General features: G+C 31.5%; 204 protein-coding genes, 6 tRNA genes, 1 other RNA gene, 2 pseudogenes and 1 riboswitch (2 of these 214 cut by a window edge). Of the genes and pseudogenes, 137 read left to right on the top strand and 76 right to left on the bottom strand.

Translation table 11 applies throughout. From position 1 onward, the window contains the following. The 3 genes from HUE53_RS05140 to HUE53_RS05130 all read left to right on the top strand — a co-directional run. Positions 1 to 2,520, top strand: partial view of a tetratricopeptide repeat protein gene (locus HUE53_RS05140; protein ID WP_192188769.1) — the 3' portion only. The gene continues 246 nt to the left of window position 1, outside the view; the window shows 2,520 of its 2,766 coding nt (coding positions 247–2,766); the start codon falls outside the window, past its left edge; it ends in the stop codon at positions 2,518 to 2,520. Positions 2,521 to 2,596: 76 nt separating this feature from the next. Then, positions 2,597 to 4,696 carry a DUF4838 domain-containing protein gene (locus HUE53_RS05135; RefSeq protein WP_192188768.1) on the top strand — a complete coding sequence of 700 codons (2,100 nt, stop codon included), beginning with the start codon at positions 2,597 to 2,599 and terminating at the stop codon, positions 4,694 to 4,696. Continuing rightward, complete coding sequence (locus tag HUE53_RS05130; RefSeq protein ID WP_014164920.1) at positions 4,677 to 5,228, top strand: DUF1573 domain-containing protein; 552 nt, start codon at positions 4,677 to 4,679, stop codon at positions 5,226 to 5,228. Before HUE53_RS05135 ends, HUE53_RS05130 begins: the two co-directional genes overlap by 20 nt. A gap of 358 nt (positions 5,229 to 5,586) precedes the next feature. Here the strand turns inward: HUE53_RS05130 and HUE53_RS05125 are convergent, their stop codons facing one another. Beyond that, entirely contained in the window at positions 5,587 to 6,099 is a 513-nt protein-coding gene (locus HUE53_RS05125) for an IS630 family transposase (protein WP_014164919.1), read from the bottom strand. Continuing rightward, positions 6,059 to 6,556, bottom strand: a complete 498-nt coding sequence (locus HUE53_RS05120) for a helix-turn-helix domain-containing protein (protein WP_014164918.1) — start codon at positions 6,554 to 6,556, stop codon at positions 6,059 to 6,061. The genes HUE53_RS05125 and HUE53_RS05120 overlap by 41 nt, the downstream gene beginning before the upstream one ends. Between HUE53_RS05120 and HUE53_RS14275 the strand changes: the two genes are divergently transcribed. Beyond that, entirely contained in the window at positions 6,555 to 6,707 is a 153-nt protein-coding gene (locus HUE53_RS14275; RefSeq protein ID WP_225556184.1) for a hypothetical protein, read from the top strand. The two genes, HUE53_RS05120 and HUE53_RS14275, sit on opposite strands and share 2 nt — an antisense overlap. Positions 6,708 to 6,718: 11 nt before the next feature. Here the strand turns inward: HUE53_RS14275 and HUE53_RS05110 are convergent, their stop codons facing one another. Together HUE53_RS05110 and HUE53_RS05105 are read right to left on the bottom strand one after the other, a co-directional pair. Then, positions 6,719 to 7,636, bottom strand: a complete 918-nt coding sequence (locus tag HUE53_RS05110; RefSeq protein WP_454951486.1) for an ISAon1 family transposase — start codon at positions 7,634 to 7,636, stop codon at positions 6,719 to 6,721. A 34-nt stretch (positions 7,637 to 7,670) separates the two neighbouring features. After that, positions 7,671 to 8,054 carry an ISAon1 family transposase N-terminal region protein gene (locus tag HUE53_RS05105; RefSeq protein ID WP_014165862.1) on the bottom strand — a complete coding sequence of 128 codons (384 nt, stop codon included), beginning with the start codon at positions 8,052 to 8,054 and terminating at the stop codon, positions 7,671 to 7,673. A 584-nt stretch (positions 8,055 to 8,638) separates the two neighbouring features. On the opposite strand from HUE53_RS05105, the gene HUE53_RS14270 reads away from it, so the two are divergent. The 7 genes from HUE53_RS14270 to metF all read left to right on the top strand — a co-directional run bounded on the left by HUE53_RS14270 (position 8,639) and on the right by metF (position 18,611). Further along, complete coding sequence (locus HUE53_RS14270; RefSeq protein ID WP_225556183.1) at positions 8,639 to 8,824, top strand: hypothetical protein; 186 nt, start codon at positions 8,639 to 8,641, stop codon at positions 8,822 to 8,824. 53 nt (positions 8,825 to 8,877) lie between these two features. Then, the gene (locus tag HUE53_RS14265; RefSeq protein WP_225556182.1) at positions 8,878 to 9,156 is read left to right on the top strand and encodes a hypothetical protein; all 279 of its coding nucleotides are present in this window, start codon (positions 8,878 to 8,880) and stop codon (positions 9,154 to 9,156) included. 176 nt (positions 9,157 to 9,332) lie between these two features. Further along, the gene (locus tag HUE53_RS14260) at positions 9,333 to 9,611 is read left to right on the top strand and encodes a hypothetical protein (RefSeq protein WP_081278985.1); all 279 of its coding nucleotides are present in this window, start codon (positions 9,333 to 9,335) and stop codon (positions 9,609 to 9,611) included. Positions 9,612 to 9,618: 7 nt separating this feature from the next. Next, positions 9,619 to 12,027 carry a bifunctional aspartate kinase/homoserine dehydrogenase I gene (gene thrA, locus HUE53_RS05095; RefSeq protein WP_192188767.1) on the top strand — a complete coding sequence of 803 codons (2,409 nt, stop codon included), beginning with the start codon at positions 9,619 to 9,621 and terminating at the stop codon, positions 12,025 to 12,027. Between the two features lie 129 nt (positions 12,028 to 12,156). Further along, positions 12,157 to 12,275: riboswitch (SAM riboswitch) on the top strand. A gap of 82 nt (positions 12,276 to 12,357) precedes the next feature. Beyond that, entirely contained in the window at positions 12,358 to 13,347 is a 990-nt protein-coding gene (locus HUE53_RS05090) for a homocysteine S-methyltransferase family protein (protein ID WP_077225626.1), read from the top strand. Between the two features lie 4 nt (positions 13,348 to 13,351). Next, complete coding sequence (locus HUE53_RS05085; protein ID WP_192188766.1) at positions 13,352 to 16,429, top strand: vitamin B12 dependent-methionine synthase activation domain-containing protein; 3,078 nt, start codon at positions 13,352 to 13,354, stop codon at positions 16,427 to 16,429. A 1,225-nt stretch (positions 16,430 to 17,654) separates the two neighbouring features. Further along, entirely contained in the window at positions 17,655 to 18,611 is a 957-nt protein-coding gene (metF, locus tag HUE53_RS05080; protein ID WP_014164912.1) for a methylenetetrahydrofolate reductase [NAD(P)H], read from the top strand. A gap of 78 nt (positions 18,612 to 18,689) precedes the next feature. Here the strand turns inward: metF and HUE53_RS05075 are convergent, their stop codons facing one another. Next, positions 18,690 to 19,550 carry a hypothetical protein gene (locus tag HUE53_RS05075; RefSeq protein WP_192188765.1) on the bottom strand — a complete coding sequence of 287 codons (861 nt, stop codon included), beginning with the start codon at positions 19,548 to 19,550 and terminating at the stop codon, positions 18,690 to 18,692. 112 nt (positions 19,551 to 19,662) lie between these two features. Between HUE53_RS05075 and HUE53_RS05070 the strand changes: the two genes are divergently transcribed. From HUE53_RS05070 to dnaG, 3 genes are all read left to right on the top strand, one after another. Then, entirely contained in the window at positions 19,663 to 20,643 is a 981-nt protein-coding gene (locus HUE53_RS05070; RefSeq protein WP_192188764.1) for a polyprenyl synthetase family protein, read from the top strand. A gap of 1,318 nt (positions 20,644 to 21,961) precedes the next feature. Continuing rightward, positions 21,962 to 23,200: a hypothetical protein gene (locus tag HUE53_RS05065; protein ID WP_014164908.1), complete on the top strand. Its 1,239-nt coding sequence runs from the start codon at positions 21,962 to 21,964 to the stop codon at positions 23,198 to 23,200. A gap of 165 nt (positions 23,201 to 23,365) precedes the next feature. Continuing rightward, entirely contained in the window at positions 23,366 to 25,345 is a 1,980-nt protein-coding gene (dnaG, locus tag HUE53_RS05060) for a DNA primase (protein WP_014164907.1), read from the top strand. A gap of 214 nt (positions 25,346 to 25,559) precedes the next feature. Here dnaG and HUE53_RS05055 read toward each other — a convergent pair whose 3' ends face one another. The 3 genes from HUE53_RS05055 to nadE form a co-directional block, all read right to left on the bottom strand. Next, positions 25,560 to 26,501: a hypothetical protein gene (locus HUE53_RS05055; RefSeq protein ID WP_192188763.1), complete on the bottom strand. Its 942-nt coding sequence runs from the start codon at positions 26,499 to 26,501 to the stop codon at positions 25,560 to 25,562. A 98-nt stretch (positions 26,502 to 26,599) separates the two neighbouring features. Beyond that, positions 26,600 to 27,229, bottom strand: a complete 630-nt coding sequence (locus HUE53_RS05050; RefSeq protein ID WP_014164905.1) for a response regulator transcription factor — start codon at positions 27,227 to 27,229, stop codon at positions 26,600 to 26,602. Between the two features lie 97 nt (positions 27,230 to 27,326). Then, entirely contained in the window at positions 27,327 to 28,133 is an 807-nt protein-coding gene (gene nadE, locus HUE53_RS05045) for an NAD(+) synthase (RefSeq protein WP_192188762.1), read from the bottom strand. A gap of 97 nt (positions 28,134 to 28,230) precedes the next feature. Here nadE and gldB point away from each other — a divergent pair, with 97 nt between their 5' ends. The 3 genes from gldB (at position 28,231) to HUE53_RS05030 (ending at position 30,212) form a co-directional block, all read left to right on the top strand. Continuing rightward, the gene (gene gldB / locus HUE53_RS05040; protein WP_065213007.1) at positions 28,231 to 29,196 is read left to right on the top strand and encodes a gliding motility lipoprotein GldB; all 966 of its coding nucleotides are present in this window, start codon (positions 28,231 to 28,233) and stop codon (positions 29,194 to 29,196) included. A gap of 73 nt (positions 29,197 to 29,269) precedes the next feature. Further along, a complete protein-coding gene (gene gldC, locus HUE53_RS05035) occupies positions 29,270 to 29,605 on the top strand; it encodes a gliding motility protein GldC (RefSeq protein WP_014164902.1) in 336 nt (111 codons plus the stop codon). A gap of 13 nt (positions 29,606 to 29,618) precedes the next feature. Beyond that, positions 29,619 to 30,212 carry a hypothetical protein gene (locus tag HUE53_RS05030; RefSeq protein ID WP_123906717.1) on the top strand — a complete coding sequence of 198 codons (594 nt, stop codon included), beginning with the start codon at positions 29,619 to 29,621 and terminating at the stop codon, positions 30,210 to 30,212. Positions 30,213 to 30,344: 132 nt separating this feature from the next. On the opposite strand, the gene yihA is transcribed toward HUE53_RS05030, so the two are convergent. The 4 genes from yihA to HUE53_RS05010 form a co-directional block, all read right to left on the bottom strand. Next, on the bottom strand, positions 30,345 to 30,971 hold the full coding sequence (yihA, locus tag HUE53_RS05025) for a ribosome biogenesis GTP-binding protein YihA/YsxC (protein WP_065213008.1): 627 nt from the start codon (positions 30,969 to 30,971) through the stop codon (positions 30,345 to 30,347). 36 nt (positions 30,972 to 31,007) lie between these two features. Next, complete coding sequence (locus HUE53_RS05020) at positions 31,008 to 31,778, bottom strand: alpha/beta fold hydrolase (RefSeq protein WP_014164899.1); 771 nt, start codon at positions 31,776 to 31,778, stop codon at positions 31,008 to 31,010. Positions 31,779 to 32,341: 563 nt separating this feature from the next. Continuing rightward, the gene (locus HUE53_RS05015) at positions 32,342 to 33,616 is read right to left on the bottom strand and encodes an adenylosuccinate synthase (protein WP_014164898.1); all 1,275 of its coding nucleotides are present in this window, start codon (positions 33,614 to 33,616) and stop codon (positions 32,342 to 32,344) included. A gap of 19 nt (positions 33,617 to 33,635) precedes the next feature. Further along, complete coding sequence (locus HUE53_RS05010) at positions 33,636 to 34,094, bottom strand: Fur family transcriptional regulator (protein WP_014164897.1); 459 nt, start codon at positions 34,092 to 34,094, stop codon at positions 33,636 to 33,638. Positions 34,095 to 34,662: 568 nt separating this feature from the next. Between HUE53_RS05010 and HUE53_RS05005 the strand changes: the two genes are divergently transcribed. The 15 genes from HUE53_RS05005 (at position 34,663) to HUE53_RS04935 (ending at position 51,445) form a co-directional block, all read left to right on the top strand. Next, the gene (locus HUE53_RS05005; RefSeq protein ID WP_014164896.1) at positions 34,663 to 35,136 is read left to right on the top strand and encodes a division/cell wall cluster transcriptional repressor MraZ; all 474 of its coding nucleotides are present in this window, start codon (positions 34,663 to 34,665) and stop codon (positions 35,134 to 35,136) included. Further along, a complete protein-coding gene (rsmH, locus tag HUE53_RS05000; RefSeq protein ID WP_173668584.1) occupies positions 35,111 to 36,019 on the top strand; it encodes a 16S rRNA (cytosine(1402)-N(4))-methyltransferase RsmH in 909 nt (302 codons plus the stop codon). Before HUE53_RS05005 ends, rsmH begins: the two co-directional genes overlap by 26 nt. 35 nt (positions 36,020 to 36,054) lie before the next feature. Next, entirely contained in the window at positions 36,055 to 36,396 is a 342-nt protein-coding gene (locus HUE53_RS04995) for an FtsL-like putative cell division protein (RefSeq protein WP_014164894.1), read from the top strand. Then, the gene (locus HUE53_RS04990) at positions 36,387 to 38,387 is read left to right on the top strand and encodes a penicillin-binding protein (RefSeq protein ID WP_014164893.1); all 2,001 of its coding nucleotides are present in this window, start codon (positions 36,387 to 36,389) and stop codon (positions 38,385 to 38,387) included. Before HUE53_RS04995 ends, HUE53_RS04990 begins: the two co-directional genes overlap by 10 nt. Before the next feature lie 53 nt (positions 38,388 to 38,440). Then, positions 38,441 to 39,901 (top strand): UDP-N-acetylmuramoyl-L-alanyl-D-glutamate--2,6-diaminopimelate ligase, encoded by a 1,461-nt coding sequence (locus HUE53_RS04985; RefSeq protein WP_192188761.1) that lies wholly within the window; start codon positions 38,441 to 38,443, stop codon positions 39,899 to 39,901. Between the two features lie 82 nt (positions 39,902 to 39,983). Beyond that, positions 39,984 to 41,213 carry a phospho-N-acetylmuramoyl-pentapeptide-transferase gene (gene mraY / locus HUE53_RS04980; RefSeq protein ID WP_014164891.1) on the top strand — a complete coding sequence of 410 codons (1,230 nt, stop codon included), beginning with the start codon at positions 39,984 to 39,986 and terminating at the stop codon, positions 41,211 to 41,213. A gap of 3 nt (positions 41,214 to 41,216) precedes the next feature. Then, positions 41,217 to 42,548 (top strand): UDP-N-acetylmuramoyl-L-alanine--D-glutamate ligase, encoded by a 1,332-nt coding sequence (gene murD, locus HUE53_RS04975; protein ID WP_192188760.1) that lies wholly within the window; start codon positions 41,217 to 41,219, stop codon positions 42,546 to 42,548. A gap of 53 nt (positions 42,549 to 42,601) precedes the next feature. Then, positions 42,602 to 43,897 carry an FtsW/RodA/SpoVE family cell cycle protein gene (locus HUE53_RS04970; protein ID WP_014164889.1) on the top strand — a complete coding sequence of 432 codons (1,296 nt, stop codon included), beginning with the start codon at positions 42,602 to 42,604 and terminating at the stop codon, positions 43,895 to 43,897. A gap of 2 nt (positions 43,898 to 43,899) precedes the next feature. Then, positions 43,900 to 45,027, top strand: a complete 1,128-nt coding sequence (murG, locus tag HUE53_RS04965) for an undecaprenyldiphospho-muramoylpentapeptide beta-N-acetylglucosaminyltransferase (protein WP_014164888.1) — start codon at positions 43,900 to 43,902, stop codon at positions 45,025 to 45,027. A gap of 125 nt (positions 45,028 to 45,152) precedes the next feature. Beyond that, a complete protein-coding gene (murC, locus tag HUE53_RS04960; protein ID WP_077225621.1) occupies positions 45,153 to 46,493 on the top strand; it encodes a UDP-N-acetylmuramate--L-alanine ligase in 1,341 nt (446 codons plus the stop codon). Next, positions 46,486 to 47,208, top strand: a complete 723-nt coding sequence (locus tag HUE53_RS04955; protein ID WP_014164886.1) for a cell division protein FtsQ/DivIB — start codon at positions 46,486 to 46,488, stop codon at positions 47,206 to 47,208. Before murC ends, HUE53_RS04955 begins: the two co-directional genes overlap by 8 nt. A gap of 6 nt (positions 47,209 to 47,214) precedes the next feature. Continuing rightward, a complete protein-coding gene (gene ftsA, locus HUE53_RS04950; RefSeq protein WP_014164885.1) occupies positions 47,215 to 48,591 on the top strand; it encodes a cell division protein FtsA in 1,377 nt (458 codons plus the stop codon). Between the two features lie 47 nt (positions 48,592 to 48,638). Then, positions 48,639 to 50,684 carry a cell division protein FtsZ gene (ftsZ, locus tag HUE53_RS04945; RefSeq protein WP_014164884.1) on the top strand — a complete coding sequence of 682 codons (2,046 nt, stop codon included), beginning with the start codon at positions 48,639 to 48,641 and terminating at the stop codon, positions 50,682 to 50,684. Between the two features lie 151 nt (positions 50,685 to 50,835). Continuing rightward, on the top strand, positions 50,836 to 51,285 hold the full coding sequence (locus tag HUE53_RS04940; protein ID WP_014164883.1) for a GatB/YqeY domain-containing protein: 450 nt from the start codon (positions 50,836 to 50,838) through the stop codon (positions 51,283 to 51,285). Positions 51,286 to 51,372: 87 nt separating this feature from the next. Next, a tRNA-Arg gene (locus HUE53_RS04935) sits at positions 51,373 to 51,445 on the top strand. Positions 51,446 to 52,151: 706 nt separating this feature from the next. Here HUE53_RS04935 and HUE53_RS04930 read toward each other — a convergent pair. The 19 genes from HUE53_RS04930 to HUE53_RS04840 form a co-directional block, all read right to left on the bottom strand. Next, complete coding sequence (locus HUE53_RS04930; RefSeq protein WP_155761336.1) at positions 52,152 to 52,298, bottom strand: hypothetical protein; 147 nt, start codon at positions 52,296 to 52,298, stop codon at positions 52,152 to 52,154. A 72-nt stretch (positions 52,299 to 52,370) separates the two neighbouring features. After that, entirely contained in the window at positions 52,371 to 52,592 is a 222-nt protein-coding gene (locus tag HUE53_RS04925) for a hypothetical protein (RefSeq protein WP_014164882.1), read from the bottom strand. Positions 52,593 to 52,620: 28 nt separating this feature from the next. Continuing rightward, positions 52,621 to 52,980, bottom strand: coding sequence for a transthyretin-like family protein (locus HUE53_RS04920; RefSeq protein ID WP_192188759.1), 360 nt, complete (start codon positions 52,978 to 52,980; stop codon positions 52,621 to 52,623). Between the two features lie 104 nt (positions 52,981 to 53,084). Continuing rightward, a complete protein-coding gene (locus HUE53_RS04915) occupies positions 53,085 to 53,423 on the bottom strand; it encodes a hypothetical protein (RefSeq protein WP_148265430.1) in 339 nt (112 codons plus the stop codon). 46 nt (positions 53,424 to 53,469) lie between these two features. Beyond that, positions 53,470 to 53,820, bottom strand: coding sequence for a peptidase associated/transthyretin-like domain-containing protein (locus HUE53_RS04910; protein WP_014164879.1), 351 nt, complete (start codon positions 53,818 to 53,820; stop codon positions 53,470 to 53,472). A 2-nt stretch (positions 53,821 to 53,822) separates the two neighbouring features. Then, entirely contained in the window at positions 53,823 to 54,335 is a 513-nt protein-coding gene (locus tag HUE53_RS04905; RefSeq protein WP_014164878.1) for a hypothetical protein, read from the bottom strand. Positions 54,336 to 54,440: 105 nt separating this feature from the next. Then, entirely contained in the window at positions 54,441 to 54,746 is a 306-nt protein-coding gene (locus HUE53_RS04900; RefSeq protein WP_065213011.1) for a hypothetical protein, read from the bottom strand. A gap of 2 nt (positions 54,747 to 54,748) precedes the next feature. Next, a complete protein-coding gene (locus tag HUE53_RS04895; RefSeq protein WP_192188758.1) occupies positions 54,749 to 56,218 on the bottom strand; it encodes a hypothetical protein in 1,470 nt (489 codons plus the stop codon). Positions 56,219 to 56,220: 2 nt separating this feature from the next. Beyond that, a complete protein-coding gene (locus HUE53_RS04890) occupies positions 56,221 to 56,868 on the bottom strand; it encodes a phage baseplate assembly protein V (RefSeq protein ID WP_014164875.1) in 648 nt (215 codons plus the stop codon). A 36-nt stretch (positions 56,869 to 56,904) separates the two neighbouring features. After that, positions 56,905 to 57,528 carry a hypothetical protein gene (locus HUE53_RS04885; RefSeq protein ID WP_192188757.1) on the bottom strand — a complete coding sequence of 208 codons (624 nt, stop codon included), beginning with the start codon at positions 57,526 to 57,528 and terminating at the stop codon, positions 56,905 to 56,907. A gap of 6 nt (positions 57,529 to 57,534) precedes the next feature. Beyond that, positions 57,535 to 58,170 (bottom strand): hypothetical protein, encoded by a 636-nt coding sequence (locus HUE53_RS04880; RefSeq protein ID WP_138425619.1) that lies wholly within the window; start codon positions 58,168 to 58,170, stop codon positions 57,535 to 57,537. Positions 58,171 to 58,183: 13 nt separating this feature from the next. Then, entirely contained in the window at positions 58,184 to 59,818 is a 1,635-nt protein-coding gene (locus HUE53_RS04875) for a zinc metalloprotease (RefSeq protein WP_192188756.1), read from the bottom strand. 2 nt (positions 59,819 to 59,820) lie between these two features. Beyond that, a complete protein-coding gene (locus tag HUE53_RS04870; protein WP_192188755.1) occupies positions 59,821 to 61,743 on the bottom strand; it encodes a type VI secretion system Vgr family protein in 1,923 nt (640 codons plus the stop codon). Positions 61,744 to 61,774: 31 nt separating this feature from the next. Then, positions 61,775 to 62,164, bottom strand: a complete 390-nt coding sequence (tssD, locus tag HUE53_RS04865; protein ID WP_014164870.1) for a type VI secretion system tube protein TssD — start codon at positions 62,162 to 62,164, stop codon at positions 61,775 to 61,777. Between the two features lie 225 nt (positions 62,165 to 62,389). Then, positions 62,390 to 62,776: a type VI secretion system tube protein TssD gene (tssD, locus tag HUE53_RS04860; RefSeq protein ID WP_014164869.1), complete on the bottom strand. Its 387-nt coding sequence runs from the start codon at positions 62,774 to 62,776 to the stop codon at positions 62,390 to 62,392. Positions 62,777 to 63,381: 605 nt separating this feature from the next. Next, a complete protein-coding gene (locus HUE53_RS04855; RefSeq protein WP_014164868.1) occupies positions 63,382 to 64,245 on the bottom strand; it encodes a sigma-70 family RNA polymerase sigma factor in 864 nt (287 codons plus the stop codon). 126 nt (positions 64,246 to 64,371) lie between these two features. Beyond that, positions 64,372 to 66,540, bottom strand: coding sequence for a polyribonucleotide nucleotidyltransferase (locus tag HUE53_RS04850; RefSeq protein WP_014164867.1), 2,169 nt, complete (start codon positions 66,538 to 66,540; stop codon positions 64,372 to 64,374). Positions 66,541 to 66,696: 156 nt separating this feature from the next. Beyond that, entirely contained in the window at positions 66,697 to 66,966 is a 270-nt protein-coding gene (gene rpsO / locus HUE53_RS04845; protein ID WP_014164866.1) for a 30S ribosomal protein S15, read from the bottom strand. A gap of 102 nt (positions 66,967 to 67,068) precedes the next feature. After that, complete coding sequence (locus tag HUE53_RS04840; RefSeq protein WP_014164865.1) at positions 67,069 to 67,524, bottom strand: GAF domain-containing protein; 456 nt, start codon at positions 67,522 to 67,524, stop codon at positions 67,069 to 67,071. A gap of 73 nt (positions 67,525 to 67,597) precedes the next feature. Here HUE53_RS04840 and xrtF point away from each other — a divergent pair, with 73 nt between their 5' ends. The 19 genes from xrtF to HUE53_RS04745 all read left to right on the top strand — a co-directional run bounded on the left by xrtF (position 67,598) and on the right by HUE53_RS04745 (position 86,001). Next, complete coding sequence (gene xrtF, locus HUE53_RS04835) at positions 67,598 to 68,146, top strand: exosortase family protein XrtF (RefSeq protein WP_165688647.1); 549 nt, start codon at positions 67,598 to 67,600, stop codon at positions 68,144 to 68,146. Next, positions 68,121 to 68,573: an exosortase F system-associated membrane protein gene (locus HUE53_RS04830; protein ID WP_014164863.1), complete on the top strand. Its 453-nt coding sequence runs from the start codon at positions 68,121 to 68,123 to the stop codon at positions 68,571 to 68,573. Before xrtF ends, HUE53_RS04830 begins: the two co-directional genes overlap by 26 nt. Positions 68,574 to 68,620: 47 nt before the next feature. Beyond that, entirely contained in the window at positions 68,621 to 69,025 is a 405-nt protein-coding gene (locus HUE53_RS04825; RefSeq protein WP_014164862.1) for an HYC_CC_PP family protein, read from the top strand. 67 nt (positions 69,026 to 69,092) lie between these two features. Beyond that, positions 69,093 to 71,090, top strand: a complete 1,998-nt coding sequence (locus tag HUE53_RS04820) for a TonB-dependent receptor plug domain-containing protein (protein ID WP_097609703.1) — start codon at positions 69,093 to 69,095, stop codon at positions 71,088 to 71,090. Positions 71,091 to 71,147: 57 nt separating this feature from the next. Further along, positions 71,148 to 71,486 carry a heavy-metal-associated domain-containing protein gene (locus HUE53_RS04815; protein ID WP_065213015.1) on the top strand — a complete coding sequence of 113 codons (339 nt, stop codon included), beginning with the start codon at positions 71,148 to 71,150 and terminating at the stop codon, positions 71,484 to 71,486. An 87-nt stretch (positions 71,487 to 71,573) separates the two neighbouring features. Continuing rightward, positions 71,574 to 71,870: a hypothetical protein gene (locus tag HUE53_RS04810; protein WP_145955917.1), complete on the top strand. Its 297-nt coding sequence runs from the start codon at positions 71,574 to 71,576 to the stop codon at positions 71,868 to 71,870. 61 nt (positions 71,871 to 71,931) lie between these two features. Further along, complete coding sequence (locus HUE53_RS04805) at positions 71,932 to 73,533, top strand: SulP family inorganic anion transporter (protein WP_192188754.1); 1,602 nt, start codon at positions 71,932 to 71,934, stop codon at positions 73,531 to 73,533. Positions 73,534 to 73,539: 6 nt separating this feature from the next. After that, positions 73,540 to 74,223 (top strand): carbonic anhydrase family protein, encoded by a 684-nt coding sequence (locus tag HUE53_RS04800; RefSeq protein ID WP_065213016.1) that lies wholly within the window; start codon positions 73,540 to 73,542, stop codon positions 74,221 to 74,223. Positions 74,224 to 74,228: 5 nt separating this feature from the next. Continuing rightward, positions 74,229 to 74,864, top strand: a complete 636-nt coding sequence (can, locus tag HUE53_RS04795; RefSeq protein WP_014166455.1) for a carbonate dehydratase — start codon at positions 74,229 to 74,231, stop codon at positions 74,862 to 74,864. Positions 74,865 to 74,950: 86 nt separating this feature from the next. Continuing rightward, the gene (locus tag HUE53_RS04790) at positions 74,951 to 75,628 is read left to right on the top strand and encodes a DedA family protein (RefSeq protein ID WP_060383807.1); all 678 of its coding nucleotides are present in this window, start codon (positions 74,951 to 74,953) and stop codon (positions 75,626 to 75,628) included. 45 nt (positions 75,629 to 75,673) lie between these two features. Continuing rightward, complete coding sequence (locus HUE53_RS04785) at positions 75,674 to 76,066, top strand: hypothetical protein (RefSeq protein WP_014166453.1); 393 nt, start codon at positions 75,674 to 75,676, stop codon at positions 76,064 to 76,066. A gap of 61 nt (positions 76,067 to 76,127) precedes the next feature. Next, complete coding sequence (locus tag HUE53_RS04780) at positions 76,128 to 78,617, top strand: YbcC family protein (RefSeq protein WP_169859078.1); 2,490 nt, start codon at positions 76,128 to 76,130, stop codon at positions 78,615 to 78,617. A gap of 11 nt (positions 78,618 to 78,628) precedes the next feature. Next, positions 78,629 to 80,500 carry a proton-conducting transporter transmembrane domain-containing protein gene (locus HUE53_RS04775; RefSeq protein ID WP_097609354.1) on the top strand — a complete coding sequence of 624 codons (1,872 nt, stop codon included), beginning with the start codon at positions 78,629 to 78,631 and terminating at the stop codon, positions 80,498 to 80,500. Positions 80,501 to 80,521: 21 nt separating this feature from the next. Next, positions 80,522 to 82,129: a SulP family inorganic anion transporter gene (locus HUE53_RS04770; RefSeq protein WP_192188753.1), complete on the top strand. Its 1,608-nt coding sequence runs from the start codon at positions 80,522 to 80,524 to the stop codon at positions 82,127 to 82,129. Then, positions 82,119 to 82,886, top strand: a complete 768-nt coding sequence (locus HUE53_RS04765) for a DUF2490 domain-containing protein (protein ID WP_097609353.1) — start codon at positions 82,119 to 82,121, stop codon at positions 82,884 to 82,886. The genes HUE53_RS04770 and HUE53_RS04765 overlap by 11 nt, the downstream gene beginning before the upstream one ends. Before the next feature lie 137 nt (positions 82,887 to 83,023). Further along, positions 83,024 to 83,206 carry a hypothetical protein gene (locus HUE53_RS04760; RefSeq protein WP_065213021.1) on the top strand — a complete coding sequence of 61 codons (183 nt, stop codon included), beginning with the start codon at positions 83,024 to 83,026 and terminating at the stop codon, positions 83,204 to 83,206. A gap of 358 nt (positions 83,207 to 83,564) precedes the next feature. Continuing rightward, complete coding sequence (locus tag HUE53_RS04755; RefSeq protein WP_097609352.1) at positions 83,565 to 84,212, top strand: hypothetical protein; 648 nt, start codon at positions 83,565 to 83,567, stop codon at positions 84,210 to 84,212. A 6-nt stretch (positions 84,213 to 84,218) separates the two neighbouring features. Continuing rightward, positions 84,219 to 85,214: a hypothetical protein gene (locus tag HUE53_RS04750; RefSeq protein ID WP_097609351.1), complete on the top strand. Its 996-nt coding sequence runs from the start codon at positions 84,219 to 84,221 to the stop codon at positions 85,212 to 85,214. Positions 85,215 to 85,242: 28 nt separating this feature from the next. Then, positions 85,243 to 86,001, top strand: a complete 759-nt coding sequence (locus tag HUE53_RS04745; protein ID WP_065213023.1) for a hypothetical protein — start codon at positions 85,243 to 85,245, stop codon at positions 85,999 to 86,001. Positions 86,002 to 86,035: 34 nt separating this feature from the next. Here HUE53_RS04745 and HUE53_RS04740 read toward each other — a convergent pair whose 3' ends face one another. After that, positions 86,036 to 87,292: an NAD(P)/FAD-dependent oxidoreductase gene (locus HUE53_RS04740; protein ID WP_014166442.1), complete on the bottom strand. Its 1,257-nt coding sequence runs from the start codon at positions 87,290 to 87,292 to the stop codon at positions 86,036 to 86,038. Between the two features lie 106 nt (positions 87,293 to 87,398). Between HUE53_RS04740 and HUE53_RS04735 the strand changes: the two genes are divergently transcribed. From HUE53_RS04735 to HUE53_RS04560, 36 genes are all read left to right on the top strand, one after another. After that, positions 87,399 to 88,916: an HAL/PAL/TAL family ammonia-lyase gene (locus tag HUE53_RS04735; protein WP_065213024.1), complete on the top strand. Its 1,518-nt coding sequence runs from the start codon at positions 87,399 to 87,401 to the stop codon at positions 88,914 to 88,916. Between the two features lie 225 nt (positions 88,917 to 89,141). Beyond that, positions 89,142 to 89,873, top strand: coding sequence for a 3-oxoacyl-ACP reductase FabG (gene fabG / locus HUE53_RS04730; protein ID WP_014166440.1), 732 nt, complete (start codon positions 89,142 to 89,144; stop codon positions 89,871 to 89,873). A gap of 18 nt (positions 89,874 to 89,891) precedes the next feature. Then, positions 89,892 to 91,115, top strand: a complete 1,224-nt coding sequence (locus HUE53_RS04725) for a beta-ketoacyl-[acyl-carrier-protein] synthase family protein (RefSeq protein WP_014166439.1) — start codon at positions 89,892 to 89,894, stop codon at positions 91,113 to 91,115. Between the two features lies 1 nt (position 91,116). Further along, complete coding sequence (locus tag HUE53_RS04720) at positions 91,117 to 91,365, top strand: acyl carrier protein (RefSeq protein ID WP_065213025.1); 249 nt, start codon at positions 91,117 to 91,119, stop codon at positions 91,363 to 91,365. A gap of 6 nt (positions 91,366 to 91,371) precedes the next feature. Continuing rightward, on the top strand, positions 91,372 to 92,250 hold the full coding sequence (locus HUE53_RS04715; RefSeq protein WP_065213026.1) for an LpxL/LpxP family acyltransferase: 879 nt from the start codon (positions 91,372 to 91,374) through the stop codon (positions 92,248 to 92,250). Between the two features lie 10 nt (positions 92,251 to 92,260). Next, entirely contained in the window at positions 92,261 to 93,160 is a 900-nt protein-coding gene (locus tag HUE53_RS04710; protein WP_014166436.1) for a hypothetical protein, read from the top strand. Between the two features lie 4 nt (positions 93,161 to 93,164). Beyond that, positions 93,165 to 94,298 (top strand): beta-ketoacyl-ACP synthase III, encoded by a 1,134-nt coding sequence (locus tag HUE53_RS04705; protein WP_014166435.1) that lies wholly within the window; start codon positions 93,165 to 93,167, stop codon positions 94,296 to 94,298. Further along, positions 94,298 to 94,744 (top strand): hypothetical protein, encoded by a 447-nt coding sequence (locus HUE53_RS04700; protein WP_065213027.1) that lies wholly within the window; start codon positions 94,298 to 94,300, stop codon positions 94,742 to 94,744. Before HUE53_RS04705 ends, HUE53_RS04700 begins: the two co-directional genes overlap by 1 nt. Next, on the top strand, positions 94,737 to 95,201 hold the full coding sequence (locus HUE53_RS04695) for a flexirubin biosynthesis protein (protein WP_014166433.1): 465 nt from the start codon (positions 94,737 to 94,739) through the stop codon (positions 95,199 to 95,201). Before HUE53_RS04700 ends, HUE53_RS04695 begins: the two co-directional genes overlap by 8 nt. Positions 95,202 to 95,203: 2 nt before the next feature. Continuing rightward, positions 95,204 to 95,608, top strand: a complete 405-nt coding sequence (locus tag HUE53_RS04690) for a hypothetical protein (RefSeq protein ID WP_065213028.1) — start codon at positions 95,204 to 95,206, stop codon at positions 95,606 to 95,608. Then, positions 95,608 to 96,603: a BtrH N-terminal domain-containing protein gene (locus HUE53_RS04685; protein ID WP_065213029.1), complete on the top strand. Its 996-nt coding sequence runs from the start codon at positions 95,608 to 95,610 to the stop codon at positions 96,601 to 96,603. Before HUE53_RS04690 ends, HUE53_RS04685 begins: the two co-directional genes overlap by 1 nt. Before the next feature lie 3 nt (positions 96,604 to 96,606). Continuing rightward, on the top strand, positions 96,607 to 97,362 hold the full coding sequence (locus tag HUE53_RS04680; protein WP_014166430.1) for an ABC transporter ATP-binding protein: 756 nt from the start codon (positions 96,607 to 96,609) through the stop codon (positions 97,360 to 97,362). Then, positions 97,355 to 98,635 (top strand): ABC transporter permease, encoded by a 1,281-nt coding sequence (locus tag HUE53_RS04675; protein WP_192188752.1) that lies wholly within the window; start codon positions 97,355 to 97,357, stop codon positions 98,633 to 98,635. Before HUE53_RS04680 ends, HUE53_RS04675 begins: the two co-directional genes overlap by 8 nt. Beyond that, positions 98,610 to 99,059 (top strand): acyl-CoA thioesterase, encoded by a 450-nt coding sequence (locus tag HUE53_RS04670; RefSeq protein ID WP_014166428.1) that lies wholly within the window; start codon positions 98,610 to 98,612, stop codon positions 99,057 to 99,059. The genes HUE53_RS04675 and HUE53_RS04670 overlap by 26 nt, the downstream gene beginning before the upstream one ends. A 1-nt stretch (position 99,060) precedes the next feature. Then, a complete protein-coding gene (locus HUE53_RS04665) occupies positions 99,061 to 100,176 on the top strand; it encodes a beta-ketoacyl synthase N-terminal-like domain-containing protein (RefSeq protein ID WP_014166427.1) in 1,116 nt (371 codons plus the stop codon). A 2-nt stretch (positions 100,177 to 100,178) separates the two neighbouring features. Continuing rightward, positions 100,179 to 100,793 (top strand): hypothetical protein, encoded by a 615-nt coding sequence (locus HUE53_RS04660; protein WP_014166426.1) that lies wholly within the window; start codon positions 100,179 to 100,181, stop codon positions 100,791 to 100,793. A gap of 1 nt (position 100,794) precedes the next feature. Then, positions 100,795 to 101,052: a phosphopantetheine-binding protein gene (locus HUE53_RS04655; RefSeq protein WP_014166425.1), complete on the top strand. Its 258-nt coding sequence runs from the start codon at positions 100,795 to 100,797 to the stop codon at positions 101,050 to 101,052. An 81-nt stretch (positions 101,053 to 101,133) separates the two neighbouring features. Further along, complete coding sequence (locus HUE53_RS04650; RefSeq protein WP_014166424.1) at positions 101,134 to 102,327, top strand: beta-ketoacyl-[acyl-carrier-protein] synthase family protein; 1,194 nt, start codon at positions 101,134 to 101,136, stop codon at positions 102,325 to 102,327. 3 nt (positions 102,328 to 102,330) lie between these two features. Next, a complete protein-coding gene (locus HUE53_RS04645) occupies positions 102,331 to 103,392 on the top strand; it encodes a beta-ketoacyl synthase N-terminal-like domain-containing protein (protein WP_014166423.1) in 1,062 nt (353 codons plus the stop codon). A 59-nt stretch (positions 103,393 to 103,451) separates the two neighbouring features. Continuing rightward, positions 103,452 to 104,135 carry a polysaccharide deacetylase family protein gene (locus HUE53_RS04640; protein ID WP_225556179.1) on the top strand — a complete coding sequence of 228 codons (684 nt, stop codon included), beginning with the start codon at positions 103,452 to 103,454 and terminating at the stop codon, positions 104,133 to 104,135. Between the two features lie 12 nt (positions 104,136 to 104,147). After that, positions 104,148 to 104,771 (top strand): LolA family protein, encoded by a 624-nt coding sequence (locus tag HUE53_RS04635; RefSeq protein ID WP_014166421.1) that lies wholly within the window; start codon positions 104,148 to 104,150, stop codon positions 104,769 to 104,771. Beyond that, entirely contained in the window at positions 104,752 to 105,357 is a 606-nt protein-coding gene (locus HUE53_RS04630) for a hypothetical protein (RefSeq protein ID WP_192188751.1), read from the top strand. Before HUE53_RS04635 ends, HUE53_RS04630 begins: the two co-directional genes overlap by 20 nt. 5 nt (positions 105,358 to 105,362) lie before the next feature. Then, complete coding sequence (locus HUE53_RS04625; RefSeq protein WP_014166419.1) at positions 105,363 to 106,031, top strand: outer membrane beta-barrel protein; 669 nt, start codon at positions 105,363 to 105,365, stop codon at positions 106,029 to 106,031. Between the two features lie 3 nt (positions 106,032 to 106,034). Beyond that, positions 106,035 to 106,406, top strand: a complete 372-nt coding sequence (locus HUE53_RS04620; protein ID WP_014166418.1) for a hotdog family protein — start codon at positions 106,035 to 106,037, stop codon at positions 106,404 to 106,406. Between the two features lie 76 nt (positions 106,407 to 106,482). After that, positions 106,483 to 106,965 carry a hypothetical protein gene (locus HUE53_RS04615; protein ID WP_014166417.1) on the top strand — a complete coding sequence of 161 codons (483 nt, stop codon included), beginning with the start codon at positions 106,483 to 106,485 and terminating at the stop codon, positions 106,963 to 106,965. A gap of 1 nt (position 106,966) precedes the next feature. Continuing rightward, positions 106,967 to 108,148 (top strand): DUF2062 domain-containing protein, encoded by a 1,182-nt coding sequence (locus HUE53_RS04610; RefSeq protein ID WP_014166416.1) that lies wholly within the window; start codon positions 106,967 to 106,969, stop codon positions 108,146 to 108,148. After that, complete coding sequence (locus tag HUE53_RS04605) at positions 108,149 to 111,823, top strand: 1-acyl-sn-glycerol-3-phosphate acyltransferase (RefSeq protein WP_080572514.1); 3,675 nt, start codon at positions 108,149 to 108,151, stop codon at positions 111,821 to 111,823. After that, positions 111,823 to 113,343 (top strand): phytoene desaturase family protein, encoded by a 1,521-nt coding sequence (locus HUE53_RS04600; RefSeq protein ID WP_014166414.1) that lies wholly within the window; start codon positions 111,823 to 111,825, stop codon positions 113,341 to 113,343. The genes HUE53_RS04605 and HUE53_RS04600 overlap by 1 nt, the downstream gene beginning before the upstream one ends. Continuing rightward, positions 113,340 to 114,998: an acyl-CoA--6-aminopenicillanic acid acyl-transferase gene (locus HUE53_RS04595; protein WP_014166413.1), complete on the top strand. Its 1,659-nt coding sequence runs from the start codon at positions 113,340 to 113,342 to the stop codon at positions 114,996 to 114,998. Before HUE53_RS04600 ends, HUE53_RS04595 begins: the two co-directional genes overlap by 4 nt. After that, positions 114,995 to 116,281 (top strand): phenylacetate--CoA ligase family protein, encoded by a 1,287-nt coding sequence (locus HUE53_RS04590; protein ID WP_014166412.1) that lies wholly within the window; start codon positions 114,995 to 114,997, stop codon positions 116,279 to 116,281. The genes HUE53_RS04595 and HUE53_RS04590 overlap by 4 nt, the downstream gene beginning before the upstream one ends. A 3-nt stretch (positions 116,282 to 116,284) precedes the next feature. Next, on the top strand, positions 116,285 to 117,097 hold the full coding sequence (locus HUE53_RS04585) for an SDR family NAD(P)-dependent oxidoreductase (protein ID WP_014166411.1): 813 nt from the start codon (positions 116,285 to 116,287) through the stop codon (positions 117,095 to 117,097). A gap of 880 nt (positions 117,098 to 117,977) precedes the next feature. Further along, positions 117,978 to 118,211 carry a thioredoxin gene (locus HUE53_RS04580; RefSeq protein ID WP_014166410.1) on the top strand — a complete coding sequence of 78 codons (234 nt, stop codon included), beginning with the start codon at positions 117,978 to 117,980 and terminating at the stop codon, positions 118,209 to 118,211. Between the two features lie 95 nt (positions 118,212 to 118,306). Then, positions 118,307 to 119,047: a hypothetical protein gene (locus HUE53_RS04575; protein WP_097609347.1), complete on the top strand. Its 741-nt coding sequence runs from the start codon at positions 118,307 to 118,309 to the stop codon at positions 119,045 to 119,047. A 227-nt stretch (positions 119,048 to 119,274) separates the two neighbouring features. Then, the gene (locus HUE53_RS04570) at positions 119,275 to 119,538 is read left to right on the top strand and encodes a DUF2024 family protein (protein WP_065213035.1); all 264 of its coding nucleotides are present in this window, start codon (positions 119,275 to 119,277) and stop codon (positions 119,536 to 119,538) included. Further along, the gene (locus HUE53_RS04565; RefSeq protein WP_014166407.1) at positions 119,538 to 119,891 is read left to right on the top strand and encodes a gamma-glutamylcyclotransferase family protein; all 354 of its coding nucleotides are present in this window, start codon (positions 119,538 to 119,540) and stop codon (positions 119,889 to 119,891) included. Before HUE53_RS04570 ends, HUE53_RS04565 begins: the two co-directional genes overlap by 1 nt. An 86-nt stretch (positions 119,892 to 119,977) precedes the next feature. Continuing rightward, a complete protein-coding gene (locus HUE53_RS04560) occupies positions 119,978 to 120,580 on the top strand; it encodes a MarR family winged helix-turn-helix transcriptional regulator (protein WP_192188750.1) in 603 nt (200 codons plus the stop codon). Between the two features lie 452 nt (positions 120,581 to 121,032). On the opposite strand, the gene HUE53_RS04555 is transcribed toward HUE53_RS04560, so the two are convergent. Continuing rightward, positions 121,033 to 121,482 carry a nuclear transport factor 2 family protein gene (locus tag HUE53_RS04555; RefSeq protein ID WP_192188749.1) on the bottom strand — a complete coding sequence of 150 codons (450 nt, stop codon included), beginning with the start codon at positions 121,480 to 121,482 and terminating at the stop codon, positions 121,033 to 121,035. Between the two features lie 308 nt (positions 121,483 to 121,790). Here HUE53_RS04555 and HUE53_RS04550 point away from each other — a divergent pair, with 308 nt between their 5' ends. After that, positions 121,791 to 122,264, top strand: a complete 474-nt coding sequence (locus HUE53_RS04550) for a hypothetical protein (protein WP_014166404.1) — start codon at positions 121,791 to 121,793, stop codon at positions 122,262 to 122,264. Positions 122,265 to 122,873: 609 nt separating this feature from the next. Here HUE53_RS04550 and groL read toward each other — a convergent pair. The 8 genes from groL to miaB all read right to left on the bottom strand — a co-directional run bounded on the left by groL (position 122,874) and on the right by miaB (position 130,217). After that, entirely contained in the window at positions 122,874 to 124,505 is a 1,632-nt protein-coding gene (groL, locus tag HUE53_RS04545) for a chaperonin GroEL (protein WP_077225596.1), read from the bottom strand. Positions 124,506 to 124,588: 83 nt separating this feature from the next. Then, the gene (locus HUE53_RS04540; protein ID WP_014166401.1) at positions 124,589 to 124,864 is read right to left on the bottom strand and encodes a co-chaperone GroES; all 276 of its coding nucleotides are present in this window, start codon (positions 124,862 to 124,864) and stop codon (positions 124,589 to 124,591) included. A 144-nt stretch (positions 124,865 to 125,008) separates the two neighbouring features. Continuing rightward, positions 125,009 to 125,371, bottom strand: coding sequence for a preprotein translocase subunit SecG (secG, locus tag HUE53_RS04535; protein WP_041253276.1), 363 nt, complete (start codon positions 125,369 to 125,371; stop codon positions 125,009 to 125,011). Positions 125,372 to 125,374: 3 nt separating this feature from the next. Next, on the bottom strand, positions 125,375 to 126,544 hold the full coding sequence (locus tag HUE53_RS04530; protein WP_014166399.1) for a tetratricopeptide repeat protein: 1,170 nt from the start codon (positions 126,542 to 126,544) through the stop codon (positions 125,375 to 125,377). Positions 126,545 to 126,547: 3 nt separating this feature from the next. Then, a complete protein-coding gene (locus HUE53_RS04525; protein ID WP_014166398.1) occupies positions 126,548 to 127,051 on the bottom strand; it encodes an LptE family protein in 504 nt (167 codons plus the stop codon). 68 nt (positions 127,052 to 127,119) lie between these two features. Next, positions 127,120 to 128,379, bottom strand: a complete 1,260-nt coding sequence (locus HUE53_RS04520; RefSeq protein ID WP_014166397.1) for a sigma 54-interacting transcriptional regulator — start codon at positions 128,377 to 128,379, stop codon at positions 127,120 to 127,122. A gap of 3 nt (positions 128,380 to 128,382) precedes the next feature. After that, entirely contained in the window at positions 128,383 to 128,754 is a 372-nt protein-coding gene (locus HUE53_RS04515) for a hypothetical protein (protein ID WP_014166396.1), read from the bottom strand. 11 nt (positions 128,755 to 128,765) lie between these two features. Beyond that, complete coding sequence (gene miaB / locus HUE53_RS04510) at positions 128,766 to 130,217, bottom strand: tRNA (N6-isopentenyl adenosine(37)-C2)-methylthiotransferase MiaB (RefSeq protein WP_065213036.1); 1,452 nt, start codon at positions 130,215 to 130,217, stop codon at positions 128,766 to 128,768. Positions 130,218 to 130,463: 246 nt separating this feature from the next. Between miaB and topA the strand changes: the two genes are divergently transcribed. The 12 genes from topA to HUE53_RS04450 all read left to right on the top strand — a co-directional run bounded on the left by topA (position 130,464) and on the right by HUE53_RS04450 (position 149,944). Further along, positions 130,464 to 132,965 (top strand): type I DNA topoisomerase, encoded by a 2,502-nt coding sequence (gene topA / locus HUE53_RS04505; protein WP_065213037.1) that lies wholly within the window; start codon positions 130,464 to 130,466, stop codon positions 132,963 to 132,965. 6 nt (positions 132,966 to 132,971) lie between these two features. Then, positions 132,972 to 134,117 carry a formimidoylglutamase gene (locus tag HUE53_RS04500; RefSeq protein ID WP_077225593.1) on the top strand — a complete coding sequence of 382 codons (1,146 nt, stop codon included), beginning with the start codon at positions 132,972 to 132,974 and terminating at the stop codon, positions 134,115 to 134,117. 106 nt (positions 134,118 to 134,223) lie between these two features. Next, complete coding sequence (gene porK / locus HUE53_RS04495) at positions 134,224 to 135,609, top strand: T9SS ring complex lipoprotein PorK/GldK (RefSeq protein ID WP_041253274.1); 1,386 nt, start codon at positions 134,224 to 134,226, stop codon at positions 135,607 to 135,609. A gap of 62 nt (positions 135,610 to 135,671) precedes the next feature. Then, entirely contained in the window at positions 135,672 to 136,307 is a 636-nt protein-coding gene (porL, locus tag HUE53_RS04490; protein WP_014166391.1) for a type IX secretion system motor protein PorL/GldL, read from the top strand. Between the two features lie 51 nt (positions 136,308 to 136,358). Continuing rightward, the gene (gene porM / locus HUE53_RS04485) at positions 136,359 to 137,888 is read left to right on the top strand and encodes a type IX secretion system motor protein PorM/GldM (RefSeq protein WP_014166390.1); all 1,530 of its coding nucleotides are present in this window, start codon (positions 136,359 to 136,361) and stop codon (positions 137,886 to 137,888) included. A 48-nt stretch (positions 137,889 to 137,936) separates the two neighbouring features. Next, the gene (gene porN, locus HUE53_RS04480) at positions 137,937 to 138,932 is read left to right on the top strand and encodes a type IX secretion system ring subunit PorN/GldN (RefSeq protein ID WP_014166389.1); all 996 of its coding nucleotides are present in this window, start codon (positions 137,937 to 137,939) and stop codon (positions 138,930 to 138,932) included. A 381-nt stretch (positions 138,933 to 139,313) separates the two neighbouring features. Beyond that, a complete protein-coding gene (locus HUE53_RS04475) occupies positions 139,314 to 140,369 on the top strand; it encodes an NAD(P)/FAD-dependent oxidoreductase (protein WP_097609345.1) in 1,056 nt (351 codons plus the stop codon). A gap of 24 nt (positions 140,370 to 140,393) precedes the next feature. Then, positions 140,394 to 141,878 (top strand): GT4 family glycosyltransferase PelF, encoded by a 1,485-nt coding sequence (pelF, locus tag HUE53_RS04470; protein ID WP_225556178.1) that lies wholly within the window; start codon positions 140,394 to 140,396, stop codon positions 141,876 to 141,878. Continuing rightward, positions 141,878 to 143,467, top strand: a complete 1,590-nt coding sequence (locus HUE53_RS04465; protein ID WP_065213040.1) for a hypothetical protein — start codon at positions 141,878 to 141,880, stop codon at positions 143,465 to 143,467. Before pelF ends, HUE53_RS04465 begins: the two co-directional genes overlap by 1 nt. A 7-nt stretch (positions 143,468 to 143,474) precedes the next feature. Continuing rightward, complete coding sequence (locus HUE53_RS04460) at positions 143,475 to 144,236, top strand: endo alpha-1,4 polygalactosaminidase (protein ID WP_158649138.1); 762 nt, start codon at positions 143,475 to 143,477, stop codon at positions 144,234 to 144,236. 1 nt (position 144,237) lies between these two features. Next, the gene (locus tag HUE53_RS04455) at positions 144,238 to 146,181 is read left to right on the top strand and encodes a hypothetical protein (RefSeq protein ID WP_065213041.1); all 1,944 of its coding nucleotides are present in this window, start codon (positions 144,238 to 144,240) and stop codon (positions 146,179 to 146,181) included. Beyond that, the gene (locus tag HUE53_RS04450; protein ID WP_192188748.1) at positions 146,129 to 149,944 is read left to right on the top strand and encodes a DUF2194 domain-containing protein; all 3,816 of its coding nucleotides are present in this window, start codon (positions 146,129 to 146,131) and stop codon (positions 149,942 to 149,944) included. The genes HUE53_RS04455 and HUE53_RS04450 overlap by 53 nt, the downstream gene beginning before the upstream one ends. A 90-nt stretch (positions 149,945 to 150,034) precedes the next feature. Here the strand turns inward: HUE53_RS04450 and HUE53_RS04445 are convergent, their stop codons facing one another. Continuing rightward, positions 150,035 to 150,427, bottom strand: coding sequence for a DUF983 domain-containing protein (locus HUE53_RS04445; RefSeq protein ID WP_014166382.1), 393 nt, complete (start codon positions 150,425 to 150,427; stop codon positions 150,035 to 150,037). 68 nt (positions 150,428 to 150,495) lie between these two features. Here HUE53_RS04445 and HUE53_RS04440 point away from each other — a divergent pair, with 68 nt between their 5' ends. Continuing rightward, positions 150,496 to 152,406, top strand: coding sequence for an ABC-F family ATP-binding cassette domain-containing protein (locus tag HUE53_RS04440; RefSeq protein WP_065213043.1), 1,911 nt, complete (start codon positions 150,496 to 150,498; stop codon positions 152,404 to 152,406). A gap of 60 nt (positions 152,407 to 152,466) precedes the next feature. On the opposite strand, the gene HUE53_RS04435 is transcribed toward HUE53_RS04440, so the two are convergent. From HUE53_RS04435 to HUE53_RS04420, 4 genes are all read right to left on the bottom strand, one after another. After that, a complete protein-coding gene (locus HUE53_RS04435) occupies positions 152,467 to 153,612 on the bottom strand; it encodes an 8-amino-7-oxononanoate synthase (protein ID WP_198424914.1) in 1,146 nt (381 codons plus the stop codon). 609 nt (positions 153,613 to 154,221) lie between these two features. Beyond that, entirely contained in the window at positions 154,222 to 155,595 is a 1,374-nt protein-coding gene (locus tag HUE53_RS04430; RefSeq protein ID WP_192188747.1) for a right-handed parallel beta-helix repeat-containing protein, read from the bottom strand. A gap of 416 nt (positions 155,596 to 156,011) precedes the next feature. Then, on the bottom strand, positions 156,012 to 156,872 hold the full coding sequence (locus HUE53_RS04425; RefSeq protein WP_077225590.1) for an Rpn family recombination-promoting nuclease/putative transposase: 861 nt from the start codon (positions 156,870 to 156,872) through the stop codon (positions 156,012 to 156,014). Positions 156,873 to 157,467: 595 nt separating this feature from the next. Continuing rightward, positions 157,468 to 157,938 carry an Lrp/AsnC family transcriptional regulator gene (locus HUE53_RS04420; RefSeq protein ID WP_014166377.1) on the bottom strand — a complete coding sequence of 157 codons (471 nt, stop codon included), beginning with the start codon at positions 157,936 to 157,938 and terminating at the stop codon, positions 157,468 to 157,470. A 205-nt stretch (positions 157,939 to 158,143) separates the two neighbouring features. Here HUE53_RS04420 and HUE53_RS04415 point away from each other — a divergent pair, with 205 nt between their 5' ends. The 9 genes from HUE53_RS04415 (at position 158,144) to HUE53_RS04375 (ending at position 167,282) form a co-directional block, all read left to right on the top strand. After that, positions 158,144 to 158,962 (top strand): DUF1338 domain-containing protein, encoded by an 819-nt coding sequence (locus tag HUE53_RS04415; protein ID WP_014166376.1) that lies wholly within the window; start codon positions 158,144 to 158,146, stop codon positions 158,960 to 158,962. A gap of 87 nt (positions 158,963 to 159,049) precedes the next feature. Beyond that, on the top strand, positions 159,050 to 160,414 hold the full coding sequence (locus tag HUE53_RS04410) for a hypothetical protein (RefSeq protein ID WP_192188746.1): 1,365 nt from the start codon (positions 159,050 to 159,052) through the stop codon (positions 160,412 to 160,414). Positions 160,415 to 160,464: 50 nt separating this feature from the next. Next, positions 160,465 to 162,357, top strand: coding sequence for a phosphoglycerate dehydrogenase (gene serA / locus HUE53_RS04405; protein ID WP_065213046.1), 1,893 nt, complete (start codon positions 160,465 to 160,467; stop codon positions 162,355 to 162,357). Between the two features lie 66 nt (positions 162,358 to 162,423). Next, positions 162,424 to 165,342, top strand: coding sequence for an FAD-binding and (Fe-S)-binding domain-containing protein (locus HUE53_RS04400; protein WP_014166373.1), 2,919 nt, complete (start codon positions 162,424 to 162,426; stop codon positions 165,340 to 165,342). Positions 165,343 to 165,679: 337 nt separating this feature from the next. Continuing rightward, a complete protein-coding gene (locus HUE53_RS04395; RefSeq protein WP_065213047.1) occupies positions 165,680 to 166,798 on the top strand; it encodes a histidine decarboxylase in 1,119 nt (372 codons plus the stop codon). A gap of 88 nt (positions 166,799 to 166,886) precedes the next feature. Continuing rightward, positions 166,887 to 166,959, top strand: a tRNA-Met gene (locus tag HUE53_RS04390). A gap of 34 nt (positions 166,960 to 166,993) precedes the next feature. Further along, a tRNA-Met gene (locus HUE53_RS04385) sits at positions 166,994 to 167,066 on the top strand. A 34-nt stretch (positions 167,067 to 167,100) separates the two neighbouring features. After that, positions 167,101 to 167,173, top strand: a tRNA-Met gene (locus tag HUE53_RS04380). Positions 167,174 to 167,209: 36 nt separating this feature from the next. Further along, positions 167,210 to 167,282: transfer RNA gene (locus HUE53_RS04375), tRNA-Met, on the top strand. 113 nt (positions 167,283 to 167,395) lie between these two features. On the opposite strand, the gene HUE53_RS04370 is transcribed toward HUE53_RS04375, so the two are convergent. Together HUE53_RS04370 and HUE53_RS04365 are read right to left on the bottom strand one after the other, a co-directional pair. Next, positions 167,396 to 167,761, bottom strand: coding sequence for a BRCT domain-containing protein (locus tag HUE53_RS04370; RefSeq protein ID WP_192188745.1), 366 nt, complete (start codon positions 167,759 to 167,761; stop codon positions 167,396 to 167,398). Positions 167,762 to 167,780: 19 nt separating this feature from the next. Beyond that, positions 167,781 to 168,185, bottom strand: a complete 405-nt coding sequence (locus HUE53_RS04365; RefSeq protein WP_192188744.1) for a hypothetical protein — start codon at positions 168,183 to 168,185, stop codon at positions 167,781 to 167,783. A 588-nt stretch (positions 168,186 to 168,773) separates the two neighbouring features. On the opposite strand from HUE53_RS04365, the gene HUE53_RS04360 reads away from it, so the two are divergent. Genes HUE53_RS04360 through HUE53_RS04345 form a run of 4 tightly spaced genes read left to right on the top strand, consistent with a single transcriptional unit; the run spans position 168,774 to position 174,765 of the window. Next, positions 168,774 to 170,978 (top strand): restriction endonuclease subunit M, encoded by a 2,205-nt coding sequence (locus tag HUE53_RS04360; RefSeq protein WP_192188743.1) that lies wholly within the window; start codon positions 168,774 to 168,776, stop codon positions 170,976 to 170,978. A 1-nt stretch (position 170,979) separates the two neighbouring features. Beyond that, positions 170,980 to 172,482: a hypothetical protein gene (locus tag HUE53_RS04355; RefSeq protein ID WP_192188742.1), complete on the top strand. Its 1,503-nt coding sequence runs from the start codon at positions 170,980 to 170,982 to the stop codon at positions 172,480 to 172,482. A gap of 4 nt (positions 172,483 to 172,486) precedes the next feature. Beyond that, the gene (locus HUE53_RS04350) at positions 172,487 to 173,854 is read left to right on the top strand and encodes a restriction endonuclease subunit S (protein WP_192188741.1); all 1,368 of its coding nucleotides are present in this window, start codon (positions 172,487 to 172,489) and stop codon (positions 173,852 to 173,854) included. Positions 173,855 to 173,859: 5 nt separating this feature from the next. Beyond that, entirely contained in the window at positions 173,860 to 174,765 is a 906-nt protein-coding gene (locus HUE53_RS04345; protein ID WP_192188740.1) for a DUF5655 domain-containing protein, read from the top strand. 63 nt (positions 174,766 to 174,828) lie between these two features. Here HUE53_RS04345 and HUE53_RS04340 read toward each other — a convergent pair whose 3' ends face one another. From HUE53_RS04340 to HUE53_RS04320, 5 genes are all read right to left on the bottom strand, one after another. Beyond that, a complete protein-coding gene (locus HUE53_RS04340; protein ID WP_192188739.1) occupies positions 174,829 to 174,984 on the bottom strand; it encodes a DUF1737 domain-containing protein in 156 nt (51 codons plus the stop codon). A gap of 131 nt (positions 174,985 to 175,115) precedes the next feature. Further along, entirely contained in the window at positions 175,116 to 176,489 is a 1,374-nt protein-coding gene (locus tag HUE53_RS04335) for a primase-helicase family protein (protein WP_192188738.1), read from the bottom strand. 6 nt (positions 176,490 to 176,495) lie between these two features. Beyond that, a complete protein-coding gene (locus HUE53_RS04330) occupies positions 176,496 to 176,789 on the bottom strand; it encodes a helix-turn-helix transcriptional regulator (RefSeq protein ID WP_192188737.1) in 294 nt (97 codons plus the stop codon). A 73-nt stretch (positions 176,790 to 176,862) separates the two neighbouring features. Next, entirely contained in the window at positions 176,863 to 177,609 is a 747-nt protein-coding gene (locus HUE53_RS04325) for a hypothetical protein (protein ID WP_192188736.1), read from the bottom strand. A 3-nt stretch (positions 177,610 to 177,612) separates the two neighbouring features. Then, positions 177,613 to 178,899, bottom strand: coding sequence for a site-specific integrase (locus HUE53_RS04320; protein ID WP_192188735.1), 1,287 nt, complete (start codon positions 178,897 to 178,899; stop codon positions 177,613 to 177,615). Positions 178,900 to 179,181: 282 nt separating this feature from the next. Between HUE53_RS04320 and HUE53_RS04315 the strand changes: the two genes are divergently transcribed. The 3 genes from HUE53_RS04315 to HUE53_RS04305 all read left to right on the top strand — a co-directional run bounded on the left by HUE53_RS04315 (position 179,182) and on the right by HUE53_RS04305 (position 180,861). Next, positions 179,182 to 179,254, top strand: a tRNA-Met gene (locus HUE53_RS04315). A gap of 271 nt (positions 179,255 to 179,525) precedes the next feature. Then, positions 179,526 to 179,909: an ISAon1 family transposase N-terminal region protein gene (locus HUE53_RS04310; protein ID WP_014165862.1), complete on the top strand. Its 384-nt coding sequence runs from the start codon at positions 179,526 to 179,528 to the stop codon at positions 179,907 to 179,909. Beyond that, positions 179,902 to 180,861, top strand: coding sequence for an ISAon1 family transposase (locus tag HUE53_RS04305; protein ID WP_421498126.1), 960 nt, complete (start codon positions 179,902 to 179,904; stop codon positions 180,859 to 180,861). The genes HUE53_RS04310 and HUE53_RS04305 overlap by 8 nt, the downstream gene beginning before the upstream one ends. Before the next feature lie 173 nt (positions 180,862 to 181,034). Here HUE53_RS04305 and HUE53_RS04300 read toward each other — a convergent pair whose 3' ends face one another. Continuing rightward, positions 181,035 to 181,442: a hypothetical protein gene (locus tag HUE53_RS04300; RefSeq protein WP_077225584.1), complete on the bottom strand. Its 408-nt coding sequence runs from the start codon at positions 181,440 to 181,442 to the stop codon at positions 181,035 to 181,037. Between the two features lie 527 nt (positions 181,443 to 181,969). Here HUE53_RS04300 and HUE53_RS04295 point away from each other — a divergent pair. Beyond that, positions 181,970 to 182,416: a KTSC domain-containing protein gene (locus HUE53_RS04295; RefSeq protein WP_014166357.1), complete on the top strand. Its 447-nt coding sequence runs from the start codon at positions 181,970 to 181,972 to the stop codon at positions 182,414 to 182,416. Positions 182,417 to 182,559: 143 nt separating this feature from the next. On the opposite strand, the gene HUE53_RS04290 is transcribed toward HUE53_RS04295, so the two are convergent. After that, a complete protein-coding gene (locus HUE53_RS04290; RefSeq protein WP_192188734.1) occupies positions 182,560 to 183,765 on the bottom strand; it encodes an NAD(P)-dependent oxidoreductase in 1,206 nt (401 codons plus the stop codon). A gap of 218 nt (positions 183,766 to 183,983) precedes the next feature. Here HUE53_RS04290 and HUE53_RS04285 point away from each other — a divergent pair, with 218 nt between their 5' ends. Both HUE53_RS04285 and ssrA read left to right on the top strand, forming a co-directional pair. Next, a complete protein-coding gene (locus HUE53_RS04285) occupies positions 183,984 to 185,189 on the top strand; it encodes a serine hydrolase domain-containing protein (protein WP_192188733.1) in 1,206 nt (401 codons plus the stop codon). Between the two features lie 60 nt (positions 185,190 to 185,249). Then, positions 185,250 to 185,647: a transfer-messenger RNA gene (gene ssrA / locus HUE53_RS04280) on the top strand. Positions 185,648 to 185,764: 117 nt separating this feature from the next. On the opposite strand, the pseudogene HUE53_RS14515 reads toward ssrA, so the two are convergent. From HUE53_RS14515 to HUE53_RS04270, 3 genes and pseudogenes are all read right to left on the bottom strand, one after another. Continuing rightward, positions 185,765 to 186,259, bottom strand: a pseudogene (locus HUE53_RS14515) (ISL3 family transposase). Between the two features lie 12 nt (positions 186,260 to 186,271). Continuing rightward, the gene (locus tag HUE53_RS14510) at positions 186,272 to 186,562 is read right to left on the bottom strand and encodes a transposase (protein ID WP_394368217.1); all 291 of its coding nucleotides are present in this window, start codon (positions 186,560 to 186,562) and stop codon (positions 186,272 to 186,274) included. Between the two features lie 178 nt (positions 186,563 to 186,740). Then, positions 186,741 to 187,088: an ISAon1 family transposase N-terminal region protein gene (locus tag HUE53_RS04270; protein WP_192188732.1), complete on the bottom strand. Its 348-nt coding sequence runs from the start codon at positions 187,086 to 187,088 to the stop codon at positions 186,741 to 186,743. A gap of 172 nt (positions 187,089 to 187,260) precedes the next feature. Here HUE53_RS04270 and HUE53_RS04265 point away from each other — a divergent pair, with 172 nt between their 5' ends. Next, positions 187,261 to 187,494: a hypothetical protein gene (locus HUE53_RS04265; RefSeq protein ID WP_123906713.1), complete on the top strand. Its 234-nt coding sequence runs from the start codon at positions 187,261 to 187,263 to the stop codon at positions 187,492 to 187,494. A 462-nt stretch (positions 187,495 to 187,956) separates the two neighbouring features. Here the strand turns inward: HUE53_RS04265 and HUE53_RS04260 are convergent, their stop codons facing one another. Beyond that, entirely contained in the window at positions 187,957 to 189,363 is a 1,407-nt protein-coding gene (locus HUE53_RS04260; protein WP_065213049.1) for a hypothetical protein, read from the bottom strand. Positions 189,364 to 189,424: 61 nt separating this feature from the next. Then, a pseudogene (locus HUE53_RS04255) lies at positions 189,425 to 189,958 on the bottom strand (phosphoribosylaminoimidazolesuccinocarboxamide synthase); the annotation flags it as partial. A gap of 383 nt (positions 189,959 to 190,341) precedes the next feature. Here HUE53_RS04255 and HUE53_RS04250 point away from each other — a divergent pair. Continuing rightward, positions 190,342 to 191,340: a transposase gene (locus tag HUE53_RS04250; protein WP_065213050.1), complete on the top strand. Its 999-nt coding sequence runs from the start codon at positions 190,342 to 190,344 to the stop codon at positions 191,338 to 191,340. 456 nt (positions 191,341 to 191,796) lie between these two features. On the opposite strand, the gene HUE53_RS04245 is transcribed toward HUE53_RS04250, so the two are convergent. Continuing rightward, a complete protein-coding gene (locus tag HUE53_RS04245; RefSeq protein WP_014166348.1) occupies positions 191,797 to 192,855 on the bottom strand; it encodes a 3-oxoacyl-ACP synthase III family protein in 1,059 nt (352 codons plus the stop codon). A 1,042-nt stretch (positions 192,856 to 193,897) separates the two neighbouring features. Beyond that, positions 193,898 to 196,747 carry an aminomethyl-transferring glycine dehydrogenase gene (gene gcvP / locus HUE53_RS04240; protein ID WP_014166347.1) on the bottom strand — a complete coding sequence of 950 codons (2,850 nt, stop codon included), beginning with the start codon at positions 196,745 to 196,747 and terminating at the stop codon, positions 193,898 to 193,900. Positions 196,748 to 196,905: 158 nt separating this feature from the next. Here gcvP and HUE53_RS04235 point away from each other — a divergent pair, with 158 nt between their 5' ends. The 3 genes from HUE53_RS04235 (at position 196,906) to HUE53_RS04225 (ending at position 206,060) form a co-directional block, all read left to right on the top strand. Next, entirely contained in the window at positions 196,906 to 202,596 is a 5,691-nt protein-coding gene (locus tag HUE53_RS04235) for an alpha-2-macroglobulin family protein (RefSeq protein ID WP_192188731.1), read from the top strand. Between the two features lie 265 nt (positions 202,597 to 202,861). Continuing rightward, positions 202,862 to 205,246 carry a penicillin-binding protein 1C gene (gene pbpC / locus HUE53_RS04230; RefSeq protein WP_192188730.1) on the top strand — a complete coding sequence of 795 codons (2,385 nt, stop codon included), beginning with the start codon at positions 202,862 to 202,864 and terminating at the stop codon, positions 205,244 to 205,246. Further along, the gene (locus tag HUE53_RS04225) at positions 205,239 to 206,060 is read left to right on the top strand and encodes a UbiA prenyltransferase family protein (RefSeq protein WP_014166344.1); all 822 of its coding nucleotides are present in this window, start codon (positions 205,239 to 205,241) and stop codon (positions 206,058 to 206,060) included. The genes pbpC and HUE53_RS04225 overlap by 8 nt, the downstream gene beginning before the upstream one ends. 33 nt (positions 206,061 to 206,093) lie before the next feature. Here the strand turns inward: HUE53_RS04225 and HUE53_RS04220 are convergent, their stop codons facing one another. After that, positions 206,094 to 206,990, bottom strand: coding sequence for a hypothetical protein (locus tag HUE53_RS04220; RefSeq protein WP_065213053.1), 897 nt, complete (start codon positions 206,988 to 206,990; stop codon positions 206,094 to 206,096). A 33-nt stretch (positions 206,991 to 207,023) separates the two neighbouring features. Here HUE53_RS04220 and HUE53_RS04215 point away from each other — a divergent pair, with 33 nt between their 5' ends. Continuing rightward, on the top strand, positions 207,024 to 208,475 hold the full coding sequence (locus HUE53_RS04215; RefSeq protein WP_065213054.1) for a S1C family serine protease: 1,452 nt from the start codon (positions 207,024 to 207,026) through the stop codon (positions 208,473 to 208,475). A 309-nt stretch (positions 208,476 to 208,784) separates the two neighbouring features. Here HUE53_RS04215 and HUE53_RS04210 read toward each other — a convergent pair whose 3' ends face one another. From HUE53_RS04210 to HUE53_RS04155, 12 genes are all read right to left on the bottom strand, one after another. Beyond that, the gene (locus tag HUE53_RS04210; RefSeq protein WP_014166341.1) at positions 208,785 to 208,985 is read right to left on the bottom strand and encodes an SRPBCC family protein; all 201 of its coding nucleotides are present in this window, start codon (positions 208,983 to 208,985) and stop codon (positions 208,785 to 208,787) included. 59 nt (positions 208,986 to 209,044) lie between these two features. After that, a complete protein-coding gene (locus HUE53_RS04205) occupies positions 209,045 to 209,962 on the bottom strand; it encodes an ISAon1 family transposase (protein ID WP_454951484.1) in 918 nt (305 codons plus the stop codon). A 34-nt stretch (positions 209,963 to 209,996) separates the two neighbouring features. Further along, complete coding sequence (locus HUE53_RS04200; RefSeq protein WP_014165862.1) at positions 209,997 to 210,380, bottom strand: ISAon1 family transposase N-terminal region protein; 384 nt, start codon at positions 210,378 to 210,380, stop codon at positions 209,997 to 209,999. 41 nt (positions 210,381 to 210,421) lie between these two features. Next, positions 210,422 to 211,327, bottom strand: coding sequence for a TIGR01777 family oxidoreductase (locus tag HUE53_RS04195; RefSeq protein ID WP_192188729.1), 906 nt, complete (start codon positions 211,325 to 211,327; stop codon positions 210,422 to 210,424). Positions 211,328 to 211,374: 47 nt separating this feature from the next. Next, on the bottom strand, positions 211,375 to 211,755 hold the full coding sequence (locus tag HUE53_RS04190; protein ID WP_192188728.1) for a hypothetical protein: 381 nt from the start codon (positions 211,753 to 211,755) through the stop codon (positions 211,375 to 211,377). Positions 211,756 to 211,761: 6 nt separating this feature from the next. Then, on the bottom strand, positions 211,762 to 212,118 hold the full coding sequence (locus tag HUE53_RS04185; protein ID WP_077225579.1) for a hypothetical protein: 357 nt from the start codon (positions 212,116 to 212,118) through the stop codon (positions 211,762 to 211,764). Beyond that, on the bottom strand, positions 212,105 to 212,830 hold the full coding sequence (locus HUE53_RS04180) for a YqjF family protein (RefSeq protein WP_192188727.1): 726 nt from the start codon (positions 212,828 to 212,830) through the stop codon (positions 212,105 to 212,107). The genes HUE53_RS04185 and HUE53_RS04180 overlap by 14 nt, the downstream gene beginning before the upstream one ends. Before the next feature lie 57 nt (positions 212,831 to 212,887). Then, positions 212,888 to 213,391: a GbsR/MarR family transcriptional regulator gene (locus tag HUE53_RS04175; RefSeq protein WP_014166336.1), complete on the bottom strand. Its 504-nt coding sequence runs from the start codon at positions 213,389 to 213,391 to the stop codon at positions 212,888 to 212,890. A 74-nt stretch (positions 213,392 to 213,465) separates the two neighbouring features. Then, positions 213,466 to 214,131, bottom strand: a complete 666-nt coding sequence (locus HUE53_RS04170) for a SanA/YdcF family protein (RefSeq protein WP_014166335.1) — start codon at positions 214,129 to 214,131, stop codon at positions 213,466 to 213,468. Between the two features lie 11 nt (positions 214,132 to 214,142). Then, complete coding sequence (locus HUE53_RS04165; RefSeq protein WP_014166334.1) at positions 214,143 to 216,170, bottom strand: M3 family metallopeptidase; 2,028 nt, start codon at positions 216,168 to 216,170, stop codon at positions 214,143 to 214,145. A gap of 231 nt (positions 216,171 to 216,401) precedes the next feature. Further along, positions 216,402 to 216,887 carry a 5-(carboxyamino)imidazole ribonucleotide mutase gene (purE, locus tag HUE53_RS04160; RefSeq protein ID WP_077225577.1) on the bottom strand — a complete coding sequence of 162 codons (486 nt, stop codon included), beginning with the start codon at positions 216,885 to 216,887 and terminating at the stop codon, positions 216,402 to 216,404. A 7-nt stretch (positions 216,888 to 216,894) separates the two neighbouring features. After that, positions 216,895 to 218,052 carry a 5-(carboxyamino)imidazole ribonucleotide synthase gene (locus HUE53_RS04155; RefSeq protein ID WP_107317639.1) on the bottom strand — a complete coding sequence of 386 codons (1,158 nt, stop codon included), beginning with the start codon at positions 218,050 to 218,052 and terminating at the stop codon, positions 216,895 to 216,897. Between the two features lie 700 nt (positions 218,053 to 218,752). On the opposite strand from HUE53_RS04155, the gene hpt reads away from it, so the two are divergent. The 5 genes from hpt (at position 218,753) to HUE53_RS04130 (ending at position 223,681) form a co-directional block, all read left to right on the top strand. Further along, a complete protein-coding gene (gene hpt / locus HUE53_RS04150; RefSeq protein ID WP_014166329.1) occupies positions 218,753 to 219,286 on the top strand; it encodes a hypoxanthine phosphoribosyltransferase in 534 nt (177 codons plus the stop codon). A 37-nt stretch (positions 219,287 to 219,323) separates the two neighbouring features. Further along, positions 219,324 to 219,896 carry an adenylate kinase gene (locus HUE53_RS04145; RefSeq protein WP_014166328.1) on the top strand — a complete coding sequence of 191 codons (573 nt, stop codon included), beginning with the start codon at positions 219,324 to 219,326 and terminating at the stop codon, positions 219,894 to 219,896. Between the two features lie 174 nt (positions 219,897 to 220,070). After that, on the top strand, positions 220,071 to 221,303 hold the full coding sequence (locus HUE53_RS04140; protein WP_014166327.1) for a hemolysin family protein: 1,233 nt from the start codon (positions 220,071 to 220,073) through the stop codon (positions 221,301 to 221,303). 65 nt (positions 221,304 to 221,368) lie between these two features. Beyond that, positions 221,369 to 222,376 carry a GTPase ObgE gene (obgE, locus tag HUE53_RS04135; protein ID WP_192188726.1) on the top strand — a complete coding sequence of 336 codons (1,008 nt, stop codon included), beginning with the start codon at positions 221,369 to 221,371 and terminating at the stop codon, positions 222,374 to 222,376. 36 nt (positions 222,377 to 222,412) lie between these two features. Next, positions 222,413 to 223,681: a M43 family zinc metalloprotease gene (locus HUE53_RS04130; protein WP_192188725.1), complete on the top strand. Its 1,269-nt coding sequence runs from the start codon at positions 222,413 to 222,415 to the stop codon at positions 223,679 to 223,681. Positions 223,682 to 223,841: 160 nt separating this feature from the next. Here HUE53_RS04130 and HUE53_RS04125 read toward each other — a convergent pair whose 3' ends face one another. After that, positions 223,842 to 225,299: a M28 family metallopeptidase gene (locus HUE53_RS04125; protein WP_060383200.1), complete on the bottom strand. Its 1,458-nt coding sequence runs from the start codon at positions 225,297 to 225,299 to the stop codon at positions 223,842 to 223,844. Positions 225,300 to 225,747: 448 nt separating this feature from the next. Here HUE53_RS04125 and HUE53_RS04120 point away from each other — a divergent pair, with 448 nt between their 5' ends. The 6 genes from HUE53_RS04120 to HUE53_RS04095 form a co-directional block, all read left to right on the top strand. Continuing rightward, positions 225,748 to 226,374 (top strand): ribosome-inactivating family protein, encoded by a 627-nt coding sequence (locus tag HUE53_RS04120; RefSeq protein ID WP_192188724.1) that lies wholly within the window; start codon positions 225,748 to 225,750, stop codon positions 226,372 to 226,374. Between the two features lie 12 nt (positions 226,375 to 226,386). Then, a complete protein-coding gene (locus tag HUE53_RS04115; protein WP_192188723.1) occupies positions 226,387 to 227,028 on the top strand; it encodes a hypothetical protein in 642 nt (213 codons plus the stop codon). A gap of 20 nt (positions 227,029 to 227,048) precedes the next feature. Beyond that, complete coding sequence (locus tag HUE53_RS04110; protein WP_077225574.1) at positions 227,049 to 227,564, top strand: hypothetical protein; 516 nt, start codon at positions 227,049 to 227,051, stop codon at positions 227,562 to 227,564. A gap of 117 nt (positions 227,565 to 227,681) precedes the next feature. Beyond that, positions 227,682 to 228,470, top strand: a complete 789-nt coding sequence (locus HUE53_RS04105; RefSeq protein WP_014166320.1) for a hypothetical protein — start codon at positions 227,682 to 227,684, stop codon at positions 228,468 to 228,470. A 30-nt stretch (positions 228,471 to 228,500) separates the two neighbouring features. Further along, on the top strand, positions 228,501 to 229,031 hold the full coding sequence (locus HUE53_RS04100; protein WP_014166319.1) for a coagulation factor 5/8 type domain protein: 531 nt from the start codon (positions 228,501 to 228,503) through the stop codon (positions 229,029 to 229,031). 2 nt (positions 229,032 to 229,033) lie between these two features. Then, on the top strand, positions 229,034 to 230,686 hold the 5' portion of the coding sequence (locus HUE53_RS04095) for a S8 family peptidase (protein WP_192188722.1). Its footprint extends 7,782 nt past the window's final position; 1,653 of the gene's 9,435 nt are visible here — the first part of the coding sequence; its start codon is at positions 229,034 to 229,036; its stop codon lies off the right edge, out of view.

The following is a 230,686-nucleotide window of genomic DNA, read 5'->3' as shown; positions in this document are numbered from 1 at the left end:
GTTAAATCCTTGCAATACGATAAAACAAATTTCGATGCAAAACAACTGCTTGTAAATGTAGAAATGAACTCTAAACACTATTCTAGTGCCATTTGTTACATAAATGAATTATTAGAAGTAAATCCCTATTGGAAACAATTATGGATAAAAAAAATAGAAATATACAGATTACAAGGGAATCTTACCGAAACAACCCGAATGCTAAAAAGATTAAATCAGATATACCCAGAAGATGCCACTGTTCAAAAAGATTATATATACAATACACAACAAGAAATAACACGTCTTAAAAAAGAAGGAAAGTTTAATGAAGCCGTTACTTTAGCAGAAGAATTAGTAAAAATAGATAACCAACAAGTTGATATTTACGTAGATATAATAAACAGCTTACTAACGGCTGGCGATAAAGAAAAAGCTCTTTTGTATGCTGAAAAAGGAATTCAAAAATTCCCAGAAAATAAGACCTATATCACTAAAAAAGTTGCCATTTTATCTGAAATGAATAGAAATGCAGAAGCATTAGAGTTTTTAAAAAGAAAGATGTCAAAAAAAAATGATTCTCAGCTTCAGAAAAGTTATGACGAATTAATAGTAGAATCAGCAAGAACCCAAAGTAATAATGATCCGTACACATTATATGGTAAAATTTTAGAAAAAAACCCAAAGGACGAAGAAGCACTAATCTATCTTCTAAATAACGCAATAAGTAAAGGATATTATAATGATGCACTTGATTTTATATCAAAAGCTAAAAAAATAAAAGGAGATACAAAAGAAATTTTATCAAAGGAATATTTTGTTTACAAACAACTAGGAAACGAATCAAAATCAAATCAATTACTACAAAAATTGCATTCAAAATTCCCTAATGACTCCGATATTAGAGATGATTTTACAGCATTTCAGTATAAAACAGCCAAACAACTCATGCTAGAAGGAAATTATCTAGAGGCTATCGACTTATTGTACAGAGTTTCAAATCAAAGAAGACAAAATGATTATTACGAACCCGCAAAATTAGGTTTGTTTCAATGTTACCTAAAAACAGGTTTGTATGACCAAGCCCTCCTTATTATCAATGATTTTTTAAAAGAAAAACCCAATGATGATGCTAGAAATTTAAAAAAAATAAATGCCTTAGTAGCCTCTGAAGACTATACGAATGCGTTTGATATGTACTTACAACTAATAGAAAAATCTTCCGAACCTAAAAAAACAATATATGCAAATGGTTTCGAAGAAGAAGCATTAGCATTCATAAAAAAAGCAATAGAGGAACAAAATATAGAGGAAGCATACGAAGTACTCAAAAAAATACTGCTCGTAAAACCTACTAGTAAATTAGGATTACAATACGCAATCAGTCTTGCTTATCAAATGGAAGACTATTTAGCTATGTTAGATGCCGCAAAACAAGCTACAACAATATATCCAGATAACTTACCATTTAAAGTAAAATTGGCAGAATCCTATACAGCGCAAAAAGAATATGATAAAGCTATTGCCCTTACTTTACCTCTTTTAGAAAAATTTCCACATAATAAATCACTAGTAAATGTATATACAGAAAATGCACGCATTAAAACCAAAGAACTAGTTAAGAAAAAACAACACAATGACGCGTTACAATTAATAAATTCCGCTCTGTATTTTGATAAAAATAATAAAGATTTAAAATTTGATAAAGGGGTACTGCTAGAAACAAAAAAAGTTTTTGATTCAGCTTATTATTATCAAAAACAATACGAACCTTCTCTTATGGAATTGTCAGATTTCAAAAAACATTTAGAAATACTAGAAAATAAAACCTTTAAAAATGAAATAGGAATATATCATTTGAGAAGCAGAATTCAAGGAAGCCAAGAATATTCATCTATTTCTACAATAGAATACGCTCATAAAGGAAATAAAAACACCTATACTTTTCGATTAAATTATTCTGGTCGAGAAGAAGGAACAGGGATCCAACCCATAGTTGAGTGGTACCATCCCTTTAGTGATAAATTTTATGTTAGATTAAATACAGGATACGGAACGAAATATTTTTCTAAAATACAAACGCAAATATCACTATACAAAGCCTTTGGTGACGATTATGAGGCAGAACTAGGCATAGGTTTTAGACAATTACCAAGCCAGATCAATATGATTCAAGGAATTTTAGGTTTGTCAAAAAATGGGCAATCTATTCAGTGGAATGTAAAAGCAGGAATCTTTTCTATAGATAATACACTGTTTTATAATGTCAGTGCAGACAGTAGGTTTTATGTCTTTAACGAAAAAAGAAGTTGTATACAAGTAGTAGGAGCCGTAGGGACAGTTTCAGACTTGCAAACACTGAATTTTAATTTATACAATACTTGGAATGCTTTTAATACAATGGTAGGAGCTGGTCCAAAATATATGATAAATTCGAATTTTACAGTTGGGTTTCTCGGAAGCTGGAATACAATAAAAATAACGGAAAATAAGTATACCAATATGTATAACTTATACTTTCAAACCCAAATTTCGTTTTAAATCATTATTTATATAATCCTCTATTAATATGATGAGAGAAATATTTTCCTTTTATATTGCCCTATCTAAAATCTGTTTGGCAATAATTTTCTTTTTTGTATTATGTAGTTGTTCTTTAAAACCTTATACGGATTTAGAAGATGCAAAATTATATTCTGATAAATACAAAATAATCTTTGATTATAAAACTAAATTAGAAAATCTAGAAAAAGATTATTTCTACAATGAATTAAAGAAAAGATCTTCAAACCCAGAAATAATATCTAAAGATAAAAACAAAGAAGGATTATTAATAAGAGTAGTTCTGTCTTCACAACAAATGTTTGATTATCAGATAAAAATAGAAGATAAAAATGAAATTCAATTAATTGCAAACTCAGAAAAAAATCTAAAATGGCTATTTAATCAGTTTTTAAAAAAGCTAAGTATCCAAGATGATAGAATCAAAACGCAAGACTTATTTCCCGCTATTATAACCATAAAAGAAAGTACCGTTAGTTTTCCTTTTGAATACAGAGAACCTCATTTTAGTCCTGTTTTACAACCCAATGCAGATGTACTCTATAATTCTAATAACATTGAAAATGATTGGGGAATTTGGGGGCATAATTTAGGGAAATTACTAGCCAATGAAGGAAACATTCAAACATTTGCCTTAGTAGAAAATAAAAGAAATGCCTCACAAATCTGCTTTTCCTCAGAAGCAACCTACAATTATATTAAAAATTATATAATAGATAATTTGGGTATTAATACGAATAAAAGGTATTCAGTTATGCTGGTTCCCAATGATAACAAGCTAGTTTGTTTGGATCCCAGATGCAAACGATTAGGGAATACCCTTTCAAATGCAACACCTTCTGTTGTATATCTAATGGAAAAATTAGCAAAAGAATTTCCACAGTATAATTTTTTTACCACCGCTTATCTTACAACAGAAACACCTCCAGAAAAAGAACTTCCCAAAAACACAGGAGTAATGATCAGTACCATTAATTTTCCAAAAAATGTATATTTTGAAAACAAACCGCAGGTAAACCCGTTTGAAGAAAAAATATTAAAATGGAAACAAAAAGTAAATAAAGTCTATTTATGGGACTATGCTTCTAATTTTGATGATTACCTAACACCATATCCACTTTTTTACAGATTACAAAAACAACTAGAGTATTTCAAAAAAATGGGTATAAAAGGTGTTTTTATAAATGGAAGCGGTTATGATTATACCAGTTTTCAAGGATTAAAAACATTCGTTATCTCTTCATTACTCATGGATTATAATCTAAAAATAGAAGATTTAGTAAAAATATACTTTAAACAAGAATTTCCTCAAAATCACCAGTTATTATCAGAATATTATATAGATTTTGAAAAAGCAGCAGAAAAAGAAAACCTCCCTTGCTCTCTTTACGAAAAAGGAAGTAAAAACATAAACGCGTCAAAATTTTTTAATTTTTACAATCAATTAAGTCAAACAATAGATTCTAGTCAACCCAAAGAAAAATCAAAAATAAAAGAATTAATAACCGCTTTAAGTTTTACCTATCTAAAACTTTTATTAGAAAACGAACAAAACGGTTACTACATAATAGAAGAGAATACAATTAGTATAAAACCAGATGTAATACAAGCATACAATCGTTTGAAAAAATACACAAACTATGAAGGCTTAAAAAACTTTAAAGAACAAGACGGAGCTATTCAAGATTTTTTAAAAGAATTTGAAGAAAAAATTATAAAAAACAAACAACCATTAAATAAATTGTTAGGTAAAAAACTTGAAATACTATCAACCTTAGATGAAGATTATACCAATATTAATATGCTAACAGATAATGCAATTGGCTTCATCTCTGATTATCATCATGGATGGTTCTTGACAAGTCAAGAAGATTTAGTAGTAAGACTTCCAAGTATAGAAGTTTCTAACGCCACTTTAAAAATAAATTTTTTAAATAATCCAAGTCTAAAAATATTCCTCCCAACAAAAATTCAAATTTATAAAAATGGAAACTTATATACCGAATTAACAGACGATTCAGAATCTAAAAACGAAAAAAGGATTGGTGTTTTTAAAACAAAAATAGCCATTCATAAAAAAGAGGAAGTAATGATAAAAGTAATAACGAATGCTAAAAATAAAAAAACCGCTTGCGATGAAATACAATTATTTTAATTTCTTAAAAACGTGTTTATTTCAAGAAAACCTATTGATTTTTTTATCTCTATTGTTTTTTATTAGTTGTGAAAAAGAAGGACAAATAACAACGATAGAAGTAAAAGACCCCAAAAGACATTATTTTCCAGTTGCACAAGGAGAAAAACTTCATATCATATACCCAATCAAAAATATAGGAAAGAATTTGTTAGAAATAAAAGAAATCCAAACCTCATGCGGATGTATTATAGCGGATGATTCCAATATAAAAAACATAGTGCCACAATCTACAGGCTATTTGCATTTTGAATATGATACCAATAAAAATACAGGATATGTACAACATCAGATTTATGTATACGGTAATTTTCTCCCAAACTATAAAATAGAACTAAATTTTGATACCCATGTAGTACCAAATAGTTTACATTCAAAAGACTACGAGGAAATTTATAAAGAAATTCAAGATTCTGAATTAGATATAGAAAAGCCAAACTATGGGCTAGAGAAACAAAAGAATTATTATACAGGCGATAACCCCGAAGAATGATGTAATTTTTTCGGTAAACTAATTTATTTATAGATAATAAATAATGAAAATAGTTTAATACCTTTAAAGATTATGGAAATAAGATTTAATGTTTTAACTTAAAAAATAAGGTCTTGTATTTGCCCTACAATTATGAAAACAAATAGTAAAAATATCAACTGTTGTATGTGCTGTTCAAATTCTTGAGGAGCAAGATGGTTGTATATATAGTATAGTATCAAAAATCAGAAAAACTCCTCGCATTGTGAGGAGTTTTTTTTATACCCAAAAATTAGTAAAAGTAAAATGAAACAAACAAGTTATACTATTTAAATTTTAAAAATACTGCAAAAAGCTTTTGTATAAAACTCATAGCCTGTTATTGATTTAATTCGGCTAGAGTATTATAAATTTTCATTGCAATTTTATCTTTCATCCATTGCCATATTTTTTCAGCAGGGTTGAGTTCTGGACAATATGGAGGAATTGGTAACAGAAATATGTTCTGAGGAATTATTACATCTTTTGTGGAATGAAATGCTGCATTATCAATTATTATAATCTTTAATTCTGTTGGTTTGTGATTACTAAAATCTTCCAAATATTTTATAAATAATTCTTTACAAACACTCTGTGTTGTCATACAAAAACTCTCACCTGTTATGGGGGAAAAACTTCCCCAAAGCCAATTATAAAGATAACTGTGCTTATAGGTACCAATGGCTTTTATTCCTTTTGCCGTAATAACTCTTTTTTGTTTTGTGATCAACCCGAAGCGACTTTCATCTTGAAAATATAAGTTTACAGATTTGAAATTATTTTTATTAAGAATAATTCTACACTCTTCGAGCTTATTTACAAGGTTTTTTAAAAAACGCTTCCGCGTTTTCATCCTTTTTGTAATGGGATTTTCTTGCTATTTTTAACTTTGATTGATGTTTTCGTCTACAATGAGCGTATAAAGCTCCATAGTTAACCGTTTCGTTTCGTTCTGCTTCAAGTAATTTTAATAATTCTATATAAGATGTAATTGTTGTTTTTGGATCAGTCAATTTCTGCTCAATAGACTTAGCCATTTTATCTGATATTTGCTTAGTATTGTTTCCTCCACTTCTAACACATAACATTTCAGAAATACCTTTTTTTAAATAGTCTTGAACCCAAACTCTTACTGTCTTTTCAGTTCTCCCGAGCTTCTTAGCTATATCACTATAATAAACATATTTCCCTTTCTTAATTAGAATCAAAGTCTTTACTCGGTCTTTCTTCAAAGAAGCTGTTGTCTTGACTAGTAATTTTTCTAAAAAATCAAGATCTTCATTTATTACTATTTGAATTTTCTTTGGCATGCCTAAAATTATAAATTATTCTAGTAAATTCAAAATTAAAATGATATTGTTATCTAAAGGAAGAAAGGCAAGTTATGTAGCTGGAACTGTAAGTTTAGCGGAGTTTTTTGTAACATTGGCAGCATCAGTAACTTTTTTTGGCTCAGATTAATTTTTTGGGGATTAAGCAAAAAGTTTCTCCATTCTAAAGAGGAAGAATTTAGTATCCATCACACCTCTTTGATTAGCTCTGAAGAGTTTTATTTTTGAGTTAAAGGATTCAGCATTTGCGTTTGTATGTCTTTTTATGAAGAAGTTTACAATTGTTTCCAAATGATAATTTAAACTATTGGCAACGGTATTAAAGACAGTCATTTTTAATTCTTTGGTTTTGGATATCCAATTCAATATTTTTTGTTTAACCTCTTCTTTTGAGGTGTATTCATAAATATTTCTAAACTCTTGGGTGTGTTTATATGCCTGATGTATTAGAGGATAATGTTGGAACAATATTTGGGCTCGCACTTTTTGGGTTTCTGTCCATTGGTTGGGTTTCTTGGCAATGATATAACGACATCGAGCCAATAGTTGTTTGGGTGTGTCTTGGTTTTCAAAAGTTATTGGAATGTATTTTATTGCTTGCTCCTTTGCTTTTTTGATAGCTTGATTCTCTTTTTCAATCTCCTCCCAGCGATATTTTATCCTTAAATGCTGGAGAGCTTCCATTACCAACTTTACCACATGGAAACGGTCTGTGACAAGGTAACTTTCAGGAAAACACATTCTTGATGCTGATTGCATATTGTTTGCCATATCAAGTGTTATCGATTTTACTTGTTTTCTATGCGAAAGTGGAATTTTAGTAACCACATCAATAATGTCCTGACTTTTGGTGCCTTTTATAACCGCCACTAAGGATTTCTTTTTGCCTCTTCCTTGTTTATTGGTTACAAAAGTATAAAGTTCACCTTTTGACAAACTTACTTCATCAATACTTAAATTCTCCCCAATATTTTCGGGGTAAATCAGATAATTTTCGGCATGTTCTAACTGTTTCCAACTTGTAAAACCACTGATTCTTTTTTTGTAATGTCTTCGCAGTAAATCAGCTTTAATGCCATAATAACTGGCAATGTTACTTATCGTATCTTCTCGGGTCTCTACCTGTACCTTTTAAAAAATCCGAAAGTTCAACAGTTAATTTGGAACCTTCTGCAATAAAAGAATAATCGCTTTTAATTTCTGACTTATCTACTGTATTTCGCCACCTACGTCTTCTGATACCTAAATAAACAGCCTTTCCTCGTATTGGAAAATCTTGTATCAAAGTACGCTCACAAAAGCCTTTTGACTCATATTCCTCTGAAATGAAACCTTCGGGAATAATGTTCTTTTCATCAAGATAGATATAAAAGCAATCCTTTTTTGTTTGAATATCTCCTAATTCTATAAAATCAACAATATCAAAATGACATAATAATTCTTCGGGTAGAAAAGCAGAAAGTATCGAAAAATCCATTTACTTTTTTTGTCGCAATTTACAATTACTCCCCATATTTTTTATGTGAGCCCTTTTTTTGCGTCATTAGGAATTAGTCATTGGTATATTATTCTAGGATTAATACTTGGAGGATCGCTAGCAGCACCTATAGGAGCTAGATTTGCGGGTAGGTTACCTCAAAAAGCAGCTCTGTTAATAGTCTCATTTTTGGTTATTCTATTCAGTATTAAAATGCTATTAAGGATGTTTTAGAAATTAATGTTTTAGTAGAAATAAAAATTAAATTTAAGTTGTTTTTTAGTATTTAATTCTTATTTTTTTGCTTTTTAATAATTAAATTTAGAAAAATAATCTATAAAATTTAATGTAAAAGAATTTGGTTATAGATTTGCTTCCGCGTAAATGAATGGAATGTAAGTAAGAAATGATAAAAAATAGATTCGTAATAATGATAAATATTCTTATAGGTATGTCTATGTATACCTTAAAAAAGTATTGCCTAAATCAATCGAGTTGAATTTTTAAAAACTTAATAATTAAACCCTTTTGGTACTAGAGCCAAAAGGGTTTTTTCTTATAAGCTACAAAATTTTAATAAAAATATGGATAATTGTTGTCAAATAGATTTTTTTAGTTTTACATTACAATCAGGTAAAACAATTCCCTTTTTGCCTCTATTGTATCAATCCTTTGGGCCAAAAATCAATACGGCTCCTGTAGTTCTGATTAATCATGCTTTAACAGGTAATTCAAATGTAACAGGTGAAAATGGCTGGTGGAATAAATAGGTAGGATATAATCAAGTGATTGATCTAAATGCGTTTACAGAATTGCTTTCAATGTGCCAGGTAATGGATATGCTACGGATTTTTTAATTGTTGATTATCAGTGTTTTATAGTAAAATATATAGCTAGAGTTTTTTGGAAAGGATTAGAAATTTTAGGAGTTACAAAACTATTTGCCATTGTAGGAAGGAGTTTAAGAGGAGGGATTGCTTGGGAAATGGCATTTTTAAAACCTACAACGATTGGGTATTTAATCCCCATAGCCTCAAACTGGAAAGCAGATGATTGGTTGATAGGGAATGTTAAAGCGCAAGAAAATATACTTAATAATTGAGTCAATCCCATAGAAGATGCTCGAGCACACGCTATGTTATTATATCGTTCTCCTAAATCTTTGAATCGAAAATTTGAAAAAGAAAAAGTTTCTGATTCAGAATATAAAATCTAAAATTGGTTAAACTATCACGGTAAAACCTTAAAAAAAGGTTTCATTTAAAATCATACTTATTAATGAATCATTTGCTAAAAACAATAGGAGTGCATTTATCTATACAGGATGTAGAACGTATTTTAGAAACAACAACCATACGGATTTGCCAAGTATGTATTGATTCGGATTATTGGTTTATAGCGAATGGAAACAAAGAATTGCATAAAAAGTTTTCACAACAATTTGAAAAAATGCAGTTGTTTGAAATTCAATCCATTCATGAGCTTGATGCTTTTTTGATGGAATACGAAAAATTAAAAGAGATATTAAAACCAATATTTACAAACACAACAAAATAAATAAAGTATGCAAGTCTTAAAATTTGGAGGAAAATCACTCAGTAATGGTTTAGGAATTAATCAAGTAGTCTCTATTATTGCTAAAAAATATTACGGTAATGAACAGATTGTAGTAGTAGTGTCAGCGCGAGGTAATGCCACTAATGAGCTAATTGAAATTTTAGAGCAAGCAAAGAAAGGCAATGATTATAAGAAACTATGGAATCTTTTTAAAGAATATCAAAGCCTTGGAAGTTCATTTTCTTTTAAAAAGGAATGGACTACTTTAGAAAAATTATTTGAAGAAGTACGCTTGTTAGCCGATTATACTGATAAAACAAAAGACGTAGTAGTGTCTTTTGGAGAAGTTTTATCCGCCAAATATTTAACCGATTTGTTGATTCGAAAAGAAATACAAGCTGAGTTTGTAGATGCGCGTCAGTTAATTACAACCGATGATAATTTTGGAAATGCAAAGCCTATAGAGAGTATTACGCGGGCTAAAGTATTGGGGTGTTTCGCAAAAAATAAAGAATCTGTTAAAATAGTAACAGGGTACATTGGCTCTACTCAAAAAGGAGAAACCACTACTTTAGGACGAAATGGAAGCAATTTTACAGCGTCATTATTGGCTAATTGTTTAGAGGCAAAAGAGTTACAAAATTATACCCATGTTGATGGAATTTATACAGCAGACCCAAATTTAGTTGCTGATGCAAGAAAAATAAAGAGCTTATCTTTCTTAGAAGCTAATGAATTAGGAAACTTGGGAGCTACTATTTTACATGCTAAAACAATTATTCCTCTAGCCGAAAAAAATATTCCACTACGAATTTTAAATACTTTTAATCCTGATAGCGAAGGAACTCTAATAACAGCTGAACAAACTTCAGAAGGAATAAAGTCATTAACCGTATTAAATGAGGTGGCATTAGTTAATTTTGAAGGAAGAAGATTGTTAGGTAAAAAAGGAATAGATGCGCGAATTTTTAAAGTTTTGGCTGATAACCAAATAAGTGTTAGTGTTGTTTCTCAAGAGGCTTCAGAAAGAGGAATTGGATTCATAATAAATGCTGATAGGGCACAGGAAGCCTTAGTACATCTGAAAAAAGAATTTGAAAATGATTTGTACTTAAAAGACGTAAATTCAATTTCGGTTAGAGAAAATGTGGCTGTTATATCTATAATTGGTCAGGATTTGAGTACGTTTCATAAATCGTATTCTTCATTAATTAAAAATAAAATTATCCCTATACTCTTTAATAAAACAACGACAGGTAAAAACGTAAGTTTAGTTGTTGAAAAAGAAAATTTCAAAAGAGCTTTAAATGTTATTCATGAAGAAATTTTTGGTACACTTAAAAAGATTAATATAGTCATTTTTGGGCACGGAACTGTAGGAGGGACATTAATACAACAGATTTTAGATTCTAAAGAAAATATTCAAAACAGAAAAGAAATTAAGCTAAATATTTTTGCTATAGTCAATTCAAAAAAGACCATTATAAACAAAAAAGGAATAGGGTATAATTGGAAAGAACTGTTTCAAACAAAAGCTCTTAATTATTCAGTTAAAGAAATAATAGCTTTTGCCCATGAAAATTATTTAGAAAATTTAATTATGGTAGATAATACAGCTAATAAAGATTTTGTGCAAAATTACCAGACTTTTATAGAAAATGGTTTTGATGTAGTTTCTTCAAATAAAGTAGCTAATACATTAAGGTATGATTCATATAAAAAACTTAGAAAAGCATTAGATAAAAACCAAAAGAGTTATTTGTATGAGACAAATGTAGGCGCTGGGTTGCCATTGATAGATACGATCAAATTATTGCATTTATCAGGAGAAAACATTACAAAAATAAAAAGTGTTTTTTCGGGTTCATTAAGTTCTATATTCAATCATTTTTCAGTAGAAGAAAAACCATTTAGCGAAGTGTTGAAAGAGGCTATTGCAAAGGGTTACACAGAGCCAGATCCAAGAGAAGACTTATGTGGAAATGATGTAGCTAGAAAATTATTGATTTTAGCTAGAGAATTAGACTTGCAAAATGAATTTGATGAAATACATATTCAAAATTTAATACCAGAACCATTACGAGAAATTCCTACAGAAGAATTTCTTCAAAGTTTAGAACAATTAGATGAATATTATAATGAAGTAAAGCGTAATCAAACTATCGGAAATGTGCTGCGTTATGTAGGTGAGCTTTCTAGAGACTTACAGCAAGATAAGGGTAATTTAGAAGTTAAGTTAGTATCGGTATCAGAGAGTTCCGCTTTAGGTCAATTAAAAGGATCTGATTCGATTTTTGAAATCTATACCGAGTCTTACGGAGAACGCCCTATTGTGATTCAAGGAGCAGGAGCAGGAGCTTCGGTTACAGCAAGAGGGGTTTTTGGAGATATTTTAAGAATAGCAGATAAAAATTAGATTTTTAATCTATAAAAGAATGTTTGTTTAGTTTTTATGCTTGATAAATATTTTTTTTATAGTACTTTTTAGAAAAATTTTCAATTTTAAAATAATAGTAATACATTTGCAAAGTTCATAATTTTAGTATCGTTATCACGAAAGCGGGAGGGAATAGACCCTATGATCGCTTAGCAACCCTACACTTGTAGAAGGTGCTGCATTCTACCTTTTCAATTGATTTTTTTTCAGAAAAGGCAAGATAACCAGAGTAATTTTCTCTCTCTTTTAAGATAACATAATAAAATTTTTTGCCCCATTGGCATCTAACGCCTATTATGTAACATTTTTATGTCAAAAATTCATTCGGAAATTAAAAATAGAATCCTAGTCCTTGATGGTGCTATGGGAACCATGTTGCAACGCTATAAATTTGAGGAAGAAGATTTTCGTGGTGATCGTTTCAAGGATTTTCCACATCCGTTAAAAGGAAATAACGATTTACTTTCTTTAACACAGCCAGAAGCCGTTAAAGAGGTACATCGTTTGTATTTTCAGGCAGGAGCTGATATTGTGGAAACCAATACATTCTCTGGAACAACCATCGGAATGGCAGATTATCACATGGAAGATTTAGTGTATGAGCTGAACTACCAGTCGGCAAAGATTGCCCGTGAAGTAGCAGATGAATTTACAGATAAACCAAGGTTTGTTGCAGGTTCCATTGGTCCTACAAACCGTACAGCATCCATGTCGCCTGATGTTAATGATCCTGGTTATAGAGCAGTAACATTTGATGATTTGCGCATAGCTTATAAACAGCAGGTAGAAGCTCTTTTAGATGGAGGATGCGATTTGTTATTAGTAGAAACAATTTTTGATACACTAAACGCTAAAGCAGCTTTATTTGCCATTGAAGAAGTTAAAGAAGAACGTAATATTGAGGTGCCTATCATGGTTTCTGGAACAATCACAGATGCTTCAGGACGAACTTTGTCTGGGCAAACTGTCGAAGCATTTTTGATTTCTATATCGCATATCCCGTTATTGAGCGTTGGTTTTAATTGTGCTTTAGGAGCTGACCTGCTAAAACCGTATTTAAAAACACTAGCACACAATACGTCATTCAATGTTTCGGCACACCCTAATGCTGGATTGCCTAATGCTTTTGGAGAATATGATGAATCGCCAGAACAAACACAAGCATTTATAAAAGAGTATTTAGAAGAAAATTTAGTAAATATAATTGGAGGTTGTTGTGGGACAACTCCAGAACACATAAAGTTAATGGCAGAAATTGCTAAAAATTACAAGCCTAGAACCCCACAAGTAGTAGATTGATACAATGATTCAGGAAAGAAGAAACTTACTATTATCAGGATTAGAGCCTTTAATAATTACGCCTACTAGTGTTTTTGTAAACGTGGGGGAACGTACTAACGTAACAGGTTCAAGAAAATTCCTTCGATTAATAAAAGAAGAAAAATACGATGAAGCACTAGAAATCGCCAGACAACAAGTTGAGGGTGGTGCTCAAATCATAGATATTAACATGGATGAAGGAATGCTAGATGGGGTACAAGCCATGACTAGATTCTTGAATCTCATTGCCGCTGAGCCAGATATTTCAAGAGTTCCCATCATGATTGATAGTTCAAAATGGGAAATCATCGAAGCAGGACTTAAAGTGGTTCAAGGGAAGTGTGTGGTAAATTCAATCTCTTTGAAAGAAGGAAAAGATACCTTTGTAGCCCATGCTAAATTGATTAAACGATATGGAGCGGCAGTAATTGTAATGGCTTTTGACGAAATTGGCCAAGCTGATAATTATGAACGTCGTATCGAAATTTGTCAAAGATCGTACGATATATTAGTTAATGAAGTAAAATTTCCACCTCAAGACATTATTTTTGATTTGAATATCTTCCCAGTAGCCACAGGAATGGAAGAACATCGATTAAATGCCTTAGATTTTTTTAGAGGCACTAAATGGGTGCGTGAAAATTTACCGCATGCACACATTAGCGGTGGGGTGAGTAATGTATCCTTTTCATTCCGTGGTAATGATGTAGTGCGTGAAGCCATGCATTCTGTTTTCTTGTATCATGCCATTCAACACGGAATGACCATGGGAATCGTAAATCCAGAAATGTTGACCATTTATGATGATATTCCAAAAGATTTACTTGAACACGTCGAAGATGTTATCTTAGATAGAAGAGACGATGCAACAGAGCGTCTCTTGGATTTTGCCGAAAGTGTAAAAGGAGAAGTTAAAACCGCAGAAAGATCAGGACAAGAATGGCGACAAGGTTCCGTTCAGGAACGTTTAACACACTCATTAGTCAAAGGTGTAGATGAATTTATAAAGATTGATGTTGAAGAAGCTCGTTTGACTGTAACTCGTCCTATTGAAGTGATTGAAAATCACTTGATGAACGGAATGAATGTAGTGGGTGATTTATTTGGAAGCGGAAAAATGTTTTTACCACAAGTAGTAAAATCAGCTCGCGTGATGAAAAAAGCGGTGGCATACTTAATGCCGTATATAAGCCCCCCAACCCCCAATGGGGGAGTTGACAAGCAGACATGGAAAACTGCCAGTCCAACTTTATATGCTAAGTTGAAAGAAAGGGCGAAGACAATGCGCAATAACCCAACAGACGCGGAGAAAATGCTGTGGAACGTGCTTTCAAACAAAGGGATTGATGGTTTTAAATTTAGAAGACAGCATATCATTGGTGAATATATTGTTGATTTTGTATGCCTTGAAAAGCAATTAGTTGTTGAAGTTGATGGAGCTGTGCATGATAATAAGGAACAAATTGAACATGATAGATTCAGAACCGAGTGGCTTGAATCAAAAGGTTTCAAGGTTATAAGATTTAAAAATGATGAGGTTTTAAGTAATCTTTTTCAAACTATTGAAATTATAAATAAAGAGTTGAACACACAGTTAGTAGCTCCCCCTTCGGGGGCGGGGGGGGCTGGTAAAATCTTGATGGCAACAGTAAAAGGCGATGTACATGATATAGGTAAAAATATTGTTTCGGTAGTATTAGCCTGTAATAATTTTGAAATTATCGATTTAGGGGTAATGGTACCACCAGAAAAAATAATTGAAACTGCTGTTAAAGAGAATGTAGATATTATTGGTTTAAGTGGTTTGATTACCCCTTCGTTAGACGAAATGGTCTATCTAGCGAAAGAACTAGATAAATTAAATATCAAAATTCCAGTCATGATTGGTGGTGCAACAACTTCTCGAGCACATACAGCAGTGAAAATTGCACCAGAGTATAAAGAAACAGTCGTGCATGTAAATGATGCTTCTCGAGCGGTAACTGTGGCGACTAATTTGTTGCAAACGGAGACTAAAGTAAATTATGCTAAATCGTTGCGTGAAGAATACAATACCTTACGAGAAGGATATTTGAACAGAAGTCGGGAAAAGAATTTCTTATCAATTAAAGAGGCGCGCCAAAATAAATTGAAAATCGATTGGAAAGTGTATGAACCTGTTAAACCAAACTTTATAGGTAATAAAACCATTGAAGTGGATTTAGCAGAATTAGTTGATTTTATCGACTGGACACCGTTTTTTCAATCTTGGGAATTGTATGGTAAGTTTCCAGCAATATTAAAAGATGAAGTAGTGGGAGAACAAGCTACAGCATTGTTTGCTGATGCACAAGAAATGCTATCCCAAATTGTAAAGGAAAAATGGTTTGTTGCTAAAGGAATTTTGGGAATTTATCCCGCAAATCAAATCAATGATGACGATATTTTAGTGTCTGATGAAAAAGGGGCACCATTGGTTCAATTTTTAACCCTTCGCCAGCAATCACAAAAAACGGTTGGGGCTCCTAATATAGCCTTAGCTGATTTTATAGCGCCAATTGAAGAAATTCAAGATTATATAGGGTGTTTTTGTGTAACTACGGGTTTTGGTGTTGATGAAAAAGCAGCTGAATTTGAAAAGGAATTAGATGATTACAATGCCATTTTAGTTAAAGCGTTAGGTGATCGTTTTGCGGAGGCTTTTGCAGAATATCTTCATTTGAAAGTTCGTAAAGAAATTTGGGGCTATGATGCAAATGAAAATTTGACTAATGACGAATTAATCAAAGAAAATTATAAAGGAATTCGACCAGCACCAGGATATCCTGCCTGTCCAGATCATCTCGAAAAGCCTATCATTTGGGAGTTGCTAAAAGTAGAAGAAACCATAGGGGTTAAACTCACAGAAAGTATGGCAATGTGGCCTGCTGCATCCGTTTCAGGCTATTATTTTGCAAACCCACAAAGTAAGTATTTTGGGCTTGGTAAAATAAAAGAAGACCAAGTATGCGATTATGCTAAACGCCGAGGGATTTCAGTCGAAGAAGCAACGAAATGGTTGGCACCTAGTATAGCAGATTAAATTAGTCCAAAGTCAAATGTCTAAAGTCATAACGTATTATGTGGCCTTCGACCTTCGACTTTAAGACTTAAATTTATAAAAGTAACAGCACATATAGCAAATGCCAGTATCAAGTAAAAGATTACGCAAACGGAAGAGGAATTTCAGAGGAAGAAGCAACGAAATGGTTGGCACACCTAATATAGCAGATTAAATTAGTCCAAAGTCAAATGTCTAAAGTCATAACGTATTATGTGGCCTTCGACCTTCGACTTTAAGACTTAAATTTATAAAAGTAACAGCACATATAGCAAATGCCAGTATCAAGTAAAAGATTACGCAAACGGAAGAGGAATTTCAGAGGAAGAAGCAACCAAATGGTTGGCACACCTAATATAGCAGATTAAATTAGTCCAAAGTCAAATGTTTAAAGTCATAACGTATTATGTGGCCTTCGACCTTCGACTTTAAGACTTAAATTTATAAAAGTAACAGCACATATAGCAAATGCCAGTATCAAGTAAAAGATTACGCAAACGGAAGAGGAATTTCAGAGGAAGAAGCAACGAAATGGTTGGCACCTAGTATAGCAGATTAAATTAGTCCAAAGTCAAATGTCTAAAGTCATAACGTATTATGTGACCTTCGACTTTCGACTTTAAGACTTAAATTTATAAAAGTAACAGCACATATAGCAAATGCCAGTATCAAGTAAAAGATTACGCAAACGGAAGAGGAATTTCAGAGGAAGAAGCAACCAAATGGTTGGCACACCTAATATAGCAGATTAAATTAGTCCAAAGTCAAATGTTTAAAGTCATAACGTATTATGTGGCCTTCGACTTTCGACTTTAAGACTTAAATTTATGAAAGTAACAGCACATATAGCAAAAGCAGTATCAAGTAAAAGATTACGCAAACGGAAGAGGAATTTCAGAGGAAGAAGCAACGAAATGGTTGGCACCTAATATAGCAGATTAAATTAGTCCAAAGTCAAATGTCTAAAGTCATAACGTATTATGTGACCTTCGACTTTAAGACTTAAATTTATGAAAGTAACAGCACATATAGCAAAAGCAGTATCAAGTAAAAGATTACGCAAACGGAAGAGGAATTTCAGAGGAAGAAGCAACGAAATGGTTGGCACCTAATATAGCAGATTAAATTAGTCCAAAGTCAAATGTTTAAAGTCATAACGTATTATGTGACCTTCGACTTTCGACTTTCGACTTTAAGACTTAAATTTATGAAAGTAACAGAACATATAGCAAATGCCAGTGGGAAAACGCAATTTTCCTTTGAAATTTTACCGCCATTAAAAGGACAAAACATTCAATGTATCTTTGATGGGATTGATCCGTTAATGGAATTTAATCCACCTTTTATTGATGTTACCTATCATCGCGAAGAATATGAATATAAGGAGTTAGGCAATGGTTTGTTGCAAAAGAAAATTGTAAAAAAACGTCCAGGAACTGTAGGGATTTGTGCTGGCATACAAAACAAATATAATGTTGATGCTATACCGCATATTTTATGTGGTGGTTTCACAAAAGAAGATACAGAAAATTTATTGATTGACCTTGATTTTTTAGGAATTGATAATGTAGTAGCGTTACGTGGCGATGCCGTGAAAAGCGAAATTTATTTTAAACCAGAAAAGGACGGAAACGGATACGCATCAGAATTGGTGAAACAAATCAGTGATTTGAATAATGGAAAGTATCTGGATGCCGATTTACAAAATACAAATGCCACAGATTTTTGTATAGGAGTGGCGGGATATCCTGAAAAACATATAGAAGCTCCTAGTTTAGATAGTGATATTCATTTTTTAAAACAAAAAATTGCCAATGGAGCAGATTATATCATCACTCAGATGTTTTTTGATAATAAAAAGTTTTTTGATTTTGTGTCAAAATGTAGAAAAGCAGGAATCAATGTTCCTATCATTCCAGGACTGAAACCTATTGCTACAAAAAAACAATTGAATCTTATCCCGCATCGTTTTAGTTTGGAATTACCTGATGATTTAATCATGGCGGTCGTGAAAGCAAAAGACAATGAAGCGGTTAAACAAATTGGTATTGAGTGGTGTATTGCACAAAGTAAAGAGCTCGTAAAAGCTGGAATCCCAGTATTACATTATTATTCTATGGGTAAAGCTGAAAATATTAAGGCGATTGCTAAGGAGGTTTTTTAATTTTAAGTATAAAAAATAAAGGAGAGATTATCTTTAGTATAGTTAATGATCTCTCCTTTGTAGTGCTAGTATGTATAATTATTTTCTAAGAGTAATCTGATAATTTACTCCATTAATTGTTAATGTGGCTTTATCATTACACTCTCCATTTCCAAAGTCTAGAGTAGCTGATGGTTTGTCTAATTTGGAATAAGAAATGATTCCCTTAACAATATGAGGGCAACTTAATTTTACAACTAAAGGAGAAGTAATGTTTGCAATTCTTACAGTTCCACTAGGGAAAACCGTTTCCCAGCCACCCGTAATTTGGTAAACATTGTCAGATAATTCTGGCGTGCCTTGACCTTCAACAATTTCCCTTGTTTTGACTCCTGTTATTTTTAAAATTTTACCATTTTCTAAAGTAACTGTTAAGTTTAAGTCAATCTTAAAAATTAAGTGATCATTAGGATTCGCTGTTGAAACACCTCTCGTGATTGTAATGGTTCGAGTACCTTCTACTTTTATATCATTATGAGAAAAATTCTCAAAACTATAGGTAAGAGTGTGTGAAGTAGCTTTGGGTTGGTATGTGAATTTAATAATGATTTTACCTTTCAATAGGTTGTTATTAGGCATGGCACAACCTATTGTTCCAAAATTAATAGTTTTTGTAATTATTTGCCCAGGAGTGTAAGGAGCTTGAGGGGATACGCTTATAACGGCACAAGTAGGTGTTTGTCTTTCTGTAGGCGCTGTTCTTGCTGCAAGATTAAGTTCTCCTAACTGCTCAAGTACAACACTTGAAAGGTCTTCAACCGCTGCGTCTGTTTTTACAGAAGCAGACATATCATCTTCAGTGATTTCAGGTGCGTATAGATTTTCATTTTCGTCTTTATTACAACTCATTAGTAGCACAAAAGTGCTAAATAAAGCAACGATAAAATTTTTAGTTCTCATAATCAAAAGGTTTTAGGTTTTACAGGTTAGACTAAAGTACTAAAAAAAGGTTTAATTTTAGTCTGATAATTTTTTTTTTCATATACGAAATTGTTTTACCTTTGAAACCCTGATGGATATTACTTCTCAAATAAAACAACCGATACTTCAGGAAATGGAAATTTTTGAAAAAAAATTCTATTCCTCCATGTCTTCTAAGGTAGCGTTATTAAATAGAATTACCTATTATATTGTGAATAGAAAAGGAAAACAAATGCGTCCTATGTTTGTTTTTCTTACAGCCAAAATGATTTCAGGTGGAGCTGTTTTAGAAAGAACGTATCGAGGAGCATTAGTAATCGAATTAATTCATACAGCCACTTTAGTTCATGACGATGTGGTAGATGACAGTAATCGCCGTCGTGGTTTTTTTTCTATAAATGCACTATGGAAAAATAAAATAGCAGTTTTAGTGGGTGATTATTTATTGTCAAAGGGATTGTTGTTGTCCATAGATAATAGCGATTTTGACTTACTTAAAATCATTTCAGTTGCAGTTCGAGAAATGAGCGAAGGAGAATTACTTCAGATAGAAAAAGCTCGTCGTTTAGATATAACAGAGGAAATATATTATGAAATTATTAGGCAAAAAACAGCAACTCTAATTGCAGCCTGTTGTTCCTTAGCGGCGTGTTCCGTTAGACCTGATGACTCTGTACTAATAGAAAAAATGAGAAAATTTGGAGAGCTTATAGGAATGGCATTTCAAATAAAAGATGATCTTTTTGATTATTCAGAAGAAGCTATAGGCAAACCAACAGGAATTGATATAAAAGAACAAAAAATGACACTTCCGCTCATTTATGTCCTTAATACCTGTAGTTCCAAAGAAAAAAAATGGTTAATTAATTCTATAAAAAACCATAACAAAGATAAAAAGCGCGTAAAAGAAGTTATAGCATTTGTAAAACAAAATAACGGACTTCTATATGCTGAAAACAAAATGATTGAATTTCAAAAGGAAGCATTAATGTTGCTTGCTGACTTCCCTGAATCAGATTATAAAAAAGCCTTGATCTTAATGGTTAATTATGTAATTGAAAGAAAAAAATAATTTTTTAAAATACAATGCAACCTTTTTCAATTCTTTGTCGTCTTTATAAGAAGATGACAATGGAATCGTTTGTGCTTATAGACCAATCAAAGGAGTAAAAGTAATCAGTTTTACATCAAGACGAAAAACAATGACAAAAAAAGCTTCGCAATAAGACAGACAGGCACAGCATCAAATCTATTCAAAATTTGCACCCAAAATATTAGGTATGTGTCGTCAATATGTCAAAGATTTACAAAAAGAAGAAGACCTAATGATTACAGCTTTTATGAAAGTTTTACAAACCTTGAACGTTTTGAACACAAAGGAGGAAGTTTTGAAGGGTGGATAAGAAGAATTATGATTAATGAGTGCGTTTTCTTTCTTAGAGTTAAAAAGAAGTTTCCTTTCTACAAGATGAAGCTATAGCAGAAGATATATACAATGATATTGAAAATAAATTATCCGTGGAGGCTATCCAGTTTTTAGATATCTTACAAAAAGAGAAAAGAGAGAATTACATTGGAAGAAAGAATAGATAGTATAGGTTGTTCTGATAAGAGACATACTACTTAATTTGTATTTGCTGTCGGTATAAATAATTTAATTACTAATAATTCAATAAATAAATCCGATTTCAGATATTGGGAATCTCATTTTTATGAGTGGGGATTTTCTATAAATTCTCGTATTTCAAAGATCAATAATTTACTACATTTTAAGCATGGTTTCTCCGTTCAGTATAATAATTTAAGACCAACTAACAATCGTTTTTTTGTAGAAGAAGGAGACCAAACTACTCTTAAAACGTTTTCTAACCCCATAAATGACTCAAGATTTAAAGTCGTTAATTTAGTTTTCCCCCTGTATTTAGAACTGGATTTCTCGAAATCACCTATAATAAATGAAAAAAATGTTTTTCACACACATGAAAGTTTTCGTTTTGGAGTAGGAGGTTTTTTAGAATTTAATTTAAAATCAAAACAATACATAGAATATAAAGAAAACAATCATAACTATGCTCTAGAAGAGAAAGCTAGTTTTAATGTAAATAAATTTGTTTATGGTTTAGGAACTTATATCGGTTATAAAGAAATTAGTTTATACCTAAAATACGATTTAAATCCTATATTTAAGTATAATTGGGTTGATCAAAAAAAAACATCTTTAGGGATTATATTTGATTTAAATTAATTTTATTTGGCATAATTATTGACAATCTTTCATTGATAAAACATTTTAAATTATTTTTTAACAATTTTTTGTTAATAGAATGGTTGCTTATTAATAAACTAAAAAGTAGTTTTGTCACTATTTTTTACAAATCAAACCCCAAACAATGAGAAAAAAGTTATTAAGTTTACTGTTATTAGTTTTTGCTTCTGGACAGGCGCAAAATGTGCAAGGGATTTATGGTGATTTCAATTGGTTTAATAATTGGACTAATTTTAAACCTAAGACGCAAGATTACGCAGCACCTAACAGAATATTAAACGGAGAAATCGGAGAAAATACAACCCTTAAAAAAGGAACTTACCTAATAATGGGATCTGTATACGTTGTTAATGGAGCTACTCTTACCTTGGAGCCAGGGGTTGTTATGCGTGGCGATTCTGAGTCTAATGGGACCTTAATTATAACTAAAGGATCTAAAATAAAAGCAGAAGGTACAGAAACAGATCCTATTATTTTTACATCAAATAAAGGGACTTCGGATAGAAAATCAGGCGATTGGGGAGGTATTATCATCTATGGTGATGCACCCGTTAATCGTTATGGAGGAATAGTATCCTCTATTTATGATCCCAATCCTAAATACAACCTTTTTGGAGGGAATAATGAAAATAGTGACTCAGGTGTTTTAAAATATGTACGTATAGAGTTTGCAGGAAAAAAACTAAATGAAAAAACCATGTTAAATGGTTTAACTTTAGGAGCTGTAGGAAAAAAAACTAAAATAGAATACGTACAAATTAGTATGGCTAAAGACGATGGATTAGAAGTCGTTGGGGGTGTTTTTGATATGAATAATATTATTTCATTTCAAAATGCTGATGATGATTTTGACTTTTCTATGGGAGCTGTTTGTACAATGAGTAATTCAATAGCCATACGAAATCCTTATATTTCAGATAATACTCGTTCAAGAGTTATGGAAATAGATACTTATGATAAACTAGAAAATTTTGATCCCACTCGTAAAAAAACAGTAGTTAAACTGAATAATGTAACGATGGTTAGTAATGAAGATAATGCCATGGGGTTAGTAAAAGAAGCTATTTCCGTAAAAACAGATTCATTTGTTGAAATTAATAAATGTGTAATTTCGGGTTTCGCTAGTGTAATTGCTATGGATGATAAATATTTGGAAAAAGAAAATTACAAACAAGTAAAAGTAGTTAATTCCGTTATAAATAATTGTACAGAAGTTATTACAAATGAAAATTTGGTAAAAGCAGAAACACAATCAGATTGGTTTACACAAAAAGACAAGGTAAATAGTATTACTAAAATTAGTAATATCAATATCTTTAAAAGTAATGATGTGCGAAAAAAACCAGATTTTAGATTAAAGTAAAAAAAGGTGCCCAAAAAAGGGCACCTTTTTTTTGCTAATATATTCAGGTATCATTAGAGATAACTTTTATATAAGCGATTCCTTTTTTGTATAGATTCGTTTTATTATCTACTAAGACGATCTTTTTTAAAATTGTATATTTGAACCTTTTTTAAAACATTAATCGTGATTTCCAAAAATACAATAGAAACTGTTTTTGAAACCGCTAGAGTAGAAGAGGTTATAGGGGACTTTGTGCAACTAAAAAGAGCAGGTACCAATTTAAAAGGGTTAAGTCCTTTTTCCGATGAAAAATCACCGTCTTTTATGGTGTCTCCAGTAAAACAAATTTGGAAGGATTTTAGCTCAGGAAAAGGAGGGAACGCTGTCACCTTTTTAATGGAGCATGAACATTTTTCTTACCCAGAAGCCATTAGGTATTTAGCAAAAAAATACAATATAGAAATCGAGGAAACAGAGCAATCTACTGAAGAAGTAGCGGTAGCAAATGAAAAAGAAAGTATGTATCTCGTGTCTGAATTTGCTCAAAAATTTTTTCAAGACAAGATGCTTCATACTAATGAAGGGCAAGCTATAGGTCTTTCTTATTTTAAAGAACGAGGATTTACTTTAGACACTATTAAAAAGTTTGGTTTAGGGTTTTCACCAGAAGGATGGGATGTTTTTACCAAAGAAGCCTTAGAAAAAGGCTATAAATTGGAATTTTTAGAAAAAACAGGGTTGACAATAACGAAAGAAGATGGCAGACATTTTGATCGTTTTAAAGGACGTGTTATGTTTCCTATTCAAAGTATGTCTGGACGTGTTTTAGGTTTTGGTGGACGTATTTTAATCAACGATAAAAAAGTAGCTAAATATGTCAACTCCCCAGAAAGTGAAATTTATCATAAGTCCAAAGTATTATACGGTATTTATTATGCTAAGCAAGCTATAGCTAAGCAAGATAATTGTTTTTTATGTGAAGGTTATACTGATGTAATTCAAATGCATCAAGCAGGTATAGAAAATGTAGTAGCCTCATCTGGTACCGCTCTAACTCCAGATCAAATTCGATTGATTAACCGTTTGACCAAAAATGTCACCGTTCTTTTTGATGGCGATGCGGCAGGATTAAGAGCCTCTATTCGAGGAATTGATTTAATACTAGAGGAAGGTATGAATGTAAAAGTATGTACTTTTCCAGACGGAGATGATCCCGATAGTTTTGCAAGAAAAACACCTCATGATGATTTATTGCGTTATCTAGATGAGAATGCAATGGATTTTATTCAGTTTAAAGCTTCTCTTCTTATGAAAGAAGCTAAAAATGATCCTATTAAAAAAGCAGATCTAATTCGTGATATGGTTATTAGTATTGCTAAAATACCCGATCGAATTAAAAGAGAAGTATACATAAAAGAATGCTCACGGATTATGGATATTTCAGAAGAGGTTTTGTTTAATACATTAGCACAATTAGTTCAAAAAGATATTACGGAATCAAATAAAAAATTAAAGCAAGAGCAAAAAGCATTTACCGTTGTTAAAAATGAAGATCAATCTGCTAAATCCAAAATAGATGTTCAATATCAGTTAGAACGTAAGATTATAGAAATTCTTTTACTCTATGGCAATGCAGAAGAAGAATTTACGGATTATCTCTATAAAGCTACTCCTGAAGGCGAATTAAAAGAAATAAAGGAACTTAATATGTATAAAGTATATCAACGAATTTATTTAAGCCTTCAAGAAGATGAAGTAGAGTTGGCAAACCCTTTATTTAGAGCAATCTACAATGAAGTAATGAATTATTATCATCAAAATGAAAAATTTGAAATTGAACATTTTTTGATGCAACTAACGCCTGAATTAGCGCAAGAAGTAACTTCTATTTTAATGGAAGACGAAAAAATGAACTTGCATAATTGGGAGGTTAAGTTGATTTATGTGAAATTAAAAGATCAAACAATTGGACAATATGTAACCGAAACAATTTTGAGTTTGCGATGGTTTTTAGTAAATAAAATTATAGAAGAAGTAAAAGGACAATTATCGCCTGATCCACAAGCTGATAATTCTGAAATTTTATATATGGTAATGGATTATTCAAAGTTAGTAGGTAACTTTTCTAGTAAATTAGGACGTGTTATGTCCCGTTATTCGTAGTGAAAAATATAAGGGAATGTCCGAAAAGTAAAAAGTCATTATAAGTTTTATTGCTCAAATGCTAGTAGGGATTTCTTAGTCAATAATGCTAAATGATTTGCTTTTCCTATCTAAAAGGTATCATTTTAAGGTTAACTAGACGAGGTAATAGCATAAATTAAATGACGTTTTTATGAACTTTTCGAACATTTTCCTCTTTGGGGAATTTTAAAAATTATAACTTAATTATATAGATAGCTCCTTCTCCCATCGCTGGTATAAGCAGATAATTGTTATAGCTGCTAATGTCCGCAGGACCATTAAGATACTTTTTCCCTATTCTACTAGCAAGATCTACTTCTTCACTTTTTTGAGTTGTTGGATTGTATTTAAATAGGAATCCTGTTTCATTGGATCCATTGTAATCTTTACCCCAATCGGATAAATATATGTCATTGTTAATAATGGCTATACCATCTAGACCTCCTAAAGCATTTGGACTATTCACTGCATCGGTATTGATTTTAGAGCTTAAGTCTAATTTTTTCAATGACAATCCATTTGTAAAAGCGCAATTCCATAACGTATTGTCTTTTAAAAATAAGCCATTGGCAAAATTATTTTCACCTATTTTTTCTTTGGTTTTTTCTTTTAGGTTAATTTTATAAATACCGCCATTATTGGTGATACTTGCGTACAAAGTACTGTTGTCATTTCCTTTGACAAGATCGTTTAGTCCTGTGCCTCCTTTTACTGTTAGATCAATTCCTAGGTCACTAAAAGAAATTCGATCTATGAGTTCTCCTGTGTTAATATCTATCCCTTTTAATTCATCTATATCGTTTACCCACAATGTATTGCCTATAAGAACACTACCTTTAGGGGCGTTTAAACTGGTTTTGCTGATGTTTTTCGAGATTAGTTTGCCGTTGATGTCTACTTTGGTAATCATACCGTCTCCGTCCTTTACGTGAGGAGCTAATTGTGCTCCAATATCTGAAATATAAAAATATTCTTTACCATCAAAAAGAATGCTTTCAGGATGACTGAATTCTACGGCTAATTTTCCTGTTGGAAATGTGATTTCGAGGTTAGGGGTTGGAGTATTGTTTTCTTTTGAACATCCTATTAATAAGGTACTTCCTATAAGAGAGGAAAGTAAAAAACTCTTTTTCATAATTATCTTTTTTTTGTTAAGGCAAATTTATGAATAAGAGTTTTCTTGAGTTTTTTGTGATCGTTCAAAAAGTTATTCTAAAAGTTCAAATTTTAGAACTAGACAATTTCTAAAGTTTTAGCTTTATTGACAAGATCTACAAGATTAGTTACATTTAATTTTGCTAATAAACGGAGTTTATAGGTGCTAATAGTTTTTTCATTTAGATTTAAAGCTTCAGCTACTTCTTTGTTTTTTTTACCATTTGATAAATAACGTAATACCTCAATCTCTCTACTAGATAATTTTCTGTAGAGTTGTTCTGGTTTAGATTGTTTTGATATCAAAGCGATGTTTCGTTTTACCGCGTCGCTAAATACAACAGTACCCCTGTTGACTTTTATAATTGTTGAAGCAAGGTTTTCTAATTTTTCTGATTTTTCAACAAATGATGAAACACCTGCTTTTATGGCGTTAGGGGCATATACTTGTTCGTTTAAATTAGAAAACAAAATAATTTTAAGTTTTCGATAATTTTGCAATAAATTTTTAATGCTATTGATGCTGTTTAACCCGTTTAGTTCCATGTCCATGACTAGGATGTCTACCTCTTTACGTTTTAACATCTCTTCAATCATGTCAAAGTTATCCACGATTCCTACTAATGTAATATCAGAATGTTCTTTGAAATATGATTTAATACCATAATGAACCACTGGATGATTATCTGCAAGACCTATCTTTATCATACATTATTTGTTTAAAATTGTGTAAGTACAAAATTACAAATAAAAATATAAAGGCTTGATTATCAGTTGTAGAAAATGTTTTACACTTTTGTAGAAATTATTTGAGTTCCTTAGGAATTATACATACAGGAATTGGATTTATTTTATGTTGATTAATGGTGTTTAAGTGTAAGTAAATTTTAAAAACTTCTTTTTCTCTGCCTTCAAAATCGTTACTGATTTTTCCTTTCTCTAATTGTACCATAGCCCATTCTAATTCGTTATAATTAGCTCCTAATTGATCTTCATCACTTCTATCATCGCCAAATAACCCATCTGTAGGTTTTGCGTTTAAGATGGATTCTGGTATTTCTAGATAAGTTGCTAGAGCGCGAACATCGCTTTTTAATAAGTCTGCTATAGGACTGATGTCTACACCTCCATCTCCATACTTTGTAAAAAAGCCCACCCCAAAATCTTCTACTTTATTGCCTGTTCCTGCTACTAATAAGTTGTTTAAACCTGCTAAGTAATACAAAGATACCATTCGTAAACGTGAGCGGGTATTTGCTAAAGCTAAATGAAGTTTATCTTCATTTTTCGATATCGGAACCTCTTTTTGAAACGTTTCAAAAACGGGAGTCAAATCAACGCGTGTATCGGATACATTTGAAAATCTTGATTTTAATAAATGGATATGTTCGTATGCTCTACTTACATGACTTTCGGCTTGGTGTATGGGCATTTCTACACATAAGGTAGTAAGTCCTGTTTGGGCACATAATGTAGAGGTTAGAGCAGAATCTATTCCACCTGAGATCCCCACAACAAAGCCTTTTACTCCCGCTTTTTCAGCATACTCTTTTAACCAATTTACAATGTGTGTGTTTACTTTTTCTACATTTAGGGTGCTTATTTTTTGCATAACGAGGATAGTATTAAAAACGAATGTATATTTGCAAAAATAATAAAATTACGCCATAAACCGTTTTGAGGTGACCTTAATACAATTAATAGTAAAAATGAAGAAATATATTGCATTAACTTTTATAGTCCTTTCCCTTTTTTCTTGTAAAAAAAATGAAAAAGTACAAGATCAAGCAGAAGAAATGAATGTAAATGTTGTGGTAGATCGTTATGATAAAGCTTTTTTTGAATCAAAACCCTCTGATTTACCCAATTTAAAACAAAAATATCCTTTTTTCTTTCCTCCTCAAGTTGATGAACGATTTTTAGCAGAAAAGATGGTGAACCCACAATGGAGAGCACTATATAAGGAAGTGGAAAAGAGATATGATAATTTTGATCTTGAAAAGAAAAACATAGAAACTCTTTTTAAATATATAAAATACTATTTTCCAAAAACCAAAATACCTAAAGTATATACAGTTATTCAAGATATGGATCCTGATTATAAAGTTATTTATGCTCCCGATAAGAATATGCTAATTATTTCTTTGGAATTGTATTTAGGTAAATCACACCGTTTTTATGAGTACCCTGAATTCTTAAAAAGAAGATTTGAACCCTTACAAATGATGCCTGATATAGTAGATGCATTTGCTCTATATAAAGTTAAACCACCTACAGATCGTGATTTTTTGTCACAAATGATTTATGAAGGAAAAAAACTCTATTTAAAAGATGTTTTGTTGCCTACAACCTTAGATGAAGATAAAATTGCATATACTAAAGAAGAATTAAAATGGTGTGAAGAAAACGATGAAAATATTTGGCGATTTATGGTAGAACAAAAAATGTTATATGATACAAATCCTATGTTGGTTCAAAAATTAATAACACCTGGACCTTTTTCTAAATTTGGACTAGAAAGTGATAATCAAACCCCTGCTCGTATAGGAGCATGGATTGGTTGGCAAATTGTTCGTGCTTATATGGATCAGAATGACACTCCTCTGCAAAAGATGCTTGTTTTAGATGCAAAAGAACTCTTTAAAAAGTCGAAATATAAACCCGTAAAGAGTTAGTCATTAACTCATTATTTAATAAAATGTTTAATACGAATTTAGTTAATTAAATTCTGAAATTCTAAAATTCAAAATGCCAATAACAAAAACATCCGATATCAAGTTTAAAATCTCGTTAGATGAAAATCATATTCCTGAAAAATTGCATTGGACGGCAAAAGATGGGGGAGTGGAAAAGCAAGAAGCAAAAGCCTTTATGCTAAATATTTGGGACAGCAATGTAAAAGAAACAATGCGTATTGATTTGTGGACAAAAGATATGCCTGTAGATGAAATGAAGATATTCTTTCATCAGACATTGGTAGCCATGGCAGATACTTTTGAACGTGCAACCGCTGATGAAAAAATGAGTGCAACGATGCGCGATTTTTGTGATTATTTTGCTGAAAAATTAGAATTAAATAAATAGAAAAATTATAAAAATGTTGAAAAGAAAGTTATCCTTATTTTACATGTGTTTGTTTTTAGTTTCTTGTAGTAAAGAAAATACTATAGGCGTAGCACCTGATAGTAGTAATGGGAATTGTGAGTCGTCAATACCTTTTTTGAAAACGGGCAAGGAAGTTGTATTTAATCTTTTTCAATTTGGAATAAATTCAGGAACAATGAAAATGACTTTTGGTAATTGTAATGGAGAAGGGTTTTTGGTTACAAGAGGATTTTATGACACATTTGGTAAATTACATAGGTCTAGCGTAGATTTAATGAAACAAGAAGGTGATTTTCTTTTGATTGATTCTAATAATGATAAAGATTATTTCTCGAAAAACTATAAAAAAAATGCTAAGTTAAATGAAGAATGGAAATATACTAGATCGGATAAAGCGGTTGTAACACATAAAGTTATAGCTCTAGATTCTGTGATTACGGTGCCAGCAGGAACATTTCATTGTAAAGTATTTAAGTTTTCCACAACAACAGCTATTAATGATTCTTATATTTTCTGGAATGATGACATTGGTAATGTTTATGAAGATACAGGGTTCGTTAAGATGGAACTTAAGTCATTTAAATAAAAAACGATCCGAAAGATTAGAAACCTGTCGTTTCGGTAAAAGGGAGAAATCACATTATCAATATTATGTGATTTCTCCTATCCTAGAAGGATAGACTAGATGTTGAGTTTTGACTTTTCAGACGCTTTCTTTTTATTTGATAAAACTCTCATTATTTTTAAAAATCTCCTGATTTACGTTGTCTATGAATTCTAGAACACCGTCGCGTCCTACTACGTCTAATGATGACGTTATGAAATGTTGTGGCATTTCTTCCCAATTGTTAGCTAATAATGCCTTGCGATAGGCCGCAACATTTTGTTCGGTTTTACCTTTGCTTATTTTGTCAGCTTTTGTAAAAATAATACAAAAAGGAATTCCTATTTCGCCAAGATATGTTATGAATTCTAAATCTATTTTTTGTGCTTCATGGCGTATATCTATTAATACAAAAGCACAAACCAATTGTTCTCTCTTTTCAAAATAATCTGTGATGAATTTCTGAAAGACCTCTTTTGTTTTCTTAGAAACCTTGGCATAACCATATCCAGGTAAATCAACTAAAAACCAATTGTTGTTAATTTTAAAGTGGTTAATTAATTGGGTTTTTCCTGGTTTTGAAGAGGTTTTTGCTAAATTTTTATGGTTGGTTAACATGTTTATCAAAGAAGATTTTCCTACGTTAGATCTTCCTATAAAAGCGTATTCTGGCAAACGTTCTTGTGGACATTTGCTAACAATAGAGTTGCTTATGATAAACTCAGCTGTATTGATTTTCATAGGTGTAAAATAATTCCCCTTGCATGAAGGGGAAAGTTATTGTTTATGTTCTGCTTTTGTTTCTAACCACTCTTCTAGAATTCTATTAAATTCGTCAGGATGTTCCATCATAGCAGCATGGCCGCACTTGTCTATCCAGTACAGAGTAGAATTAGGGAGTAGTTTATGAAACTCTTCTGCTACTTCAGGAGGTGTTACTTTGTCTTGTTTGCCCCAAATAATTCCTGTAGGAACGTGCATTTTGGGTAAGTCTTTGGCCATATTATGGCGAATGGCGCTTTTAGCAATTGTAAGCGTTTTTAAAAGCTTAATTCGATCGTTTACTGTTGCATATACTTCATCAACAATTTCTTTTGTGGCAACAGCAGGATCGTAAAAAACATCTTCTGATTTTTTTTTGATGTATTCGTAATCGCCTCGTTTAGGATAGCTTTCGCCCATAGCACTTTCGTACAAACCTGAACTTCCTGTAATAACTAAACCAGAAACTTTTTCAGGAAAAAGTTTTGTAAAATATAACGCTATATGCCCTCCTAATGAATTGCCTACAAGAACAACTCGATCAAAGCCTTTGTAGTTGATAAAGTTTTTAAGATATACTGCAAATGCTTTTACATTTGTTTTTAATATATTTTGGGTGTATAAAGGTAATTCAGGGATTACCACTTTATAGCCTTTGTTCGGGAAATATTCGGCAACTCCACCAAAATTACTAAGACCGCCCATTAGTCCATGTAAGATTACAATTGGAGTCCCTTCCCCTGCTTCGAAATATTTATACTTACCGTCTTCTATTAAGTGCTCCACTTTATTATTTTATTTTATATGACAAATATAGTGGTTAAAAATGAAAAAATAATTTTTATTGATTTTTTGTGGATAAACTAACTTAAGAGAATACCGTATAAACAAAAATAGAGCATAATTGCTCGATTGAAAAAAATGAATAGAATCCTATAGAATAACTGATGTTGGAAATGTTGAGTACTGAGAAATGGTTGAAAAAAGAAGCGGGCTTATTTAGTTGTAATAAAAAGGAGTGGTGAGTGGTTGTATTTCTGTTTCATCCAGATTACGTGTTGGACTTGGTGATGAAGAGGAAAAAGGAAAAGAAGATAAAAATGCACGAAAATTTTTTAGCCTAGTTGTGGTTTTGTATTGAGAACAAAGAAAGGAGTGTTTTTTTAGACTCAAAGACCTTTTATCTGTAATAAATATCTGAGTTTAATTTTAAATTATTCTGTTTTATCCTCTGATTTTGTTGTTATTTGAGTAGCTGTTTTAGGAAAGAGGAGGGATTGTTTGGTATAAAATAAGGGTAAATAAAAAAGCTACCTCGGTCTTATTTCGTTTAGAGATAGCTTTTTACTTTAAGATTTAATAATTGTTTGTTTTCTGTCAGGCCCCACGGATACGATCATAATAGGTACTTCTAATTCTTTTTCAATAAATTGGATGTAGTCTTTTAACTCTACAGGAAGCTCCTCGAAAGTACTCATGTTTGTTAAATCTGCTTTCCATCCTTTGAATTCAGTATAGATAGGGGTAAGATTTTCTTCTTCAATAGAAAAAGGTAGGTGTTTTATGGTTTCTCCTTTGTAGTTATACGCGTTACAAATTTTTAGTGTTTCAAAACCTGAAAGGACATCGCCTTTCATCATCATCAATTGAGTTACTCCATTGATTTGAACAGCATATTTTAGAGCTACTAGATCTAGCCATCCACAACGTCTAGCACGTCCTGTAACAGAACCAAACTCATTTCCTACTTTTGCCATTGTTTCTCCATCTGTGCCAAAATCTTCTGTAGGGAATGGTCCAGAACCTACGCGAGTAGTATAGGCTTTAAAAATACCAAAAACTTCTTTTATTTTATTGGGGGCAATACCTAAACCTGTACAAGCTCCTGCAGCGGTAGTATTAGAAGATGTAACGAAAGGATAAGTCCCAAAATCAACATCTAGTAAAGAACCTTGTGCGCCTTCACAAAGAATAGATTGGCCTTCTTTTTGAGCTCTTGCTAGAAATTCTTCACTGTCAATAAAAGTTAGTTTTTTTAATTCTTCTATAGCTTCAAAAAACTCCTTTTCCATTTCAGGAAGATTGTATTGAATGTTTACATCGTAAAATTTAATCATCTCTTCGTGTTTATTTGCTAGAGAACGATACTTTTCAATGAAATCAGACATTTCAATATCTCCAACTCTTAAGCCATTACGACCTGTTTTATCCATATAAGTAGGGCCAATACCTTTTAGAGTGGAGCCTATTTTAGCTTTCCCTTTAGCTGTTTCAGAAGCTGCATCTAGTAAACGATGGGTTGGTAAAATAAGGTGTGCTTTTCTTGAAATTAATAATTTAGACTTGATGTTCATGTTAAACTTTTCAAGTCCTTCAATTTCTTTTTGAAAAACAACGGGATCAATAACAACGCCATTTCCAATGATATTTATTGAGTTTTTATGAAAAATACCAGATGGGATTGTACGTAATACGTGTTTTATTCCGTCAAATTCAAGTGTATGTCCTGCATTAGGGCCTCCTTGAAAACGAGCTATAATATCATATTTAGAGGTTAATACATCGACAATTTTTCCTTTGCCTTCATCACCCCATTGTAATCCTAGTAGTAAGTCTACAGTCATTGTGTTGTTGTTTGTAATTTTAAGAATTTGTCTTTTTAGTAGCGTAGAAATATAATGAATGATTTTGGATTTCAATTCCAAATAAATCCTCCATAGTCTGTTTGATGGTTTGTATTCTTGGGTCGCAAAACTCAATTACCTCACCCGTATCTGTCATGATAATATGGTCATGCTGCTTATCAAAATAAGATTTTTCATAATGAGCTTGATTTTGACCAAATTGATGTTTACGCACCAATCCACAATCTAATAATAACTCAATGGTATTATAAAGGGTAGCTCGGGATACACGATAATTTTTATTTTTCATTTTAATATAAAGGTTTTCTATATCAAAATGCTCTGAACTATCGTATATTTCCTGAAGAATTGCGTATCGTTCAGGTGTTTTTCGATGTCCATTTTTTTCTAAATAACTAGTAAAAACATTTTTTACTGTTTCTTGATGGCTATTATTGTCAGATGTAACTTGTGTCATAACGTCACAAAGATAAAATTTTTATTTAGATTGTAAATAATAATGATTTTTTACTTTATAGGTATTAATCTTGTTAATCCATCCCTAAATTTAAAATAAATATTTCTTGTACTGCTTTGTTTTCTTTATAATGTCAAAAGTTGTCTTTTTAGTGTGTTTTATTAAAGACTATTTTTGTACACCTTATTATCCTCCTTTAAAAGGATAAAAGAAGCAATATACTAAAAAAATAAAGAAGAATCATAAATAATCTAATTTATAAAGCAATAAGATTTTTATAGTCTTGTCTAGTATGAATTCGTGACTCTATAACTTGTTAAAAAGAATAGAAGGCTTGTTGTTTTTTTAAAAGAACTGTAGTGTTTAGATATTGTTATTGTGTTGTGCGGTTTTTTGTTTTAAGTTTTTTATATAGGAAAAATAAAAGAAAGAATATAAGAATAATGACTTTTTAGATTTGTCATGTATTTCTTATAAAATTAAAACTTATCAACAAAGTGGTAATTTGTGGTAAAATGTGGTAAAAATATTTCTATCTTTGTCTTTGTACAGTACAAAGTGTAACTCCTTGAATACCATTGTTGGAACATATGAATGCAAAGCAGATGCAAAGGGCAGGTTGATGTTACCAGTTGCCCTAAAGAGTCAATTGGCCACTTCTTTGCAGGAAGGTTTTGTGTTAAAACGTTCTGTTTTTCAACCATGTTTAGAGTTGTATCCAATGAGTGAATGGAATGCCATGATGCAAAAAATCAACAAATTAAATCGTTTTGTGAAAAAGAACAATGATTTTATCCGTCGATTTACTGCAGGAGTGAAAGTGGTAGAGATTGACGCTACAGGGCGTTTGTTGGTACCTAAAGATTTAGCCATTTTTGCAAATATTACCAATAACGTAGTACTGTCTTCGGCTGTCACTATATTAGAAATTTGGGATAAGGAGTTATATGAAAAAGCAATTGATGATTCAGTAATGGATTTTGCGGATTTAGCTGAAGAAGTAATGGGAGATTTAAATTTTGATGACAATGGAATATCATAATCCGGTTTTATTGAAAGAAACGGTTGATGGTTTGAATATCAAGCCGGATGGAGTGTATGTTGATGTAACTTTTGGAGGCGGAGGTCATTCAAGAGAAATATTATCTCGTTTAGGACCTAATGGGAAATTGTTTGCTTTTGATCAGGATGAAGATGCTTGGGCTAACGCAATAAAGGATACAAGATTTGTATTGATTAAGGAAAATTTTAGGTATATCAAAAATTTTTTACGTTTTGAAAACATTCGAAAAGTTGACGGGATTTTGGCTGATTTAGGAGTTTCCTCTCATCAATTTGATGTGCCAGAACGTGGTTTTTCTACTCGTTTTGATGGTGCTCTAGATATGAGAATGAGTCAAAAAAACGAGCTAAGTGCTTATACTGTAGTTAATGAATATGATGATATTAACTTACGTCGTATATTTTCGGAATACGGAGAACTTAAAAATGCAGCGGCTTTAGCAAGAACGATAGTCGAGGCTAGAGATACAGAACGTATTATTAATACAGAAGATTTAAAACAAGTTTTAACCAAACATTTGCCAGGGCATAAAGCCAATAAAATTTTGGCTCAAATTTATCAAGCCATACGAATTGAAGTAAATCAGGAAATGGAGGTTTTGAAAGAGTTTTTAGAGCAATCATTAGAACTTTTAAATGAGGGAGGACGATTAAGTGTTATTTCGTATCATTCTTTAGAAGATCGTTTGGTAAAACGATTTGTAAAAAACGGAATGTTTGAAGGAGAACCCGAACGAGATATGTTTGGAAGATTTGAAGTGCCAATGAAAGCTATTGGAAAACTCATTGTTCCAACAAATGAAGAAATAAAAGTAAATAACAGAGCCCGAAGTGCAAAGCTTCGTATTGCTGAAAAATTGTAAGAATACCTGTTGCCTTCTCAGTATTATCATGAAAGATGAAAAACAAAATTTTTAACATACTCAAAGCAAGATATCTTCTAAATGAAGATGCTGCTAAGAACTGGATTTTCATCCTTTTCTTATTGGTATTAGCCATTGTAATGATTGCCAATACACATAGTTATGAGAAAAAAGTTTTTCGTATTGCAGAGTTAAATAACGAAGTAAAGGAATTGCGATCGGAATTTGTAGACCGAAGATCAGAATTAATGAAAATAAAAATGGAATCGAATGTAGCAGCTCAAATGGCAATATTAGAGATTGTACCCTCATCCGTTCCTCCTAAAAAAATAAAAGTAGCAAAAGAAAAGACAGCTTGGGAAAAGCTATGGCAGTAGTAAATAGAAATATATTAAATCGTATTTATGGAGTGGCATTACTTATACTGGTAATATCATCCGCTGTTGCTGTAAAACTTAGTAATATTCAATGGGTTGAAGGAGCATATTATAGACAATTAGCAAAAGAACGTACCATCAAAAATTTTGTAATTCCTGCTAATAGAGGGAATGTTTATTCCTCAGATGGAAGTCTTTTAGCAACTTCTATTCCTGAATATACAATTCGTTTTGATGCGTTAGCGCCTTCACAAGAAAATTTTGATAAGTATATTAAGTCACTTGCAGATTCACTAGCGCCTATGCTAAAAAAGCCAAGTGGGTCTTTACTAAACGATTTTAGAAAAGCAAGAGCTAATAAAAACCGTTATATGTTAGTTGCTCGTAAATTAAGTTATACAGAACATACTAAAGTTAAAGGGTTTCCTTTGTTAAACTTAGGTGCATACAAAGGAGGGATTATAATAGAACAACAAACTGTAAGAGAACATCCAATAGGAAAAATTGCCGAAAGAACAATCGGTTATGAACGTTTTAATGATGGAGGTAGTTTGACACGGGTAGGTATTGAAGGGGCTTTTGGTAAGTATTTAAAAGGAAAAGATGGGCAAGTTTTAAAACAAAAAATAGCCAAAGGACAATGGAAACCCATTCGAGATAACAATGAAGTAGAACCTATAGATGGTTATGATATAGTATCTACTATTGATGTGTATATACAAGATATTGCGCATCACGCACTATTAAAACAGTTAGAACTATATGAAGCAGAACACGGCTGTGCCGTTGTTATGGAAACGAAAACAGGCGACATTAAAGCCATCTCAAATTTAGGAAGAGCCAAAGATGGATCTTATTATGAAACTATTAATTATGCTGTTGCAGAATCCCATGAACCTGGTTCTACCTTTAAATTAGTTGACGTTTTAGCTTTATTAGAAGATAAAAAAATTGATACCAGTAAAGTTTACAATACTTACGGAGGAGTAGTCGTATACAGAGGTAGGAAAGTAAAAGATTCTCATGAGGGAGGATATGGTAAAGTTTCGTTTGCAAGAGGTTTTGAACTTTCTTCTAACACTGTTTTAGTTCAGGCCGTTTATGAAAACTATAAGGATAATCCTCAAGAGTTCGTAGACCATATTAACTATTTGGGACTAAATACACCTTTAGGACTGCCTTTTAAGGGAGAAGGAAAACCTAGGATACCTCAACCCAAGAAAGGAAACTGGAGCGGTATTTCTCTACCATGGATGGCTTTCGGGTATGGTGTTTCTCTTACTCCTTTACAAACACTTACATTATACAATGCAGTAGCAAATAATGGTGTAATGGTTAAACCTAAGTTTGTTCAAGAGGTAAAAGAATGGAATAAGGTCATAAAAAAGTTTGATACAGAAATAATTAACTCTAAAATTTGTTCCAATGCTACGCTTTCAAAAGTAAAAGCAATGTTGAAAAATGTTGTTAAAAGAGGGACTGCCTCTAAATTATATTCTAAAGATTTTTCAATGGCAGGAAAGACAGGAACCGCACAGATAGATTATCATAAAGGAGATACACAAATGTACTATGCGTCTTCTTTTGCGGGTTATTTCCCAGCAGAAGAACCGCAATATTCTTGTATAGTTGTTATTCACAAACCGAATACATCTAAGAATAACTACTATGGAGCAGATGTAGCAGGCCCCGTTTTTAAAAGGATTGCACAAAAAGTTTTTACAGATGTTCCTTCTACCGATGAAATTAAATCATTAAAAAGAAAAGTTAATAAACAAGAAAAAAGTTATTTGACCTATAATGAAAAACTGAATAAAAAACCATTATATGTGCCAAATACAAAAGGAATGCCTGGAATGGATGCCGTAGCTCTATTAGAAAATTTAGGAATGAAAGTTCAGATTAATGGATTTGGGAAAGTAAAAAAACAATCTATTCAAGCAGGAGAACTTATTAAAAAAAATACAATTATAGTTTTAGAATTATCATAAATAAAAGGTTTTCGGATCTTATTTTTCTAAATTTAAGAGGAATAGTAAACAAGATGAATTTAAAAGATTTATTATACAAAGTTGCAATAGAAGCCGTTCAGGGATCTCCTATAGGAATCGTGAATCAAATTCAGTTTGATTCGCGCAAAATAGAATCAGATGATGTTTTTGTAGCAATCCGAGGGACTTTGTCTGATGGACATCAGTATATTGACAAAGCAATTAGTTTGGGAGCTTCCGTAATAGTTTGCGAAGAATTTCCTCAGACTTGTTTAGAAAATATTACTTACGTAAAAGTAGCAGATACAAATAGTGCTTTAGCGCAATTAGCGAATAACTTTTACAAAACACCTTCACATAAGTTAATTCTTGTTGGGGTTACAGGAACAAATGGAAAGACAACAATAGCGTCTCTTTTATATCAAATGTTTAAAAAAGCAGGTTATAAAGTTGGATTATTGTCAACGGTGAAAATTATGGTTGACACAACAGAATATAAAGCGACTCATACAACTCCTGATTCTTTAACTATCAATTGTTTTTTAGATCAAATGGTTCAAGAAGGGTGCGAATATTGTTTTATGGAAGTAAGTTCTCATGGGGTACATCAAAAACGGACCGAAGAGTTGCTCTTTGCAGGAGGTGTTTTTACCAATTTATCACATGATCACCTAGACTATCATTCCACATTTGCTGAATACCGCGATGTTAAAAAAGCCTTCTTTGATCATTTGCCCAAAACGGCTTTTGCATTAACCAATATTGATGATAAGAACGGAGCGGTAATGTTGCAAAACACACACGCAAGAAAAAAAACATATGCTTTGAAAACGTATGCAGATTACAAAGCTATTATATTAGAAAATCAATTATCAGGCCTCCAACTGAAAGTTAATGAACAAGAGGTTTGGACACGATTAATAGGTACTTTTAATGCTTATAACCTATTAGCCATTTATGGCGTAGCTGTTGAATTGGGAATAGATAAAATAGAAGCGTTACGTTTATTATCCGAATTAGAAAGCGTTTCCGGTAGATTTCAATTTATAGTTTCCAAAGAAAAAATTACAGCCATAGTTGATTATGCCCACACACCAGATGCTTTAGAAAACGTATTAAATACTATTAATGATATTCGTACAAAAAATGAACAATTAATTACCATTGTAGGTTGTGGAGGCGATAGGGATAGAACAAAACGTCCTATTATGGCACAGATAGCAACAGAAATGAGCTCAAAAGCAATTTTAACTTCAGATAATCCCCGTACGGAAAGTCCAGAAGCTATTATTGAAGAAATGGAAGCAGGAATCAGCGCAGAGAATTTTAAAAAATACCTATCTATAGTAGATCGTAAACAAGCTATAAAAACAGCTTGCCAAATGGCAGAAAGTGGTGATATCATTTTAATAGCTGGGAAAGGACACGAAACATATCAAGAAGTCAATGGAGTGCGTCAGGATTTTGATGATATGAAAATTGTACAAGAATTATTAGAACAATTAAATAAATAATAATTGATTTAAGAGAGCTGATTACTGATTTCAAATAAAGAAATCTAAAATCTAAAATCTAAAATCCAAAACCTTAGAAAGTATGTTATACTATTTATTTGAATATTTAGATAAAGTTCAGGATGTACCTGGAACAGGCGTTTTTCAATACATTACTTTTCGATCAGCATTAGCTATTATCATGTCATTGTTACTATCTACCATTTATGGAAAAAAAGTAATAAGTTATTTAAGGCGTTTGCAAATTGGAGAAACGGTTCGTGAGCTAGGTTTAGAAGGGCAAACCCAAAAAGCAGGAACACCAACCATGGGAGGAATTATTATTATCTTTTCTACCTTAATACCTGTTTTGTTATTTGCACGATTGGATAATATATATGTTATATTATTGATAATATCCATGTTATGGATGGGATTAATCGGTTTTTTAGATGATTATATCAAAGTATTTAAAAAAGATAAAGAAGGTTTAAAGGGAATCTTTAAAGTCATTGGTCAAGTAGGATTAGGCCTATTCGTTGGATTCGTGTTATATTTTCATCCGCAAGTAACTGTTCGTAAAGAAATGGCTCACACAAAAATTGAGATAGACGCTTCTCAAAATACAATCAAACCCATGATGATTGAAGAAAAGTCCACAGCTACTACAATTCCTTTCTTTAAAAATAATGAGTTTGACTATGCAGACGTATTATCCTTTATGGGGGAAGGCTATGAAAATTATGCTTGGTTAATTTTTATACCAGTTGTTATTTTTATTATTACAGCGGTTTCAAACGGAGCTAATCTAACAGATGGTATTGACGGATTAGCGGCTGGTACTTCCGCCATATCAGTAATCGCTTTAGGGGTTTTTACATTTGTTTCAGGAAATATCATTTTTTCAAAATATTTAAATATAATGTTTATTCCCCATTCCGGAGAAATGACCGTTTTTATAGCAGCTTTCATCGGATCGCTAGTTGGTTTCTTATGGTATAATAGTTTTCCTGCAGCTGTTTTTATGGGAGATACAGGAAGTTTAACGATAGGAGGTGTGATAGCTGTATTGGCAATTGCCGTTCGTAAAGAAATGCTAATCCCCGTTATCTGCGGAATATTCTTAGCCGAAAATCTATCAGTAGTCTTACAAGTAACTTATTTTAAATATACTAAAAGAAAATATGGCGAAGGACGTCGCATTTTTTTAATGTCTCCTTTACATCATCATTACCAAAAGAAAGGATACCATGAAAGTAAAATTGTTACCCGTTTTTGGATTGTGGGAATTTTATTGACTATTGTTTCTGTTGTAACTCTAAAATTAAGATAATCTATGAGGCTAGTTGTTTTAGGAGGAGGGGAAAGTGGTGTAGGTACCGCAATTCTTGGAAAAAAAAGAGGATACGAAGTATTTGTATCTGATTTTGGAAAAATAAAAGATACCTACAAAGAAGTATTATCACTTCATAAGATCAAGTTTGAAGATGAAAAACATACAGAAGAATTAATTTTGAATGCGGATGTCGTTATGAAAAGCCCTGGTATTCCAGATAAAGCACCCATAGTAAAAAAGTTAATTCAAAAAAAAGTGCCTGTACTTTCTGAAATCGAATTTACCAGTCACTTTACAGATGCTATAACAATTGGCATAACGGGTAGCAATGGAAAAACCACCACCACTATGTTAACCTATCATCTTTTAAAAGAAGGAGGGCTAAACGTTGGTCTCGCTGGAAATATAGGGAAAAGCTTTGCTTGGCAAGTAGCCGATGATAAATTTGATACCTACGTTTTAGAATTGAGTAGCTTTCAGTTAGATGGTATAGAAACCTATAAACCCCATATAGCTATCATAACAAATATAAGTCCAGACCATTTGGATCGATATGAATATAAATACGAAAATTATATTGCTTCAAAGTTTAGAATAACAATGAATCAAACAGAAGAAGATTATTTAATTTACGATGCAGATGATGAAGCTATAAATAAATGGTTGCAAAACAATACAACCAAAGCAAAATTAATACCTTTCTCCATTTCTAAAAAATTAGATTTTGGAGCCTATTTAGAAAATGATACCATAAAGTTTAATATAACTAACGAAATATTTGATATGCCAATCGACGAAATATCTTTAGAAGGAAAACATAATGTAAAAAACGCTATGGCAGCAGCTACAGTTGCTCAATTGTTGAAAATTAGAAAATCAACTATTCGTGAAAGTATGTCAGATTTTCAAGCGGTTGAACATCGTCTTGAAAAAGTATTAAAAATTAATAATGTACAATATATAAATGATTCTAAAGCAACAAATGTAAATGCTGCATTTTTCGCTCTAGATAGTATGTCTACACCAACCGTATGGATTGTAGGAGGAGTAGATAAAGGAAACGATTATGCAGAACTCCTACCGTTAGTCAACGAAAAAGTAAAAGCAATTATTTGTTTAGGAATAGATAATAAAAAAATAATTGAATCGTTTGGAGATATTGTAGATGAAATGGTAGAAGCAGGATCAATGGAAGAAGCGGTAAAACAAGCCTATCGTTTAGCCGAAAAAGGAGATACGGTTTTATTGTCACCCGCTTGTGCAAGTTTCGATCTGTTTGAAAATTATGAGGAAAGAGGACGACAGTTTAAACAAGCTGTTCAAAATTTGTAAAATTTAGATTTCAGAGATTAATCTCTAAAAATTTATACGGTATAATATAAAATATGAAAAAATTACTACATAATTTAAAAGGAGATAAAGTCATTTGGGCATTCGTTGCACTATTGGCCTTATTTTCTTTTATACCCGTATATAGCGCGAGTAGTAATTTGGCTTATCTAGGTAGAGGTACAGGAAATACTTTAGGTTATCTACTCAAACATTTTATGCACTTAGGTTTAGGTTTTGCTATAATGTATGGCTCACACAAAGTGCCGTATCATTATTTCAGAAACTTATCAATGGTCTTGTTACCTTTCGTTTGGTTAATGTTAATTTATACCTTATTCAAAGGTACCGTAATTGATGGAGCCAATGCCAGTAGATGGATACAATTGCCTGGAGGTATATCATTTCAGCCATCTGCTTTAGCAGCTATGGTGTTGTATATGTATGTGGCGCGCTATTTATCTAAAACCGATATTGAAGAAATGACTTTTCAAAAATCGTTCGCATCCTTATGGATTCCTGTTTTTATTACTGTAGGCTTAATATTTCCAGCCAATTTTTCTACAGCAGCACTTATTTTTTCTATGGTTTTGATGATTACTTTTGTAGGACAATATCCTATAAAAAATAGTGCCATAATTATTGGGATGGGAATTGGAGCCGCCTTGTTTTTTATCGTGTTAGTTAAGGCTTTTCCAGATGCTTTCCCAAATCGTGTAGATACATGGATGAGTCGTATTGAAAACTTTATATCAGACAAATCAGATCCAGATGAAGATTATCAAATTGAAAAAGCTAAAACAGCTATAGCAACAGGAGGAATTTATGGTCTTGGACCAGGTAAAAGTGTACAACGTAACTTTCTTCCACAATCATCTTCCGATTTTATTTTTGCAATTATAATAGAAGAGTTTGGATTATTAGGAGGTTTTGCTATTATTTTTTTGTATCTCATGTTATTTGTACGTTTTGTAATTGCATCCTATAAAGCATCCACATTATTTGGTAAACTCATAGTGGCAGGATTAGGATTTCCCATTATTTTTCAAGCGTTTATAAATATGGGCGTAGCCGTTGAATTATTACCTACTACAGGGCAAACCTTGCCACTAATTAGTAGTGGAGGTACTTCTATTTGGATGACATGTGCTGCTATTGGTATTATTCTAAATGTAACTAAAAAAGAAGAAGAAATAGTACAAGAAAAAGTTGAAAAAGAAGAGAGAGAAGCTGCTTTACAACGAATTATAGATAGAGAAATTGAAGAACAAAATAAAATAGATGCAGAAATCATCGAAGATTACTCTATTGAAGATAAAAATAATCCTATGAATGCTATTTTAAATAAGTAAAAATGAAGCAAAAGCCAAAATTTATAATCAGTGGGGGAGGTACAGGAGGTCATATTTATCCTGCTATTGCCATTGCTAACGAGATCAAATCACGTTATCCAGAAGCTGATATATTATTTGTAGGAGCTAGTGATAAAATGGAAATGCAAAAAGTTCCTCAAGCAGGTTATCCCATAAAAGGATTATGGATTGCAGGGATTCAAAGAAAAATCACTTTGCAAAATGTTTTGTTTCCATTTAAGTTAGCGTCAAGTCTAATAAAATCATTTGGGATTATTAAAGATTTTAAACCAGATGTAGTCATCGGTACAGGAGGTTTTGCCAGTGGAGCGGTATTAAAAGTAGCCTCTATCTTAGGCATTCCAACCGTTATACAAGAACAAAATTCTTATCCAGGAATTACCAATAAACTATTGGGTAAAAAAGCTAAGAAAATTTGTGTAGCTTACGAAAATTTAGAACGATTTTTTCCAAAAGAAAACATAATTCTCACAGGGAATCCCGTTCGTCAAGATTTAATTTCGGTTAATAATAAAAAAGAAGAGGCTTTAGCCTCTCTAAAGCTAGATCCCTCTAAAAAAACATTACTAATTCTTGGAGGAAGCCTAGGAGCCAGAAGAATAAATCAATTAATCCAAAAAGAAATGGATTGGTTGTTAGGACAAAACCTACAAATAATATGGCAGTGTGGAAAATTGTATTTTGAAGAATACAAACACTTTAGTGCTAAAAAAGGAGTGCAAGTACTCTCTTTTATAGATAGAATGGATTTAGTATATGCCGCCGCCGATATAGTCATTTCACGTTCAGGAGCTTCATCCGTTTCTGAATTATGTTTGGTGGGTAACCCCGTGATTTTTATTCCGTCACCTAATGTAGCCGAAGATCATCAAACAAAAAACGCCAAAGCCATTGTAGATAAAGAAGGAGCCATTTTGTTAAAAGAAAGCGAATTAGATAATCAGTTTGAAGTCGTTTTTAAGTCACTTTTTTATGATCCAGAAAAACAAGAAAAATTAAGTAAAAATATAAAAGCTTTAGCATTGCCCAATGCAACAAAGCAAATTGTGGACGAGATAATAACACTAGTTAGCACAATATCCATTGGAACAAGCAATGATAATAAGTAATAGAGTATTCAATGTTAATGACAATAAAGAAAACTGTAATCCAAGAACATTGAATATTGACATTGAAATTGAATATTGGCATTAAAATTGAACATTGACATTGAACATTGACATTGATATTAAAAATGAATATAAATCAAATACATAACGTTTATTTTATAGGGGTAGGAGGTATCGGAATGAGTGCTTTGGCCCGTTACTTTAAAAACATAGGAAAACAAGTAATGGGATATGATAAAACCCCCACTATGCTCACTAATGATTTACTGGCAAGTGGAATTGCTATTCATTTTGAGGATAACATTAGTCATATTCCAGATTCTTGTACACCAGAAAACACCCTAGTGGTTTATACACCCGCTATTAAGAAACTTTCAGAATGGGATTACTTTAAAGAAAAAGGGTTTACTATAAAAAAAAGAGCTGAAGTTTTAGGAATTATCACTAAAAACACTTTTTGTTTTGCTGTAGCTGGGACTCATGGTAAAACCACTACTTCCAGTATTTTAGGACATATTTTATATGAAAGCGGATTAGATGTAACAGCCTTTTTAGGAGGCATAGTAGAAAATTATAATTCTAATCTAATTGGTTCTGGGAAAACAATTACTGTTGTAGAAGCAGATGAATTTGATAGATCTTTTTTACATTTGCATCCCAATATCGCTTGTGTGACTTCAATGGACGCAGATCATTTAGATATTTATGGAGATGATGCTTCTATAAAAGCCTCTTTTAATGAGTTTGCAGGAAAAGTTGAAGACAAATATAATTTATTTGTAATCAATGGATTACCTTTGGAGGGGGTGATGGTAGGGGTAAACGATGATTCTAAATTTGTAGCACATAACGTAAGAATTGTTGAAGGATGGTATGTTTTTGATGTAAAAACACCAACAGAAGAAATTAAAGATATAAAATTTGGATTGCCAGGAAGACATAATTTAACAAACGCTTTATTAGCTTTAGCTATGGCTTATACTTATGGTACACCCATAGAGTCCATTGTTAAGGCGTTAGCAACATTTAAGGGAGTTAAACGTCGTTTTTCATTCCAAATTCGTAAGCCTGATTACGTGTATATAGATGATTATGCACATCATCCGACTGAAATTAATGCTGTACATCAAGCAGTACGAGAATTGTATCCAAGTAAAAAAGTGTTGGCAGTATTTCAGCCACATTTGTTTAGTAGGACTAAAGATTTTGTAGAAGATTTTGCTGAAAGTTTAGCACAATTTGATGAAATTTTTTTAATGGAAATCTATCCAGCACGTGAATTACCTATGCCAGGAGTTACTTCGCAATGGTTGTTAGATAAAATTAAAAACGAAAATAAAAAGTTAGTACAAAAAGAAGAACTAATAACTCTTTTGCAATCATCAGATGCAGCAGTAATTGTTACAATTGGTGCGGGCGATATAGGAGAAATGGTTCCAGAAATAAAGAAAGCATTAGATGCGTAAAAATTGGTTAGTAAATATTCAATTAATAGTCATTTTTGGGCTTATGATTTTCTTATATTCTTTCGCATTAAAAAGAAATGAATCTAGGAAGATTGTTAAAACCCAAGTGGAAATTGTGGATAAAAACAACCCTTTTTTAACGCCAGAAACAGTTAATAACTTGTTAATAGATAATTTTGGTGGATCTTTTTCTATAGCAAAAGAAGAGTTAGATTTGAACGCTATAGAGGCTTCGATAAACAAACATAAGTTGGTTGAAAAATCAGAAGTTTATGTTAGTGTAGACGGAAAGCTTAAAGCTGTAGTTACTCAAAAGACCCCAATTGCTCGAGTTTTTAACCATAACGATTCCTATTATATTGATTATAAAGGGGGTAAGATGCCTTTGTCTGAAAATTTTAGTGCGCGTGTGCCATTAATTTATGGTGCTACGCAAAATTCTTATGGTAAGGATTTTGTAACGTTACTAAAAATGATTTACGATGATGATTTTTTGAAAAAAAACATCATTGGAATGCAAATAAAACCAGACGGAAGTATACTAATGAAAAATAGAAATTATAGTTATGATATAATTTTCGGAAGAACCATTTATATGGAACGAAAATTTAATAACTACAAAGCCTTTTTTCAAAAAGCAGTCCAGGATACAATTTTAGATTCGTATAAAACTATTAATCTAAAATTTATCAAACAAGTGGTATGCACAAAATAAAAGAGTATGGAAAGAGATAATATAGCAGTAGGGCTTGATATAGGTACAACTAAAATTGTAGCTATGTTAGGTAAGAAAAATGAATATGGTAAGCTTGAAATTTTAGGCGTAGGGAAGTCTAAAAGTCTCGGTGTGGCTCGTGGCGTAGTAAATAATATTACTCAAACCATCCAGTCTATACAAGAAGCTGTTTCCCTAGCAGAAAAAGATTCAGGCTATAAGATAAAAGATGTAGTGGTGGGTATTGCAGGGCAACACATCCGTAGTATTCAGCACAGTGACTATATATCAAGACCTAATGCCGAAGAAGTAATTAGTGAAAAAGACATTAATATGCTTATCGGACAGGTTCAAAAATTACCTATGTTACCAGGGGAAGAAATAATTCACGTATTGCCTCAAGAATTTAAAATTGATGGTCAAGAAGGAATAAAAGAACCTATAGGAATGTATGGAGGGCGTTTAGAAGCTAGTTTTCACGTTGTATTAGGACAAGCTTCTTCTATTCGTAATGTAGGACGTTGTATAAAAAGTGCAGGTCTAGACTTGTCGGGGCTAACCTTAGAACCGTTAGCTTCTGCCGATGCTGTTTTAAGTCAAGAGGAAAAAGAGGCTGGAGTAGCCCTGATTGATATTGGAGGAGGTACCACAGATTTAGCCATTTTTAAAGACGGTATTATTCGTCATACAGCTGTTGTCCCATTTGGTGGTAACGTAATAACAGAAGACATCAAAGAAGGGTGTTCAATTATAGAAAAACAAGCGGAATTGTTAAAAACAAAATTTGGTTCTGCTTGGCCAGGAGAAAATAAAGATAACGAAATTGTTTCTATTCCAGGCTTAAGAGGGCGTGAACCTAAAGAAATTTCGTTAAAAAATCTTTCTAAAATAATTCATGCGCGTGTTGTGGAAATTATAGAACAGATTTATAGCGAAATCAGGTCGTACGGTCATGATGATCCAAGAAAAAAATTAATTGCAGGAATTGTTCTAACAGGGGGTGGCTCTCAGTTAAAACATATCAAACAATTAGTTGAGTATATAACAGGAATGGATACCCGTATAGGTTATCCAAACGAACATTTAGCAGGTAGCTCAGGCGAAGAAATTTCAAGCCCATTATATGCTACAGCAGTAGGTCTTGTTATGAATAGTATTCGTAATAATACAATGAGTGCTATTCCTCAGGAAGATTATATTCCAGAACCTATTTTAGTTCAAAAACCGACAGAAGAAGAACAAAAAATTATAGAAGAGGAGTTGAAAAAAGAAATTGAGGAAGCCCAAATCCCTGAATCAAAATCAACTGAAAAAACGATTCGTCGTTCCTTTTTTGATAAATATATAGATAAAATTAAAGATTTTTTAGATAATGCCGAGTAATCGTTCGTTATCAATAGTAACACAAGAAAATATAAATACCAAATAGTATGGAAAGCAACTCAGGATTTGGAAGTATCTCATTTGATTTGCCTAAAACGCAAACCAATGTGATAAAAGTAATTGGTGTTGGTGGTGGTGGTAGTAATGCTATAAACCACATGTATAAACAAGGAATCAAAGGTGTTGATTTCATTGTATGTAATACAGATTCTCAAGCTTTACAAAATAGTAATGTGCCACATCGTATTCAGTTAGGTGCTAATCTAACAGAAGGACTAGGCGCTGGAGCAAACCCAGAAGTAGGGCACCAAGCAGCTTTAGAAAGCATTGAGGATATTGAAAAAATGTTAGATGCAAACACTAAGATGGTTTTTATCACAGCGGGTATGGGCGGTGGTACCGGTACAGGTGCTGCACCAGTAATTGCTCAGTTGGCCAAAGAAAAAGACATCTTAACTGTTGGTATCGTAACAATTCCTTTTCAGTTTGAAGGCAAAGTCCGTTCAGAACAAGCTTTATTAGGAGTTGAAAAATTAAGAAAACAAGTAGATTCATTAATTGTTATTAATAACAACAAACTTCGTGAAGTATACGGTAATCTAGGTTTTAAAGCAGGATTTTCTAAAGCAGATGAAGTTTTAGCTACTGCTTCAAGAGGTATTGCAGAAGTAATTACACATCACTATACCCAAAATATAGACTTAAAGGATGCTAAGACCGTATTATCTAATAGCGGTACAGCTATTATGGGGTCTGCTACAGCAGAAGGAGAACATAGAGCTAAAGAAGCTATTGTTGCAGCCTTAGATTCTCCATTGTTAAATGATAATAAGATCACAGGTGCTAAAAACGTTTTGTTGCTTATCGTTTCAGGTGCTAATGAAATTACTATTGATGAAATAGGAGAAATTAATGACTATATTCAAGAAGAAGCAGGGCACAATGCTAATATTATCATGGGGGTAGGAGAAGATGAAGAACTCGGAGATAAAATTTCAGTAACCGTTATTGCAACTGGTTTTTGTATAGAACAACAGGCAGGTTTTGTAAATACGGAACCTAAAAAAATAATTCATGCTTTAGAAGATGAGCAAAAGTTAGTACAAAACTTAACTCAAAAATTCGAAGCACAAGGTTTTGATTTTAATACGGTTATTACACCTTCGGAACCCGTAGTTTCAGTAATTCCAACTTCTATTGCGCCTCCTGTAGATGCAAGGGTAGTTTATACTTTAGAAGATGAAACACCTAATAACTCAGCACCATCAGCTTTTGGATCAACGGATTTTCAAAAACCTGTAATACAACAACCTGTTGTGAATCAGTCAGTAGTTTCTAACCTAGATTTAGTACCTACGTCTGAATTTATAAAGAATTTAGATGTTACTTTTGAAATAGTTTCACCTAAACCAATAGTAGCAAATGAATTTTTTATTACAACACCCGAAGCAAGAGCAATGGAAGTAGTGGCTCCTGAAGTAATTTCTACATCAGATCCAATGGCATTTACATTTGATCTACCAGTGCCTAGAAAAGAAACCATAACAAATACAACTACTATTGAAAAAAATGTATTTGAATTGACAGATGAAATAAAAGATATAAAGGTTAATCAAGCTGTTCAGTTTGTGCCTATGACCGAAGTATCTCAAGATGGAATAATCCGTCACTCTTTAGAAGAATATATGGAAAATGAAAACCCATTTTTTCATACTAAAAAGGCAGAACCTATAGTAGAAAAAATTCCTGAAGAGTTAAATATTACGATCAAGCAAACAGAAGAGCCTATGATAGAACAAAATTTGGGCTTAACTTCTAACGAAATATCACCTGTAGAAATGTCTATAGAGGAATCGTTACGTTTAAGAGCAGAAGAACGTCGTCGTAAAATGAAAGAATTTAACTATAAATTCCATAATAGCGCGTCTCGTGTAGATGAGTTTGAAAAAGTACCTGCTTATAAAAGAATGGGATTGGATGTAACAAATAATCCAATTCAGAATAACCAATCAAGAATGTCTTTAGGTTTAGACAGCAATGATGAAATACAGTTACGTTCTAATAATTCTTTTTTACATGATAATGTAGATTAGTTAAAATAAAAATGCTTTTATCTTACCCGAAAAATGTGATGATTTTTCGGGTTATTTTTTTAATTTCGCATCTCAAAAATGAACCTTTTTTATTTGTCTATAAAAAAGGTCAAATAAATCTAAAATTTCAATAATCTAATATAAAATCATTATGAGTTTATCAGCAAAAATTATGGATGAAATGAAAAATGCTATGAAAGCTAAAGATTCAGTAGCATTAGAGGCTTTAAGAGCTATTAAGTCAGCTATTTTATTAGCACAGACAGAAAGTGGCGCTAAGGAAGAAATTTCAGCTGATGATGAAATAAAAATATTACAACGTTTAGTTAAACAACGCAAGGATTCTGCGGCTATTTATATTGAACAAAATCGTTCGGATTTAGCAGAACCTGAATTAGCACAAGTAGCAGTGATCGAAACGTTTTTACCCGCTCAATTGTCAGAAGTAGAAATAGAAGCAGAAGTAGCTAAAATTATTGCAGAAGGAGGTTTTTCAGGAATGGCTGCTATGGGGCAAGTAATGGGGCAAGCTTCTAAAGCTTTAGCAGGACAAGCGGATGGAAAAACCATTTCAAATATTGTAAAAAAACTTTTAACTTAAGATAGAAAAATTATAATTAAGGATTTTGACTAGATTTTTAGTTCGATCGTATAGATTAAAATCCTTGATTTTTTTTATAATCATATTGGTTCTATAGTTCAATTGGATAGAATATCAGATTCCGGTTCTGACGATTTGGGTTCGAATCCCAATAGAGCCTCTATTATAAAATTATGATTTATATTTTAGTTTAACCCCAGGTTATACGCTAGCCTTTGTAATGAAGATGAAAAGGACAAGGGAGTTAAAAAGGGACGGAAATTTTTTACCGCAGGTTTAGTTTCATCTCTAGTTTTATAAGGCACATTCAGAAGTAACCACACTTTTGTAAAAAAATAAAAAAATGACCCATTTTGATTTACAATTTTGGGTCATTTTTGTTTTTTGGCGGATTCAAATGTTTAAAAATTGGTTTTTGGTTCGCAACAGGATGCACGTTCCCCAGTGAGGCTAGTTTTCATTTTTTTTATGCTACTAAAGTTTGCTGTTGCTGATAAATTCTTCGCCCTATTTCTAAAGCATTGGCTGTGTGAATGCCAAAGAAAATCCAAAGTATCTCACTTTTTGGGGTTTTGGCTTTGATTTTCTTGAGATGGTAATGTTCCTTTTCCTTGCCAAAACTTCCTTCTAGGCGAGTAGCTCGTTCTTTCTTGATGTGTTGGGCTAAAATTTTGCGTTGTTCTTCATTTTTTCCAGCTTTTCCTTTACGTACAAAATCGGTTTGGATAGTATTGGTTGTAGTGAACGTTCGATTTTTACTTTTTATCAGAACAGCCGTAGTAGTTTTTAAGCATCATCAGAGCAATTTTACCCTTAGGGCTAAAATAACAATGAGTTCCTTTTTGAGAATCTTTCAGTTTGAAGGCTTAAGCAAGCTCTGAAAAAGGCATCGAAAGATAAATTTTTCCCAAATCTGTTTTTAAAAATTGGGCGTAAAAACCATCAAAATCTTTATTGAGGGTAAAAAATGGAATTTGGTATTGAAATTCGCTTAAACGTATTATTTTTGCCATAGCATTTAAAGAAAAACCCCGTTTTTGACTCTTTTTGAGCTTTTTCGGGGTTTGTTTCTTCTAAAATAAGACTTATTTTATTGATAAGCAAGTGTTTATGTTATTATGAATGTGCCTTTCATGTCCTATCTCATGTGCTGCAGTTTCTTTAAATTCTTTATCTTCATTTAAATCATCTCGGTATCTCCACTTTTTTTCTTTAAATGGTTCAAATTCGTACCAATCAAAATAATAAATATAACCAATATTATAGCAAATTGCTTGTCTTGAAATAAGATTTCTTACTGCCGTCATAGGGTCTTTTTTGGTGCCTAAGAAAAGTCTATTTACCTTTGGTTTGGTTTTTAAATATCCTTTCGCGATAAAGGTCAACCGTATCTATATTTTTGTTTAAAAAATAATAGTGTGTGTTTTTGCCTGCACCTCCACCTCGAAATAACTCAATGGTATCTTTTGTATCATTTATCTCAAAAATTAAATTATTTACAGAGTGTAAATTTTGTCTTTTTAAAATAAAAAAACCTTTTCCATCTGAAAATGTGTAATTTTCTGTGTTCTCTTCTATAATTTTCGCTCTTTTTAAAGGTTTCTTATTGAGGAAAATATACCCAGTATAATTATCTTTTACTGATGGTGAGCAACTACATAATATTAATGCTATTAAAAAAAAGATATTTTTCATTTATTTTATTTTTTGTTAACCACAATAGCCCCAAAACATCTTTTTCTTCTGCCACAATTCTTTCAAAATCATAATCTAAAAAGTTTCTATTGGTATTTCATACTTCACTGACCAATAAATACTGTATCGATTTCTTTTTCTAAAAAAATATATTTTATTTTTTGCAGACCTCCACTATACATAAGTTTAAATGTGTCTTTTTTTTGTTTATTTACTAAATCATATATGACAATTAAATCATTAATATGGTTCATTTGTACTCTTTGTAGTTCAAAATATCCATCGTTATTTGTATATCCAAAATTATTTGTTGAAGCTTCTATGATTTTTGCATTTACCAATGGTTTGTTTTTATGAAGATAAATAAAACCCCTGTACTTTTTATTGTAATTCATACATGAAATCAATAAAAATATCGAACAAAAAATTAATTTACCTTTCATTTTATTTTTAGTTACCCATATTAAACCTAATAATTTTTTTCAGTTTTTATTGCTTTATTATTCTATTAAGCTTCATATCTATAAAAACAGTATCATTTCTTCCTTCTACAAAGTAATAGCGTTCTCCTCTTTCTGGATGTGTTCTGATATAATAAATTGAATCAATTATTTTATTACTTTGTTTCATGTATAGGTATTCGCCTTTGGTTAACATATTAATTCTAAAATAGCCTTTTTCATTAGTAAAAGAATATGTAAGACTATCATGTGGATCTTCTACTTTAATACTTTCTAATGGTTTTTTTTCTTCATTATATACATATCCTTGTATATATTTTGGTGTTTTGGTAGAACAAGCAAACAAAATTAAACTACAAAGTATTCCTATTGATTTCATAATTAGTGAATTTTAATTTTTATGAGCCACACTAAACTTAATACATCTTTTTCTGAAGCAGTATATCTATTAAAAAATGAATAAGGCGGATCTTTAGGATAATAAGGCATTATATCTATTTCTCCATTTAAAGGATAAGAAGAAGCATTATCTTTCATAGATTGAGTAACTGAATTTACACTTCCTTTATGACCATAAGAATAAATTGTACCTCCATATTTTTTTAATATTTCATGACCTATTTCATGTGCAGTAGTAAACTTAAAATCTATATCCTCGTTTATTTCTTCTCTGTATCTCCATTTTTTTTCTTTAAATGGTTCAAATTCGTACCAATCAAAATAATACATATAACCAACATTATAGCAAATTGCTTGTCTTGAAATTATATTTCCAGCTACGGTCATAGGATCTTTTATTGAACCTGAATTACCAGAACGCATCCAATTACCATTTGTATTATAAACAAGCTCCATAATTCCTATAGCTTTTTCTTTTGTATTAATTGCATTCATATAAAACTCAAAAGACTCTCCATTTATCTTAACATCTTTTGCAACTGTATGATTTTTATTTCTTTCCCAATGGTAATTTAAACCTTGAAGAACTAAAATAAATAACTATCTCATAGTACGTTTCATATAAAATATATGACCTTTAAAGCATTTACCATTAGGCTTACATCCAAATTTCTCTAATGTGTCTTTTACGTATCCTTCTTTTTGAATTACTACATTTCCACATCTTTTAAATTGGAATTTACCTTCTTTATCTGTTATTGAGATATTAGTGCTATCATCTAAATCTGTCACTTTTACATTTTCTAAAGGTTTCTGATCTTTTTCATCTAATATATAAGCATAGTCTTTACAGCTAAAAGTGACAAAAGTTAGAAATAAGAATAAAGTGATATTGATTGGTTTCATATTTATAGAATTTTAATTTTGGTCAACCACAAAAGACTTAAAACATCACGTTCAGAAGCTACAATTAAATTATAATCATAATTTGAAAAACTAGGGTCATCTTTAAAATAATGCATTAAATTAATTTGGGTATTATTTTTTTGTACTATATAGCTTTCATTCCCATTAGCATTTTGAAATATGGAGGATGAACCATCGTGGGTAAAAGATAACCATGTACCTCCATATTTTCTTAAAATAGTATGTCCAAGTTCATGTGCAGAAGTATACTGAAAGTCACTATCTAATTTATGTTTAATTGTTTCTAAATATCCCCAAGAATTAACGAACCAAGGCTCATACCAGTCTAAAAAATTACAATACCCAACATTATAGTAAATTTTCCCTAATACTCCTGGATTCCCCGATCGTCCCCAACTTGAATTAGAATTAAAAATTAGATCTAATTGATTCATGCTTTTCTTCTGACTATTAATAGGTGTGAGAAATGTTTCGTATTTTTCTCCATTTATTGAAACCCTAAAATTGTTATTTCTGCTCCAATGTTTCTTAATACCATCCAAAGCTAATTTCTCTAAATCTTTAAAACTTCTTGTTCTTTGTTTAATAATTGGTTTGTTAGGTTGTATAACATTTGTAGGTATATCATCCCACGGACATTCTGTAACCCAATGCGTATTATCGCGCATTCCTTTTAATACTTGTTTGCAATCTAACCCGTTTGCACCTCCATCTTTCAAATTTACACGCAAAGTAACATCTATGCGTTTTGTTTTTTTATCTATTTTTACATCTACCCAATCTACTTCTTTACGGGTAGTTTCAAATTCAATTTCCTGTACTTTTGTAGTGCTTCCTTTTTTAGCAGTAATTTTGGCTTTCAGTTTTTTGCCATCAAACCAAGTACTGTCATAAATTTCATCATTGTTAAAACCATCCCAAAGAATGCAATAATTACCTATGTGCGTTAAATCAGGATATAAGTAATCATCCATTAATTTTTGAATATCAAATGTTTTAATGGGTTTTATTGGGTTTAATGGAGGGGTTTCAGCTTTTATTTTTGAAAATAGTTTTGGCGTTTTTTGAGCAGTTATAACAATAGGAGGTAAATTAGTGACTTGATAAATTTGTTCTCCATTTTCGTTGAGTATTTGAAAGTTTAAAGAATCTAAATTGGTCATTTTTAAGGAATAGTCAAAAACAAAAAAACGATTTTCATAATTGTTTTCAAAGTCAAGTATGCCTAGTGGTACAAAAGTACTTTGTTTTTTATTTATAGATAATGAAACATCAAAATTTTCACTATCATTTTTAAAAACTTCTGGTTCTCCATAACTAACTCCTTTCTCTTCTCCTTTTAGATTGATGGTTTTGTTGGAATTAATTATTATATCCTCTTTAGCATAGTGATTTATGCCTTCTTTTGCTGTAACTATGAGTTTGCCACCTATGATTGATTTGTAAGCCATAATTAGTCTTGTTTAGATTTATCTGCGCTGTTTAATTTTACTTCTTTTTTTGAATGTTTATTAACTTCTCCGTCAGATGAGTATGTAATACCATTTTGACTATTTACGTCATATTTTTTCTCTGTTTGTATTTCTTTATCTCCTTGAATAACTTCCGTCAACTTACCTGTTACTATCGTCATCATATCCATTGCAACTGTAGTATTTTTCATGGCTCCAATGGTTTCGTTTTTGTTGATTCCTGCACTTTCGGAGATATTCATACCAACAGTTGTGCTCATGTTTTTGCCTACATTAATAATCATATCTTCGCCTGCGGTAATGATCATGTTTTTTGGCGCATTCACATTAATATTCCCATGACCGTCCATCGTCCAAGTGTTGCCACTAGGATCCTCTATAAAAACAGAACCTTGGGCATCGTTTAGAATAATTTTAGTTCCAGATCGGGTATGAATGGCTTTTACATCATTGCCGCTAGTATGGTACCCACTGGTTTCGCTTCCGTTATAATGAGTCCCTAGTACAAAAGGTTTTTCTGCATTGCCGCTTTCAAAACCTACAAGGACTTCTTCGCCTATTTCGGGGATAAAATGAAATCCTTTGCCTGCTCCTGTAGATAATTGTTTTTTGAGTGTATCCCCTTTCAAAAAGCAATAGTAGAAGCAAGAATCATTTCATAAAACTTAGTTATTTATATATTCACTATATTTTTTATCTATAACTTTACCAGTTTCTGCATCAAGGACAAAAGTTTCAATCAAATCAGATTGTTTGAACCAACTTATATACCAAACATTTTTTTTTATAGCATTATCTATTCCCCTGGCTATTTCAGTATGAATACCTCCAGTGATCGGTCCTTTAGTTAATGGTATTTTCTCTTTCTCACAAAATTGTAATATTTGCTCGAAAGTAAATTTGTAAGGTGCGTTATAGTTGGTTTCTTTTATAAGTTTTCCATCTTCACTAAACTCATACCATGTGCCTATCTTACACTGTGAATTATTATTTAAAGCAGAACCTTTAATTTTAATATTACCATTCTTATAATATCCTTTTGTTAAAGTAAAATAAGAATTTGGAACTGTAAGTCTATAAGAACTATCTGTTAATTCTAAATAAGAATTATCTTTTAAATAAATAGTAAAACTAACATCATTATATTTTATTTTCAGTTCATCATAATATTTTTTATCAAATTTTTCAAAATTTTTAGTAACTATTGGTTCCATAGTGTTATAGTCGGTAATCGTTTGTTGAGCATATCCCATTTGATAAAACAATAGTAGAAGCAAGAACCATTTCATAAATACTTAGTTATTGATATATTCACTATATTTTTTATCTATAACTTTACCAGTTTCAGCATCAAGGACAAAAGTTTCAATCAAATCAGATTGTTTGAACCAACTCACATACCAAACATTTTTTTTCAAAGCATTATCCATTCCTCTAGCTATTTCAGTATGAATGCCTCCAGTGATTGGACCTCTGGTTAAAGGGATTTTCCCTTTTTCGCAAAATTGTAATACTTGCTCAAAAGTAAATTTGTAAGGTGCGTCATAGTTGGTTTCTTTTATAAGTTTTCCATCTTCACTAAACTCATACCAAGTAGCTTTACAAAACGAATTATTGAATGCTATCCCTTTTCTTTTAATATTACCGTTAGAATAAAAGATTTTTGACACAGCAAAATAAGAATTATTAAAGTTTTTTATATAACTAATCCCCGCATTTGCTTTAACTATAACAATGTAATTTTTTTCTTGATCGAAACCGCGATAGACTTCAGGCTGTTCTTCCTCCAAAAAAGGATATTCGTTTTGATTAAATTTTTCAAAATCTTTAGTAACTATTGGTTCCATAGTGATGTTTTTAATTGTATCTGTTTTTTTTTGAGCAGTACACGTTTCTAAAAAAAGTACTAGTAGTAATAAAAAAGGTCTCATAATTATTTTGTTTTTAGGTTATGCTACCGTTTGCTATTATCCATTGCCATTGCCATAGAGTATAGCGTTCTTGTGGTGGATTCAACATATGGGAGTAATCTAGTAAATTTTCTGTCTTAGTGTATTCAAAGGTGAATTTAGCATTTGCATCTGCTTCTTTGTTTGCAAAAGTGTGGGGTAGTTTAAAACTATGCAAAAATTCGTGTGCTGCGGTTTGATCGTTTTTACCTGCAAAAAGCATTACATTTTTACCACTAGAATAACCATTAAGACCTTTGTATGCATTACTGGTATCCATATAACCTCCATCTTCCCCAAAATAGAATGCAATAAAGTGATTGTCATATTTATGTTCATCTCTAGGGTTTATTGCTTTCAATTTATCACTCAATTTTTTTCTTAAAAATTTTTCTAAATCTTCAAATCGAGCTGGTTGATGTGTGCTAATCATTAAAGTGTTAGTAGTAGTATTTTGCATAGGTTTATAATAACATTTTAATACATTTTTATTATTTTTATTAGAATCTTGTGTTACATATTTTCCTCCTGCTTGTAATTCAGGTTCGGTACTCATATCAAGTATTTCGTTAGCTACTTTTACATCTATCAGTGCCTGATGCAAATATTTTTCAAACAGAGCTTGCTGGTTAGCATTATTGCCAATTTGAATGCCATTGCTCACATTTAATTGTGGTGTTTTTACTGCTACTAACACTACCTTTGCTTTTTTACGTTGTTTGTTTTTCCACACCAGCAGTTTGCCTGCTAGTTTTTTCTCCTCAATAACTGTACCATTTGCATTGGTGGTTTTGGTAATAGCGTTAAGTGTAATAGTTTGGTCTGAGGTAAATTCATCTATACATTCTATGGTTAGATGGTCTATAAGAGCGTGTTTTCCTCTACCTTTTCCCTTTACATCAATCTCCATTGGTGTGATTAAAAAGTTTTTGTTTTCTTCAAATCGCAATATTTCAGGCTCTTCTTCTATATCTACAATAAGGCTAAGAGTGGCTTTTGTATTGCTGTAGTTAGTGGCTCTTTTTTCAATTAGTGGCGGTTTTCCTTTACCTTGAGGTATTTTTTTTGTGATTTCTTTTGGGTATAAAGAAATCCACGTACAAAAATAATCTTCTTTTATAGGGTTATTTTGTGAATCTTTAATTTCGTTACCTGAGCTATCTTTTTTGTTTTTCCAAGTTATGGTGTGATATTTATAAGCTGCTTTGAGTTTATTGAATAAACCTGGGTCTGTTTTGTAAAAACCAGCATTAAAATTAGAATCAGTTACTAGATTTGTAAAAGCTGCTTCTTTATATTGTTTGACAATTATTTTTTCATAATTAGTATCACCAAAAATATTACTTCCTCCTGTAATTAGAGCAGTATCTTCAATTCGCATCCAATCACAGCCATATTCTTCACCTTTCCAATCTTTTTTAGGTCTAAAGTGAACAATACATTTAGCTTCAATTTTCCCAGATTCTACTGTAGGAGCAGTTCCTGGATTTCCGTGTGTAATTCCTTGTCTTGCCGTTATATTAACACTTCCTTCTAAAGAAGTTAAAGTAATAGGTCCTTCAGAATAAATGTTATATTCACCTCCAACAATTTCTGTAATTTTCCCTCCAACAATTCTAGTTCTACTCATAATTAATATTGCTTAGATTTATTAGCTGAATTTATTTGAACTTCTTCGCCTGAATGTTTATTTAAATTTTTTGTACTTGTTATATCCATTCCTTTATCTGAGCTGACGGAGGTCTTGCCTTTTTTAGTCTCACTATGCACATCTCCTTGAATAACTTCCGTCAACTTACCTGTTACTATCGTCATCATATCCATTGCAACTGTAGTATTTTTCATGGCTCCAATGGTTTCGTTTTTGTTGATTCCTGCACTTTCAGTTATATTCATACCAACAGTTGTGCTCATGTTTTTGCCTACATTAATAATCATATCTTCGCCTGCGGTAATGATCATGTTTTTTGGCGCATTCACATTAATATTCCCATGACCGTCCATCGTCCAAGTGTTGCCACTAGGATCCTCTATAAAAACAGAACCTTGGGCATCGTTTAGAATAATTTTAGTTCCAGATCGGGTATGAATGGCTTTTACATCATTGCCGCTAGTATGGTACCCACTGGTTTCGCTTCCGTTATAATGAGTGCCTAGTACAAAAGGTTTTTCTGCATTGCCGCTTTCAAAACCTACAAGAACTTCTTCGCCTATTTCGGGGATAAAATGAAATCCTTTGCCTGCTCCTGAGTGGGGTTGTATTAGGCGAATCCATGGGGTTTTTTGGTTTTTTCTTTCTTGCCATGGAAATTGTACGCGTACACGCCCCATGCTCATAGGATCGTTGTTGTCTACTACCCGTGCGGTTTGTTCTTCGCAATTAGGATAGGTGTTGTCGTCAAAATAAGGAGGGGTCCATAAATCGGGAATGGCTACGAACTCGTTGTAATAGCTATTGCCATCATGAAAATGTTGAATTTCTATGATGCGATAGGTTTCCATAGGGCGGTCGTTTATATCAACCAGTTTGGTTAGATCGCCTTGTTTGAGTTGGGGGTCTTTGCTTTTGCCTTTTACGATCATCAGGTTTTCTCTGAGTTCTTTTTGTTTTCGTACGGCATCTTGTAGCTCTTTATCGGTTCGGTTGTTGATACCCGTGGGGTTGTGGAGCTTGTTGGGTTTTTTATGGAATACGTTTTTTGAGGCTTTTAGGGCTACTAGTTGGTAGGGGTTGACTTTGTTTTGTAATTGAGCTGAGGCGCTATCTCGTTGTAGGCTGGTGCCTGATTCTACATCGTAGGTGGTGTAGGTAAATTGTTGTGGTTTTACTGATATTTCAAAGGATACGTGTACTAGGTCTACACTTTCGTCTAGGTTTATGATTTTAGGGCCTACTTTGTTGCCTAACACTAGGCTCTGTCCGTTGTAATACAGGTATTCGCCATAGCGTATGGCAAGTTGTTGTAAAAATTGGTAATCTGTTTGGTTGTATTGTACGGTGTAAGGCAACACATTTTGGGTGTTGTTGTTTCGGACAATGGTATGAAGGGTGTCTTTGGGGTATTGGGCGGTTATGTCTTGAAAGATTTCTTCTAGGGTTTTGTTTTCAAAACTTTGGGATTCAAGTCCTTGTTCTAACATAATGGTAGGAGCGTGTCCTGTAATATATAGTCTGCCGTAACCGTCTTTTTTTAAAAGGTTTAAATGGGTTATAATGCCTGTAAAGGTTTGTTTTATTTCTCCAAATCGGTGCAGGTGGATGTGTATGGTTTTTCCTAGGTAGCTTTTAGAATGTTCCATGATGTAGGCTTCTTCGTTGTCTAGGGAATCGGCACGGGTATCTAGGGTAAAGGTGTCGTGTTCGTTGGTTTTTTGATGGAACTGTAGGTTAAAATGGGATTTTTCTAGGAAGGATTTGCCTTCTATGGTAAGGGTGCAGTAGACTAATGGACTGGATTTGTCGGCTAAAAAGTCTTTAAAGGAACGTAATGAGGCGTATTTTGCTATGTCGTCAGGATGGTTGAGTCTTCCATAATCGCTGTTGTAAGTATCCATATCGCGTATTTTTTAGTTGTTTAGTTGTTGTTTAATCTTTCCATTTCTTTTCGTGTGCAGCTTCGTTTAGAACAAAACGTTTGGCCATTAGACGTAGGGCAATTTGTAGCGGTTCAGTGCTTTTAGCGTCAAAATATTCCGAAAAGGAAACACAATAGGCTTTTTCAAACTTTAACTCTTGTAGTTTGCTCATGGCATCTCTTCTAAAGAATATAATGGTGCCGTTTTTGGTTTGACTGTGGTCGAGCATCCATTGTAATAGGTTGGATTTCCCGTTGCTTTCTATACGGATGTTAATTTCGCCTCCTTGAGGCATTCCTTCGGGTTTTCCTGTAGCGTCTATTTGTTGTGTAAAATTATAGTCGCAACTGAGTATGTTGTAAGTATTTCCGTCTAGTTCTAATTTAGCTAAAAAGGACATGTTTGTTTTTTTATAGGGTTGTTTATTTGAAAGAAAAAAAAGAAAAAAGGCGATCCCAAAAGATCGCAACCATCATTTAACGGAGTTCTTTTTAGACTAGGGTTGACCGGTGTAAAACCTAGGAGGTAATACAATGATTGATCTAGCCAATGTCATTTCCTTAGAGAAACTAACAAAGAACTGGGGGTTAAAAAGTTGTTTTTAGGGAACGCCTTTTTGAAGGGATTATACCCATTCGTTTTCGTAAGCTCCTGAACCTAGTTCAATTTTTTTAGCTGAAATAGTAAAGGTTTCAGTTAGTGGATTTACGCCTGTAGAATCAAAGTTTTCTCTGAATTTTACTAAGTATCCTTCTGAGAATTTTAATTCTTTTAGAACCGCTTCGCTGTCTCTTTTAAAGAATTTTACACTTCCGTCTTTTCTTTCAAATGAGTTGGTCATCCACTCAAAGAATGAAGTGTCTGCAGTACCTTCAATTGTTAATTCAATTTTTCCTCCTCTAGTTACAGTAGAAGGTCTACCCGTTGCGTCTGTTTCTTGAAATAAACCGTAGTTTACATTTAATACTGTGTACTCTTTTCCTGCTACTGCTAATTTTGCTTTGAATGACATAATTATAAATATTTAAAAAATTAAGAAATACATAAGGATATATCTATAAAGGTATAGAGTAGGTTAAAAAATGATTTTGGGGTGGGTTTTGTTAGGTATGAACCAATTTGAGTAGGATCGTTTGGGTTTTGTGGTTTCATGACATATTTTGTTTTTAATAATAACAACCATTTATGGAAATATGATTAAGTCAAATATAGTGGGTTTGTTTTATAAAAACAAGTTTTTGTTATAAAAATATAAAATAAGGTTTTTGTTTATTTAGGAGGGGGTATGTTTTAGATTTTATAATAAAAAAGTAAAAGGAGGAAGTAATATAAAGGATTTTTTTACAGATGTAGTTTTGTTATAGGTAAAAAAGAATACTTTTTTAGATTTAAAGTTCTTTTTATTTTTAATGAATTTCTATTGATGGGTTTGTGTTTAGTGAGTATGGTTTGTAATTATTCTATGAATTGGATATAAAATAAAACTCCGGTAATCAGCCGGAGTTTCAATCATCAATCAAAAAACGAACAGTCTTAGACTGTTGTTGCTGTATATATTTTTTTTAATTATAACTTTTATACGGATTACAAAGTTAATGATTTTTAGAAAAAAATACTCTAACCAAGGTAGGTTTTTAAGATTTTGCTTCTAGAGGTATGTTTTAATCTTCGGATTGCTTTTTCTTTAATTTGACGAACACGTTCGCGGGTTAAATCAAAAGTTTCCCCAATTTCTTCTAAGGTCATAGGATGTTGGTCGCCTAATCCAAAATATAAACGAACGACATCGGCTTCGCGAGGAGTTAGGGTTTCTAAAGAACGCTCGATTTCGGTACGTAGTGACTCATGGATTAATTCTCTATCAGGATTTGGTGATTCTCCAGATCGTAGTACATCATACAAATTAGAGTCTTCACCTTCTACTAACGGGGCATCCATAGATAAATGACGTCCTGAGTTTTTCATTGATTCTTTTACGTCATTTACAGTCATATCTAACTCAGCTGCTATTTCTTCAGCAGATGGAGCGCGTTCGTTAGATTGTTCTAGGAGCGCATACATTTTATTGATTTTGTTAATAGATCCAATTTTATTTAAAGGAAGTCGTACGATACGAGATTGTTCTGCTAAAGCCTGTAGGATAGATTGACGAATCCACCATACAGCGTATGAGATAAATTTGAAACCACGTGTTTCATCAAAACGTTGAGCTGCTTTAATCAATCCTAAATTTCCTTCATTGATTAAATCGGGAAGAGTTAAACCTTGATTTTGATATTGTTTTGCTACGGATACTACGAAACGTAAGTTGGCTTTTGTTAATTTTTCTAAGGCTCTTTGATCACCAGCCTTGATGCGTTGTGCTAATTCCACTTCTTCATCTGCAGTGATTAAATCTACTTTACCAATTTCTTGTAGGTATTTGTCTAGGGAAGCAGTTTCACGATTGGTTACCTGCTTAGTAATTTTGAGCTGTCTCATTTAAAAATCTCCTTGCTTTTTAAAAGTTGTAATAGTTATACGTAAAGAGTTGATAAAAAGTTACAAAAAAATAAAAAAACCTCGAAATTTTTTTCGAGGTTTCGCTATTTGAATTAATAAAATTAATTAACCTTGTGGGTTTGTTTTTTTATCGTCTTTTTTTTCTTCGCGAGGAGGGCGAGGAAGTAATTGTTTTTTTGAAACTTTTTCTTTTTTATTTTTAGGGTCTATGCCTAAATATTTAACCATAAAGACATCTCCTAAATTGATTACGTCACTAGGTTTTTCTGTGCGTTCCCAAGCTAATTCAGAAACGTGTAATAAGACTTCATTTCCAGGTGCTCTGGTGTATTCTACTACTGCGCCAAAGTCAAGCATTTTAGTTACTTTTACTTCGTAAGCTTCGCCTAATTGAGGTTTGAATATCATGGCTTCAATTTTAGCTAAGACAGCGTCTATACCTGTTTGGTTGGTTCCTAGGATTTCAACAATTCCTTTGTCTCCTTCTTCTGTTAATACAATGGTCGTTTCAGTAGATTTTTGTAATTCCTGAATATTTTTACCTCCTGGACCAATAAATGCTCCAATCATACTGGCTGGAATAGAGCTCATGATGATTTTTGGTGCTTTTGGTTTAACAGCGGTTCTTGGTTCTGCAATGGTTTCAATGATTTTGTTTAGGATGTGCATACGTCCATCACGAGCTTGAGCCAATGCTTGTTCCATGATGTCGTAACGTAGTCCATCAATCTTAATATCCATTTGGCAAGCTGTGATACCATCGGCTGTACCTGTTACTTTGAAATCCATATCACCTAAGTGGTCTTCATCGCCTAAGATGTCTGATAATACGGCAAATTTTTCTCCGTCTGTAATAAGTCCCATTGCAATACCAGAAACAGGTTTAATCATTTGTACACCAGCATCCATTAATGCTAACGTTCCTGAACATACGGTTGCCATAGAAGAAGAACCGTTAGATTCTAAAACTTCTGATACAACGCGAATGGTATAAGGACAATCTGATGGAATCATGTTTTTAAGTGCGCGTTGTGCTAAATTACCATGTCCGATTTCACGACGTGAAGTACCTCTTAATGGTTTTGCTTCGCCTGTAGAAAAAGGAGGGAAGTTATAGTGTAAGTAAAAGCGCTCTTCACCTTGTTCAGAAGGTAAATCAATAACGTTGGCTTCTCTAGAGGTGCCTAGGGTTACAGTAGCTAAAGCTTGTGTTTCACCACGTGTGAAAATGGCTGAACCATGAGCAGATGGTAAATAATCGATTTCAGACCAAATTGGACGGATTTCAGTTGTTTTACGGCCGTCTAGACGAGTTCCTTGTTCAAGAATTACGTTACGAACAGCTGCTTTTTGTGTTTTGTAGATATATCTGCTTACTAATTCTTTTAAATCTTCGTTTTCAGTATATTCTTCTTCTGAATATAAGGCTTTTACTTCTTCTGCAATAGCTGCAAATTTTTCACCTCTTTCATGTTTTGCAGACGCTTCTTGAGCTACTGCGTAAAATTTTTCATAACAAGCTTCTTTTACTTTGTTGTAAACGGCTTCGTTGTTTTTTTCTGCTTCGTATTCGCGGTAGGTTAGAGTGCCAATGGCTGCACGTAATTTTTCTTGTGCTTCAATTTGAGCTTTGATGGCTTCATGAGCAAATTTAATAGCTTCTATCATTTCGGCTTCTGAAATTTCTTTCATTTCACCTTCTACCATGCAAACAGAATCTTTGGAAGCTCCGATCATCATGTCAATATCGGATTTTTCAAGTTGTGTTCTGTTAGGGTTAATGATTAATTTGCCGTCTACGCGACCTACTCGAACTTCTGAAATAAAGTTATAAAAAGGGATATCTGAAACGGCTAATGATGCTGAAGCAGCCAAACCTGTTAGTGCATCGGGCATAACATCGTCATCATGAGACATTAATTGGATCATGATTTGTGTTTCAGCATGGTAGTCATCTGGGAATAAAGGGCGTAATACGCGGTCTACTAAGCGCATGGTTAACACTTCGCTGTCGCTAGGACGCGCTTCTCTTTTGAAGAAGCCTCCAGGAAAACGACCTGCTGCAGCAAATTTTTCGCGATAATCTACTGTTAGAGGTAGAAAATCTATTCCAGGGTTAGCTGTTCTAGCAGAAACAGCTGTTGCTAAAAGCATAGCATCGCCCATTCGCACAACTACAGACCCATCGGCTTGTTTGGCTAATTTCCCAGTTTCGATTGTGATGGTTCTTCCGTCTCCTAAATCGATAACCTCTTGAAATACTTTTGGGATCATAAAATCTTTTTTTGTTAAATTAAACAATGGGTTCTAGTTGTGTTGTTGTGTTGTTGTGTTGTGTGTAGTTGTTTGAAACCCAATGAAAAACCAAACTTTTGTTGTAAAATATTTAAAAAATAAAAAGAGGCGCGCGGGCACCTCTTTTCATCTGGATTATTTTCTGATGTTTAATTCTTTGATAATCGCACGATATCTATTGATATCCTTGTTTTTTAAGTAGTCAAGAAGAGATCTTCTTTTACCTACTAGTTTTACTAACGAGCGCTCTGTGTTGTAATCATGACGATTTCTTTTCAAGTGCTCAGTTAGGTGGTTAATTCTAAAAGTAAATAAAGCTACTTGCCCTTCTGCAGAACCTGTGTTTTGAGCTTTCCCTCCGTGTTGAGCGAAGATTTCAGCTTTTTTCTCCTTTGATAAATACATGCTAATATTATTTAAATGATTATTATGTAGACCGAGATTTTCTCGATACGGACGCAAATTTAAAAATAATTATGAATTATAAAACAGGAATTATAAAAATTTTTAAAATATTTTAGCAACTTCTGAATTTACAAATTCTAAAAAACGTTCATCGGCTTCTGTAAAAGGATTTAATACGTGGCTATCAATGTCTATTTGACCAATGTTTATGCCATTTACAAATAAAGGAACGACAATTTCAGATTTTACAGTAAAGCTACAAGCTATGTAATTATCCTGAGCTTTTACATCAGGCACAACAAAGTTAGCGTTGGATTCTGCAACTTGTCCGCAAATTCCTTTGCCAAATGGGATAACTGTGTGATCTGTTTCTGCTCCTACGTAAGGACCTAAATGTAAAGTGCGTGTTTCGTGATTAGCAAAATAAAAGCCTACCCAATTATAGTACGAAATATGATCCTGTAATAACTGACAGATGTTTAATAATTTTTCATCTTTCGAAAATGTACTATTAGTTGTAATGGATATGATTTGTGGTTTTAGATTTTCAAATTCCATGATCTTTAAGTTTTTTGCAAATGTAGATCACTTGTTTTTTTAAAATTATATAAATTTGTTAAAAAATATTTATTTGAAGACACTCATAAAACAGTATCAGCCTTTTTTCCTTTTTTTAGGAAAGTTTTTTTTCTCTTATCTGGTACTTACCATACTTTATAGGCTGTATTTGTCTGGTTTTGTACATCAAGTTGACGGGTTTACTAGAAATGTATCTTGTGCTACAGAAAAAATACTTCTTTTTTTTGAGCAGAGAGTTTATATTGTAGAAGATGCTTTTAATGAACAATATCAATTGTATTTTGAAGGAGAGTATATAGCTCGTATAATAGAAGGATGTAATTCAATTAGTGTTATTGTTCTTTTTGATGCTTTTGTAATAGCGTTTTCTACAGGTTTTCAACAGACATTCGTGTTTTTGTTGTTTGGAAGTGTTTTTATATATGTTGTAAATATCTTACGAATAGCTTTATTGGTTGTTCTTTGTAGTTTATATCCCCAATATGAACATTTTTTGCATGGAGTTCTATTTCCTGTCATTATTTATGGTATAGTATGTTTGTTTTGGTTATATTGGATAAAAAAATACGCTGAATATGTTTCAAAATTTGCTTCAACATAAGTACAGACTTATAGTAGGGATTTTTTCCTTAGTTGTTTTGATGTTGATTAGGAATTATGAATCAACTTGGTTTTATGATCCGTTCATAAGATATTTTAAAAGTGAATTTCAAGGAACATTATATCCGCAGTATGATTCGTTTGATCTTTTGCTGAATTGGTTAATTCGTTATGGATTAAATACGATAGCAAGCTTGCTAATTCTCTATGTGTTATTTCAGGAAATATCAATAATTAAAATAGCGGTTATTTTGTATGTTTTCTTTTTTGTTTTTTTGATGTTTCTGATTTTTTTAGTTTTATGTTTTTGTGATGAAACGTATGTAATGATCTTGTTTTATATACGTCGCTTTTTGATTCAGCCCTTGTTTTTAATTTTGTTTATTCCAGCGTTTTACTATCAAGAGAAAAATTCAAAATTTAATTAACAACTTGTTGTGGATTCTTGGAAAGAATTATGATTATATTTGTACTGATGAAGTTTCGCAATTTTATAAATATTTGTTTAACATTACTTGTGTTGGTTTCCAATACAGGGTTGGCAATTAATGTGCATTATTGCGGTGAAGTAGTAGCTGCTATTTCTGTTGATAATCTTGAAAAAAGGAATGATTCAGGTTGTTGTGGGGATAAAATGTCAGTAGAAGATTCTTGTTGTAAGGATAAAAAAGTAGAAATTAAAAAGACTACTTCGGAAAATGTTTTAATTCACTCATTTCAGTTTAAATTACTTCCTTTTATAATCATAGAAGGAGGAGGGGGTGTGTTTGATAATTGTATAGCAGAACAAATAATAGTAGGTAGTCTACCCGCTTATTACTGTAATACTCATGCACCACCACTTTATGAGTTATATTCTAAATTACTATTTTATGCTTAATTAACTTAGTGAAATTTGTTTCGGAAATTTTTTTCTATAGGAGATGTTTTACTAATTAATTAAAATAATGAAATCTATCTATTTATTTACGTGTTCACTAGTTAGCACTGTGTTATTGGGGCAAAAGATAGACACTTTAAAAACGATAACAGTTGATTCTAAACGCAATACAATACAAAAATCCTTATTAAAAACTACTAATATTACTGTTCTATCTAGTAAAGAATTATTAAAAGCGGCCTGCTGTAATTTAGCTGAAAGCTTTGAAACGAATCCTACTATTGATGTTAATTATTCAGATGCTTTAACGGGTACCAAGCAGATAAAAATGCTAGGTTTGACTTCTCCTTATTTGTTAATTGCTGAAGAAAATATTCCCTCTATTCGTGGTGCTTCACAGGCGTATGGTATGTCTTTTACTCCAGGGACTTGGGTAGAAAGTATTCAAGTTACAAAAGGCGCAGGAAGTGTAATTAATGGGTACGAAAGTATTTCGGGTCAGATAAACACGGAGTTGCTAAAGCCAGCTAAAGAAATACCTTTTTACTTGAATTTTTATGGGTCTACTGATTCTCGTTTTGAATTAAATACACATTTGGCACAAAAAGTAGGTGCTAAGTGGAGTACTCTTTTATTAGTGCATTCCAATATGAGGGTGTCTAAAAAGGATATGAACAAGGATGGGTTTTTGGATAATCCATTAGGGCGTCAAGTAAATGTGATGAATCGTTGGCAATATGCTAACCCTGAAACAGGGTGGGTAAGTTTCTTGAATTTTCGCTATATGAAAGATGAAAAACAAGCAGGACAAACGGGATTTAATCCCATAAAAGATAAATTAACTAAAAATAAATGGGGAGCCGAGATTAATACACATCGAGTGGATTTTTCTTCTAAAATTGGTTATGTTTGGAAAGAGGCTCCTTATCAGAGCATTGGTTTTCAAAACGCATTCACTACACATAATCAAAATTCTTATTTTGGATTAAGAACCTATGAAATTAAACAAAATAGTTTGTATTCTAATTTAATTTTTAATTCGATCATACATAATACAATGAACAAATTTGCTACGGGTTTGAATTTTACTTTGGACGATTATAATGAATTTGTTTTAGGACGAGATGTAAGTCGAAGAGATAATTCTATAGGAATGTTTTTTGAGTACACGTATGATAATATGGATAAATTTAGTGTGATTTTAGGGGGGCGTGCGGATTATCATAATCGTTTAGGTTTTTTTATAACGCCTCGTATTCATGCTCGTTATAATCCATGGAAAGATGCTGTTTTTAGAGTTTCAATAGGAAGAGGGAAACGAGCCGCTAATATTTTTGCTGAAAATCAAGCCCTTTTTGCAAGTAATAGAAATTTGAATGTTTTAGGAGATTCAGGTAAGATTTATGGTTTGTACCCAGAAATAGCGTGGAATTATGGTATGGGTTTTTTGCAGAAGTTTCGGATTTTGGGTATGAATGCTGATGCATCGGTAGATTTTTATCGTACTGATTTTCAAAATCAAGTGGTGGTAGATGTTTTACAATCGTATCAAGATGTAAATTTTTATAATCTGGAAGGAAGTTCGTTTGCCAATAGTTTTCAAGCGGAATTTAATATAGAAATTATTAAACGATTGAACCTACGTTCAGCATATAAATTATATGACATCAAAACGGATTATAATTTAGGTCGATACCAACGTCCTTTACAAGCAAAACATCGTTTTTTTTCTAATATAGAATACGCAACAAAGGGAAAAGAAAACGGCAAGCAATGGCGTTTTGATTTTACCTTGAATTGGACAGGTAAACAACAATTGCCTAATACAAATCTAGAATTAGCATCATTATCATCTGATTTTGTGGTAATGAATTCACAGATAACCCATGCATTTTCTTCAGCCTTTGAGATATATACAGGAGTTGAAAATTTAAGTAACTATAAACAACAAAAGGCTATTGTAGGAGCAGAAAATCCATTTGGAGAAAATTTTGATAGTTCAGTAGTATACGCACCCATTTTTGGGCAAATGATTTACACTGGTTTGCGTTTTAAAGTAAATTAAGGGTGATTCAATTGAATAATATTCAATACGTTTTAAAAATCTTATATTTTAAAAAAAATGAAAAAGATAGTTCTAATTTTAGCAGTATTGATGAGTATTTTGAGTTTTTCTCAAGAGAAAAAAAATAAAAATGCAAAATATGATATAGAGGTAAATGGTAATTGTGAAATGTGTAAAAAACGAATAGAAAAAGCTGCTTTTTCTATTTCAGGAGTAAAAATGGCACAGTATGCTATTGAAGGCAAAACATTACATTTAGTGATAAATGAGGAAAAATGTACATTGTTAGATATAGAGAAAGCTATAGGTAAAATAGGACATGATACTAAAAATGTAAAAGCAAATCAAGAAGACTACGAAAAACTTCATGGTTGCTGTCAATATGAACGGAAATAAATAAAAAGCGTGTTAAAAAAAACTTATTAATTATAAAATGAATATTATATTTGGTATTTTAGCTCTATGAAACCATTAATTAAAATAGTGTTACTATTTTTATTCCTTTTTCAATTTACTCCAAGTGTTATTTCTTTGGTAGATAGAGAGAAGGGAGCTAAGTTATCATTGGTTTTACTAGAAGAAGAAGAGGAAGAAGAGTCTACTAAAGAATCTAAAGAAACAAAAGAAATTAAGGAAATAAAAACGGAATTTATTTCTTTTTTTATTGACTATCAAATAACTTCTAATTTTACAGATTTACAAAAAGTTGTAGATATGTATCTTTTGTTAGATTATACTACTGAATTTACATTGCAGATATTACCTCCTGAATGGATTTAAGGCAAAAATGAGTTGAGTGTTTTTTATGCTCAAATGTTTTATGGATTTAAATTTAATTAGGATGACAAAAAAAATAAATATTTTTGGAAACCTTGGTTCTGACTTGCCAGCAGGACTAGTGGTTTTCCTAGTGGCATTGCCTTTGTGTTTAGGTATTGCGTTAGCTTCTGGAGCTCCTTTGTTTGCAGGAGTTATTTCAGGAGTAGTGGGAGGTATAGTGGTAGGTTATTTAAGTAAATCACATCTCTCTGTTTCAGGACCTGCGGCTGGACTTACTGCAATTGTTTTAACAGCAATTTCGGATTTAGGAGCTTTTAATGTTTTTTTATTAGCTGTTTTTATAGCAGGAATTATTCAAATAATTTTAGGATTTCTAAAAGCAGGAGCTATATCTAATTATTTCCCTAATAATGTAATTGAAGGAATGTTAGCAGGTATAGGAGTTATTATATTTTTAAAACAATTGCCTCATGCCTTTGGTTATGATAAGGATTATGAAGGTGATTTAGCTTTTTTGCAACCCGATGGAGAAAATACTTTTTCTGAATTGTTTTCGGTTATAGGAAATATACATTTGGGAGCTACTCTAATAGCCATTATATCTTTGTCTATTTTAGTTTTATGGCCTAAAATACCCGTGTTAAAAGATTTGAAATTAGTGCCATCAGCTTTAGTTGCCGTAGTGGTAGGAATTATCCTAAACCAAGTTTTTGTAAGTTTGGGTTCTTCTTTAGCAGTTTTAGACGGTCATTTAGTAAAATTACCTGTCCCAAAATCATTTGTAGAGTTTCAAGAGAGTTTTACAATGCCTGATTTTTCACAAATTTCAAATCAAAAAGTGTGGATTGTTGGTGTTACAATAGCAGTGGTTGCTTCTATAGAAACGTTGTTGTGTATTGAGGCAGCTGATAGAATGGATAAGCATAAAAGATATACAGATACCAATAACGAGTTGAAAGCACAAGGAATTGGTAATTTAGTGAGTGCTCTTTTGGGAGGTTTGCCTATGACATCTGTTGTAGTTCGTACGACAGCTAATGTTAATGCAGGCGGTGAAACTAAAATGGCAGCCATTTTTCATGGGGTTTTGCTAATTGTTTGTGCGGTAGCCATACCTTCTGTTCTTAATAAAATTCCATTAGCTACTTTGGCAGCAGTTTTACTATTAGTGGGGTATAAATTGTCCAATCCTAAAGTAATCAAACATTTTTACGAACGAGGGAAGTATCAGTTCATTCCTTTTATTGCAACTATGATTGGAGTGGTGTTTACAGATTTACTAAAAGGAGTAGCATTAGGTTTAATAATAAGTGTGATTTTTATCTTAAAAGGAAATATGAAACGTGCTTATAATTTTAGAAAAGAAAATTATAAAGAAGGTGATTTTATTCATATTGATCTAGCGCAAGAAGTTTCCTTTTTAAATAAAGCGGCTATTAAATTAACTCTAGCTTCTATTCCTGAAAAATCTTCGGTAGTTATTAATGCGTCAGACACAGTATACATAGCACATGATGTATTGGATTTGATTAAAGAATTTAAGAAAGTTAGAGCTAAAGAAGAAAATATTAAGGTAAAATTGATTGGTTTTAAAGAAGCGTATGAATTAGAAAATACAGGAGAGGAAGAAAAACATATTTATGTAGAACACACAACTAAATGAGGTATCATGAGAACTCTAAATAAAGAATTACAGTCACAAATAAGTCCAAAGAACGCTTTAGAAATATTAAAAGAAGGGAATCAGCGCTTTGTAAATAATCTAAAGTTTCATAGAGATCTATTAGAACAAGTAAATGATACGCGAGACGGACAATGGCCTTTTGCCACTATTTTGAGTTGTATAGATAGTCGTACTTCAGCAGAATTAATCTTTGATCAAGGATTAGGAGATGTTTTTTCAGTAAGAATTGCAGGAAATGTAATAAATACGGATATTTTAGGAAGTATGGAATTTGCCTGTAAAATAGCAGGGTCTAAACTAATAGTAGTTTTAGGACATACTAAATGCGGTGCTGTAAAAGGAGCTTGTGATCATGTAGAAATGGGGAACTTAACAGAACTCCTTTCTAAATTGCAACCAGCAGTATATGAAGAACGCATGACAAAAGAAAATAGGACTTCAGACAATAGTACATTTGTAGAAAATGTAGCGCAAATTAATGTGAAGAGAACCGTTAAGTCAATTTTACAAAGAAGTTACATTTTAGAACAAATGGTAGAAAATGGAGAAATAGGAATTATAGGCGGGATGTATAACATAGAAACAGGTTTAGTTGAGTTTTATGAAGACTACGCTTTTATAAAATCCGATTTAGATACTAATTTTAATCTAAAAGAATTAATTAAATAAAAAAAATGAGTGATTTCTATAAAAAATTATTAGATAATAATAAAAAGTGGGTAGATACAAAATTAAATCAAGATCCCAATTTTTTCAAAGATTTAGCAAAAGGACAAAATCCCCCTTTATTATGGATAGGTTGCTCAGATAGCCGTGTACCCGCTAATGAAATTACAGGAACTAAATCAGGTGAGGTTTTTGTACACCGTAACATAGCTAATATGGTGGTACATACAGATATGAATATGTTAAGTGTTCTAGATTATGCTGTCAATGTATTAAAAGTGCGTCATGTAATTGTTTGTGGTCATTATGGATGCGGAGGAGTAAAAGCAGCCATGGGAAATACCTCTTTTGGTATTATTGATAACTGGATACGACACATAAAGGATATTTATCGTTTTAATAAAGAAAAACTTAACTCTATAGAAAATGAAGAAGAACGCTTCAATAGATTTGTAGAACTTAATGTCAAGGAACAAGTATTAAACTTAGCGAAAACGTCTATTGTACAAACAGCGTGGAAAAACGGACAAGAATTGTTTTTACATGGTTGGGTGTATGGCTTGAATTCAGGATACGTAACAGATTTACAAGTAAATTTTTCTTGTAATTCTGATTTACATGAAATGTATCAACTGGATGTTTAATCATTTTTATGATTAATTTAATGAATAAAATAAGGGTGATTGTGCTAAAAATAGTACCTTCGCCCTTTTAAATGCCTGAAAAAATTATGAAAGAGTTCAATTGGTTGCAATTACTAAATCCAGAATTTTATATTCTATTAGAATTTGGTGGAATTAAAATAGGATTAATTGTCGTTTTATTTATCGTTTTTGCTGAAACAGGATTGTTAGCTGGTTTCTTTTTGCCTGGAGATAGTTTGCTTTTTCTTGCAGGAATTTATAGCGAAACATTGATGAGTCAGACATCTTTGGGGAATGACTTTATGAATGTATCTGTTTTTGCTTTCTTAGTTGGACTTATGGGACTTATTGGAAATATGACTGGTTACTGGTTTGGGGCTAAAAGCGGAAATTATTTATATAACCAGAAAGATACATTTTTTTTCAAGAAAAAATATCTATACCAAGCAAGAGAATTTTTTGATAAATATGGCAATCGAGCCATTGTATTTGCTCGTTTCCTACCTATTGTTAGAACCTTTGCTCCTGTGGTAGCGGGTATCGTTGAAATGGATAAAAAGAAATTTATGTTCTACAATATACTAGGATCTTTTTTATGGGCTTTTTCCATGATTTTTGCAGGACACTATCTTCATACATTATTTTTACAAAGTTTTGGTATAGATCTAAAACATTATATAGAGTTCATAGTAATAGGAATTGTAGCTTTTACCACTTTACCTGTTTTATGGAAAATATTTAAAAAGAAAGTACATATTGAATAAAAAACTATTAATTTTGACTTTGTTAGATTAAATAAAAAAAACTCGATGTTTAAGATACTAAATAATAAAAAAGTTTTTGAAAAAAAGGGATGGATTTCATTCCTTTTGGCTTTTTTGTTATTATTATCAATATCAGGTAAAAGTTTCTCTAATGCTGAGAATTTTTTAAAAATTCCAGTAAAAATAGATAAAGAAAAGAATTCTTCTAAATCAAAAATTATTTCTGTTAACCAGAGCTTAGACGATGAAGAATTAACAGAATTAGACCTTGAAGATGATAACATTGAGGAATTTATTTTCTCTAAAGAATATGTTTTTTCGCTTCAGTTACTTTTATTAAAAAAAGACTACAATGCAATAGGTTATAAGAGTTTTAAACTCATATACAATCAACCCCTATATATACTCTACTGTAACTGGAAATACGATCTAGTTTAATTAATTCCTTAAGCGATGTATTCACATCAAAATAGAGGTATTAATTAAATATTTCCTAAAAATGAATTTAACGAATCAGCGATTCGTGGAGCATGATGTACTTCACGAACTATCGCATTACTTACCTGCGCAAAATCCATTAAAAGACTTTGTGCACCACAATACTTTGCATGCTTTTCAAAAACAATCTTTTTTTGATGCTTTACATCAAGCATCTACAGTATTTGGTTATAAAACCTATTTATCATTAGCTGAATTCAGAGCCAAATACGCTAATGGTGAAATTTCGAAAGAAATTCTAAAAAAAGTAGTATACGATCGGAAACTAGAATATTCATATAAGTTATGGGAGCATAAAGTATTAAATGAAATTTATGATGAATCCTTATCTTCAAGAATAGGTAGTGTTCGCTCTCTATGGAAAGAACACTATGCCATGAATTTAGACAAAGCAACACACGGAATCTTGTTTAGAGTATTATGTAGTTACCTAGATCAAGGAATTTCAGTATGGCCTTTTCCTGTTCATGATAAAGGATTTTTAGCTTCTATAAAAGAATTAGATAAAAATGGAATCACCGGTTTCTTTAAAACGTCAAGAGCAAAAGCATTATTACAAAGCGAAATTAGTATCGAAGAATTATTACATATTATAGTGGGTAATGAGGCTTATTATACTCATTATTTGTTTGATCAACAATTTTCACATCCAGGTTGGAGTGGTATGGTGGCAACATTAGAGCAAAATCCTGTTTCATTATTAGCCAAAAAGAGGATTACATTACAAGAACTTATAAAGTTTGAATTGCTATTAGAAATAGATGTTTTAGATCAAAAATTTGGCAAAAATTGGAAACCAATTGCTTACAATTTACAAGAACCACTTGAAGATATTTTTTCAGTTCCTGAGTATTCTGAATATTTTGAAGTATTATCTATATGGCAAGAAGCTTTTGAATGGAGTTTTTATAACCAAGCATTATTAGGGATACAAGAAACGAGTACCCAAATACGACCTAAAAAACAAACTAGTTTTCAAGCTATGTTTTGTATGGATGATAGAGAATGCTCTTTTAGACGATATATAGAAGAAGAAGATCCTAATGCTCAAACCTTTGGTACAGCAGCCTTCTTTAATTTTGAATTTTTTTATCAACCAATAGAAGGAAAATTTTTTACAAAGCTTTGTCCAGCTCCAGTAACACCTAAATATTTGGTAAAAGAACTGCCTAGAAAGAAAAAACATGCTACAGATCTTCATTATCACAAACGTACACATTCTTTGTTATTTGGATGGTTAATAAGCCAATCCTTAGGTTTTGCGTCAGCTTTTAAATTATTTTTGAATATTTTTAAACCCACCATTACCCCTGCAACATCAGCTTCATTTAAACATTTAAATCCAAAATCACAATTAGTAATTGAAAACGATAATGGGGTGCAACAAGATGGGTTACAAGTAGGTTTTACAGTAGAAGAAATGGCTACTCGTGTAGAAGGATTGCTTAGATCTATAGGTCTTGTAAAAAATTTTGCTCCCATAGTATATGTAGTAGGGCATGGTGCCACTAGTGTAAATAATACGCATTTTGCAGGTTATGACTGTGGTGCTTGTAGCGGAAGACCAAGTTCCGTAAATGCCAAAGTCTTATCTTTTGCAGCCAATCATCCTGAAGTACGTATTCTTTTATCAAAAAAAGGAATAGAAATTCCTAATACTACTCAATTCTTGCCAGCACTACATGATACAACTCGTGATGAAATTGAGTTTTATGATGAAAAAGTATTGACCCAAATCAATTTAGATATTCACATCCAGAACAAAAAAACTTTTGAAAAAGCTTTGGATAAAAATGCTGTTGAGCGTTCTCGTCGTTTTGAAATCATAACCAAATCAGATGATTTAAAAAAAATACATAATTCCGTTAAACGTCGTTCCGTTTCTTTATTCGAACCACGTCCAGAACTCAATCATGCTACCAATGCCATGTGTATAGTGGGGAGAAGAACAGTATCTGAACAATTATTCTTAGATAGACGTTCCTTTTTAAATTCTTTTGATTATGAAGTAGATCCTAAAGGCGATTATTTGGCGGGAATATTAAATGCAGTAGCTCCAGTAGGAGGAGGTATTAATCTAGAGTATTATTTTTCTAGAGTAGACAATCATAAGCTAGGAGCAGGATCTAAACTGCCTCATAATGTTATGGGATTAATAGGTGTTGCTAACGGAATTGATGGTGATTTACGTCCTGGACTACCCAATCAAATGATTGAAGTACACGACCCTGTTCGATTGTTAGTAGTTGTGGAACATTTTCCAGAAGTGGTAAAATATGCAATTACTAAAAATTCAGCTACTTATGAATGGTTTTATAATGAATGGGTTAATCTAGTTGTATTGCATCCAGAAACGAAACAACTTTTCCGATTTATTAAAGGCAGTTTTGAGTTATATAAACCTCTAAAGGTTGCATTAGGTGATATTCAGGACATACTTAAATATACACAAACTAGTATGGATAATTTAAAAGTAGGTATTATTAAATAAGAGGAACGGATATGTGGAATGAAATTTTAATAGCATTTGTGTTAATCCCTTTTGCTGGTTTTTTTATTAGTTTTTGGTTGCCTGAAAAAAAAGAATCAGGGTTATCTAGAGCCGCTTTAGGTACCGTTTTAGTTCAATTGTTTTCCTTGATAGTATTCTTGTTTTATTGGATATTAAAGGGCGCTAAACCATTTAATCTTTTTGAAGTAAGTTTAGTAAAAACAAATCATTATGAGTTTTTTATTGATTTCTTTTTTGATAAAGTAACCGCTGTTTATCTATTCGTAGGAGCCTTGTTAATTTCAATGGTTACCACCTATAGTCGTTACTATTTACATCGGGAAAAAGGATATAAGCGTTTTTTTATAACGGTTTTATTTTTCTTTTTTGGATATAATTTAGCTGTTTTATCAGGGAATTTTGAAACCTTATTTATAGGTTGGGAAATTATAGGAATTTCCTCCTTTTTATTGATTGCATTTTACAGAGAACGTTATTTACCGGTAAAGAATGCGTTTAAGGTATTTTCTATTTATCGAATAGGAGACGTTGGCTTATTGTTAGCCATGTGGGCAAGTCATCACTTGTTTCATGAGAACATTACCTTTATGAAGATGTATAATTATGAGTTAGTAAGCGAACATCTTCAAACGCATTCTTTTATTGGCGTTTTTATTGGTTTATGTTTAGTATGTGCAGCAGCTGTTAAATCAGCCCAAGTCCCTTTTTCTTCTTGGCTGCCTCGTGCTATGGAAGGGCCTACTCCGTCAAGTGCTATTTTTTATGGTTCCTTATCCGTGCATTTAGGCGTATTCCTTATGTTACGAACTCATCCTTTTTGGGAACATCAAACTTCGTTACGAATTGCTATTGGAGTAATGGGAGCCCTGACTAGCTTAGTAGCCACTTTTATGGCTCGAGTTCAGTCTTCTGTAAAAAGCCAAATTGCTTATAGCTCCATTTCTCAAATAGGATTAATTTTTATAGAAATAGCTCTTGGGTTAGATACTTTGGCCTTATTGCACTTTGCAGGCAATGCTTTTTTAAGAACCTATCAACTTTTGGTTTCTCCGTCTGTTGTAAGTTATCTTATAAGAGAACAATTTTATCATTACGAACCCGTAGAACACACATTTGAAGACTCTTTACCTAAACGTTTAGAATATGCACTCTATATATTAAGTATTAAAGAGTTTAATTTGGAAAAAATAGTAAATTTATTTCTATGGAAACCCCTTAAATTCATTGGTAAATTTTTGAATTTCTTGAACTTAAAAAGAATATTTCTTCTTTTTGTGCCAATTTATATAGGAGGTATACTATTACTAAAAAGCAAGATCCATTTATTAGAACAAGTAAATAATAGATTGCCTGAATTTTTTGCTTTTATAGGTTTAATCTCAGTTTTTAAATCATTTTCAGAACGAAAAAGCCCTTTTGTAGCTTGGGTTTTGATAATATTTAATCACTTTTGGATTGTTTTAGCTATTCTATTTAATGAAAAAGTTGATTTTTATGAAATTTCTCTATACCTCATAGGAATAATAATGGCTGGGGTATTAGGATATATAGCACTTGTAAAATTAAGTAAAATAGAAAGAAAAATCTCGTTAAATCAATATTTAGGACATGTATATGAACATCCCAAATATGCCTTTTTCTTTTTAGTTGCAGCTCTTGGTGTAACAGGTTTTCCCATTACGACTACTTTTATAGGTGAAGACTTATTGTTTAGTCATATAGAAAGTGATCAAGTAATACTTGCCTTTTTTATAGCCAGTAGTTTTGTGGTTTCGGGAATTGCAGGAGTACGTATTTATACACGATTATTCTTAGGACCACACGTAAAAACCTATCATGAATTACCTTATAAATCTTCTTAAATAAAAAAATATTCATTATATATGAACACAAAAAATAAAATTAATATTCCTACTGACGGATTAGCAGGATTAAAAGAAAATTTTTCATCTGATGCCATCTCAGGCTTTATCGTTTTTTTATTAGCATTACCATTAAGTTTAGGAATTGCTAAAGCATCAGATTTTCCACCGATAATGGGTTTAATTACCGCAATTATAGGAGGTATCCTAGTAAGTATACTATCTGGATCAAAGTTGACTATCAAAGGACCAGCAGCTGGGTTAATTGTAATTGTTGCAGGTTCTGTAGCCGAATTTGGTAAAGGAGATGCAACTTTAGGTTGGAAACTTGCTTTAGGAGCCATGGCGGTAGCGGGAATACTTCAAATACTATTTGGATTACTAAAGTTAGGAAAACTAGCAGATTTCTTTCCTCTTTCAGCTATACATGGGATGTTAGCTGCAATAGGTATCATTATTATTACAAAACAAATTCCTGTTTTGTTAAATGATGACCCCACGTTAGCAAAAGGTAAAAAACCTTTAGAATTGTTAATGAATATACCCAATTTTATTATAAATCTTGATCCAAAAGCGACTTTAATAGGTATAATTAGTTTAACGATTATGATGGGATGGCCATTTATTAAAAATACTTTTATCAAAAAAATCCCAGCACCACTTGTAGTTTTGCTTTTTGCTATTCCTGCGGAATTATTTATGGATTTTAAACACACGGAACCTTCTTTTACCTTAGTTAAAATAGGAAATCTAGTAGAAAATCTAAATATAAATGTTGATTTTTCAGGAATATCACAAACAGGACTTTTTATAAAATATGTCATTATGTTTGCCTTAGTGGGAACTTTAGAATCATTGCTTACAGTAAAAGCAATTGATTTACTAGACCCATTTAAAAGAAAATCAAACAACAATAAAGATTTAATAGCAGTTGGAGTAGGTAATGTATTGGCTGCATTTTTAGGAGGATTGCCTATGATTGCTGAGGTAGCTCGTAGTTCTTCCAATGTAAATAATGGCGCAAAAACACGTTGGGCTAACTTTTTTCATGGGTTATTTATTTTATTATTTTTATTAGTGGCTGCTCCCATATTAGAAATGATTCCTAATGCAGCTTTAGCCGCAATGCTCATTACAGTAGGAATTAAATTAGCACATCCTAAAGAATTTATTCATACTTTTGAAATAGGAAAAGAACAATTAGCAATATTTCTAGTAACTATTTTCTTTACTTTATTTGAAGACTTATTAGTAGGTATCGGTGCAGGTATGCTTCTTAATATAATTATTCACTTGTATCACGGTACGCCTCTTAGTTCTTTTTTTAAAGCACCTACTGAAGTTTTGTTTGAAGGGAATGAATATCAGATAAATATTAGTAAAGCGGCAATTTTCACCAATTTTTTAGGAATTAAAAGAAAATTAGAAGAAATACCTTACGGATTTAATGTAACTATAAATCTCAAAGAAACAAAAATGGTTGATAATTCCGTTTTAGAGAATTTAGAACATTTTAAACATGATTATGAAGCCAATGGAGGAAAAGTAAATGTAGTAGGCTTAGAATCTCATCAAGCTTTTTCAAATCATCCGAATTCATCTAGAAAAAAATTACAATATGTTAAATAGCGAATTTAAAAAACTATTTCTTTTTTTTGTTTTATCTTTCATAATAATTCAAAAATCATTTTCTCAAAAAGTAAACCACAACAATGATGTTTGGTTCCATTATTTTGGAAAAAATATGTTTACAAAAAAGCTATCCTTTACCCTTGAAGCAACCATGCGTTATGCAAATGGCTTTAGCGAAAAGCAACAATGGTTTATTAGACCATCGGTAGATTATCAATTCAACAAAAGCCTAGTAGGTAGTGTAGGGTATTCACATTATGATACTTATGTGTATGGTGAAACACCTTTAAATAAAATAAACACACCAGAAGATCACATCTGGATACAAGGTACTTATACCGCAAATCTTGGTAATTTTAAATTTATAAACCGATTACGAGATGAGTTTCGATTTGTAGGGATTCCAGTTAAAAACACTACAGGAGATTATGTGATAGATCATTATGAACACAGAAACCGTTTGCGTTATATGTTTTTAGTAAATTATCCTTTAACTAAAGATGCCAATGGAAAATCTAAATTGTTTTTAAACGTAGGTGATGAAGCTTTTTTAAATATCGATGTAACCGATGCCAAAACTTTATTCCAACAAAATAGAGCCATTGCTGGTTTGGGATATAATATTAATGCACACCATCAGGTACAATTAAATTACATTCACCAAAATATTTGGAATCTAGGAAATACAATTCAAGAAAAGAACCCAACATTAAGAATATCCTACTTAACAAATTTTGATTGGTTTAAAAAATAACTAAAACTAGGCTGTTTGTTATAAACCAAATGGCCTAATTTATCATTTTATCATACTAAAAAAAAAATATTTCTCTATTTTGTTTTTCCTTGATCCCTTTTTATCCAAAAGCAAATGAGCCTAGAACAATTTAGCAAATGTTATCATTAATTACAGGAATTACTGAAATCATAAAACTTGAGGCAAATGAGGAAGATATGTTTGATATGTATGCGGCAACCTTGTCTTCTAGACAAGATGTTGAAAACAATCCAGAATATTTTGAGCTAAAAAAAGGACTAAAAGCTAAGAAATATAGGTCAAATGGCAATGAACATTAAATGCACCAGATGTTATAGGTGGTTCATACCATCAAATAGGAGGGGGAATTAGATGAATTTAACGTTTGTGGTTTTGGAAACAAAAAAAATGTAGCTCTAGTAAAAGGATTCTTAGAGCAAAGTAAAACCAAAACGGTACTTACCCTACTCGTTTTTCCTATCATATTTTGGTTATTCAATAGAAGTAAACAAATTAAAATAGTATAATAATTCTTATACCGCGTAAGTAAAAATGTATTTTAAACCCTAAAAATACCTCAAAATTTATTTCATTTTTGAGGTATTTTGCTTTTTAAAGTTTTTATACTCCTACATCTTTTTGAAATAAATACCTTTGACATCAATTAAATAATATAAAATGAGAAAAACATTTTTAACACTTCTTGTCTCGGTTTTAGCCATTACGACAAATTATTCCCAGATGAAAAACTTATCAGAATATTCTTATAAAATAAGTGAGCCATATAAGGTTTTTGATGCCCGAAATAAAGTTTATTTTTCCAAAGGAAATGAAGTTATGGCAGTTAAATTAGATAGAGAAGAAATTTTAATTCAAAAATTTGATTCAAATAAACCCGCTTTTATAAAAGAAACAAAATATGAAAAGATATTCCCTAGAAACTACTCTTTCGAAGAAATTTTAGAAATAAATAACAAATATTATTTGTTTTATTCTTCTTGGGATGGCGATGCTGAAAAAGAACAATTGTTTTTTAGAGAAATTAATTTTGAGAAAGGAGAGTTTTCCCCAGAATCAAAATTATTATTCCAAGTTGAAGGTAAAATAGCAGGAACATTAATGTCAAGCGGAATGGGATTTTCCCATTCAGTAGAAGACAAGTTTGACTTTTATCAATCTAATGATAAAAGCAAACTATTAATTCAGTACAGAAAAAAACCCGAAGTAAAGAGGGATACAAAGAGCTATGATATAATTGGTCTGCATTCGTATGATAAATCACTAAACAAACTGTATTCTAATGAAGTTACGATGCCTTATACATAGCGTAGAATGGAAAATTTAGATTACCAACTAGATTCAAAAGGAAATCTGTATATGTTAGAAAAAATTTATCATGATGATTCAGCAGATGAGAAAAAAAGAAAAAAAGATGAAGAAGCAAACTATCATATAGAATTGTTAACAGTTAAAGCAGGTACTGATAAAATAAATATTTCAAAATATGAGAATGCCAACAAGTTTGTGAATAACCTTTGGATTTTAGACACAAACAAAGATCAATTAATTTGTGGTGGTTTTTATAGTGAAATAGCTAAAGGGAAATCAGATTATGATGATATAGATGGAGTGGCTTTAATTAAATTTGATAGTCAAGGAAAAACAATTTATTCAACCTTTCAGCCAATCCCTTTAGAAATCATCAATCAGTATGAAAGCAATAGAACAAGAAGACGAAATGAAAAAAAAGAAAGAAAAGGAGATGATCCTCAGTTTGGGAATCTTGTTTTTAGGGATATGGTATTAAACCCTGACGGAAGTGTCGTATTAATAGGAGAACAAAACTATATTATTAATAACTATATTCAAGGAGTGAATGGTTCTCCAGGAGGAAATTATTATACCTATCATTACTGTAATATTTTAGTAACAAAATTAAAAGCAGACGGATCTTTAGCTTGGATGAAAAAAATACCTAAGAATCAAATGGGATTTAAAGGAAGAGGAGGGATGTCTTATAAATACTTTAGTGCAAATAACAAACATTATTTAGTGTTTTTAGATAATATTAAAAATATAGATTTGCCATTAGATAAAGAACCTACTCTTCATAAAGATGAAAAAGGAGGATACCTGACTTCTGTAAAAATTGACGATGTTACAGGAGAGTGGTCTAAAGGAGCTATTTTAAATTCAAAAGAAGTAAAAGATTTTAAAATCTATCAGTTTTCTGTAAATGGTATCATACAAATAGCTAAAAGTGCATTCATGTTTGAAGTGTATAAAAAGCGTAAAGAAGATGTTATGATTAAAGTTGATTTAAATTAGTATTTTTGGTTTCTAAAATTAAATAAATATGAAAAAGGTAGCATTATCATTATTGTTCATAACAAATGTTATGATGGGGCAAACAGTAAAGTTTGAAAAGGAAAAAATTAAAGAAATGGAAACTGTTCTTTTTGAAGAGACTTTTGTTACCGTTAACAATAAAAAGACTTCAACGGTTATTTTAAAAGATGGTCGTACAATTATTGGTTATTTTAAAGATATCAATAGAAAAAAAGGTCAAATAGAGGAAGTTGAAGTAAAAGACAGTGTTACAGGAAAAGTGGAAGCTTTTGAAGCTTCAAAAATTTCTGAATTGTATTTATCTCCAAGTGGCTCTGAAAAATTTAGAAAAACTATGAAACATTTTACAAATATTCGTAGTATGAGTACAAAAAATCATAAAAAAGCCACGAATAAAGAAACTGTTTTTTATAAAAATCAATTGGTTTCTTTGAAAAATAAAAAAGAAGAAAAGGAATACTTGATGCAATTAATAAACCCTTCTTTTAATGGTATTATTGAAGTTTATGGGGATCCAAATGCAAATGAAACAGGAGGTGTAGCTATTGGAGGAATGAAAATGGGCGGAGGTGTTATTAAATCTTATTATGTCAAAAAAGGAGATAAAATGATTTGGTTACATAAAGATGAATTTAAAGAAACGTATAACAATTTATTTGGAGATAACGCGGAGTTTATGAAAAATTACCCGTTAGATTCAGTAAAATGGGATTATTTTAGTTTCTTGATTTATGAATATACAAGAATGACTTTAGAATCTAAGTAATAATCAAAATAGAAGTTAATAAAAAACCCAAGTTTTAAACTTGGGTTTCTTTTTGCTCTTTTTCCATGTGAATCAAGTGTGCCATATTTTTAATAACACTATCGTGTTTTTTTACAAAAGGATTTGTTTCATCCCAAACATAACCTGCTAAAACAGCGCATATTTTCTTTTTTACATCTGGATTTTCAGGTTGATGAAAAAATAAAGTTTGAAGATTTCCTGTATACCATTCTTTTACATAAGTGGTAAAAACATCAATACCAGATCGCATATATTGAGTAAATTCAACTTCCCAATCAATTTTTTCTCCCTTTAACTGACGATGAACTAATTTGGCGGATAGCATTCCCGATTCTGTAGCAAATGCCACACCTGAGGAAAATACAGGATCTAAAAATTCAGAGCTATTACCTGTTAAAGCAAAACCTTCTCCGTACATTTTTTTAACAGATCTAGAATAGTTCTCTAATTTAACAGGTTCAAACAAAAAATCAAGTCCACCAAAACGGTTGATGTAATAATCTGATTTTTGAATCGCATTTTTTAGAGCCTCAGCAGCGTCATTATTTTTAGATAATGAATTAATAAATGACGTTGGGCCAACTATACCTACGCTCGTATTTCCGTTAGAAAAAGGAATAACCCAAAGCCATACCTCAGTTTCTAAAATGTCAAAAGAAATTAAAGTTCCTTCCTCACCTTCAGGTCTATTAATATCCTTTATATGTGTGAAAATAGAAGAGTGAGGATCCAATTTAGAAGGAGTGTCTAAATCCAATAAACGAGGTAATACTCTACCATAACCACTAGAATCAATTATAAACTTAGCATGAATTTCTTTGGTTTCACCATTTTTCTCCTTTACAGTTGTTATAGAGTTTGATCCGTTAAATACCACATCTAATACTTCTGTTTCAAACTCTAAGTCAATACCTTTTCGAATAACTTCTTCTGCTAACGTATTATCAAAATCTGCACGAGGAACTTGCCAAGTCCAGTCCCATCCTTCGCCATGTTTGACACTAAAATCAAAAATACATATTTCCTCTCCCCTTATAAACCGAGCCCCTAATTTCTTTTCAAAATTCATAGAATCCAAGGCAGAAAAAAGACCACTTTCATAAAAATGATCCATAACTCGAGGTATTAAACTCTCGCCTACAACCAATCTTGGAAATCTTGTTTTTTCAACAATTTTTACATGAGTACCGTTGTTGTGTAAATAAGATGCTGATACACAGCCTGAAGGACCAGATCCAATTACTAAAACGTCTACAAATTCTTGTTTCATATTTACTTTTTTCTTTATAAGAATGTGCTAACTTTGTCTTTTCAAAAGTAAATACATAATATCAAATAAAAAAGATATTCATCAATAGTTATAAAAAATAGTTTGAATGGGAGTCATACAGGAATATTTAAAGCTAGAAGATTTCATATCCATAGTTTTTAAAAATCAAAATGTAGAGATTAGTAAAGAAGTTTTAAATAGAGTTGAAGAGAGTTTTGATTTTTTAAAAGAATTTTCGAAAAACAAGGTCATCTATGGCGTGAATACAGGTTTTGGTCCTATGGCGCAATATCGTATAAAAGATGAAGATAGATTACAACTTCAGTACAATTTAATTAGAAGCCATTCGTCAGGCACAGGGCAACCCTTAAGTACCCTTAATGTAAAATCCGCAATTTTAGCAAGATTAAATACCTTGTCCTTAGGGAACTCTGGCGTTCATCCGTCCGTAATTAATTTAATGAAAGAATTCATTAATAGAGATATTACTCCGTTAATTTTTGAACACGGAGGAGTAGGAGCAAGTGGTGATTTAGTACAATTAGCTCATCTAGCATTAACCCTCATAGGAGAAGGTGAAGTTTTTTATAAAGGCGAAAGAAGAACAACCAAAGAAGTTTTAGAATTAGAAGGGTTAGAGCCTATAAAAGTAGAATTAAGAGAAGGATTAGCATTAATGAATGGAACCTCTGTTATGACAGGTATAGGAATTGTTAATGTTTATAATGCTAAAAAAGCATTGGATTGGTCTGTCAAAATAGCTAGTGCTATCAATGAAATTGTGCAAGCCTATGACGACCATTTATCTGCGGAATTAAATAATACAAAACATCATTCTGGTCAGCAAGAAATTGCCAAAATGATGCGTCAGCACTTAAGCAATAGTACATTAGTGCGTAAGCGAGAAGACCATTTATATAGCGGAGAAAATACAGAAGAAGTATTTAAAGAAAAAGTACAAGAATATTATTCATTACGTTGTGTACCTCAAATTCTAGGACCTGTATTAGATACCATTCATAATACAGCCAAAGTTTTAGAAAATGAAATAAATTCCGCAAATGATAATCCTATAATAGATGTAAAAAATAAACACGTTTATCACGGAGGTAATTTTCATGGAGACTATATTTCCCTAGAAATGGACAAACTAAAGATTGTCATAACCAAAATGACCATGTTAGCCGAAAGACAACTAAATTATTTATTAAATTCTAAAATTAATGAATTGTTACCACCGTTTGTAAATCTAGGAACTTTAGGTTTTAATTTTGGAATGCAAGGCGTTCAGTTTACAGCTGTATCAACAACAGCGGAATCACAAACATTGTCAAATCCTATGTACGTACATAGTATTCCAAACAACAACGATAATCAAGATATTGTATCTATGGGAACCAATGCCGCAGTTATGACAGGAAAAGTTATCGAAAATGCTTTTGAAGTCTTAGCAATTGAAATAATTACAGTGGTTCAAGCTATAGACGCATTAGGTTTTGCCGATAAAGTGTCTTCTCCTACACGTGCGTTTTATGATAAAGTACGTGCTGTTGTACCTACTTTTAAAGAGGATATGATAATGTACCCTTATATACAACAAGTGAAGGAGTATTTAATGCAATAACCTAATATGACAAGAGGAGAAAACTTTTCTCTTGTTCTACTAAGTCCTAATTTGTTAGAAAAGCAATATGCTGAAGAAGTATTGATAAAGGTTCAGTTTAATAATTAAAACTATTTTTTAGGAAGCCCCTTAACAAAAAATATAAAGCAGAAGGAACCTTCTAATCTGAAAAGAAAAAGAAGAGTTTCTTCTGAAATAAAACGATAAAAAAAAGACTTATACAAAATGAAGTGTGCATTAGTGACTGGTGGCTCAAGAGGTATCGGAAGTGCAATTTGTAAAAAATTAGCAGCTGAAAAGAACTACCATATTTTAATTAATTATCAAGGCAATCAAGAAGCAGCCTTAGCAACCTTGAAAGAAGTTGAGGCTCTGGGAGCAACTGGTGAAATACTAAAGTTTAATGTAGGAAATCATGCAGAAGTAACACAAGTCTTAACACAATGGCAAGATAAAAATCCTAATGCTATAGTAGAAGTTCTGGTGAATAATGCAGGCATTACGCGCGATGGTTTATTTATGTGGATGACTCCAGAAGATTGGAATAACGTTATCAATACCAGTTTGAATGGTTTTTATAATGTAACCAATTTTTTTATTCAAAAAATGTTACGTAATAAATACGGGCGAATCGTAAATATGGTTTCCGTTTCTGGTGTAAAAGGTACTCCGGGTCAGACTAATTATTCCGCAGCCAAAGGAGCGGTAGTAGCCGCTACCAAAGCATTAGCACAAGAAGTAGCCAAAAGAAATATTACGGTAAATGCTGTGGCACCAGGATTTATTCGTACTGATATGACTGGTGATTTAGATGAAAAAGAATTAGTGAAAATGATTCCAGCTAATCGTTTTGGAGAAGCGGAAGAAGTGGCCGCTTTAGTGGGTTTTTTAACTTCTAAAAATGCGGGATATATCACAGGAGAAGTGATTAATATTAATGGCGGTATTTATTCTTAATAATAGCTTGTAGATAAAATGGAAAGAAGAGTCGTTATAACAGGTATGGGGATTTACTCTTGTTTAGGAACTTCTTTAGCAGAAGTTAAAGAATCATTATATCAAGGTAAGTCAGGTATTGTTTTTGATGCAGAAAGAAAAGATTTTGGTTTTCAGTCAGCACTTACAGGTATGGTTCCTAACCCTGAATTAAAATCATTGTTAAATAGAAGACAAAGAATTAGTATAGGGCAAGAAACTGAATTTGCCTATATGGCCACTATAGATGCTTTAAAAAATGCAAATATAGATGATGCTTTCTTTGATACGAATGAAGTGGGCATTCTTTATGGTAATGATAGTGTATCAAAGGCGGTAATAGATGCTATCGATATTGTAAGGGAAAAAAAAGATACCGCTTTAATAGGTTCAGGAGCCATATTTAAGTCGATGAACTCCACTGTAACGATGAATTTAGCGACTATTTTTAGATTGCGAGGAGTAAATATGACCATTAGTGCTGCTTGCGCAAGCGGCTCTCACTCCGTTGGCTTAGGATTTCATTTGATCAAAAGCGGATTGCAAGACATAATCATCTGTGGAGGAGCTCAAGAAATTAATACGTATAGTATGGCTAGTTTTGATGGATTAGGTGTTTTTTCTCCAAGAGAAAAAGATCCCATAAAAGCTTCTAGACCATTTGATAAAAATAGAGATGGCTTAGTTCCTAGTGGTGGTGGAGCTACTTTAATACTAGAAAGTTATGAGTCTGCTATAAAGAGAGGAGCTCCCATTATTGCTGAGGTTGTAGGTTATGGTTTTTCATCTAACGGGGGACATATTTCTACACCAAACGTAGATGGCCCCTCAACGGCCATGCGTAGAGCTTTAGAACAAGCAGGAGTAACAGCCGATGAAATAATGTATATTAATGCGCATGCAACCTCTACTCCTTTAGGAGATGCAAATGAAGCAAAAGCTATCTACGAAGTGTTTGGTAGTAAGCCTTATGTGAGTTCAACCAAGTCTATGACGGGGCATGAGTGTTGGATGGCAGGAGCCAGTGAGTTGATTTATTCTACACTCATGATGCAAAATGATTTCATTGCTCCTAATATTAATTTTGAAGAACCAGATGAGGATTCAGCAAAGTTAAATATTGTAAAAGAAACTATAAATAAAAAATTTGACTTATATTTGTCAAATTCATTTGGGTTCGGTGGAACAAACTCTGCCGTTATAGTTAAGAAATTTAAGGGATAAGATGGAATCAATAGTTATTTTAGAAAAAATTAATAAAATTTTAGTAGATGAATTTGAGGTGGATGGAGATACTATTTCGCTAGAAGCAAATTTAAAAGAAACACTTGGGTTAGACAGTTTGGATTATGTCGATTTAGTGGTGTCTATTGAGGCAAATTTTGGCGTCAAATTAGTAGAAGCTGATTTTACAGGAGTTAATACTTTTCAAGATTTCTATCATTTAATCGAAACAAAAATAGCACAAAAATAATTACTTATGAGTCAGTGGGATGGTAAGTCCAAAGGGACTCTTTTAGGGTATAAAATTTTTGTCTTTTGTATAAAAAAGCTCGGAATCCGAACAGCTTATGCTGTTCTTTTTTTCGTAGCTTTTTATTATTTTCTTACACAATTTAAATCTAATAGAGCTATTTTTTATTACTTACACAATCGTCAAAAACAAAATAAATTTAAAGCCTTTTTAAATATCTATAAAAGTTATTTTGTTTTTGGACAAACATTAATTGATAAAGTAGCTATTTCTGCAGGGTTAAGAAATAAATTTACCTATGAGTTTGATGGTGTCGAAATTTTAAAAAAATTATTAGCAGAAAAAAAAGGAGGAGTACTGATAAGTGCTCACGTTGGTAATTTTGAAATAGCAGAACACTTTTTTGGAGACATAAATCTAGAATGCCAGATTAATTTAGTAACCACAGATTTAGAACACTCTGTTATTAAGCAATATTTAGAATCGGTTACCAAAAAACCATCAGTAAAATTTATAATAGTAAGAGACGATTTGTCTCATATATTTGAAATTAATCAAGCATTAGCTAATAACGAATTAATTTGTTTTACAGGCGATCGCTATTTTGAAGGGAGTAAATGTTTTGAAGAAGAACTTTTGGGAGAAAAAGCATTGTTTCCAGCGGGGCCTTTTTTAATAGCATCTAGGTTAAAAGTTCCCGTTGTCTTTGTATATGTAATGAAAGAACCCCAATTGCATTATCATTTGTATGCAAGAATAGCACAAGTAAAGCAAAGAGATGAAAAAGGCTTGTTAAAAGCCTATACAGAAAATGTAGAAGGGATACTCAAAAAATATCCTTCGCAATGGTTTAATTATTTTGATTTTTGGAAAGCTAATCTATAGCTATATATAAATGAAAAAAGTTTTAGTAGTACATTTTAGTCAATCAGGACAGTTAACACAAATTATTAAAAACATTACAGATCCATTAATAGGAGATCAGGATGTTGAAGTTAACTACTATGACGTAGCAATACAAAAAGAGTTTCCTTTTCCTTGGGACAAAGCCTCTTTTTTTGATGCTTTTCCAGAATCATTTTTACAAATACCGTATCCGTTAAAGGATTCTCAAAATACAATTTTACATCAAAAATACGATTTGGTCATACTAGGATACCAAGTTTGGTATTTAAGTCCCTCCATACCCATAAATTCTTTTTTAAAGAGTGAAGAGGCAAAAAAAATATTTAAAAACACCCCTGTTGTAACCGTTATAGGAGCAAGAAATATGTGGGCCTTGGCACAAGAAAAAGTAAAAAAACAATTACAAGATTTAGGCGCTATTCTAAAAGGAAATATTGCTTTAGTAGATCGAAATAGTAATTATATTAGTGTCATTACCATTGTTCAATGGATGTTTTCAGGAAAAAAAGAAAAATATTTAGGGATTTTTCCTGAACCAGGCGTATCTAAAACAGAAATAGAAAGTTCTAATAAATTTGGAATAATCTTATTATCCTTTCTAAAAGATAATACAATTAACCTACAAAAAGAATTAATAAAAAAAGGAGCCGTTGAAATTCGTCCATTTTTAATAGAAATGGATCAAAAGGCAAATAAAATGTTTAAAATTTGGGCTAATTTTATTCTTAAAAAACAGCAGTCTAGACTTCTTTGGCTGAAAGTCTTTAATTATTATTTATTTATTGCTATTTGGTTTATTTCACCATTAGTATACTTAATATATTTGTTAAAACGCCCATTTGTAAAAAATAAAATTAAAAAACTAAAAACCTACTATCAAGGAGTATAAATATATGTTTGACGTTTACATTACTCGATCTGGAAAATTTTTACCCAATAATCCTATATCAAATGAAGATATGGAAACTTATTTGGGATTAATTGACAACAAACCATCCAAAGCGCGTCGTATTATTTTGCGTAATAACGGAATCATTTCACGTTATTATGCTTTAGATACACAAGGAATACCCACCCATTCAAATGCTGATTTAACACAAAAAGCAATTGAAAGTCTTTTAGATCATGCGTTTGATGTAAATGATATTCAACTTTTATCCTGTGGAACTTCTACTCCTGATCATTTATTGCCATCGCATGCCGCTATGGTACACGGATTACTTAAGAATAGACCAATAGAAATTAACTCTTCTTCGGGAGTATGTAATGCTGGGATGATAGCCTTGAAATTTGCCTATATGTCTATAAAGTCAGGGAATACCATAAATGCAATCGCTACAGGATCAGAAAGAGTGTCTACCTGGATGTTAGCCAGTCGTTTTGAAAACGAAGTAGTAAATCTAAAAAATTTAGAAGAACAACCTATTATAGCCTTCAAAAAAGATTTTTTACGCTGGATGTTGTCTGATGGAGCAGGTGCTTTTTTATTAGAAAATAAACCTAGAGGAGAACATTCTTTAAAGATAGAATGGATGGAATCCTATTCGTATGCACACGAATTAGAAGCCTGTATGTATGCAGGTGGCGATAAAAATGAAGACGGATCTATTAAACCTTGGAGTGACTATCCAACAAACGAGTGGCTAGAGCAATCTGTTTTTTCAATCAAACAAGATGTTAAGTTATTAGATGCCCAGATTCTAGTAAAAGGAGCCATAAGTATGAAAAACGCTTTAGATAAAAACAAAATAAATGCAAACGAAATAACTTATTTCCTACCGCACGTATCCTCTCATTATTTTGTTAAAGGATTAGCAGAACAACTACAAAAAGTAGATGTTAATATACCAATGGAAAATTGGTTTATGAATTTACATAAAGTAGGAAATGTAGGCTCGGCTTCAATTTATTTAATGTTAGAAGAACTAATGAACTCAAAACAACTGAAAAAAGGAGATACCATCCTATTGTCAGTTCCTGAAAGTGGAAGATTTTCATATTCGTATGCTTATTTAACTGTTTGCTAATGACCGTTGCACAATTCCCAATACTAGACAAAAAAATTGTGGAAAATTTAATACCACAAAAATTTCCTTTCGTAATGATAGATCAATTAATTGCTTACGAAGAAGGAAGTGTAATAGCAGGATTAACAGTAACTGTAGATAACATATTTACTAGCAATGCTATTTTTCAAGAGTCAGGATTAATTGAACACATGGCACAATCAGTAGCCATTTACACAGGGTATCAATATTTCTTAAAAAAGGAACCAGTCCCTACAGGTTATATAGGTTCTATAAATGGAATAAATATCATAAAATTACCTGAAATAAATGATCAAATAACGACACAGGTTGTTGTTTTACAAGAGTTTATGGGGGTTACGCTAGTAGAAATAAATTCTTCCGTAAATGGAAAAATAATAGCTACAGGCAAGATGAAAACAGTAATCGCAGGATCTAATGAATGATATTCAAGAAGTAATTGAAATACAAAATTTTTTACCCCATAGAGCTCCTATGCTAATGGTAGATTATATCCTAAATTTATCAGAAACTACTGTAAAAACTATTTTTAAAATACAAGAAGACAATATTTTTCTAAAAAACAACTTTTTTGTTGAAACAGGAATGCTTGAAAATGCGGCACAAACCTGTTCTGCTATTGTAGGACAGACTTTTTTTGTTGATGAAAATAAGCAAATAAAAGAAAATGTGAAACTAATAGGTTTTATTAGCGGAATAAAAAAAGTACAGTTGTTTAATATACCCAAAGTAGGACAAACGATTATTACAGAGGCTCAATTAAAATCCCGTTTTGACGGTGATAATTATTGTATTTGTACAATGAATTGTATATCCAATACAGAGGATGAAACTCAGCTTTTAGAAGCTGAAATTAATTTATTTATTCAACAAACTCACTAATTATGAAAAAAGAAGAAGTGCCTCAAGATCAAAGTAATCTTTCTAAACATAACATGAAAGAACTTTGTTACGCAGTAGATAAAGATGGATCTTATACAACCGCTTTAAGTAGTGGTTGGGAACCCAAAACCATTGCATTGGAGCATTCTATGAAAGATATTGAAGAACGAGTTGCACAGGCTAACGAAGCAGTGAAGCAAGGAACTCAAAGTCCAATTGTTTATTTTATGGAACTCCATAAAATGGATTGGGTTACGCTTGCAGGTTATGTTAATATGTGGACTTGGCGAGCAAAACGACATGCAAACCCCTCTGTTTTTAAAAAATTAAACCAAAAACAATTGCAGCGTTATGCAGATGCGTTTGAAATAACAATTGAAGAATTGAAAAGTTTTAGAGGAATATAATGGAGATTCGTTTTACACATCATCAATCAGCTCATTGTGAAAATGGTGTAGCATCTAATTTGTTAAAGTTTAATGGGATTAATCTTAGTGAACCCATGGTTTTTGGTATTGGTTCAGGTTTGTTCTTTTTTTATTTCCCATTATTAAAAGTTAATCATGCACCTGCTATTAGTTATAGACCAATGCCTGGAAGTATCTTTAATAAAGCAGCCAAAAGATTAGGAATAAAGGTAAAAAGAACACGTTTCTCAACCCCTCAAAAAGCCCAGCAAGCCCTAGAAGCTAATTTAAAAAATAATATCCCTACAGGTTTACAAGTAGGAGTATATCATCTTACCTATTTTCCTGATGAATACCGTTTTCATTTCAATGCTCATAACTTAGTGGTATATGGTAAAGAAAATAAAAGCTATCTAATTAGCGACCCTGTTATGCAAACAGTTACCACTTTGAGCGAAAAAGAATTAGAAAAAGTACGTTTTGCAAAAGGAGCTTTAGCTCCCAAGGGACACATGTATTATCCCGTAAATATCCCAAAACAAGTGCAATTAAAACCAGCGATTGTTAAAGGAATTAAAAATACATGCAAAGATATGTTAGCCCCATTGCCGTTTATAGGAATTGCCGCAATGCGTCGTTTGGCCAAACACATTCGAATTTGGCCCACTAAAAGAGGGGTTAAAGTAACGAATCATTACCTAGCACAAATGGTACGGATGCAAGAAGAAATCGGAACAGGAGGCGGTGGTTTTCGATTTATTTATGCAGCATTCTTGCAGGAAGCTTCTACTGTATTAAACAATCCTTCTTTAGCTGAGTTATCAAAAGAAATGACAACCATAGGCGATAAATGGAGAGACTTTGCGGTAATGGCAGCAAGAGTGTACAAAAACAGAAGCAATCAGCACGATGTGTATAATGCTTTAGCTAATGAATTAGAGGCATTAGCACAATTAGAAGAATTTTTTTTTAAAAAACTTAAAAAAGCAGTGTAATTAATGAATAAAGAGATCATACATATTACGAAGCTTTATAAACAATATAAAGGAGCTGATTTTTTTTCAGTAAACAACCTAAACTTATCAATTGCTGAAAATGATATCTTTGGTCTTTTAGGACCTAATGGCGCAGGTAAAACAACATTGCTTTCTATCTTATGTGGTTTAGTAAAACCTACCTCAGGTACTTTTACTATAGATGGATTAACGTACTCAAATGATGCCCAAAAAATCAAACAAAACATAGGAGTGGTGCCACAAGAATACGCCTTATATCCTACTTTAACAGCCCGTGAAAATTTATTGTATTTCGGTAGTATGCTGGGGCTAAAAGGAAATGAACTTAGAACCAAAGTAGACCGATTATTAGAACACCTTGGCTTGTTAAAGTTTGCTCATAAACGAGTTGAAACGTTTTCAGGAGGGATGAAACGAAGAGTGAATTTGATAGCTGGTATTTTGCATGATCCTAAAGTCCTTTTTTTAGACGAACCTACTGTAGGGGTAGATGTACAGTCTAAAAATGTCATTATTAATTTTTTAAAAGAATTAAATACAAAAGGAACAACCATTATTTATACCTCTCATCATTTAACAGAAGCACAAGATTTTTGCAATAAAATTGCTATTATTGATAGAGGAACCATTTTTGCAGAAGGAACACCAGATGAATTAATACAAAAAACACCTGATGCCTACAATTTAGAAGATGTTTTTATTGCTTTAACCGGAAAAGAATTAAGAGATAATGTATAAACTTTGGATGTCTATATACAAGGAAATAATATTACTGAAACGCGATTTTGGCGGTTTGGTAATATTATTTGTAATGCCTTTAGTATTAATAATTACCATTACGCTCATTCAGAATGAAGCTTTTAAAACAGTTTCAGATACTAAAATACCTGTTCTTGTAGTAGATTTAGATCACGGAACCATTGCCGAAAATATCATTCAGAGTTTAGGAAAAAGTGGTGCTTTAGAGGTAGTAACCCAAAATGAAGGGATAGAATTAAACGAAGAAAAGGCTAAGGAATTAGTTTTTCAAGGAAAATATCAATTAGCAATAATAGTTCCTGAAAAATTAAGTAATGATTTACAAACCAAAGTAAATCAAAATGTTGAAAAAATAATGAGTAGTTTTGGAGTTGCAGAAGCTTCTCAAAAACAAACTCAAAAAAATATTAGCTCAAAAGAAATTAAATTATATTTTGATCCTGCTTCACAGTTAAGCTTTAAAAGCAATATAAAAAATGCTATTGATAAAATGGTAGCTACTATCGAAAATAAAACAATCTATACCTCTTTTCAAGAGCAAATAGGGGAGACAGACGAGCCTATTTTTGAACAAAAAAACTTTATTACTTACAAAGAAATAATACCTAAAATAAATAACAAAGAAATAATACCTAATTCAGTACAACATAATGTTCCTGCTTGGACATTATTTGCTATTTTCTTCATCGTAGTTCCCTTATCTATCAACATAGTCAAAGAAAAGAGCCAAGGAACATTTATTAGACTAATTACTAATCCCGTTTCTTATAGCACCGTCCTATTAGGCAAAACAATTACCTATTTAATCATTTGTGTGATTCAGTTTTGGTTAATGATGCTTATAGGTCTGTACCTATTTCCTTATTTAAATTTACCTCAGTTAGATATAAGTGGGCGTTTTTTACTAATGAATTTAGTTACAATATGTGCAGGTTTAGCAGCCATAGGATTTGGGATTCTATTGGGTACTATAGCTACAACACAAGAACAATCAGCACCTTTTGGAGCCACTTCAGTAGTTATTCTTGCTGCTATAGGAGGAGTTTGGGTTCCCGTTTTTGCCATGCCAAAAATAATGCAATATGTTTCGCATATTTCGCCAATGAACTGGGGATTAAACGCGTTTTACGATGTACTTTTAAGAAATACAGGATTATTATCTATCCTGCCTAATTTAATCCTTTTAATATTATTTTTTGTTTTAACAGTTACAATAGCCATTGTGTATGATAAAAAGAAAAGAGCTGTGTAAAGAAATTCCTCAGCTAACAGTAGCTCATGATATACGTATTCGATTTAACGAAACAGATCCTTTAGGAATCGTTTGGCACGGATATTACATTACTTATTTTGAAGATGGAAGAGAAGCTTTTGGTCGTCAGCACGGAATTTCTTATCTAGATGTACAAGCTAATGGTTATACAACTCCTATTGTAAAATCATCATGCGAACATAAATTGTCATTGCGATATGGAGATGTCGCTAGGATAGAAACTACCTTTGTAGATACCCCTGCCGCTAAAATGATTTTTAGATATAAAATTTTTGATAACAATAATAATATCGCTTGTACTGGAGAAACAGTGCAAGTTTTTTTAGATGCTAACGGAGATTTATCATTAAGTCTTCCCGCTTTTTTTAAAGAATGGAAACGTAAATGTGGTTTAATAGAATAAAATGAAACGCTGTTATATAACAAAAACCAATTGTATTACTCCTTTAGGTAATTCCGTTGCAAAAAATTGGTTCGCCATACAATCGGAACAATCAGGTATAAAAAAGCATTCACAAATAGGAATGCTAAAAGATTTTTATGCAGCTATCATACCCGATAACTTAATAGACCAATCAATAAACGCTAATTCAAAAATAGAACGTACCTTAATTCAAGTATTACAACCAATTCTAGATACAAATAAAATAACAGAAAAAACAGCTTTTATTTTTTCCACCACTAAAGGAGATATTGTTCAGTTAGAAAATACATCTAACAGTCTTACCGAAGCTTTTTTAAGCACTTTAGCAAAAAAAATAGCCCATTTTTTCGGGTTTAAAACAGAACCCATAGTTGTTTCTAATGCATGTGTATCAGGCGTATTAGCTATTTCTGTAGCCAAAAGACTTATACAAGGAGGATTGTATGATAACGCATACGTGGTGGCTGCAGATGAAGTTACTGAATTCGTATTATCAGGATTTAACTCATTTCAAGCAATGAGTGACGAACCTTGTAAACCATACGATGCCAATAGAACAGGAGTAACATTAGGCGAAGCAGCCGCAGCAATTTATATAACCTCTTTACAAGAAGAAGTTAAACCTAATGACTTTGAAATACTAGGAGAAGGAGCCGTAAATGATGCCAATCATATATCAGGACCTTCTCGTACAGGAGAAGGACTTTATAGAAGTATACAATCCGCATTAAAAGAAGCTACTATTTCCAGTAATTCCGTAGATATAATTTCTGCTCATGGAACAGCTACCCCTTATAACGACGAGATGGAAGCAATAGCCTTTAATAGACTAGAGTTGCAAAATAAACCCCTAAATAGTTTAAAAGGGTATTACGGACATACACTAGGCGCTTCAGGATTGTTAGAAACGATTATGACTATCGAAAGCGCAAAGCACAATACATTAATCGTTTCAAAAGGATATAAAACCTGTGGAGTAACACAACCTATTAATGTAATTACCCAACCATTAAAAATGCCTATTAATGTTATATTAAAAACAGCATCAGGTTTTGGAGGATGTAATACCGCTATAGTATTAAAAAAAATAAAGTAATTTTGGAAACTAAATTATATATAAATAAAGTTTGTACAATTACATCCAAAGGATTAGTTGTAGATGGACAAACACTAATGATTAACGATCAGAATTCATTTGTAGAATTTGCAAAAAAAATTTATAAAAAATATGAAATCAATTATCCAAAATTTTTTAAAATGGATAATTTAAGTAAGTTGGCTTTTCTAGCATCCGAAATTGTATTAAGAGAAGAAGTTAAAAAAGAACAAGAAAATAATATAGCTATTGTCTTTGCAAACCAATCAGCTAGTTTAGATACAGATGTTAAATATCAAGAATCTATTGCAGACAAAGAAAATTATTTTCCGAGTCCAGCCGTTTTTGTTTATACTTTACCAAATATATGTATAGGCGAAGTAAGTATAAAACATAAGTTAAATTCAGAAAATGCCTTTTTTGTTTTTGACCAATTTCAACCATCGTTTATATATACCTATACAAAACAATTGTTGGATTTAGGAAAAGCAGATAAAGTACTCTGTGGTTGGGTAGAATTATTTCAAGAAAACTATAAAGCAGTAGTTTATTTAGTAGATAAAAAGAATAAAGGTGCTGTACACCAAATAGATAGTATAAAACAAATTTTTAATTAAAATGGAAGCATTAAAAGGAGAACTAAAAGCTAAAATTATTGAAGTATTAAATTTAGAAGATATAACAGTAGAAGATATTCAAGATAACGATCCATTATTTGGAGATGGTTTAGGTCTAGACTCAATTGACGCGTTAGAGCTAATCGTTCTATTAGACAAAGAGTATGGGATAAAATTAACAGATCCAAAAGAAGGAAAAACTATTTTTGCTTCAGTTGAAACCATGGCTGATTTTATTGCAAAAAACAGAACAAAATAATTTTTTAGGCTGTTTAAAATTATTTTAAACAGCCTTTTTTAAACACCTTTTATAAATTAATCGCGATAAACTTTCGTTTAAATGAAAATTGCTATAACAGGTATGGGAATAATTTCTTCTATAGGAAATACAGTAGAAGAAAATTATGAAGCACTTTTGAGTAAAAAAGCTGGAATTTCTCAAATTCAAAATATTGAAACCCTTCATAAAGAAGCTATTAAAGTTGGTGAAATAAAGTTAAATAATAAAGAATTATCTACCATGTTAGGTTTGTCTGAGGATAATAATTTTTCTCGTACAGCCATGTTAGGTGCTTATGCCGCTAAAAAAGCAATTGAAAATGCCGCTATCTTTGATCTTAACGAATATAAAACAGGACTCATTTCTGCAACCAGTGTAGGAGGAATGGATATGACGGAAAGATATTATTATGAATATTTTAAAAATCCAACATTACAAAAATACATAGAGACGCATGATGCCGGTAATTCTTCTCATAAAATAGCGGATTACATTGGATTAAAAGGATTCGTTTCTACTGTAAGTACCGCTTGTTCATCCGCGGCAAATGCCATTATGTTAGGAGCGCGAATGATTGCTTCAGGTCAGTTAGATCGAGTAATTGTAGGCGGTACAGATGCCTTGTCAAAGTTTACAATTAATGGTTTTAAAACATTAATGATCCTTTCAGATACTTATAATACCCCTTTTGATGATGAACGAAAAGGACTCAATTTAGGTGAAGCAGCCGCTTTTATTGTTCTAGAATCGGATAGAATGATCACAAAAACAAATAAAAAAGTGTTAGCCTATCTTACTGGATTTGGAAATGCTAATGATGCATACCACCAAACAGCTTCATCAGAAAATGGAGAAGGAGCCTTTTTAGCGATGCAAAAAGCATTTGAAAAAGCTACTATTACACCTGATAAAATTGATTATATTAACGTACACGGTACAGCCACCCCTAATAATGATTTGTCTGAAGGAAGAGCTATCATAAGAGCATTTGAAGGATACAAAATACCTGAGTTTAGTTCTACTAAGGCTTTTACAGGTCATACTTTAGCCGCTGCCGCTGCTATTGAAGCGGTATATAGTATTCTTGCTCTTCAGAATAATAAAGTCTTCCCAAATTTAAACTTTAAGACTCCAATGAAAGAATTTGATTTAATTCCTCAAATAGAAGTACTAGATAAAGAAATAAACTATGTATTATCCAACTCATTTGGTTTCGGAGGAAATTGTTCAACCCTAATTTTTTCAAAAAAATAACCAATGAAAACGTGTTATATAAATGGTGTTGGGAGTGTATCCGCTCAAAAAACACACGAAGGCAATTTTTTGAATGAAACAACAATTCATGACAATCAAAATGTGTTATTTGCCCTTCAACCTTCTTATAAAGAAATAATTCCACCCGCAATGATTCGTAGAATGGCTAAAGGAGTAAAAATGGGCATTTTTGCATCTAATAAAGCATTGGAAGAAGCAGGTATAAATTATCCTGATGCTATTATTACAGGTACAGGGATGGGCTGTGTAGAAGACTCTGAAAAATTTTTAAAAGCAATTATAGATAACCAAGAACAATTCTTAACCCCCACTTCGTTTATTCAATCTACCCATAATACAGTAGCAGGTCAGATTGCTCTAGGATTGCAATGTAAAAGTTACAATTTTACGTATGTTAATGGAGCTGTGTCTTTTGAAACCGCTTTATTAGATGGAAAAATGCAAATAGAAACAGGAGAGGCAGAATCAGTTTTAGTAGGAGGAATAGATGAAACCTCTTCTCATACATTAGAACTTTACAAGTTAGTAAACATAATAAAAAAAGAAGAAGACAAACCTTTTTCTATTAAAAACACAAAAACAACAGGTGTAGTTTTTAGTGAGGGAGCTACCTTTTTTACACTTTCTAATCAATTAAAAGAATCGACCTACGCAAAGGTAGAAGCGATAAGTCTACAAAATATATTAGATAAAGAAGAAATTCAAGATTTTGTACGTAAATTTCTTTTAGAACAAAAAATAGACTTAGAAGCTATAGATGCTTTAGTTTTAGGATATAATGGAGACGTACATTACGATGTGTTTTATGATAAAGTAGCCTCTATGTTTAGTTCTACATCACAACTATACTATAAAAATATATCAGGAGAATATAATACAGCTTCTGCTTTTGGATTGTGGATTGCCTCCCATTTGATCAAAAAACAAGAAATTCCCGAAGTCTTAGAATGGAATGGTATAAAGCCAACCAGCTTAAAAAAAGTTTTATTATATAACCAATATCAAGGAAGAGATCATAGTTTAGTACTGTTGACACAATGTTAAAACATACCTACCTAAGTTTTTTATTTTTCTTATTATTGCCTTTGTTTATATATTGGCAAATGCCTTGGTGGGTATACCTTATCCTGATTCATATATATATAAGTTGTACAGCTTGGGGAGCATTTGATATCCGTTTAGGTTACTTTCTGCCCACCATCAATAGCTTCAAAACAAATAAACAAATAATAGCCTTAACATTTGATGATGGCCCTACAGAATTTACCCCTCAAGTACTTGATTTGTTAAAACAACACCAAATAAAAGCTACTTTCTTTTGTATAGGAAAACAACTAGAAAAATATCCGAAAATAGCTCAAAGAATAGTAGCAGAAGGCCATATAATTGCCAATCATACCTATTCACATTCAAATCAAATGGGGTTTTTTAGAAAAAAAAAAATATTAAAAGAATTCAATCAAACCGATCAACTTATACAAGAACTTACAGCTCAAAAAAACAAATTTTTCAGACCCCCTTTTGGCGTTACAAATCCTCATATAGCAAGAGCCGTTCGTGAAAAAAACTATCAAGTTATTGGTTGGACCATTCGTTCATTAGATACTGTTATTGAGGACGAAAATAAGATTTTAGATAGAATCATTTCTAGATTAGAAAAAGGAAAAATCATACTACTTCATGATATTTCTCAAAAGACGGTAAATGTTTTGGCACGATTGTTGATATTACTGGATCAGAATCAGTATAAAACCATTACTATAGAGGAGTTAGAAAACAATAATTAGAAAAAGAGTATAATGATAAAAAAAAATATACTGATACTATTCGCTTGTTTGTCCTTTGGAAGCTTTAGAGCACAAGAACAAAAAATGACAGATTCTGAAATCGTTAGTTTTAAGAATTTGATAGAAAAAGAAAATAAAAATATTAAAACGATAAAAACAGACTTTATACAATACAAACATCTAGATTTTTTATCAAAAGATATTGAAAGTACAGGTAAAATGTATTTCAGGTTACCCAATCTACTGAATTGGCAATACAATAAACCATACCAATACAGTATTGTTTTTAAGAATAATAAAGTTTTTATCAATGATCAAGGAAAAAAAAGTACAGTTGACGGAAAACTATTTGAAAAAATCAATAAAATGATTATTGGTAGTGTAAGCGGTAATATGTTTGATGATAAAGAATTTGCAATTTCGTATTTCAAAACAAAAGAAGGATATCTTGTAAAATTAATATCAAAATCAAATCAAGTAAAAAAATACATCAAACAAATTGAATTAATATTTCCAAAAGAAGATCCAAGCGTTTCACAGGTTAAATTAATAGAACCCTCAGACGATTTTACAAAGATAGTTTTTAAAAATAGGCAAGTAAATGCAAAGTTTAACGATGAGGTTTTTGATAATTAGTATATGTATTATTTTTTTTCAAAGCTGTAAAGTATACGAGCCTCTTCCTAATTCTGTAATAGAACAAAAAGAGCAAACGATTGTAAATCCTTATTTTGCAAACCCTGAGCTGGATTATGTATACAAAGCTCAGATAGAAGTATACGGAAATGCTTTAAGCGGTTTGTTAGTTGTTAAAAAAATAGACCAAAATTCACATAGAGTCGTTATGACTACTGATTTTGGAAATAAATTATTAGATTTTACTATAGGAGAAAAAGAAGTAAAACTAAATTATGTAGTAGAAGATCTGAATAGAAAGATCGTATTAAAAATACTAACAAATGATCTAAAATTATTAGTTCAAGAAAAACATATAGCTAAAACAGAAAGAAAAAACAAAGAAGAAAAAGTTTTAGAAACGGCTCAAAATTATTTTTACTTTAAAAATAATACAAATCAGTTGTTTAAAATAATACAATCTTCAAAAAGGAAAGCTAAATTTTCGATAGTTTTTGATGTGAAAAATACGGATTTTGCGGACCAAATTTTTTTAGAACATTATAATTTTGATATAAAAATAATTTTAAAACAAATAATTGAATAATAAATATGAAAAGAGTATTTATAGCATTAGCTTTATTTATTGCAGGAGTAAGCGGAGTTCAAGCTCAAGTAACTTTTAACCCTATAGTTCGTGGAGGTTTAAATGTTTCCCGTTTTACTAATGGAGAATTAGGATTTCAATATTCTTATACTTATGATGCAAACACAGGACAAACTATTAAAAATGAAAATAGTAATCTTTTTTCGTCAAAAGTTGGTTTTTATTTAGGTTTTGGAGCGTCCTTAAAATTCAATAAACTTTATACGTTACAGCCAGAGCTAAACTATTCATCTCAAGGAGCTAGCGCAAAAATAGTTTATAATCCCAGAACGAATAAATTAGAGGATGGAAACTTAGATGTTTCTTATTTAGGAGTACAAGCTATAAACAAATTTAATTTTAAGAAATTTAATTTGCATGTAGGACCTGGATTAGATTTCATCACAAGTAAGAACTTTAAAGCTGAAAATGATGTAGATTTAACTCTTTCTATGGGAGCAGGTTATGACATTACTAAAAACTTTGGGGTAGAAGCTAGGTTTAAAGTAGGAGTAGCACCAGTAGTTCAAACGACACATTCTACGTACAGCGGAACTTCTTTCTCTTCTAGAACAGAAAATCACTCAAATGCGCTTTTCTCTTTTGGAGCCTATTATAAATTTGATATAAAATAATAAATGCTTTTAAACGGTTTTTATAACGTTAATCAGTTAGATCAGTTAACAGATAATAAATATCTGGCGCAAGTAACTTTAAATCCAAGACATGAAATTTTTAAGGGGCATTTTCCAGGAAATCCTGTAACCCCTGGGGTTTGTATGATGCAGATTATAAAAGAACTTTTAGAAGAAATTCTTCATACTGAATTAAGAATGACAGCCTCTTCAAATGTAAAATTTATGGCTATTATCAATCCAGAAACAAATCCTGAATTAGTTTTAGAGCTAGATCTTTCAGGAGATTTGGATACCGAAATAAAAGTAAAAAACACAACAAAGTTTGGTGATACCGTAGCGTTAAAATTAACAAATACGTATCGTAAAGCTTAAATAAATTTTTATCGACTTAAGTTTAGTTTGTATTTTTGCAAACTACTTAAGTCGTTTTTTATTTTAATAAAATTATATGAACTCTTTTTTTATTTCAGGTATTGCTTTTTTATTAGTGTTCTTTCAGAATTTTTCAGATTTGCGCAATCAGTATGAATATGCTTCTAAATCAAAAAAAAATACTGAAAAGTTTTACGAAGTACTTCAAAAAGCCAATGGAGATTCCCCCGTACTAATGGCTTATAGAGGAGCTGCTATTTTATTAAAATCACGCTTCGCTACTAATAAAGAAGAGCGAAAAGAACAATTCATATTAGGAGTAAAGACAGTAGAACAAGCCGTAAGCAAAGATGAAAATAATGTTGAAATCCGTTTAGTTAGGCTTAGTATTCAAGAACATACTCCTAAATTCTTAAAATACAAGAGTAATATAGAAGAAGATAAAAAAATTATATTGGAAGGATTTAATAAACAAAATACTGTTCTAAAAGAATACATACACCGGTATATGGCTCAATCTAAGGTTTTTACGGATTCTGAAAAATCTAAATTAAAGTAAGATGATCCCTAATTTATCATTGTCTGAACGCATTAATAGTTTGAAATTGTGCGTCATTATTCCTACATACAATAATCATAAAACTCTTAAGAGAGTAATAGATGGAGTATTAAATTATACTTCAAAACTCATTGTTGTAAATGATGGATCTACAGATAGTACATCATCTGTTTTAAAAACTTACGCTGACGCTATTACAGTAGTCAATCTACCTAAAAATAGAGGTAAAGGCAATGCTTTAAAAAACGGATTTAAAAAAGCCCTCGATTTAGGATATGATTATGCTATTACAATAGATTCGGATGGACAACATTATCCAGACGATATTCCTGTTTTTGTAAGAGCATTAGAAGAATCAAATAATCCTGTTTTGTTTATTGGTAGTCGAAACATGAATCATGATTCAGTTCCTAAAAAAAGTAGCTTTGGTAATCGTTTTTCTAGTTTTTGGTTTTGGTTTGAAACAGGTATTCAGTTAACAGATACACAATCAGGTTACCGATTATACCCGCTTTATGCCATTCCTAAAACATTTTATACAAATAAGTTTGAATTTGAAATAGAAATTATCGTACGAACAGCTTGGAACGGTATTGCTGTTCAAAACATTCCCATTCAAGTTTTATACGATCCTACCGAAAGAGTTTCTCATTTCAGACCGTTTAAAGATTTTACCCGGATCAGTATTTTAAATACAATATTGGTCTTAATTCTATTTTTGTACATAAAACCTCGTGATTTTTTAAGAAATTTTAAAAGAAAAAGTTTTAAAACATTTCTCAAAGAAGACCTTTTTTCTACCCAAGATTCTGCTACTAAAAAATCGCAATCAATAGCATTAGGTGTTTTTTGTGGTATTGCTCCTTTTTGGGGATTTCAGACTGCTATTGTAATTACCTCTGCTGTGCTATTGCGATTAAATAAAACTTTGGCTTTTGCTTTCTCAAACATTAGTGTGCCTCCTATGATTCCTATTATTATCTATAGTTCGCTAAAAATAGGAAGCCTATTTGTAGAAAAAGAAGCACCTTTTAAACTTGTTGACATTTTTGATTTTTCGCAACTCAAAGAACACTTTTTTCAATATCTTATAGGAAGTTGTATCCTAGCGTTCATGATGTCATTTATTTTTGGAGTTGGAAGTTATTTAGTACTTTCGCGTCGGGAAAATAATAGGGGATAAATGCACTTTTTTTTTATTAAAATTCATGAATTCGTTCAAAAGAACCGGATTCTAACATTCTTGTCATCACTAGCGTTTTTAGTGATACTAACTTTTTTTGCTTTTCAAATTAAATTTGAAGAGGATATTACACGTGTTTTACCAAAAAATGACAAAGCAGATATAACTTCTAAAGTTATTAAGCAATTAAAATTTGCGGATAAAATTACCGTTATTATTGAAAAAGAAAGAGCAGGCTCTGTTGAAGATCTAACACAAGCAGCCAACGTTTTTATAGACAGTCTTCATTTGGTACAACCTTATATAAAAGGGATTGAAGGTACAGCTGCACAAGAAAATATTAACCAAGTTTTTGATTTTATCTATCAAAATATTCCCTTATTTCTAGAAGAAAAAGATTATAAAACAATTAGACAAAAAATCCAATCCGATAGTATAAAAGTATTGGTTGAAAATAATTATAAATCCCTAATTAGTCCATCCGGTCTAATTACTCGTGATTTTATCATAAAAGACCCATTAGGAATTACTTTTATAGGATTAAAAAAAATGCAACAATTGGCCATAGGAGATGAGTTCATCATGAAGGACGGTTATTTGCTAACTCGTGACCAAAGCAAGTTGTTGTTATTCATCAATCCTCGAAATGGTGGAAGCGAAACTGAAAAAAATGCTGAGTTTGTAGACTTGTTAAAAAGCATCCAATCAGCTATTAACAAAGATTTTAAAAATAAAGTACAGTTATCGTATTTTGGCTCTCCTATTATTGCGGTGGCTAATGCTAACCAAATAAAGGCAGATATCATTACTACAGTCCTTTTATCTATGGGAACACTTATGTTGATTCTTATCTTATTTTTTAGAAAAATAACAATTCCTATAATCATCTTTATACCTACTATTTTTGGTGTTTTATTTGCTATTGCCAGCCTTTATTTCTTACGACAAACGATTTCCGCTATTTCATTAAGTGTAGGAGCTGTTTTGTTAGGCGTAACTATAGATTACTCGCTTCATATCATGACACATTATAGATATAATGCCGATATAAAACAGTTGTATAAAGATACTGCTAAGCCTTTAATAATGAGTAGCTCAACAACGGCAGTCGCTTTTTTGTGTTTGTTATTTGTAAAATCAGATGCACTTAAAGACTTGGGGATATTTGCCTCTATAAGTGTTATGATATCTGCTTTGTTTTCATTGTTAATCATTCCTCATTTGTATAAACCTAAAAACAATGGCTTATCCCATGCAGGAATGTTAGATCGTTTGTCAAAAATACCTTTCGAGAAAAACAAATTTTTGATTATAGGAACATTTTTATTGCTTTTTATAAGTTGTTTTACCTTTAGTAGAGTAAGCTTTAATAATAATTTAAGCGACCTAAATTTTATTCCAAAAGAAGTAAAAGAAGCCGAAAAAAAGTTAGAAGAATCTACACGTTTAACCTCTAAAGCCATTTATATCGTTGTATATGGTAAAAATGAAAAAGAAACCATTGATGGCAACACAAAATTAAATGCTATTTTAACTCAGCAAAAACAAACAAAAAATATTTATAATTACAGTTCGTTAGCTGCTTTATTACCTTCAGAAGTAGAACAAACGAATAAGATTAAAAAATGGAAATCTTTTTGGTCAAATTCTGTTTGTCAAAAAGTGCAAAACGAATTAGTACAAAACGGTAAAACTTTTGGGTTTAAACCAACAACCCATCAGGCTTTTTATGATATAATCCGTTCGGATATTAAACCACTTCAATTAGGTGATTTAAAACAATTACTACCTGATTTGACGGATGAATATGTATCTAACTCAACCAATTGGTACACGATAGCTACAGTTGTAAAAATAGATGAAAAAAAGAAAGAAAAATTAATTAAAACCGTTGAACATTTAGCAAACGTTGTAGTCATAGATCGTCAACAATTAAATGAAACTTTTCTAGGAAAACTGCGTGATGATTTTAACAATCTGATTAACTATTCTTTTATAGCAGTAGTTATTATTTTATTTGTTTTCTTTAAACGTATTGAATTAGTCTTAGTCAGTTTATTGCCTATTATAGCCACAGGATTCGTTACCGCGGGTTTAATGGGAATTTTTAATATTCCATTAAATATATTTAGTACCATCGTTTGTACCTTAATATTTGGGCATGGAGTAGATTTTACTATTTTTATGACAAGTGCTTTACAAAAAGAATATACCACAGGAAAGGATGAAATGCCTGCTTATCGTATTTCAATTATTTTAGCAGCGTTAACCACTATTTTAGCCATTGGAGCCTTAGTTTTTGCCAAACATCCAGCCTTAGTTTCTATTTCCTCAGTATCCTTGCTAGGGGTCCTCAGTGCATTATTAATAACATTTGTTTTTTACCCAATTGTTTTCAAATGGTTGTTTTTTAATCGTCCTAAAAAAGGAAAAATTCCTATTCGTTTTTTTACCCTTATAGTTTCTATAATTGCGCTAACCTATTATGCTCTTGGAGGAATTTTATTATCTACCATAGGTCGTTTTTTAATGGGTATTTTGCCCTTAAAAAAAGAAACAAAAATGATGTGTTTTAGAAAAATGATGGTTCTTTTTTTTAAATCCGTATTGCATATAAATCCTATTGTAAAAAAGAAAGTTATAAATCCTAATAAAATTAATTTTAGCAAACAAGCTATTGTCATAGCTAATCATGTATCCGTTTTAGATACCTTAGCTTTTGGTATGCTAACCCACAAAATGGTGTATCTTGTAAATGATTGGGTTTATAAATCGCCTATTTTTGGCAAAGCAGTAAAAGCTATGGGATATTATCCTGTTTCTAAAGGGATAGAAGGAGGATTAGATCATTTGCGAGATAAGATTAAAGAGGGCTATTCCTTGATGATTTTTCCAGAAGGAACTCGTTCCGAAGATAATGTAGTAAAACGTTTCCATAAAGGAGCTTTTTACTTAGCCGAAGAATTCAAATTAGATATTTTGCCTGTATACTTGCATGGAAATGCAGAAACATCACCTAAAGGTGATTTTATGATCCATAATGAAAGTATCACAGTAGTTGTTGGTAATTATATTTCATACCAAGACAGAAGCTTTGGAGAAGATTATATTACTAGAACAAAAAAAATAAATAAATTGTTTAGAGTAGCGTTTGATAAAATACGACACGAATTAGAAAACGAAGATTTTTTCCGCAGAAAACTCATAGACGGATATCTGTATAAAGAAGAAGATATTTATAAAAAAGTTTTAAAAGACTTTGATTCAAATAAGCATCATTACCATACATTGTTTACCACTATAGCAGAAGATGCTAAAATTTTGCATTTTGCCAATGATTATGGTCAGTTAAATGCAATTCTTACTTTGCAGTATCCTAAACGTAAAATTCAAACTTTTGTTTACTCATTAGAAAATTTTGAAATAGCATCTACTAATTATTTAAACAAAATAAGAAATATACACTATTTAAATTCTCAAGATATTCTGAAACCGTATGATTCTTTATTGATTTCAACCCGATATTTTGATGAAAGTAAATTGTTTCCCCACCTAGAAAAACTCAATAAAGTAGTATTGTTTGGGGCTGATCTGTATGTTGATTTTCTTTTAAACAACGGATTTGAACTTTCGAATGAAATAGGTGAACTTAAATTTTTTAATAAAGGAGTCTAGTGAAAAAAAAGTACGATGTTGTTATTGTAGGAAGTGGATTAGGAGGATTGGTTTCCGCTATTATCTTAGCAAAAGAAGGAAAAAAGGTTTGTGTTTTAGAAAAAAATAATCAATATGGAGGCAATTTACAAACCTTTGTGCGAGATAAAACTATTTTTGATACAGGAGTCCACTACATAGGAGGCCTGTGTGAAGGTCAAAATTTACATAGTTATTTTAAGTATATAGAAATAATAGATGAGCTAAAACTAAAAAAAATGGAGGAGGATGCTTATGACTATATTACTTTTGATAACGATCCTAATAAATACCCTCATGCCCAAGGATATGAAAATTTTATTAAGCAACTGGTTTCCTTTTTTCCAGAAGAGGAAGAAAACTTAAAGGAATATTGTCAAAAAATGCAGTACGTCTGTAATTCCTTCCCCTTGTATAACTTGAAAACAGAGGGAGGTTATCAACAAGAAATCCTGTCTATAAACGCAAAACAATATTTTGAAGAACTCACATCTAATGAAAAGTTAAAAGCAGTATTAGTAGGCTCTAATTTCCTTTATGCAGGCGTACCTGATAAAACCCCTTTTTATGTACACGCCTTATCTGTTAACTCCTATATCCAAAGTGCGTGGCGTTGTATAAACGGAGGGAGTCAGATAACCAAACAACTTATAAAAATAATCCGTAAATATAACGGTGAAGTTTTTAAACATCAAGAAGTAAATAAATTTCAAGTAAAGGATCAAAAAATCGTTTCCGTTTCAACTAAAAATGGAGAAGAGTATTTTGCAGAAACATTTATTTCCAATATAGAGCCCAAAACCACCTTAAAATTAGTGGGAGAAGAATATTTTAGAAAAGCCTATTTTACACGAATTCAAAATCTTGAAGCTCAAATTGCTCCATTTAGTATTTACATAGTTTTTAAACCCCAAACATTTCCTTATTTAAATCATAATTGCTACCATTTTAAAGATCACAAACGCATTTGGCAAGCCAGTGAGTATACAGAACAATCATGGCCAGAAAGTTATATGTTATCAATGAATATCGCTTCGGATAATCAACAATGGGCTGAAAGTCTTACAGCCTTAACCTATATGCGTTTTGAAGAAGTAGAAAAATGGAGTACCACTCATAATACCGTTTCAGAATCAAAAGAAAGAGGTGAAGATTATGAAAATTTTAAAAAACAAAAAATTGAAATTTTTTTAAATGAAATTGAAAAAAAAATCCCCAACATACGCTCTTGTATAAAATCAGTGTATGCGTCTACTCCTTTGTCTTATAGAGATTATATAGGAGGACAAAACGGTAATTTGTACGGATACGTAAAAGATTCTAATAATCCTATGTTAACCTTTATTTCGTCTAAAACAAAAATAGAAAATCTTTTCCTTACAGGACAGAGTATTAAAATGCACGGAGTGTTAGGCGTAACGATAGGAGCTGTAGCTACTTGTTCCGAGATTGTTGGCGATAAATATTTAATTAATAAAATAAATGAAGAAATTTCAAAATGAATAACTCAAAAAAGCATATAGGCACTTTTTTCGTTATTTTGATTTTTTATTCGTGTGGAATTCATAAATCAGTTCATCATCTGCCATTAAATCTTCCTAAAGAAAGTGATAAACCTGCGGTAATTCGTTTGTCCGATACGCTCGTAACCCATCAACAAGGATATTTAGTAAGAAATGCTCATAAAATTTGGGAATTACATATTCAAGGCAATCCTTCTCAATTAGGATTGCTTTCAGGAGCCTTAGCCGAAAATTTAGTAAAAAAACAAGAACGAATTTTTTTTAATCACCTAGGAAAAATTGTTCCTTCTAAATTTAAACAAAAACTATTACGTACTTTTTTAAAATGGTACAACAGAAAACTCTATTTGAATATAAAAGAGGAATACAAAACGGAAATATATGGGGTATCCCAATATACCGATACTTCTTTTAATTATATGGCATCACCTTATCTAAGAAGTTTATATTTACACGGAGCCCATGATATAGGACACGCTGTACAGGATTTAGCATTAATAGGATGTACTTCATTAGCTGTTTGGGGAAATAAAACAATGGATGGAGAATTGCTAATCGGTAGAAATTTAGATTTTTATGCTGGAGATGATTTTGCTGAAGACAAGGTAATCAGTTTTGTTAATCCAGAAAAAGGAATCCCTTTTGCTAGTGTTAGTTGGGCGGGTATGATAGGTGTACTTTCAGGAATGAATAAAGAAGGACTAACCGTTACCATAAATGCCGGAAAATCTAAAATGCCATTAGTAGCTAAAACACCCATTTCTCTTCTTACGAGAGAAATATTACAATACGCCACAACTATAGATGAAGCAATAAAAATAGCAAAACAAAGACCCGTTTTTGTGTCAGAGTCTATCTTAGTAAGCAGTGCAAAAGATAAAAAAGCAGTAATTATAGAAGTATCTCCTAATAATTTTGGCGTATACGAAGTACAAAACACCAATCAATTAGTTTGTTCGAATCATTTTCAGAGTTCATCTTATCAAAATGACAAAAGGAATATAAAACATATAAAAGAAAGCCATTCTTTGTATCGTATGGAAAGAATACAAGAATTATTAGCAAATGAAGAAAAAATGACCCCCGAGAAAATAGCTCAAATTCTCAGAAATAAAGAAGGGTTAAAAGAAGGGACTATTGGTTACGGAAATGAAAAAGCTATTAATCAACTTCTAGCACATCATGCCGTAATTTTTAAACCAGAAAGTCGTATCATGTGGGTTTCTTCTAGTCCCTATCAATTAGGAGCCTTTGTAGCCTATGATTTAAATAAAGTTTTTGATCAACAAAAAACAAAAGTCACTCATTTACCTGAGCTAACCATTGCTAAAGATTCTTTTCTAGACACTAAAGCGTATGCTGATTATCAACTCTACAGGAAATATGACAAACTACTAGATAAAACAATTAATGAAAAAGAAACTCTAACACCTGATTTTATTAGAAAATACCAAGAATTAAATCCTAAACTATGGTCTGTTTATTATAAATTAGGCGTTTATCAATACTCTCATAAACTGTATACAGAGGCATTACATAATTTTGAAAAAGCACTTACATTAGAAATTACAACCCTATTGGATCGAAATAAGGTTCAAAACTATTTAAAAAAGACAAAAAAGAAATTATCATGATACCAGAAATAGAAACACTATCATCTCTTGCAATTAAAGAATTTCAAGAGCAAAAATTAAAAGAATTACTGGTATATTTAAACACACATTCAACATATTATAAAAATATGTTTGATCATTATCAGGTAGATATAAAACAAATACAAACACTAGAAGACCTACAAAAATTACCGTTGACCTCAAAAAATGATTTACAACAACACAACGATGATTTTTTGTGCGTACCTAGACATAAAATTATTGATTATAGCACCACTTCAGGAACACTAGGAAACCCAGTTACTTTTGGTCTAACAGATTCAGATTTGGATCGTTTGGCTTATAATGAAGCCCTGTCTTTTGCCTGTGCAGGCATACAAGAAGGCGATGTGGTGCAATTAATGACCACGATGGATCGTCGTTTTATGGCAGGATTGGCTTACTTTATGGGCTTGCGGAAATTAAAAGCAGGTATTATTCGAGTAGGAGCAGGGATTCCTGAACTCCAATGGGATTCCATCCTCAAATACCATCCCAAATATTTAATTGGAGTACCTTCCTTTTTATTAAAAATGATTGAATACGCAGAAAAGCAAGGAATCGATTATCAAAAATCAAGCGTAAAAGGGGTTATTTGTATAGGAGAATCATTGCGTAATCAAGATTTTTCACCTTCTCTTTTAACTCAAAAAATTACTAAAAAGTGGAATGTTCCATTGTACTCTACGTACGCTTCTACCGAAATGAGTACAGCATTTACAGAATGTAAAGAATTTCAAGGAGGACATCATCATCCAGAATTAATTATTACAGAAGTATTAGATGAATGTAATAACCCAGTTACTGAAGGATCAGGAGAACTAGTTATAACAACTCTAGGAATAGAAGGAATGCCTTTATTGCGTTTTCAAACAGGAGATATTGTACAACTTCACACACAACCCTGTGCTTGTGGTAGAAATACACAACGAGTAGGTCCTGTGATAGGAAGAAAACAACACATGATTAAGTACAAAGGAACAACTCTATATCCACCCGCTATGCACGATCTGATGACTTGTTTTGAATCTATAAAAAGCCATTTGATTGAAATATCAACAAATGATCTAGGAACAGATGAAATTATAATTAAGATTGCATCAACGGATACAACGGAACGATTTTTAACCGAAATTAAAGATCATTTTAGAGCGAAACTAAGAGTTTCTCCTAAAGTTGAAGTTTTAGCTATGGAAGAATTACAAAAAATAATTTTCCCTCCTATGAGCCGTAAACCCATTACATTAATAGACAAACGAAATTAAAAAATGAAAACTATTCTAATAACAGGAGCTTCTAGTGGTATAGGAGCCGCTACAGCAAGATATTTTGCAGCAAAAGGATGGCATGTTATTGCTACCATGATTTGTTTAGAACAAGGCAAAGAAATAGCGGATCTACCAAACATAAGTAGCTATTTGCTTGATGTTACAAATACAGAAAGCATAGAAAAAGCAAAGCAAGAAATACTTGAAAACCATCCTGTTATTAATGTTATTATAAATAACGCAGGTATTGGCTATCGCTCATTTGTTGAATTTTCAGAAGATAAAGGTATAGATAATATTGTTTCCACAAATTGGTTAGGATGTGTAAAAGTTTGTCGTGCTTTTATACCTGTTTTTAGAAAGCAAGGGTTTGGGCATTTTATAAACGTTACATCTATTGCCGGTTTAGTGAATTTACCTTTAGGAAGTTTTTATCATGCTACTAAATGCGCAGTAGAAAGTTTTTCAGAATGTATGTCGTATGAACTGATGAACTTTGGAATAGGAGTAAGCACTGTGCAATTTGGAAATGCCCCTACTGCCTTCCAAAAAAACGTAGTAAAAAGTAAAAATACAGGGATAGATGTATATGATCTTATGATGGATAAAATTTCAGGGATATTAATCAAAAAACAATCAAAAAATACAAATTTGATAGAAGAAGTCGTAGAAACCCTTTTTAAAATAGCCAATAAACCACGTGTAAAATTTACCCGTTATACCGTTGGTTTTGATGCAAACGCCATGAGTACCCTACGTTCTGTATTAGGGTATCGACTCTTTAATAAAATAATAAGAAAGCAGGTGTTATAAAAACACCTGTTAAAAAAAACAATTTTTTTTTCATAGGCTTAAGCCTCTCTATGAAATACATTGGGGGGTCTGGTGCTAGTTCCTGCATTTAATCGCATATCCTGTTGTTCTCTCTTTATTTAAATCTGATACCTGAATCAAACGACTATAACCTGTATTTTTTGTTCTAAGAAGGACAAAAAAATTGCTAGAACAATTTTTCTGATCGTTTCTATCCTTTTTTTTATACCTATCTACAGATAACGAGTTGTATTATAAATCAAGTAAAAAGACAGGAGTTTTTGAGGCGAATATTTAACCCAAATTACGCATTAGAAATTTAGTACAGATAAATACGACTTCATTTTTTGTTCTCAAGGTGATAAAACTACAGTTTTGGTGAAAAAACTGTTTATTCTTAACTTCTTTGTCTTTTTCATCTTGATCCGAAAGGCCAACGTATAATTTGGGTTTAATGTTTTTTATAAAACTTACTACATACTATAGTAAGGTATAATCAAAATGTGTTTTTATGAATAAAAGATGACTAAAGCCTCTTTTTAATACAAATTAGGTATTTGAAATTTAGTACAGATACAAACAGTTTTGAATCTAAAAGAAATCCGTTTTTTGTCTTGAGCGTAGAAAAATTAGATTTAAAAAAAAATGAATGTCTTTTTAATCTTTTTTCCCCTTTTCATATTCATCACAAGATTTAATGTAATCTGACATTTAAATGAATTATATCCAATAAAAATGAGCATTTTATTAAATATTTTGTTTGAGATATTTTGATTTAGCTTGTAGTTCGAAAAAAAAATATAAAAATAGTTTGTTTAATTAGGAATCCTAACTATATTTGTGCCAGTAATAATGCTAAAAATAAAATCAATTAATAAAAATGGAAAAATCAATTTTTTATCATGCAGGCTGTCCTGTTTGTATTAGTGCAGAACACGACATTGTAAACCTTATAGGTGAGGCTAATGTTGAAATTGTACATCTTGGTGAAGACCGTAATCGTATTACTGAAGCAGAAAAAGCAGGGGTAAAATCAGTGCCCGCCTTACTTACAGCAAACGGAAATGTACTTCATATAAATTTTGGAGCTACTTTATCGGATGTAAAAGGTTAATTTTTTAATCTAAATAATTAGGAATCCTAATATTTTGTGTGTAAAAAATAGGATTCCTATATTTAATTTTTTCAATAATTTAAAATCGTACAAAAATGAAAAATTTATTTATTTCTTTCGGCTTTTCTCTTTTTACACTTTATGGTTTTGCCTGCGACAAATGTGGTAAATATGATAATGATAACTTTAAAATCCAAAAAGTAAATGTAAAGCATTCAGCCGAAATAGGGGCTACTATTTGGGAAATAACAGTTAAAGGACAAGCAGGAAAAACAACACCTAGACCAGTAGGTCAACTTAATGGAGCTCCTGTTTTGGGGTATGTATTTCCTACAACTTTAAAACCAACTGATGTTGGATTTGGTCAAACAGAAGGAATTGTAGCATTAGCTTTGACATCTCATCCAGACTTTGATGATACCCCATTATGGGATGAAGATGCAGATCGTAATTTTAAAAATGATGGAATAATTTGGCATCCACACTGGGTAGTTCTAACAGAGGACAAGCGCGTTCAAGGAGGATTGTCCGTAAAGGAATTTGATTCTAAAGACAAAACAGTTGTTTTACCATCAACGAATCCTGGGATGCCTATGTATATGGATTCGCCTGGTTTTCAGGTTGTAACTAAAGGAAATACGATTAGAGTGATTGTTCCAGATTATAGAATCAATAATAAAAAAGATTTTTCGTATGATGGCGTAACGGTTTATATGCAAGTAAAAGCTAATGACAATGGCGGTCACGAAGGAGGAGGTGACAAACCAATGTTAGGTGTTTATAAAATATATTCTGTAGCGAGTGGAAAGTTATCCTTACCTTTTAAAGTAAAATAGTTGACTTATTTTATACGTTTAGAAATCTAATAAGAATCTTAATAATAAATTAATATCGTTGAGGTCATGGCTTACCTTATGTCTAGAAAGCAATATAAATAAGATGTTTTGGTTTATTAACCGTTTAAAAGCACTAAAAAAATATTAAATACTAGAATTCGTATTACAACTTTTCAAGAATAGTGTGTAGTTAAATTATGGCCTCTATAACTTAATAGAAATAAAAAATGAAAGTAGCAGTTTGGGATACCTATGTAACAAAAAAAGAAGGAGATGTTATGCACTTTGATATAATTGTGCCTCAAGAAATTGTAACAAATCCAGCTATAATTTATAATTATGGTAAAGAATATTTAAAAACAAAAGGTCAAGAAGGACAAAAATTAACTTCTGAAGAATGTAAATTTTGTCATATAGATTCTCTTGAACCTCAGTGGGAAGAAGAAATACATAAAAAAGGATATTTTATAATAGAAATGGAAAATTGCTAATGAAAGATCCTATCCATTTACTCTTTTCTTATGGTACTTTACAATTAGAAAAAGTTCAACTTGAAAACTATGGAAGAATTTTAGTAGGACAAAAAGATGTTTTGAAAGGGTATGAAATTGAAAAATTATTAATAACAGATCCTAAAGTTTTAGCTAAAAGTGAACAAGAATACCATCCAATTGCTGTAAAAACAGGAAATAAATCAGATTGTATCAAAGGAATTATATTTGAAATAACATCTGCTGAATTAGAGGAAACAGATAGATATGAAGTAGATCAATACCATAGGATATTAGAAACCTTTGAATCAGGAAAAAAAGCTTGGATATATGTAGCAAGCCCTTCTAAATGAGCATACATTTTTACTTAAAAGCGTAAACAAAAGAAATATGAAACAAAGAAATAATTCATTTTTTTATCCTTATATATTCTAAACAGATGAAGCATTCAATGTTTAATTTGGATGAGCAAAATCAAAAGATTGAAAGCAGAATAGGGGTTGCTTTAGAACGTATTTCAGAAGCGTTTAGAGTTTTATTATGGAAAGAAAGTAAGGAAAACTCTCTTAGTCCTATTCAAATTCAGATTTTAATTTTTATCTGTTTTCATTCCGAAGAAAAATGCAAAGTAAGCTACTTAGCAGAGGAATTTAATATGACTAAAGCTACAATAAGTGATAGTATTAAGGTTTTGATTCGTAAAGGACTATTAAAGAAAGAAACAAATATCATAGATACCAGAAGTTTTTTACTTTCATTAACACAAGAAGGGAAAAAAATAGCTTCCAAAGGATCCTTTTTCGCTTCTCTTATACAAAAAACTTTTGAAAACTTATCAGAAGAACAAAAAACCACAGTGTTAAGTAGCTTATTAAAACTTATTTATGACCTACAGAAAGCAAATATTATAGAGATCCAGAGAATGTATTTTACCTGTTCTTTTTATACTCTTGACAAAGGATTACAGTATTGTAAATTGATGAATGTTAAACTTACGGATTCTGAAATAAGGGCTGATTGTCCAGAGTATATTAAGGTATAATATAAAAGATATTTAAGACTGTATCCTAAAAAGGAGTTGAGCAAAAGAGCAGGGATTATGTTTTTGAACCATTCAAAGATTTTACTTTAGCTTATCTAGAGAAAATACTGTTTTTTTGATTGTAAAACCCCACAAAATATGTCCTTACAAGAGTAAAAACACCATTTTGAAGCTTTTGATACAGTCTTTTTTAAACTTAATTGTGCTATTTTAGCCCAGATTACACATTAGGGAAACGTTGCAGGTGGAAATGGACAATGGGGTAAAAAATCCGTATATTTTACCTTTTCTGCCCTTTTTATCTTCATCAAAAGTCTAAGACATAATCTGGGTTTAAAGAAAGAATGTGTGTATGAGTTATAAAAACAAGGGCTAGATCTTTTAAAAAGGCTATTTTTCAACTTCCTAATCCTAGAATGTTTGTGCAGATAAGTGTTTTTATAGGTAAATTTTTAATGTTGTCGTACATCGTTAAATTGCCACAGGACATTCACTAATTTCCAAGTCCCATTGAGTTTCACGATGTGCATATAATCAATCCATTCGTTGGCAATTAATTTGACCGATGCCGTACGGGACGAAACATCTAACAAAATAACGTCTTTTTTAGGATGAGGCGGAAAAGCATCCCCTTTTTTATTATAGCTTTCTGCCAGTAAAACCATCGACTCGGTTGAGGTTTCCCGCAGATAGTCTTTCCCCGTAGCTTTATCCTTCCAGAAGGTGCGTTTCACCATTCTAGGATGCAAGGCGCGCTCCATTTGTTGCGGATTAACCTTATGTTGCGCTTCAATATAATCTAAAGCAACTTGTTTGATGGCCAGCGTATCCTGTGCGGTTTGCGCCATGCCTAGGTTTGAAAGAAGCCATAATGCCCCTAAGCTTAGTTTTTTGAGTAACATAACTGTTTGATTTTTTAGCTGTTTTTTTAGCATCAAACTTAGCAAAACACTCAATAACAGCAAGCTTTTTTAGCTTTTTGTTAAGAAGTAAAAAATACCGTTCGTGGGAACGGTGTTGTTGGGATGTTTTAAGGTTTTAGGGAAAAGAGTTTTTAGAGGTATTTTAATAAGTTTTCTGACCTTAAGGATGGAGCCGTCTGCTTGAATGTAGGGAGTCTTTTTTTGTTTTTATTAAAAAATGTACTTTTGTGAAAGAAAAATAACTATATTGGCTAAGTTAAAAAACAACTTTTTAATCACTAAATATTATGTCAAGTGTCATTTCTAAAAATTTACAGAATTATCTTAAAACTATTGAAACAGAATCTAAAGAAGTTTTGATAGATGGATATTTTCATGTTGATTATGTAATAGATGCATTTAAGAAGGGTGAAGAAAATGGAGGTCAAAAAGCATTAGAAGATTTAAAAAATAAATTTACTAGAGCTTCAACACAAATGTTTCTTTATGGGATTGATTTAATAAGAAGATTAGAGGAAGCTGGTTTTTCTTCCGAAGATTTTTATGTTAATCCTTTTGCTTTCAAATTCTTGGTTGTTACTAATTTACAGAATACTTTTAATGAAGATTTTATTGAAACTTTTTTTAAAATATCATTTGAATTACAAAATAAATTTAAAGAAGAGTTTGGAATAAATGCCCAATATTTCTTTGTTCAGAGTGATAATTTAAATGCGTCTGAATTGAAAGTTGACGGTTTTTTAAAAGTATCCAATGAGTAGTAGAGTAGAACATGCTGAGCATAATAAAGAATTATCTGAGCAACTTTACAATGAAGGGAAGTTTTTGGATTGGGCTAATATTTTATTCAGCTCTTCATTTTGTTCACGGTAAATTACTTCCGAGTACTTATAATGGGATTTTGTGTAATAGTATAGAGGATGCTTATAGAGTGTTAAAATGTAAAGGTAAGCATGAGGCTACTTGTCAATTAGTTCAGGTAGGCTTACCGGTGGTAGCTGCATATTATTCGTTTTTAATGAATTGTAGTTTTACTGCAAGGTACGTTGATTATAAAGTTCATCCTGAACATTCTAAACTTTGTCAAAAATATTTAAATAAAATAAAAGAAGCTTGTCTTTAGCTTTTTTTAAGATTTTCTACAATTCATAAATAGCCTTACTTGTACATTTGTTCTAGTATTGATTTCATTGAAACAATTGAAAAAGTATTATCCTACTTCTAAAAAGAAATAATTTATTGCATAAGTGTTCTAGGAACTTCTTTTTTTCAAGTTTTTATCTATTCTCTATCATCCATCACCCCTCATCACAAAAAAAGCCGCTCTTTCGAACGGCAATTTTAAGCTATTAAGTTATCGAGGTTTTTGATTACATCATTCCCGGCATACCGCCACCCATTGGCATACCACCAGCAGGCACTTCTTCCTTAATGTCGATTAAAGCACACTCGGTTGTTAAAATCATTCCTGAAACCGAAGCCGCGTTTTCTAAAGCTACACGAGTTACTTTTTTAGGGTCAATGATTCCCGCTTCCAGCATGTCTACATACTCATCCGTTTTAGCGTTGTATCCAAAGTTTTCTTTGCCTTCCGCCACTTTAGCTACAATTACCGAGCCTTCTAAACCAGCATTTTCAACGATAGTGCGTAATGGCGCTTCAATAGCACGAGAAACAATTTGAATTCCTGTAGCTTCATCACCATTTTCAGCTTTGATGTTAGCTAAAACCGCTTTGGCTCTTAATAAAGCCACACCACCACCAGCTACAATACCTTCTTCCACCGCAGCACGAGTTGCATGTAAGGCATCATCCACACGGTCTTTTTTCTCTTTCATTTCTACTTCAGAAGCAGCACCCACGTACAATACCGCTACACCACCTGCTAATTTAGCCAAACGTTCTTGTAATTTCTCACGGTCGTAGTCAGAAGTCGTTGACTCCATTTGCGCTTTGATTTGGTTTACACGATTTTTAATCATTTCGTTCTCACCCGCACCGTTTACAATCGTTGTATTGTCTTTATCGATAGATACTTTTTCAGCAGTTCCTAACATTTCTAAAGTAGCGTTTTCTAAAGTATATCCGCTTTCTTCTGAAATTACAGTACCTCCAGTTAAGATAGCAATATCTTCTAACATGGCTTTTCTACGGTCACCAAAACCAGGTGCTTTTACCGCAGCAATTTTTAAAGCGCCACGCAATTTGTTTACAACCAAAGTAGATAAAGCTTCACCATCTACATCTTCCGCAATGATTAATAACGGTTTTGAAGATTGCGCAACAGGCTCTAAAATGGGTAATAATTCTTTTAAAGAAGATACTTTTTTGTCGTATAATAAAATGTAAGGTCTTTCTAATTCAACCTCCATTTTTTCTGTATTGGTTACAAAGTAAGGCGATAAATACCCTCTGTCAAACTGCATTCCCTCTACTACATCTACATAAGTATCAGTACCTTTAGCTTCTTCCACAGTAATTACCCCTTCTTTACCCACTTTACCAAAAGCGGTCGCAATTAAATCACCAATCACTTCATCGTTATTAGCCGAAATAGAAGCTACTTGTTTGATTTTATCAGTAGAAGAGCCCACTTCTTTTGCTTGTTTGCCTAAATCCGCAACGATAGCCTCAACCGCTTTGTCTATACCACGTTTTAAGTCCATAGGGTTAGCACCCGCAGCTACGTTTTTCAAACCTTCTTTAACGATAGCTTGTGCTAATACGGTAGCAGTAGTAGTACCGTCACCCGCTAAATCATTGGTTTTAGAAGCTACTTCTTTTACCATTTGCGCCCCCATGTTTTCAAGAGTGTCTTTCAATTCTACTTCTTTAGCCACAGAAACCCCGTCTTTAGTTACGTGAGGAGCCCCAAACGATTTCGAAATGATTACGTTACGTCCTTTAGGTCCTAATGTCACTTTTACTGCGTTTGCTAATGCGTCTACACCGCGTTTTAATCCGTCACGTGCTTCAATATCAAATTTTATATCTTTTGCCATTTTTATTTTTTTAGTGATTAGTGATTAGTGAACAGTCTTTGAAATTTACTTTTTCACTATTTACTTTTTAACTTTTTACTATTTTAGATGATTGCAAGTATGTCTTCCTCGCGCATGATTAAATAATCTTTGCCTTCAAATTTTAAATCAGTTCCAGCATATTTTCCGTAAAGAACCGTATCGCCAACTTGAACAGTCATAGGTTGGTCTTTTTTCCCGTTTCCTACAGCTACCACAATTCCTTTTTGAGGTTTTTCTTTAGCTGTATCAGGGATGATGATACCAGAAGCTGTTTGTGTTTCGGCAGCCGCTGGTTCCACGATAACGCGGTCTGAAAGTGGTTTAATGTTTAATGCCATAATTATTTTTTGGATTTTTAATTGTTATTAAATTCTGTAGCTATTTGGACAGAAATTGTGCCAAGTTGCAAAAGCTGTCAAAATTGGCAAAAACAAAAATGCCAGCTCTGACAAGCTGGCATTTTTAAATATTTTTGTTTTGGATTATTTTTTTTCGTCTGTAGCGGCTTTAACAGGAGTAGATGGAGTTGCTGTTTTACCATTAGTCCCTGATGCCGCTGGAATTGCAGCAGGAGCAGCCGATTCATCAATTAGTTTAGATCCTGTATCGTTACTTGTTCCATTGAAACTTAAACTAGATAATAAGATCAATACTAATAAAGTTCCTGCTAAATACCAAGTTGATTTATCTAGAAAGTCTGTTGTTTTTTGAACACCACCCATCATTTGTGAACTACCAAAAGTTGAAGATAATCCTCCTCCCTTAGGGTTTTGCACCATAATTACTACCACTAATAAAAAACAAACTATAGTGATTAATACTAAGAAAATTGTAAATGTACTCATTGTTTATCTGTTGTTATTCTGTTGTAAATCTTTTATATCCAAAATTCTGTCTGCAAATAAACTACTTTTTTCTGGATATTTCAAAATTAAAATTTCATAAGCTTGTATTGCTTTCGTGTATTTTTTTTGTTCCAAATAAATTTTTGCTAGAGTTTCGGTCATTAAATAGGGACTATCGTTCTTCTTGACAATATAATTTGGAGTAGGAATGTTATCTTTTGGAGGAGAAATTTTTGGATTTGTATGGATGAATTTGTCGATTAAATCCATTTTTGAACTTACATCAATCTCTTTTTTTTCTGTTATATTAGAGCTTTCATTATTTGTAGAAAGGGGAACCGCTTTACTGATTTCCTCAATATTAACTTCTTTTTCTTTTTTTATTTCAGATTCTTTGTTTTTTGTAGTGACGCTATTTTCAGGCCTTTCAATAGGGGTTGTTTTAGATAAAAGCAACCATTCTTGAAATGAAAGAGTTTTGCTATCATCAAGGATAATAGGCTCACTAAGATTGATGTCTATTGCTTGTTCTTGCTCTAAATCAACAGTGTCTTCCAACCAAGATATTTTTTCTCTAATTGATGGGTTAATAGAAGTAGCAACTTCAATTTTGTTGTTAGCAGATTGGTCGGATTCTGATATAGAAGATAAAATAGACTTTTCTAAAGGGTTTTTTAATGAGATAGATTCTTCTCTAATTGTATTATCGTTCACATCTTCTACTATTTCATTAGCAATGATAATTGAATTGAGTACTGATTGTTCTAGTTTTTCTTCATCTGTGGCGCTACTTTGTGCTTCAGATTCTAACTCTAGAGAAATGGTTGTATTTCTTGTTTCTTCAATTATGTTGCTTATAGGTTTTGTAATTTTTTCTGGTGATATAGTTTTTGTTTCGTATGCTGATGTGTTTTCTGTAAAATAGAGTTCTTGTGCGAAATTTTTATTGGTAATAAAGTCGAAAAGAACGGTTCTATCAGTGGTATGAGCAGCTGTAAGTTTAAGAGCAGTAGTGTATTTAAAACTGTCTTGTATATGTAACCCTTTTAGATATAAGCTTCGTGCACTTTGAAAATATGGATATTCTTTAAGTACAGATTCCAATTCACTGCATTGTGAATGAGTGATTGTATTAGGGTTTTTTAGTAAAGAGATAAGTTCTGCCGTATTCATAAACTACCATTTAGCTAAGGTTTCGTTAAACATATCTTGTGTAATTCGTTCAAATATTTCGTCTAAAGCTGTTTGTAATTTGCTTCCCGTTAATTGTTCTGCTGCAGGATAGTCATAGTAGAAAGAAAATTTCTTTTCAAAATTTTCTTCTGATTTATTTCTGTTTGAAAAACGAAGGTTAGCAGTAATTGAAAGTCTATTTTGAGCAGCTGTTAGATTAGCAGTTGCGGTCATAGGACTAATACGGTAGTCTACTATTTCACCTTCATATACCAGGTCGCCATTTGTATTTGTTAGATTTAAATTGGTTTGATTTTGAATTAAATCTTGTAAGCGTAAGGTGAATTTTCTCTCGATTCCAGGTTCAATAAGTTCTGAAACATTTTGAAATGTATTTACTTGGAATGTTTTAGCGTCTATTTTGCCAGTTCCTGTAAAATTATAGATACCACAGGAAGATATAATGGATAAGGCAAAGAGAGAAATTGTATATTTTAATTGTGTCATAATTTTGATAATGAATAGCTATTTTTAAAACAGAGGTTTTGTATAAACGGATTTGATAAAAATAAAAATTATAAATCAAATTGTTTAATTTTTCTGTATAATGTTCTTTCTGATATGCCTAACTCGTCGGCTGCAGCTTTTCGTTTGCCTTTGTTTCGTTCTAAAGCTTTTTTTATTAACTCAATTTCTTTTTGATCTAAACGCAAAGAATCCTCTTCTTCTTCAATTGTATCGGCAAAGATATAATTGGAATCATCATCTTCATCAAATTCTTCTTGAATGTGAGGGGTATTTGTGATGGTTTGAAGTCTTGTTTCCTCTTCAAAGTAGGGGTTGTTCTCTTCTTTTTGACCATAAATGCGTTGTATGAGTCCTTTGTTCGCTTCTTGTACTTTAGAACTCCCATTTTGCATGAGCTCTAAAGTTAGCTTTTTAAGATCGTTTAGATCAGCCTTCATGTCAAAAAGTATTTTATACAAAATTTCTCTTTCTGATGAAAAATCACTTTCCGCTTTTGGACTTACAATTTGAGGTAAATGATTCCCTTCATTAGGTATATACGAGATAAGAGTGCTAGCCGTAATATCACGATTCGTTTCTAAAACGGATATTTGCTCGGCTACGTTACGTAATTGACGAATATTACCTCCCCATCTGTATTTTAATAAATACTGTACAGCATTGTCTTCTAGTTTTATAGGAGGCATTTTATATTTTTGAGCAAAATCGGAAGCAAATTTTCTGAATAACAAATGAATGTCTTCTTTTCGCTCTCGCAAAGCAGGAAGTCCTATTTCAACTGTACTTAATCTATAATACAGGTCTTCTCTAAATTTGCCTTTAGAAATAGCTTCTTGCATCTTAACATTAGTAGCAGCTACAATACGGACATTTGTTTTCTGAACCTGAGAAGATCCTACTTTTATAAACTCGCCATTTTCTAAAACACGTAACAAACGAACTTGTGTTGTAAGAGGAAGTTCTCCCACTTCATCTAAAAAAATGGTGCCTCCGTCAGCTACTTCAAAATAACCCTCGCGGGTATTGGTAGCACCTGTAAAGGCTCCTTTTTCATGACCAAATAATTCTGAATCTATAGTTCCTTCTGGTATCGCTCCACAATTTACGGCAATATATTTTCCGTGTTTTCGATGGGATAAAGCATGGATGATTTTAGGAATACTTTCTTTACCTACACCACTTTCTCCTGTAACTAATACAGAAATATCGGTAGGAGCTACTTGGATAGATTTTTCAAGAGCTCGATTTAACTTTGGATCGTTTCCAATGATTTCAAATCGTTGTTTTATGCTTTGTACATTTTCCATAGATTAATCCAAAGAGTCTAATAGTAAACAGCTTTTGTTGACAATAATATTTTTAATTTCAACTATGTGAATTAAATATTTGCCCTTGTTTTGTTTGATAATTGCTATAGTTTCTAATTGTATTTTTGATCCTTTTTTTCTTATTTCCTCAAGAGTTGATTGTATATCTGTGCTTTGAACGCCTTTTTTATTAACAATTAATATTTCTTCATCGGTAATAGAACACTTTTTGAAAAAAAATTGTTTGTTTTTCTTAACTAACATACCAAAGAATATATCAGAAGTGTCTTCTTTTGTATTAAAAATTAATTTTTCTTGGCTCAATAAATTTACGCTAAACAAGAAAAAAAGAATTACAAAAAATGATCGAAACATAAAAAATATTTTTAATTCTGCATAATATCTGAATAGCCTACCGCTTCACCTATTAATGTAGCGGCAGTGCAATCCGTGACTTTTACCAATACAAAATCACCTGGTTTGTAGTTCTCTTTAGGGAATACAACTACGGTGTTTTGTGAATTTCTTCCACTCCAATGTTGATCAGAACGTTTAGAATCTTTTTCGACTAAAACTTCTACAGTTTGACCTATGAAACGCTGGGTACGTTGTAATCCTAATTTTTGTTGTAAATCAATGATTTCATTTAAACGACGTTTTTTAACTTCCTCAGGAATATCATCTTCCATTTTTCGAGCAGCTAAAGTTCCAGGTCTTTCAGAATAGGCAAACATAAAGCCAAAGTCGTACTTGCAATGTGCCATTAAACTTAGTGTGTCTTTGTGGTCTTCCTCTGTTTCAGTTGGAAAACCTGCTATCATATCTTGTGATAATGAAATGTCAGGGATGATTTGATAAATTTTGTCTACAAGTTCTAGGTATTCTTCACGCGTATGTTGACGATTCATCTCCTTTAATATACGTGTACTTCCTGATTGTACAGGTAAGTGAATGTACTTACATATATTGTGGTGTTTGGCCATCGTTTCAATTACTTCGAGGTGCATATCTTGCGGATTAGAAGTAGAAAAGCGAAAACGCATTTTAGGGAACTTAGTTGCGCATAGATCCAATAATTGAGAAAAATCTACAGCAGTTGCTTTTTGCATTTCACTTGCTTTTATGAAGTCTTTTTTAAGCCCTCCACCGTACCAAAGATAGCTGTCAACATTTTGACCTAATAAGGTGACTTCTTTATATCCTTTATTCCATAAATCTTGAATTTCCTCTATGATACTTTGTGGTTCACGGCTACGTTCACGACCACGGGTGAAAGGGACTACACAAAAGGTACACATATTGTCACACCCTCTTGTAATAGATACAAACGCATTCACACCATTACTATTTAAACGAACAGGTTGAATGTCTCCATACGTTTCTTCTTTAGAAAGAATAACATTAATAGCATCACGACCTTCTTCCACTTCACTTAATAAATTAGGAATGTCTTTATAAGCATCAGGTCCTACAACAAGATCTACAATCTTTTCTTCTTCTAGAAATTTTTCTTTTAGACGTTCTGCCATACAACCTAGAACACCTACTTTCATAGTAGGGTTTACTTTTTTTATTGCATTGTATTGTTCTAAACGTTTACGAACGGTTTGCTCAGCTTTGTCTCTAATCGAGCAAGTATTTACTAAAACTAAATCAGCTTCTTCAAGATTTTGTGTCGTGTTGTAACCTTGTTCTGTTAAGATAGAAGCTACAATCTCACTATCTGAAAAGTTCATCTGACATCCATAACTTTCTATGAACATCTTTTTTGTATTCTTCTGATTCTGTTCTAAAATCAAGCTTGTTCCTTGTCTATTTTCGTCAATTACCTTTTCCATAAAAATGCCATTCGTATTTTTGAGACAACAAAGATAATACTAAATTTTTTATTATGACAGGATGTCATATTTGTTTGGTTAAAAGTTTCTAGAAGACTGTTGAAAAAAGTTTATTTTATCGCTTAAAAACCCTAGAAAAAGGAGGAGGAGGTAGTGATGAAGAAAAATGTTTGTGCAATATATAATTGCATAAAAATTGCATTTAAAAAAAAACTTCTACTTTTGCCGAAGAAATAAACGTTACAAATGGCAAAGAATTTAGTAATCGTAGAGTCGCCTGCCAAGGCGAAAACTATAGAGAAGTTTTTAGGAAAAGACTTTCAAGTAGAGTCGAGTTTTGGGCATATTGCCGATTTACCTTCAAAAGAAATGGGGGTGGATGTAGAAAATAGGTTCAAGCCTAAATACGAAGTTTCTTCTGATAAAAAAGCTTTAGTGAAAAAACTAAAAGACTTGTCAAAAACAGCTGAAATGGTTTGGTTAGCATCCGATGAAGACCGCGAGGGTGAGGCTATTGCATGGCACTTAGCGGAAGAATTAAAATTAGATAGATCCAAAACAAAACGCATTGTTTTTCATGAAATTACTAAAACAGCCATTCAAAAGGCAATCGAAAACCCGAGAGGAATTAATTACGATTTAGTAAATGCGCAACAAGCACGTAGGGTGTTAGATCGTTTAGTAGGGTATGAGTTATCGCCTGTCCTTTGGAAAAAAGTTAAAAGTGGTTTGTCAGCCGGTCGTGTTCAGTCTGTTTCAGTACGTTTAATTGTAGAACGTGAGCGAGAGATTCAAAACTTTACATCAGAAGCTACTTATAGTGTTTCTGCTGAATTTTCTAATGAATTAGGAAGAACATTTAAAACAAAATTAACTAAAAACTTTACTACAAAAGAAGAAGCTGAAAAATTCTTGCAACAAAATATAGGTTCTATATACAAAGTATCGGATTTAGAAACAAAGCCAACAAAAAAATCACCAGCAGCTCCTTTTACCACATCTACCTTACAACAGGAGGCTGCTCGTAAGCTATATATGCCAGTGGGTATAACCATGCAAGTAGCACAGAGGTTATATGAGGCTGGGTTAATTACTTATATGAGAACGGATAGCGTTAATCTTTCTCAAGAAGCAATGAGTGCAGCTCAAGATGAAATTTCTAATTACTACGGAAAAGAATTTAGTCAACCACGTAGTTATGCAACAAAATCAAAAGGAGCACAAGAAGCGCACGAGGCAATTCGTCCAACGGATATGTCGCGACATACCGTTCAATTAGATAGAGATCAATCTCGTTTGTATGATTTAATCTGGAAACGTACCATTGCTTCTCAAATGAGTGATGCGCAATTAGAACGAACTAATGTTAAGATTGAGGCAAACAATCATAAAGAAATTTTTGGAGCAACAGGAGAAGTTATTAAATTTGAAGGCTTTTTAAAAGTATATTTAGAAGGAAATGACGATGAAGATGAAAAAGAAGAAGGAATGTTGCCAGCCCTGAAAATAAACGAAATTTTAAAGAATAACTATATTACTGCTACAGAGCGTTTTTCAAGACCAGCCGCTCGTTATACAGAAGCATCTTTGGTAAAAAAATTAGAAGAGTTAGGAATTGGTCGTCCCTCTACGTATGCTCCTACTATTTCTACGATCATAAATAGGAACTATGTTGAAAAAGGAAATTTTGAAGGAACTGAGCGTAAGTACAATCAGTTGATTTTGAAAAATAATCAAATAAAATCTGAAATATTATCTGAAAACGTAGGCTCAGATAAGGGAAAATTAGTACCTACTGATATTGGAACTATAGTAAATGATTTTTTAGTTAAAAATTTTGAAACCATTTTAGACTATAATTTTACAGCAAAAGTAGAGCAGGATTTTGATGAAATTGCTATAGGGAATAAAGAGTGGGAAAACATGATGGATGATTTTTATAAACATTTTCATCCCAATGTTCAAAATGTTGAAAAAAATGCAGAACGGGAAAGCGGGGAAAGAATTCTTGGAGTTGATCCTAAAACAGGTAAGCAGGTTTTAGTTCGCCTAGGAAAATTTGGACCTATGGTGCAAATAGGAAATGCAGATGATGAAGCGAAGCAATTTGCAAGTTTGCGTGCCGAACAAAATATAGGAACCGTTACTTTGGAAGAAGCTTTAGATCTGTTTTTATTGCCTAAAATGCTAGGAGAATATAATGGGGAAGAAGTAGAGGTAAATAATGGAAGATTTGGTCCCTATGTGAGATTAGGAAAGATTTTTATATCTTTGCCTAAAGGAGAGGATCCTCTAGATGTAACGTTAGATAGAGCAAAAGAATTAATAGACGAAAAAAATAAAGCAGATGCCCCTATAGGACAATACCAAGGAATGGACGTTCAAAAAGGAGTAGGGCGTTTTGGACCATTTATTAAATGGAATGGAATGTTTATTAATGTTAATAAAAAATATAATTTTGATCAATTGTCTTCTTCTGATATAACAGAGCTAATAGAGGATAAGTTGCAAAAAGAAAGTGAAAAACTGATTCATAATTGGGAAGTTGAAGGAATTCGAGTTGAGAAAGCCAGATGGGGACGTTCAGTAATCCTAAAAGGAAAGATTAAAATTGAATTGAGTAAAGATGTTGATGCTGCTCAGTTAACCTTGGAAAAAGTACAAGAAATGATTGAAGCAAAAGCTCCCGCAAAGAAAACACCTGCTAAAAAAACAACGCCTAAAAAGACAACTATCAAAAAAAAGTAAATAATAATGGTGTTTGATTTTTTAAAACCCTTAGAGGTTGATTTCTTAATAGATGTTCATAGTTTTTCAGAAGCAACCTTAGGAAGGAAAGTTCGCTTTAATACTCAAGAGGAATTTCCTGATTTAAGAGAGGTGTCAATTGCTATTGTAGGAGTGTTGGAAGAAAGGGGCAATCAAAAAGGAAATGCAAATCTTGATTTGTTGTCCATAAGAAAAGCATTCTATTCTCTATATTCAGGTAATTGGAATGCTAATATTGTTGATTTAGGAGATATCGTAGGAGGAGCAACCGTAGAAGATACTTATTTTGTGCTAAAAGGAGTGATAGAACAATTGGTTAAAAATAACATCATTCCAATAGTTATAGGAGGTTCTCAAGATTTAACGTATGCTATGTACCGCGGTTACGATCGTTTAGAGCAAATGGTGAATGTTGTCACAATTGATAGTCAGTTTGACTTTGCTAGAGATAATGGATCTTTAGCTGATTCCTATCTAACCAAAATGATTGTTGATGAGCCTAATAATTTGTTTAATTATAGTAATATTGGCTATCAAACCTATTTCAATTCACAAGAAGAAATAGATTTAATAGAGAAATTATATTTTGATGCCTATCGTTTAGGAGAAGTAGCACATGATCCGACTATTACAGAACCCGTTCTAAGAGACGCAGATTTAGTTTCTATAGATATGAGATCCGTTATGTCTTCTAATTCAGGAAATTTTATAGATTTTATGCCTAATGGCTTCTCGGGAAAAGAAATTTGTGCTTTTTCAAGATACGCAGGAATTAGTGATAAAGTAACTACCTTTGGAGTCTTTAATCATGGATATACTAATTCAGAAGCAGTTTTAATTGCACAGGTGATATGGTATTTTATAGAAGGATATCATTATCGTTCCAATGAATATCCTTTTGGAACAAAGAGTAATTTTATTAAATATATTGTACCTTTGGATGAAGAACTTGTTTTTTATAAGAGTGATAAAACGGGACGTTGGTGGATAGAAATCCCTTTTTTGTCAAATTCTTATAATAAACTAAAAAAAAATACGTTACTTCCTTGTACCTATGATGATTATTTAGATGCTTGTGAAGGTATAGTGCCCGAAAGATGGTGGAAAGCACAGCGTAAAAATTTATTGTAGAATTTTTTTGTAAGTTTTTTTAACGTTTTTTTTTGGTAATTAGGAAATAAATAAATAGGTTTACAATCTTAAAGTAAAGGTGAATACATACATAACCCAAATTTATATGAAGAAGTTCATTTTATCAGCAGTACTTGTTATGTTTTTATACAGCTGCGGTTCAAAAGACAATGGCCAGCTTGTTGGTGTTAAGGGAAAAGCTTGGCATCCTGAAAAACCTTATGGGATGACATTGGTTCCAGGTGGTTCTTTTATTATGGGTAAATCAGATGACGATTTAGCTAATGTTCAAGATGCTCCAACAAAAACAGTGACTGTACGTTCATTTTATATGGATGAGACTGAAATATCAAACAGTGAGTATCGTCAGTTCGTACATTGGGTGAGAGATTCTATTGTTAGAACTAAATTGGCAATAGCAGCTGATGAGTTAGGTCAAAAAAATGATGGAAAAAAATCCTCAAAAGGAGGTAGCATTGCAGATTATGCTTTTTTAGATGCCGATACAACTAAAATGTCAGTTTATGACAAGTATATGTATGACAACTATTATAGTATTGGAACAGGAGATGATCCTTATTCAGGAAGAAAATTGAATAAAAAAATCCCAATTAAATGGAAAACAAGTGAGTATCCAGATTCGTATTACACAGAAGTTATGGATTCTATGTACATTCCTGCAGCAGAAGCTTATAACGGGTTAAGAACTTTACGCTCTGAAAATTTAAAATTTAAGTATACTTGGATGGATATCCAAGCGGCAGCTAAAGCGAAAGTAGGTAAACGTAAGGAGTTCATTAAGCAAGAAGAAGTAACTATTTATCCAGATACAACGGTATGGATTAAAGACTTTTCTTATTCTTATAATGAGCCAATGCACAATGACTATTTTTGGCATCAAGCCTATGGCGATTATCCTGTAGTAGGGGTTTCTTGGAAACAAGCAAAAGCTTTTTGTGCTTGGAGAACTTTATACCATAATGGCGCAAGAAAAAGATCTCATAAAGATAATGTAAATGCTTATCGTTTGCCAACAGAAGCCGAATGGGAATATGCTGCGCGTGGCGGGTTAGAATCAGGGACTTACCCTTGGGGAGGACCTTATGCAAAAAATGATAGAGGGTGCTATTTGGCTAACTTTAAACCTTCTCGCGGAGATTATGCAGCGGATCAAGCTTTGTATACCGTAGAAGTAGATGCGTATGAACCAAATGATTACGGTTTGTATAATATGGCAGGTAATGTAGCGGAATGGACGGATTCTTCTTATGATCCAACAGCTTACGAGTTCTTATCTACGATGAATCCAAATGTTTCAGATCAAAAAAATATGCGTAAAGTAACGCGTGGTGGTTCTTGGAAAGATGTAGCTTACTTCCTACAAGTTAGTACACGTGATTTTGAATACGCAGATTCAGCTAGAAGTTATATCGGGTTCCGTACTATTCAAGATTATATGGGAACAGAAGCAACAGGCAACTCATCAAAATAGGATTTTTTTAAATATTTTTTAAATCTATCATAATTATATTAACTTAACTAAAATTTATTATTATGGCAATTTTATCACCTAGAGTAATGAACTTCGCATACGGGTTTGGTGCGGCAGTAGTAATCGTTGGAGCTTTATTTAAATTAATGCACTGGCCAGGAGCAAGCGCTATGCTTATTGCTGGTTTAGGTACAGAAGCTTTAATATTCGGTTTGTCTGCATTTGAAACTCCAGCACAAGAGTTAGATTGGACTTTGGTTTATCCTGAATTAGCAGGGGGACAACCAACTGCTAAAAAGGCTAAAAAAGAGGAACCAGTTGAAACACAAGGATTATTATCTCAAAAATTGGATGCTATGCTAAAAGAAGCAAAAATTGATGGTGAATTAATGGCTAGTTTAGGAAACAGTATCAAAAATTTCGAAGGAGCAGCTAAGAATATGGCACCTACTGTAGATGCTATTGCTGGACAAAAGAAATATGCAGACGAAATGTTAGCAGCTGCTAATAATATGGCATCTTTAAATAATTTATACAAGTCTCAATTAGAAAGTGCTTCACGTAATGCTGAAGCAAATCAAGAAATTGCAGAAAATGCAGCTAAATTAAAAGAACAAATGCAATCTATGACAACAAATATTGCTACATTAAATAGCGTGTATGGAGGTATGTTGTCAGCTATGAGTAATAGAGGATAATCTTCTTGTCTTTTCTAAATAATTATTTAATAACTAAAAAATTCTAAAAGAATGGCAGGAGGTAATTTAAGTCCTAGACAGAAGATGGTGAACCTTATGTATTTGGTTTTCGTCGCTATGTTGGCAATGAATATGTCAAAAGAGGTCCTTTCAGCATTTGGTTTAATGAATGAACGATTTGAAGGGTCTAATCAGTCAGCAAAATCTACAAATCAGCAAATGTTAGCTTCTCTTGATCAGAAAGCAGCTGAAGCTAAAGGAGAATTTGCAATGGCAGCAGTAACCGCACATAAGGTAGAAGCTGCTTCAAATAAATTTTATTCGTTTATAGATGGTATAAAGGCAGATATTACAAAAGATATCACTTTAGAAAAAGGAAAATTGCCTTATGAATCTATGGATAAAGGTGATAAATTAGATGAAACATGGTTTCAAGGAGAAAACTATACTGCAAAAGGAAAAGCAGTTGTTGATGCTATTGAAACATATAAATTGGATTTAAAAAGCGCATTAGGATCTGAGAAAAAATATGCTCATATTTTAAATGAAGTTCTAAATAAATTTGATACTAAAGATGTAATGAAAACAGATGGTTCAAAAGATAAGTTTTTGAATTATCATTTCAAGGGATTCCCTTCGATTGCTTCTTTAGCTAAGTTGTCAGCTTGGCAAAATGACGCTAAAAAAGCGGAATCAGATGTAATTAGTGCTGCTTTAGGAAAAGCCGCAGTACAAGCTGCTTCTTATAGTAATTATCAGGCAATCGTAGTGTTGGAAAAAAACGCATACTTCCAAGGGGAACAAGTAAAAGGTAAAGTTGTTTTAGGTCGTTATGACGAAAATACAAAACCAACATCTTTTCAAGGACCTGGACGTTTAGAAAATGGTCAAGCAGTTATTTCAACCACAGCAGGTGGAGTAGGTGAACAAAATATTAATGGTCAATTTACATTCTTAGAGGATGGTAAAACAATTCCATTGAAATTTGCTGGTACATACGTGGTTGTTCCGCGTCCAAACTCGGCTACAATTTCAGCAGATAAAATGAATGTAGTGTACCGTGGTGTACCAAACCCAATTTCAATATCTTTTGCTGGTGTGGCAGATAATAATGTGAATGCTTCAGCTCCAGGTATGACTAAAACAGGAAATGGTAAATACATATTAAAGCCAGGACCAGGAACGTCATTAATGATTAATGTAAGCGCTAAGTTACCTGATGGAAAGGTTGTTTCTGATAAAAAAGAATTCCGTATCAAAGGGTTGCCAGCTCCTACAGGTAAAGTTCGTGGAGAAGTTTCTGCAAAAGGATCTAAATCTAATTTAGAAGTATGTACCGTAACTGCAGAAATGGAAGATTTTGATTTTCCAGTAGATGTACGTGTTACACAGTTCAATGTAAAAGTTCCAGGGCAACCAACAATAGTAGTTACTGGTAACAAGATGGATGCTAGAGCAAAAGGTGCTATTCAAAAAGCACAAAGAGGTGATGTGGTAGTAATTTCTGAGATTAAAGCATCTTTCTCAGGTATTGATCAAGTTGCTAAACGTGTGTCATCTTGTACTTATGAAGTACAATAATAATTGCATAAATTTCGTTTAATTTTTAAACGCCTCAAATAGAAAATTATGAATTGGAGAAATTTAGTATTAGCATTTTTTGTTAGTGGAAGTATGTCAACTTTCGCTCAGTCAAATTTGTTGAATGCAAAAAAACCGCAAGAAATAGGTTTAAAATCTGCAGCTCAACAAACTAAGGACAATGATAAACCTTTAGATTATGGTTATGTAGATGATAGAGATATCTTGATGTCTAAGAAAGTATGGGAAATAATCGACTTGGATGAGCGTATTAACTTTTCTTTGTATTATCCAATTGATACAATTAGTATAGGTTCTGATCGTAGATCACTTTATGATGTATTAGTAAAGGGAATAAAATCAGGCAAGATTACTCAAGTATATGGTGATAGCTATTTTAGAGAAAAGAAAACGTTAAAAGATATTAATGCTTCGCTCACTAAGATTGATACCACTGATGCAGGTCGTGAAGAGATGAATTCAGATATCAATGCTTATAAAAGTAGAACTGTAGAGGTTCCTGTATATGAAGGTACTGGAAAAAAACGTAAAAAAGTAGGTGTTGAAACAAAAGTAATTCCCGCTTCAAAGTTTATTTCTTCCGAATATATAAATAAAACCGATTTAGCTTCTATTGATGTTTCTGATTATAAAATAGTTGGATTATGGTATTTCGATAAGAGACAATCTGATTTACGCTATCGTATTTTAGGAATTTGTCCAGTAATACCAGATGTTTATACTATGGGTAAATCAGAAGAAGAAAAAGATTATATTGATTTATTTTGGATATTTTATCCAGATGCAAGAGGAGTGTTACACGAAGCGAAAGCTTTTAACGAAAAAAATTCTTCTATGCCTATATCTTTTGATCATTTGTTGAATTCGAGAAGATTTAATTCGGTTATTTATAAAGAAGAAAATATTTATAACGATCGAGATATATCTAAGTACATGAAGGATAACTCTTTAATGCAATTAATAGAAGCACAAAGAGTAAGAGATAAAATCCGTGACTTTGAACAAGATATGTGGACTTATTAATGATAAATTTCTCCAATTACATAAAAAAACTCCTACCCGTTAAGGTAGGAGTTTTTTTATGTATTATAGAATCTATGATGTGTTTTAAATCCAGATTACAGAGTAGAAATTTATTATAGATAAAAATGATTTTAGATTTATAAAACTAGATTTGCGGTAAAAAATTTCTAGGTATTTTATATTCTTTGTTTTTTTATTTTCATCACAAAGGTTAATGCGTAATCTGGGTTTTAAAAAAGCTTATTTTTAAATTAATTAATAAATTAGCATTAACTTTGTAATAGTAGTAAGTAATAGTTGTATTAAATAAATAGAACTTATTATTTAAATATATAAATGCGAAAGACGTATTTTTGAAATAAGAGTTTTTATCTTTGTACTATGATCGATTATTTAATTGTTGGTTCAGGTATAGCAGGTATTAGTTTTGCTGAAATAGCAAAAAACAATGGAAAGTCAGTACGAGTTTTAGATGATTTTTCTACCAATTCTTCTAGGATTGCAGGGGGGCTTTATAATCCTGTTATACTAAAAAGATTTAGCGAAGTTTGGAAAGCAAAGGAACAAATTCATTTTAGTTTGCCCTTTTTAGAGACTCTTCAAGCTAAATTAAAAACAAATTTTGTATTTCCCATACCTGTTTTTAGAAAATTTGCTTCTATTGAAGAGCAGAACAACTGGTTTCAAGCGTGTGATAAAACGAATTTATCTCCTTTCCTTTCTCCAAAAATTATTCATAAAAAATATGAATCAATTGCTTCTGATTATGGTTTTGGAGAGGTTTTGTATACAGGCTATGTTGAAATTGCTCTCTTAATAGATGCGTATATTAATCGCTTAAAAGAGGAAAATAGTTTTATAAACGAACGATTTGAATATAATTCTATTGAATTTTTAGACGAATCTATACTTTATAAAGGCGATTTTTATAAAAATATAATTTTTGCAGAAGGGTATGGATTGGTAAATAATCCTTTTTTTAATGATCTTCCTTTAGATGGAACAAAAGGAGAATTATTAATAATTAAAGCCCCCAATCTAAAATTAGATGTGGTTTTAAAATCTAGCATTTTTATCTTGCCAATAGGGAACTCCTTGTTTAAGATAGGAGCTACTTATAATTGGAAGGATAAGACAGATATTCCTACTGAAGAAGGAAAAATGGAATTGATCAATGACTTAAGAGAATTAATTGATTGTGATTTTGAAGTTGTTGAGCATTTTGCGGGGGTCAGACCGACCGTAAAAGACAGAAGACCTTTGTTGGGAACTCATTCCGTTTATAAAAGATTGCATATCTTAAACGGATTAGGGACTAGAGGAGTTATGTTAGGCCCTTGGTTAGCGTATAATTTATTTAATTTTCTTGAAAATGGTATAGAATTAGATAGAAATATTTCTACAGAAAGATTTCATAAAAAAAAATTACTTTCATAGTCTGAAAAACAAACTAAACTTTTTATGTCCAAATCAAGTATCCTTATGGCTTTGGAGGGGACTTATCCTTTTCATGGAGGAGGTGTGTCAACTTGGGCGCATATACTGTGTAATAAAATCAATAAATTTAATTTTAAGATTTATTCTGTAAATGCATTCTACGAAACTAAGCCTAAATATTCATTAAATGACTCAATTTTAGATGTTGTTCAGGTACCTATTTGGTATGCTTTAGAACCTAAAGAAGTTATTCGATTTGATGATACATATTATGACTTTATTTTAAAAAAAGAAACTCTTTTTTTAGAAGATCTTGAGACAAAATTTATGCCTCTCTTTAAAAGACTGTTGGGCTGTATTTACTCAGAACACATTGATGCAGATGAGTTGATAGATGTTTTTATTGGAATGTGGTATTTTTTTCAGGAGAATGATTATAAACTTGTTTTTAAAAATGAAAAAATATGGGACATTTTTAAAGAAGAAATCCTTTTTTATACGGAACATTATGGGATAAAAGAAATTTCTCTTTTGGATTTGACCTATGCAATGCGTTGGATTTATCATTTTTTATTACCTATTTCTATTGATTTTCCAAAAACAGATATTATTCATTTAACTATTTCTAGTTTTATAGTTTTACCTGCCATAATACAAAAAAATCTTTATGGAACCCCTATTTTATTAACAGAGCATGGTGTTTATATACGGGAAAGAATTTTAGCTATTAGCCAATCGGAGAGTTCATACTTCTTAAAAGATTTTTTAATTCGTTTGTCAGAATGTTCAGCAAGAGCTTCTTATCACCAATCAGATATTATCATGTCTGTTAATAAGTTTAATTTTAAATGGGAATTGATGTATGGTGCTGAACAAAGCAAATTAAGAGTGGTTTATAATGGAATTGATCATTTGCGTTTTAAACCTCTTGAAAAACCAACTGAATTTAAAGGGATTCCAACAGTAGTGGCTATGGCCCGTATTTTTGAGCTAAAGGATATTTTAACTATGATAAAATCTTGTAGAGTCGTAGCTAATGTGTTGCCAAACGTGCAATATAGAGTACATGGTGAAAATGACGCAGTTCCAGAATATACTTCAAAATGTTTAAAGTTAATAGAAGAATTAGGACTTCAACAAAATTTTTTCTTTTTAGGGCCTAACCCCAGACCTGAAGTGGTATTTTGTGAAGGAGATATTTCTATTTTAACTTCTATTTCAGAAGGATTTCCCTATACAATTATAGAATCTATGAGTTGTGGTATACCTGTTGTCTCTACGGATGTAGGGGGGGTAGCAGAGGCCTTAAACGAAGAATGTGGAATATTATGTAAGCCTAAAGATCCAGATGATATTGGACGAGCTGTTCTAAAATTATTGCAAGATCATACTTTAAGAGAAAGTATGAAGATAGCTTGTAGAAAAAGAGTAGAGGAATTCTTTACTATAGATAAGTTTATCAATCAGTATGAAGAAATATACGAAGAATTATTAGAAATGAGAAAATGATGAATGAGGAATTAGAAAATGATAAAGTAGAACAACTCGTTTTTTTAGTTCAAAAACGAGTAGGAAAACCTATGAGTGTTAATGTAACACAAGCAATAATTGAATCCTTCGGGATTCGAGAGATAGACGTTCAGAATGATTATGGTTTTTCAACAATAGCGAACCTTTCACAAGTAGTATATGGGAAAATATTAGAAAGATATAAGGATAAGATTGTAGTTGAAAAAAAGGATCGTGTATCAATAAATCTAACAAAGGAAGATCTTAAATATTTTTTCAAAGATTATTTGGTAGGTATATTTTATGTTTTACCTATTTTCTTTCAAGTATTTTGTGTTGTTTTTTTTGGCTATTCCTTATGGGTATATTCAGATTTTAATATTTTACAATCTACTTCTGTGGTAATAGGGGTTATAACCAGTTTAGTTCTTACAGGAGGTGTTGTAACTGTTATTAGTAAGCAAATATCTTTTTATTGGAATCATAAAAACAATAAAATGGTTTTTCAAACCACTGTATATCTCATGAAAACGGGATTTAAACTCTTGTTTTTTGTAAATGCTATATTTGTTTTATTGTCTTTTTTATTAGAATTTTTTGCATTTCAAATGGCAATTTTAAGTGGGATATACTCTATTTTTATAGGTTCTATGTTATTGATGATAGCTCCTTTATATGTTTTTAAAGAACGAATCATAATTCCTGTTGTTATTATACTAGGTTCTGCTTTTTCTTTGGCACTAAAAGTTTTTACTCCTTTGTATATTTATTTTACTCATTGGATAGGTTTAGGTTTTGTAGTTCTAATTTTATGGGTATATTTAATTCGATTTTTTAAAAAAAATAACGCTTTTGACCCCAGTTATACAACAAAAGATGTAAAAAACGAGTTTATTATCTATAATAATTATATGTATTTTTTTTATGGAATGCTATTTTTTTTATATGTTTTTTTAGATCGAATCATTGCTTGGTCGGTACATGAAAAGGAACGTTTTTTGTATTTTATTTTCTTTGAAAAAGATTATGAAATAGGAATGGATATAGCATTGCTTATGTATCTTTTGGTTGCTGGTGTTTTTGAATTCGGAATAGTTAGGTTTGCAAAATTACTAGATAGATTGCAATCAGAGGTAACTCTTGACAGTATACAAAATTATGGAAAAGGGTTTGTAGAGAGTTATTTAGGGAATTTTTTATTATTGCTACTTACAAGTTGTTTTGCTTTTATAATAGAATTATTTATATTATATTCACCGTATGGATATGATGCCTGTTTTGAAATTAAATTAAATAGTATTAATAGACAGGTTTGTATAATAGGTTCCTTGGGATATTTTTTCTTTTCATGTTCGGTTTTAAATGTTTTACATTTTTTTACCTTAGGACAACCACAAATCCCTCTTAAGAGTATTTTGTATTCTTTTGTGATTAATTTAGTCTTTGGATTATTTTTTAGTAGATTTTTCTCTTACGACCTTAGTGTTGTAGGTTTTTTAGTAGGGAATTTGTTCTTTATGTTATTTACATCATATCACTTGTATAAATTTTTTAAAAAAATGGATTATTATTATTATGCGTCATTTTAAACTTATAATGTTATTTCTTTGTTTTTCTTTTAATTCTCATTCAAAAACTAAATTTTTAGTTTGTTATGGGAAATTTGATATAACAAAAGTTTCCGGTTATGATCTATTAATTGTAGAGTCAGCCCATTTTACATACAATGAAGTTTCGTATTTAAGAAGGAATAATAAAAAGGTAATAGCTTATATAAGCCTTGGAGAAATTAATGAAGGAGCTAAGGATTATAAATTACTTAAAAGCGCTGTTAGTGAAAAAAATACAGATTGGAATAGTTATTATCTAGATATTGGTTCATCAAAAATTCAAAAGGTTTTAAAAAGCCGTATACAAAATATTTTTTATATGGGCTACGATGGTCTTTTTTTAGACAATATAGATAACTATACGGAACATGGCGTACAGTACAATTTACAGAATAATTTAGTAGCATTTATAGGAGATATTAGAAGAGAATATCCTAATAAAGTTTTAGTTCAAAATGCAGGACTAGATTTGGTAAAAGTATTACATAATCAAATTGATTATGTTTTAGTAGAATCGGTATACACCGATTATGATTTTCAAGAAAAACGATATTTAATAAGAAATAGTGAAAGTTTTTCAGAACGTTTAGGGAACTTAAAAAAAGCAATAAACAAATACAAAATTAAACCACTACTGCTGGAATATGCCGTTGATGAAAGTCAAATCAAAAAAATCAGAAAAAGAATTAAATCAGAAAATATAACTTACAGTATATCAGAAATATCTTTGCAAAAAATAAAGGATTAGTATGAATGTTTACACAGCTATAGGGGTAGGAATACTAAAAATTTTAGTTATTGTTTTAATCATTTTGTTTACAACTCGTAAATACGTGTTGTTGCGTCGTGATTTTAATTTTTTATTAGACTGCATTATTCGAAAATATTTTGAGTATTTAAGTTTACTCATTGTTATTTTATTTATAACCATTAATTTAGAAATATATGATGGTTTAGTTGTTACAGGCTTACTTGTAGTCGTTGGATTATGTGATTATTTAAGGATCGTAAATCCTATAAAATTGCCAAGTATTATTGTTAGTAAGTTTAAAAAACGTCTCCTTTTGGTATTAAAAAAAGTAGAGAATAAAGAATTTAATTGGAAAGTTATTTTTTCAAATGCCCACTTAAAGATAGAAAGAAAAAATGTGTATATTATTTCTTCTCTACTATTTCTATTATTTTCTATTTGTGTTATTTCCTTTTATTTTATAAAGTTTGACCATTATCTTTTTTCAAGTAATTGGTTTGATACACTTGAAAGAATAAAAGCAAAAGACAACAATAGATGGTTTACAGAAGAAGTTAACCCAGAAGCGGTTTATGCTTTTGTGAGCTTTCTTTCTCATATAACAAACTCTTCCTTAGAAATAAGTATTTATGTATACTCTATTTTTCAATTATTATCAATGACAATCGTTGTTTTTTGGTTTATTCAAAAAATAACTAAATCAATGATTATTATACCAATATTTGTAACCGTATATTATATTTTAGGATTTACATTCCTTCCATCGGATATTACAAATTTTTATCAAAGTTGTTCTCTTTTGCTGGCATTTACATTGATTCTACCATTAGTAATCTATATGACCAAACTAAGGATGTTGCCTTATACAAGGAAAGAACAATATTTCAAGTTTTTACTAGCCTTTATAGCAATAGGATTATTAGACTTATATGCATTTCTTTTCCTATTGCCCTTTTTGGTGATCTTTCTAGTAATCGTGTATTTTAAAAAAAACAAATCATCGGTAGTGTTCCAAATGTATGTTCTTTCCTTGATTATCGTTGTATCCGTTTATTCCTCTTTCTTGCTTATTCACCAAGAAAGTTTTAATGATATTCTGAGAAGAACCTTAATTGATGTACAATTGTCCTTTTCAAACCCTTTTATAAGAATTGAAATAGATAGGTTAATGTTTTATTATCAGATTATATTTATAATAGGATTTATACTTAACTTATTATCAGCTATTTTTTTAAAAAGAGGATGGCGGAAAAAAGTTTTGGTTTTTCTATTTGTAACAGCTGTTTATTTGTTGACTCAAGTAGATAACGAATGGATAGATAAAGACGTATTATTTAAAGTTTTATCTGTTTTTATACCCATATTGATGGGGATAAATATAGCAATTGTGTCAGATTTTCTTAAAATGTTTTCAAAGAAAAGATACCCTATATACAAAGGAGGTTTTGTTGTACTTTTTTCTATCTCTATTTTTGTTTACTTAGAAAAGAATGTTTTGTTTTTACCCATGAATGAGACGGAAAAGTTACATCAAAATATTCTAGCAGTAAACGAAATGATTTTGAGAGGTTATTTAGATAGAACCTATGCGGTAGTAAATAAAGATGAATACTTTAATCTAAGTAGTGGAAGACGTTATTTTATACCTTATAAAGATTTTCTTGCCCCCCATTACCTTAAAGTAGATTCTATTTATGCTAAGAATATAAAAAGAAATAAATTTTTAATTAAGCATCCAGAATTTATTTTACCCTCAAGTATTTTCGTTTTTAAATACACTACTTCTGAATATGAAGAATTAAATGCTGAATTATTAGATAGGTTTAAACGTTTAAAAAAGAGGAACAGAAATATTAAAAAAATATTTGATAGTAATCAATTAGAGGTATATGAAATTATTAATAAACCGTTTTCAAGTAAAATTTCCAATATGGTCTTTTAAAATTTTGGTGTATTGTTTATTTTCTTTAACATTGTTTAACTGTAATAGTATAGATTCTCTTTATAGATTAAAAAATGATTACTTAAGAAATAAGCAACAACAAGATTTCTTATCACCGTATGAATCTTCAAGTCTGAGTAAAAGACCCGTTGTAGAATATATACTAGATTCTAAGGACGATTTGTCTATGTCTTATTACGAACATTTTCGAAAGTTATGTGATTATACAAAAATTCCTTTTAACTTTAAAATAATAGATAGATTTAACGAACAGTTAAAAATCGAAAGTTCGGCTAGAATATTAGTTATTAATGATACAAAAAGGCTGAATAATCAAACCATACCTGTTTTGTTGAAATTTGTTAGTAAAGGAGGAACTCTAATTTTTCCCAATATAGGAGAAGATCAACGCTTTATCTTTTTTTGGGGAATGCGTTATGATTCGGATTTGAGTTATGATATTACCTCTAAGGGAATGTGCCTAAATACGATTCCTTTATCAGGTAAAAGAGAAATTAATTTGTATAGCGATACCAAACATTTTGCCTTTGCTAAATCTAATTTCAAAAAAGATCTAAGGATCAATATTTGGTCAGATAATCAAATGACTATGCCTTTATTATTAGAAAATAATATAGGATTTGGGAAAGTAATTTGTTGTAACTCGTCTAAAATATTTGAAAAAAGAGATAGAGGACTACTTTTTACGTTTCTATTAAGAGGGTTGTCTGGAATACCCTATCCATTGGCTAATACAAGTACAATCTTTTTAGATGATTTCCCTTCGCCGTTATATGATGTGAAATTAGAGCCTATTAAGACCGAGTACAATTTAACAATGAATGAGTTTGTGTATAAAAAATGGTGGCCTGATATGAAAAAAATAGCTCAAAAGTATAATATTAAATATACTGCATTACTTGCTTTTGATTATGATGATATCAGAAGGGCTCCCTTTTCTTTTAAACAATGGGATTTTGCAAAAATGCAAGGAACAGGGAAAACCCAAAAGGGAACCTCTAACTTTTTAACCCATGATTTACTTAAAGACAATCATGAGTTAGGATTTCATGGTTATAATCACGTTTCGTTATTAAAAGAAGAATGGGAAAATCCAGAAGAAATATTTTTTTCCTTGAAGGCAACTAAGAAAAAATGGTTAGTTAATAATTTTGGAGATTTTCCAGTGAGCTATGTACCCCCTTCTAATTATATAGATCCTTATGGGATAGTTCAGTTAAAAAAAGGAATGCCTTCTTTAAAATATTTTGCAAGTTTGTATTTAGGTGATAAAAAAGAAGGAGGAGACAGAGAATTTGATTTTGAACCCTTTCACAAAGATTTATTTGATTATCCAAGGATATCGAGTGGTTTTTATTTTAATGATGAAAAGTATTATAATATTTTTTCTACCTATTTGTACACTGGTGTCTGGACTCATTTCGTCCATCCAGACGACGTTTTTCAGATTGGGAATGCTAAAGAAAAGAAAAAGAAAAAATATCATTATGAATTAAGAAACGATTTAGGATTAAATTGGAAAAAAGGAAAAAAAACATTATACAGCACTTTTGATGATTTTTTGACAGAGTTTAAAGAAATTTATCCGCAAAGTGAGTTTTATACAGTAAAAAATGCAGCCCCCATAGTAATGAAATGGAGAGGGGCTAATTATAAACATATAGCTAAAGAAGAAAGTTATACAGTTCAAGAAGAAACAAATTTATTTACAGAAGAAGGGAATACTTGGGGGGTTTATTTTGATGAATTAACACAGAAGAATAAAGAAGAATTAGCTCGCCAATCCAAAAAATATAGTATAACAGATTTTATGGGAGGTAAATTAGTTTCTCTCAAATCTAGTAATAGATTGTCGTTTACGCTTGAGAAAAAAACAATAGATGAGGATCTTATTTATGATAAAGTATGGGAAGAATATAAACTGTTTGAAAAAAACAGAGGCCTTTTTCTTTCAGGTAAATTAGGCGTAGAAGATTATTATAAAAAACTAGAAGAAGAAAAAAGACATTTGTTGGCCTTAATGATGAGTCAACCTAAAATTAATTATGCTATCTGGAATAAATATGCTACCTATATGTCTTGGGAGGGTAAAGGTGACGAAGTTTGGGGGCTATTAGAAAAACATTGTGATAAGTACCCCTCTAAACACAATATTAATTATTCTTTTGAATTGTCAAATATACTAGGGTATTCGTCTGAAGAATTACATACAAAATGGATATGCAATCAGTATCAATGGAATAACGAAAAATTATCTGTATTGAAAGAATATTTATCTATTATTTCTGCATCAGAGGATTATGATGAAATTAAAAAAGTATTATTTAAAATATTTCAGTTAGAACCTAATTGCGAAAACCAAGAAGCGTATGTTTATCATGCTCTTGTATACGCAAAAGAAGAAGCTTTTAAATATTTGAATACACTAGATCCAGCTACTACTCATTTTAATGAAAATTTAGTCTCAGATATTAGCTGGAGTTACGTTAATGAAAATGAAGATTACCAAAATGCTATTAATTGGTCAGAGTTTACATCCTTAATAAGTCCAGATACTCGTTTGTCATGGATGTTTGAACTAAGGCAGTATGTAGAACTTGAACAGTATTATCGTAAATATATAAGCCAAAATCCAAATGATGAAGCTATGAAACAAAGAATGTTTCAGATATATGAAGTACTAGGGAAGTATGATGAAGCATGTGGTGTATTATTACAAATAAAAGATCAAAAAATATTTGAAGAAATAAAAGAACACCTAAATCAACAAATTCTTTATTTTGATATAGAAACACAGGAAGAATTGATTCGTAAATACCCCACTATTTTTACAGCCATCAACAAAGAAAAAATTCAAATAAAATTAAAAGATTTGTATGGAGATTATCTAGATGCAAACTCTACTTTGAGCTATTTTGTAAATAAAAAGACCAATTTTCAAAACTATATAAAATACGGTCATTTTGATAAGCAAAAAAATTCACATGATTTTTTTGTTAAACATAAAGAGTTGTATAGTGGTACAGATCAAACAACTAATAATTTAGCTACCATATTAGAATTTGCCTACGAGTTTAAAAGAAAACAGTCTGACCAGATCAATAAGTTTTTTTATACCTACGGATTAGGTTTAGAAAAAGATTGGAGTGGTAAGTTGTATTACAATGCAAAAGGAGGAATTAATATAATAACCAAGAAGTACAATTTAAGTACAAATTTAGACTATGCCCCTGCTAATTTTTGGGAGGCTTACCGCGAAAATATATATCAATTACAATGGAATGCAGCCTATAACAGATATTTTGAATTTTTAGAGCTAGATACCTACTTCGTAACAGATTATTATCCTAGTCCTTCAAATCTTAATTTTACCTTAAGCTCTAGAATAAAAACAGCTTCAAATAAAGAAAAAAAATGGAAAGTAGTTCCGTACTTAGAAGGGTTATGTCAGTTTGCAAATATTGATGAAAGAGTAAGAGTAGCTCCTGTTTACCTAATTAGGAATAGATACTTTGGAGGGGCAGGTATAGAAACTAATTTTGGAGATGATTATTCTAAATTTAAATTATATACTTCAGGAGCGTATTATTTTGATTCCTTTGAAGATAATTTTATGAATTTTAGAGTAAATACTCATTATAAGGTAATGAAAAACAGTTACTTAAAAGTTTCGGCTGATATTAATTTTCAGTCTAAATACAATTTTAATACCTTTGGATTGGGATATAAGTATATATTTTAAGAAAAGGAGCTGTCCGAAAAGGAATCACCTAATATTTAGTTTATCATTTCAATGCTAAATTGTGGTCTTTTTGGACAGCTTCATAAATGATTACTTTTTGGAATTTAATTGCCAATTTTTATCATAAGAAACAAAGAAACTAATCCAGATGTTCCTAGAAAGCCTCATAATAATAGGCATAAAAAGAATAAGAGTTAAACTAATGCCTATAAAAGCTGTTTTTAGACTCGTTTTTATAAATACGTAACAAATGATAAATGCAGCTACGCCAAATGCAACACCTAGAGCGTAACTAACATACATGGAACCATAAAAAAATGAAGGTTCCATTGAGTACTGCAATCCACAGTGTGAACAATGTTCATTCATTTTTATTGTATACTTTGGGTTAAACAGGTTGCTTGATTTATACATGCTTTCTTGTTGACATTTAGGACAACTTCCTGTTAAAATGCTATTGATTTTCAATCCTTTTTTTAACATTTGCAAAAATTTTTTTATCAAAGGTAGTTTTTTTTACGCTTTTGAATATATAATTTAATTAACATTTTATGCTAAATATTCACAATTTATCAATTTCTTTTGGAGGAACTTTTTTGTTTGAAGAAGTAACTTTTAGACTAGGCGCGGGGGATCGCGTTGGATTAGTAGGAAAAAATGGAGCAGGAAAGTCTACTCTGTTAAAAATTCTTTCAGGGGATTTTAAACCTGATTCTGGAGATATAGCAACAGAAAAAGACGTACAAATAGGTTTCTTGCGCCAAGATATTGATTTTGTGAAAGGAAGAACGGTACTTGAAGAAGCCTATATGGCTTTTGAAGATATTAAAAGAACAGAATTTGAAATAGATAGAATTAATCAAGAATTAATTACTCGTACTGATTATGAAAGTGAATTGTATGTAGAGCTAATAGAAAAATTAAGCGATTTACAACACCGCTATGAAATACTAGGAGGATACAGCTATGTAGGCCAAGCAGAAAGAGTTTTATTAGGACTTGGTTTTAAAAGAGAAGATTTTAATAGCCAAACAGATACCTTTTCTGGAGGTTGGCGTATGCGTATCGAATTGGCTAAATTATTATTGCAAACGAATGATATTTTATTATTAGACGAACCTACTAATCACTTGGATATAGAAAGCATTATCTGGTTAGAAAATTTTCTAAAAACTTTTCCAGGAGTAGTAGTTATTGTATCGCATGATAAAATGTTTTTAGATAATGTAACCAATAGAACCATAGAAATTTCACTAGGAAAAATATACGATTATAATAAGCCATATACACAGTATTTAGAACTTAGAGAAGAAATTCGTGAAAAACAGTTGCAAACCCAAAAAAACCAACTCAAAAAAGTAGAAGAAACAGAAAAATTAATTGAAAAATTCCGTGCCAAAGCCACTAAAGCATCCATGGCTCAATCTCTTATCAAAAAGTTGGATAAAATGGAGGTTATTGAAGTAGATGAAGATGATAATTCTGTTATGAGTATTTCATTCCCTATTTCGGTAGTTCCTGGCCGTGTAGTTGTAGAAGCAGATAAGGTTACAAAAGCATACGGCGAAAAAACAATTCTAAAAGATATTTCTTTAAATATAGAACGCGGAAGTAAGATTGCTTTTGTTGGACAAAATGGACAAGGAAAATCCACTTTTATAAAAGCAATTGTCAATGAATTCCCTTATGAAGGAATCATTAAATTAGGACATAATGTACAATTAGGCTATTTTGCCCAAAATCAAGCAGAGTACTTAGACGGTGAAAAAACTCTTTTAGATACAATGATTGATGCTGCTACAGACTCGAATCGTTCCAAGGTACGCGACATGCTAGGTGCTTTTTTATTTCGGGGTGATGATGTAGAAAAAAAAGTAAAAATACTTTCAGGGGGAGAAAGAAATCGCTTAGCATTGTGTAAGCTATTGCTACAGCCTTTTAATGTGTTAGTGATGGACGAACCCACCAATCATTTAGATATTAAGTCTAAAAACGTGTTAAAAGCAGCTTTACAAAAGTTTGAAGGAACATTGTTGTTAGTTTCTCACGATCGTGATTTTTTACAAGGAATGGCCAATACCGTGTATGAGTTCAAAGATCAAAAAATTAAAGAGTATTTAGGCGATATCAATTTCTTTTTAGAACAACGCAACGTAGATAATTTCCGTGAAGTCGAGAAAAAAGATGAAATCAAACCCGATTCAAGTTTCAATACCCAAACTAAAAATCTGAGCTACGAAGAGCAAAAAGCAAAAAAAGCGTTACAAAATAAACTGTCGAAAATAGAAAGCCAAATTCAAGAATTAGAAAAAAAAATACAAAAAGAGGATCTTGCATTAGCCGAAAACTACGAAAAATTATCGAAAGACACTTCTTTTTTTGCTGCTTATGAAAACAAGAAAAAAGAACTAGATAAGCTAATGATAGATTGGGAAAATATACAAATAGAACTAGAAGGGTAGTTCTTTAATTTTCAGTAAGCAATAGACTGTTTTTATAACGGAAATATTGCTTACTGTTAACTACTTAAAAGGATGGCGTTGTTGCCATGAAATTTGAGGTTCTAAACGAGCAAATATTTTATGAATAAAACGATTGATAATCGTATTTCTATGATAAATAAAACCAGACATTACAACCGGTTTTGCTCCTATAGAACTTTTGATCTCCAAAGCTGTTCTGCCAAAAATAATCTTCTTAAACTGATTTCTAATGCCAAATTCAGTCATGTTGTACAGCATATTTAAATACAACATATTTTCTTTTTGAACAGATTCATCATATCCCAAAAAATAGGTTTCCAGTAACTCACCATTTAAAAGTAAGGTGTGAAAACCAATTAAATTATCATTCAAAAAATACCCCGTTAGTTTAAAACCATCACCACATTGTTTTTTGAAAGTATAAAAGTGATGTTTTGACAAGAAAAATGTGTTAAAAGGAGCGTTTTTAGCTACATGATGATAAAGAGCATATATTCTTTCTTCATGTATTTTAATTTCTTCTAATGATAATTCGTGGGCAACAATACCTTCAAACTTTTTATGTGAACGTTTGTATTGATCTCGGTATTTTTTTGATAAAACAGCTATATAATCTTCTTTTGTTTTCCACTCTGGATTTAACTCAAAAATCATGTTAGGCTGAATGTTAAATTCAAAAATATTCTTAAAATAATATTTTTTTAACTCATTGCTACAATCGTCATAAAAATCTTTAAAAGTAACGATGTGTATATTGATATTTTGTTTTTTAAAATATAAGATCAAATGATTTGCACATTCTTGTAAAATTTGACTAATAGTAGAAAAATTCATCTTTTTGCTAAACGCATACCCATTTTGTCCCGTAATCATATTATTACCAATAAATAGCACATTAGAAGCAAAATGGCGAAGCAAAAAATTTCTTGTGTAAACTCTAAGACACTTATCTCGATCACCAAATGAAGATAATTGTTGTGATTGAATATATTGAGCTAAGGCAACACCTATCTGTTGATCCTTTTCGTAAATAGCTATGTAAAAACACTGCATATTAACAGGCGAAGACTCTTCTAAAACAGATAGATAAGGTGTTTGTAAAAAAACATTGTCCTTCGCAATCGTATTCCATGTAACAGGAAGATCTTGGATTGCCTCGTGTATAGTAAACGTAATTGATTCCAAAATAAAAAAATAATCGCCTAAATATAAGGCGATTGTTTTATAAATAAATGTTAATGTTTTATAGCCTCCCCTAAATTTTATTCCTGATAATAAATGGAGGTACAATTCAATACCCTGTGTTATAACAATATTTTTATTAATAGTTAAACGTTTAGAGTCTTAAATAAGAACACCAACCCAATGTACCCCAGATTATGTGTTAGTCTTTGTGGTAAAAATGAAAGGGCAAAGAAAGTAAAAAGGTACTAAAAATTTGTCCCACAGCTATAGTCTTGCTATATTGAGGATGAAGGTGTTCTAAAAGTTGAATTCATAATCATACTTGACTTTTCTTTCCATAAAAATACCCCCAAATAGTATCTAACTTTTTGGGGGCAGTGCACTTTTGGACGGCCTCAGATTCAAAGTCATTTTTATATGTAATAAACTTCTAATGTGTAATCTGGGTTTAATTACCCTTTGAAAGGAAATTATAACTTTTCTGGTGAGAGCCTATTTTAATATGTCTTACGGTCTTATAAGTTTGATCCACTAAGTTGTGTTAAATTTGTCTGTACCATGATGAATAACAGTATTTCTGTTTATAAAATTTTCAAAATTATTTTGACATTAATTGCTTAATGAATTCGATAATAAATTAAAGCACGGAGGACTAATATCTGTTGAAGTAAAGCTTGGATTAGCAAACTTAGAATTTAAATTAGAGGAAGTCCCTATAATAAATGAAAAATAGCCTGTATAACTTGAGCCGTTCCAATTAGCATACAGATTATTAATCCCGTCAGGACAATAAAAAATATTATCATTAAAATTTAAATTAGGTTGATTTAATTCAGCATAAACTAAATTACTGTTTGAATTTGTGTGAAAAATGTTATTTTTTATGATAGAGTTTTCACTATAAGATAAGTACAATTCTCCGTTGCCAGAACTGGTAAAATCGTTTGAAAAACAAGTGTTATTTATAATGATAGAATTAGTAACCTTACCGGATCCATTTGGATAATCAAAACCTCCTAATGCAATTGCACAAACTTGATTATTATGAAATATATTATTACGAATTACAATTCCATCAGTAGTTTTACCAATATTTTCACAACCAATTTCAATCCCATATCCATTATGATGTGATTCGTTATTTTCAACGGTAATTTTTTTGCCGCCATCTATATAAATTCCACCAGATGTAGCAGAAGACGAAACGCAATTATAAATGGTATTATTTTTTACCAAACCATTTCTTGCTTGATCATTCTTAGGAAAAGGGCACGTGCCTTCATACCCAATTACGTCAATCCCAATATTCGTTAAATCGTGAATAGTATTATTCATAACCTTAAAATTATCAACATTACCATTAATTGCAATTCCCTCGCTATACCCAAGTCTACAATTGAATAATTGATTGTTTTCTATTACTAAATTACGTATTGCTTTAGTAGGATTGGTACCATAAACAATAATTCCTTGTGCATTAGTTGATGCGTTTACAGGAGCACTTGGATTGGAAGAAAAATGAATATCATGAATTATACAATTTTTGATAGTTATTTCATTACACAAGCCTTCTATTAAAATACCTTGGGCATCATTTTGGATGTTATTTCTTAATTCTAAACCATCTATTGTAATAGCGTTTTTGTTTAAAATAGAGATGATAGAATTTTTATTGGCAATACCCGTTGCATCAATAATAGGAAGGGTAGAAGTTTGGTTTTTAATCGTAATATTATTAACTGGAATTTGAATTTTTTCATTGTAAACGCCACTATCAACATTTAAGGTGCTATTAGCGCGCATATTATTTAAACTATGTTGAATCGTTTTCCAAGGGAAATCTATCGTTCCAGGATTGGCATCATTACCTCTTGGCGATACATAATAACTAGTTGGAGAAGTACAATGATTAGCCTGATACAAACGATTAACGATACAAACGATTATTATTAGGGCAAACAATGGTATTAATATTCTTTTCATTTTTTTTGTTTAAGGTGAAAAAATACGGTTAAATCTTTATCAATGTTCTGTCGTCTTAGTGATGATGGCAGAACCCGTTAGCTTTTTGTTCTTATTAAAGATAGTAGTTTGTAAGTACAAAATCAAATTTCAATTAAGCTGAAATGTAATAAAGTAGACGTTTGTCAACAAAAACCTTAGAAGGGGGGATCAAACGCTATTTTGTAAAAATATTAAAATGATTGGCATGGCCTCAAAAAAAATAAAAATAAGAGAAATAAAATAAAAGGTTTTAACCACAATTATACATTGAAAAATTTACAGATAAAATAATTTTAAATTTTATAATAAGAAGAAGAGTAATGTCTCCTGTAATAAAAATGTGTGCCAGAGGATTGCATTGCCCCCAAAAAGTTAGATACCATTTGGGTACACTTTTATAGCTCGTTGATTTCTTTTTCGGATAGTCCAGTTAGCTTTATTATATCAGGAATTGAAAGCCCCATCGTTTTTGCTTGCTTAGCAATTTTAATTTTTTCTTCAATTTTTCCTTGAATCTTTCCTTCTTCTTTACCGTCGTCAAAAGCCGTGTCAATAATACTTTTTAGGTCTCTGTACACTTTTAAACTACTTTCGTATTTATCTAATTCCCATTGTCCAAAATTAGCCAATTCGGCTTTTTCAAAGGCTTGAGTAAAAACCTCATCTTTGAAAATGGTAGGTATATTTTGGAAGTCTTCTAGGTTTTTAATAAAATACAACCACTTGTCTAAACGGGAGTTTAAGTCAGTTTCCTGTTTTTTAAAGTTGGGCATTTCCAAATAAATATAGGTCAGTTTATCATAAAAAACCTTTCCATTTTGGTTTTTTAGTTTAATGGTGTGTACGACTTCGCTTTTTTCGGGTTCAGATTCGTAATCGTCAAAAGTAAAATCTAAAATACCTATGCAGTAAACGGATTTGAGGTGATAGTTCCATTCTCCTTTTTCGGCTTGTTCTCTAATAGGAAAAGTGGCGTAATAAATGGTTCGTTCTTTAAAGAAATTTTGTTTTGCTTTTTGTAGTTCTACGATGAATTTTTCGCCTTTTTCATTTTGGCAATAGATGTCGTATATGGCTTTTCTGTCGAGGTCGGTAATTCCGAGTTGCTCGGTGTTTTTAAAAGAAAGTTCTTTAATTTGGTCGTGTTGAGGCAATAGTGTATTAAGGAAGTCTATGAGCAAATTTTTGCTGGCTTCTTCCCCAAATATTTTTTTAAATCCAAAGTCGGTAAACGGATTGATGTATTTAGCCTTCATGATTCCAAATGGTTTGATGATTCAAATTTACAAAAAATATTTGACAGAGTGTTTTTAGCTGTCATATAGACAAACGACTAATAGAACTAGATTTTCAGTAGTTTTATGAAAGACTATTTTTAATAGAAATACTAAAAATAAATATTATGATCACAAAAACGTCGAAAAAAATAAGGAGAAATAAAAACTTTATTTACTCAAACAAGAAGTTTATTTTAAATTTATTGAATTTTGAATGGAGCATTTCATTATTGAGTCAGTAAGTATTTTTTACCCCAGATTACGCATTAGAAAAACTAATTTTTACAACTCATTGAAATAAAAATTTTTAATTTTTATCAATTCTAGTTCTTAAAAAAATAAAGTATTGGTAATCAATATTTTTTTTAAAATTCTCTAATGCGTAATTTGGATTTGATAATTATACGCGTTGTATAGTGAATATGATGTTCTTTTTTATTTGTAAAACCTACTTATTAAAGTAGGTTTGAGTAATTTTAGGATTCTAGTAAAATAACACTAATAGATAAAAGGAATTTACCTATTTAATTTTTAAAATTCGATGAACAGATATACAAAAATAGAAAGGATAAGCTTAAAGTATAGGGATCTCTTTTTCAAATGCAGAGCCAAAAGAAATGAATGAATCAGTACTTCCAACACCCTCAATAATATGAATTTTTTCGTATAAAATTTTCCTAAACTCTTCATTGTTAGTAGCTACAATTTTTAAAAATAAAGCATATTTGCCAGACACAAAATGACATTCTACAACTTCTGGAATCTCTTTTAGTCTTTCAGCAATAGAATAAGAATAACGAGCTTCTTTAGTAGCAATTCCTGTATAGGTAATAGTTTCGTAGCCCATAGCTTTTGCATCAAGCTTAATAGAAAAACCTTTGATAATACCTGCTTCTTGCATTTTCTTGATTCGTTGGTGAACTAATGAATTAGAAATGTTTAATTCCTTAGCCAATTCAGAATAGGCAAAACGACCATCTAAACTTAGCTTTTCAATTATTTTTTTGTTGATATAATCTATTATTTTATTTAACCCCTGTGACATTTTTATCCTTTTTAAAGTTTGGTATTAATGAGAAAATAAGTAAAAAAATAATATTGATCTTTTTGCCTATTTTATATTGTTTTTAAAATGTTAAATTAACACAATTAAGAGTCTATAAAAGTCAAATTTTAATAAATTTACTTAGATGTTGTAAATATACTTATAAATATACTAATTTTGTGTCACATTAAAAGAAAACAACACCATGGATAAAGATCAATTATTGTCAAAATTATGGGAGCAATACATCGCTATTACTCCATCTGCTCAAAAAATTCACGCATTATTAGCTGCTGAAGGAGAAATAATAGGAAATGACCATATTGCTATTCGTACATACGATGATAAACGTGTCGATATTTCGGTTTTAGAAAAACCTTTTTTAAAAGCAGGTTATGAGCCAAAAGGCGAATATGTTTTTGAATCTAAAAAATTATTTGCAAAACATTATGAACACGCTACAGATAAAAGCGCACCACGCGTTTTTATTTCACAATTAGAATTAGCTAAATGTTCAGAATCATTACAAAAAACGGTAAAAGAAACTTTAGACGCTTGTGACCAATCAGTGTTTCAAAAAGAAGATTTAATTTTAAGTGGCGCTGTATGGAATAATTCTTCTAATGCAACCTATTCCGCTTTATTAGAAGAATCGGAATATGCAGCGTGGATGTATATTTATGGTTTCCGCGCTAATCACTTTACAATTAATGTGAATGCCTTGACCCAATTTCCGACATTACAGTCTTTAAACCAATTTTTAAAAGACAATGGTTGGAAATTAAATACTTCTGGTGGTGAAATTAAGGGAACTCCTGCTGAACTATTAGAACAATCAAGCACATTAGCTGATTTATATACAGTAAACTTTGATGAAGGAGCTAAAGAAATACCTTCTTGCTATTATGAATTTGCGTTGCGTTATCCAATGGCTAATGGAGAGCTTTATTCAGGATTTATAGCTGCTTCAGCAGATAAAATTTTTGAAAGTACAGACGTGAAACTTCAAAATGAAGCAAAATAAGTTTTTATATAAAAAATAATACAGAGTTCTCTTGTGAAAATAAGAGAACTCTTTTTGTTTTAAAACAAAAAATTAAAAGAAACTAGCATGATTAAAAAAATTTTCTTATTGCTCATTTCTCTAACAGCAGGCGCGCAAACTATTCAAATAAAAAACGAAAAAGTAACTATAGATGGCGTTCCAGTTCTTCAGCTAAAAGTAATATCCAATCGCTTCAAATATGATCTATATGATCTGAATAATAATTTGATGCTTCATGCGAAAATGATACCTTGTAGAGGTTGTAAAGAAATAAATGAAATTCAATTTGAATTGATTAGCCCTAACTACTCAGATGTAAAAAGATTAAAAGTTTTAGAAGAATCCTTTAGTCGTTCCAGAGAATTTATCAAGATGCTATGTCAGTACCATGTATTGAATCAAAAAGGACTTGATTTAGAACGTCTTTTTACAATAGATGAAGAAAGATTAAAGTTAGAACCCGTTGAAACGAAACCAATTGAAGAAAACATAAGTACTAAAGAATTTAAAATCGTAGCAAATGACTTACTCGTTCACGGAGAAAAAGTTGGTTTTTTTGAACAGAAACAAGAAAGTCTAAAATGTAAAAATTATCAACTAAATTATATTAAATACATCCTATTTGATTTAGATCGCAATTTAATTGCTTCTTATTGCACAATAGAAGATACCGCTCCCTATGGACATCCTGATTTCTTCAGGATTTCAGAAGCTTTGCAAATCGATCGATTAGTCGTTCGAAACGGTGTGAATTATGTATATGACACACTGCCAAAAGAAGTAATAATGCAATTTTTAGCGACAAAGGCTTTTCAACAGAATTATCATTTGGGACATTTTATCAATAGGAACTATTCCCCTGTTTTGACCGATTCAGAACAAAATGAAGAAGTGAAATATATTGACAAAAGTTCTAAATATTTCTTGTGTAGACATGAAGATATTGTGGGAATAGGGACTTTTGATCTAGTAAAAGGATTTAATGATGACCCTAGTTTTAAGACTGGTAAACAACACATTTACTTTAAACCATTAGATACGGATTTGAAACCCTATGTTATTCATGGAAAATATGATGAAAAAGTAATTATAGAAAATCATTACGAATCCAATGCCTACATTGCTTTTGATGTAGTTAATAAAGATGTTTTTGAAATTTTTGAAACGATACAAAGTGCACAAGAATTAAGACCCGATTGGTCTGTATTTAGAAAAATAGTATATGAAAATCAAAAATTTTATATTGCATTAGATTTTAAACAATTCATCATAAAAGACAAAAGAAAAAATAAAGGCGTTCGGTTATCCAATAAAAAGAATAGAGCAACAAAACAAATCTTAAAATACTTAGATATAGATCCTGAAATTTTGAAAAAGTATGAATTAAAGCATTTAGATGAATTAATTCAGATCATTTCCGTAGCCAAGTAAATTCTTTTATTAATTTAGTTTTCAAATTATTAAAATACACTAAATCTGTTATGGCACAACGCAAAATCTTTATTTTCGATTTCGATAGTACTTTTATACAAGTAGAAGCACTCGATGAATTGTGTACTATTATTCATGGAGAAACACCTATAGCCGAAACAGTTCTAAAAACCATTCAAGAAATAACCAATCAAGGAATGGAAGGACGTATTACCTTAAAAGAATCGTTATCAAAACGAATTCATTTATTACAAGCACATCGAGATCATCTAGAAGAATTAATAAAAAAATTAAAAGATAAAATTTCCACATCTGTTATTCAAAATAAAAACTTCTTTAAACTACACAGCGAAGAAGTGTACGTTATATCAAACGGATTCAAAGAAATAATAGTACCTATTGTCCAAGAGTTTGGAATAAAACCCGAAAATGTATTAGCAAATACCTTCGTTTTTGATCATCAAGGAAATATAGTAGGATTTGATGAAAAAGAAGAACTGTGTGAAAATAAAGGAAAAGCATTAAAAATTCAATCCTTAAAGTTAGAAGGAGAAGTAATCATGATAGGTGATGGCTATACCGATTACGAAACACTACAATACGGAGTAGTATCTAAATTTTATGCTTTTACCGAAAATATAAAACGTCAAGTAGTATTAGATTTAGCAGAAAAAGTAGCTCCCTCTTTAGATGAGATCTTATACGATTTGTCCGTAAAAGCGTCCGTTTCTTATCCTAAGAATAGAATACAAGTCTTACTATTAGAAAACATTCACCCAGACGCAGTTGCTCAATTCGAACGCGAAGGGTATCAAGTTACCAGTTTAAAAGGATCACTATCAGAAGAGGAGTTGTGTGAACAGATTAAGGAGGTATCCATACTCGGAATTCGTTCTAAGACAACCGTATCAGCACGTGTTTTAGAAAACGCCCATAAACTGCATGCAATTGGTACTTTTTGTATAGGAACCAATCAAGTAAACCTACAAGTTTGTAGTCAAAAAGGAATAGCTGTTTTTAATGCCCCTTATAGTAATACACGTTCAGTCGTAGAACTAGCAATAGGAGAAATGATCATGCTAATGCGTGCTACTTTTGAAAAAAGTCAAAAAATGCACCAAGGAATTTGGGATAAGTCGGCTAATGGTAGTGTAGAAATTAGAGGGAAAAAATTAGGAATTGTTGGATATGGTAGTATTGGATCTCAACTTTCTATTTTAGCTGAAGCCCTAGGAATGCAAGTCTACTTTTATGATGTGGTAGATAAACTAGCTTTAGGAAATGCTAAAAAATGCGCATCGTTACAAGAACTGTTGGCAGTGGCAGATGTGGTGTCTTTGCATGTTGATGGAAGAGAAAATAATGAACAACTGATGGATGCAAACGCATTTAGTGCGATGAAAAATGGAGTAGTATTCTTAAATTTGTCCCGCGGACATATAGTAGATATGGATGCACTAATTGTTAATTTAGATAGTGGTAAGATAAGAGGGGCAGCTATAGATGTTTTTCCTTATGAACCTAAAAATAATGATGAGGTATTCCTCTCCGCCCTGCGTGGAAGAGATAATGTCATACTAACACCACATATAGGAGGTAGTACAGAAGAAGCCCAACACGATATAGGAAATTATGTGTCAAGAAAAATAATACAGTATATCAATACAGGAACTACTTTTGGAAGCGTTAATTTGCCCGAAATTCAATTACCTGAATTTGATAATGCCCATCGAGTAATGCACATACACGAAAACGTCAAAGGGATATTGGCACAAATTAATACAATATTTTCCAATGCAAATTGCAACATTTTAGGACAATATTTAAAAACAAATGAACAAATAGGGTACGTAATTACAGATGTAGATAGTTTTTATGATCCAGATTTAGAAAAACAATTAAAAATGATACCCAATACAATACGATATAGAATCTTGTATTAATCATTAAAAACATAACGTATCAAAAGAAATTAAAAATTTCTGTTTAAAAAGAATTAAAAAGTGAGCATGAAATTAGATGTTTTAGAACAATCATTACAAGGAAAGTTATACCATGATACAACCATGCGTACACTGTATGCCACAGATGCTAGTGCATACCGTGAAATGCCTATGGCTGTTGCGGTGCCAGAATCAAAAGAAGATATAAAGAAAATAATAGATTTTGCTCGTACAAATAAACTAAGTGTTATACCACGCGCTGCAGGAACTTCCTTAGCAGGTCAAGTCGTTGGGCAAGGTATTGTGGTAGATATATCCCAAAAATTTACATCTATTTTAAGTGTCAACAAAGAAGAAAAATCAGCCTGGGTACAACCAGGAGTCATTCGAGATGAACTTAATTTAGATCTAAAAAAATACGGTTTATTTTTTGGACCCGAGACATCCACCAGTAATCGTTGTATGATTGGAGGAATGGTAGGGAATAACGCTTGTGGTGCTCGTTCAGTCGTCTATGGTTCTACTCGTGAACATTTATTAGAAATCAAAGGATATTTAGCAGATGGGAATGAGGTTACTTTTGGAGAATTAACCAATGAAGAGTTTGAAGCTAAGTGTCAAGGTATAAATGTTGTAAGTGAATTAGAACAAAAAATTTATTTGCAAGCCAAAGAAATACTATCTAACCCCGTAAACCAAGAATTGTTTAATGCCAATTATCCCAAAAAAACAATTCCAAGGCGTAATACAGGATATGCTTTAGATTTATTAGCTGATACAGCACCTTTTGGAAACTTTCAAGAAAAATTTAATTTCTGTAAACTCATTGCAGGTTCGGAAGGAACTCTATTTTTTGCTACAGAAATCAAGTTAAACTTAGTGGATGCCTTAAAACCTAAAGCGGGTTTGGTGTGTGTGCACTGCGATAGTATCAATGCTTCTTTAAAGGCTAATTTAATTGCATTAGAATACAATCCAGATAGTGTAGAGTTAATCGACCATTATATTCTAGACTGTACCAAAGAAAATATAGAACAAAGTAAAAATCGTTTCTTTGTTCAAGGCGATCCTAAAGCTATTTTAGTAGTAGAATTTCTTCGTGATACAGTAGAAGAAATTCAGGAAACAGCTCAAAAAATGGAAGAGCAGATGCGAGCAGCAGGCTTAGGTTATCATTTTCCAATTGTTTATGGAGAAGATACAAATAAAGTATGGAATCTTCGTAAAGCAGGTTTAGGACTTTTGTCTAATATTCCAGGAGATGCTAAAGCCGTAGCCGTGATAGAAGATACGGCAGTAGCTGTAGAAGATTTGCCTGATTTTATTGAAGAATTCAACAAAATTTTAGAAAGCAGGAATCTATTTTGCGTACATTATGCGCATGCCGCTACGGGCGAATTGCATTTGCGTCCTATTATAGATCTGAAGACACAAGAAGGAACAAATATGTTCCGAACGATAGCAACAGATATTGCATATTTGGTAAAAAAATACAAAGGTTCATTAAGTGGAGAGCATGGAGATGGACGGTTACGAGGCGAATTTATTCCATTCATGTTAGGTGAAGATATTTATCAAATGTTTATTCAAGTAAAAAATACCTGGGATCCTTGGGGAGTTTTCAATCCAGGTAAAATTGTTAATACACCTCCCATGGATACTTCGTTGCGTTACCAAGTAGGACAAGTAACACCAATGCCAGAAACATATTTTGACTTTTCAGAGTTAAATGGATTTGTGCGTTCCGCAGAAATGTGTAACGGTTCTGGAGATTGTCGTAAAACCGAAAAAAGCGGAGGAACCATGTGTCCTAGTTATATGGCCACTCGTAACGAAAAACATACCACAAGAGCAAGAGCTAATATTTTACGAGAAACCATCACACATTCTAAAAAAATAAATCCATTTGATCACGAAGAAATAATAGATGTTTTAGACTTATGTTTGAGTTGTAAAGGATGTAAATCAGAATGTCCTTCAAATGTAGATATGGCTAAGTTAAAAGCAGAAGCCCTGCAACAGTATCATGATAAAAATGGAATAAAATTTCGTTCTAAATTAATAGGTCATACGCCACGAGTAAACAAAATGTTTGCTCAAGTACCCTTTTTGTATAATTTGTCAACCAAAGGATTTTTAGGAACCCTAGTAAAGAAAACAACAGGATTTGCTACAGAACGCTCCCTTCCTGAAATGTATAAAATAACCTTTGAAAAATGGATAGCTAAATTTAATCAAGAAGGAACTTTTGAAAACGGAGAAGTTTATCTATATAGTGATGAATTTTTAAATTATTTTGATGTAACTATTGGGCAAACAGCTGTTAAATTATTAAATAAATTAGGTTATAAAGTTATCGTTCCATCAATAGGAATCAGCGGTAGAACCTATTTATCGAAAGGAATGGTAAAAATTGCCCGTGAAATAGCCGAAAAAAATGTAGAAAAAGTATATGATTTGCTGCCTAAAGAGGCTGTTTTAGTAGGAATAGAACCATCTGCTATCTTAACCTTTAGAGACGAATATCCCGATTTGTGTCGAAATGATTTAAAAAATAAAGCAAAACAAATTGCTAAAAAAACTTTTTTAATAGAAGAGTTTTTAGCACAAGAAATAGAAAAAGGAAAAATAACTTCTGATCATTTTACAGATAAAGAAGAACGTGTACGTATGCACGGACACTGTTTTCAAAAAGCCTTATCTTCCTTAGTACCCTTGAAACAAATATTGTCATTACCTAAAAATTATACAGTTTTAAATATACCAAGTGGCTGCTGTGGTATGGCAGGTTCATTTGGATATGAAAAAGAACATTACGAAATCTCAATGAATATCGGAGAATTGGTTTTGTTTCCAACGATTCGCCAAGAATCAAAAGAAACAATTATTTCGGCATCAGGAACAAGCTGTCGTCATCAAATTGCAGATGGAACTGGTAGGCAAGCGCAGCATCCAGTAGAGATTTTATATAAAGCACTGAAATAAAAATAGAGTAATTATAAAACGAAGAAGGTGTCTGAAAAGGGTGAAATGACAAGGTTACAACCTTTTCGGACAAGCCTCTTTCTTCAAAAAGAATTAAGGCAATAGTACTTCAATAAAACACAAAACAGGTTAAAGCCCAAATGAATCTAAATAATAAGATTCGTTTGGGTTTCCTGTTTTGGAGAGTCGAAATTTATTAAGATTTCGTTTGTTGAAGTGTTTGTTGTTTAGAATTTATTTTTGTTTAATAAGGTTAAAATAGATTTAATTTCTAAATATAGGTTTGTTTGTAATATAATATTCTGATAATGTTATTTTTGTTGAAAAAACAAACACAATGAGTAATCCCGATTTAGAAGTCTCTCAGCAATTACAACAATTATTATCACAAGTAGAAGACCGTACAAAATATTTTTTAGGATATCCAGTCTCTAAAGATTTTGATTATTCTGAACTACTCCCTTTTTTGCAATTTCCAATGAACAATTTAGGCGATCCATTTGTAAAATCAACCTATCAAGTAGATTCACGCGAAATGGAGCGAGAAGTCGTTCGTTTTTTTGCAGAACTTTTTAGAGCCAATCCTGAGAATGTCTGGGGGTATGTTACAAATGGAGGGTCAGAAGGCAATTTATACGGTTTGTATGTTGCCAGGGAATTGTATCCTAATGCTATGGTTTATTTCTCTGAGGATACTCATTATAGTATTCAAAAAAATGTAACGCTTCTTAATATGGAGTATGTCATTGTTCGTTCACAAGAAAATGGAGAGATGGACTATAAAGATCTAAAAGAAGCCATTCGTTATAATAGACATCGTCCTGTTGTAGTAGTAGCAAATATTGGGACAACTATGACAGAAGCTAAAGATCATATCCCAACGATCAAACAAATTGTTGCAGATATGGCAATTGAAAAACATTATGTTCACGCTGATGCTGCTCTAGCAGGTGGATTTGCTCCTTTCGTAGAGCCTCGTCCTGCTTTTGATTTTGTAGATGGATGTGATAGTATATCCGTAAGTGGGCATAAATTTATTGGTTCGCCTATGCCTTCAGGAGTAGTAGTGGTAAAAAAAGAAAATCGTGATAGAATAGCTAAAAAAATTGCCTATATAGGTTCTTCAGATGCTACGATTACAGGATCTAGGAATGGGCATAGTCCTTTGTTTTTATGGTATGCCATTAAAAAATTAGGTCTTGAAGGTTTTGCTTTACGGACACAACATAGTTTGCAAGTGGCAGCTTATACTGAGCAAAAATTGAACGAAATAGGTGTAAAGGCTTGGCGTAATCCTAATGCTATTACGGTTGTGTTTCCTTCCCCCTCCGTGGAGGTTTGTGCAAAATGGCAACTAGCTACTGAAAAAGGATATTCTCATATTATTTGCATGCCCAATGTTACTTTTGAGCAAATAGACGAGTTTATTTCGGATGTGTTAAGTTTAAAGTGTTGATTTGTAGTTTTTTGAAAATAAAATAAATTAAAAAAGCTAAAAGTGCTTGTAGATATCAATAAACGTTATATATTTGCACTCGAAATAGCGCGGGATAGAGCAGTAGGCAGCTCGTCGGGCTCATAACCCGAAGGTCACAGGTTCGAGTCCTGTTCCCGCTACTAAGTTGAAATGCTGAAAATACAAATCGCACAGCGCGGGATAGAGCAGTAGGCAGCTCGTCGGGCTCATAACCCGAAGGTCACAGGTTCGAGTCCTGTTCCCGCTACTAAGTTGAAATGCTGAAAATACAAATCGCACAGCGCGGGATAGAGCAGTAGGCAGCTCGTCGGGCTCATAACCCGAAGGTCACAGGTTCGAGTCCTGTTCCCGCTACTAAGTTTGAAAAGACTAAAAATACAAATCGCACAGCGCGGGATAGAGCAGTAGGCAGCTCGTCGGGCTCATAACCCGAAGGTCACAGGTTCGAGTCCTGTTCCCGCTACAAAGAAAATCCGTAACAAACTTAATTTTAAGTAGTTACGGATTTTTGATTTTTACATTTGTATTATTTATGTATTGTAAAGTTTTTTGTAAATAATAAAACAAGTTTATTTTTTACTTTTTTGGTATTTCTCCGGTTTGAATAAGTTTATAAAATTCTTCCCTATTTAGTAAAAGTGTCCCTTGTTTTTCTGCCTTATCCATTTTTGATGGTCCAGCATTATCTCCACAACATAAAAAAGTTAAATTGGTTGTTACGCTCTTTGCTATATGAAAATTATTATTTTCTGCAATTTGAGTTATTTCTTTTTTATCTGTTGGCGAAAAACCAGTAAAACAAATTTCATTAAGTTTTTCTTTTTTTACTGTTAATGTATAAACAATATCCCAACCTTTTTGCTCTGTTAAATTATCTATCTCTGTTTCTGTTAGTTCAGTTTTTGAGCGAATAATTCGTATTAGTTTATCTGATAAATTCATAATTATTTTTCAAGTTTAATTATTGAATAATCGCATTTTCTATATCGTGTGTGTCAGTTTTCGGATGGAATATTACTTTACAAGAATAATTAGACCTTAACATTGCTCCAAAACTATTTTGTGAATCAACTGTACCAATTACAATAAAAGTAGTGTCATTAACTTTCGTTACTCCATCAGCACCTCCTTCAAATTCTGCCGATGCTGGGGATTTTAATTTTTCTTTGATATAAATTTGTGCGTGTGTTAAAGCATCAATTTTATCATACGATTTTACTTTGTTTTCTTCTTCATTATTGCAACCACATTTTACTACTACAAAAACTGCTACTACTACAAAGATTAGAAACGTAATTACTGCCTTTTTGGGGTCTTGCTTTTGTGTGTTTGGTTTGTAAGGATTTGATTTGTCAAACTTTTCCATTCTCTTTTTATTATTTGTTCCCAAACGTCCCCAAACAGAAGTTAGTTAAAATAATCAGCGTGGGACATTTCCTAACTGCCAGCAACGTCCGACCAAGAACGCATACGAAGAATAAGAAAGCCCACGCCTTTGCGTGTGCAACCTTTATTCTCTTCGTATCTTGTATTAACTTGGTCGGTTTTGCTGACAAGAAAGAGGACGCCGATATGTTGAATTCAATTTTTATTTCATACCACAAATATAAAACTATTTATTCATTTTACATTATAAGATTAATACTGCAATAGCAATAAAACAATTTAGTTACTGTAAGCGTATTTATGACCGATTGCAATATGTTACGCACTGCGAATTACATAGGCTTAACACACTTTTATTAAATTGTTATATATTTTGTTGTTGTTGCATAAAACATACTTGTAAGAGCTTTATTTAAAGCTATTCAACGTATATTTTCAGGTAAAAAGTGTTATATTTTTAGACTTTGTTAAAATAAAATAAACAAGACTTGAAATATCATCTAAAACACTTGTTCAGTTTAAGTAATAACCGTAATTTTCGCAGTTAAATTTTATATAAAGTAAAAGAATGAATTTAATTGAACAAGGTATTATAAATAAGTTAATTACGTTAAGTGAAGATGAAAAACAAATCACTTATTGTAACTTCCATAGACCAAGAAATTATTCAAATCCAGAAGAAAAAGTTCAAGCGGAAACTTTTATAAAATTGGTTTTACAATATGGTTATAGTTCAAGCAAAATTAAGATGTATGAAACTGTAACAATGGGAAGCGAGAAAAAAGAAGCTGACATAATAGTTTACAATGACGATGATTGCACCCAACCCCATATTTTAGTAGAATGCAAAAAAGAAGCGGTAAGTGAACAAGAATTTTTACAAGCAATAGAACAGGCTTATAGTTATGCCTATGCTTTACCAAATGATGTGAAATATGTTTGGGTAACATCAGGAGCAAAAGACGAATATTTTGAAGTTGATAAAAAGCGTAACACAAGAATTACCCAACCCGATATACCGCAATTTGGAGTAAAAATTTTAGAAACATACAAATATGTTTATGAGGCAGATGCAACTAAAAAAGTTGAGGGAAAGCAAAAGTTTTTTGATTTAAAAGTAGTTGAAGAAAACGTATTAACATCAAGATTTAAACAGGCTCACGATGCACTTTGGGCTGGAGGACAACTAAATCCATCAGAAGCTTTTGACGAATTAGATAAACTTATTTTTTGTAAAATTTGGGACGAAAGAAAACATAGATTACCTGGCGACCCTTACGATTTCCAAATAATAACGGCACACAAAGAAGAAGTGAAAAGTTGGGAAAGTTTAAGTAATGACGAATTGCGTAGAGCAATTAGAGATTTAGAAAACAAACGCCTTTTAGAAAGAGTAAATTTACTTTACGAAGAGGGACGAAAAAAAGATGCAGAAGTTTTTAGAGATAACATAAGATTAACTGCTGAAAAAATTAGAACAGTCGTTGGCTATTTACAAGATATAAATTTAGGAGATACTGATTTAGATGCGAAAGGAAGAGCATTTGAAACTTTTATGGATTCTTTTTTTCGTGGAAATTTTGGACAATATTTTACACCAAGACCAATTGTAAAATTTACTGTTGATGTTTTACCAATAAAAAACGATTCATTTGTTTTAGATACTTCTTGTGGTAGTGGTGGTTTCTTGTTGTATGCTTTAAACAAGGTAAGAGAAGAAGCAAACAGACTATATCCAAACTATAAAAGCGACACAAAACAATTTGACCGTTGGAAAAAATACTGGCACGACTTTGCAGAAAAAAATCTATACGGTATCGAAATAAACGAGCAGATAAGTAGAGCCGCAAAAATGAATATGATTATTCACGATGATGGACATACAAACGTAATTACGGAAGACGGACTTTTAAGCACAGATGAAATAGCATTAAAGACAAAAAACACAGGTTTTAAATACAATCATTTTGATTTTATTATTACCAATCCGCCTTTTGGTTCTTCTATTAAAAAAAGTGAAAAATCATATTTAAGCACTTACGATTTTGGTAAAAAAGAACCCGACTGGCTTGATGTAAAAGGCAAAACAACTATTGAAAAAAGAGAAAATCAAAATACAGAAATACTTTTTATAGAGCAATGCCACAAATTTTTAAAAGTTGGTGGTTATATGGCTATTGTATTACCTGATGGGATTTTAACAAATAGTAGTTTACAATATGTTAGAGATGGAATAGAAGATAAATTTAGAATTGTTTCAGTAGTAAGCATTCCATCAACCGCATTTAGTGCCACTGGTGCAGGAGTTAAAAGCTCTGTTTTATTTGTTAAAAAAAATAGTGTAGAACAAACTCAACATTTAAGAAATTTAAAAGCAAGTATTCAAATCAACTTAAAGCAAGAGTTTCAATATTACGAGGAATTAAAAAAGTGGGAAAAGGAAAAAACTCAAAAAATTAAAGATTTAGACGGTTTTAACAATCCTTACCCAACTATGAGTATTTACGACTTAAAAAAGACAATTGAATATAGAATTTGGAAAGAAGATATTAACGCTTTTTATTCTGAAAAGGTAAACGATTTGAAAGAGCAGTTGCAAGATGCTTTTTTAAAAGACAAACAAGTTAAATTACCTGACTATCCAATTTTTATGGCTATTGCAGAAGATATAGGCTACGATGCTACTGGTAAAAGTACAGGGCAAGGCGACGGGGATTTAGATTTGATTAAGACTGAATTGACTAAATTTATTAACGAAATAGAAAATTATTAATATGGTTTTAACAGGAATAATAGATAGGTCATTAGGTCAATTATGTTTAAGAGGTTTTGCTCCAATAAAGGAATTAGCAAGAATTTCAAAAGCCGATTATGAATATCAAAGGGATATATTAGATAAGCAACAGGCAATAATTAGCAATTTTCTTGAAACAGAAAAACATTTGTTTTTTCCCGAGGTTATTTTAAGTTTTAAATTTAAAATGAAACTTGAATTTCTTGAAAAAAATAAACAAACGCCATTACAATTTATCGAATTAGGGAAACCTTTTTCTTCTCAAAATAGAAATGTATCGTTAAAATTTACACCAAGTAAAAACTTTGATTTTAAACAAGCCGAACTTCAAATTGAGAACACTTTTTTAAATGAGTTAATTTCTAGCAATAATCACCCATTCCATAGAATAGATGGTAATCATAGACTATCAGCATCAGAAGAAACAAATTCGTCTTTTATTGATAATTTAAAAATACCTTTTTGTATAATTCTTGGACAAGAATTTTATGATGAAAACGGAGTTGTAGCAAATGAAGATTCTGAAAATTTTGATAAATCAGTACAAGTATATTTTCATAACATAAACACAAAAACGATTCCTTTAACTTCAGAAGAGAATTTAAAAGGTATTATTAATAACACCAAAAGATTTACAGATGAAGAAGTAACTGAAATTGTAAAAACTGATGGTAAATTAGTTCGCAAAATAATATCAGAAACAAAAGAATTTAGTGTTTATCCAAATGTTAAACATATTATTACTGGTAATGAAAAAACATTTACAGTTTCTTTGATTAATTTATTAATAGATTATAAAAAAGTTAGAAAAACTGGCTTGATAAGTAGAGTTCAAAACGCATTAAGTCATACCAATACAATACTTGCCGATACCGATATAAATTTCAATCCAACTATCTTATTATCATTGGTATATTATTTAACCACTATAAAAGATGCTAAACATTTTTTACTTTGGGTTAAAAATCATAGAATAGATTTTATAGAGTATATTTCAGAATACAATATTATAGACTTATTTGAAGAGTACGCAAAAAGTGAAATAAAAGTATTTGTTGCAATGCCTTTCTTTGATGGCGATGCTGATGTGGTTCAAGAGTTCAATACAATATATGATAATGCAATAAAAGAAATTGCCCAAAAACATCAAATCCGAATTTCACTTTATCCAATAATGCAAAACAAAGGTGCTACTCAAGACCAAATACAGGACATTATAAATAAAATTCAAAATTGCGGAATTTTTATTGGAGATATTAGCGATAACAATGCCAATGTATTGTACGAAACTGGCTGGGCAAGAGCATTAAATAAACACACTATTTTAGTGCGTGAAAAAGATTCTACAAAACCAAAATCTGACTATTCAAACGATACTTACCATTCATACAAAAAAAGTGCTTTAACTGTTTCTTTAACTAAAATTGTTAATGAAAACATATTAGATATTTTAAAAGCAAAATATGGTTTTGTAATTGACTAACAAAATGAAAAAAGCAACTCAAAATATAAATTCAAACAAATATTTTCTTATCAATCGTTCAGAATTGGAGGGTAGAATTGACCCACACCAATATCATTTTGAAAGAAGAAATGCTATCGAAAAGTTAAAAGCTAATAACGATATTTTAAAACTTAAACACGTTGTAAAAAACGTTAAAAAGATTACAAGTGAAATAAATTCAAATGATACTTATATTGGTTTAGAAAACATAGAAAGTAATACAGGAGAATACATTGTAACCAACGACAAGCAGAGTATTAGTAGTGCAGGAGTCTTTAAGAAAGGGCAAATTTTATTTCCTAAATTAAGACCATATCTAAACAAAGTATATTTAGCAGAATTTGACGGACTTTGTTCTACAGAATTTCATATTTTCCAAAGTGAAAAGTTTAATAATGAATTTTTATCAATTTACTTGCGTTCTGATTTAATTGTTAATCAGACTAAACATTTAATGACTGGTAATACATTACCAAGACTTCAAACAGAGGATATAAATAATTTACCAATCCCAAAAATATCAATTGAGAAACAAAATCAAATTGTTGATTTATACAATTTAGCAAACATAAAAAAACAGAAAAAAGAAATTGAAGCAAAAGAACTTTTAAAAAGTATAGATACCTATTTGCTAAATATTTTGGGTTTAACGTTGCCTAAAAAAGCAAACCAAATTGAAAACAGAATGTTTACTGTTAATTTTAGCGAAGTTGTAGGTAGTAGGTTTGACCCTGATTATATTAGTAAATATGAATTTCTTATTAATCAAAAAGCGAATTTTGACTTTGTTAATTTAGGGAGTTTAACAATTAAATCTCCTCAATATGGTGCAAACGAAGAAGCAAGTAATCCAACATCCAAAAATGATGTTCGATACATTAGAATAACTGATATAGATGAATTTGGTTTTTTGAAAAAAGACAAATGGAAAACCGCTAAAACAATAAATGAAATTTATAAATTAAATCAAAATGATATTTTATTTGCAAGAAGTGGTTCAGTTGGAAGATGCTATATTCATAAAGAAATTGAGCAAAAGGCAATATTTGCAGGTTATCTAATTAGGTTTGTTTTTGATGAAACAAAAGTTTTGCCCGACTTTATTTTTAATTTCTGTAACTCTTCAATTTATAAGTTTTGGGTTAGTGCAATTGAAAGACCAGCGGTGCAATCTAATATTAATTCCGAAGAATTTAAGTCGCTTCCGATACCGTTGCCTAATCTTTCTAAACAAAAAGAAATAGTAAATTATATAACTGGCATTAGAGAACAAATAAAATCTTTGCAAACAGAAGCCAAACAGGTTTTAGAAGAGGCAAAGCAAGAAGTAGAAAAAATGATTTTAGGCTAATTATTATGAATATATACAACAATAAAAGCGGTAGTTTTTCAAGCATTAAGGAAAAACCATTTAAGTTAGAAAAGGAAATCCAAAAGATTTTTGAGGATAATTTAGAAGAAATTCTTGATTTGGAGTTGGTACAATCCGAGTTTACTATTCAAAATAAACGAATAGATACTTTGGCATACGACAAACAAAACAAGGCTTTTATTATTATTGAATACAAACGAGATAAAAATAGTAGTGTCGTAGATCAAGGGTTTACCTATCTTAATTTAATGCTTGAAAATAAAGCTACTTTTATTCTTGCCTACAACGAAACGCTTAATAAAACGTTGCATAGTAGCACTATTGACTGGTCGCAAACAAGAGTAATTTTTGTTTCGACTAATTTTACTGAAAATCAAAAACAAGCTACTAACTTTAAAGATTTAGGGATTGAATTGTATGAAATAAAAAGATTTGAGGGAGATATTATTGTTATTAATCCGTACAAGAAAACAAATTCTGCAACCAGTATAAAATCAATTACAGAGAAGAACGAAACTTTAAAAAACATAGCAAAAGAAATAAAAGTTTACACAGAAGACGACCATACTGGCAATAAATCCGATGAAATTATTGAACTGTATGAAGTTTTTAAAAATGCAATTCTTAATCTTTCTGACGATATAGAAATACAACCCAAATTAGATTATATTGCTTTTAAAAAGAACTCAAATATTGCTGATATTTGTATTCAAAAAAAAGGGTTAAAAATTTGGATAAACCTTAAAAAAGGTCAATTAGAAGACCCAAAAAATATAATGCGTGATGTTTCAGAAATGGGACATTGGGGAAATGGAGATTACGAAGTTGTGGTTACAGATACAGAAAATATTGAATATATAATGAGCTTGGTAAAACAGGCAATAAAATAATAAGCACAAAAAAAGCGGATTGCCTAATGGTTTTCCGCTTTCGTTTTTTAATTATTAACACAATCAAGATGCTGCTCTTTTAGTCATAATTATGTAAAAATGGTATTCATTGTCAATACTTAAATTGCTGTTAATATCCCAACCCTCGGCTAATAATTCGTTGACTTTGTTTTCAAAATCTTGCGGATTCACTTCTCTTACAATTTTTACTTTTTTCATTTTGTTTCTATTTTAGATTATTAATATTTAGTAGTTTTAATAGAGCTTTTTTTTAACAACTTTGTGTAATAGTGTTTGTCTAAAAAATCTACTTTGTTGTAAAGTTGTTCTATTAACTCTACTAATAAATTTTATTTTTTTTCTTTCAACATAAATTCTGTGCAACCATTATTTATTCTTGTTTTAAATTCATATCCTTTATATTGGGCGTATAAAGAAATTTGTTTGGTACTTTTCAAATTTGTTGCTTTCAAAAGATAGTACCTATTCAATTCATTAAATCTGTTTTCCATTAGTTCAAAAACGCTTGGGTCAATTTCTTGTTTCAATTTTTTCAATTGCAATTCTTTGTTTTTTTCATAGTCAACCAAACCGTTTTCTAAAAATTTTCTAATGCAACTTAACATAAAAGTATCAAATCTATTCCATTCTGTTTTATCCCAATCAGTAAAAAACAAGTGTTCAAATTCCATAAAAGGAGTATATAAATCACTAAAATAATTATTTAGGAATATCAAATATTTACGTCTGTTATGACTGCTCGAATCTCCGCTTATTTGGTAGTTTGTAGAAATTATAATTTTAGGCGAAAACTCAAACGGAATTTCAAAACTTGATTTGTGTTTCTGCTCGACAATCATTGTACTTGTTATTACCGAAAATAATTGCTCAAAGTCAAATCCTTTCTTAACATCATCTAAAAAAAGTACATTTGTAAATAAAGTTACACTTTGAAAAGCAAAACGATTATCCGATAGGTCTATATTTTTACCATTTTGCGATGCTACATTCCTAAATTGCTCAACTGATTTTACTATCATTCCCTTTCCAGTTCCACCATTTGCTTTGTTTTCAGTTTCTGTATTTTCATCACTTATAATAACAACCTTTGTTAAACTTGGATTTTTAAAACTATGCAACAAATATCCAATAGCAGAAACAATACAAAAATAGTGGTCTTCGTTATTGGTAACCAACCTTAAAAAATTCTCAAAAACACAAACTTCATTATTTTGCGAAAACGGTCTTTTCAATATTGACTTCTCCCAAACAAAACCATTTAGATAATCAATTTTAGAATATTCATTAATTTTTAATCCTGAATGTGGCGAAATTTCAACAAAACAATTTTCATAAAAAATAAATGATTTGTCTATTTGGTCTCTTACAGGCAATAATTCAGTTATATTTAGACTCCCTAAAATTGCTTTTTTACTCAAAATAAGTGTTTCGCCTTGTGTTAAAAAAGCATTCGTTAAAACTTTATTTTCGAAAGTTTCAACATATTTAAGGCAAATATTAAATACTTCTTGTGGTGTAATTTCCTTTGCAATTCCATTAATAAACTGAATGACTTTTGTTTGATTGTTTATTGCAAAAATGCAAATATTAATAGATGCTATATAACGTTTTAAATCAGAAGGATTTATTTTGTAAATTGTATTATTACTTCTAAATGATTTGCTCCAAAAGGTTATTTTTTTTGAGTTAGAATTGTTTTCCATAGCTAATTATTTTTCAAGTTTAATTAGTGATGCTAACAATTCGTTTTTCTTATAAAAACATTTGTTGGAAAATTTGTAAACGTTTATTCGTCCACTATTTTGATAATTCCAAAGGGTAACAGTAGAAATACCTAAAAGTTGTAAAACTTCTTTACGAGATAAAAGTTCCTCGTCGTTTTCTTCCTTGTTGGTTTTTACATTATTTAGGTGTTGTAATTCTTCTTTAACAGAAGCTCTAATAATGTTGCTTAATTCAGAAACTGTTATCTCTTGAATTTGTAGTATTTTGCTATTTTCCATAATTGTATCTTTTTAATTATGGAGCAAATGTCGTTTGGTAATTTCTGAACTATTTTTTAGTTCAGTTCAGTTTTTATAATTCTAAATCTATGTTATGTTTTTTGCAATCCTCAATAAAGTTTTGCGATATTATATGTTTTTTAGAGATACAATGTTTTAAAACTTCATTCAATTCTATTTCAGCATTTTTTCTTTTAAATATACATTGTCTCAATTCACTCGGTCTATGACTTAAAGAATTATTTATATATGGGCGATATGAAGTTGGTTTAAATTTACGGTTATCGAAAATGATTTTTGAGATTTCTACTTCTGATTTTCTTTCTTTTAATAAATCATATATTCTTCCATTCACAAATTCAACCGCTACTTCAAAATGAATCTTTTCTTGACTATTTTTTTTTGATTTAGTTGAATTTGAAGCTAAATCATTTTTTTTATAAAGTTTCTGTATAATTAAATCAAGATGCTTTTCACTAAACATTGATGGAGATATATACATAAATTCATCATCATAACTTTGCATTAATCCAACAATGTTTTCCCAACTATTATTTTTATATTTTTTATTTAAAAATTTAAAAAATATTGTTTTCAACTCAATTAATTGATTGAGTAGATTTAATGTGCTTAACGTTTCAATTTCCTTATATTCAAGTAAAGAAATTGTTTTGTTTATTTGTATATATAAGTACATATATGACTCGCTCAAAAAAAGTTCTTTATCATTTTGGTTAGATAAAATTTCTCCAAAATCATTTTTATAACTTTCTATTAATACTGAATTATTTTTGGTAATTGTCTTAATTTTTTCTTTCATTTTTTAAAAATAATCTGCAAGTTCTTTAGCTTGTTCTGTCTGTGTTTTATTTATGTAAGCCATAAATGTAACTTCTTTAGAATGTGCCGTTACACTCATTATTAAGCTCGTTGGGATTTTACCAAAATTGTTAGTAGCAAAGCTTCTTCTTCCAATATGGCTTGATACGAGTTCCCATTTTTGATATGTTCCAAATTCAGTTCTTTTATCTCCGTTTTCGGTAACTATAATTTTATCACCTTGAACTTTTTCAGTCATTTCTGCCTTTTTACATACTTCCTTGATATAATCATTATATTTTTGGTCGCTTATTTTTCTTGGAAAATCTCCGTTTCTTTTTTCGAGAATATTTAATACTTTGTTATCCAATGGAACTGTAACCAGTTTATTAGTTTTAACTTGTTCAAACTCTATTAAATGTACATCTTTTCCTTTCTTGTTCTTTTCAACTCGAATCATTGATTTTTCAAATCGCATCAAATCACTTACACGTTGCCCAACTTGACAAGAAATAACCAACCAATCACGAGCATTTTCTAATGATTCAGTTAAATCTGTTAGGTTGTTTATTTTTTCTATTTCATCAAGATTTAGAGAAACAAAAGGCGTTTTTTCAACTTTAAATTTCCAATCTAAAACTTCCATATCAATTTCTTTGCCTTTCTTTAATGCTAACCTGCAAAGTGTTTTAATTTCAGTTAAATCTCTAACAATGGTATTGGTTTTATAATCAGCAAAGATTTTGTAATATTTCAATCTAAAATTATCATTTATATCAGTTAAGAAAATTGGTGTAGAACTAAATAAATGTTTCCGTTTTATTAGCTTGTTTCTAATTGTGATATATTTCTTTTGTGTTCCGTATTTTAAATGAGGATTCATTTCTAAATAATAATCAAAAAACTCTAATATTGTATTTGGAATGCTACTTTGTTTCTTCGGGTTGTAAAATTCTTCAATTACTCCTTCCAACCATTCTTTATTTGCTGATTCGGGATTTATATCACTAAATGCTTTTAATATGTAGTTTTCAATTTTATTAAGGTCTTTTTGTATTGCAATTTGCTTGTTCCTTAATTCAATGTCTTTTGTTCTAATATTGTTATGTAATTTATCCCAATAATGTCTGGAGCTTAAAGTCGGGTCGTTTACCAATTCTTTTTTAGAATAAATTAAAAACCGTGAATTTGCTCCAACAATCTGATTTACTCCATTGTGAGTAAAAAGTAATCGTACAGTAAGCGGAGCATTTTCTTTAGTTGAACGATATAAAAAATAAATAGTTGCCATAGTTCTTTTAATATCTTACTTTTGCAGTGAATTAATAGATTATTAAGTTCTTTATAATAATACAAATGTAGTAAGATCATTTCGTTTTTGTATTATTTATGTATTGTAAAATTTAATTTAGATAAAAGTAAATTAATCTATCTAAATCTCAAGAATAGTTAAGTCGTTGAAAATCAATATTTTTATATTAATTTTGATTTAATGCGGTTTAGGGAGCTTTAACAGAAAGTAGCACTGTTCCCGCTACTAAGTTTGAAAAGACTAAAAATACAAATCGCACAGCGCGGGATAGAGCAGTAGGCAGCTCGTCGGGCTCATAACCCGAAGGTCACAGGTTCGAGTCCTGTTCCCGCTACTAAATTTAAGCCATTCAGCAATGAGTGGCTTTTTTTGTGCTTTGTAATTATTTCTTTATACCCAATTTTAATTTTTCTCAATTTTTTAATTTTTCTGGATCAAGTCTAAAACCGGATCAAGAACAAAAGTTGGGGATTATGCAAAAAGATTGGATAATCTGAATAAGAAGAAATTATCTTTCTTACCCCTCTAAAGTGACTTCTAAAGGCTTTTATTTGGCTCACATAAAAAATATGGGGAGTAATTGTAAATTGCGACAAAAAAAGTAAATGGATTTTTCGATACTTTCTGCTTTTCTACCCGAAGAATTATTATGTCATTTTGATATTGTTGATTTTATAGAATTAGGAGATATTCAAACAAAAAAGGATTGCTTTTATATCTATCTTGATGAAAAGAACATTATTCCCGAAGGTTTCATTTCAGAGGAATATGAGTCAAAAGGCTTTTGTGAGCGTACTTTGATACAAGATTTTCCAATACGAGGAAAGGCTGTTTATTTAGGTATCAGAAGACGTAGGTGGCGAAATACAGTAGATAAGTCAGAAATTAAAAGCGATTATTCTTTTATTGCAGAAGGTTCCAAATTAACTGTTGAACTTTCGGATTTTTTAAAAGGTACAGGTAGAGACCCGAGAAGATACGATAAGTAACATTGCCAGTTATTATGGCATTAAAGCTGATTTACTGCGAAGACATTACAAAAAAAGAATCAGTGGTTTTACAAGTTGGAAACAGTTAGAACATGCCGAAAATTATCTGATTTACCCCGAAAATATTGGGGAGAATTTAAGTATTGATGAAGTAAGTTTGTCAAAAGGTGAACTTTATACTTTTGTAACCAATAAACAAGGAAGAGGCAAAAAGAAATCCTTAGTGGCGGTTATAAAAGGCACCAAAAGTCAGGACATTATTGATGTGGTTACTAAAATTCCACTTTCGCATAGAAAACAAGTAAAATCGATAACACTTGATATGGCAAACAATATGCAATCAGCATCAAGAATGTGTTTTCCTGAAAGTTACCTTGTCACAGACCGTTTCCATGTGGTAAAGTTGGTAATGGAAGCTCTCCAGCATTTAAGGATAAAATATCGCTGGGAGGAGATTGAAAAAGAGAATCAGGCTATCAAAAAAGCAAAAGAGCAAGCAATAAAATACATTCCAATAACTTTTGAAAATGAAGACACTCCCAAACAACTATTGGCTCGATGTCGTTATATCATTGCCAAGAAACCCAACCAATGGACAGAAACCCAAAAAGTACGAGCCCAAATATTGTTCCAACATTATCCTCTAATACATCAAGCTTATAAACACACCCAAGAGTTTAGAAATATTTATGAATACACCTCAAAAGAAGAGGCTAAACAAAAAATATTGAATTGGATATCCAAAACCAAAGAATTTAAAATGACTGTCTTTAATACCGTTGCCAATAGTTTAAATTATCATTTGGAAACAATTGCAAACTTCTTCGTAAAAAGACATACAAACGCAAATGCTGAATCCTTTAACTCAAAAATAAAACTCTTTAGAGCTAATCAAAGAGGTGTGGTGGATACTAAATTCTTCCTCTTTAGAATGGAGAAACTTTTTGCTTAATCCCCAAAAAATTAATCTGAGCCTTTTATTTGGATCAAGTCAAAAGCCTGTAGGATTGCTAAATTAAACATATAAATTGATTAGTCTAAAAAGGAATAACCCTAGAATCAGGTTCGAAAGTTGGATCAAGTCTAAAAAAAAGAGTGTTTGATACATTAGGAATTAACTCTGAATTAGTGGTTTTTATTCGTCTGTATTTGTTTAGGGTAGATGGAGATGTAAAAAATAAGTAATAATAGAATGCCTGATCCAAAAGGAAAAGCAGCAAGAGAACGTCCTTTTAAACCTAATATTAGTGTGTTTTCATCAAACTTAAAAAACTCGGATGACATCCACCAAGTGTTAGCAATAATCCAGAGGAACACGGCCATGTTGTGGTATAATTCAGAAATATCAGCTTTGTTTTTAAAAATAAAATAAATGCTGATACAGATAGTGGGAACGGCCATTGTTATGCCTAATGTTTTAAATTCTAAACACCAACACATATCTTTTATCAACCAAAAAACAATGTGAAGGTTTTCTATAAAACGTAGTTTTTTTGAAATGTAAAATTCTTTAGCAGGTTCATAAGGGTTCATTTATTTATGTTTTTAAGTTGATGGGATAAAAATAATTTAAATTGATTGAATAGGATCAAACTCTAAGAAAAAAAACGGATAGGATATCTTGCTCTATAGTAGAATTGGTTTTAATAGGTTTTTTTCCTTGTTTTTTTGTTTGAATAAAAAGGTTTAGCTATTGGAGTGTTAATACTAGCTGAAGTTTTTCTGTATCTTTGCGATTCGTTTTGATTTAAAAATTTCTAATGCTAAATAAGATTTTGTTTTTGAAAAAGAAGAAGAGGTGTTAGAGTCTTTTGCTTTAAAATTAAATAGAGGAAAGTGGCTTGAATAGAAGTGGAGATTCTGATTAAAAGAACGTATCTGTTTTTTAAGTTTAAAATATTTTGAATCAGAAGAAATGAAGGAATAAAGGGGGTAAAAGGATTAGTGTCTGAATTATAAAAACCTAGGTTTATATCCGTTTCAGCGGATACAGGTTCGAATCCTGTTCTTGTTACTAAGTAAGTCATTTAGGAACGAATGACTTTTTTTATTATAAAAATATGAGAAGAGTAGTAGAGTATCGCAAATTGTTGGAAGTAGATAAAAATGTTACCTTAAAAGAATTAAAAACTATTTATCGAAATGCGATGAAAGAATCGCATCCCGATAAATTTGCAAATGATGATGTAGGACGTACCTTAGCAGAAGAAAAGAGTAAAGATATTATTAATGCGTATCATTTTTTAGTGAGTATTGCTAATGAAACACGTGATAAAAATCTTCCTGAGTATGAAGAAATGATTCTAAATTCTCCTATAGCTGATTTTTATCTTGAAAAGCAAGTTTTGTTTGTAACGTATCTTAACGGAATAACCTATGAATATATTGGGGTGCCTAAAAATGTTTATATCAAAATGATTAATGCAGAATCTCCTAATAGATTTGCTAAAAGACATATTTATGGACAATATCTTTATCGTAAATCAGGGGAAGTTGTTTTGGATTAAAAAAGGTTTGACCGGTAAATAGTAGTAGTAAAAAAGAGTGACCATAAAATGTTGGACACTCTTTTTTATGGAATTATATAGGAAAGCTATCCTTTTCTGATCTGCTTTTTTAGCTTGTAGGATATTTTAGTGTTATTCGTTTTTTATTCTTTCCCCTCTACATAATTTTGAAGATATTCAAATTTAGGGGTTAGTTTTCCGTTTTGACAAACAGTAGCTCTTTCTAATATTTGGTCAGCATCATTGTTATAGAATGAAGGGATGACAGATTCTAAGAAAGTTCTCCCAAATCCTTCACTTGCATCTTTAGGGAGTTCGCAAGGGAGGTTGTCAACAGCCATTACAGCTATAGCTCGTGGATCTTCAAAATAAGTTTCGCGATGCTCATTAGGTAAATAGCCGTAAATAGGTTCTGCAATTGTAGAAGCTCTAAGCGTGCAAGCTATAGGGCCGTTTACATCACAAGATATGTCAGCAACCACTTTTATTTTGTTGTCAGGTGCGGCTAGCATTTCTCTTGTGAGGATATAAGGGGCGTTGTTGCCGTAAAAATGGCCTGCCATAAAAACATCAGCAACTTTGGTAAAACGTTCAAAGTTGGATTGGTATTTCTCAGGATGAGCGTAGAAATCTTTTTTATCAAAAGGTTTTTCGTCTTTTCGGCTATTGTAGTCCTCTAAATCAATATGAGTATAAACAGCGCGATCGTATGATTTGTTTAAGAAATCTTCAATGCTAACTTGTTTCATTTTCATGCCATCTAGCATTTCTTTTGCTCCTAATCCTACTTTTCCATGCCCACTTAGGACTACTTTTATGGGAGGAAGAGTAATTCTTTTTAGACGGTCGATTAGCTCTTGTTGGTCTTTTAGAGTTTCTGCTTTTGCAATGTTGAATAAATCGTATTTTAGACCAAAAGCCCTAATGCCATTATAAGCACCTACTATTCCAGCATAGCGACCAAATCCAATCAAACGCTTGTTGTTAGCATCCACTATTGTTTCGTGATCAATCAGTCGGATGTTTTTTTCTAAACAAGCTATTAATAATTTACGGTTGTAAGGTTGTTTTTTTATAGTGTGCGAAAAAAAGAAGTAAGTCTTATTGGGAATCAAAGCCTCAACAGGTACTTCTTTTACACCTATTAGAACATCGCAATCTGTTAAGTCCGTATCTATTGAAATGCCTAAATTGCTGTATTCCTCATCTTTAAAGATACGAATATCAGAAGTTTCAACTTTAAAGTTTGCTTCTGGGAAAAATTCTTTGACCTTTAATAATTCTTGTGGAGAAAAAACAACACGCCTATCAGGTGGGTTTTTTCTCTCTTTGATAATGCCAAATTTCATGTGTTTAGTAGTTTTAAAAGGGTGGTTTTGTAACGAAAGAGTTTAATATTGTTGCAAATATAACGTTTAAAAAGCATTATACAATTTTAAAAAAGAGATGTTTTTATGAAAAGTATAGAGGTTTGGTTATATTTGTCGCCCATTTTGGGTGAGATTAATAGGAGAACCTTATAAGAAGTAATAATCCTTAAAAAAGAATGTTATTTCAGAATTTAATTATGAAGTTAGTTAGAGTATTAGTACACAGTATAGTTGTTTTGTTTGTTTTGTCTGCTTGTACAGATAAAAAAGCTAAAGTAAAAGCCAAAGAGGAGTATAAAATCGGTAAAATTTATACTATGAAACCTTATCAAGAAGAATTACCAGTCATTGATTCAAAAGAACTGAAAAAAGTCCAAGATAGTATGGATTATCTATACAATAAAGAGTTTTTTAGCAATGACTTTTCAGGGGGTATTTTAGTAGCTAAAAACGGAAAAATTCTATATGAGAAGTATAGTGGGATGGGTAATTTTGAAAAGGATGTACCCATAACAGCCCATACGCCTCTTCATATTGCATCTGTTAGTAAAGTTTTAACAGCTACAGCAATATTATTGTTGATAGATTCTAATATGTTAAAACTCGATGAAAAAGTAAAAACTATTTTAGACGGTTTTCCTTACGAAGATATAACGGTTCGAATGTTGCTAAATCACAGAAGTGGCTTAAGAAATTATAGTTACTTTATAGAAGATAAAGGAGTTTGGGAAAGAGGTAAAGTATTGCATAATAGTGACTTAATATCTGTTATGAAAAACGGGAATATAGGTTTAGAGTTTAAACCCGATGCTCGATTTAGTTACTGTAATACCAATTACGCATTACTTGCATTAATTATAGAAAAGATATCTAAAATGAACTATCGAACAGCTATGAGTAAAATGATTTTCGAGCCATTAGGAATGAAAAACACCTATGTTTTTGATTTAAATGAGCATGCTGATACAGCCAGTTGTTCCTATAAAGGAAATTATATAAAATATCCTTTAAACCATTTAGATGATATTTATGGTGATAAAAATATATATTCTACGCCTCGCGATTTACTAAAGTTTGATATGGCAACATACAACTTCGATTTTTTAAACAAAAAGCTACTAGCGGAGGTCTATAAAGGGTATAGTTATGAAGCCAGAGGAGTTCGAAACTATGGTTTAGGAATTCGACTCTTAGAATGGAAGGATGGTAAACAAATGTTTTATCACAATGGGTGGTGGCATGGAAATACTTCTGCTTACATCACATTAAAGAAAGAAAAAGTAACCCTGATTGCTTTATCCAATAAGTATACACGTAAGGCCTATTATATGAAATTGGCAACAGGGCTATTTGGAGATTATCCTTTTCATATACACAAAAAAGGGGATGAGTTGGTAGAATAATTTATTTTACGGAATCATCTTTGTATTTTCTAAAAAGTTCTTACCTTTGCCACACTAATTGGGGTCGACTGGTTTTGACAGCGAGTGGAATTGATTAGTAAGCATGTCGAGCCAAGTATGGTAGGCTCGTAAATATCTGCTATACGAATATTACACGGCGAAAATAATTACGCTTTAGCTGCTTAATCCGAATTATAGTACGATTTGCCTAGTTCCTACAAGGTAGGAAAGCTAGATTCTCCTCAAAAGCCTTGGTTTGTGGCGGTTGAAAAAGGAGAACCGTAAAAATAAACCTAGAAAAGGTAAAGCTTTGAATCCTTTTTGACACGAATAAAGCTAAGCTAAAAGTGGTCGTTTTCAACCTTGCTTTTAGTCGAAAAATTAAGTGAAAACTAAGCATGTAGAAAGCTCTTTGATTGCTTGTTTGGACCCGAGTTCGATTCTCGGCGACTCCACGATTAGAACTGTTTAAAAAAAGCTCGTAAATCCTATTTTTACGAGCTTTTTTTTTACTTCGATGGCAAAATATCAAAAAAAGAAATGTGTTTTTCTTAAATCAAGAACAAAAGTGGGGATTATGCAAAAAGATTGGATAATCTGAATAAGAAGAAATCTATCTTTCTTACCCCCCTAAAGTGACTTCTAAAGGCTTTTATTTTAGCATTAAAAGATTCAGCAGCTGCATTAGTACTTCTATTATCAAAGTAGTTTAGTATTGATTGATAATTGAGTGTTATTGTATTTAGAACAATGTTGAAGTTTTTAAATCCTGATTCTTTTACTGTTCTATATCAATGGGCTAATTTTAACATTGCAACATTTTTATCGTTATTGGTGTTGTAGATATTTCTTAATTGTTGAGATAAATGGTATGCTGTTTTTATCTCTGGATATAGTTCAAATAGAATTTCAGCTCTTTCTTGTTGGTTTATCGTCCATTTTTGGCGAGATTTATAGAGTAAATACCTGTGTCTAGCTAATAATTGCTTTGGGGAATCACCATTGGGTAAAATTTGTGGAATATGTGTTTTGTTTTCTGATTTTGCTTTTATTATGGCTTGATTTTCCATATCTATAGCTTTTCATCGGTATTTGATTCTGATTTCTTGTAAGGCTTCTAAGGCTCGTTTTTGGACATGGAATCTATCGGTTACTTGTATTGCTTTTGGAAAACATTTTTTAGCTATCAATTTCATAGTATTGGCCATATCTAATGTTGTTTCTTTGACACAATTTCTTTTTTCAGGATCAATTTTACGGATAAGTTCTATGACTTGATCATCCTTTGTTCCAGCAATAATAGCTACTAAGGAACTTTTTTTACCTTTGAATTTTTTGTTGGTTACAATAGTGTAAAGTTCCCCCTGATACAAAGCTACTTCATCAATTGATAGATGTGTCCCCGTATTTTGGGGATAAATAATCCATTGATGCGCGTGTTCTCTTGGTTCCCAAGAACTAAAGGAACTTAGATGCTTTTTATACTGTCTTTGTAGTTTTTTACCCTTAACTCCAAAGAAACTACCAATAGTTTGAGAATCTATAGCTGTGTTATCGATTAATTTCTTTTAAAAAAGATGCAAATTCTTGCGTCATACGTGTTTCTTTAGCTACTAAATTCCAATCTCTTTTAACTATCTCACCTGTGTTTTTATTAGTCCAACGACGACGTTTTATGTGTAAATACAGAAACTTTCCTCTTAGTGGGAAATCTTGAATTGTTATTTCGTCTGTCAAGCCTTTGGAGGCTAACTCTATGTTGTCAAACTCTTTTGGAGGTTTTGCTTTTTCTTCAAAATAAAGATGTAGGTTTTCTTCTGAATTATCAACTGAAATTATTTCAAAATAATCAACTAGAAAATCAGGAAGCATCAATTTTAAAAGAGTTATAGGGTGCATAATAGTGTTTAGATTTGATAAAGATCTCCTTTTTTAATTAAATTCTCTCCAACTTTTGTTCTTGATCCGATTTCATTCCACAAAAGATGTAATAATTCCTCAGAACATATTTGTGTTACCAATTCCTCCATATTGTCCAGAACTCAACCCTGCTGAGAAAATATGGCAATAGATGAAAGATAAAATTTCAATGAAAATTTATAATACTCTAGCTGAATTAAATCAAAAAATGGAAGAATTGATCAAAACAGCTGAGAATGAATTAATTAAATCAATAACAGGCTATGAGTTTTATATAAAAGCTTTTGCAGTATTTTTAAAGTTTAAATGGTGTTATTTGCTGTTTTTAAAAGATTTAATAGCCAAAAAAGTTGGTAAAACAACTGTTAGATATTCTAAAACATGACGTTTCGAATAGTTTATTGAAATTCGTTTCAATAAACTATTTTTATTTATGAAAAACTCAAAGAAAAAAAGCGATATCCAACTTGTAAAAGTCTAGAAATTATAAAATGAGAAATTCGACAAAATAAGCAACAATTTAAGAGTAAGAATTGCGGACAATTATTTACTGCTGAGAATAAATCAGTTTCAAATTCTAATAAATAAATTTGGTTTAAAAATTGGGTAATTGGGATGTGTTTATATTATAAAAGCCAAATGAAACAGTTTTTTGGCCATATTATTAGGTTCCTGATAATTAATAAAAAAGGATAGCTAAAAAACTATCCTTTTAATTATCGTATAATGATCAAACTTATTACGGATTGGTTGCTCCTCAGACAACCAAAGTCCTCTCTAATTTGATAGGACGCTATAAGAATTGAAAGGTAAAAAACAGTTGGTGTTTTTTACCACATTCCCGTTTTTATAGATTGACTACTATTTCTCTTTTAAATTTATCTATAGTAGGATACCCATGAACAATAAAATTTAATTCAAGTATTAATTTACCTTGTTTTTTAACTGCTGACGCTATAGTAAAATCAGGTCTAAAGTGTATATCTTTATGTGCAATGTCTTGACTCAAAGGTATCAAAGTATCAAAAGAATCAGGATTATTGGTTTTTTCTTTTAACTTTAGCGCTAACTGTCCGTTTGATAAACGAATAATAAAATTATCTCCTAGGGTATTAATAATATTATCTTCTCTAATCATACCGTATTGAAGCTCTTTTTTAATTTTATTACGTAAAGGAGAAACTATTGCTTTTACATCTCCATCAGGTATATCTTTCAAAATATCTTGCATATAACGATCTAGTCCATCGGTTCTTTGAACTATAAATTCTTTAGGAAAGTCAGATAAAGGTTTGAAACCTGAAATTTGATAGTTAACAAGATAAACTAACTTTTCATTTCCTTTTCCTTTTCCTAATAAAGAAACAGCACACCTAATAAGATTATTATCATAATCTACACTGTACTTAGTATTAATCACTAAAACAAAATCATTTGGGATTCTAAACAACGTTTCTTTGAACTGTTCTAAATTTTCATGTACACCAGACACATAATATTTTCTTATTTCATCTTTGTTTAAAACAATCTTTTTTTTGTAGTATTTTTCTTTATCAAATTCAAAGGCTAAATTAAATGAATGTTTATTTTTATATTCTAAAATTACGCTTACAAATCTATCTACTATTTCGGAATTTTTTATTTCTGTAATTTTAATATTTTTTAAATCTTCAGAAGTAAATTTATATGCCTTATCAGAGTTTGGTTTTTTAGAATAGAAATCAAACCATTTACTTAGGTATTCTATAGTAAATAAATCAGTCTTTTTTAACCTATAAAGGGCATCAAAATCTAGATCTGTTAACTCTTCTGGATTGTTTTTAAATTCAGGTTTCCATTCCATTTTAATATTTTTGGCAATATGTGAATCTTCAGAATTATCATTAGGTCCATCTGACGAGCAAAAAAATGTATATGATTTAGAAAAGGATTTATTAGCAAATTTTCCTGAAATTTTTGCAATTACCTCTCCTTTAACAGCATCTTTTTTTTCTATTATGGTATTCTCAACTAATAAATCAACCTGTTTATACCCTACTTTTTTAAGTCCTCTCGTGTTAGTGATACTATTAACGATTTCATCTGCCTTTTTAATAGATGTTACTGGAAAATCAAAATATTGTTTTATATCATTTTCTGTTGGGTCTTGAGCAGCTACATCAGTAGGTTGGTTTGTATTTAGATTAACCAAATCTTTATCATTACTACAAGATAGTAGTAAGTTAATCAAAAGAACTAAAATTACTTTTTTCATATTATTATATTTATAGACTTATTTTTATAAGTCAGATCAAGAGTGCAAATATAACAAAAGATTAAATATGTTTTTTTTCATTCAAAAAAGTTACAACATTCTTTTCAATTCGTTGATAAATATTTGAAATATCTGATTTCTCAAATTTTTCCCCAATAATATTTTCGTATAATTCTATATATCTATCAGAAACGGTTCCTATGTATTCGTCAGTCATTTCAGGTATTTCTTGCCCTTCCAACCCTTGAAATCCATTTGAAATTAACCACTGACGCACAAATTCTTTTGATAATTGTTTTTGATCTTCTCCTTTATTTTGTCTTTCTTGGTAACCATCAGCATAAAAATAGCGAGAGGAATCAGGTGTATGAATTTCATCAATTAAAACAATCGTTCCTTCTTTCGTTTTACCAAATTCATATTTAGTATCTACCAAAATTAATCCCTGTGATGCGGCAATTTCAGTACCTCTTTGAAACAAATCACGTGTATATTTTTCTAAAACTAAATAATCTTCTTCAGAAACAATTCCTTTGGCTAGAATTGTTTCTCTTGAAATATCTTCATCATGCACTCCTACCGCTGCTTTCAATGTTATTAAGTTAAGAGTTTAATTAGTTGAAATTCAGTTTTTAATTTTGTTTTTTTGTGCTATTTTTTGTGTATTTATTTAGTAATCAGATAAATAATACAATGCAAAAAAACAGCATTTCAGATTTTAACTACACTTCAGACAGAAATTTTTAATACTTTTCTAAAAGATAATTTTAAATCAAATTCTGAGGGTTTTACAAGAAACAGAAAACAATCTTTTTCAGGTACTATTTTGTTTATGCTAAATTTTTTAACAAAAGCCTATCTATAGAAATTGTAAACTTTTTAAGTTTCCTCAAAAGAAAAGATATTAAACAACCAATATTTAGTAAAAGTGGATTTGTTCAAGTACGCAAAAAGATAAATTCTGAAGTTTTTAAACACTTGAATCAAAAATTAGTTGAAGAATTTTACACAGAGAATTCAGGTGTTTTAAAACAATTTAAAGGCTTACGGATATTAGCAATGGATGGTTCTAGATTAACATTGCCTTTCAATAAAGAACTGGAAGATATTTACCGACAAACTAAAAATCAATCAAACACTTATATCATACAAGCAAAAGTTTGTGTGTTGTATGATTTACTAAACAAAATATGTATTAATGGTGTTTTGTCCTCTATTGATACTGATGAACGTATTCAAGCAAAACAACTTTTAGAGTATTGCCAATCGAGTGATTTGATAATTTATGAACATTATCAAAAGCGATTAAATTTCATTATCAGAATGCCTTTGGATTTTAGTCAGGTTGTGAAAGACTTTGTGAAAAGTGGTAAGCATTCACAAATTGTTGGAATAAAACCTAGTCAAAAGAAAAGTTTTGAAAACAAACCTTATGATAAAAACGCGATTTCAAATATTCGATTATTACGTATAGTTCTACCTGTAGGAGGAGTCGAAATTTTAGCAACATCTCTTTTAGATAACAAACAATATGGTAATGAAATTTTTAAAGAATTATATTTTCAAAGATGGAAAATAGAGACCTACTATGATGAGTTGAAAAACAAACTAAAAGTCGAAGAATTTTCAGGTTATTCAAATCAAAGTATTATGCAAGATTTTTACTCAACTTTATTTGTAAGCAATATTCAGATCCTTATTGAGAGTGAACTTAACGAGGAAAGAAAAGAAGAACAAAAAAATAGAAAACATGAATATAAAATAAACACTTCTTTGTCTTATGGATTTATGAAAGATAGAATTTTAGAACTATTTTTCACTAAAGGCGATATGAACGAAATTATAAATGAGCTTAAGAAATTATTTAAAGATCATTTGATACCTATAAGACCAAATAGAGGCTTTGAACGAAAAATAGGGAAATACAGGGGTAGAATAAAAGGATTAGTTGCTAAAAATCAAAAAGATAGTTTGTGAAAATTTCTTAATTTAATGACATTGGGAGCGGGTGTAAAAGGCCCAGTCACATTGCCTTGGCTATCTATAGTATAAACCGCCCCAGTCCACCAGTAGGATTGGCTCTTGTTATAACCGTGTTACTACCCCCTGGAATGGTATTACTCATGTGTTTTTTACTGTTAATTCTGATAATGAGTTAGTTGTGTTAGAAGTGAAAAATTCAGATAAAAATATACGTCAAATTAAAAACGGCTTTAAATTCTAAATCAGTAGAGGAAGCTGGTTTAGTTGTAGGGAAGATTTATAGTGTAATTGTTAGATTAAAACAATAATACACAAATTGTGGTTTAATTGGAGTGTTTTAAAGGGAAGTTTTATAGTAAAGAGAGTATAAATAATACTTTTTATGAATATGCTCTTATTTAAGAAAAAAGAGACCGTTTAAAAGACCGTCTCTTTTTGTTTAAAATTTATCTAATACCTATATACAATAGCATTAATATTCATTCCTGCTCCTACCGATGCAAAAATGATTACATCTCCCTTATTAATCTGTTGATTTTTGATTTCGCCTTTAATAATTAGATTAAATAAAGTTGGAATAGTTGCTACACTTGAATTACCTAATTTATGAATGCACATAGGCATAATACCTTCAGGAGGTGTTTGTTTGTATTGTTTGTAAAAACGTTGGATAATGGCTTCATCCATTTTTTCATTAGCTTGATGAATCAATACTTTTTTTACTTCGTTAATACTTATACCGCTTTTATCCAGACATTCTTTCATCGCCTTTGGAACATTGTTTAATGCAAATTCATAAATTTTTCGTCCGTGCATTTTAATGTAACGTACGTCAGGATTATGGCTTTTATTAAAAGAATTTCCGAAATGTAAATAATAAGCTTCGTCATAAGTAAAACTAGCCGATTCATAGGCTAAAATACCCCCTTCATCTTCTGATGATTCAATGATGGTAGCACCAGCTCCATCAGAATAAATCATGCTATCGCGATCATGTAAATCAACAACTCGCGACAAAGTTTCGGCACCAATTACTAAACATTTTTTTGCCATTCCCGCCTGAATAAAGGCTTTTGCTTGAATAATGCCTTCTATCCAGCCAGGACAGCCAAAAAGCATATCATAAGCTACACATTTAGGGTTTTTAATACGCAAATTGTGTTTTACACGAGTGGCTAAGCTTGGTAAAATATCGGTTTGTATTGCAGCATGTTTTACATTGCCGAAATTATGTGCAAAAATAATGTAATCTAAAGTTTCAGGATCTATACCTGCATCTTCTATAGCACGTTTAGCAGCTATAGCTCCAATATCGGAAGTTAATAAATCATTTGTAACATATCTGCGTTCTTCAATTCCGGTAATGTCGTAAAATTTTTCTGTAATTGTTTCGTTGGGTAGAGGGAAAGGTGTGCCATCGTCATTTAAAAAAATATGTTTGGCAAAATCTAGATTGGTTACAATTTCAGTAGGGATATAGCTTCCTGAACCAGTTATTTTAATGTTCATTGTAATTGGGTTTTGAAAACTACTAATTTAGACAAACAAATCTTTTGATTGGCTGTAAATTCTATTTAAGGTCTTTTTTTGTTAATTATGTAAAGAAACTTATTTTTAATTATTATAAATTCTTTTTAATAAGCTTTTTTTGGTAATAATAAAATAATAATTCCTTGGATAAAAAAACAATTAAAACAATTAATAAAGATAGAAGGGTTAATTTATTATAAAAATATGGGTAGAATAAGAAGAATACTATTTTTAGGGGAAGCTTTTTTAATGTTATTGTTGATTTTTTGTTCCTTTATACGTCTTCCCACAAGGAGAAATGCTGTTATTATAGTCCCTTTTATTTGCCACACCACCACGAATATGTATATCTTTTTCTTGCTCAATTACAGAAGATTTAATAGTGAAATAGTCTTATCAAACTCTAAGATTCCTTTTAAAGCATAACGAGTGTTTTTATTTTTATGACTTTTTGTATTTGTGAACTATTGCCCAAACGGGTTCATGTCTTTTTGTCTAAGTTGTTTTTGAATTTCTTTACTTAATCCTTTTTTTGTAGCATTCATTAAAAGCAGAGCCTTATATCATGTCAAAAAATACAATTTTGAACTTTGTATAATTCTACCACTACGAAGAGAAATTCTTTTTATCCATTTATAACTCTCTCTGCTTGGTATCTAAAAAGCTCTTTTAATCTAGATTATCTGTTAGACTTTGTAATGAAGAGGAAAAGGGCAAAGGAGGTAAAAAGGGACGGAAATTTTTTACAACAGCTATCGTTTTGCATTGAGGAGAAAAAAGTGAGTACTTTTTTGGATTCAAAGTTATTTATATTTGTAATAAATCTCTAATGGGTAATCTAGGTTAAATCACACTTATATCTATCTTATTTCGTTGTTCCATCCCACAGATTTTTGACTTCATCCATAATCAGATTGTTTAAGGAGTCTTTGTTAGCTGGGTAATAAGAAAACTCTTTGTTTTCTGAAAAACAAAGAGTTTAAGGTTATAATGTAGAATAATAAAAAAGGCTTTCTTTCTATTAGCTTTCTATATACGCTTCAATAGGAGCACATGAGCAAACCAGATTTCTGTCTCCATACGCATCATCTACACGACGTACTGTAGGCCAGAATTTATTTTCGGTAATATACTCTAATGGATATGCTGCTTTTTCTCTTGAGTAAGGTAAATCCCAAGTATCAGCTGTTAACATACTTAAGGTATGCGGTGCATTTTTTAAAGGATTGTTAGGATTGTCAATAGTTGCCTCAGCAATTTCTTTTCTGATGGAAATCATGGCTTCACAAAAACGATCTAATTCTGCTAAATCTTCCGATTCAGTAGGTTCTACCATTAAGGTTCCAGCTACAGGGAAAGACACTGTAGGAGCGTGGAAACCATAATCCATCAAGCGTTTGGCTATATCACCTACTTCAATCCCGTTTTGTTTGAATTCACGACAATCTAAAATCATTTCGTGAGCTGCACGTCCCATTTCGCCTGAATATAAAACAGGGTAATGTTCTTCTAAACGCGCTTTCATATAGTTTGCGTTTAGAATAGCGTGTTCTGTAGAAGCTTTTAAACCTTCAGCCCCTAACATAGAAATGTAGCCATAAGATATTAAACATACCAAAGCGGATCCAAAAGGAGCTGCAGAAATAGCAGAAATAGCATCTTTACCACCAGTTGCTATCACAGGATTGGTAGGTAAGAAGTTAACTAGTTTTTCGTTTACACAAATTGGTCCAACACCTGGTCCACCGCCACCATGTGGGATAGCAAATGTTTTGTGTAGGTTTAAGTGACAAACATCAGCACCAATGGTAGCTGGATTTGTTAAACCTACTTGTGCATTCATGTTAGCACCGTCCATATAAACTAAACCACCATTTTCGTGAATTAGGTTTGTAATTTCAATAATGGTAGATTCATAAACTCCATGCGTAGAAGGGTAAGTTACCATTAAACAAGATAAATTATCTTTGTGTTCAATAGCTCTTGCTTTTAAATCTTCAACATCTATATTTCCTTCAGGAGTTGTTTTAGTAACGATAATTTTCATTCCTGCCATAGCCGCTGAAGCTGGATTTGTTCCATGAGCAGAAGAAGGAATAAGACAGACATTACGATGTCCTTCATTACGTGAAATATGATAAGCACGAATAGCCATTAAACCAGCGTATTCACCTTGAGCACCTGAGTTTGGTTGTAATGAAGTACCTTTAAAGCCAGTTACTGTATTTAATTGTTCTTCTAGTTTTTTCAACATCGTTAGATAACCTTGCACTTGATTAGCTGGAGCAAAAGGGTGAATGTTATTCCAATTTGGTAATGAAAGAGGAAGCATTTCAGCGGCAGCATTTAATTTCATAGTACAAGAACCTAATGAAATCATAGAATGATTTAATGATAAATCTTTGCGTTCTAGTTTTTTAATATAACGCATCAGTTGACTTTCAGAATGATGATTGTTAAATACATCATGTTGTAAGAAAGTAGAGGTTCTAATTAAGTTAGAAGGAATATGATTTTCTGTTGCTAGTTCTGAAACATGAATTGCTGATTTTCCAGTTGCTTCGGCAAAGATGGAAAGAATGGTGTTAATATCTGCAATTGAAGTGGTTTCATTAAAAGAAATGGCAACACAGTTTTCATTTGGATAAAAGAAGTTGAATTCATTCTTTTCAGCAATTTCTTTTACTTTAAGGCTATCTGCTTTTACTAAAAGTGTATCAAAGAAAGAAGAATTTACTTGATTAATTCCTAAAGAGGCTAATGCTTTTGAAGTAGTTACTGCGGAAGCATGTATTTTATTGGCAATATACTGTAATCCTTTTGGACCATGATAAACAGCGTACATACCAGCCATAACGGCTAATAATACTTGTGCTGTACAAATATTAGAAGTGGCTTTTTCACGTTTAATATGTTGTTCGCGAGTACCTAATGCCATACGTAAGGCACGGTTTCCGTTTGCATCTATAGAAACGCCAATAATTCGACCTGGCATCGAGCGTTTGTACTCTTCTTTAGTGGCAAAATAGCCCGCATGAGGACCTCCAAAACCCATTGGGATCCCAAAACGTTGTGTGGTCCCTACTACAACTGCTGCTCCTAGTTCGCCAGGAGGGGTTAATTTTGCTAAAGATAAAATATCAGCCGCTACCGCTACCTTAATATCATTTTCAGCCGCATTTGTTATAAATTGGCTATAGTCATATACTTGACCATATTTTCCAGGGTATTGTAATATAGCTCCAAAAAAATCAGTAGAAAAATCAAATGTTTCGTGATTACCAATTACCAACTCAATGTTTAATGGAGTGGCACGGGTTTCTAAAATGGATAGCGTTTGTGGTAATATTTCTTCTGAAACGAAAAATTTGTTTACATTGTTTTTCTTTTGATCTCGTGTTCTAACATCAAAAAGGAGCGTCATTGCCTCAGCTGCAGCGGTTCCTTCGTCTAATAAAGAGGCATTTGCAATTTCCATACCAGTTAACTCTATGATAGTAGTTTGGAAATTTAATAAGGCTTCTAGACGACCTTGAGCAATTTCAGCTTGATAAGGAGTATAAGCCGTATACCATCCTGGGTTTTCAAAAATATTTCTTTGGATAACAGGAGGAACAATTGCAGGATGATATCCCATTCCAAGGTATGATTTGAAAACTTTGTTTTTACTGCCTAGCTGCGTGATATGAGCTAAGTACTCATATTCAGTCATGGGAGCGTCTAATGTAATGTCTTCTTTTAACCGAATTCCATCTGGAAACGTTTCGTATAATAATTGGTCAATGTTTTCTACACCAATTGTTTTAAACATGTGTTGAAGGTCTTCTTCTCTTGGACCAATGTGTCTTAAAGCAAATGCATCTGTTCTCATTCAATCAAAAAATAATGTGTTGTTTTGAGTGCATCAAAATTACTACTATTTAACTAATATTTGTAGCTGTTTAACGAAATTAATTTTTATGTGATATTTGTATGTATTAAAAACTGTACATTTACGTTAATTATTCAAGTAAACAAAATTTTAAAAACATGAAATTATCCAGGCTTTTTGCGTTGTTTTGTGCAATTTTATTTCAATTTTCTTGCTCCAAAAAAGCATCTGATTTTGATTCTAATTTTGGGTTATTTAAAGGGTATATTTCGGCTTTTACTTCTGGATTTGTTTCGGTTAAGTCGGATATTCGAGTTCAATTAGATTTTAATAATCCCACTTGGAAAGTAAATCAAGAGTTAGATTCTGATTTGTTTGATATAACCCCTAGTGTAAGTGGAAAAGTCGTGGCACTTTCTTCTAACACAGTAGCTTTTGTTCCAAAAGATAAATTCGATCAAAATACGTTATATCAAGTAACCTTAAATCTTGGGAAAATAAAATCAGTTCCAAAAGAATTAGAAGAGTTTAAATTTTCTTTAAAAACAATCAAACAAGATTTTATTGTTAAAACAGATGAATTGCAATCATCAGATAAAGAAACCTATTATTTGGTAGGGACAGTAAAAACTGCCGATGTGGCTGATTTTGACGACGTAGAAGATGTGTTAGAATGCTCACAAGAGGGAGATGATTTAGCTATTACTTTTGATAAAGAGGAAAGTACCAATACGGAGTTTAAGTATCGCGTAGAAGGAATTAAACGTTTTGATGAGGCCAGTGAAATAGTACTTGAATGGGATGGTGATGAAATTGATGCAGAAAACGAAGGAAAATCTAAATTAGCAATACCTGCAAAAAATGATTTTAAAGTAATGAGTGTTGAGGTAGGAGATGAAAACAATCAGTCATTACTAATTAATTTTTCAGACCCCTTGAAAAAAGACCAAGATTTTAATGGTTTAGTAAATATTCAAAATACAAATGGAGTCAAATATGCTACTACGGGTAATGTTTTGAAAGTATTTTTTAATAATTATAAACCCGAAAAAGAAGAAGTTATTGTAGCAGAACCTGTTCAAATAACAACAGTTGCAGATGTGGATACCGCAGCTACTGCTGTAGACTCAGCAGCAACAGTTGTTCAAGAAGGAGTCGTAGATTCAGTAGAAACCGTTTCTGTATCAGATGAAACTCAAGAATCCTATGTTGAAGAAGAAACGGAGCAAGAAACAGAAGAAATTCAAACAACGGAACTAAATGGATCTAAATTAGTAGAGATTTTTCGAGGGATTAAGAACATTTATGGGGATGAACTAAAAGAAAATTACTCAAAAACAATTGATTTTGAATCTATAAAACCAGCGGTTAGACTAATTAAAAACGGAACTATTTTACCAAGTTCCAACCATTTACAAATAAATTTTGAAGCGGCTAATTTGAAAAAAGTAAATGTGAAAATATATAAAATATATGAAAACAATATTTTACAATTTTTACAAGATAATGAATTGAATGGCAATAGAAACCTCAAAAAAGTAAGCCAACCAGTTGCCAAAACCACTCTTGAATTAAAACAAAATGAGCTTTTAGATTATAGTAAATGGAATACTTATGCTCTTGATTTATCAAAAATTATAGAATCAGATCCTGGTTCTATTTATAGAGTAGAGTTTTCATTCAAAAAAAGTGACGCATTGTATAAATGTTCAGGCGATAATGAAGAAATCGTAGAGGAGGAAGAAGTAGAAGAAGATGATGTAAACTATAGTGGAGAAGATTATGATTACTATTATGAGGAAGACTACGAATGGTTACAAAGTCAAGATCCGTGTACGGATTATTATTATAACAACACAAAGATATCAACAAATGTTCTAGCTACTGATTTAGGAGTGATAGCTAAGAGGGGAAACAATAAGAGTATAACGATTGCAGTAAGTGATATTGTATCAACTGACCCCGTAAGTGGTGCAACAGTAGATTTATACACTTATCAACAACAAAAAATAGCCACTTCAACTACTGATGGTGATGGAATCGCTAAATTTGACTTAAAGAAATTTGCTTATTTTGCTATAGTAAAACAAGGTAAAAACACAACTTATGTTAAATTAGATGATGAACTGTCTTTATCATTGAGTAATTTTGATGTAGCAGGAGAATCTCTACAAAAAGGATTAAAAGGATATATTTATGGAGAAAGAGGCGTTTGGCGTCCTGGTGATTCGATTCATTTATCATTTATTCTAAATGATAATGCCAATAAAATTCCTGTAAACCATCCGATCAAATTTAGATTGAATGACCCAATGGGAAAAACCATTTATCAGTATATTCATAAAACAAATGAAGAAAACCATTATCGTTTTGATTTAGTAACGAATACTTCAGCTCCAACAGGTAATTGGGAAGCAATGATAAGTGTAGGAGGAGCTAATTTTTATAAGAGTATAAAAATTGAAACGATTAAGCCTAATAGGCTAAAAATTAAAAACAGTTTTAATAAAGATATACTTTCTGCTTCAAAAAATAACAACAATACCGTTAAAGTTACTTGGATGCACGGAGCTGTTGCTAAAGATCTAAAAACAGAAGTACAAGCAAAGTTTACACAACAAGTTACCTCTTTTAAAGGATATGATAAATTTGTATTTGATGATCCTACAAGATCTTTTTCAACAGAAGAAATAAATGTATATTCAGGAAAAATTAACCAACAAGGTTTAACCCGTTTTTCTATAGATCCAACTTTACATGGACAAGCGCCTGGAATGTTGAATGCTGCGTTTATTACCAAAGTGTATGAAAATGGAGGCGATGTAAGCACTGATGTAAGTATGGTGAAATATTCGCCATACCCAACCTATGTAGGAATTAAAACACCAGAGCCTAACAAATACGGATTGTTAGAAACAGGAAAAAATAATCGTTACGAGTTTGTAACACTTAACGAAAATGGAAAACCCAAACCTGTTAAAGGATTACAAGTAAGGATTTATAAAATAGATTCTAGATGGTGGTGGGACGAATCTTCCGATAAGTTATCAAATTACAGTACCAGTACCTCAACAACCGCTTATAAAACGTATGTAATTAATACCAATTCATCAGGGCGTGGAGAAATAGCATTCTCTGTTCCCGAAAATGATTGGGGACGTTATTTAATCAGAGCTATTGATCCGAATGATGGTCATGCAACAGGAAATACGGTGTTTTTAGATTACCCTTATTGGTCTGAACGTTCTAAAAATACAGATGGAAAAGAAGCGGCTATGTTGCGTTTTTCTACAGACAAAAAAGAATACCATGTAGGCGAAACAGCTAAAATATTTTTCCCATCAAGTGAAGGGGGACGTGCTTTGATTTCTATTGAAAATGGATCAAGAGTAGTAAAAACTTTTTGGCAAAAAACATCCGACGGAGAAACGCAAGTAGATTTAGATATTACGCCAGATATGGCTCCTAATGTATATATTAATATTACTATGTTACGTCCGCACGCATCTGCCAAAAACGATGCTCCTATTCGTATGTATGGTCTGGTTCCGATTAGTGTAATAGATAAAGAAACTATTTTAAAACCTAAAATAGAAATGCCCGATGTAGTGCGACCTGAAAAAACAGTAGATGTAAAAGTAAGTGAAGAAAACGGTAAGCCAATGACCTATACAATTGCAGTTGTTGATGAAGGACTATTAGATCTAACCCGATTTAAAACCCCGAACGCTTGGGATAGTTTTTATGCTCGCGAGGCATTAGGTGTTCGTACCTGGGATATTTATGATAATGTAATTGGAGCGTATGGAGGACGAGTAAATCAAATATTTAGTATAGGAGGTGATGCCGAAAGAGGAGGGGCTAATGCTAAAAAAGCAAATCGTTTTAAACCTGTAGTCATGTACTTTGGGCCATTTAAATTAAATGGAGGCACTAAAACGCATACAATCAAATTACCAAAATATATTGGTTCAGTCAAAACAATGGTAGTAGCGGCTAATGCTGAAAAAGGAGCGTATGGTATGGCAGAAAAAAGTACCGCGGTAAAAAGCCCATTAATGGTATTAGCTTCCTTGCCTAGAAAAATTTCACCTTCTGAAAAAGTAACCTTGCCAGTTACGCTCTTTGCTACTGAAAACCATATAAAAAATGTAACAGTTCAAGTAAAAACAAACAATGCAGTTAAGTTAACCAGCCCAGCTATACAAAAAATATATTTTGCAAATCCAGATGAAAAAATGGCTTATTTTGATGTAAGTGTAGGCAATACAACTGGTATAGGAAAACTTCAAGTAATAGCAACTTCAGGGAACGAAAAATCAATATATGAAGTAGAAATAGATGTAATAAATCCTAATCCAGTTACAACTCTTACAACGGATGCTTTATTAGCCGGAAATGCTAAAAAAACAATGACATGGAAAATCTTTGGTGTTGCAGGCAGCAATCATGCAATGGTAGAAATAGCATCAATTCCTACTATTGATTTTGGAAGGCGTTTAGATTATCTTATTCAATATCCTCATGGTTGTGTAGAACAAACCACTTCTTCTGTATTTCCACAATTATATTTAACTGATGTAATAGATGTAGATTCCAATAAAAAGAGTCAAATACAACGTAATGTTACAGCAGGGATCGAACGATTAACTAGTTTTCAATTATCAACAGGAGGAATGGCTTATTGGCAAGGAAATACCACTCCCGATGATTGGGGAACGAGTTATGCGGGTCATTTTATGTTAGAAGCTGAGAAAAAAGGATACCATTTGCCATTGAATTTTAAATCTAAATGGATTGGCTATCAACAAAAAATAGCTAAAAATTGGCGAATGGAATTAGATTATAACACGGATTTAAATCAAGCGTATCGTTTGTATACTTTAGCTTTAGCAGGAGTTCCAGATTTAGCATCAATGAACCGTTTAAGAGAAACGAAAGGAATTACAAATGAAACAAAACTTCGTTTGGCAGCAACTTACGCTTTAGTAGAACAAAGCAGTGCCGCAAATGCCTTATTGTTAAAATCAAATATTAATGATACTGCAAGTCAATATTATTATAGCTATGGTTCCGAAGACAGAAATAGGGCGATGACTTTAGAAAGTTTAGTATTGTTAGGACAAAAGCAAAAAGCTTTTACAATGGCAGTCAAATTAGCTAAAAATTTATCATCAGATCAATGGATGAGTACACAGACTACGGCTTACTCATTGTATGCAATGGCAAAATTTGCTAAGTACAACGGTGGAAAAGGAATTAGCATTGAGTTGACAAATGGAGGTAAATCAGTATCTATAAATACTTCAAAAGCCATTGTACAAAGGACTCTTGTTCGTGGAATGCTAGATATTAAAAACAATAAAAACAATACTTTGTTTGTTAGAATTATTAATAGCGGAATTTTACCAGTAGGAAAAGAACAACCTACTTCTAACAATGTTTCTGCTTCAGTCGTGTTTAAAGATAAAAAAGGAAAAATAGTTACGATTTCTAAAATAGCTCAAGGAACAGAATTAATAGCTGAAATAATATTAAAAAATCAAAAGAATGAAATGGTTCCTAATATAGCATTAACGCAAATAGTACCTTCAGGATTTGAAATTGTGAATACTCGTTATACTGATTTCGGTAATGCAACAGAAAATATGGCCGATTATATTGATATGCGAGACGATAGAGCCAATTATTATTTTAGTTTAAAATCAGGAGAAACCAGAGTCTTTAAAATGCTTATTAATGCGTCTTATTTAGGAAACTATTATCTGCCAGGAGCACAGTGTGAAGCCATGTACGACCACAGTTTTATGGCTCGAACGAAAGGAAAATGGGTGCAAATTGTGAAATGAAAAATAAAGAGTTTCTTTAAGAAGAAAAAAAATAACCTTTAGTCTGTGACTTCTCTTAATAGAGAAGTCACATGATTGATGTTATATTACTTGGTTTACCCTGTTTAGTTCTTTTATAAGTACTGAACAGGATGAAGTTAAAAATACGATCGTAATTTTTTTAGATGGCTTCTTGTAGAATATACCGAGAGAGTTTACCAAGTATAGAGATACGTTGTGTTCTAAAATATTTCTCTATAAAAAATATCGAAAAATTTAATTATGAATGGAATTAATACACAAATTCTATAATCTCACTTTTGTAAAAAGAATTAAAAATTGGATAATAAAAAACAAAAAAAAAGCAATCGTTGGATTCATTTTTTTACTTCTTTATTATTTCTCTTTACCACGTACACTTTTTGTAGAGCCTTATTCAACCGTAATAGAAAGTAATACAGGTGAACTATTGGGCGCAAAAATTGCAAGCGATGGTCAATGGCGTTTTCCAGAGCAAGACTCTATTCCTGATAAATTCAAACAATGTGTCGTTTATTTTGAGGACGAACACTTTTATCATCATTTTGGATTTAATCCTGTAGCTATGGTTAAAGCAGTAAAACAAAATAAAACTGCGGGAAAAGTGGTTCGAGGAGGAAGTACAGTAACACAACAGGTCATTCGCTTGGCTAGAAAAAATAAAAAACGAACCTACTTCGAAAAAATTATTGAAATTATTCTGGCCACTCGATTAGAATTTAGACACTCAAAACAAAGAATCTTAGAATTATATGCTGCACATGCCCCTTTTGGAGGAAATGTAGTAGGATTAGAAATGGCTGCTTGGCGTTATTTTGGAGTGCAACCACACCAATTATCATGGGCTGAAAGTGCTACTTTAGCAGTGCTGCCTAATGCTCCACGACTTATATATCCAGGTAAAAATCAGCAATTATTACTAAGAAAACGAAATCGGTTACTTAAAAAATTATTAGACAATAAAGTAATTGATCAAATGACCTTTGATTTAGCACTAACAGAATCTTTGCCTCAAAAACCTTACGATTTACCTCAAATAGCACCGCATTTATTACAAAAAGTAGCGAAAGAAAATTCACAACAAAAAATTGTAACAACAATTGATGTTTCCCTGCAAAATAGAGTAAACCAAATAGTACGACAATATTATAGCCAGTATAGCCAAAATGAGATTCATAATATGGCTGTTATTGTATTAGATGTAAGAAATAGAAACATACTCAGCTATGTAGGAAATACCCCTACAGATGCTAATCATGACAAAGATGTTGATATCATTACAGCTCCTCGAAGCACAGGAAGCATTTTAAAACCTTTGCTTTTTGCTTCTATGTTAGATGATGGCGAGTTGTTGTCTAATACTTTAGTGGCTGATATTCCCACTCAAATATCAGGGTATATGCCTCAAAATTATAATTTAACGTTTGACGGAGCTGTGCCTGCGCAACGAGCACTTTCAAGATCATTAAACATTCCAGCCGTATTAATGTTACAAGAACACGGAGTTCATAAATTTTACGAAACATTAAAACAATACAAGTTAAAAAATATTAATAAACATCCTGATCATTATGGATTATCGTTAATATTAGGAGGTGCTGAAAGTAATTTGTGGGATTTGAGTAGAACCTATGCTAATTTAACTTCAACCTTAAATTATTATAATGAATTTAAACAATATCGCAAATATGAATTTAGCGAACTCAATTACAAAAAAGATTTTCAACCAAATTTCGGAACGGAACAAGACCAAAAAGAAGTAGTAGGAGCAGGAGCAATATACCTTACTTATGAAGCTATGAAAGAAGTCAATAGACCAGCAGAAGATGAGGCTTGGCGTTTTTATGATTCCTCTATCCAATTAGCTTGGAAAACAGGTACTAGTTTTGGAAATAGAGATGCTTGGGCTATAGGTACAAATAATGATTACGTGGTAGGCGTATGGGTAGGAAATGCGTCAGGAGAAGGACGACCACAATTAACAGGTATTGATAGTGCAGCACCTGTTTTATTTGACGTATTTAATTTATTGCCTAGAAAAAAATGGTTTAAACCACCTATTTCTGATTTAGTTGAAAAAGAATGTTGTGTTCAAAGTGGTTATTTAGCCAAGACAGGATGTCCTAAAGTAAAGCAAATGATTTCCAAAAACGGAACAAAAACAACAATATGCCCTTTTCATAAAACCATTCATTTAGACATTACAAAACAGTTTCAAGTAAATAACACTTGTGAAGATGTCGATAAAATAGTAACCCAATCGTGGTTTGTATTGCCCCCCGTTATGGAATGGTACTATAAAGGATTACATATAGATTATAAACCATTGCCCCCATACCGTCAAGATTGTCAGGGAGCCTCTCAAGGTACTATGGGATTTATTTATCCTAAAGCTAATAGTAAAATTTATCTAACAAAAAATTTTCAAGGAAAAATACAACCTGTAATTTTTAAAATAGCCCACTCTAATCGAGAATCAAAGCTATATTGGTATATTGATAAAGAATTTAAAGGTACCACACAAACTTTTCACGAAATGCCAATTATAACATCTACAGGAAGACATCTTATAACGGTAGTAGATGAAAAAGGAATGGAACTTAAGCAATATGTAACCATTGAAAATGAGTAGATTTTTAAAAAATATTTTTGATTTTTATATAAATAGTAGCATTCATGTTGCTTTAGCTGTTTTTGCCTTTGTGCAAATTAGCTGTATTGAATTTCATATTTCAAATACTAATAATGTTAGAGAGTTTGCATTCTATGGTACGATTGTAGGTTACAATTTTATTAAATACGATGAATTAACCAGAGTTAGAAAACGGGTTTGGCATAAGCAATTAAAATGGATCGTTTCGTTAAGTTTTGTTTCGGTATTATGCTGTGGTTATTACTTCTTTCAATTCAACAGCATAACTCAAATTACAGCAATAGGAGTACTTTTACTTACGGGATTTTATACCTTGCCCATAGTACCTAAAAAAACTAATTTTAGAAACTGGAGCGGAGTAAAAATATATTTAGTGGCTTTGAGTTGGGCTATTGTAACCGTTTGGTTACCCATTTTTAATACTGAATTAGTTATAAAATATGATGTTGTTTTTTATTTCATTCAAAGGTTTCTTGTTGTGTTTGTTTTGATGCTTATTTTTGAAATCGTTGATTTGTCAAAAGACAAATTAAGTTTACAAACTATTCCGCAGCAAATAGGAGTGAGACAAACAAAATGGTTAGGGTATGTTTTGTTGGTTATTTGTGTATTATTGGAAGTTTTTAAATTCAACAGCAATGGCAATTTCAATAATCAATTAGTAGCATTGCAATTGATATTGCCATTTTTTATTGCTATTGCATTATTTTTTGCTACCCCTAATCGTTCTAAATACTATACGTCTTTTTGGGTGGAGGCAATACCTATTGTTTGGTATTTGTTTTTTTATTAAAATAAAAAAACTCCCGAAGGAGTTTAATAATACTTATTTTATCGCTTTTGCTAAATCTTTCAAGTTCCCTTTGTTAAAATTTAGTGCCCCCATCATTGTAAAATCAAAATAAACTACCTCTCCATTTACTGGATCAAAAACAAAAATGGTTTTATTGACTGTTATAGCAGGTTGAAGATAATAGTAGTCTTTGTTTTTTTCTTTGATGACTTTTTCTATTTTTTCTTTGCTGCAAATTTCATATTTAAAAGGATATAAAGCTGCAATATCGTCTTTAGTAAGGTCTTTTGTTAGCAGATAATTTATACCTACACTCTGTACATTTGATCCAGTAAGAACTTTTTTATTAATTGATTCTTCACATATTAATAGGGTTCTTTCCTTTATTTTAGGTGAACGTTTTAAATAAATTTTTCCTAATTCTTTTACGATTGATAAAGTACTACCTTTAATATTGTTTTTTTGAACTAAATCAATTGAAAGAACCATTGATTCAATCATATTGCTGACTCTGTAAGCACAATCTGTTAAATTACTTTCATTTATAAAGAAATTGATTGGGGCATAGGCAATTAAATCTTGGTATTCATATCTACTAATTGTTTTTTTTCCACCATTAATTAATGCTAAATAATGATATGATTTTACATTTGGATTCGTATTACCAAATAAACATATAAATGAGGCCGTTTTATCCGCGATTTTTTTTTCAAATTCTTCACTTGAGATTGTTGAATATGGTGTTGTTTTCCAAATATTTGACATCGATTTTGTTAGTTCAGTATCAAATTTTTCGTTTCCTGTAAGTACAATGAATGTTTTTGATGCTTTAAACCTATTAAACTCTTCACTGTCGTATTCTTTGGCTGTAAATTGACCAAAGCATAAATTAATTACGAACAAGCCTAAAAAAAGAAATTTATTACCCATATTTATGTTATTTTTGGCAAAAATATAAAAAGAATGTATAAGAATTTTCTATTAGCAGTGTGTTTTTTTAATGTTATTATTGTAAATGCTCAATCAAAGATGATAGATGTGTCTCCATCGGATGCTTTAGTCTATGATGAAAACAACACGCTTCTCGGAAAGACCCCTTATGAAATTACTAAGAACGGAAGTTTTGTTTTGAAAATAAAAAAAGAAAATTTCAAATTACTAACATTAGAGATTAAGAATGATGAAAAAAATGAAGAAATTCAAAATTGTTTTGCCAATCCAGATAAGTTTTATATAAATATAAACAATAATACAGCCATTTTTAATTTGATTCCTTATAGAACTGAAAAAAAAGGTGAGATTTTTGTTGGATTTGCCAATCCTTCTTACAAGATAGATGAAAACGAATTGATAGGCACAGTAAATGAATCTAAAAGATATTTAAAATCTAAGAATATAAATTTTCTATTAGGTCATACTACGAATCTTGAAAATAGAATCTTTGAAGCTTTTGGAGATACATTTGTTCAACCTGTTTTTTTCGATCAAGAAAAAGAAAAAGAAGAAAAGTCTTTATTGTTAGAGCCAAGAGTAATTCTAAAACCTATTATAAAAAACTTAGACTTTAATCTGAAAGGTAAGATTTTACGTGAGTACGTTGGAAATTACCATATTGAGATAGAATGGTTCGTTTTTGATCGAAATGATTTAAACAATCCAAAATTTAGTTATGATACAAAAGTAGACGGATATAGGTTGAAAAATAATTATAATTTACTATTGCATGATTTAGTTTATTTTTCTCAATTAGAACTTTTAAAAAATGAAGGTTTATACCAAAAGTTCCTTGAAATTGAAAATAGTTATTTAAAAGAAACAATAGGCAATGAGTTAAATATTAACATATTATCTGAAGAAAAATATCAGGAAAATGAAATAAGCGGATATTTAGATTCGGTAGTTACCATTGAATCTGGAAATACTTTTGGTAGTGGATTTTTTATCAATAATGAAGGGTATATTTTAACTAATTTTCACATAGGTTCAATTATTGATGATTATTTTGTAACCGTCAACAACAAAAGAATCAAAGCTGAGGTTGTAAAATCTAACAAAAATGTTGATTTGCTTCTTTTGAAAATAGATCATAAATCTAAAGGACTACCAATAGTAAAAAAAGATTTTAAAAAAATTGGACAAGAAGTTTTTGCTATTGGTACGCCTCTCGATAAAACTTTAGAAAAATCTGTAACCAAAGGGATTGTAAGTAATTATAGAAAAATGAACGGTGTAGATTTTATACAAAGTGATGTAAGTATAAATTCTGGGAATAGTGGAGGACCATTAATAAATAAATTTGGAGAAGTACTCGCTATCAATACACTTAAAATGAATCAAGCGAATACAAATGGAATTGGATTTGCTATTGATATCAATTATGCTTTAAAAATGCTTAATATTAAGAAATTGCCGTAAAACTCATTTTTATTTTTTTCAAAACACAAAAGTTTAGTAGTGTATATAGTATTTAGTTTTTGTTTTATTTTCTAACATCAGATAATTCTACATAATTATTATCTATAATATCCCGTTTGTTTAAGAGGTATGCTATTGTAGTAGTAATTAAAAAAAGAATTGTTCAGTGTCCTAAATGTTTGCCAAAAAAACATTTAAATTCCAGAATGTAAATAACTTAAAACGGATGATGATTCCTTTACTTATGAAATGATCTTCTATGATTTCATAAGTAAAGGAATCATATTTGTTCATTTGAATTATAAAACTTTAGTAGATAAGATAGAATCCAAAATGTTTCCCTTGCCAAGTAACCGATTCACCTTCTTCAATAAGTCCGCTTGATCTTCCCGCAATAATTTTTTCCTTGGTAAAAAAGAATGATTCTTTATGATAATCTAAATTTCGTGCCGTATTAAATACAACTTTTATTTCTGCATTGATAATGGTTTTTAGATGGATTGTGGTCATTTTAAGTTTTATTATTTGGTTAATAATTCTTTTAATGGCTCAGATTAATTTTTTGGGGATTAAGCAAAAAGTTTCTCCATTCTAAAGAGGAAGAATTTAGTATCCATCACACCTCTTTGATTAGCTCTGAAGAGTTTTATTTTTGAGTTAAAGGATTCAGCATTTGCGTTTGTATGTCTTTTTATGAAGAAGTTTACAATTGTTTCCAAATGATAATTTAAACTATTGGCAACGGTATTAAAGACAGTCATTTTTAATTCTTTGGTTTTGGATATCCAATTCAATATTTTTTGTTTAACCTCTTCTTTTGAGGTGTATTCATAAATATTTCTAAACTCTTGGGTGTGTTTATATGCCTGATGTATTAGAGGATAATGTTGGAACAATATTTGGGCTCGCACTTTTTGGGTTTCTGTCCATTGGTTGGGTTTCTTGGCAATGATATAACGACATCGAGCCAATAGTTGTTTGGGTGTGTCTTGGTTTTCAAAAGTTATTGGAATGTATTTTATTGCTTGCTCCTTTGCTTTTTTGATAGCTTGATTCTCTTTTTCAATCTCCTCCCAGCGATATTTTATCCTTAAATGCTGGAGAGCTTCCATTACCAACTTTACCACATGGAAACGGTCTGTGACAAGGTAACTTTCAGGAAAACACATTCTTGATGCTGATTGCATATTGTTTGCCATATCAAGTGTTATCGATTTTACTTGTTTTCTATGCGAAAGTGGAATTTTAGTAACCACATCAATAATGTCCTGACTTTTGGTGCCTTTTATAACCGCCACTAAGGATTTCTTTTTGCCTCTTCCTTGTTTATTGGTTACAAAAGTATACAGTTCACCTTTTGACAATCTTACTTCATCAATACTTAAATTCTCCCCAATATTTTCGGGGTAAATCAGATAATTTTCGGCATGTTCTAACTGTTTCCAACTTGTAAAACCACTGATTCTTTTTTTGTAATGTCTTCGCAGTAAATCAGCTTTAATGCCATAATAACTGGCAATGTTACTTATCGTATCTTCTCGGGTCTCTACCTGTACCTTTTAAAAAATCCGAAAGTTCAACAGTTAATTTGGAACCTTCTGCAATAAAAGAATAATCGCTTTTAATTTCTGACTTATCTACTGTATTTCGCCACCTACGTCTTCTGATACCTAAATAAACAGCCTTTCCTCGTATTGGAAAATCTTGTATCAAAGTACGCTCACAAAAGCCTTTTGACTCATATTCCTCTGAAATGAAACCTTCGGGAATAATGTTCTTTTCATCAAGATAGATATAAAAGCAATCCTTTTTTGTTTGAATATCTCCTAATTCTATAAAATCAACAATATCAAAATGACATAATAATTCTTCGGGTAGAAAAGCAGAAAGTATCGAAAAATCCATTTACTTTTTTTGTCGCAATTTACAATTACTCCCCATATTTTTTATGTGAGCCCTTTTAATGCGCCTTGTAATTCAGAATACCTAAATCTAAATCCATTTTCGTGTAATCGTTTCGGAATTACATTTCTGCTTTTTAAAACCAATTCAGTTTCAGTGCCTATGATTTTTGCGCCAAATGCTAACATTCGTTTGCCTAGCGGAGCACCAAAAGGTATTTTCATTTCTTTACGAAGCGTTTTCATAAAGACTTTGTTTTGGATAGGTTCAGGAGATACTAGGTTTATTTTGCCTGTGATTTCCTTATTGATGATGTACTCTATGGCTCGGGCAAAATCTTTTTCGTGTATCCAACTTATAAATTGGTTGCCATTTCCTTGTTTGCCACCAAATCCCATTTGCACAAGATTTTTAATAGGAGGGAAAGCACCACCTTTTTTACCTAACACAATAGAGGTTCTCAATGCTGTTTTTTTTGTTTGTGAGGTTTCGGTTTTAAAAAAGGCTTTTTCCCAACTTTGTGCGACATTCATCGAAAAGTCATTGCCTATCTCTCCAGTATATTCATCCATTTGCTTATCTTCAGAATGTCTATATATAGTTGCTGTAGATGAATTTAGCCAGTGTTTAGGCGGATTTTGACATTGTGAAACGGCTTCGTTTAGGATCTTTGTACTTTTAATTCTAGAAAGCAAAATCTCTTTTTTATTTTTCTCATTATATCTACAATCAACCGATTTGCCTGCCATATTAATCAATACATCAGCATTCTCTAATGCAGTTTCCCATCCACCTAAACTTTTAGCGTTCCAGTGCACATAACATATATTGTTTTCTTGTCTTGATTTTCCTCTAGTTAAGACGATGATTTCTGTACATTTTTGTTGGAAATAATCTATAATGACCTTTCCTAAAAATCCTGTGCCGGCGGCAATGACTAATTTTTTCATAATTATATTGTTTTGCCTGTCAGGCAAATTATCTGATAGGCGCTTTTTTATGCTGTTATTGGATTATTCAAACTTGCTTCTTTCGATTTTCTTTTTCCTCTAAAAAACAGGTACAGATTGAAGAACATCATCACACCCAAATAAATTGAAAATCCTCCTATTTGATAGCTTAATTCTTCAATGAGTTCTTGGTAGGTGTTTTTGTAAAGATTGATTTCAAGGATCATTAAAGCATACCCTAAATTAAGGAGATAAAAACCTGTTTCAAATAGTTTGTTAGTGGCAGTAGCAATTTCTTCTCTGCCTCTAAAAATATCGAGCATAAAGGTCTTATCATTTTTGAATAATGTTTTAGATACATAAAAAGTTAAGACAATTACAATTGGTAAATAGATGGCATAACCGATTAAAATTTTTGAAGTTTCCATAATGATTTATTTAATTAATTTTTGAACGTAATTTGTTAGTATATAAAGATTTGAATAGTGTAAGAAGGATAGTATAAAGGCAATGGTTGCAATTTTTAGGGCAAGTGTTTCTATGAGTTGTTGGATGGTTATAATTTCATTCCATCCAATAAGTGTCATGGCACTGTACCCTATGTTTACAAGATAGTAGCCAACTAAAAGTGTTTTGTTTATTTGTATACATAAATTAGCGTGGTTAGGAATTAATTCGTTGACATACAGATTTCCGTTTTTGTAACATATTTTGCCTACGAAAACTATGATAAAAATGATTATGATTAAAAAAAAGGTATAACCAATCAGATTATAATTAAAAGGGATCATAAATATTCATTTTTCTTTTGTTTTTTACGGTAATTGCAGAACCTTTGGCTAGATAGACAGAACTTGGTTTCATTGTATTTAAAAAGCGAAACTCCTTTCCGTAATTTTTTTCAAAATCTACTCCAATGGTGTAGTTCTTGATGGTATATTGTTCCCATTTAGGATGTTGTACTTCGTATTCGTAAGTAGTGTTTATAGCATATTTGGTGTAACCATAATAATGCTCCATAATAAATTCAGCTTCGCTGTTTGGATCTAATGGAGACAAGAAATCATAAGCATTTACTTCAATTTTGTTAGTGCTATTTTTTTGATTCCAGGTATAGCATACATGTAAAATATCAGCTTCTAATTTTATATTATGATTCATAATTTGGGTTTCATAATGTTCTTTATATAAGGTGTTAGCAACAAAAGTAATGGCGCTTTTCGGAACAATTTCTTTGATAAAAACCACACCACGTCTCCATTCGCCGTTTTCAAAGCGTTTTACATAAAATCTAAGATTTACTTCTTCAAAATGGGTATGATTAGGAATTTTAAGTCCTAAAACTTTAGTCTCTTCAAACATAAATCCAACCAAACTCACATAGCAGTTCCCGTTAAAACAATCCAATTCGGTGCCAGCTGGAAGGTATTTTTGTAAGACATCTGGTTGGACAATATAATTTGCCATTACCAAGTTTTTCCATTGCGCGGTTAAGAAGTTCATAGTGTTATTATTTTTTTTAAACTTTCAGAAAAAAATGAAAGTTTTGATTAAATTTTTTTACTTCATAAATTTAACTAACAATTGAGCCAACCAATTGTCTTTGTATTCTGTGATTTTGTCCAAAACATTATCAGCTTTAAGAACAAAGTCATATAGTTTTGTGGTTTGATCTACAAAATGTTTTTCTTCAGCTGATGTATTTGCGTCAATTGAAGACACTTCTTTGAGTACTTTCAAAGCGGGTTTAATTTCTCTTTTGCTTCGTTCACGTGATATTTTTACCGCTAATTCATCTAAATCTTTTTCGGCAGTAAAAAACTCACGTCTTTCACCTGCTTTGTATTCTTTGTATACAATGCCCCAATCCATCAAGGCACGTAAATTCATACTAGCATTTCCACGAGAAATTTGTAGCTCTTCCATAATGTCTTCCATAGAAACAGCTTCGTTAGATACCATCAACAAGGCGTGAATTTGTGCCATGGTTTTGTTGATACCCCACTGAGAACCTAACGCCCCCCAGGTTTGTACAAACTTATTTTTTGCTTCTTTGAATTCCATACCCCAAAGGTATAAAAATGTTTTTAAACTTTCAAAAAAAAATGAAAGTTTATTTTAAGAGGCAATTTTAAAAGTTACCTCTTATCTTCTTTGCTATAATTTGAAACGCCATCTATAGGTATTTGAGTTCCTGAAAATTTAGGTTTTCTATTTCGTAACACGTCTATAAATGCCTTGAATCTTGAAAAATATTCTCTAAAGCAAACATATTTGTATCCTTTGTACAGACCTTTATTGGCAGAGTAACCTATGGAATTAATTCCAATTTGGTTACCAATATAAATAGCTCTGTTTAGATGGTATTCCTGAGATATTAGGACAGCATTTCTTATTGAAAATATTTTTTTTGCTCTATACAAAGTCGAATAGCTATCGAAACCCGCATAATCAATATAAATTTTTGTTGTATCCACCCCGTGCTGATAGCAATAATTTTTCATGACAGTTAGTTCGTCATATTCTTCTCTTCCATTGTCACCAGAGAGTAAAATTTTTTGTATTTTGTTTGCATTGTAAAGATGTATGCCTGCATCTAATCGGTCTTTTAAATATTTACTTGGATTATTACCATTTATTCCAGCACCGAAAATAATCCCCACTTTAGTGGTGGGGATGTTTCTTTCAGATTTGTAAATATTTTTTTCAGTAATTGATTTGATATATAGATTTACTGTCAGAATAGCTACCGTAAATAGCGTAAAACTGTAAAACGCTATTTTTTTATATTTTTTGAAGATCATTGCGTGTTAAATTATAAAAGTCCCGCTCTCTTCAACAAAGCTTCGGGTTTAGGCTCTTGACCTCTAAATTTTTTGTATAACGTCATAGGATGATCTGTACCTCCTTGTGATAAAACGTAGTTTTTAAATTTATCCGCTACTTCTTTGTTGAAAATACCATTTTCTTGGAAATAAGCAAAAGCATCGGCATCTAGGACTTCTGCCCATTTATAACTGTAATATCCTGATGAATAGCCACCTTGAAAAATATGAGAGAAAGAAACACTCATACAGTTTTCTGCTACATCAGGATACAGCATTGTATTTGCCATAGATTGTTTTTCAAATTCTTTTACCGACTTGATTTCAGATGGATTTTGCCCGTGGAAATCCATATCTAGAAGACCGAAACTCAATTGTCGTAATGTTGCCATTCCTTCCAAAAAGCTTGCACTTTCTTTAATTTTATCTACATATTCCTGTGGGATCACTTCTCCAGTTTCATAATGTTTCGCAAAGAGAGCCAAGGCTTCTGGTTCATAACACCAATTTTCCATTACTTGACTTGGTAATTCCACAAAGTCCCAATAAACAGAGGTTCCTGACAGACTTGGGTAAGTTGTGTTTGCTAACATGCCATGTAAAGCATGTCCAAATTCGTGAAATAGGGTAGTTACTTCTTGAAAAGTGAGCAATGAAGGCTTGGTAGGGGTAGGTTTAGTGAAATTGCACACAATGGAAACATGAGGACGTTCGTTTACTCCATTTTGAATATATTGGTGTTTAAAAGAGGTCATCCATGCTCCATTTCGTTTTCCTTCTCTAGGAAAATAATCAGAATAGAAAACAGCGACTAAGTCCCCTTTTTCATCTGTAACTTCAAAAGTATGAACTTCATCATGGTATTTGTCAATATCGAAGACTTCGGTAAAAGTTAATCCAAATAATCGATTCGCAATTTCAAAAGCACCTGCTTGTACATTTTGAAGTTCAAAATAGGGTTTTAATTTTTCGTCATCTAAGTTGAAAAGTTCTTGTCTTAACTTTTCAGCATAATAAGCACCATCCCATTTTTGTAATTGTTCTACTGAGTCAATTTTTTTAGCAAAGGATGCTAATTGATTAAATTCTTTTTCCGCGGCAGGTTTTGCTTTGGTTAATAAGTCATTCAAGAATGATTTTACTTTTTCAGGGGTTTGTGCCATGCGTTCTTCAAGGACAAAATGAGCATGCGTTTTATAGCCTAACAGATTCGCTCGCTCATGTCTTAGATTTGCAATTTTAATTACAATAGCTTCATTATTGTATTCATTGTCCTGAAAGCATTTTTTGCCATAGGCTATTGTTAATTCTGTGCGTAATTCTCTATTCTCAGCATAAGTAACAAAAGGTAAGTAGCTTGGCATATTTAGAGTAAAAAGCCAGCCTTCTTTATTTTTACTTTTAGCTAATGCCAGAGCCGTTTCAATAGTGTCTTCGGGAAGTCCTTTTAAGTCCTCTGTGTTAGTGATGTGGAGTTCATAATTATTGGTTTCAGCCAAAGCATTTTCCCCGAAAACTAGTTTTAGTTTAGCCAATTCAGTGTCAATTTCACGTAAGCGTGCTTTTTTCTCTTCAGAGAGTAAAGCCCCGTTACGTGTAAAACTCTTGTATTTTTTATCTAATAAAGTGCTTTGTTCTGTAGTTAGTACTAAAGTGTTTTTTTGTTCATAAATTTTTTTGATGCGATTAAATAAATCTGTATTTAGAGTAATGTCATTACCAAACTCTGTTAAAAGAGGGGATACTTCTTGTGCTATTTTTTGCATTTCTTCAGAAGTTTCGGCAGAATTCAAATTAAAAAAGATACTAGTAATTCTGTCGAGTGTTTGTCCAGAAAACTCTAAAGCTTCAATGGTGTTTTCAAAAGTAGGAGTTTCAGGATTGGTAATAATTGTATTGATTTCTTTTTTTGCTAGTTCAATTCCTTCTTTTATGGCAGGTTTGTAATCTTCCATTTTTATTGAATTAAAAGGAGCTGTATTGTGTTTTGTTTCAAATTTATTAATGAGAATTTTCATAAAATTATGTATTTTGTCTATTTTTTGTGTTATATAGTAAAAGGTTATTATGTTTTGTGTCTTGATTTTAGAGATAAGTGCTAAAAATCTAATGATGTTTAAAATTTGAATATTGATTTAACTCAATCGGTATTCATGTTACTTTAAATCTCTAAATACCACTGGATCTTTTTCTTTTTGCTAAAATAGAAAATATCCTAAATAAAAAATCCCGATTTACTCGGGATTCTATTATTTTTTTAAATTTTTTGAGGCATTCAAAACCGCTTGTTTTAAACCTTCTTTGTAATCAATTATTCTTTTTAAAATGTCTTGATTTTGTGCACCAATAATTTGTGCAGCTAAAATACCTGCATTTTTAGCTCCATTTAAGGCTACTGTGGCAACAGGAACCCCGCCTGGCATTTGTAAGATAGATAAAACAGAATCCCATCCATCAATTGAATTGCTTGATTTTACGGGTACACCTATAACTGGTAATGGACTCATACTAGCAACCATTCCTGGTAAGTGCGCTGCTCCACCGGCACCTGCAATAATTACATTAATGCCTCTTTTGTGTGCATTGCTGCTAAAATCAACCAATTTTTCAGGGGTGCGGTGAGCCGAAACGATGTCAACTTCTGTCTCGATTCCAAATTCTGCTAATATGTTTATGGCATCCTGCATGACTGGCATGTCAGAGATGCTTCCCATTACGATGGCTACTTTATTCATTATTTTTTTATTGACTAATCACTCTAATATTATTTTTTACTTCTTCAGCAATTCTTCTTGCTTCACTCATGTTTTCATTTACTATCGTTACATGTCCCATCTTACGGAAAGGTCGTGTTTCGCGTTTTCCATAAATATGAGGAGTCACACCTTCTATTGCCATTATTTGTCCGATATTTTTATAGACTACTTGTCCAGAATAGCCTTCTTCTCCAACTAAATTTACCATAATACCAGCTACTTTACTATTTGTATTGCCTAGAGGTAAATCTAAAATAGCCCGCAGGTGCTGTTCAAATTGTGAGGTATAACTTGCTTCAATACTATAATGACCTGAATTGTGTGGGCGAGGAGCAACTTCATTTACAAGAATATCATTATCTACTGTTTGAAACATCTCTACCGCAAGCAAGCCCACGTGGTTCATCGCTTCTGAAACCTTTAAAGCCACCTCGCGTGCTTTTTGTGCCACAGTATCGTCAATCCTAGCAGGACAAATGGTGTATTCTACTTGATTGGCTTCTGGGTGAAATTCCATTTCAACTACGGGATACGTTTTTATTTCTCCTTTAGGATTGCGAGCAACTATTACCGCTAACTCATTTTTAAAAGAAACTAAGTCTTCCGCTAAACATTCTACTTCAGGTAAATCAAGTAAATCTATGCTGGAACGAACAATTTTTACGCCATTTCCATCATAACCACCTTGAGCTGATTTCCAGACAAAAGGAAACTCTAATTCATTTTTTTTAATAGCTTCTTTTAAATCAGTAATGTCAACAAAACGTTGGTATACTGAAGTAGGAATGTTATTTTTTGAATAGAAATCCTTTTGCTGTCCTTTGTTTTGAATTAATCGCAGGGTTTTAGGTGATGGATAAATAGCTAAGCCTTCTTCTTCTAATTTTTCTAAAGCCTCTAGGTTTACATGTTCTATTTCAAGGGTTAATAAATCAACTTTTTTTCCGAATTGATAAACGGTGTCAAAATCCAATAGACTGCCTTGGTAGAATTTATCACATCCTATTCTTGCTGGAGCTTCTTCGTTAGGATCTAGAACAAATGTCTGAATGTCAAATTTTCGTGTTTCACATAGGAGCATTTTACCTAATTGTCCACCTCCTAATATTCCCAATTTATAATCGGAAGAAAAATAATAGTTCATTGTAGTTGTTGTGTTGTGTGTAGCGCAAAGATACTATTTTTTCAAAAAAAGGGATCAATATGAGGTATTAATACAAAAAAAAATACCCCGTTTGGGAAGGGTATTTTAATGAAAGACGACTTTGGGTTAAAAGTACGCTTTTGGAATAAGTAGGGTGTTTATTTGTAGTTTTTTAACTTGTTTTGCTTGATTCAAAATTAGAGAAAAATCTGTTAAAAAATATACGGGAAAACCGTATATTTTGTTAAAATTTATTTTAATTCGGAGTTGTTTTTAAGTTATTGTTAATCAATTTGTTGTGCCTTTTTTTTTGGTTGCTGATTAATTTATAAAGGTTCTTTGAATTTGTTTTATTTGTTATTCAGCATGCTCGTTTTTTGAAAGGGAATAGTTAACTTTAGGAGAAGATTAAAAATATTCATGACTATACTATAAATTAGAAAAAAATAAAGGTTCATGGATTAAGTTGGTTTTAATATAATTCAAATTCTATTTGTTGCTTGAATTCAATGATTGAAAAAAACAGAAATAATATTATTGAACTGTAGTGAAATTAATTAAAGGTACATTGGTGTGGTAAGTCGTAAAAATGGTTAAAACATTAGTTCAAAAAAGTAGATAAAAACTTAAGGAGTAAAAAACTAATATCTAAAATCTTTATATTATCTTTGCCGTTTATTTTTTTAAAACAACACAAAATATGGAGATTAAGTTACACGATAAGTATTTTAAACCATTTATCGGGTTTGAAGAACTTGATTTCGCTATAGGTAATTTAGCCCAGCAAATCAAAAATGATTTTCAAGATGAGGTGCCCGTTTTTATAGGAGTGCTTAATGGTTCGTTCATGTTTTTGTCGGATTTGATGAAGCATTATGATTCTTCTTGTGAAGTTTCTTTTGTGAAATTGGCATCTTATGAAGGTACGAATACTACTCATGAAGTAAAACAGTTAATTGGTTTAAATCAAGATCTACAAGGAAGAAGTGTGATAATAGTAGAGGATATTGTAGATACAGGAAACACGGTGGAGGAACTGAAAAATATTTTTAAGGACCAAGGAGTTAAAAGGCTAAAGATTGCTACTTTATTTTTTAAACCAGAAGCTTATACTAAAGACATCAAATTAGATTATGTGGGAATTAGAATCCCTAATAAGTTTATTGTAGGTTATGGATTGGATTATGATGGTTTAGGTAGGAATTTAAAAGAAGTGTACCAGTTAGCAGAATAGTAATACAAAATTAACAATATAAAAAATTTAGAATAAAATGATTAATATCGTTCTTTTCGGAAAACCTGGAGCAGGAAAAGGGACTCAAGCTGAATTTTTAACAAAAAAATACAATTTAACTCATTTATCTACTGGAGATATCTTTCGTTTTAATATTAAAAATCAGACGGAATTAGGAATGTTAGCTAAGTCTTATATAGATAAAGGTGATTTAGTACCAGATGATGTTACTATTAATATGCTACAATCTGAAGTTCAAAAAAATCCGAATTCATTTGGTTTTTTATTTGATGGATTTCCAAGGACTATTGCTCAAGCAGAAGCACTTGATGTTTTTTTGACTAGTAAAGATCAAATGGTTACAGCTACTATTGCTTTAGAGGCTGATGATGAAATTTTAGTACAACGCTTACTAGAACGCGGTAAAACTTCAGGACGGACAGATGATCAAGATGAAGAAAAGATTAGAAATCGTTACCAAGAATATAATGAAAAAACAGCCCCTTTAATTGGATATTATCAAAACAAAGGAAGGTTTCATGCTGTAGATGGTATTGGTACAATTGAAGAGGTTACGCAACGATTAAGCTCAGTAATAGAAAATTTATAAGATTTAGATTTAGGTTTTAACTCTTAAGTTTAAATAATAAGGTGTTATATTTGTATGTAGAATGTTGTATTTTAGAAAAACTTATGGATTAAAAACCTTAAACAAATCAAACCAATATAATTAATGGAAATAGTCATAATATTCTTGCTGATACTGTTAAATGGAGTTTTCTCCATGTCAGAAATCGCACTCATATCAGCAAGAAAAAATAGGTTAGAAACCGCTGCCAAAAAAGGCAATACGAGTGCGAAAACAGCATTAGATCTGGCTAATTCACCCAATAAATTTTTATCAACAGTACAAATAGGAATTACCTTAATAGGAATTTTAACAGGTATTTACTCAGGAGATAAAATTACACATGATGTGCAAGAATTTTTTGCTACTTATTCTATTACTGAGCCGTACTCTAAAAGTCTAGGTACTGGAGTGGTTGTAATGGGGTTAACTTTTTTTTCTTTGGTTTTAGGCGAATTATTACCTAAAAGAATTGGTTTAAACTACCCCGAAACAATTGCTAAATCCGTGGCTGTACCTATGAAAATGATTTCAGTAGCCACAGCTCCTTTTATTTGGTTATTAACCAGTTCTACTGAGTTTATTTTGAAAGTTCTTAATATAAAGCCAACAGCAGATGGAAAGGTTACCGAAGAAGAAATCAAAGCAATTATAAAAGAAGGTACAGAAGGGGGAGAAGTACAAGAAATCGAACAAGATATAGTAGAACGTGTTTTTCATATTGGTGATCGAAAAGTAAACTCCTTGATGACACATCGTAAATCGGTGGTTTATCTTTCATTAGAAGATCAAATACATGAGTTGAAATCCCAAGTTTTAGAAGAATTACACTCTATATATCCTGTTTGTGAAGATAATTTAGACAATGTGGTGGGCGTAGTCTTTTTGAAAGACCTTTTTGTGAATTTTGAAAAAGGAGGAAATTTTGACTTGCGTTCTATCACCAAAGAACCTGTATACTTTATAGAGCATACATCAGCCTATAAAGCCTTGGAAAATTTTAAAAAGACAAAAGTACATTATGCCTTTGTAACAGATGAATATGGGGTACTACAAGGTATAATTACTCTTAATGATATTTTAGAAGCATTGGTAGGTGACGCAGCTGAGTTTTATGAAGAAGAATTTCAGTTAGTAGCAAGAGAAGATGGAAGCTGGTTAGTAGACGGACATTATTCTTTGCATGACTTTTTAACTTATTTTGACATGGATGATTTAATCAATGATTATGAAGTGACAACAGTAAGTGGTTTGATTATGACTGAGTTAGGTTCTATTCCTAAAGTAGGCGAAAAACTTATCTGGAATAAAATGGAATTAGAGGTAATAGATATGGACGGGATAAAAATAGATAAAGTAATTGTTCGTTCATTAAAAGAAATAAATTAGAGTTCGGTCTTAGTTTCTAACTATATTGGCTAGGAATTAAGACTATGATTGTAAATTAGAAAGAAATGACAGAAGGGAATTTTGTAGATTACGTAAAAATATATGTAGCTTCGGGTAAAGGAGGAAAAGGATCTTCTCATTTGCATCGAGAAAAGTTTATTGAAAAAGGAGGGCCTGATGGAGGAGATGGGGGACGTGGAGGACACGTTATATTAGTAGGTAATAAGAATCTATGGACGTTATTTCATTTGAAATTCTTAAGACACGTTAAGGCAGGTCATGGAGGAGATGGTGGTTCTTCACGTTCTACAGGACATGATGGCGAAGATAAATTTGTAGAAGTGCCGTTAGGAACTGTGGTAAAAGATAAAGATACAGATGAAGTATTGTTTGAAATAACAGAGCATGGGCAAAAAGAAATTCTTGTAAAAGGAGGTAAAGGAGGACTAGGCAACTGGCATTTTAGAAGTGCTACTAATCAAACTCCAAGGTATGCTCAACCAGGGATGCCCGGTAATGAAATTGATGTCGTTTTAGAACTAAAAGTATTGGCCGATGTAGGTTTGGTTGGTTTTCCTAATGCAGGGAAGTCTACATTATTATCTGTATTAACTTCTGCGAAACCTAAAATAGCAGATTATCCTTTTACAACATTAAAACCTAATTTAGGAATTGTAGCATATCGTGATTTTCAATCGTTTGTTATAGCTGATATTCCAGGAATTATAGAAGGAGCAGCAGAAGGACGTGGATTAGGACATTATTTTTTACGTCATATTGAACGTAATTCTACTCTGTTGTTTTTAATTCCAGCCGATGCAGACGATATTAAAGCTCAATACGATATATTGATTGATGAATTACGTAGATATAATCCAGAACTTTTAGATAAAGAACGCTTGGTCGTAATCTCTAAATGCGATATGTTAGATGATGAGTTAAAGGCTGAAATGAAAGTACAATTGGATCAAGATTTTAAAAGTATTGAGTATTTATTTATTTCTTCTGTAGCGCAACAAGGAATGCTAGAGTTAAAAGATAAGTTATGGAAGATGCTTAACTCTGTAAATTAATTTTTTTAAAAGGTAAAATATAATATTATTTAAGTGATGAAAATAATTTTCAAGTTGTTTTTAGTAATTTCTGTCTTAGGGTTTGCTCAAGATAGAAAATGTGGTACGGAATCCTATATGCAGGAATATTTAAAAGATCCAAAAAACAAAATAGATCATTATAAATTGCAAACTAAATTTAAGGAAAGACTTTTAAAAAATACTAGAGAAGGAAAAACAGAAGATAAACTAGCTGAACCTATAAAAATACCCGTAGCAGTTCACTTTCCAATGTTTACATCTCCTACTGAAAACGATAAAAAATGTATAGCAGGATTAGTACAAAGCCAAATAGATATATTAAACGCGGATTATAATGCGGAGAATAAAGACCTTTCAAAGTGGAGCGTTGATGCGCGTATGTATCCTAATACTTTGAACGGAAAAATGAATGTTCAATTTGTTTTAGCTACGAAAAATCATCCCAAAGAATCAGGATTAGTAGATGGCGTTCCAGCGATTACATTTGGTACAGATTTTTTAAATGATTCTGATTCAGATCCTACATGGAAGGGATATATGAATTTAGTAGTTCGTCAAATCCCTAAAAAAGATAATTCGCAAATATTAGGCTATTCTGTTTTGGGAGGAAGACCATCACAAGGTCATACTGTAGTCATAAATACTTTTTGTTTTGGTAGTGGTTTAGGATGTCCAGGGTATGTACCTGTGAAAAATAATGATTTAGGAAGAACATTGACGCATGAATTAGGACACTTTTTTAACTTAAGACATACTTTCGGTGATGGTAAAGGTTGTGCAACTGGTGATGATGGTATAGCAGATACACCAAAAGTGGGTAACGCAAGTTTTGGTTGTCTTAAACCAGGATCAGTTCCTGGTTGTGAGCCAAATGAAAAAGCTTTAACCATGAACTATATGGATTATCTAGATGATCCTTGTATGTATATGTTTACACAACAACAAGCCGCTGCTATGAAAACCTATTATGATTTGATATCATCTCAATTTGTTAAAGATGTATTTGGTCAAGCTCCTGTAGTTGTGAATGATGTAGAAACAAAGAAAGATTTTAATATTTATCCAGTTCCATTTAATGATATATTAAATATAACCTTTGAAAAGGCACCCTCTTTATATACCCTTCAAGTAGTAGACCGTATAGGTAGAATTGTTTATGAAATAAATGATACCCAAGTAGAAATAGAAGAAAAGCACGATTTGTCTTTCTTAGATTCTGGAGTTTATTTTATAATTATGAGATTTGATAATGAAGAAATAATAAAGAAAGTAAACAAACGATAAGATACATTAAAAAAAAAAAGAGGCTGTCCAAAAAGTAATAAATCAAAATGCAGTTTGTCACTCCGGTAAGGAGGAGTCTCATAATCAATATTATGTGATTTCTCCCTTTGGTCGAAATGAACAAGATTGCGAACTTTTTGGACAGTCTCGTTGTATAAAACTATCGTTCAAGTTTAAAGTTATCAAGAAGTTTTGGACGTTTAGGTTCGTTAGCAACTTTCCATGAAGTTCTGTACATCCACTCCGTCATTTTATATAATTTTTTAAAATTGATATTTTCTGATTCATCTTGCGGTGTGTGATATTGATGATGTAAAACAGAAGTAAAAAAAATAGCAGGTATCCCCATTCGAGCATAAGGAGCATGATCACTTCTAAAATAAAAATATTCAGGATGCTCAGGTAAATCCCAATCTTTTAAAAATTTAAAACGGGTACTTTCGTTGTTAGCATCAATAGCCATTTTAACTAAATCATCAGAGTTTTTATGAGGACTTTCTCCTCCTAATAAAGCCGCCTCATCTAAATTATTACGCCCAATCATATCGCCGTTTAATACAGCCACTATTTTGTCTTTAGGAACCATTAAGTGTTGAGTATGATATCGAGAACCTAATAATCCTCGTTCTTCTGCACCATGAAATACAAATAAGAGGCTGCGTTTTGAAGGTTGCTTTTGATACGCTCTAGCTATTGCAAGCATAGCAACACAAGTGCTTGCATTATCATCCGCTCCATTATATATACTGTCATTCATTACTACGTGTCGGATACCATCGTGATCTTGATGACCGCTAATTAATACATATTCGTTTTTTAGCAGAGGATCTGTTCCGTCTATTTTTCCGATTAGGTTAACGGATGGATATTGATACGTTTCCGTTTCTAGACGAATTTCTATTTCTGGATTTTGAGTTAACCATTCTTTGTTGGATCTTTTAATCCAAAATAAAGGAAGAGTGTTTTCAACTTTATCTCGTAATCCCTCTATACCATATATACCTCGTGTCATTTGAGGGAGTACTTCTGTCCAACTTTTTTCGGAAATGGCGTCTGTTATAAATATAATTCCTTTAGCACCTAATTTTTTTACTTGGTTGTAATATTTTGTTTTAATAAAACCAGGATAACGACGTTCAAATAAAGTCATCTCTTTATCAATATTGGTGTCAGAAATTTCAATTGCAACGATTTTGTCTTGAATGTTCTTCGTAGCTAATTCATCGGGTTCCGCCTTGCCTACATATACAATAGCCGTTTTAAAATCAGCATTTACCACATCCGCTACTAATATGTCTTTCCATATATTAAGACTTTTATTACCTATCTTTATATAACTATTCGGACTTATTTGATGACGATACATGTCAAAAAATTGATAATAAGTGCCAAATTCTCCAGCTGGTTGCATACCTGTTTCTCTCATTTTATTAACAAACCAAGTAGATACTTTTAGTTCATCTAAAGTACCAGCCTCTCGTCCCAAAAATTGATCCCCAGCTAATTGGTACATATCCGTTCGAAGATCTTTTTCTTTAAGGGCTTCTACTAAGGGCTTCTTATAATCTTGTGCCTGTGCCGTTAAAGCGGCTAAATAAATCAATAAGATTTTTTTCATCTCTATTTGTAATTGAATTTAAAATATATGTTTTTTAAATAATTCTGTTAAACCGTTAAATATTAGATCAAGAAAAGATCGTTTTTAATGTCTAAATGTAATTAGAAATAAAACACAAAAGAATTATTTTTTAATACAAGCCTGTAATTAAGTCTTTTCAGTTGCCGATCGTTAAATCTAAATGGTTTTTATTAAACTGCGTTTTGCTTTTTTAAAGATTATTTACTGAAAACACATATTTGTTGTTATAAAAGAAAGTTCTAGTTGTGTTTTTTGGTAAAAAATAAATATTTGGTTTTATTTATTTAAACAATAAGTATTTTTGTTTATATTGCTTTTGAATTAAATATTAAATATATGTTAAAACCATTATTATTTTCTTGTTTATCTCTTGTTTTTTTAGGATTCAACGAAAAAAAAAGTAAATTATCAAAAAAAGATTTATCAATTGGATAAATCTTATCTGAAAAAAAGTAGAGTTCTAGGAGTTTTTGATCTAAATCTAGAACATACTGTTTATAATTCTAATATTCAAAATATTAGAGATGCTTTTAGAGGAAATGCAAATGTTCCGAATGTTTTACAAGTTAAAGTAAAGATTAATGAAGCCAGTTGCCTTCTGTACCTTAATGCAGCTTTTGAAAGTAGGGCTTGCATACCCGCCCCAAACGCTTCATTGTATGTCATAGGATTTAAGGGAGGAGATGGAAGAGATTATTTATTCAATATAGAACCTTTCCCAAATCCTGAATTAAAAGGGGTCAATAGTGTTAGTCTTCCAGTAGATGGTTCTTATAGAAGTTTAGGTCATGCTTCCTCATTGCCAATTATTAATAAAGCTGAGTTAGAGACTTTAGTTAGAACAATAAGTAATTTTAAAGGTACAATAATATCTTCTGCATTATCTTCTGCATTAACTAAAATCATCATCATTACTTGTGAGGCTTCCCGTTTTAAGTCTGTTGAAACAGATGTATATAATATGTTAAGAACTTCTACTCCATTTGATGCGTCAACTCGTTATGATATGATAAAAAGATGGAATACAACTTTGTTAGGAGATAATAATTTTTAATTTTTTAAATCTATGAAATTTTATATACTGTTTTTGTTTTTTATAAAAGGATTTTCACAAGATCCTTGCAGTCGTTTTGCTATTGTATCTTCCAATTTGCAAACGGAACAGCAAAAGGAAGAGTTAAGGCAATATCTAGACAGAGCAAAAGATGCAATAAAAGAATTTATATCCACTAATGGAGGGGCATGTGTTGATGTTATACGTGTTAAAATGCTATTATCTTCAAAAGGTTTTTCAGTTGGTGAGGGGGCTACTTTTGCTTATTGGAAATGGCGTTATCCTCAATACGAATCATTTAATCATACTGCTGTAACAATAATTTTTAAAGGCAAAGAATTGGTACTAGATCCAACTCACAAACAATTTAGAGGAGTAGATCCACTAGATGAAGATATTATTTGTCTTCCAGCCAAAGATTGGATGAATGAGTTAGTAACTAGAACTAAAGGTCAAAATCCTGTCTTAGATCACCAACTCCGGAGTGGAGAGTCATTATATACTTTTGTATGTCCTGAGTGTACAAAACCCAAATTAAGTGAACAGCAAAAAAAAGCTATTGAGGAATTTGATAAACTAGATGATATACGATTAAAAGTAGATATTAGAAGAGAGGTAAATGATAGAAGGAGAGAACGCTGTATTATTTTTTAATTTTTACTATGTATAATTTTATGAAAAAGTTTATTACTACTTTGTTTTTCTTGTTCTTTTCTTTTTTGGGCTTAGCTCAAAAAGGGTTTTATCCTGTTATGGATCCCATAAAGTCAACGAATAGTTATTGTTTAAATGAAAATTGTTATTACTGTTCTACTGCAGCATTGCTAAACACAACAGTTACAGATTTAGTAGCATCAACAGGTATAATGCAACAAGATACTGCACAAATAGATGAAATTATAGATTTATTTAGAAATGCAGGAGTTAGTGTTCGGTGTATTACAGGCTTAGATGAAGCTACTGCCTATTGTCTTCTTTCTACTTTACCTAATGGGCAAAGTGTAGGATTAGCTTATACACGTCAAGGAGGTAGTGGTCACATGGTGGTAGTTACCCGTGATAGTGGATATTATAATAACGGTATCAATCCAAGTTTAAAATGCGTAGATTATCAGTCAAATCCCCCCAGAATTACCGGTTTTCCGTATGAAGGAGGAAATTTAATATATAATATATTTATTAAAAATTGAACTATATTATAAAAAAAATTGATTTTTTAGACAATATAGAAAAAATTATTAGATTTTATTTGTGAATATTTAAAATCAATTATAACTTTATAATATTATGTTAAAAAAAAATATAAAATGAATCAAATTTTACCTAAATCTACAATTCCCTTGTTTTTAGGGAGTGTTTTTTCTCTTTTTGCATTTAAAAATGTGTGCAAAAAAGAAGTTATTGATCCAGAAGTTCAACGTGATATACGCGTTTTGAAAAGCCATAGTTTTGCGGTTTCAAATCCGTATTTAGCTATTGCTATTAAGGATGCTTTGCGAAATATTGAATTAGTTACTTCTTTAAACAGAGAAGATACACGACAAGGAGGATCTACAATTTGTAAATACGATACCGAAATAGGATTACCTAAAAGTTATACCATTGGTTATTCAAAAAACAGTGCGGGTACTCTTTTACATGAGTTAATACATGTTTCAGTTAATCAAAATTTACTTCAAGATTTTGTTAACTACAAATCACCTATAAAAGATAATCCAGTTGTTCCGCAGTACGTTGCTGATGGAGTAAGATTAAATGAAAATTTAAGACAAGCCAAATGGATGGATCCAACAGAAAATACTAAACGAACAGAACAGATGCAAAAAATTGTTAGTTTAACAGATGTTTGCACAAAGTTGAAGCCTGAAGTGAAAGCCTATATAAAGGATAAATGCAGTTATGCCTCTATAAATCCCCATATTGAATATTCAACTACTGTCGTTCAACTAGCCTACTATATGTTTTTACAAGGCTTTCCTGTAAAAAATGCGCCTGTAAATACTCCAGAAAACAATTTGTATGTAGAAATTGATAAAGCATTAATAGAAGATTTAAAAGCGCGTAATGTAATATCAACCACATGCTCCTTAAATTAACCCCAATAAACTAAATTTAACCTAATTTATATGCAATTATTTTTTTATTTATTTTTTATTCTTACAGGGTTTATATTGCAAGCCCAGTCAAGAATTCCAGTAGTGTACGCAACCGCTACTGTTGAAGGAGAGTCCGTTCAAGCTCCTAATAATTTAGATTATGCTTATGATGAAGATGTAAATTCTGCCTATCATTCTAAATGGTCTATTAGTGGAGTGCCTAATACTCTACAATTTTATTTGAGTAACACCTGCTCTAGTGTTAGTAAAGTAATTTATAAGCCTAGGCGTTTAGGATTAAATGGAATTTTTACCAAAGTAAATATATCCTATAGTCTTGCAAATGCTCCTACCGTTTTTATCCCTTTACCAGGCGGAAATAACGGAGAATTTACTTGGATTGCGGATAATATGGATAAAGTTATTAATTTATCACAACCTATTAATAATCCCACAATTTTTAAATTTGAAGTAACTCAAGCATACGGTAATTTTACTAGTTGTGCTGAAATGGAGTTTGAAGGAGTAGTGATCGGTTCAGGAATTAAAACATGTAATTAAATATGAGACATAAAATTTTATTTTTTTTACTGTTTAATGTGTCTCTTTTTTCTCAAATACAGACTAATACATTAGAAACAGGTTTTTTCGGACCTTTTATACCACAGCAAAATGTCTTGTGGAATTCAATTCAAACTAAAAAAGAAGCCTTTGATAAAAAAATACAAAAAGAGTACGATTTAATAAAAGATTGTCCAAATAAAACTAATTTGGATACACTTAATGGAAAATTGATTTATGAAGAACTTATTAATAATACAATAAAAGCTAATAAGGCTTCACGATTTGACGCACTAGGACACGATTATATAAACGAACAAATAGCTAAATACATTAATGGTATTAAGTCATTTGGCTCAGTAATTATTTCTGAAATAGGTGGTTTTGCTAATATGACCCGAGATTATTTTAAAAATTTTAAAGATAATTTTCGGGAAGTAGGAGGTGTGCATGCAATAGATGAACACGCTGAAGATGTTACAGCTGTAATGATCGGGGGAGACCCCACAAAATTTCAGCGTGGTGTTTTTGTGGGTAAAAACGTAAATAATAATGTAATCGGTCAGTATTCAGTTAGTGGAGGAATCGGTTCATTAAGAGACTATAAAGAGGAATTGAAAAAAGATCCGTCTAAATTTTTTGCCATTAATTGTTCATGGGGAGCTCCTTTTCAATGGACAGTAACCCAAGGAATACCTTATTGGCGAGGAGGTTTTAATGGAGATGATTATCTAGATAGACTAAAAGATATTTCTTACAAAGAAAAAGAGTATAATCAATTTTCTTATTTAAACAATAACCAAGCGGTTCTGTTATTTGCCGCTGGAAATCACGGTCATAGAGGATCGGAAGAAATTGACTCAAAAATACAGTTGGGCTCCGATATTTATGTAGATGACCAAAATGGAAAGAAAATTAAAATCCCCTACGGAAGCAATGGCGTTTTATACCCAAAACCTTCCCAAATAAATGGTTCTATTAATTCTTATGCTGGGGGTAAAAACCTAATAACTGTAGGTGCTACAAGTATGCTGAATGATGCTGGAAATTATTCTGTAACAGAATATACCTCTATTGGACCTACTACAGATGGACGTATAAAACCTGATATTTGTGCAGAGGGTCAGACTATTGATTTTAATTTTCAAAAAGAAGAAGGGACATCTTTTGCAACCCCATTAGTAAGTTCTATTGTCTCGGCATTTTCTGAAGAATATAAAATAAATAATGGTCAATATCCTACAGCTACAACAATTAAAGCCTCTTTAATAAATAGTGCATTGGATATAGGCGATCCAGGCCCTGATTATATGTCAGGTTGGGGGCAATGTAATGGAGAAGAATTATTTAGATACGCTGCTAAAAACGCCTTAGTTATTCAAGATGTAAAAACACTAAGAGCTAGTTCTGAAATAATATATAAAATTCCGTTGTATTATCCAGGAGGAGATGTGCCTAAAATAACAGCAGCATGGATGGATGAAGATTTTGGGTTTGGGTTGAATGCAAATATAGATTTAAGTTTACAATCACAGCAAGGAGATATTTATCAGCCCTATATATTAGATGCTAAAAATCCTAAGAAACCAGCTATTAATGGTATAGATAAGATTAATACGGTAGAACAAATTTCTCCAGAATACTTATCAAAAGGA

Origin of the sequence: Flavobacterium columnare (assembly GCF_014844295.1) — a bacterium.
Classification (GTDB): Bacteria; Bacteroidota; Bacteroidia; order Flavobacteriales; family Flavobacteriaceae; genus Flavobacterium; species Flavobacterium columnare.
Note: the sequence above shows the minus strand (reverse complement) of the source record. Positions and strands in the feature narration are given on the sequence as shown.

Excerpts from the sequence above, each read along its gene's own strand:
- HUE53_RS04300 (WP_077225584.1), bottom strand. The coding sequence starts at position 181,442 with ATGAACCCTTATGAACCTGCTAAAGAATTTTACATTTCAAAAAAACTA.
- HUE53_RS04720 (WP_065213025.1), top strand. The coding sequence starts at position 91,117 with ATGGAATCAATAGTTATTTTAGAAAAAATTAATAAAATTTTAGTAGAT.
- HUE53_RS04170 (WP_014166335.1), bottom strand. The coding sequence starts at position 214,131 with ATGATCTTCAAAAAATATAAAAAAATAGCGTTTTACAGTTTTACGCTA.
- HUE53_RS04875 (WP_192188756.1), bottom strand. The coding sequence starts at position 59,818 with ATGAGTAGAACTAGAATTGTTGGAGGGAAAATTACAGAAATTGTTGGA.
- HUE53_RS04430 (WP_192188747.1), bottom strand. The coding sequence starts at position 155,595 with ATGAAAAGAATATTAATACCATTGTTTGCCCTAATAATAATCGTTTGT.
- HUE53_RS04735 (WP_065213024.1), top strand. The coding sequence starts at position 87,399 with ATGGGAGTCATACAGGAATATTTAAAGCTAGAAGATTTCATATCCATA.
- HUE53_RS04125 (WP_060383200.1), bottom strand. The coding sequence starts at position 225,299 with ATGAAAAAAATCTTATTGATTTATTTAGCCGCTTTAACGGCACAGGCA.
- HUE53_RS04410 (WP_192188746.1), top strand. The coding sequence starts at position 159,050 with ATGATTAAAAAAATTTTCTTATTGCTCATTTCTCTAACAGCAGGCGCG.
- HUE53_RS04450 (WP_192188748.1), top strand. The coding sequence starts at position 146,129 with ATGAAATTATTAATAAACCGTTTTCAAGTAAAATTTCCAATATGGTCT.
- HUE53_RS04400 (WP_014166373.1), top strand. The coding sequence starts at position 162,424 with ATGAAATTAGATGTTTTAGAACAATCATTACAAGGAAAGTTATACCAT.
- HUE53_RS04625 (WP_014166419.1), top strand. The coding sequence starts at position 105,363 with ATGAAAAGAGTATTTATAGCATTAGCTTTATTTATTGCAGGAGTAAGC.
- HUE53_RS04640 (WP_225556179.1), top strand. The coding sequence starts at position 103,452 with ATGCCTTGGTGGGTATACCTTATCCTGATTCATATATATATAAGTTGT.
- HUE53_RS04155 (WP_107317639.1), bottom strand. The coding sequence starts at position 218,052 with ATGAACTATTATTTTTCTTCCGATTATAAATTGGGAATATTAGGAGGT.
- HUE53_RS04650 (WP_014166424.1), top strand. The coding sequence starts at position 101,134 with ATGAAAATTGCTATAACAGGTATGGGAATAATTTCTTCTATAGGAAAT.
- gcvP (WP_014166347.1), bottom strand. The coding sequence starts at position 196,747 with ATGAGAACAGATGCATTTGCTTTAAGACACATTGGTCCAAGAGAAGAA.
- hpt (WP_014166329.1), top strand. The coding sequence starts at position 218,753 with ATGGAGATTAAGTTACACGATAAGTATTTTAAACCATTTATCGGGTTT.
- HUE53_RS04620 (WP_014166418.1), top strand. The coding sequence starts at position 106,035 with ATGCTTTTAAACGGTTTTTATAACGTTAATCAGTTAGATCAGTTAACA.
- HUE53_RS04575 (WP_097609347.1), top strand. The coding sequence starts at position 118,307 with ATGAAAAATTTATTTATTTCTTTCGGCTTTTCTCTTTTTACACTTTAT.
- HUE53_RS04525 (WP_014166398.1), bottom strand. The coding sequence starts at position 127,051 with ATGACACAATTAAAATATACAATTTCTCTCTTTGCCTTATCCATTATA.
- HUE53_RS04995 (WP_014164894.1), top strand. The coding sequence starts at position 36,055 with ATGAAAAACAAAATTTTTAACATACTCAAAGCAAGATATCTTCTAAAT.
- HUE53_RS04190 (WP_192188728.1), bottom strand. The coding sequence starts at position 211,755 with ATGGAAACTTCAAAAATTTTAATCGGTTATGCCATCTATTTACCAATT.
- HUE53_RS04815 (WP_065213015.1), top strand. The coding sequence starts at position 71,148 with ATGAAAAAGATAGTTCTAATTTTAGCAGTATTGATGAGTATTTTGAGT.
- HUE53_RS04475 (WP_097609345.1), top strand. The coding sequence starts at position 139,314 with ATGATCGATTATTTAATTGTTGGTTCAGGTATAGCAGGTATTAGTTTT.
- HUE53_RS04775 (WP_097609354.1), top strand. The coding sequence starts at position 78,629 with ATGTGGAATGAAATTTTAATAGCATTTGTGTTAATCCCTTTTGCTGGT.
- HUE53_RS04855 (WP_014164868.1), bottom strand. The coding sequence starts at position 64,245 with ATGAGACAGCTCAAAATTACTAAGCAGGTAACCAATCGTGAAACTGCT.
- HUE53_RS04285 (WP_192188733.1), top strand. The coding sequence starts at position 183,984 with ATGAAGTTAGTTAGAGTATTAGTACACAGTATAGTTGTTTTGTTTGTT.
- HUE53_RS04590 (WP_014166412.1), top strand. The coding sequence starts at position 114,995 with ATGATACCAGAAATAGAAACACTATCATCTCTTGCAATTAAAGAATTT.
- HUE53_RS04100 (WP_014166319.1), top strand. The coding sequence starts at position 228,501 with ATGCAATTATTTTTTTATTTATTTTTTATTCTTACAGGGTTTATATTG.
- pbpC (WP_192188730.1), top strand. The coding sequence starts at position 202,862 with ATGGAATTAATACACAAATTCTATAATCTCACTTTTGTAAAAAGAATT.
- pelF (WP_225556178.1), top strand. The coding sequence starts at position 140,394 with ATGTCCAAATCAAGTATCCTTATGGCTTTGGAGGGGACTTATCCTTTT.
- HUE53_RS04765 (WP_097609353.1), top strand. The coding sequence starts at position 82,119 with ATGTTAAATAGCGAATTTAAAAAACTATTTCTTTTTTTTGTTTTATCT.
- HUE53_RS04210 (WP_014166341.1), bottom strand. The coding sequence starts at position 208,985 with ATGACCACAATCCATCTAAAAACCATTATCAATGCAGAAATAAAAGTT.
- HUE53_RS04350 (WP_192188741.1), top strand. The coding sequence starts at position 172,487 with ATGAAAAAAGCAACTCAAAATATAAATTCAAACAAATATTTTCTTATC.
- HUE53_RS04295 (WP_014166357.1), top strand. The coding sequence starts at position 181,970 with ATGAGAAGAGTAGTAGAGTATCGCAAATTGTTGGAAGTAGATAAAAAT.
- HUE53_RS04970 (WP_014164889.1), top strand. The coding sequence starts at position 42,602 with ATGAAAAAATTACTACATAATTTAAAAGGAGATAAAGTCATTTGGGCA.
- HUE53_RS04245 (WP_014166348.1), bottom strand. The coding sequence starts at position 192,855 with ATGAACATTAAAATAACTGGTTCAGGAAGCTATATCCCTACTGAAATT.
- HUE53_RS04515 (WP_014166396.1), bottom strand. The coding sequence starts at position 128,754 with ATGTTTCGATCATTTTTTGTAATTCTTTTTTTCTTGTTTAGCGTAAAT.
- HUE53_RS04940 (WP_014164883.1), top strand. The coding sequence starts at position 50,836 with ATGAGTTTATCAGCAAAAATTATGGATGAAATGAAAAATGCTATGAAA.
- porN (WP_014166389.1), top strand. The coding sequence starts at position 137,937 with ATGAATTGGAGAAATTTAGTATTAGCATTTTTTGTTAGTGGAAGTATG.
- nadE (WP_192188762.1), bottom strand. The coding sequence starts at position 28,133 with ATGCAAAAAATAAGCACCCTAAATGTAGAAAAAGTAAACACACACATT.
- can (WP_014166455.1), top strand. The coding sequence starts at position 74,229 with ATGAGTGATTTCTATAAAAAATTATTAGATAATAATAAAAAGTGGGTA.
- porM (WP_014166390.1), top strand. The coding sequence starts at position 136,359 with ATGGCAGGAGGTAATTTAAGTCCTAGACAGAAGATGGTGAACCTTATG.
- HUE53_RS04355 (WP_192188742.1), top strand. The coding sequence starts at position 170,980 with ATGGTTTTAACAGGAATAATAGATAGGTCATTAGGTCAATTATGTTTA.
- HUE53_RS04880 (WP_138425619.1), bottom strand. The coding sequence starts at position 58,170 with ATGAGACCTTTTTTATTACTACTAGTACTTTTTTTAGAAACGTGTACT.
- HUE53_RS04670 (WP_014166428.1), top strand. The coding sequence starts at position 98,610 with ATGATAAAAAGAAAAGAGCTGTGTAAAGAAATTCCTCAGCTAACAGTA.
- HUE53_RS04415 (WP_014166376.1), top strand. The coding sequence starts at position 158,144 with ATGGATAAAGATCAATTATTGTCAAAATTATGGGAGCAATACATCGCT.
- HUE53_RS04570 (WP_065213035.1), top strand. The coding sequence starts at position 119,275 with ATGAAAGTAGCAGTTTGGGATACCTATGTAACAAAAAAAGAAGGAGAT.
- HUE53_RS04585 (WP_014166411.1), top strand. The coding sequence starts at position 116,285 with ATGAAAACTATTCTAATAACAGGAGCTTCTAGTGGTATAGGAGCCGCT.
- gldB (WP_065213007.1), top strand. The coding sequence starts at position 28,231 with ATGAAGAAATATATTGCATTAACTTTTATAGTCCTTTCCCTTTTTTCT.
- HUE53_RS04565 (WP_014166407.1), top strand. The coding sequence starts at position 119,538 with ATGAAAGATCCTATCCATTTACTCTTTTCTTATGGTACTTTACAATTA.
- HUE53_RS14270 (WP_225556183.1), top strand. The coding sequence starts at position 8,639 with ATGGATAATTGTTGTCAAATAGATTTTTTTAGTTTTACATTACAATCA.
- HUE53_RS04985 (WP_192188761.1), top strand. The coding sequence starts at position 38,441 with ATGAATTTAAAAGATTTATTATACAAAGTTGCAATAGAAGCCGTTCAG.
- HUE53_RS04665 (WP_014166427.1), top strand. The coding sequence starts at position 99,061 with ATGAAACGCTGTTATATAACAAAAACCAATTGTATTACTCCTTTAGGT.
- HUE53_RS04220 (WP_065213053.1), bottom strand. The coding sequence starts at position 206,990 with ATGGGTAATAAATTTCTTTTTTTAGGCTTGTTCGTAATTAATTTATGC.
- HUE53_RS04145 (WP_014166328.1), top strand. The coding sequence starts at position 219,324 with ATGATTAATATCGTTCTTTTCGGAAAACCTGGAGCAGGAAAAGGGACT.
- HUE53_RS04955 (WP_014164886.1), top strand. The coding sequence starts at position 46,486 with ATGCGTAAAAATTGGTTAGTAAATATTCAATTAATAGTCATTTTTGGG.
- HUE53_RS04800 (WP_065213016.1), top strand. The coding sequence starts at position 73,540 with ATGAGAACTCTAAATAAAGAATTACAGTCACAAATAAGTCCAAAGAAC.
- HUE53_RS04885 (WP_192188757.1), bottom strand. The coding sequence starts at position 57,528 with ATGAAATGGTTCTTGCTTCTACTATTGTTTTATCAAATGGGATATGCT.
- HUE53_RS04715 (WP_065213026.1), top strand. The coding sequence starts at position 91,372 with ATGAGTCAGTGGGATGGTAAGTCCAAAGGGACTCTTTTAGGGTATAAA.
- HUE53_RS04500 (WP_077225593.1), top strand. The coding sequence starts at position 132,972 with ATGGTGTTTGATTTTTTAAAACCCTTAGAGGTTGATTTCTTAATAGAT.
- HUE53_RS04870 (WP_192188755.1), bottom strand. The coding sequence starts at position 61,743 with ATGGATACTTACAACAGCGATTATGGAAGACTCAACCATCCTGACGAC.
- yihA (WP_065213008.1), bottom strand. The coding sequence starts at position 30,971 with ATGAAAATCAATACAGCTGAGTTTATCATAAGCAACTCTATTGTTAGC.
- porK (WP_041253274.1), top strand. The coding sequence starts at position 134,224 with ATGAAGAAGTTCATTTTATCAGCAGTACTTGTTATGTTTTTATACAGC.
- HUE53_RS04530 (WP_014166399.1), bottom strand. The coding sequence starts at position 126,544 with ATGAATACGGCAGAACTTATCTCTTTACTAAAAAACCCTAATACAATC.
- HUE53_RS04770 (WP_192188753.1), top strand. The coding sequence starts at position 80,522 with ATGAACACAAAAAATAAAATTAATATTCCTACTGACGGATTAGCAGGA.
- HUE53_RS04850 (WP_014164867.1), bottom strand. The coding sequence starts at position 66,540 with ATGATCCCAAAAGTATTTCAAGAGGTTATCGATTTAGGAGACGGAAGA.
- HUE53_RS04455 (WP_065213041.1), top strand. The coding sequence starts at position 144,238 with ATGAATGTTTACACAGCTATAGGGGTAGGAATACTAAAAATTTTAGTT.
- HUE53_RS04370 (WP_192188745.1), bottom strand. The coding sequence starts at position 167,761 with ATGAATTTATCAGATAAACTAATACGAATTATTCGCTCAAAAACTGAA.
- HUE53_RS04790 (WP_060383807.1), top strand. The coding sequence starts at position 74,951 with ATGAAAGAGTTCAATTGGTTGCAATTACTAAATCCAGAATTTTATATT.
- HUE53_RS04175 (WP_014166336.1), bottom strand. The coding sequence starts at position 213,391 with ATGGAATTCAAAGAAGCAAAAAATAAGTTTGTACAAACCTGGGGGGCG.
- HUE53_RS14275 (WP_225556184.1), top strand. The coding sequence starts at position 6,555 with ATGCCTAAAATTATAAATTATTCTAGTAAATTCAAAATTAAAATGATA.
- HUE53_RS04110 (WP_077225574.1), top strand. The coding sequence starts at position 227,049 with ATGAAAAAGTTTATTACTACTTTGTTTTTCTTGTTCTTTTCTTTTTTG.
- rpsO (WP_014164866.1), bottom strand. The coding sequence starts at position 66,966 with ATGTATTTATCAAAGGAGAAAAAAGCTGAAATCTTCGCTCAACACGGA.
- HUE53_RS04990 (WP_014164893.1), top strand. The coding sequence starts at position 36,387 with ATGGCAGTAGTAAATAGAAATATATTAAATCGTATTTATGGAGTGGCA.
- HUE53_RS04270 (WP_192188732.1), bottom strand. The coding sequence starts at position 187,088 with ATGCACCCTATAACTCTTTTAAAATTGATGCTTCCTGATTTTCTAGTT.
- HUE53_RS04320 (WP_192188735.1), bottom strand. The coding sequence starts at position 178,899 with ATGGCAACTATTTATTTTTTATATCGTTCAACTAAAGAAAATGCTCCG.
- HUE53_RS04445 (WP_014166382.1), bottom strand. The coding sequence starts at position 150,427 with ATGTTAAAAAAAGGATTGAAAATCAATAGCATTTTAACAGGAAGTTGT.
- HUE53_RS04265 (WP_123906713.1), top strand. The coding sequence starts at position 187,261 with ATGAAAGATAAAATTTCAATGAAAATTTATAATACTCTAGCTGAATTA.
- HUE53_RS04740 (WP_014166442.1), bottom strand. The coding sequence starts at position 87,292 with ATGAAACAAGAATTTGTAGACGTTTTAGTAATTGGATCTGGTCCTTCA.
- HUE53_RS04910 (WP_014164879.1), bottom strand. The coding sequence starts at position 53,820 with ATGAAATCAATAGGAATACTTTGTAGTTTAATTTTGTTTGCTTGTTCT.
- HUE53_RS04260 (WP_065213049.1), bottom strand. The coding sequence starts at position 189,363 with ATGAAAAAAGTAATTTTAGTTCTTTTGATTAACTTACTACTATCTTGT.
- HUE53_RS04615 (WP_014166417.1), top strand. The coding sequence starts at position 106,483 with ATGAACTCTTTTTTTATTTCAGGTATTGCTTTTTTATTAGTGTTCTTT.
- groL (WP_077225596.1), bottom strand. The coding sequence starts at position 124,505 with ATGGCAAAAGATATAAAATTTGATATTGAAGCACGTGACGGATTAAAA.
- HUE53_RS04680 (WP_014166430.1), top strand. The coding sequence starts at position 96,607 with ATGAATAAAGAGATCATACATATTACGAAGCTTTATAAACAATATAAA.
- HUE53_RS04705 (WP_014166435.1), top strand. The coding sequence starts at position 93,165 with ATGTTTGACGTTTACATTACTCGATCTGGAAAATTTTTACCCAATAAT.
- HUE53_RS04550 (WP_014166404.1), top strand. The coding sequence starts at position 121,791 with ATGTCAAGTGTCATTTCTAAAAATTTACAGAATTATCTTAAAACTATT.
- HUE53_RS04360 (WP_192188743.1), top strand. The coding sequence starts at position 168,774 with ATGAATTTAATTGAACAAGGTATTATAAATAAGTTAATTACGTTAAGT.
- HUE53_RS05030 (WP_123906717.1), top strand. The coding sequence starts at position 29,619 with ATGTTGAAAAGAAAGTTATCCTTATTTTACATGTGTTTGTTTTTAGTT.
- HUE53_RS04555 (WP_192188749.1), bottom strand. The coding sequence starts at position 121,482 with ATGTTACTCAAAAAACTAAGCTTAGGGGCATTATGGCTTCTTTCAAAC.
- mraY (WP_014164891.1), top strand. The coding sequence starts at position 39,984 with ATGTTATACTATTTATTTGAATATTTAGATAAAGTTCAGGATGTACCT.
- HUE53_RS04750 (WP_097609351.1), top strand. The coding sequence starts at position 84,219 with ATGGAAAATTTAGATTACCAACTAGATTCAAAAGGAAATCTGTATATG.
- HUE53_RS04655 (WP_014166425.1), top strand. The coding sequence starts at position 100,795 with ATGGAAGCATTAAAAGGAGAACTAAAAGCTAAAATTATTGAAGTATTA.
- miaB (WP_065213036.1), bottom strand. The coding sequence starts at position 130,217 with ATGGAAAAGGTAATTGACGAAAATAGACAAGGAACAAGCTTGATTTTA.
- HUE53_RS04465 (WP_065213040.1), top strand. The coding sequence starts at position 141,878 with ATGAATGAGGAATTAGAAAATGATAAAGTAGAACAACTCGTTTTTTTA.
- obgE (WP_192188726.1), top strand. The coding sequence starts at position 221,369 with ATGACAGAAGGGAATTTTGTAGATTACGTAAAAATATATGTAGCTTCG.
- HUE53_RS04225 (WP_014166344.1), top strand. The coding sequence starts at position 205,239 with ATGAGTAGATTTTTAAAAAATATTTTTGATTTTTATATAAATAGTAGC.
- HUE53_RS04635 (WP_014166421.1), top strand. The coding sequence starts at position 104,148 with ATGATAAAAAAAAATATACTGATACTATTCGCTTGTTTGTCCTTTGGA.
- HUE53_RS04345 (WP_192188740.1), top strand. The coding sequence starts at position 173,860 with ATGAATATATACAACAATAAAAGCGGTAGTTTTTCAAGCATTAAGGAA.
- HUE53_RS04195 (WP_192188729.1), bottom strand. The coding sequence starts at position 211,327 with ATGAAAAAATTAGTCATTGCCGCCGGCACAGGATTTTTAGGAAAGGTC.
- HUE53_RS04180 (WP_192188727.1), bottom strand. The coding sequence starts at position 212,830 with ATGAACTTCTTAACCGCGCAATGGAAAAACTTGGTAATGGCAAATTAT.
- HUE53_RS04140 (WP_014166327.1), top strand. The coding sequence starts at position 220,071 with ATGTCAGAAATCGCACTCATATCAGCAAGAAAAAATAGGTTAGAAACC.
- HUE53_RS04595 (WP_014166413.1), top strand. The coding sequence starts at position 113,340 with ATGAATAACTCAAAAAAGCATATAGGCACTTTTTTCGTTATTTTGATT.
- HUE53_RS04920 (WP_192188759.1), bottom strand. The coding sequence starts at position 52,980 with ATGAAAAATATCTTTTTTTTAATAGCATTAATATTATGTAGTTGCTCA.
- HUE53_RS04340 (WP_192188739.1), bottom strand. The coding sequence starts at position 174,984 with ATGAAAAAAGTAAAAATTGTAAGAGAAGTGAATCCGCAAGATTTTGAA.
- HUE53_RS05125 (WP_014164919.1), bottom strand. The coding sequence starts at position 6,099 with ATGAAAACGCGGAAGCGTTTTTTAAAAAACCTTGTAAATAAGCTCGAA.
- HUE53_RS05050 (WP_014164905.1), bottom strand. The coding sequence starts at position 27,229 with ATGATAAAGATAGGTCTTGCAGATAATCATCCAGTGGTTCATTATGGT.
- HUE53_RS04745 (WP_065213023.1), top strand. The coding sequence starts at position 85,243 with ATGAAAAAGGTAGCATTATCATTATTGTTCATAACAAATGTTATGATG.
- HUE53_RS04130 (WP_192188725.1), top strand. The coding sequence starts at position 222,413 with ATGAAAATAATTTTCAAGTTGTTTTTAGTAATTTCTGTCTTAGGGTTT.
- HUE53_RS04420 (WP_014166377.1), bottom strand. The coding sequence starts at position 157,938 with ATGTCACAGGGGTTAAATAAAATAATAGATTATATCAACAAAAAAATA.
- HUE53_RS05070 (WP_192188764.1), top strand. The coding sequence starts at position 19,663 with ATGGATATTACTTCTCAAATAAAACAACCGATACTTCAGGAAATGGAA.
- HUE53_RS04560 (WP_192188750.1), top strand. The coding sequence starts at position 119,978 with ATGAAGCATTCAATGTTTAATTTGGATGAGCAAAATCAAAAGATTGAA.
- HUE53_RS04290 (WP_192188734.1), bottom strand. The coding sequence starts at position 183,765 with ATGAAATTTGGCATTATCAAAGAGAGAAAAAACCCACCTGATAGGCGT.
- HUE53_RS04930 (WP_155761336.1), bottom strand. The coding sequence starts at position 52,298 with ATGGCAAAAATAATACGTTTAAGCGAATTTCAATACCAAATTCCATTT.
- HUE53_RS05090 (WP_077225626.1), top strand. The coding sequence starts at position 12,358 with ATGTCAAAAATTCATTCGGAAATTAAAAATAGAATCCTAGTCCTTGAT.
- HUE53_RS04645 (WP_014166423.1), top strand. The coding sequence starts at position 102,331 with ATGAAAACGTGTTATATAAATGGTGTTGGGAGTGTATCCGCTCAAAAA.
- HUE53_RS04630 (WP_192188751.1), top strand. The coding sequence starts at position 104,752 with ATGAGGTTTTTGATAATTAGTATATGTATTATTTTTTTTCAAAGCTGT.
- HUE53_RS05075 (WP_192188765.1), bottom strand. The coding sequence starts at position 19,550 with ATGAGAACTAAAAATTTTATCGTTGCTTTATTTAGCACTTTTGTGCTA.
- metF (WP_014164912.1), top strand. The coding sequence starts at position 17,655 with ATGAAAGTAACAGAACATATAGCAAATGCCAGTGGGAAAACGCAATTT.
- HUE53_RS04165 (WP_014166334.1), bottom strand. The coding sequence starts at position 216,170 with ATGAAAATTCTCATTAATAAATTTGAAACAAAACACAATACAGCTCCT.
- HUE53_RS04310 (WP_014165862.1), top strand. The coding sequence starts at position 179,526 with ATGGATTTTTCGATACTTTCTGCTTTTCTACCCGAAGAATTATTATGT.
- purE (WP_077225577.1), bottom strand. The coding sequence starts at position 216,887 with ATGAATAAAGTAGCCATCGTAATGGGAAGCATCTCTGACATGCCAGTC.
- HUE53_RS04440 (WP_065213043.1), top strand. The coding sequence starts at position 150,496 with ATGCTAAATATTCACAATTTATCAATTTCTTTTGGAGGAACTTTTTTG.
- murG (WP_014164888.1), top strand. The coding sequence starts at position 43,900 with ATGAAGCAAAAGCCAAAATTTATAATCAGTGGGGGAGGTACAGGAGGT.
- HUE53_RS05105 (WP_014165862.1), bottom strand. The coding sequence starts at position 8,054 with ATGGATTTTTCGATACTTTCTGCTTTTCTACCCGAAGAATTATTATGT.
- HUE53_RS04105 (WP_014166320.1), top strand. The coding sequence starts at position 227,682 with ATGAATCAAATTTTACCTAAATCTACAATTCCCTTGTTTTTAGGGAGT.
- HUE53_RS04685 (WP_065213029.1), top strand. The coding sequence starts at position 95,608 with ATGGAGATTCGTTTTACACATCATCAATCAGCTCATTGTGAAAATGGT.
- HUE53_RS04830 (WP_014164863.1), top strand. The coding sequence starts at position 68,121 with ATGTTTCAAAATTTGCTTCAACATAAGTACAGACTTATAGTAGGGATT.
- gldC (WP_014164902.1), top strand. The coding sequence starts at position 29,270 with ATGCCAATAACAAAAACATCCGATATCAAGTTTAAAATCTCGTTAGAT.
- tssD (WP_014164869.1), bottom strand. The coding sequence starts at position 62,776 with ATGTCATTCAAAGCAAAATTAGCAGTAGCAGGAAAAGAGTACACAGTA.
- HUE53_RS04785 (WP_014166453.1), top strand. The coding sequence starts at position 75,674 with ATGTTTAAGATACTAAATAATAAAAAAGTTTTTGAAAAAAAGGGATGG.
- HUE53_RS04780 (WP_169859078.1), top strand. The coding sequence starts at position 76,128 with ATGAATTTAACGAATCAGCGATTCGTGGAGCATGATGTACTTCACGAA.
- HUE53_RS04115 (WP_192188723.1), top strand. The coding sequence starts at position 226,387 with ATGAAATTTTATATACTGTTTTTGTTTTTTATAAAAGGATTTTCACAA.
- HUE53_RS04200 (WP_014165862.1), bottom strand. The coding sequence starts at position 210,380 with ATGGATTTTTCGATACTTTCTGCTTTTCTACCCGAAGAATTATTATGT.
- porL (WP_014166391.1), top strand. The coding sequence starts at position 135,672 with ATGGCAATTTTATCACCTAGAGTAATGAACTTCGCATACGGGTTTGGT.
- HUE53_RS04235 (WP_192188731.1), top strand. The coding sequence starts at position 196,906 with ATGAAATTATCCAGGCTTTTTGCGTTGTTTTGTGCAATTTTATTTCAA.
- ftsZ (WP_014164884.1), top strand. The coding sequence starts at position 48,639 with ATGGAAAGCAACTCAGGATTTGGAAGTATCTCATTTGATTTGCCTAAA.
- HUE53_RS04925 (WP_014164882.1), bottom strand. The coding sequence starts at position 52,592 with ATGACGGCAGTAAGAAATCTTATTTCAAGACAAGCAATTTGCTATAAT.
- HUE53_RS05085 (WP_192188766.1), top strand. The coding sequence starts at position 13,352 with ATGATTCAGGAAAGAAGAAACTTACTATTATCAGGATTAGAGCCTTTA.
- HUE53_RS05065 (WP_014164908.1), top strand. The coding sequence starts at position 21,962 with ATGAGAAAAAAGTTATTAAGTTTACTGTTATTAGTTTTTGCTTCTGGA.
- murC (WP_077225621.1), top strand. The coding sequence starts at position 45,153 with ATGAATATAAATCAAATACATAACGTTTATTTTATAGGGGTAGGAGGT.
- secG (WP_041253276.1), bottom strand. The coding sequence starts at position 125,371 with ATGAGTACATTTACAATTTTCTTAGTATTAATCACTATAGTTTGTTTT.
- HUE53_RS04540 (WP_014166401.1), bottom strand. The coding sequence starts at position 124,864 with ATGGCATTAAACATTAAACCACTTTCAGACCGCGTTATCGTGGAACCA.
- HUE53_RS04915 (WP_148265430.1), bottom strand. The coding sequence starts at position 53,423 with ATGAAAGGTAAATTAATTTTTTGTTCGATATTTTTATTGATTTCATGT.
- ftsA (WP_014164885.1), top strand. The coding sequence starts at position 47,215 with ATGGAAAGAGATAATATAGCAGTAGGGCTTGATATAGGTACAACTAAA.
- fabG (WP_014166440.1), top strand. The coding sequence starts at position 89,142 with ATGAAGTGTGCATTAGTGACTGGTGGCTCAAGAGGTATCGGAAGTGCA.
- HUE53_RS04580 (WP_014166410.1), top strand. The coding sequence starts at position 117,978 with ATGGAAAAATCAATTTTTTATCATGCAGGCTGTCCTGTTTGTATTAGT.
- serA (WP_065213046.1), top strand. The coding sequence starts at position 160,465 with ATGGCACAACGCAAAATCTTTATTTTCGATTTCGATAGTACTTTTATA.
- HUE53_RS04365 (WP_192188744.1), bottom strand. The coding sequence starts at position 168,185 with ATGGAAAAGTTTGACAAATCAAATCCTTACAAACCAAACACACAAAAG.
- HUE53_RS04760 (WP_065213021.1), top strand. The coding sequence starts at position 83,024 with ATGTTATCATTAATTACAGGAATTACTGAAATCATAAAACTTGAGGCA.
- murD (WP_192188760.1), top strand. The coding sequence starts at position 41,217 with ATGAGGCTAGTTGTTTTAGGAGGAGGGGAAAGTGGTGTAGGTACCGCA.
- HUE53_RS05130 (WP_014164920.1), top strand. The coding sequence starts at position 4,677 with ATGAAATACAATTATTTTAATTTCTTAAAAACGTGTTTATTTCAAGAA.
- HUE53_RS05120 (WP_014164918.1), bottom strand. The coding sequence starts at position 6,556 with ATGCCAAAGAAAATTCAAATAGTAATAAATGAAGATCTTGATTTTTTA.
- HUE53_RS04690 (WP_065213028.1), top strand. The coding sequence starts at position 95,204 with ATGAAAAAAGAAGAAGTGCCTCAAGATCAAAGTAATCTTTCTAAACAT.
- HUE53_RS04425 (WP_077225590.1), bottom strand. The coding sequence starts at position 156,872 with ATGAAGGCTAAATACATCAATCCGTTTACCGACTTTGGATTTAAAAAA.
- HUE53_RS04460 (WP_158649138.1), top strand. The coding sequence starts at position 143,475 with ATGTTATTTCTTTGTTTTTCTTTTAATTCTCATTCAAAAACTAAATTT.
- HUE53_RS04395 (WP_065213047.1), top strand. The coding sequence starts at position 165,680 with ATGAGTAATCCCGATTTAGAAGTCTCTCAGCAATTACAACAATTATTA.
- HUE53_RS04755 (WP_097609352.1), top strand. The coding sequence starts at position 83,565 with ATGAGAAAAACATTTTTAACACTTCTTGTCTCGGTTTTAGCCATTACG.
- HUE53_RS04215 (WP_065213054.1), top strand. The coding sequence starts at position 207,024 with ATGTATAAGAATTTTCTATTAGCAGTGTGTTTTTTTAATGTTATTATT.
- HUE53_RS04520 (WP_014166397.1), bottom strand. The coding sequence starts at position 128,379 with ATGGAAAATGTACAAAGCATAAAACAACGATTTGAAATCATTGGAAAC.
- HUE53_RS04805 (WP_192188754.1), top strand. The coding sequence starts at position 71,932 with ATGACAAAAAAAATAAATATTTTTGGAAACCTTGGTTCTGACTTGCCA.
- HUE53_RS04725 (WP_014166439.1), top strand. The coding sequence starts at position 89,892 with ATGGAAAGAAGAGTCGTTATAACAGGTATGGGGATTTACTCTTGTTTA.
- HUE53_RS04610 (WP_014166416.1), top strand. The coding sequence starts at position 106,967 with ATGATCCCTAATTTATCATTGTCTGAACGCATTAATAGTTTGAAATTG.
- HUE53_RS04695 (WP_014166433.1), top strand. The coding sequence starts at position 94,737 with ATGAATGATATTCAAGAAGTAATTGAAATACAAAATTTTTTACCCCAT.
- HUE53_RS04900 (WP_065213011.1), bottom strand. The coding sequence starts at position 54,746 with ATGAAACCAATCAATATCACTTTATTCTTATTTCTAACTTTTGTCACT.
- HUE53_RS04325 (WP_192188736.1), bottom strand. The coding sequence starts at position 177,609 with ATGAAAGAAAAAATTAAGACAATTACCAAAAATAATTCAGTATTAATA.
- HUE53_RS05055 (WP_192188763.1), bottom strand. The coding sequence starts at position 26,501 with ATGAAAAAGAGTTTTTTACTTTCCTCTCTTATAGGAAGTACCTTATTA.
- HUE53_RS14260 (WP_081278985.1), top strand. The coding sequence starts at position 9,333 with ATGAATCATTTGCTAAAAACAATAGGAGTGCATTTATCTATACAGGAT.
- HUE53_RS04905 (WP_014164878.1), bottom strand. The coding sequence starts at position 54,335 with ATGAATGCAATTAATACAAAAGAAAAAGCTATAGGAATTATGGAGCTT.
- HUE53_RS04820 (WP_097609703.1), top strand. The coding sequence starts at position 69,093 with ATGAAATCTATCTATTTATTTACGTGTTCACTAGTTAGCACTGTGTTA.
- HUE53_RS04700 (WP_065213027.1), top strand. The coding sequence starts at position 94,298 with ATGACCGTTGCACAATTCCCAATACTAGACAAAAAAATTGTGGAAAAT.
- HUE53_RS04335 (WP_192188738.1), bottom strand. The coding sequence starts at position 176,489 with ATGGAAAACAATTCTAACTCAAAAAAAATAACCTTTTGGAGCAAATCA.
- HUE53_RS04675 (WP_192188752.1), top strand. The coding sequence starts at position 97,355 with ATGTATAAACTTTGGATGTCTATATACAAGGAAATAATATTACTGAAA.
- HUE53_RS04840 (WP_014164865.1), bottom strand. The coding sequence starts at position 67,524 with ATGGAATTTGAAAATCTAAAACCACAAATCATATCCATTACAACTAAT.
- HUE53_RS05015 (WP_014164898.1), bottom strand. The coding sequence starts at position 33,616 with ATGACTGTAGACTTACTACTAGGATTACAATGGGGTGATGAAGGCAAA.
- tssD (WP_014164870.1), bottom strand. The coding sequence starts at position 62,164 with ATGTCCTTTTTAGCTAAATTAGAACTAGACGGAAATACTTACAACATA.
- HUE53_RS04185 (WP_077225579.1), bottom strand. The coding sequence starts at position 212,118 with ATGATCCCTTTTAATTATAATCTGATTGGTTATACCTTTTTTTTAATC.
- HUE53_RS04895 (WP_192188758.1), bottom strand. The coding sequence starts at position 56,218 with ATGGCTTACAAATCAATCATAGGTGGCAAACTCATAGTTACAGCAAAA.
- thrA (WP_192188767.1), top strand. The coding sequence starts at position 9,619 with ATGCAAGTCTTAAAATTTGGAGGAAAATCACTCAGTAATGGTTTAGGA.
- topA (WP_065213037.1), top strand. The coding sequence starts at position 130,464 with ATGGCAAAGAATTTAGTAATCGTAGAGTCGCCTGCCAAGGCGAAAACT.
- HUE53_RS04330 (WP_192188737.1), bottom strand. The coding sequence starts at position 176,789 with ATGGAAAATAGCAAAATACTACAAATTCAAGAGATAACAGTTTCTGAA.
- HUE53_RS05010 (WP_014164897.1), bottom strand. The coding sequence starts at position 34,094 with ATGACACAAGTTACATCTGACAATAATAGCCATCAAGAAACAGTAAAA.
- HUE53_RS04710 (WP_014166436.1), top strand. The coding sequence starts at position 92,261 with ATGAAAAAAGTTTTAGTAGTACATTTTAGTCAATCAGGACAGTTAACA.
- HUE53_RS04605 (WP_080572514.1), top strand. The coding sequence starts at position 108,149 with ATGCACTTTTTTTTTATTAAAATTCATGAATTCGTTCAAAAGAACCGG.
- HUE53_RS04825 (WP_014164862.1), top strand. The coding sequence starts at position 68,621 with ATGAAGTTTCGCAATTTTATAAATATTTGTTTAACATTACTTGTGTTG.